This window comes from Rhodanobacter umsongensis, from assembly GCF_042654965.1.
GTDB classification, from domain to species: domain Bacteria; phylum Pseudomonadota; class Gammaproteobacteria; order Xanthomonadales; family Rhodanobacteraceae; genus Rhodanobacter; species Rhodanobacter umsongensis.
The window spans coordinates 394693-618656 of the sequence record NZ_JBHSMK010000002.1 but is presented as its reverse complement, the minus strand read 5'-3'; the positions used below and the strand labels follow the sequence as shown (position 1 = coordinate 618656).

The window sequence follows — 223964 nt, the reverse complement described above, 5'->3', positions numbered from 1 at the left end:
CTGCAACATGCTCGATGCGTTCACTCAATGCTTTTTTGCCTTCGGCGTGCAACCTGCGTGACTCCAGTTCAAGCACGAACAGTTCGCCCGCGCGGCCAAGCGAACGGTTGCGAGCCTCGCGTGCAAGATAGTCGCGACGTACAGGCAGAAAATTGGGCGCGTATTCCGCAGCGGCTTCGCGAACCTTCGTGGGTTTCGGTGCAGGTACCCATACGGCAAGCGAATCGCTTACTGGAATTTCGATAGCAGGACGCTCAACGGCAGCTTGAGCTGCAGCATCGATGACATGATTTTCCGCCAGTTGCGATTCCACGACGCCCAGAAGTTCGAGCTGGTAATTGAAGCGAGGCTTGTAACCATTGATGCTTGGATAACCCAGCGCGAGCAGGACGGCGCTGATATTGCAGTGCTTGAACTCCACAGATCCGCGACTGCGGCCATCGAGTTTCTGCATCAACGCTTCGGCGTACTCGGTCTTGTTGTAGCGCTGACCATTGAGCTCCAGCGCGAGCATCGTGAGATACGAGGCGACACAAGCCTCTACCTCTATCCGCGTCCAGCTATCGCCTCTAGCCATTTGATGGGATCCCCAATCGATGCTCTCAAGTATAGACAGGTAGCTCATTGTCACAGTCGGAGGGGCAACGCATCGACCACGTTGCTTGGGGTTGCATCGCTGCATCCGTGTGCATGGTCAGTATTGCTGGACTCCCCTGAGCGCTCCCTGGCGCAGCCACCGTACTGCAACATCCCTGCCGGAAAACCGGCCAGCCAAGCTCGAAGATCCGCTGGCAACGGTTTCGACCCTCGCGCGCAAGCCAGAAACTCCGAAGCGCAAGGCTCAAAGCCTTGCGCGCGAGGGTGAAAGCCTTGCGCTCGAAGGTTGTCGGCATGTGCGCAAGGTGGTGAGCCCTGCGGTCGGGGTTTCGAACCTTGACGTTTCAGGCCTTCGAACCTTGCGCACGATGTTCAAAGGCTTGAGCACGATGCCGAGAGTGTCGCGCGCGACGCAAACAGGCTTGCGCTCGACGCTTCGAGGCTTGGCTTATCGAGTTCGGCACCCTTGCGCCCGGAAGTTGGAGGCTTGCGGGGGCGCCTTTGGGCTTTGCGCGCAAGGCCGAAAGCCTTGCGCGCGGGGTTCGCAGGGTTGCGGCAGGAGACCTGGCGGTCGGCTGCAGATCGCGTGCCTTTGCGTGAGCTACATCCGGGAGAAAACAGGCTACGGCGGGAGCGTGCATTTTCCCGCAGGCAGCTGGCGCGGCGGTGCGCCCGGACGGGTCTACATGGGCGCCGCCGCCTCCAGCGCCGACGCGGCGAGTTGCCGGAAGCTGCGGTCCATGTCGTCCGGCGACAGGTTCGGCTGTTCGTCCAGCCACCAGGCGAGCAGGCCGAAGAGCGCGCCGGCGATTCAGCGCACCAGCGGCTCGCGCTGGGTGGCCTTGGCGCGGGCAGGAGGCAGGGCGGGTTTCACGTCGTCGCGCACGAGTTCGATCACCAGGTTCTGGAGGCGCTGCTGCACGGCCGCGCCGCTGCGCTTGCCGACCATGGCGTGGAACACGTCGCGGTGCTCGCCGACGTGCGCGAACAGCTCGCGGCTGAAGCCGAACAGCCGCGCACTGCGTTCGCGTCATCGTGGCGGGCGGGACGGCGCTGCAGGTGGTGACTACTGGCAGATATCCCGGCCGTATTTTCGCGCGATAGTCGAACGCGTCGCCGCCGGTGCCGAAGCGCGCATCGCGGCGTATCCCTCACAGAGAGTGGCAACGATGATCCGATCTCTTCTGCTGATGCTGCTCGCGGGCCTGTCGATGCCGGCCGCGGCGGCCGCCTCGCATCCATCGTTCGACCTGCAGGTGCCGCAGGCGCCGACGGCGGTGACGATCGGCGGGCAGCGGCAGCTGGTGTACGAACTGCACGCGACGAACTATGCCGGCGTCGGCATGGTGCCCACGAAGCTGGAAGTGCTTGACGCGGATGCCCCGGAAAAACCACTGGCGTCGTGGGCCGGCCCCACGCTGCTGGCGCGCATGGCGATCGCCGGCACCGACCGGTCGCCGGATGCGCACGGCCTGCCTGCCGGCGTGCAGGCGGTGATCTACGTGGAGGTGACGCTGCCGGTCGGCACCCGCGTGCCGCGCCGGCTGATCCACCGGCTGACGTATGAAACCACCACGGCGCATGGACCTGAATCGGACGATGTGGCCGGCGGCGTGGTGGCGGTCGACCAGCGTGGGCCGGTGGTGCTGGCGCCGCCGCTGCGCGGCGGACCGTGGCTCGCGATCTACGACGCATCGGTGCCGCGCGGCCATCGCCGGGTGATGTTCGCGCTGGACGGCCAGGCGCGGATCCCCGCGCGTTTCGCGATCGACTGGTTCCGGCTGGACGCGCGCGGGCGCCATGTGCGCGGTGACGGCCAGGCGGTGGCGAACTGGCTCGGTTATGGCGCGGACGTGCTGGCGGTGGCCGACGCCACGGTAGTCGCCACGCGCAACGATTACCCGGAGAGCCCCACGTTGAAGAACCCCCGGCATCCGCTGGGCGAGGGCAGTGGCAACTTCGTGTCGCTGGACCTCGGTCAGGGTCGCTACGCACATTACGAGCATCTGCGGCCCGGCAGCGTCCGGGTGCATGCCGGCGAGCATGTGCAGCGCGGTCAGGTGATCGGCGCGCTCGGCTTCAGCGGCGACTCCACCGGCCCGCACCTGCATTTCCACGTCAGCGACGGCGCCGCTCCGCTGGCCGGCGAAGGGTTGCCGTTTGTCATCGCCCGCTACGAGGTACTGGGCGACTATCCGGACCTGGACGATTTCGACGCGGGCAGGGCATGGCGGGCATTGCCTGCGCAATCCGCGCATGGCCGGCAAGCGGAGATGCCGGCACCCAGTGCTGTGGTGGCGTTCCCGGGTAACTAGGGTTCACCTCACGACCTGCCGGTGGCTCGCTCGCCATGCTTGGTCTTGCGCGCGGGCGGCTTCGTCCACCCTTGCGCTGCCAGCCACCCATCGAAGTCATCGATCCAATGGTCGCTGCTGGTGCCTTGCCTGCGCATGCCGAAGCCGTGGCCACCGCCACTGTAGATATGGACCTCGGGTTTCTGGCCCGCGGCCATCAAGCTGTCGTAGAACTTCACTACGGGTGCGCGGGCCACGTCATCGTCCTGTGCCCAGGCCATGAAGACGGGCGGCAGTTGGGAGGGGATGGTCGGCATCGCGCCGAACGGGGCGCCGTAGATCAGCGCGGCGAAGTTCGGACGCGCCGCCGCCTCCGGCTGGAGCAGGGCGCCGCTGGCGACCATGCCGCCGGCGGAAAAGCCCAGGATGCCGACCTTCGTCGGCGCGATGTTCCACTGGGCCGCGTGTTGTCGAACCAGCTTGATGGCCTGGATCGCATCGGCGATGCCGTCCTTGCAGGCGGCGTCCATGTCCAGATTCCGCGGGATGCCCTGCTGCTTCTTTTCCTTGAGGCGGTACTTGAGCACGAAGGCGGCGATGCCTCGTTGCTGCAGCCAGCGTGCGACATCGTTGCCTTCCGCATCGATGGCCAGCGCCACGCAGTAGCCGCCCGGCGCGATGATCACGCTGGTGCCCGTGGCCTGGGCTCGTTCCGGAAGATAGGCCGTCAAGGTCGGCGTGGTCACGCCGAGGACGACGGTGCCGACGGGGGTGCCATGCACCACTTGCTCGTGCTGGGCCGAATGTTCCGTGCGCGGGGTGGGGCCGGGCCAGATTTTCACCGTCGCCTGCGCGTGCGCGCAGCAGGCGATGAACATGCCCGCCGCACCCATCGTGATCTGTCGCATGGGTCGCTCCAGGTTGCATGGTGGCTCGGCGCTTGCCGCCGGGTCCCTTGAAAAAACCAGAAACCCGCCGGTCGCGGCGGGCTTCTGGTTTCGATCGGTCGGTGGTCGGGGCCGGGGTCGTTCCATCCACGTGCCGCGCCTCGTTCAGTGTCCGGATTTCTGCACGCCACCGGCTGCGCCGCGAGCGCTGTCTTGAATCGACGGCGAAGAGGTGCGCGAGTAGTCGGGGATGTCCCTCAACGGATACCTGCGTTCGTCGTCGAAACGGATCCGCTGCTGACGGCTGAAATCGTTCCTGTTCGCCAGCGCCAGCCGGTGACCGTCGATGTGCACCCAGTACCATGATCCGTTCGGCACCGGCGAGCTCGACACGTAGACGAACCGTGCCAGGTAATCACCCTCCTGCCGGGGCGAAGCCTGCAGCGCGAGGTTGATGACGACCTGGCTGCTGATGGGCCGGCCATGGTGGGTGGCGGGCTTGCTGATCATTTCATCCAGGCTCTGGCGCAACAGCCGGGTGACTTTCGGCGACAGCTCGGCGGACGGCGAGACGTCGGTGACCTTGCCCCGGGAATCCACGTGCACCAGCACCGGCATGAAGCCGGGCCTGAATTCGTTGAGCGAGCCCGTGGCTGCCATCGCGGCGCTTGCGCCGACAGCCAGTACACCTGCGAACATCGTTGTGGAAAACCGTTTCATGCATCCTCCGTGGATCACGAGTCAGTGCTGCCTAGGGAAGCCATCTGTCAGCGGACACACACCTGTGTGAGCACTCTTCTACTCAACGCGTGACCTGTCAATCAGGATGACGTGACGAAGGCCGGCGGCGCCTTGCAGTACGGGTCAGCGCTGTTCCGGCAGCGTGGCCAGCCACTGCAGCACCGCGCGCGACAGCTCGATGCGCTGGTCGGAGTACGCATGATCGGTGGGCAGGTGCACGGCCGTCACGCGGGTGTCCCCGGCATGGCGCAGGGCCGCCGCAAACGACACGTTGGCCTGCGCCAGTCCGTCATCCGAGGTGACGATGAGCGCGGTGCGGCTTTCCAACGCATGGACCTTCGATTGGAATGCCCATCTGGCCGCGTGATCGGCGAGCTCGCGAGCCAAACCGTCGGGCGTGCAGCCGCTCAGCGGGGCCATGCCTTCGTTGGCCAGGCCCGCGCTCATCCTGTGCAATGCATCCGGCTTCTGATCGCTGCCCAGCATCTGCTGCATCCTGCCAGCCATGTCGGCGGCCGAAATGGTGGCAAAGGCCTCGATCGCGGGGTCGGCCGCTGCTGCCTGCACGGCCATGAAGCCGCCCATGCTGTGGCCGATCAGCACGATGCGTGCCGGATCCAGCCGCAGCTTCCTGGCGACGTCCGGCTGGCGCAGATATGCCAGCGCCGCGGCGGTATCCTCGATGCCGTGCGAGAACGAGAACTCGCCCGGCGTGCCCCACGAGCCGCGGTAGTTGAAATAGAGCACGTCCCAGCCGGCGCGACGCATGTCCTGCGCCAGATCCAGATTGCGCTCATTGCCGGGAAAGCCATGCAGCAGGATCACCGCCGGATGCGGACCCGCGCCGGCGGCGACGTAGACCAGTGCGTTCATCAGCGCGCCGTGGCTGGGGACCTGCATGGTTTCCATCGCGGCGCGAGTGCCCGCCGGCGCCCGCGATTCCGCTGCCGTCGTGGCCTGTTTCGGCGCGGCCTGCGCGTGGGATGGGCTGCATGCCAGGCAGGCAGCGAGGCAAACGGCCAGCAACACATGGTTCGGGTTGTTCATGCTTTTCCCCCGGCGTCGATCGAGGTGGTTGCCGAAGGGTAATCCTTCCGCGAACGGCGCGGGTCGGTGCCGTGCATTCAGCGTGCCGCCCGCACTTGCGAGGCCAGCCGCGCGATGCGCGTGGCCTCGATGCCGATCTGGCGCATCTGGCCGGTCGGCGAGGCGATGAGGCCGCAGAAGAACAGGCCCGGTTCCGGCGTTGCCCGGCCGCTTGCCGACGGCATGCCGTGGTCGTCGAAGACACCGCGGACGTCGGGGAGCAGGGCGCGCAGGTCGGGGCGGAAGCCGGTGGCGAGGACGACGCTGTCGAACGGCTCCGCCGGCGAATCGACGAAGGCCACGCCGTCGCGGGTGAACCGCTCGATGCCGCCGCGCACGGCAATCGAACCGTCCCTGATCCGGGCCAGCGTGCCCACGTCGAGCAGCGGCACGCGGTGGTCTTCCTCGATCGAGCGGCGTGGTCCTTTCGCAGGGGCCTCGAGGCCGAGTTTCTTCAGCGAGCCGATGGCCAGGCGTATCGTCGGCGCGTTGATGAAGTCGGCAAGGCGTGCGGGCAATCGCGCCTGTGCGATCGCCCAGGTCAGGATCGGCAGGCCGAGCAGTTCGCGCGGCAGGATGTGCACCGGGCCACGTACCGCCAGCGCCACGCTGACGTCGGCCTCGGCCAGATCCAGCGCGATCTCGCCGCCGGAGTTGCCGAACCCCACGACGAGCACACGCTTGCCCGCATAGGCCGACGGGTTGCGATAGGCGGTGCTGTGGATGATCTGGCCCTGGTAATCCTCCATGCCCGGCCAGCGCGGCCGGTAGGGGAAGTCGGCCCAGCCGGTTGCGATCACGACCACCGGTGCCGTGAACTGTGCCCGCTTCGTGCCGACGTGCCAGGCCGATCCATCGTGACGGACGGTTTGTACGGCGCAGTCGAACAACGGGCGAAGGTCGAAGTGCGCCGCATAGCTTTCGAGGTACGCCACCACCTGCGCGCGCGACGGGTAGCGCGGGTAGCCCGGCGGCATCGCCAGGCCGGGCAGGCCGGAGTGGCCGCGGTCGGTGTGCAGGTGGAGCCGGTCGTAGTGGCGGCGCCAGACCGAGGCGACCGCATCGGCTTTTTCAAGGATCAGCACGCGCAGGCCGTGCCGGCGCATGGCGGCCGCGCAGGCAAGGCCGGCGGGACCGGCGCCGACGATGATCGCGTCTGCATCGGGCATGACGTTCATGGCCTGAGTTCCCGACGGCTATGGATGAGCCCATAGTGCCATCCGCTCGCCGAGATGGCGCCCATCGGGTGGTCGATGCATGGGCCGGCGGACCGATGAATGCGGTCGCGCGCCGGCCCGAAGCGTGTCGCGCAGGTCTCTGGAGGGTGCCCCCGTCGGCGTGGCGAAAGCCGACGCGCCATCAGCTCAGCATTTCACCCGGCCGCCGGCAAGTTGCTGGCAGGGGTGGAATACCGGCTCCTTCGATGGCCGATCACCATGATCGTGGTCATGGCCATGGTCATGGTCGCCGTCATGGTGGTCGTGACGACCGCCGCTGTAGGGCGGCGTCACGCCCCAGTAGGCCGGTGGCGGGTAATAGGCAGGCTCGGTGAGCTGATCGCGGTATTGCGCGTTCTGCTGGCGCAGTGCTTCATTCTCCTCGCGCAGCCGTTCGCGGTTGGCGGCATCGTCGGCTGCGGCCTGTTCCTGGGCCTGCTGACGCGCCTGCTCGTCGCGCAGATTCGCAGCGGCGTCCGCTTCCGCCTTGCGCTCGTCTTCCTGCGCCATTTTTTGCTGGTATGCGGCGACGCGCTGCTTGTAGAGCGCCTGCAGATGATGCGATTCGGCGTACTTCCGCGCGAGCGCGTCCTGGCCCAGGCGCAGGTACTGATCGATCACTTCGCTGTCGTCGGCCTGATGGATCAGCTCGCCCTTGGCACCGGGGCAGGGTCGATCGGTGTACTCGATGCGACCACCCTTGCTGCATTTGTAGATGTTCTGGGCAGCGGCAGCAGGCGCGAGGGCCAGCAACAGCACGGCGACCAGGAAAAGGCAGGATCGGAGGGGCAAGATGTTCATCTTGGCCACCATTCTGCACCGGTGACGCCCCAAAAACCGCTGGCTCGATCCACCCGGTTTGGAATGGTTCACGGCCACCCCAGGGCGCCGCGGGACATCCGGCGAGCGACCTCCCCGCTACGGGCTAAGGCAGGCTTTCACGCGGTACCGCATGCGGCTCCGCATGCCGCCAGGCCCGCAATCCGATGATCGCCAGCATCACGAAACCGGCATACAGCACCGAGGTGATCAGCAGGTGCTTGTAGACGTATTCGCCCACGTAGATCACGTCCACCACGATCCACAGCCACCACGCGGCGACATGCCGCTTGGCCTGCCACCACTGCGCGACCAGGCTGAAGGCGGTCAGCGCCGCGTCGAGCCAAGGCAGGGCGGCGTCGGTGCGGTAGTGCATGAACGCGCCCAGCGCCAGCGCGCCGAGGCTGCCCAGCGCCAGGTGCGCGATCGCCTGCTGTCGCGCCAGCGTGGCCACCTCGACGCGGCCATCCTCGCCGATGTGCTGCAGCCAGCGGTACCAGCCGTAGCCGATCAGCAGCGCGAACGCGAACTGCAGCAAGGCGTCGGAGTAGAGCTTCGCGTCGACGAACACCCACGCGTAGGCCAGCACCGAGATCAGCCCCACCGGCCAGCACCACGGGCGCCGGCGGGTAGTGAGCCAGACGCCCCAGGCGCTGACCAGCGCGGCGATGAGTTCGACCCAGGTCATCTCAGAACGCGATCGTCAGCGAAAGCCGGGCCAGCCGCGGCGCGCCCGGGAACAGGTAGCTGTCGCCGCCGGAGCTGCCGGTGTCGCGCCAGTAGAAGCGGTTGAACACGTTGTCGACGCTGAGCCGCCAGGTCAGCGCATGGCCGTTCCACTGGCTGGCGTAACGCAGGCCGGCATCGAACACGTTGTACGCCGGCACGCGGGTCAGGCCGTTCGGCGTGGCCACGTTGGGGCTGGCGTAGCGCCAGCCGCCGAGCAGGCCGAGCCGGGGCGCGAACGGCAGGCGGTAGTCGACATACAACGCACTGCGCAGGCGCGGCACGTTGACCACCTGGTGGCCTTCGTAGCTTGGGGCGCCGGTGCCCTCGGCGCGCGCCCGGATCAGGTTGAGGCTGGCGGTGAGGCGCAGGTTGTCGGTGACCTGGCCGGCGGCGTTGAATTCCAGGCCGCTGTGCACCTCGTTGCCCTGCTGCACAAAGGTGAAGCCTTCGGCGGTGCTGTCCGGCCGGGCGAACTGGTACGGCTGGCGGAGGCGGTACAGCGCGGCCGAAAGGCTCAATGCGTCGCTCCATGCGTACTTCACGCCGGCCTCGGCCTGGCGCGCCAGCAGCGGGGCCAGCGTGGTGCCGCCGTTGGAGGTCCAGTACGGCGCTTCGTTGCCCAGCGACAGGCTTTCGCTGTAGCTGACGTAGGTGGTCAAGTGCGTGGTGGGTTGCCACAGCACAGCCGCCTGCGGCAGCGCCTTGCTGAGGCGGGTGTCGCGTTCGGGGGCGCCGGTGTCGTCGTAGGCGCGCTCGTGCAAACGCACGAAGCGGCCGCCGAGCAGCACCTGCCACTGCGGACCGAGATGCACGCGGTCCAGCGCGAACACCGAATGCTGCCAGCTGGTCAGCCGGCGTGCCGACGCGCCCGGCTGGTTCGGCGACGGCGCGAACACGGGCGGATCCACCTGGTCGATGTTGCCGGTGCCGACGTAGTCGTAGACATAGGGGCGGCGGTCGATGCTGCGGCGGAACGCGCTGGTGCCGACGCTGACCTCGTGGCTGAGCGCGCCGGTGTCGAAGGTGCCCTTCAGCACCGCGCGCGCCTCGTCGTTGACGCGGGTGTCGTCGGGGCTGCGGTAGTCGTAGATGTCATAGTCGCCATTCGGCGCGAAGAACCAGCCCGGCGTCGCGCCGCTGGCGCAGTCGGGCGAGTAGAAGCAGCCGTAGGCGAACGCCACGTTGTCGTCGATCACCACGTGGCTGTGGCCGGCCGAGAGCTGCACGCTCCAGGCGTCGTTGACGCGGTAGTCGAAGCGCAGCGTGCTGTTGCTGGCGTCGATGCCGACCGGCCGCTGCCACGGCTGGAAGCCGAGCATGCGGCTGCGGCTGGGATGCGCCGGAATCATGCTGCCGCCGAGCAGCTGGTAGCCGGAGACCGAGCGCTGCCCGCTGGTCTGGTAATTGGTGTCCAGCCGCAGCGTGGCGTTCGAGCTGATCTTCCAGTCGGCGGCCAGCGAGAGGAACGTGCGGCGGCCATCGGCGTGCCGCACGTAGGAGTTCATGTCCTCGTGGGCGGCGTTCACGCGCACGCCGAAGGTGGGCGTCAGCCAGCCGCCCACATCGATCGCGAGGTAGCGCGAACCGTGCGAGTCGGTGCCGACGGTGGCGCTGTGCACGTCGGCGGGGCGCTTGCTGACGTAGTTGATCAGCCCGCCCGGTGCGACCACGCCCGCTTCGAGGCCGCCCAGGCCCTTGAGGATTTCCACACGCTCCTTGTCTTCCAGCGGCTGCAACTGCTCGCCGGCCATGCTCATTTCGTTGAACCGGAAGCCGGTGGCCGGATCCAGCGCATAACCGCGGATCGCGATGTCCTGGTAGTAGCCGACCGGCGCGTAGCTGTCGCCCAGCGCGGCATCGCTGCGCGCCAGTTCGCTCAGGGTACGCGGCTGGCGGTCGTCGATCTGGTCGCGGGTGATCACCGTGATCGCGGCGGGCGTGTCCTGCAGCGGTGCGTTGCCGAAGCTGCCGAAGGTGTCCAGCTGCGAGTTGTCCGCGTGGTAGCCCTTGGCACTGTCGGCCTGTACGTGCACCGGCGCCAGTCGCGTGGCCTGCGGTTCGCTGGTGGTGTCGCCGGCGTGGACGGGCGCCATGGCAGTGAGCAGGGCGAGGATCAGGGGAGTGCGGGGAAGAGGCATCATCATCGTCGTCGTCAAGGGGGTACGGACGAAGCGACGGCGACCCGACTGTCGCGAGGACATGCCGGATCTGCAAGCTCCCTACGCCGGTACTAACCGGGTCAGGTTCCAAGGGACTCTCTCAGCCCGGCAACGCCGGGCACCCCCGCTTCAAGAACGTCTATTGAACCACGGATCGGCGTGGCCTGCGGAGCTGCGATCACGCGCAGCCGCGAATGGCCTCCAGCAGCGCGCGCCCGGGTGCGGTGCCGAACCATGCGGCATGCCCGCGCAGAAAGGTGTCGTAGGCGACATCCGCGCTGGCGCGCGAGCGGGTGATGGCGTGGAAATACTCGACCTCGGACAGTGCGAAATCCACGTGCACCAGCGGCAGCAGGTCGGCCAGCAGGGCCAGGTCGTCCGCTTCCAGCGGACGCTCCCGGCGATAGCCCTCGATCAGCGCGCGGGCGATGTCCGGATGTGCGGCGTCGATGCCCGTGTCCAGGGCCAGCCAGGCGATCGCGTTGCGCTCGATCGCGGTGGCGAGGTCGAACAACGCGAAGTTGGCGGCGGCGAGGCCAAAGTCGAGCGCCGCGGTGATGTGGGCGTTTGCGCTGTCGTCGCTCCAGCACAGGTTGGAGACGTGCCAGTCACCGTGCGTCCACAGCCGCGGTTGCTGCGCCAGTCGCGGCTGTGCCGCGGCGTGCCATGGCGCAAGCACGTCGGCAAGGTCGGCCGGCCAGTCGCGCCCTTGCAGATAGTTCGCCAGGCCTGGGCGTGTGCGCAACTGGCTTTGCAGTGCGGCGATCGGGTCGGGCGAACGGATCAGTTCGCTGCGCGCGACCAGGATGTGGGTGTCGCGCTGGGCCGCGTCGTAGCCATCGGACGCGTCGTGCAGCATGCCCAGCAGCCGGCCGGCGCTGCGCGCATGTCCGGCGTTCGGCAGCGGGGACCATGAGATGGCTTCGCGATACAGGTCGATCCCGGCGGCACGCTCGTGCACTTCGTAAACCCAATCGCCGAGCGCCACCGCGGTTCGCCCTTGCGCGTCGCTCAACACGGCCGGTATCGGCATGCCGTTGCCGCGCAGGTGCGCCATGAAGCGATGCTCCTCGCCGAGCGTGGCAATCGAGCGCACGCTGCGATGGTGGCGCTTGACGAAGACTATCCCCGTGGTCGTCTCGACCAGGCAGGCTGCCGACAGGGGACGCGGGCTGTGCCACTCGATGCGGACCGGCGCGCCGAGCACGGGATAGTTGCGCAGCAGCGTAGTGGCCTCGCCGGCCGTCAGCGGCGGCCAGTCCGCGCGAATCTCGTCGCCGGCCAATCCGTGGGCAAGGTGGGGCGAATCGGTCATGGCGCGCGAAGTGTCCGCAACGGGGGCGAACCCGTGATTATCCCCGAAGGTCATCGTGACTGCTTTCGAACCCGTGGCGGCGTTCACACGCACCCGTCCGCTGGCTCCGAGCCCTTCGACGAGCCCGGGACAGGCGTGGTCGCTAAGCGATGGCGTCGAAGGTGTGGGGTACGGCCGAACATCGACCGCGCGCTTTCGGCGCCACGCGAGCTCCGGACGGGACAAGCTTGCAGTTTGCCCCGCCTATAATGGCCAGCTTTCCCGCGTGGTGCCCGCCGTCCGATGAGCGCGATGTTGCTGCTGTTCGTCTGCCTGATCCTCGGCATGCTGGTGGCGCGCTTTGCGAGGCCGCCGGCTGGCCTCGTGCAGGGCATCAACTGGTGGGTGCTCAATGTGGCGCTGCCGGCACTGGTGCTGGAACTGATCCCGAAAGTGAAGTTCGATCCGCAGCTGTGGTTTCCGGTGGCGGCGATGTGGCTCACGTTCGGTGGCGCCTGGCTGTTGTTCGGTCTGCTCGGGCCGCGGCTGGGGTGGTCGCGCCAGCGCACCGGCGCGCTGGTCCTGGTCTGCGGCCTGGGCAATACCGCGTACATGGGCTATCCGCTGATCGAGGCGCTGCACGGCAAGGCCGGCCTGGCGCTGGCGGTCGTGGCCGACCAGATCGGCGCGTTTCCGGTGCTGGCCTCGGCCGGCATCGTGGTGGCGTCGATCTACTCGGGGCGCACGCCGCAGCCGCGGCTGATTGTCCGGCGCATCCTTACCTTTCCGGCTTTCATCGCGCTGGTGGCGGGCATCATCGTGGGTTTGGCCGGCGGCTGGCCCGACCTGGCGAACGGGGTGTTCGCGCCGATCGGCGCCACGCTGACTCCGCTGGCTCTGTTCTCGGTGGGGCTGCAGTTCAAGTTCCATCCCGGGCAGCGGCAGCTGGGCGCGGCCGGTTGGGGACTGGGCTGGAAGCTGCTGCTGGCGCCGCTGCTGTGCTGGGTCCTGGGCGTGGCGACCGGCGTGGGCGGCCTGGTGCTCACCGTCGGTGTGTTGCAGGCGGCGATGGCGCCGATGGTATCGGCGGCGATCCTTGCCGACGAATACGGGCTGGAACCGACGCTGGCCAATACCGTGCTGGGCGCAGGCATCGTGCTGTCGCTGATCAGCATCCCGCTCGGCAATCTGTTGCTCGGGCCCTGATGCGGCAACTTGCGCCGCGCACCGGCTGCGCCGAGACTAGTGGCTGATTCTCGGGCCGGGGGGGGCTCGTGCCATGGCAGGTTTTGAACTTATCAGGCGGTTCTTCGGAAACGAACCTGGCGAGCGCCGGGCCGTGCCTCGCAGCGGCGTACCGAAGGGCGCCTGGGTGCTGGTGGTCGACGACTCGGCCACCATCCGTGCGGTGCTCGGCAAGATGCTGAGTCAGGATGGGCATGTAGTGTTCAAGGCACCTGACGGCGAAACGGCCATCGAGATGGCCCGCATGGAAAAGCCCGACCTGATCTTTCTCGATATCGTGATGCCCGGCATGAACGGTTTTGCGGTGCTGCGCGCGTTGCGCCGCGAGCCGCAGACGCATGACATTCCGATCGTGATGATCAGCGGCAACCTGCAGGCGACCGAGCAATTCTACGTGCAGCGCTTCGGCGCCGACGATTTCATGAAGAAGCCGTTTGGCCGCGGCGAGGTGTTTGCGCGCATCCAGCATCTGACCAAGAGCGGCCGGTTGGTGATACGTGAGCGCACGCGGGAGGATCTGCTGCCTACGGTGCCGGAGCATACCGAGGCCGAGCATGCCGCCATTCCGGACATTGCCATGCCTGACCCGCACGACATGCTCTTGCCGCCCACTGAAAATTCGTGACCCGCGCAGCAATGCCGGCCCGACGCGCGCGATCGGCGCCCTGATCGCACGATAATCGCGGCGATGAGCAAACCAGCGGACAACCCGGTTGCCGACCTGCGTGTCGATCAATGGCTGTGGGCGGCGCGCTTTTTCAAGACGCGCAGCCTGGCCAAGCAGGCGATCGACGGCGGCCGGATCGATGTCAACGATGCCGGCTGCAAGCCGGCGAAAGCAGTGCGCGTGGGTGACATGCTGCGGATCTCGCGCGGTGAAGAGCGGCTGGAAGTCGAGGTGCTGGCTGTGTCCGAGCGGCGCGGCCCGGCCAGCGTGGCGCAGACGCTTTATCGCGAGACGGACGCCAGTCGCGTGGCGCGGGAAACGGCGCAGCGGCAGCGCCAGCTGGTCGGTGCAAGCGGCCCGTTGAAGCGCCCGGACAAGCATGCCCGCCGCGACCTGCGGCGGTTGAAGGACCCGCGCTGAGCAGTGCATCGCAGATTGGCCGCCCGATCTGCGGGACCATCCACGCCAATGCTAAAGGGGATTGCGCGTGTGCATCCCCACGACCCGGGGTGTGGCATGGACGGATTAACGCGGATGGCCGGCATCGCCTTCATCAAGCGTCTGCTCGGTGGCGCCGATGGCGAACAGGCGGCAGTGCAATACGCGCAGGCCGCTCTGGGTTCGCGCGTGCTGGTGGTCGACGATTCGCCCACCATCTGCGCCGTGCTGGGCAAGATGCTGGGCATCGAGGGTTACCTCGTGTCCAGGGCGAACGACGGCGACAACGCCATCCAGCTGGCGCGCGACGAACAACCCGCGCTGATCTTTCTGGACATCGTGCTGCCCGGCATGAACGGTTTCGCGGTGCTGCGCGCGCTGCGCCACGATCCGCTGACCCGGCACATTCCGATCGTGATGATCAGCGGCAACCAGCAGGCTACCGAACAGTTTTACGTGCAGCGTTTCGGCGCGGATGACTTCATGAAGAAGCCGTTCGGGCGCGACGAGGTCTGCAAGCGCATCGGGCAGTTGGTGCAGTCGGGACGGCTGGCTGCACGCAAGCCGTCGGAGCCGGTGAGCGTGCCGGTTGCCGGACTGTCTGCCGAAGCGCTGGATGCGATTCCGGATATCGCCATGCCATACGCGGATGAAACACGCGAACCCAGCCCGCCGCCACGCCCGCGCCCCGGCCTGCAGATGGCCCACGGCATGTTCTGAGCGTGTGACGCAAAGGGGCGAGCCATCCCCCTGGCATGATTCGCGCGAATCCACCCGGTCATCCCCGCCGCGAAGCGAGTCGCTGCAGCTCGCACCCGGCGCGTGTCGCTCGCCAGATGGAGGTGAAGCTTGCGCTCAGGCCAGCGCTTTCAGCCGATACAAAGCCTCCAGCGCCTCGCGCGGCGTCAGCGCATCCGGGTCGATCGTTTCCAGCGTGCGTTCGATCGCCGAAGGCTGCGGCGAGGCAAACAGGCCCAGTTGGGGCGAGACGTCAGCCACGGGCGAGCGCGTCGATGCGTGGCCATGTGGGCCCCGCTCCAGCTCCGCCAGCGTGCGCCTTGCGTCGGCGATCACCGACTTCGGCAATCCGGCCAGCGCAGCCACCTGCAGGCCGAAGCTGCGGTTCGCCGGGCCTTCCTTCACCGCGTGCATGAACACCAGTTGATCGCCGCGCTTCTGGTCGTGAAACTCCACCGCGTCCAGATGCACGTTGGCGATCGCAGGAAACTCACCGGCCAGTTCGGTCAACTCGAAGTAATGGGTGGCGAACAGGGTGTACGCGCGGCTGCTGCGCGCCAGATGCACGGCGGCGGCGCGAGCCAGCGACAGGCCATCGTAGGTGCTGGTGCCCCGGCCGACCTCGTCCATCAACACCAGGCTGTCGGCGGTGGCGTTGTGCAGGATGTTGGCGGTCTCGCTCATTTCCACCATGAAGGTGGACTGGCCGCGCGAGAGATCGTCGCCGGCGCCGATGCGGGTGAAGATGCGGTCGATCGGGCCGATCACGGCGCGCGAGGCTGGCACGTAGCTGCCGATGTGCGCGAGCAAGACGATCAGTGCGTTCTGGCGCATGTAGGTGGATTTGCCGCCCATGTTCGGGCCGGTGATCACCAGCATGCGGCGCGCATCGTCAAGCACGAGATCATTCGGTTCGAACGGTTCGTCGCGGACTTTCTCGACCACGGGATGGCGGCCGCGCTCGATCGCTATGCCAGGCTGGTCGCTGAGTTCCGGGGCGCTCCAGTCCAGCGCCTGGGCGCGTTCGGCCAGATTGCTCAGCACGTCGAGCTCGGCCATTGCGGCGGCAGCGGCTTTCAGTGGCTCCAGTTCCTGGGTGAGCGTGTCCAGCAGGGCTTCGTATAGCGCGCGTTCGCGCATCAGCGAACGCTCCTTCGCCGACAGCACCTTGTCCTCGAAGGCCTTCAATTCTTCGGTGATGTAGCGCTCGGCATTCTTGGTGGTCTGCCGGCGCGTGTAGTGCGCAGGTGCCCTGTCGGACTGGCCCTTGCTGATCTCGATGTAGTAGCCGTGCACCCGGTTGTAGCCGACCTTCAGCGTGGTGATGCCGCTGGCGGCCTTCTCGCGTTCCTCCAGTTCGACCAGATACTGGTCGGCGTGGGTGGACAGGCGGCGCAACTCGTCGAGTTCGGCGTCATAGCCATCGGCGACCACGCCGCCGTCGCGCTGCAGTACCGGCGGTTGCGCCACGATGGCGCTGGCGAGCAGGGCAGCGGTTTGCGCGTGGTCGCCGATGCGCTCGACCAGCGCATGCAGCAGCGGGCTGTCGAGTGATGCGATCTGCTCGCGCAATGCCGGTGCGGCAGCCAGGCCATCGCGCAGGGTGGACAGGTCGCGCGGCCGCGCCGAGCGCAATGCCACGCGCGTGAGGATGCGTTCCAGGTCGCCCACCCCGCGCAGCAGCTCGCGCAGCGGTTCGTGGCGTCGACTGTCGAGCATCATCCCGATGGCCTGATGGCGATGGCGCAGCAGGTCGCGCGAACGCAGCGGGCGGGTCAGCCAGCGGCGCAGGAGGCGCGCGCCCATCGGGGTAACCGTGTCGTCGATCACGCCGAGCAGGGTGTGTTCGGTGCGGCCGCTGGGGTGGGTATCCAGCTCCAGATTGCGCCGGGTCGCCGCATCCAGCGCGATGGTTTCGCTGGCGCTTTCGACGGCCATCCCGGTGAGGTGTGGCAGCGCACTTTTCTGCGTTTCCTCGACGTAGCCGAGCAGGCAGCCTGCCGCGGCGATCGCCAGATGCATGCCGTCGACGCCGAAGCCGCCGAGATCGCGGGTACCGAAGAAGCGGTTGAGTTCGCGCTTCGCCGCGTCGCCATCGTAGTGCCACGGCGGACGCTTGCGCAGGCCGGGCAGGCTGCTGACGAGTCGGGGCCACGCCACGTTTTCATCGATCAGCGTTTCGGCGGGCTGCAGCCGGGCCAGCTCGGCGGCCAACCCCTCGGCATGGGGCACTTCGCTGAGCAGGAAGCGCCCGCTGGACAGGTCCACCCAGGCCAGTCCGTAGCCGCCATTCGCTCCGGCGGCAATCGCCAGCAGCAGATTGTCGCGTCGTTCCTCCAGCAGCGCGGCATCGGTTACCGTGCCGGGCGTGACGATGCGCACGACCTTGCGTTCGACGATGCCCTTGGCCAGCGCCGGGTCACCGATCTGCTCGCAGATCGCCACCGATTCACCGAGCCGCACCAGCCGCGCCAGATAGTTCTCCGCCGCGTGATACGGCACGCCGGCCATGGGGATCGGCGCCCCGGCCGATTGCCCACGTTGAGTCAGCGTGATGTCGAGCAGCCGCGCCGCCTTGCGCGCATCCTCGAAGAACAGCTCGTAGAAATCGCCCATGCGAAAGAACAGCAACACATCCGGGTGTTCGGCCTTCGCCGCGAGGTACTGGCGCATGAACGGGGTATGTTCGGCGGGTTTTTCGGTCTGCACGGGCCGTAGGGTCATCAAGGGTTGCCATGGATCGGTCGCGAGCCATGCACCTGGCCTGCAGCCGGGCTGGTCACGAACGCGGAAGCGCATGTGTAGCCCAGCCTGCGGCAGCTCACAAGTCATTGACTTTCGGGTTGCGCGCGAGGCGCGGTCGGTCGGGTGGCGGCGCCGATCGCCAACCATCCATCGCGGGCAGGCATCTTACCCTGCGGCGGGGTTCATGCCTTCCGCATCGCGGGCGATCTCAGCCACAGCGGCAGGGTGACCACAAACTCGCTGCCGAGATTCCTGCCGGCGCTGCGGCCGACGACATGGCCACCGTGTGCCTCGACCAGGTCGCGGACGACCGCCAGGCCGATGCCCAGGCCGCCAAACGCCGGCTCGATCGCATCGGTATCCTGCACGAACAGATCGAAGATGCCTGGCAGCAGCTCGGGGGCGATGCCGGCGCCGTCGTCGGCGACGGTAACGGTGGCGGTGGCGGAGTCCGGCGAAGCCTGCAGCGTCAACGCGATATGCCCGCCGGCCGGTGTGTACTTGGAGGCATTGTCGAGCAGGTTGCTGAACACCTGTGTCAGCCGTACGGGGTCGCCGTAGAAATGGAGCGGGCCATTCGGCATGTTCACCTCCAGGCGCTGCTTCCGGGTGTTCATCGACGGCTGGCAAGTCGCCACAGAGCCGGCAAGCACTTCCACCAGATCGACCATGCGGCATTCGAGGCGAAGCTTGTCGGTGCCGACGCGCGACCCTTCCAGCAGGTCGTCGATGAGCCGGGACAGGTGTGTGACCTGGCCCTCGATGATGAGCTTCAGCTGTTCGGGCGACATTTCCCCGTCGGCGCGCCCGCTGGCGAGCAGGTCGGCGGCGATCTGGATCGGCGCCAGCGGATTGCGCAACTCGTGCGCCACCATCGCGGTGAACTTGATCTGGCGATGATGCGCTTGGCGGGCTTCCGACTCGGACGCCTGGGCGTTCAGCGCAGCGAGCGTCAGCTGCTCGTTGGCTTCGCGCAGATGATGCTCGGCCGGGGTGGGATCGTCGCCATCCGGTTCGCGCCGCCGCGACAACTGCAACTCCGCTGCACCAGGCTGTTGCGGGAATTGTTCGGCAAGGTCGCCGCGATGGAACTCGAAGCTGCCTCCGCCCGCTCGCTTGGCTCGATACATGGCCGCGTCCGCCCGGTTGATCAGGGTCGTGGCGTTCTCGCCGTCCTCAGGATAGAGCGTGATGCCGACGCTGCCGGAGACATGGAAGAGGCGGTCGTCCACCGGGATGGGCGCGGTCAGGGCGGACAACATCTTTCCGGCGAGCAGGGCCGCATCGGAAGGTTGCGATACGTCGTTCAGCAGCACCAGGAATTCGTCCCCGCCGTAACGGCTGACCGTGTCGGAGTCGCGCACGATCGACTGCAGCCGTTGCGCCACGCATTGCAGCACCTCGTCGCCGCCGGCATGCCCCAGCGTGTCGTTGATCGGCTTGAAATGGTCGAGGTCGAGGAACACCACGGCGAAGCGCGTACCGTGCCTGCGGGCCGCGGCGATGGCGCTGTCCAGCCGGTCCAGGATGAGCGCGCGGTTGGGCATGCCCGTCAGTGCGTCGCGCTGGCTGACGCGCAGTAGCTGGTCCAGGTCGCTGATGGCGGATTCGGCATTCGTATCCGCGTGCAACGCGGCGAGGACCAGCTTCTCGTTGGCTTCCTTGAGCTGGGCGGCGTGGCTGTCGTTGAAATCGCGCTGGACCTGGGCAAGGTTCTGGCGCAGCTTCGCCAAACGCATGCGCAGGCGCTCCGCCTGCTGGTTGAGCCGCACCACGGGATCTTCCCGCCCGGTGGCGACCGGATCGCCGCTGAAAGTCACGTCGACGATCCCGCGGTGGTCGATGCGGCCAGCGGGTGCTCCGGCCTTGCCGTGCCAGCGATCAGGAGCTCACCCGCCGGCTGGGAGAGTGCCCGTTGCGAAGTCATGACCCCGCACCCTGCGCGGTCTGAGCGCCCGACGGGCGATTCCACACATTGCCGAGCAGCCGCTCGGCAAGCGGCCCGCCGATCAGGTTGGTCAGCAGGGTCTGGAAGGTGCCCAGAAGTGCGTCGTTGGCGGCGTCGGCGTCGGCGCTGCTTGCCTGCGCAAGCGCCTGGCGCAGCGGACCGAAATCACCGGGCTCGAATGCGCCCTGGTGCACGGGTGCGAGGCAGGGATGGTTGGCGCACGCAAGGTGGATGCTGCGTTCGAACAGTGCCGCCACGCCGGGCCGCCCGATGATCGGTGACAGCACGGCATCAATGTCGAGCCAGCGTGAAACCGCCATATCGATAATCCTCGAAGCATCTGCGCCTTCTGCCGCCAGTTGCGCAAACATGGTGTGAACAGGGGCTGCATCTGGGCACATCGATGATCCGGACGCTTGCCGCGAATGCGAGCCGCCCGATCGTGCACCGTGAATTGCGTTTGTTTGGTGAAGGTCGGGACGCGGCAGCCGGCCCGCGGAGGTGCCTCGCGGCACAAAGCAAGTCTTGGCGCGGCCGCGCGGAACGGGTAGAAGGGAATCCCCGCGCCTGGCGCAGAAGTCATTCAAGCCGGAGTTCCGCATGAATTTGTCATCCGTCCCCACCGATGCCGAATTGCTGGCGCTGGCTGGCGGGGTAGCCAGCGAAGTGCTGCGCTGCCGGTTGATGCTGGTGACAGCGGAGTCGTGCAGCGGAGGCTGGATCGCCAAGACGCTGACCGATCTGCCCGGTAGTTCGGCGTGGTTCGATGCCGGTGTGGTGACCTACAGCTACGAGGCGAAAGAGGCCCTGCTCGGGGTGAATCCGCGCACGCTGGAGCATACCGGCGCGGTGAGCGAGGAGACCGTACTGGAGATGGTATCGGGTGCACTCGCGCGCTTTGGCGCGGGTGTCGCGGTGGCGGTAACCGGCATCGCCGGGCCATCCGGGGGAACACCGGACAAACCGGTCGGCACGGTCTGGATCGGCTGGAAGCGCCGTGGTGGTTACGGCCATGCACAACTGTTCCACTTTCCAGGCGATCGCGAAGCGGTGCGGCGACAGACCGTGGCTGCCGCGCTCATCGGCTTGCGCAAAGCGCTGACGGAATGACGCGCTGCCGGCCGCCAGACCGGCTTGACCGGTGTGGGATACTTGGCTGTGCAACCACCGGGTTTCCGTGATCGCGCGCGTTGATCGCAGCCGGTGAGATTCGATCCGGGCATCATGCCCACATTCAACAGCCCAACCGGAATACAAGACGATGGATGACAACAAGCGCAAGGCGCTCACCTCCGCCCTCGGCCAGATCGAAAAGCAGTTCGGCAAGGGCGCCATCATGCGCATGGGCGACCGCGTCAACGAAGCCATCGAGACGGTTTCCACCGGCTCGCTGGGACTGGACATCGCGCTCGGAGTCGGCGGCCTGCCGCGCGGCCGCGTGGTCGAGATCTACGGGCCGGAATCGTCCGGCAAGACCACCATGACCCTGCAGGCGATCGCCAGCTGCCAGCGCGCCGGCGGCACCGCCGCGTTCATCGACGCCGAGCACGCGCTCGATCCGACCTACGCCGAGAAGCTGGGCGTGAAGGTCGACGACCTGCTGGTATCGCAGCCGGACACCGGCGAGCAGGCGCTGGAAATCGCCGACATGCTGGTGCGCTCGGGTGCGGTCGACATGGTCGTGGTCGACTCGGTGGCCGCACTGACCCCGAAGGCGGAAATCGAGGGCGAGATGGGCGACTCCCACGTTGGCCTGCATGCCCGTCTGATGAGCCAGGCGCTGCGCAAGCTCACCGCCAACATCAAGAAGTCCGGCACCCTGGTGATCTTCATCAACCAGATCCGCATGAAGATCGGCGTGATGTTCGGCAGTCCCGAGACCACCACCGGCGGCAACGCGCTGAAGTTCTACGCCTCGGTGCGGCTCGACATCCGCCGCATCGGTGCGGTCAAGCGGGGTGACGAGATCATCGGCTCCGAAACCCGTGTCAAGGTCGTCAAGAACAAGGTCGCGCCGCCCTTCCGCCAGTGCGAGTTCGAGATTCTCTACGGTGAGGGCACGTCCCGCGAAGGCGAGATCATCGAGCTGGGCGTGGCGCAGAACCTGATCGACAAATCCGGCGCCTGGTACAGCTACAACGGCGACCGCATCGGCCAGGGCAAGGAGAACGTGCGCCAGTTCCTGCGCGAGCATCCGGAGATGGCCAACGAGATCGACAAGCAACTGCGTGAGCGCCTGCTGGTACCGGTCGGCAAGCCTGCCGCTGCCGCACCGGAAGAGGCGCTTGAAGAAGCGTGACCGGGTGACTTGTAACGATTCGCTGCGGAAAGCATGGCCCGGCTCGCCCGGGCCATGTCCGTTCGCATGTTCATGAAACGTCCACCTGGCAAGGATCATCCGGGGGAGGGTCATCCGGCCAAGCCGAAGCGCAGCGCTTACGACAAGGCGCTGGGCCTGCTGGCCCGCCGTGAACACTCGCGCCGGGAACTGAAAACCAAGCTGCGCCAGGGCGGTTATGAAGGCGAGGAAACCGCCGCCGCGATCGACCGGCTCGGCGAGCAGCGTTATCAGGATGACGACCGCTTCGCCGAAGTGCTGCTGCGCAGCCGGATCGCGCAGGGCTATGGTCCGGTGCGGCTGCGGATGGAGCTGAAAACCCATGGGCTGTCGGACGCGCGCATCCGCGAACTGCTCGACGCGGCCGAGGTGGACTGGAACATTTCCGCCGCCGCGCAATTGCGTCGGCGCTACGGCGGCGGAGGCACCACCGACCCCGCCGAACGTGCCCGCCGTGCGCAATTCCTCTTGCGCCGCGGCTTTGCCGCCGCCACAGTACGGAATGTTGCCCACGCCGATGTGGACGAAGCCGACGACGACGCTTACTGAATCCCTTGCCGGGGAACGATGGACGCTGATCGAGTGGCCCGGCCGCGGTGTGGTCTTTTTTTTACGCCAGCCACTTCGATGCGCATGAAAACCTCCGAAATCCGTTCGACTTTCCTCGACTACTTCCGCTCCAAGGGCCACACCATCGTGCCGTCCAGCTCGCTGGTGCCGTCCAGCGACCCCACCTTGCTGTTCACCAACTCGGGCATGGTGCAGTTCAAGAATGTTTTTCTGGGCAGCGAGAAACCTGGATACGTCCGGGCGGCGGACGTTCAGCGCTGCCTGCGCGCCGGTGGCAAGCACAACGATCTCGACGCCGTGGGCTATACCGCACGTCATCACACCTTCTTCGAGATGCTGGGCAACTGGTCGTTCGGCGACTATTTCAAGCGCGACGCGATCATCTACGCATGGGAACTGCTGACCGTCGTGTTCAAGCTGCCGGCCGACAAGTTGTGGGTCACCGTCTATCACACCGATGACGAGGCATTCGACATCTGGAGCAGGGAAGTCGGCGTGCCGGTCGAGCGCATCGTGCGCATTGGCGACAACAAGGGTGCACCGTACGCGTCGGACAATTTCTGGCAGATGGCCGACACCGGTCCCTGCGGCCCGTGCACCGAGATCTTCTTCGACCACGGCGCCGATATCGCCGGCGGCCCGCCCGGCTCGCCGGACGAGGACGGCGATCGCTACATCGAGATATGGAACCTGGTGTTCATGCAGTTCGATCGCGCGCCGGATGGCACGCTGAGCCCGCTCCCGGCACCGTGCGTGGACACCGGCATGGGGCTGGAACGGCTGGCTGCCGTGTTGCAGCATGTCCATTCCAACTACGAGATCGACCTGTTCGCGCACTTGATCCAGGTTGCCGCCGGACTCACTGACACGAAGGATCTGGCGAACAAGTCGCTGCGCGTGATCGCCGACCACATCCGTGCGTGTTCATTCCTGATTGTCGACGGCGTGCTGCCGTCCAACGAAGGACGCGGTTACGTGTTGCGCCGGATCATTCGCCGCGCCCTGCGGCATGGCTGGATGCTCGGCGTGCGCGGCGATTTTTTCTGGAGGATGGTCGCGCCGCTGGTGGAGGAAATGGGCGCGGCCTATCCCGAACTGGCGTCGAAGCAGTCGTTCGTCGAGGACGCGTTGCGCACGGAGGAGCTGCGCTTCGGGGAGACACTGGAGCACGGCATGCGGCTGTTCGACGACATCGCCCATAAAAGCCGGGCCGGCCAGTCCGGCGGGATCATTCCTGGCACCGATGCGTTCCGCCTTTACGATACTTACGGTTTTCCGGTCGACCTCACCGCCGACATCGCTCGCGAGCGCGGGTTGGAGGTGGACATGGGCGGCTTCGAGCAGGCCATGAACGAGCAGCGCGAGCGCGCCCGCGCCGCCGGCCGGTTCGAAGCCAAGGGCCAGATGCCGGCCGATCTGGCCAGCCAGCTCGGGCCCACCGTGTTTCTCGGTTATGAGGCACTGCGCAGCGAGGGCTGCAAGGTGCTTGGCATCGTCCGTGGCGGCAAACGGATCGATCAGCTTGCCGACGGCGAGGAGGGTTTGCTGATCCTCGACCGCACGCCGTTCTACGCCGAATCGGGCGGGCAGGTGGGCGATACCGGCGAGCTGCTCGCGGCAGCCGGCCGATTCGATGTCGGCGATACCTTGAAGATGGGCGGCGTGTTCTTCGGCCACGCCGGCCGCTGGGTGGGCGGTGAGCCCTTGCGCACCGGTGACGTTGTCGATGCCCGCGTGGATGTCGCGCGGCGCCAGGCCATCGTGCTCAATCATTCGGCCACCCATTTGCTGCACGCGGCATTGCGCAAGGTATTGGGCGATCACGTCGCGCAGAAGGGGTCGCTGGTGGCGCCGCAGCGGCTTCGATTCGATTTCTCGCATTTCAAGCCGATGGACGCAAACGAGTTGACGCAAGTCGAGCTGATGGTGAATGCCGAAGTGCGCCGCAATGCGGCAGCCGAGGTGCGCACCATGGGCTACGACGACGCGATCGGCTTCGGCGCGATGGCACTGTTCGGCGAGAAGTACGGGGATGAAGTGCGCGTGCTCAAGATGGGGGACTTTTCCATCGAGCTGTGCGGCGGCACGCATGTCAACCGCACGGGTGACATCGGGCTGTTCAAGATCGTCAGCGAGGCAGGTGTCGCCTCCGGCGTGCGGCGCATCGAGGCAGTCACCGGTGATGGTGCGCTGGCGTACGTGGCGGATGAAGAGCACCGCCTGGCCGAGCTGTCCCAACTGCTCTCCAGCAGCGGCGAGGAGGCGGTGGAAAAGCTGCGCCAGCTGTTCGATCGCCAGAAGAAGCTCGAACGCGAACTGGCTTCGCTGCGCAGCAAGGCGGCAGGTTCGGCCACGGCTGATCTGGCCGGCTCTGCCACCGATGTCGATGGCATCAAAATTGTTGCTGCGCGACTGGAGGGGCTTGATGCCAAGTCGCTGCGCGACAGCGTGGATCAGCTCAAGCAGCAGCTCGGCGATTGCGTGATTCTGCTGGCTGGAGCTGCCGATGGCCGCGTTTCGCTGATCGCCGGCGTGCACGGCAAGGCGTTGAGTCGGGTCAAGGCCGGCAGCGTCGTCGCTCACGTCGCTGCCCAGATCGATGGCAAGGGGGGCGGACGGCCGGACTTGGCGCAGGGCGGCGGATCGGACCTGCCTCGGCTCCCCGCGATTCTGTCTGCGCTGCCAGCGTGGATTGCCACGCAGTGATGCGAAAAAATTCTAACCTGAATGTGCTATTTTGCTGCGGCTCGAACGCATTGCGCCCGGCAATGACGCTCAGTTAGTATCGAACCCGTGTCGGCACGGTTCGTCATGGCAGTGCCGCCAGTCAGGACGCTCAGGAGTGTTTTGGCTGTGAGCCGGGAAGGCGGTAGGGCCTTCGGCGGATCAATCGTCGAACTGCGGACGGACGAAAGCTCAGGGGTGAGGCTTCGTCGTGCTGCAGGCCTGTCACCAACAGCTTTATGGAGAGTAGCAATCATGTTGATTCTGACCCGCCGGGTCGGTGAAACCCTGATGATCGGCGACGAGGTGACCGTCACCGTTCTTGGTGTGAAAGGCAATCAGGTACGCATCGGCATCAATGCACCGAAGACCGTCGCCGTTCATCGCGAAGAAATCTATCAGCGGATCAAGGGCGAACACGAGACAGGCGGCACGACGCCTGACGAGTCTGCCGAACACTGACGTGAATTAAGCCTTTACCTCGAACTCGCCGGTCAGTATCCTTGCCGGCTCCGCTGCGATGCGGGAAAAAAACCCCGGAGAGATGCCCGAGTGGCCGAAGGGGCTCCCCTGCTAAGGGAGTATAGGGTCAAAAGCCTTATCGAGGGTTCGAATCCCTCTCTCTCCGCCAGATACGCAAAACGCCCCGAGAGGGGCGTTTTGCGTATCTGGCGGAGAGGTAGTGGGGGCAGCCCTCCAGGGGTCGACAAATTCGTCTGGAATGAACTGGACGGCCCAACGACGGGCCCGGACCATCTTCGATGGCTATGCGTCGCTCCTCATCCCATCGAAGCTGCGTCTTGCCATCTGGCGCAGAACCCGTCGTGAACGCTGCTGGATGGGTCGCGGCGGCCGCCATCGTGGACCGCACCAGCACCGCGCAAAAGCATCGCGGGCAGGATGCAGCTCGACACGGTCTTCTATTGGACCCCCAAGCCACGCAGTTCGACGCCATCGCCGTCCACCCGCAACACCGAACCGTGTTCATACCAGTCGCCCAGCACGATCCTCTCGGCTGGCTTTCCATCCAGCACGAACGCATGTACCGCTGGCCGATGCGTGTGCCCGTGGATCAAACGCGTCACCCCCAGCTTGCGCATGGTCTCGGCCACCGCATCGCCATTCACGTCCATGATGCTTTCCATCGTGCTGCCGGTATGCGCCTTGCTGTCCTCGCGTGCCTTCGCGGCAAATGCGCGACGCGCGTCCAGCGGCATCGACAGGATCTGCTTTGCCCATTCGGGCTTGCGTACCTGCTGGCGCACGGCTTGGTAGGCGGTGTCGTCCGTGCACAGCACGTCGCCGTGCATCAGCAGGGTCGGGCGCCCGTGGATGTCGTGGACGATGCCGTCCTCCAGCAAGATCATGCCGGCACGCCGGGCAAATGACTCGCCGAGCAGGAAGTCGCGATTGCCCACCATGAAGTACACCGCAACGCCGGCGTCGTGCACGGCACGGACGGCGGTAGCGATGCGCTGGGGCAGTTCGGCGTCGTCGTCGTCGCCTATCCATGCCTCGACCAGATCGCCCAGAATGTACAGCGCGTCGGCCTGGCGTACTTCGTCACTGGCCAGGTAGCTTTCGAAAAGTGCGGTGATCTGCGGTCGGCTTGGATCCAGATGCAGGTCGGAGATGAACAGCGTCGCCATGCTGCCGTCAACCTTTGCCGGCAGATTTTTTTGCAGCCTTCCTGGCCGCGGGCGCGGTCGCCGTTGACCCAGCTCTGGCCGGCGTCGGGGCGCTCGCCGCGGATGCGGGAGTCTCCTCGCCCACGACGTTGGCGTTCTCGATCAGCACCAGCGGGTTGGGCACGTCGCCGGCAAACGGGCCGAGCGCACGGGTGGGCAGTGCGGCGATCTTGTCGACTACCTCCATGCCCTTGGTCACTTTTCCGAACACGGCGTAACCCCAGGTCAGGCCGCTCTGGTTGCCGGCGTAATCCAGCCGGCGGTTGTCGACCAGGTTGAAGAAGAACTGTGCGGTACCGGAGTTCGGATCGGCGCCGCGGGCTACGGCCAGAGTGCCACGCAGGTTGGACAGGCCGTTGTCCGCCTCGCTCGCCACCGCCGGACGCGTGCGTTTGGGTTGCAGGTCGCGCGTATACAGGCCGCCCTGCACCAGGTAGCCGGGGATGGCCCGATGCAGCAGCGTGCCATCGTAGAAGCCGTCGCGCACGTATTGCAGGAAGTTGGCCACGCTCTTCGGCGCCTTGTCCGGGTACAGCTCCAGCGTGATGTCGCCTTGCGAGGTGTGCAGCAGCACCTGCGGCGGAGCTGCACTGGCCGGAGCCGGCTCGGCCGCTTGTGCCGACAACGACAGCGGCAGGATCAGGACCAGGGTGGCGAGCAGGGATTTCAACATGGGCATCATGACTGGCTGGGCGTGCGGCCATGATACGCGGCCGCGAGGGGACGGGCGTTGCCGGTTGACGCGATCAATGGTTCGAGATCTCCAGTTTCACGCCAAGCTCCGCCATCGGGGCCTGTTCCTGCTGCAGGTCGGCTTCGGTGAGCGGGTGCAGTTCGAACCACACCAGGGGCAGGGCGAGGCGCAGCGATTTGCTGCTGGCGGCGAGCCGCATCTGCGGTAGCGATTCGGCTCGACGCGGCCGCCTGAACAGCACGGCCAGCCGCAGCAGCGCGGTGGTGTAGCGCGCCAGTTGGCGATGACGCTGAGGCAGCGCCGCGAGCATCGACTTGTCCGGCTTGCGCCGGTGCATCTCGACCACCGCCGCCAGCAGCTGCTGCTCCTGCCGCGAGAAACCGGCGAGGTCGGCATGGCGCAGGATATAGGCACCATGATGGTGATGCTGGCTGTGCGCGATGGCGAGACCGATCTCGTGCACGCGCGACGCCCACGAGAGCCACTCGCGTGCATCGGCATCGAGCTTCCAGGCACGGGCGACCTGGTCAAACAGCATCAGCGCGGTCGATTCCACTCGGCGCGCCTGGGCGCGATCCACGCCGTAGCGGGTGGCCAGCGCGTCGATGCTGGCGGTGCGCGGATCGCTGCCGCCGGCGCGACCGAGCAGGTCCCATAGCAGCCCCTCGCGCATCGAGCTTTCGCAGACGCGCAAGCGCTCGATGCCGAGCGCGGTGAATGCCGCCTCCATGATCACCACGCCGCCAGCGAGCACCGGCGCGCGATCCTCCACCAGACCGGGCAGCTTCAGCGTACTGATCTGGCCATGTTCTATCAGTACCTCACGCAGCGAGGCGAGCGACGCAGGCGTAATGCCATCATCGGAAAACTTCATCGCCTGTACCACCGAGCCGATCGACTTGGCGGTGCCCGACGAACCGTAGGCGTCTTGCCAGCCCGATTCGCGGAAGTCCTCGGCAAACTGCTGCAGCAATACGCCGATCTCGCTATGTGCGCGCTGCCAGCGCTTGCGGGTAAGCTTGCCGCCGGGAAAGAAGCGCAAGGTCGAGGCGATGCAGCCGGCCTGCACGCTTTCGGTGTGCAGCGGAGCCAGGCCGCGACCAATGACGAACTCGGTACTGCCGCCGCCGACGTCGATCACCAGTCGCGGTTCGCGCGAGGCGGGCAGGTCATGCGCGGCGCCGAGGAAAATCAGGCGACCTTCCTCACGACCGGACACCACCTCGATCGGATGACCAAGCGCCGCCTCGGCGGCGGTCAGAAAGGCCTGCGGCGAGGCCAGCCGGCGTACCGTATTGGTGGCCACCGCGCGGACCCGGATGGATGGCAGGCCAGCGATACGCTGTCCGAACTGGGCCAGGCAATTCATCGCGCGGGCGCGCCGCCCTGCATCCAGCGTGCCGTCGGCGCGCAGGCCGGCGGCCAGGCGCACGGTGTCGCGCAGCCGGTCGATCACGCGCGGCTCGCCATGTTCCATGCGCGCCACCACCATGTGGAAACTGTTCGAGCCCATGTCCACGGCGGCGATCAGCTCGCCATCGCGAATCGGTGTCTGTTCGGCTGGACTCACGCCAGGATTCCCGCGATGGTGAAGCGCGGATTCTCGCACGTGCGCGTGAGGCTGAGGCGAAGCCGACTCACTGGCAGAACCTGTCGAGCAGGCCTTGCTGCGCGCTGTACGGTGGATTCTCGCCGGGTTCGGCATGCACGTAGCGGCCATCGGTGCCGAGCAGCCATGCCTGGGTATTGTCGGCGAGTCCGTTGGCCAGGGTTTCCTCGAATACCCGCGCAGCCAGTTCGGGGTCGAGGATCGGGAAGGCCACCTCGATCCGCCGCATCAGGTTGCGCTCCATCCAGTCGGCGCTGGCGCAATACAGCTCGGGTTCGCCGTCGTTGGCGAACCAGTACACGCGGCTGTGTTCAAGGAAACGCCCGATGATCGAGCGCACGCGAATGCGTTCGGAAATGCCCGGGAGGCCGGGACGCAGGGTGCAGGCGCCGCGGATGATCAGGTCGATCTCCACGCCGGCCTGCGAGGCGCGATAGAGCGCCTCGATCACGTGCGCTTCGTTCAGCGCGTTGAGTTTGGCGACGATGCGAGCGGGGCGGCCGGCGCGTGCGTGCGTGGTCTCGCGCTCGATCCTGGCCAGCACGCTGGGATACAGCGTGAACGGGGAATGCAGCAGTCGCTTCAACTCGATCATCGGACCGAGGCCGGACAACTGCTGGAAGACCTTGTGCAGATCCTCGCCGATCTCGGGGTTCGCCGTCATCAGGCCGATGTCGGTATACATGCGACTGTTGGCCTGGTGGTAGTTGCCGGTGGACAGGTGCACGTAGCGGCGCAGCGTGTCGCCTTCGCGGCGCACGATCAGCATCATCTTGGCGTGGGTCTTGTAGCCGACCACGCCGTAGACGACCTGCACGCCGGCCTCCTGCAGGCGCGTGGCCAGGCGGATGTTGGCCTCCTCGTCGAAGCGCGCGCGCAGCTCGATCACCACCGTGACGTCCTTGCCGTTGCGCGCCGCCTCCACCAGCAGGTCGACCAGCGGAGTGTCTTCGCCAGCGCGGTAAAGCGTCTGCTTGATCGCCAGCACCTGCGGGTCGGCAGTGGCCTGGCGCAACAGGTCGATCACCGCGGCAAAGCTCTGATACGGATGGTGCAGCAAAACATCGCGCTGGCCGATCAGGTCGAACTTGTTGCGCGCGCTTTCCAGCGCCGGCGGCAACTGCGAATTGAAGCGGGGAAATTTCAGCTCGGGCCGATCCAGCCAGTCATAGATCAGCCCTGCGCGAATGATGTTGACCGGGCCATCGCAGCGGTAGACATCGGCCTCCTCCAGCTCGAAGTTCTCGATCAGCATCGCGGTGATCGCCTTCGGGCAATCGTTGGCGATCTCCAAGCGGACGGGGCGCGCATAGCCGCGCCCGACCAGCTCCTCGCTGAGCGCCAGCGCGAGGTTTTCCACCTCGGCTTCCTCGACGATCAGCTCGCTGTTGCGGGTGACCCGGAACTGGTAGGAACCGACCACCTTGAGGCCGGGAAACATCAGGTCGACGAACGCCTGCAGCAATTCGGCCAGGAACACGAAATGTTCGCCCGGGCCACTGACCTCGGCCGGCACGCGGATGATCCGCGGCAGCGAGCGCGGCGCGCGCACCAGCGCCATGTGACCTTCGTGGCCGAACGCATCGCGGCCCTTCAGGACCACCGCGATGTTCAGCGTCTTGTTGAGAATGCGCGGGAACGGATGGGCCGGATCCAGCCCCAGCGGCGACAGTACCGGCAGCACCTCGTGCTCGAAGTAACCCTGCAGCCAGCGCCGCTGGCGCGGATTCCAGTGCTTGCGGGTCAGGATGTGGATCCGCTCGGCGTCCAGCTGCGGGCTGATCTGCTCCTGCCAGGCGGCGTACTGCTCGGCGACGAGATCCAGTACGCGGCTGCGGATTCGCGCCAGCAGCTCGCCGGAGGGGATGCCGTCCGGGCCCGGTGCGGCCGAGCCGTAGGCGTGATGATGCTTGAGCATGGCCACGCGGACCTCGAAGAACTCGTCGAGGTTGTTGGCGACGATGCTCAGGTAGCGCAATCGCTCCAGCAGCGGCACGGCGGCGTCACGGGCCATCGCCAGCACGCGGAAATTGAACTCCAGTGCGGCCAGTTCACGGCTGAGGTACAGGCCGGGGGCGGCCAGGTCGGGTTCGCTGGGCGAGACGGGGGCTGGATGATGCATGGTTCATTCTGGCCCAAGGCGCAGGCCAATGAAACGCCGTCAGCCGACTCATTCGTCGTCGTTGCCGCCGGGCGTCAGCAAACGTGCTCGACCGAAATGGCAGGAAAATACCGATCCGACGCCTGGCCTGCTATCGATCTGCAACTGCGCCTGATGCAGGTTCAGCACATGCTTGACGATCGACAAGCCGAGCCCGGTGCCGCCGCTATCGCGCGAGCGGCTGGAGGAAACCCGATAGAAACGCTCGGTGAGTCGAGCCAGGTGCGTGGCCGCAATGCCGAAGCCGGTGTCGCTGACCGAGTATACCGCGCCGTCAGGCACGCGCTCCCAGCGGATCGTGATGCTGCCGCCGGTCGGCGTGTAGCGCACCGCGTTGCTGACCAGGTTGGAAAGCGCACTGTGCAGATCCTTGGGCGAGCCGAGCAGATCCGCTGCGGCGGTGGATTCAAGCACGATCCGATGGCGGCCCTGGCTGAGGGCTTCGGCTTCCTTGCGCATGGTCGCCAGCAACGGTGCCATCGGCACCCGCTCATCGACGATCCGGTGCTGCGTTTCCAGTCGGGACAGGGTGAGCAGATCCTCGACGATCTGGCCCATCCGTTTCGATTGCGTGCGCATCTCGCCCAGCACCGCTGCCAATTCGGGCATGTCGTCCGGGTCGAGCAGTTCGAGGTAGCCGTGGATCACCGTCAAGGGCGTGCGCAACTCGTGCGACACGTTTGCCACGAAGTCGCGGCGCACTTGTTCGAGCCGGTTCAGATGGCTGATGTCGTGCGCCAGCAGCAGCTGCTCCTGATCGCCGAACGGCAGCAGGCTGACATTGAGCTGACTGTCCGCCCGTCCGGGGGCGGTGGCGTCGGCGAGTGGCTCGTGTGCCCCGTCATGCAACCAGGCGGCCAGTTCCGAGCCGGCCAGCCGCTGCTGCAGCGGCGCGCCGCGATCATCCGGGCGGCGCAACCCGAGCAAATTCTCGGCAGCGCGGTTGAACCAGCGGATCTGCTGCTGCCGATCGAGCAGCACCACCGCGTCCGGCAGTTGGCTCGCAGCATTGCGGAGGTCACGCAGGGAGGAGGCAAGGCGTCGGGAACGCTTCATGAAACGGTCATGCTGAAGAGGGTTGGCGGCACCGGGTCCGGCCATCATGAGCGGCATTCGATGACCGATCCGGGTCAGCAGCAAGACGACTTCCGCCACGGCGACCAGCGCCACGCCGACGGCGACATGGCCATCGGCCAGCCAGCCCAGCAGCGCGCCGGCAAGCAGGGCGGCGGCAAGAACGGCAGGCCATCTCCAGAAGGATATTGCGGGTCGGGTCATTCAGGGCGACGCGGGATGGGCCGGGGCAGACGCAGCATCGGCAAAAGTCGCGGCTATCGCAAGCGCGGCACTCAGACGCTGGTCGAGAAGCGGTAGCCGGTACCGCGCACGGTCTGCACCAGATCGTCCAGCTTCCACGGCTCCAGCGTCTTGCGCAGGCGGCGGATGTGCACGTCGACGGTGCGCTCTTCCACGTACACGCTGCCGCCCCACACATGATCGAGCAACTGGGTGCGCGAGTAGACCCGCTCGGGGTGGGTCATGAAGAAATACAGCAGTCGGTATTCGGTGGGCCCGATCGGCACCGGTTCGTCACCAGCAAATACCCGGTGCGCGGGACCGTCGATGCGCAGCTTGCCCACTTCCACCATGCCGGAGCCGTCGTCGCCCTGGCTGCGCCGGAGCACGGCCTTGATCCGTGCGATCAGCTCGCGGGTGGAGAACGGTTTCACCACGTAGTCGTCGACGCCGGCCTCCAGTCCGTTGACGCGATCCATCTCCTCGCCGCGCGCGGTGAGCATGATGATCGGTACCTCGCGGCTGAGCTCCTCCCTGCGCAGGCGCCGCGCCAGCTCCAGCCCGCTGGTGCCCGGCAGCATCCAGTCCAGCAGGATCAGGTCGGGCACCTGTTCGGCGATGGCCAGCTGGGCTGCGCGCGCGTCCGCTGCCTGCATCGCGTCCATGCCCGCCTTGCGCAGGGCAAAGGCGATCATCTCGCGAATCGAGGTCTCGTCTTCAACGATCAGGATGCGTTTGTGCACGCCGTGGGTCTGCCGGTACTTGTGACGGAGATATTGCAGCGTATGAATGTTACGCGTCGATGACATGCGCCCGGCGCGGGCTACCGACGTGGATCGATCGCCTCGGCTGGCCCGGCGCCGATGCCGAGGCACAGCCGCCCGCTGCAACGGTCAGCCGGATGCAGCTGCTGGCGACCGTCCGGATTATCCTCGGTCTGGATCTTGCGCTTGTGCAGCTCCAGAACCAATGGCGTCAGTTCGGCAATGCGCGCCTGGATGCGTACCCGGGCGTAGTAGTCGAGGTCGTCGCGCTTGAGCAAGCGCTTGAGCTGCTCCATCGCATCGAACGGGCGGCCGGCGTAGTAGCTGGCATCGGCGAAGGCCTCGCCGGCGCGCACGCTGTCGCCGGCCTTGTCGCTGGCGCGGGCGTAGGCGCTGTAGATCTCAGGTTCGCTGGCATTGTCCAGCAGCGGCCGCAACAGGTTGGACGCCTCGCGGGCCTTGTCCTTGTCGCCGTCCGCAGTGAGCGCCTTGGCATAGGCCAGCGCGACGGCACGATTGCGTGGCGACTGCCGGTTGAGCGCGCTGTAGATCGCCAGCGCGGCCGCGCGCTGCCCGGCCTGCAGGCGTGCATCGGCCAGTGCCAGTTTCAGGATGAGATTGTCCGGCGCGGATTGCAGCAACGGTTGCAACTGATCGATGGCCTGCGCGCCGCGGCCGCTGCGGGTCAGCGCCAGCGCATAGCCGTAGCGATTTGCCGGGGTGTCGAAGCCCTGCTGGTTCTGCAGGTTGGAGCTGTAGTAGATCGCCTGTTTGGGGGCGTCGCCGGCCAGCACCCGCACGCGTTCGCGCATCAGCGAGTAGGTGTCCGTACTGTCGGCACGGTGTGCCAGAAGCAGTGTGGTGGGATCCTTCACGAAGGCGATCGGCGCGGTGCTCTGCTGCCACTGCAGCTTGCCGATGCCAGTAGCGGACGGGCGCAACTTCTGCGCGGCAACCAACGCCGCAGCGCGGGCCTTGGCATCGCTGATCCGCATGGTGGTCACCGGATGGGTCTGCAGCAACGCCGGAACGTCGATCCCGCCCGCGCCAGCGCTCAGCACGTCTTCCATGTGCTGGAAGAATGCGGCCATCGCATTCGGATCGAAGTCGGCGCTGGCCAGGGTCTGGATGCCGACACGGTCTGCCTCGATCTCGTCCTTGCGGGTGAAATTGATCGACTTCTGCGCGATCAGGCCCTGGCCTGCAGCGGCTATCGCCACCGGGGCATCGCCGCTGTGGCTGCCGGCGCCGGCGGCGATGGCGCCGAGCAGAATCAGCGCCATCAGCGGCGCATCCTTTTTCGAATCTTCGAATGCCCGCTGCAGATGATTTTGCGTGATGTGGCCGATCTCGTGGGCAATCACGCCGGCCAGCTCGCTCTCGTCGCGGGTGATCGTGAGCAAGCCGGAATTCACCGCGATGTAGCCGCCGGGTGCGGCAAACGCATTGATCTCCGGATCCCTGACGATGAAGAACGCGAAATGGTTCTTCGGCTTGTCGCAGCTGGCCACCAGCCGATAACCGAGATCGTTGATGTAATCATCCAGCAGCGGATCGTCGACCACCATGTCCAGCGCGCGCATCTGGCGCAGCATCGAGGCGCCATAGTCCTGTGCTTCCTGCGGCGAGATCAGGGCATTCGCCGAACTGCCCAGATCCGGCAGGCGTACTTCGTTCTGCGCGCCGGCAGAACAGGTCAGGGCAGTGCTGATCAGCGCTGCCAGCAAACGTGGGAAAAGGCGTCGTGATGCCATGTTCATAGGTTGGGCGACAATAGCATTCAGACCGCGCCTTGCCGCATCGGTTCACGATGCGGGCGCTTGACTGGCGGCGGGGTGGCCCCATTTGGGGGTGATCATTCTTCAGTTGCGGAGTGTTGTGATGTCAAAGATCGAGGTCTATTCCACGGCGGTGTGCCCGTACTGCGTGGCGGCCAAGAATCTGCTCAAGTCCAAGGGGCTGGAGTGGAGCGAAGTACGCGTCGATACCGACCCGGTGCAGCGCGACGCGATGCTGGCACGCAGTGGGGGACGGCGCACGGTGCCGCAGATTTTCGTCAACGACCAGCATGTGGGGGGCTACGACGACCTGGTCGCGGCCGATCGCAGCGGCCAGCTGGCGAAACTGCTGGAGTACCCCGCATGAGTGACAAGCTTGCCGAATTCACCGCGTTCCGCCAGCGCATGAACGAGCGCATTCTGGCCGAGGACAATCAGGTCGTGCGGCGCTTCTTCGCGCTGGATACGCAAACCTACAAGGCCGGCGCGCTGGATGTGAAGACCAAGGAGATGCTCGGCCTGGTCGCCTCGATGGTGTTGCGCTGCGATGACTGCATCAGCTATCACGTGGCCCAGTGCAAGGAGGCGGGCGTGCAGCGCGACGAGTTCTTCGAGGTGTTCAGCGTGGGCCTGGTGGTGGGCGGCTCGATCGTGATCCCGCATCTGCGCCGTGCGGTGGACTTCCTGGACAAACTGGAAGCCGGGGAGTCGTCGACGCCGGAATGCGCTGGCCACGCCTGAGCGCTTCTGGGCGAAGGGATCCGCGGGGAGGGTGGTTGCCGTGCGAGTTTACGCGACGCTCCGTGCGAGGATTTGCAACGGTTCACGCAGCCTGTCGGCTGCCCGGCCTGGGCTGGATGGGGGATAATGGGCGGTCTTGACGCGCACCACGCCCTGCCCGTCGCATTCAGCCCCAAGGAGTACCCCATGAGCAAAACCATCGCCGTGATCCCGGGCGACGGCATCGGCCCGGAGATCATGACCGCCACGCTGCGTGTGCTCGATGCGCTGGACTGCGGCCTGCGCTATGACTTCGTCGATGCCGGCATGGTCGCGCTGGAGAAGCACGGCGATCTGCTGCCGAAGGCCACGCTGGACAAGATCGCCGAGCACAAGGTGGCGTTGAAAGGCCCGCTGACCACGCCGATCGGCGACGGCTTCACCTCGGTCAATGTGACCTTGCGCCGCCACTTCGATTTGTATGCGAACGTGCGCCCGGCGCTGAGCTTTCCGGGTACCAAGTCGCGCTACGAGAACATCGACATCATCACCGTGCGCGAGAACACCGAGGGCGCGTACCGCTCCGAGGGCCAGACCCTGTCTGCCGACGGCGAGATCGCGGAGTCGGTTGCGCGCAATACCCGCAAGGGCAGCACGCGCATCGTGCGCTACGCGTTCGAGCTGGCGGTGAAGAAGGGCCGCAAGAAGGTCACCGCGGTGCACAAGGCGAACATCCTGAAGACCAGCTCGGGCCTGTTCCTCAACGTGGCGCGCGAGATCGCGAAGGAATACCCGCAGATCGAGTTCAGCGAGATGATCGTGGACAACGCCTGCATGCAGCTGGTGATGAAGCCCGAGCAGTTCGACGTGATCGTCACCACCAACCTGTTCGGCGACATCCTGTCCGACCTGTGCGCCGGCCTGGTCGGTGGCCTCGGCCTGGCGCCGGGCGACAACATCGGCGAGCACGCGGCGATCTTCGAGGCGGTGCACGGCTCGGCGCCGGACATCGCCGGCAAGGGCATCGCCAACCCGTGCGCGCTGCTGCTGGCGGCGGCCGACATGCTCGACTACCTGGACATGGTGGCCAAGGGCGACCGGTTGCGCCAGGCGATCCGCGACACCATGACCAACGACCGCGACAGCGTGACGCCGGACCTGGGCGGCAAGGGCAGCACCAGCAGCTTCGCCGACGCGATCGTGAAACGCCTCGCGGCCTGATCCCGGCGCGCCCGGCCATCCACATCAAGGCCGCGGTCGCTCCGCGGCTTTTTTGTTGGATCAGCGTCGGTCAAGCGGCTAGGCTTTCGGGCTGGGTCATGCGACCGCCGGAATTCGTCGATGCCATCACAGGTGATCCCCAACCAGGCGTACGCGCTCTGGGTATTCGTCTACATCGCCGCTGCCGTGCAGGCGGCGTTGCTGGCGCTGGCGCTGTGGCGGCGGCCGGTGAACACCGAGGCGAACCGGGTGCTGGCGGTGTGGGTCGCGCTGACCGGCATGGACCTGCTGGTCAAGGCGGTGTACTGGAACTCGCTGTCGCCGGAATGGTTCAGGGCGTACCGCTTCGTCGCGCTGTTTCCGTTCCTTTACGGCAGCCTGTTCTACGTCTATGTGCGTGCGCTGATCGAGAGTCGCGGCTTTCGCCTGCGCGACGGCGTGCACCTGCTCGGTTTCGGCGTGATGCTGGCGTTGAATGCGCATGTGCTGCTGATGAGCGACCAGCAGATGCAGGCGTTGTCCGCGCGCTGGGTGGCAGGCGAAAAGAGCATCGGCTCGTGGTTCGACGTTCCCTTGTTCGTCTACAGCCTCTCGTACGTGGCGGCCGCACTGATGCGCGTGCACCGCTACCGCCGCCGGTTGCGCGAGCGACGCTCGGATGCCGAGCGCATGTCGCTGCGCTGGATCGATGTGATGGCGGCTTGCCAGATCGTCATCTGGATCATCGCCACCACGCAATGGCTGGCGACGCTGCCAGGTATTGACTACCGCCTGCTGTTCGGCGCAGTCGCCGCATGGGTGTGCGTGGTCGGCTGGCTCAGCCTCAACCAGCCTCCGGTGGCGGGCGAACCGGCCGCGGTTGCCGGGGAGGAGGCGTCGCCGGACACGACGGACCCCGACGACGCACGCTTCCCCGCGGTGGAGACGCGCCTGGCGCAGCTGATGGGTGGCGATGAGGCGCTCTATCGCGAACCGGCGCTCACCATCGGGCAGGTGGCCAAGCGCAGCGGCTATCCCGAATACCTGGTGTCGGCGGTGATCAACCGGCGTTTTGGCGGCACGTTCTGGGATTACATCAACCGCCTGCGGGTCGAGGCGGTACGCATGCGCCTGGCCGATCGCGACGACGCGCGCACCATTCTCGACATCGCCTACGACTGCGGCTTCACCGCCAAGTCCACCTTCAACGCCGCGTTCAAGCGGCAGGTGGGCGAGACGCCGAGCAACTATCGCAAACGCCACGGCCAGGGCCGGGCCGTCACGACGCCGGCCGGCGATGCAGCGCGGCGATGATCGCGGCGACCAAGTCTTCCGTGCCGGTGCCGTAGTCGATCGAGATGCCCATGCGCACCACCACCAGCCGTTCCGACGGCACGATCACCACGTATTGCCCCAGCGCGCCGCGCGCGTAGTACATGTCCTTCGGCAACCGCGGCATGCCCCACGGCGCATTCCATACCGGCACGCTGCCCTCGCTCACCAGGTTGGTCCAGAAGCCGGCGCCGTAACCGGTTTTCAGGGTTTGCGAATGGCTGTACGCCACCCAGCCTTCGGGCAGGAGGCGCCGTCCGTCGACCACGCCGTCGTCGAGATAGAGCTGGCCGAAGCGGGCAAAGTCGCGGGCCGAGGCGTAGACATTGCTCGACCCGACCGGCGTACCGGTGGCGTCGGTTTCGATCACCGCGCTGCGCATGCCCAGCGGCGCGAACAGTTCGCGCCGCACGAGGCGCCCGGCATCGACCGCGCTGCCGCCGGCGGCGTCGCGGATCAGCCGCGAGAGCAGCACGTAGCCGAGGTTGCTGTAGCCCCAGGCGGTGCCGGGCGGATGGGCCAGCGGCGTCCGCGCCGCATAGCCTGCCATGTCGCGTTCGAGGAACAGCATGCGGGTCATCGGGCTGAGCGCGCCGTCGGTTTCGTCGAACGGCAGGCCGCTGTCCATGCGCAGCAATTGGTCGACGGTGACGGCGTGGTGCGGGTCCGCCGGCGAGCGCCAGGCGGCGATCGGCGCCGGCTGGTCCAGCCGCAGCTTGCCTTGGCGCACGAGGATGCCGATCAGCGCGCTGACCACCGATTTCGTCAGCGAATGGGCATAGATCGGCGTGTCCGGGCCGTAGCCCGCGGCGTAGCGCTCGGCAATCAGCTTGCCGTCGTGCAGCACGACTACCGCCTTGGTCAGGCGCGGGTGGGCCGGGTCGGGTTCGGCGAAGGCCCGATCGAGTGCGCGGCGGATCGCCGGGTCGGCCGGTTCGAGCACGGCCGCCGGCCAGGGGCTGGCGATCGGCGCGGGCTCGAAGCCGGCCGGCTCGGGTACGGCGCCACCGCCGTGCACGAGCAGGCAGCCGAGTCCGTCGCGGTAGACCGCCCGCGCGGTGAAGTCGCCGAATACCGACGTGCGTACTTCGCGCCTGGCGCGATCGACCTCGTAGTGGATCGCCCAGCCGATGCTGCGCATCAGCGGCAGCTGTTCCTCCGCGAAGGTTCGCTGCGGATCGACTCGTGAAACGAACGCTGCGGCGCACAGCGAGCGGCTGACCGAGCCGGTGGCGGTGCGGAACAGATCCTTGCCGGCGGTGCCGATCCAGAGGGCGGCGGCAAGCAGGAAGACGAGCAGGGTGACGAGGGTGATTTTCAGGAGACGCAAAGCCATGGTGGTCCGCCGGGTCGGTTGTCGGGGCGGCCAGCATGGGGAACGCGGGGGTGGCGATCGTCCGATCCGGCCGGTCCGGACGTCAGTCCAGCGAACAACCGCCATCGGTGCAGCCGTTGAACTCGCGTTCGACGCGACGGCGCAATGCGGGAATTCGCAGCAACGGCAACAGTGGCCAGTAGGCCGGAATCTGCCGGCACAGCAGGGTGAACCCGGCCGCGCCGCGCAGTGTCGTGCGCTGGCGCAGATCCTGCACCACGACCTCGCCCAGGTGCAGCGGACCCACGGGCGAGACGCCCGTGGAATCCTCGAAACGACCCAGCCAGTCGAGCCGGCGATGCCACCGCGCGTAGCGTGCGCACTTCGCGCAGTCCGGATGGCGGAACAGCCTGATCGTGGCCATGGCGGCGGCTGTTCAGTGCTTGCCGGGCTTGTAGTGGCCGGGCTCCGCGCGCGAAGGGATGGCGATGCGGTTCCAGCCGTTGATCACGATCACCACCATGTTGAGGTCGATCAGCTCTTCCTCGCTGAACTGGGCGCGGGCCTCCTCGTAGACCTCGTCCGGCACGCCGTGGACCGGATCGAGCCGGGTCACCGCCTCGCACCAGGCCAGCGCGGCGCGTTCGCGCGCGTTGTAGAACGGCGCCTCGCGCCAGGCCTGCAGCACGTACAGGCGTTGTTCGGTCTCGCCGGCGGCGCGGGCGTCCTTGCTGTGCATGTCCAGGCAATAGGCACAGCCATTGAGCTGCGAGGCACGCATCTGCACCAGCTCGATCAGGCTCTGTTCGAGGCCGCAGCTCCTGATGTAGTCGCCAAGGGCGAGCAGCGGTTTCAGGGCGTCGGGCCGCTTGTAGACATTGAAGCGGGGCATGGGGGTCTCCGTGGGGTGGGCGGCCGGGATGGCCGTTCAATGCAAGGACGCAGGCGGCATCGATTTCGTGACAGCCGCCAGCCGGGCGAGCTTGCCGGGGTGGCGCAGGACGTGCATCGCGGTGATGCGCTCGCCGTCGTCGTCGATCCAGCTGGCCGAGATCAGCGTGTCGCCCTGCCAGCCGAACAGCGCCGGCATGCCGTTGAGCTGGGTGATCTCGTGGCGCACGCCGCCGTACCGCTGCTGCTGCAGCGCGATCTGCATGTACAACCGGGCCAGCCGCTCGGCGCCGTGCAACGGGTGCAGGGTGGCCCGCGCCAGGCCGCCGCCGTCGGAAACGCTCATGGCATCCTCGGCAAACAGGGCGCGCAGCGTGGGCATGTCAGGCTGCTGCAGCGCCTGCATGAAGCGTTCGAGCAGGCGCCGCTGGGTGTCGATATTCGGCATCGCCTGGCGCGGTCGATCCTCGCGCAGCCGCTGCTTCGCCCGATGCACGCGCTGGCGGCAGGCGTCCTCGCTGATCTCCAGCATCGCGGCCGTCTCGGCATGGCTGTAATCGAATATCTCGCGCAGCAGGAAGGCGGCGCGTTCCTCCGCGCTCAGCCGCTCCAGCAACAGCAGGAAGGTGAGGGTGAGGCTTTCGGCGCGTTCCAGTTGCGCCTCGGGCTGCTCGGATTCGGCGGCCAGCGGCTCGGGCAGCCACGGGCCGGGATAGTGCGCGCGTTCGGTCTTGGCCCGGCGCAGGCGATCGAGCGCGATGCGCGTGGTCACGGTGACCAGCCAGGCTTCCGGGTCGTCCAGCGCATCGGCATCCTGCGCGTGCCAGCGCAGCCAGGCGTCGTGCAAGATATCCTCGGCGTCGCTCGGCGTGCCGAGCATGCGATAGGCCAGCCCGAACAGACGCGGGCGGTGCTGCTGGAACAGGGTGGTTTGGGGATCCATGGCGCTCTCCGGCGAGGTGCGCATCAAGGAGGCACGCGGATCACGTCATGTGACCGCTCAGCGGAAGATCGGCCAGGGCGCAAGGAAGATCAGCCAGATCAGCAGCAGGATGCCGACGTACTTGAGCGCTTTGTACAATTTCTTGTAGCGGCGCTTGAACGCCGCCTTGAACTGATGACCGGCGCCCTTGCGGCGCTGGCTGAGCGCGAACAGCCGGTTCACGAAGCCGGTCGTCTCGGCTTCGCCATCGGTGTTGGGCGAGGCGGTGATCCTGCCCATGAACGCGCCCACGCGGTGGTTGATCGCGTTCATCCAGCGCGTGCGCAGGGGACGCTCCACGTCGGCAAACAGGATCACCCGGGTCTGCGCGCTGGTGTTCTCGGCCCAGTGCACGTAGGTCTCATCGAACACCACGTCCTTGCCGTCGCCCCAGGCATGTTCCTCGCCGTCGACGAAGATCCGGCAGTTGCGCGAGTTCGGCGTGATCAGGCCCAGGTGGTAGCGCAGTGAGCCGGCGAACGGGTCGCGGTGGGGATTGAGTTTGCTCCCCGGCGGCAGCAGCGCGAACATCGCTGCCTTCACGCTGGGAATCGCCTTCAGCAGGGCCACCGTCTGCGGGCACAACGCCTCGGCCGAGGCCAACGGTTCGCCGTACCATTTCAGATAGAAACGCTTCCAGCCCTGCTTGAAGAAGCTGTTGAAGCTGGCGTCGTTGTTCTTCGCGGCGGCGCGGATATAGCCCTCGTCGAACAAATGCGTCGCCTCGTCGCGGATCGCCTGCCAGTTCGCCTGCAGCAGATCCAGCTGCGGAAAGCCGCGTCGATCGAGGATGGGCTTGGCCGGCACCGCCGAGAACGCGTACATCAGCAGGTTGTACGGCGCGAAGATCGCCGAATGGTCGACGAGCTGGCGATCGAAGCGCAAGCGTACCCGGCCACGCAGGTGCACCAGCAGCACGCACAACACGAAGAACGCGAGCAAGGCGAGCAGGATCAGGCGTGGAGTGAGGATCATGGAGGTGATGGCGGCCGTGGCAAAGCAGTCAGGGCCTCCATTCTACTCGCTTGCCGGGAATGCCTTCGGCACGGACGCAGTCGCTGCGACGTCGTCGCGGAACCTGGTGGCCGCCAACCCGGGGCAGGGCAACGGGAAGACGTCACTACCGCGCAGGTGGAAGTCCGGGGGTCGGTCAGTTTCCGGAGGCCGGAAGCAAGGTGGACCCCTCCTGCGCGCAAGTGACGACGCGGTGCTTTCGCGTATGCGACTCCCCCTACAGCGCTTCCGCCGCGAAATCCGCCAGCCGCGAGCGCTCGCCCCGGCGCAGCGTGATATGCGCCGAATGTTCCCAGTTCTTGAAACGATCGACCGCGTAGGTGAGGCCGGACGTGGTTTCGGTGAGGTAGGGCGTGTCGATCTGCTCGACATTGCCGAGGCAGACTATCTTGGTGCCCGGGCCGGCGCGGGTGATCAGGGTCTTCATCTGTTTCGGGGTGAGGTTCTGTGCCTCGTCGATGATCAGGTAGCGCGACAGAAAGGTGCGTCCGCGCATGAAGTTGAGCGAGCGGATCTTGATGCGCGAGGCGAGCAGGTCGTTGGTGGCCTGGCGCCCCCAGCTGCCGCCATCCTCGGGGTTGGCGAGCACCTCGAGGTTGTCGGTCAGCGCGCCCATCCATGGCGTCATCTTCTCTTCCTCGGTGCCGGGCAGGAAGCCGATGTCTTCGCCGACCGAGACGGTGGCGCGGGTCATGATGATTTCCCGGTAGCGCTGCTGGTCCATCACCTGCGCCAGGCCGGCGGCCAATGCCAGCAGGGTCTTGCCGGTGCCGGCGTTGCCGAGCAGGGTGACGAAATCGATGTCCGGATCCATCAACGCGTTGAGCGCGAAGTTCTGCTCGCGGTTGCGCGCGCCGATGCCCCATACGTGGTGATTGGCGTGCGAGTGGTCGTCCAGCAGCACCAAGGTGGCGCTGGCGTCATCCAGATGCAGCACGCGCAGCTCGACCGCGTTTTCGCCGGGCAGGTACAAGCACTGGTTGGGATGCCAGTCGTCCTGCTCGCGCCGGTTCACTTCGTAGAACGTGCGGCCGCGCTCGGTCCACGAACGCACTTCGGGGTGCTGCTCCCAGAAGTCTTCCGGCAGCTCGGCGGAGCCGGTGTACAGCAGGGAGAAATCGTCGAGCGCGCGGTCGTTCTCGTAGTCCTCGGCGACAATGCCGTTGATGCTCGCCTTGATCCGCAGATTGATGTCCTTGGTGACAAGGATCACGGCGCGTTCGGGATTCTGGTCGCGCAGCTCGATCACCGCCGACAGGATCTGGTTGTCCGCCTTGGCGTGGCCGTTGCTGCTGGTGCGATGCTGGAAATACAAGCGCCCGACGGAGCCGCCACGCTTGAGCTTGATGCCTTGCGGGTTGCTCAGCTCCAGTCCATCGCCCAGGGCATGCTGCTTGCCCAGTTCGACCAGTTCGTTGAGAAAACGACTGACCTGGCGGGCGTTGCGCGAGACTTCCGAGGCGCCCTTCTTTTTTTCGTCCAGTTCCTCCAGCACGGTCATCGGGATGAAGACGTCGTGTTCCTCGAAGCGGAACAGCGAGGTCGGGTCATGCAGCAGGACGTTGGTGTCGAGAGCGTAGATGCGCTTGCTTCCGGTCATGCGGAAGTGTCCTCGCTGGTGGGTGGTTGGAAGAATCGCGGCGCAAGGTTGGCCCCGCACGGAAGTGCACCGTGCGCCGTGCGGATGAATGGCGAGAGCGGAGCGGCTGTCACCGGGCGGGGATGGCGTCGAGCACGGTCTGGGCGTGGCCCGGCACCTTCACGCCGCGCCATTCGCGGACGAGCTTGCCATCGGGGTCGATCAGGAAGGTGCTGCGCACGATACCCATGTGGCGCTTTCCGTAAAGCACTTTTTCGTGGATCACGTCGAATGCCCGGCACCAGTTTTCGTCGGCATCGGAAACCAGCGGGAACGGCAGACCCTGCGTCGCGGCGAAGCCGGCGTGCGATTTCTGCGAATCCCGCGATACGCCGATGACCTGTGCATGGCGATCTCGAAAGGACGGGTAGAGATCGCGGAAGTCCTTCGCCTCGGTGGTGCACCCGGGCGTGCTGTCCTTGGGATAGAAATACACCACGACCCATTGACCCTTGAGGCTGGCGAGGCTCAATTCGTGGCCATCGCCGGTGGCGCCTTTCAACGGGGGTGGTTTCTTGCCGATTTCAGGCATGACGGGTCCTGCGCGGCGAACGACCGCGGCGATCGAGGTTTGGAAAAGGGTGCCAGGAGGGAGACGTGAAAGAGACTCGCCGTACTGAAAGCAGGCACGGCACCAGATACGCCCGGGACGATCGGCATGAATCGACACGCTGGCTGCAATGCAATGTTCCTCCGGCAGGTCACGGGCACAGACTAGCGCGTGCGTGGCGGCGGATGACAGCCCTTGTCACGCGGTCGTTATCGCGCGATGCTCAAGGGCCAGTCGGGGCTCTCAGAATTTGACCGGATCCATGATCGCGTCGAGATTCAGCCCGTCACACAGCTCGAGAAAATCATCGCGCAACGCGGCAATGTGGATCTCTGCCGGGATGCCGATGGTGAACTGGGCCTGGAACATCTCCGCGCCTGTCTGCATCGCCTGGTAACGCGTCGAGTTCAGCTGCTCCACGCTGATGCCGTGCTGGCTGAAGAACTCCACGATCCGCACCACGATCCCCGGCCGATCCGCCGCCACCACTTCCACCAGATACGGCAGCAGGTGCGAGCTGTTCTCGCGCGGGCCGGTGCGGTAATGCACCAGCCGCAGGCTCTCGTCGCGGGCCAGTTTGGTCAGTGCGGTTTCGAGCTTGGCCAGCGCATCCCACGCGCCGCTAGCCAGCAGCATCAGCGAAATTTCCGTGCCGATCGTCGAAACGCGCGACTCGGAAAGATTGCAGCCGGCATCGGCGATGCGCTTGGCCAACGCCAGCAACGGCGACTTGATCGCCGGCGTGAGTGCCTGGATCAGCAACTGGTTGTCGTTGCCCGCACGCGCTGCCGTGGGAGAAGAGGCGGAAGAAGGTTTCAAAAGAGCCTGCCTGTGGCGTTGTCCCGCGCGTTGCGGAGATGTCGAGATTACTCCGTCCGAGCTTACTTGCCCGGCTCGCGAGCCGGCAAGTAACATGCAGGGGTTGATCTGGAGCGGAATCAAGACGTGGACATTCGCGGAAGCATCTGCGCGCTGGTGACACCGTTCGCGGCCGACGGGTCGCTCGACCTCGCGGCATTCGGTCGGCTGCTCGATCATCAGCTCGACGGTGGAACGCAGGCGCTGGTGGTGGCCGGTTCCACCGGCGAAGCGCACATGCTTGAATCCGAAGAGTTCGACCGGTTGCTTGCTTTCGCGGTCGAGCGCGTAGCCGGTCGCGTGCCGGTGATCGCCGGCACCGGCGAAGCGGGCACGTCAAAGACGGTCGCGACCACCCGCCGTGCGCACGCGCTGGGCGCTGACGCCGCGCTGGTGGTGGTGCCTTACTACGTGCGTCCGACCCAGGAAGGTCTGTACCGGCATTATCTCGAAGTAGCCGAACACGGCGGTCTGCCCTTGTTGCTCTACAACGTACCGAGCCGCACCGGTTGCGATCTGTTGCCGCAGACGGTGGCCCGTTTGCGTGGGCATCCGGGCATCCTGGGCATCAAGGAAGCGCGCAGCGACCGCGAGCGGATTTCCGCGCTGGCGGAACTTGTGCTTCCCGATTTCGTCTATCTGTCCGGCGACGACGCCAGTGCAGGCGAGGCGATGCTGGCCGGTGCTGCGGGCACCGTCTCGGTGGTGGCCAACCTGGTGCCGCGGGCGTTTCGTGCGTTGTGCGACGCGGCCATCGGTGGCGATCAGGAGGCTGCCGGGCGCTGTCATGCCGTGCTCGAGCCGTTGGTGCAGGCGCTCAATTGCGCGCCGAATCCGATCGCAGTCAAGGCCGGACTGCCTCCGTTGGGGCTGGGTCTGGCGTTGCCAAGGTTGCCGCTGGTGGAATTGAACGACGGTCCGGATCGCGCCCGATTGCACCAAGCGCTGTCCAGTCTGGCATCCTTGGCAACTGTTGCCGGTTGACGGTTGCCGACTTACTCACGGAATCTGATTACATGAAAAAATCCTCGCTCCTCGTGGCCTTGCCGGCTGTGGCTCTCAGTGGCCTGCTGCTAGCCGGCTGCGGCATGTTCCGCTCGCACAAGGCGTGGGACACTGCCCAGCAGGAATCGCCGCTGGAGATCCCTCCGGGTCTCGATCGCCCGTCGACCAGCGAGGCCTTGATGATTCCTCCGCCCGGTGCGAACCAGCCGACCGCCAACGGTGCGACAGCCAGCGTCGGCACCGCCGGCGGCCAGATCGCCGACGGTTTCGTCATCACCGACAGTGTCGGCAATGCCTACCAGCGAGTCGGCCAGGTGCTGGAAAGCGGCAGCCTGGGGCAGCTGGTCGGACATGACGATGCTACGCACAGTTACACGCTGAATGTTTCCGCCGCTGCCGTTCAGCAAAAGAAGAAAGGCTTCTTCGGCCGCATGTTCGGCCGTCACAAGGACGATGCCGCCACTGCGCCGGGCGCTGGCTCGCATCAGGTGCAGATAAGCATCAACAGCAGCGGCACGAGTGCCAGCGAAGTGCGTGCCGAAGGCAACGCCGCGGCGGTGGCCAAGGTGATCGATACGTTGAAGTCGCGTCTGGGCGGCTGATCCTGCTGCCATGTGGCCACAAAAAAGCCGCCCCTGAGGCGGCTTTTTTGTGATGACCATGGAGCTCAGCGCTGCAGCAGCCGGAGCTTGTCCGGCTTGCCTTCCCATTCCTTGGCGTCCGGGGGGCTGTCCTTGCGCTCGGTGATCACCGGCCAGCCCTTGGCCAGTTCGGCATTGAGCGCCACGAAGGCTTCCTGGCCGGCCGGCACGTCGTCTTCCGGATAGATGGCGTTGATCGGACACTCCGGCTCGCAAAGGGTGCAGTCGATGCACTCGTCCGGATCGATCGCGAGGAAATTGGGGCCTTCATGGAATGCGTCGACGGGGCAGACTTCGACGCAATCGGTGTATTTGCATTTGATGCAGTTGTCGATGACGACGAAAGTCATGGGCGGTCTTCGGTGGTTTTTTATGAAGAGTGCGGCCGTGGACGGCCGCTTCTGGTCTTCACTCGCTGGCGAGGACTGCAAGTCGCCACCTGTCGTGCCGACCGTCGCGATAGAGGACGGTCGCACAAACTAACCAAATGGTGCTCCCTACGAGACTCGAACTCGTGTTCCCGCCTTGAGAGGGCAGTGTCCTGGGCCACTAGACGAAGGGAGCGTTATGCTGCGAGGCGCGCTAGTATAACGGAATTGTTTCGCGCGGCAATGCTCGGCATGCATGAGTCTGCGCCGTTCGAAGCATGTCGCGCAGGTGCAGGCCTCACGCCCCGCGGGACGATCCGCGATGCCGCGCGCACCGCGATATCCAGCAACCATGGGGCGGCTTCGCCCCCGCAAGGATTCCGACCGCTTGAATCTCGAATCAGGGACCGACATCACGCCGACGCTGCGGATCATTCCGCGCGACCAGCACATCATCTCCCGCAAGAACATCAGCAAGTCGGCGCTGCGGGTGCTGTACCGCCTGAACGAGGCCGGCTATACCGCGTATCTGGTCGGCGGCGCCGTGCGCGACCTGTTGCTGGGCCTGCAGCCGAAAGACTTCGACGTGGCCACCAGCGCGACGCCGGACGAGGTGAAAAAACTGTTCCGCAACTGCCGCCTGATCGGGCGGCGCTTTCGCCTGGCGCATGTGGTGTTCGGCGCGGAGATCATCGAGGTGGCGACCTTTCGAGGTCTCGGCGAAGAGGGCGGCGAAGGGGATCGCCACATCGTCGACGGCCGCATCGTGCGGGACAACATCTGGGGCACCATCGAAGAGGATGCGATCCGCCGCGACTTTCGCGTCAACGCGATGTACTACGACATCAGCGACTTCTCGGTACGTGACTACGTAGGCGGCATACAGGACCTGCAGGACCGCGTATTGAGGCTGATCGGCGAGCCCGACATTCGTTATCAGGAAGATCCGGTGCGGATGCTGCGCGCGGCCCGATTGGCAGCGAAGCTCGACATGAGCATCGATACCGCCGCGATGGCGCCGTTCGAGGCGCTGGGGCCGCTGCTGGCCGACGCGGCGCCGGCGCGGCTTTTCGATGAATCGCTGAAGATGTTCCTCAGCGGCAACGGTCTGAAAAGCTTTCGCATGCTCGAGCAGAGCGGTCTCCTGAAGTTCCTGTTTCCAGCGACGGCGCGCGCGCTAAAGCGCGGCGACGAGGCGCTGCGTTCGCTGGTTGAACATGGCCTGGCGAATACCGATGCGCGGATCGCCGAAGGCAAATCGGTGACGCCGGCGTTCCTGTTCGCGGTGCTGTTGTGGGGCGAAGTGCGCGATGTGGCGCATCACTGGATCGCGCGCGGCCAGGAGAGCACCGAGGCATGGGCGCGTGCATCGGCCCAGGTCGTGGGTGAGCAGTGCCAAAGGGTGGCGATACCGCGGCGGTTCACCTTCACCATGGAGGAGATCTGGTCGTTGCAGCCGCGCTTCGAGCAGATCCAGCGCAAGCGCGTGTTCCGCCTGATGGCCCATCCGCGTTTTCGTGCGGCGTTCGATTTCCTGCTGCTGCGCGCAGATGAATCCCCCGCAATGCGCGAACTGGGCCAGTGGTGGGCACATGCGCAGCAACTGCCGCAGGAAGTGCTGGCGGCCGCGTTGCCGGCCGGCGGCGGCAGCGCGGCCAGCGACAATATCGTCGCGCCGGCGGCCAGCCGGCCGCCTCGGCCGCGGCGGCGCCGGCGCAAGCCTGGCGACAAATCGGGTTCCGTGTGACGCTGGCTTACGTCGCGCTGGGCAGCAACCTCGGCAATCCCAAGCAACAGGTGCTGGACGCGATGGATGCGCTGGCGAAGCTGCCTGCTACTTGTCTGCTGCGGCATTCGCCCTTGTATGGCACGCCGCCGTGGGGCCTGCTGAAGCAACCGCGCTTCGTCAACGCCGTGGCTGAGCTGGATACGCTGTTGTCGCCGCATCTCTTGCTGGATGCATTGCTGGCGATCGAGCAGCAGGCTGGCCGGGTGCGCGCCGAGCGCAACGGACCTCGCACGCTGGACCTCGACGTGTTGCATATCGAAGGCGTGCAGCTTGACGATGAACGACTGACCCTGCCGCATCCCCGCATGGCCGAGCGCGCTTTTGTGCTGCTGCCGTTGAACGATGTGGCGCCCGCGCTGTGGCTGCCGGGCCACGGCATGGTGGCGGAGCTGCTGGGCGGGCTCGATCTTGGCGGTTGCGAACGGCTGCTTGCGCCATAATCGGCGCCCCGCTCATCCGATCAGGAGTTGCCGTGTACGTGCAGAACGCGAATGTCCCCGACCGCAAGCCGGTGACTGTGCCGAGCCTGCAGGCCATGAAGGGGCAGGGGCAACGCATCGTCATGCTTACTGCCTACGACGCCAGCTTCGCCTGGCAACTCGAAGCCGCCGGGATCGATATCGCGCTGGTCGGCGATTCGTTGGGCATGGTGGTACAGGGACATCGCAGCACGCTCCCGGTCACCCTCGAGCACATGGTCTATCACACCGCCGCGGTGGCCCGTGGCCTGTCGGCGACCTTGCTGGTGGCTGATCTGCCGTTCATGGCCGATCGCGATGTCGGGCATGCGCTGGAAGCGGGCGCGAGGCTCGTCGGCGAAGCCGGCGCGGCGATGGTGAAGATCGAAGGTGCCGCACCGCATGTCCTCGAGGCGATCGCGGCACTGACCGCGCGCGCAATCCCGGTTTGCGCGCATCTCGGCTTGACGCCGCAATCGGTGCACAAGTTCGGCGGATTTCGCATCCAGGGCCGCGAAGAGGCTGCGGCGGACCGCGTGCTGGCCGAGGCACTGGCGGTACAGGCGGCCGGTGCCGACTTGCTGGTGATGGAAGGCGTGCCGGTCGAGCTGGGCCGCCGGACGACCGCGGCCCTCAGCATTCCGGTGATCGGCATCGGCGCCGGCCCGCATTGCGACGGGCAGGTGCTGGTGATCCACGACATGCTCGGCATCACCCCAGGCAAGCGACCGAAATTCAGCAAGGATTTTCTGTCCGGGCGCGACTCTGTCGGCGCAGCCATCGCGGCGTACGCGGCGGACGTGCGCAGTGGCGCGTTCCCGGCGCCCGAACATTGCTTCAATTGATCAGCGAGTCAACGCACCATGCAAACCGTACAAGATGCCGCTGCCTTGCGCGCTGCGGTCCGCGGCTGGCGGGCCAAGGGCCAGACGGTGGGTTTCGTGCCGACCATGGGCAATCTCCACGCCGGTCATCAGTCGCTGATCAAGCTGGCGCGGGCGCGCACCGAACGGGTGGTCGCCAGCGTGTTCGTCAATCCCACGCAGTTTGGGCCGAACGAGGATTTCGAACGCTATCCCCGCACGCTGTTGCAGGATCAAGCCGCGCTGGCCGATGAGGATTGCGATCTGCTGTTTGCGCCCGATGTGGCGACGATCTATCCGTTTGGTGCCGAACACAGCGTCAGCCTGCACGTACCGCAGGTCACCGACACGCTGGAGGGTGCCCACCGGCCCGGGCATTTCGATGGCGTGGCCACGGTCGTTTGCAAGCTGTTCAACCTGGTGCAGCCGGATCTGGCGGTGTTCGGCCAGAAGGATTTCCAGCAGCTGAAGGTGATCGAGCGAATGGTGCGTGACCTGTCATTGCCGGTGAAGGTGATGGCCGCGCCGACACTGCGTGCCGACGATGGACTGGCCTTGAGTTCGCGCAACCAGTACCTGACCGCCGCCGAACGCGCACGCGCGCCGTTGATCCACGATACCTTGCTGAAAATGCGCGAGCTGCTGGAACAGGGCCATCCATGGCAGGCCCTGGAACAGACAGCCGCAGCACGTCTCACCCGGGCAGGATTCGTGCCCGATTACGCCGTGATCCGCCGCGCCGAGGATCTGGCCGAGCCTGCCGAGGGCGAGCGTGACGGCCTGATCGCACTGATCGCGGCGCGCCTTGGCAGCACCCGCCTGATAGACAACTTGCCGTTCGACTGATCCGCCCGCATATCGTTGCCGAACCGGCGATGTTGCGGTGCAGCGCGATCGGTTCGATAATTGCCGACTTTGCAGGATCCTGCGGGAAAAGAACGTCATGCACCTGAACATGCTCAAGGCCAAGATCCACCGCGCCACCGTGACCCATGCGGAGCTGCACTACGAGGGCTCGATCGCGATCGACGGGCTGCTGCTGGATGCTTCGGGCATCCGTGAGTACGAGCAGATCCATGCATGGAACGTCAACAGCGGCCAGCGCTTCGTCACCTATGCGCTGCGTGCCGAGGAAGGCTCCGGCATCATCTCCGTCAATGGTAGTGCCGCGCGCAGCGCCCAGGCTGGCGACATCATCATCATCGCCGCCTTCGTGCAACTGAGCGAAGCGGAGCTGGAGCACTACCAGCCTACCTGCGTGTACATCGCCGCCGGTGCCGGCAATCGCATCAGCCATACCAACCGCTCGATCCCCAAGCAGATGGCTGCTGCCTGAGCCGCCCGATTCACGCCGCGCCTTGCTGCTTCGCCAGCGCCCACGCCACGTGCTCGCGCACGATCGCCGACGGGTGATCGGCGCGGGCATCGAGCGCTGCGCGTGCGCCGGCTGACGACGGTGCGTTGCCCAGTGCCACCGCGATATTGCGCAGCCAGCCTTCGTAGCCGGTGCGGCGGATCGCCATGCCTTCGGTGCGCTTGAGGAACTCGTCCTCGCTCCATGCGAACAGCTCGACCAGTTTCGCGCCGTCGAGGCTGTGCCGCGGCGCGAAATCCGGCTCGACGGTGGCCTGCGCGAACTTGTTCCACGGACACACCAGCTGGCAGTCGTCGCAACCGAAGATGCGGTTGCCCATCGGCGCGCGCAGGTCTTCCGGAATGCTGCCCTTGAGCTCGATCGTGAGATAGGAGATGCAGCGTTTCGCATCCAGCCGATAGGGGCCGAGTATCGCCTGCGTCGGACAGACGTCGATGCAGCGGCTGCAACTCCCGCAGTGCGCGCTGGCCGGTTCGTCCACGGGCAGCGGCAGGTCCGTGTACAGCTCGCCGAGAAAGAAATACGAGCCGGCGCGACGGTTGATCAGCACGGTATGCTTGCCAATCCAGCCCAGCCCCGCGTTGCGCGCCAGCGCCTTCTCCAGTACCGGCGCGGAATCCACGTAGGCCCGATAGCCGAAGTCGCCGACCACGGCACGGATGCGCTCGGCCAGCTTCTGCAGCCTGTTGCGCATCAGCTTGTGATAGTCGCGTCCCAGCGCGTAGCGCGATACGTAGCCGGCTTCGGCATCCTGCAGCACGCCCCATGCGTTGGCGATGCCGGGCGGGAGGTAATCCATGCGCACCGAGATGACGCGTTGCGTGCCCGGCTCCAGTTCGGCTGGCCGGGCACGGCGGGTGCCATGGCGGGCCATGTAGTCCATCTCGCCGTGGTGGCCGTGATCGAGCCATTGCTCGAGATGCCGTTCGTCCTCGCCCAGGTCGGTGCCACTGATGCCGGCATCGGCAAATCCCAGCTCGCTCGCCCAGCGCTTGATGTCGCGGGCGAGCACGGCGTAGTCGGGTGTGCTGCGAATGTCGGTGCTGGACATGCGTCTATTGTAAACGCGGCCCGTGCCTATAATTCGCGCATGCCAATGCACCCTGACAGCCACGATCTCCATACCGTCGAGCGGTTGCGCCAGCTGGAGCGCGCGGCCTTGGCGGTCCCGGGAATGACCGGGCAGGAGCTGATGCGCCGCGCCGCGAACGCTGCGCTGAACAGTTTGCGTCGTCACTGGCCGGAGGTGCGAAACATCGTTATCCATTGCGGTCCCGGCAACAATGGCGGCGATGGCTTTCTGCTCGGCGTGCTGGCGCGCGAGGCGGGGTTGCAGGTCGAGCTGACGGCGTTGACCGGCGCCTCCCAGGGTGATGCCGCAGTCGCCCGGCAGGCATGGGTGGCCGGAGGTGGTTGTGTGCAGGTGGTGGATGACGACGACACGTTGCCGACCGCCGAGCTGCACGTCGATGCGCTTTACGGCATCGGCCTGCACCGCGCTCCCGAAGGCAAGGCGGCAAGGCTGATCGAACAGATCAATGGCAGCGGCCAGCCGGTGGTGGCTCTGGATGTACCCAGCGGGCTGGATGCCGACACCGGCCACTGCGCCGGTGCGGCGATCCGCGCCGATGTCACGGTGACCTTCATCGCTGGCAAGCGCGGGTTGCATACGGGCCGGGCTGCCGATCATGTCGGCGTACTCGAGCTAGCCACGCTGGGCGTACCCGACAGCGTGTACGCGGATGTCGCGCCCGATGCCCGCCTGCTGCGGGCTGAGATCCTGCCGCGGCGCCCGCGCTACGCCAACAAGGGCGACAACGGTCACGTGCTGGTGATCGGTGGCGAGCACGGCATGGCCGGGGCGGCACGGCTGGCTGGCGAAGCGGCATTGCGCGGCGGCGCTGGCCTGGTGAGCGTGGCGACGCGCGCCGAGCATGTGTTCGCCCTGAATGCCACGCGGCCGGAACTGATGGTTCGTGGCGTCGATGGTCCGCAAGCGCTGGCGCCGATGCTCGAACGAGCCAGCGTGCTGGCCGTCGGTCCGGGCTTGGGGCAGGCGGAGTGGGGGCGTGCGCTGTGGCTTGCCGCGCTGGATGCGAACAAACCGCTGGTGCTCGATGCCGATGGCCTGAACCTGCTGGCGCGGCAGCCGCGCCGGTTCAGCGTGCCGGCGATTTTGACGCCCCACCCAGGCGAGGCGGCGAGATTGCTTGGCGTATCCACGTCCGAGGTGGAGCGCGATCGTTTTGCGGCGGTGCGCGAGCTGTCCCGCCGCTTTGGCGCCGTGGCGATACTGAAGGGTTCGGGCAGCCTGATTGCCGACCCGGATGGGCGTCTGGACGTCTGTCCCTGGGGCAACCCCGGGATGGCTTCTGGCGGCATGGGCGATCTGCTCACCGGTATCGTGGCGGCGCTGCTCGCGCAAGGTTGCAGCGCCTGGCAGGCTGGCTGCCTCGGCGTGGGTCTGCATGCACGGGCCGGTGATCGGGCCGCGCAACACGGAGAACGCGGGTTGCTGGCCAGCGATCTGCTGGCGCCGCTGCGTGCTCTGGGCAACGGCGTGCACGATGGCGAGCGCGACCATGACTGAGCGAACCGGACCAGGCCATGCGGAGTCAGGTCATATCGAACGCGGCCGGGAGTGGCCGTTGCCCGACGAGGCGGCCACCGCCGCCCTGGCCACACGGATGGCGCACATACTGGACGACGGGCTGGTGCTCTATCTGCATGGTTCGCTCGGCGCGGGCAAGACCAGCTTTGCGCGTGCCCTGCTGACCGCACTTGGTGTGGGAGAACGGGTCAAGAGCCCGACCTATAGCCTGGTCGAGAACTACATGGCGGGCGATCGGCCAGCCTGGCATCTGGACCTTTACCGGATCGCCGATCCCGGCGAACTGGAGTGGCTCGGCCTGGACGCGCTGGCCGAGCCCGCCGCACTGGTGCTGGTGGAGTGGCCCGAACGCGGTGCCGGCGCCCTCCCTGCCGCGGATCTCGAATTGCGCCTCGATTACGCGGAACCAGGGCGCCACGCCTTGCTGCGCGCGTTCAGCGCCCGCGGCGAAAGGTTGCTGGAGCGACTGCGCTGACTGCTAAGTGCTGATTTCGGCTGAGAATTTAAGGCGCGCCACGCGGTCAATGATCCTTTCGGAATGCGCCACTTGCGGCCGATAACTTGATGCGGCCTGATAAATGAGCCGCAGGCTGCGGATATCCAAGGGAAAATCTGCTTGCGTTCGGGGTGTGACTGCGTTTCAATGCGGCGCATGAGGGGTTACCTGAACAACCTGGGTGGACTGGTCACCGTCGCTTTGCTGGCGGTGGCACCGTTGGGCGTGATTCGGGCGACCGATCTGAAGGATGCCCGGATCTGGGCTGGCCCGGACTACACCCGCCTGGTACTCGATGCATCCGGCCCATTGCATTACACGGTCAGCCAGAAGGATGGCAAGGTCGTGGTCGATCTGCCGGACAGCCGGGTGACGCAGGACTTTTCCGACCCCGCCGCCCAGGGGTTGTATCGGGGCATGAGTCATGCCCGTATCGGCGATGGCCTGCAACTGACCGCCAGGATCGATCCGGCCAGCCGCCTGAAAAGCTTCGTGCTGAAGCCGGCCAGCGGCACGGACTATCGTCTGGTGCTGGATATCTACCCCGACAACGGCATCGAGACCGTCAGCACCGCCCAGCGCACGCCGGCGACCACAGTGGCAGCGCCGTCGGTGAGTCCGCAATACAGCAATCCCACTCACAGCGGTCGAGTCGCTACCGAGCAGGCTGCTGCCATGCTCAACGGCCAGCGCGCCGTGGTGGTGGCCATCGATGCCGGTCATGGCGGCAAGGACCCCGGTTCGCACGGCCCCGGCGGCACGCTGGAGAAGAATGTCACGCTGGCCGTGGCGCGCAATCTCGCGGCGGAAATCAATCGCCAGCCGGGCATGAAAGCGGTGCTCACGCGCGATGGCGATTTTTTCATTCCGCTCACGCAGCGCTATCGCATCGCCCGCGAAAACAATGCCGATCTTTTCGTGTCGATCCACGCCGATGCCTTCACCAGCGACGACGCCAAGGGCTCGTCGGTGTGGGTGCTGTCGCCGCGCGGCAAGACCAGCACGGCCGCGCGCTGGCTCGCCGATAGCGAGAACCGCGCCGACCTGATCGGCGGCATCACGCTGGACGACAAGGACGACGGCTTGGCCAAGGTGCTGCTGGACCTGCAGCAGGGTTGGGCGATGCAAGCCAGTGATATGGTCGCCGGCAACGTGCTCAGGGCGCTGGGCCAGCTCGGCCCGACCCACCGCGGCTATGTCGAACGGGCGAACTTCGTGGTGCTGCGCTCGCCGGACGTGCCGTCGATCCTGGTCGAGACAGCCTTCATCAGCAACCCGGCCGAAGAACGCAAGCTGCGTGATCCGGCGCATCAGAAACAGCTCGCCGAAGCCGTGATGGGCGGCGTGAAAAACTACTTCGAGTCGACGCCGCCGCCGGGCACCTGGTTCGCCGCGCAGGCGACACGGCGCAACGGCATCGAACTGGCATCGGCCATGACACCAGGCGTCAACAAGGACACGGCGCGGGCCAGCCGCAAGACGCAGGCCACCCTGGCCAGCCAGTCGGCGGATGCCGGTGTGCGCGACCTGCATCGCGTCGGTCGCGGCGAAAGCCTGCGCAGTATCGCGCGGCAGTACGGCGTCAGCGTGGGCGCCCTGAAAAGCGCCAACCAGATGAGTGGCGATACGGTGCGCGCCGGCGCCATGCTGGCCATTCCCACCGGCTGAGTTCCAGACGACGGCAGCGTCGCCGTCGTTCGCTGCTAAAGTTCGCGGATGACCGCGATCCGCCTGCTTCCCCCCGAACTCATCAACCAGATCGCCGCCGGCGAGGTCATTGAGCGACCGTCCTCGGTGGTCAAGGAGCTGGTCGAGAACAGTCTCGACGCCGGCGCCAGCCGGATCGAGGTGGACATCGAGGCTGGCGGCGCACGGTTGATCCGCGTGCGCGACGACGGTGGCGGCATCCACGTCGATGAGCTGCCGCTGGCGGTGGCGTCGCATGCGACCAGCAAGATCGGCAGCTTTGACGACCTGGAACGCGTCGCCAGCATGGGTTTTCGCGGCGAGGCGCTGGCTTCGGTGTCGTCGGTGTCGCGTTTCGCGCTGACTTCGCGCGCACGCGACCAGGACGCATTCCGCATCGAGGTCGATGGCGGCAAGCTGCAGGGAGCGCGCCCGGCCCAGCACCCGCCAGGCACCAGCGTGGAAGTGCGCGACCTGTTCTACAACGTACCAGCGCGCCGGAAATTCATGCGCGCCGAGCGTACGGAATTCGCACACATCGACGACCTGCTGAAGTCGCTGGCGCTGGCCCGCGGCACGGTCGAGTTCCGGCTCAGCCACAACGGCAAACCGGTGCGCATCTGGAAGGCCGCGCGCGACGAGCAGGCCGCGTTGCATAGGGTGGCCGAGGTGCTAGGCGAGGAATTTCCGGCACATAGCCTGCGCATCGATTACGCCATGGCCGGCCTGCACCTTTCCGGCTGGGTGGGTTTGCCGACCGCGTCGCGCGCTCAGGCCGACTCGCAGTATTTTTATGTCAACGGCCGGCTCGTGCGCGACCGCATCGTGGCCCATGCGGTGCGCCAGGCCTACGCCGACGTGCTGTTCCATGGTCGCCATGCGGCGTTCGTGCTGTACCTGGAACTCGATCCGGCCGGCGTTGACGTGAATGTGCATCCGGCCAAACAGGAAGTGCGCTTCCGCGAGCAACGGCTGGTGCACGATTTCCTGTTCCGCACCCTGCATGAGGCACTCGCGCAGACGCGAGCCGGGCTGAACACGCCGCCCGTGGCGGAGCCGATGGTCATGCACGCCGTGAACTCCACGGCCACCACGTGGCCCAGCCAGTTCAGCCAGAACCGGCTGAGCCTCGGCGTGCGCGACGCGCCGCTGGCGGATTACGCCGCATTGCTTGGCAGCGCGCCATCGCCGTCGATCGCCTACGCACCGGTACCCGCAAACGACGAGGGCGAAACACCGCCGCTCGGCTTTGCCATTGCACAACTGAAATCCATTTTCGTGCTGGCCGAAAACGCGCATGGCCTGGTGCTGGTGGACATGCACGCGGCGCACGAACGCATCACGTACGAAAAGCTGAAGAGCGGCCGCGTCACCAGCAACCTGCGTTCGCAGATGCTGCTGGTGCCGCTCAGCATCGCGGTCAGCGCGAAGGAGGCGGCGGCCGCGGAAGAACACGCCGAAGCGCTGGCCGAGTGGGGACTCGAGCTGTCGCGCAGCGGCCCGTCGACGATCGTCGTGCGGCGCATTCCCGCGCTGCTGGAAGGTGCCGATGTGGCCCAGCTCAGCCGCGACGTATTGTCCGAACTGGCCCAGCATGGCAGTTCGCGCCGGCTGCAGGAGCTTGAGAACGAGCTGCTGTCGACGATGGCCTGCCACGGCTCGGTACGCGCCGGACGGCGGCTCGGCGTCCCCGAGATGAACGCATTGCTGCGCGAGATGGAAGCCACCGAGCGCTCCGGACAGTGCAATCATGGTCGGCCGACCTGGGTCCAGCTGAGCCTGGCCGAGCTCGACAAGTTGTTCATGCGTGGTCGCTGACGTGCTGCCGCCCCACCGGAGATGCCTGTGATCCGTACCAGCCTGTTTGTTGCCGCCGCCATACTGGGAGTTGCTACCGTGCACGCCGCCGACACCGATACCTATACGCAAAGCATCAAGCAGTGGCATGCCGGCCGGGTCGAGCGGCTGACCGCACCCGACGGCTGGTTGAGCCTGATCGGTCTGGAATGGTTGAAGCAGGGCGATAACCGCATCGGGTGCGCCGCGGACAACGACATCGTGCTGAAAGCGGGTCCTGCACATCTGGGCGTGGCGAAGCTGACGGGCAGCGGTGAAGTCCAGCTGCTGCTGGCCAGCGACAGCGGCGCGTTGATCGACGGCAAGCCCGCGCACGAGGCCGTGCTGATCGACGACATGCAGGCGGGCGACGGCACGCCGACTACGGTGAGCTTCGGCACGGTGAGCTTTTACGTGATCGACCGCGATGGCCGCAAGGGGCTACGCGTGAAAGACACCGATGCGCCTGGTCGCAAGCACTTCGCCGGTATTGACTCGTTCGCGATCGATCCCTCGTGGCGGATCGAGGCGACCTGGGTGCCCACGCCGGGCCTGACGCTGGAGATGGGCACGGTGATCGGCACCATCGACAAATATCCGGTGCCAGGCAAACTCGAATTCACCCGTGACGGCAAACATTTCGAGATCCTGCCGGTGATCGAGGTGCCGGGCGATACGCAGTACTTCATCGTGTTCGCCGACCGCACCAGCGGCAGGGAGACGTATGGAGCTGCGCGCTTTCTGTATATCGATCCGCCGAAAGACGGCAAGGTCGTGGTGGATTTCAACAAGGCCTACAACCCGCCGTGCGCATTCACCGAATTCGCGACCTGTCCCCTGGCGCCGCCGGAAAACCGGCTGGACCTGCGCGTTACGGCGGGCGAAAAGAACTACGCCGCAAGCCATCACTAGGCCCGCCGTACGCCGTTCAGGGCTCGGCCCGGGCGATTCGCCCCGGGATGCTTCTTCGTGCCTGGCGACTTCAGCGTCCTTTGAAAACGGCTTTCCGCTTTTCGAGGAATGCGGCAGTGCCTTCGCGCATGTCCTCGGTGGAGAACGCCAGCGCGAAGCCCTGCGTCTCGAACTCCAGGCCCTGATCGATGCTGGTTTCACCGCCTTGCAGCACGGCATCGAGAATACCGGCGGCGGCCAGTGGCGCGGCGGCGGCGAGATGGTCGGCCAGCGCGTTCACCGTTTCGTCCAGCGCCTCGGTCGGGACCACGTGGGTGACGATGCCCAGCTCGTACGCGCGCTGCGCGTTGATCGGGGTGCCGGTGAGGCACAGTTCCAGCGCCGCGCCGCGGCCGGCGAGGCGCAGCAGGCGCTGGGTGCCGCCGAAGCCCGGGATCAGCCCGAGGTTGATCTCGGGCTGGCCGAACCTGGCCTTCTCGCTGGCCACGCGCAGATGGCAAGCCATGGCCAGCTCCATGCCTCCACCGAGCGCGAAACCCTGGACCCGTGCGACTACCGGCTTGCCGAGCCGCTCGATCGAACTCATCAGGCGCTGGCCGGTGCGCGAAAAACCTTGCGCCTGCGCCGCCGTATAGCCGTGCATCTCGGCGATGTCCGCGCCCGCCACGAACGCCTTCTCACCGGCACCGGTCAATATCACGGCGCGCACGGCGTCGTCATGGGCAGCCTGCGCGAACGCCAGGGTCAGTTCGTTGAGGGTGTCGCGGTTGAGTGCATTGAGCTTGTCGGGGCGGTTGACGATGATGGTGCGCACGGCGCCGCGGTTGGTGATTTCCAGGTTGCGATAGGCCATGAACGGCTCCCGGTGATTGCGTAGACGCGATGGTAGCAGCGGGAACCTTTGCGGCCCCGGGGTTTCTCAAGTCCCGAGCACTATCGCTATACCCGGCGGGCGCTTGGAATGTTCCATCAAGATCGATCGTCGTGTAAGGGAAGAACTCCGTGGAGAAGGGCATGACATATCTGCGTTGCGGCCTGCTCGGCACGATGCTGTTGCTGGCGGGCGTAGGGCATGCGCAGAATCGGTCACCCGCCTCGACCGACCCGGCGAAACCGGACAAGGCCAAGCTTTCCTACGCGATCGGTTACCAGATCGGCAGTCAGTTCGCGGACGGCAAACCGGCGGTGGAAATCCCCGTGCTGGTACGTGCCATCCAGGATGCCTACGCCAAGCGCCATCCGACTGTATCGATGCAGGACATGCACCAGCAGTTGCAGCGTCTGGATCAGCAGATGCAGGCCGATGCGCTGGCCCGGTTCAGGCACATCGCTGCGGTGAACGCGCGCAAGAGCGCGGCCTACATGGCACGCAACCGCCAGCAGCCGGGCGTGGTGCAGTTGCCGTCAGGGATCCAGTACGCGGTGTTGAGCAGTGGCAACGGCAGCAGTCCGACGGTGACCAGCGTGGTCACCGTGAACTACCGCGGCATGTTGATCGACGGCACCGAATTCGACAGCACCTGGGCACACGGCGCGCCGGTGAGCTTTACCGTCAACAAGGTATTGCCCGGCTGGCAGGATGTGATCCCGCGCATGCACGTGGGCGACCGCTGGAAAGTGGTGATTCCGCCACAATTGGCCTACGGCGAGAACGGCCAGCTGCCGCGTATCGGTCCGAATGAGGCGCTGGTTTTCGAGATCGAGTTGCTCGACAGCAAACCCGGTGCAGCCAGGCCGTGATCCATGCCGGTGGTAGCATGACCCGCCATGTCGAACGTCCCGAGCTCCGTCGAAACCGTGTCGCTGACTCCCTGCATCGGCCTCTGCCGGCTGGACGAGCGCGGCTATTGCACAGGCTGCCAGCGTACCGGTGAAGAGATCGGTCGCTGGCGCACCATGAGCGATGCCGAGCGACTGTACGTGATGCAGGTGATCCTGCCGGGACGTGAGTTGCCGTGATGGATGCGCTGACCGGCGCCTTGCTGCCGCTGTCGACGCCGCCAGCGGCGCCCGGCTGGAACCACGCGGACATGACCGAACTGCTGGGCAACAGCAAACGCCAGCCGGCGGCGGTGCTGGTCGGCTTTCGCGAGGGCATTCAACCGCGCCTGGTGTTGACCGTCCGTACCGACCAGCTGCAGATGCACGCCGGCCAGGTGGCGTTTCCCGGTGGTCGCAGCGATCCGGAAGATGGCGATGCGCTGACCACGGCCTTGCGCGAGAGCGAGGAGGAGATCGGCCTCGACCGCGCACTGGTGACGCCACTGGGCTACCTGGATTGCTTCGAGACGATCAGCGGCTTCTGCATCACGCCGGTGGTGGCGAAGATTGCCGCCACGGCCCGGTTGTATCCGGCACCTGGGGAGGTCGCCGAGGTGTTCGAGGTGCCGCTGGCCTTCCTGCTGGAGCCGGCCAACCTGCGCCGCTACACCATGGAGTTTCGTGGTCACCAACGGCCGATGGTGGAATTCGTCCATGGCGGCCATCGCATCTGGGGCGCCACCGCCGCGATGCTGTTCAACTTGTTGCAGAGGATGGAACGCAAATGACGCTCAAGACCACCTTGATCGACGTGGCGGAACTGGCCGCATGGCCGCCGCATGATGTACTCATCGTCGATTGCCGCGTCGACCTGGCCGACGCGGCCAAAGGCGGGCGCAGCTATCTGGACGGCCATATCCCCGGAGCCGTATTTGCCAGCCTCGACCACGACCTGTCCGATCTGTCGCGCCAGGCCGAAGGTCTCGGCCGGCATCCATTGCCATTGGAAGAATCGTTCAATGCACTGCTGTCACGCTGGGGTTGGCGGGCGGGCATGCAGGTAGTGAGTTACGACGCGGCTGGCGGTGCGCTGGCTGCGGCGCGCCTGTGGTGGCTGCTGCGGCTGGTCGGCGTGCGTGAAGCGGCGGTTCTGGATGGCGGGTACGCCGCGTGGCAGGCGGCTGGCCTGCCGATCGAGTGCGGCGAGCCCGCCCCGCGAGAGGGCAGCAAGGTATCGTTGCACTACGACGCCAGCCAGATGGTGATCGATCATGCGGCGGTACGCGATGGCGCGGCCGGCCAGTTGCTGGACGCACGGGCTGCTGTGCGTTACCGGGGTGACGTCGAGCCGCTGGATCGGGTCGGTGGGCATGTGCCCGGTGCGTTGAACCGTCCATTCGCCGACAACCTCGACGGCGATGGCCGTTTCAAGCCGTCGGCGCAATTGCGCGAAGAGTTCGGTGCGGTGCTGGCTTCGACCGCGCCGTCGGATGTGGTGCACATGTGCGGTTCCGGCGTCACCGCCTGCCACAACCTGCTGGCGATGGAGCATGCCGGGTTGCACGGTTCGCGGCTCTACGCGCCCTCGTGGAGCGGCTGGGTCAGCGATCCGTCGCGGCCGGTGGCGAAAGGTTGACCCGACTCTCGCAGGAGCCCGCTGGCGGGCGATGCTCTTTCTTCGGGTGTGGGTGTCCCAGAGCAGAAGCATCGCCCGCCAGCGGTCCCCTGCGTCATGCTCGTTTCATTTCTTGTCCTTGAGCCGCGCTACCAACTGCTGCAGCACCATCTGCGTCTGCGGGTGGAAGAACTCTTCGACGAAAGCATCCAGCGGCAGCGCGTCCAGATCGGCGTAGGCAGCGGCGAGGTCCGCGCGGGCCAGTGTGCGGGTCGCCAGCATCGCGTGCGACGGCAACGCGAGCAGTTCGCCCAGCCAGTGCCGTGCTCGCGTGGTGACTTGATCGACGCCGGTGAGTTCGTCGACAAAGCCGCAAGCCAGCGCGTCTGCCGCCTCGATCATGGCGCCTGAAACCAGCAGCCGTTCGGCCCGGTAGGTGCCCACCACGCGACGCAATGCCAGCTGGATCGCCTCGGGCACGATCAGCCCCACTTGTACCTCGTTGAGGCCGATCCGGTACGGGCCTTCGGCCATCACCCGGTAGTCGCAGAACAGTGCCAGTACCGCGCCTCCTGCCGGACTGTGGCCGGTAACGGCCGCCACCAGCGGAATGGGTGCGCGGGCCAGGGTGCCGCACAATGCGAAGAGTTCGCGCCAATATTCACGCACACCATCGCGGTCACGCGCCAGCAGGGCGGGGACATCGACGCCCGCCGAAAAAAGCCCTTGGGCGCCGGACAGCACGATGCCGCGTACCCCATCGCGCACGCTGTCGTCGATGGCAGAGCGCAGCGCGCCCACGAGCTCCAGGTTCAACGCATTGACCGGCGGGCGGGCCAGCTGGATCTCGCGGATACCGTGGTCATGATCGGTGATGTTGAGCATTCGGATTCCAGTGCGGCGGTTCACGGTTGGGGGCTGTCTTCGGCGGTCCAGCTGTAGCGCACCGCATAGTCGAGCAGGACCTTGCCGTTGGCCGGCACCTCGACGCGGAACTCCAGCGTGTCTGGCGTTTGCCGACTCGGTTTGCTGCTGGATGACACCAGCGTCCACTGCCGCCAGCGCGAGGGATGTTCGCGTACGGTCACCGTACGTGCGCTGTCGCCGGCATTGCTGAGGTTGATGCGGAACGCCTCGTCCATGGTGCGGCCAGCCTTGTCCGCGCTGAACGCCGTGCGGGTCCGCTCTGCGCGCAAATCGAACGCCGTGCCCAGGGTGATGGTGGCGTCGCTGCCCTTGGGGGTGTCGTTGATGCGGCCCTCGCCAATGAACTGCGGTGTGCCCTGGCGATCGGCGGTGAGCACGCGCAGGAAGCCGGCCGGCAGGCTGTCGAACGCCTTCAGCTTCAGCGTGCTGACGATGGCGTCGCTGCCGCCCTGGTTGAAGTCACGACTGAGAATCGGCTGCTGCGGCCCGAAGCTGTTGCCGTTCTCGTACAGCGCGGTGCGCTCGCAATCCAGCGTGCGGCTGGCGTACAGCGGCACCTGGCTGACGCTGCCATCGGGCAGGTCGACCGCCGTGGGCAGGGAGTAGCTGCGGTAGTCGCCGACGCTGTCCTGTTGCGGCACGTCGGCGCTCTCGGCCTTGGCACTGTAGCCACGCGCCATCGCCATCATCGGCCGCGGTGCCTGGGCCTTGGCCATGTTCGGTTCGCCGGCAATCAGGGTGAGTTGCGCATCGTGCCAGTCGCGGCCGCTGCGGTTGGCGATGCTTGCGCGCGATTCGAACTGCATGCGGCAAGCCACGCCCGATTGGAGTGTCGCCACATAGGCGGCGCGCCAGCCGAGGCCGGAGGTTGGATAGCTGAGCACGGCCCTGGTCTGGCCTGCGCGCGCCGCATCCACCCGCAAGTTCAGGCTGGAACCGGTCGGGAACTCCGTGCCGTTCGTGCGCACGGCGGCATAATGGCTGACCAGGGTAGTGCTGCCGCTGTTGTCGCGTACCAGCAGGCCGTCACCCGCTCGCAGGAGGGTGCCGCCGGCCAGCAGTTGGCCGCCACTGCCGAGTACCTCCACGGCATGGCCGGCCAATCCGGCAAGGGCTGCGCTCGCGCCCTGCGCCAGCAATAGCCGTTGCGAAACCACGCGGGCATCGCCACTGGGGAATCCCAGCGCCAATGCCTCGGAATCGAGGAACCCGGGCAAGTCGCCGATCACTACGTCGTGCGTGCCTGCCGCAAGCGTCAATGTTCGCTGTTCGCGCACCACGGCATAACCGTCGTCGACACTGCCGCCGCTGTTGCTGGCATACAGCGCCGCGTTGTCGCTGCGGTACAGGGTAATTCTGGTGTCGTTGGCGGCATGGGCCGGGGAGATGCCAGCCAAGGTGGCCGCACAGGCGACAGCAAGGGCAAGGGCGGTGCGATGTGGCGTCGTCATCGGGCATTCCGTCGTGGGGGAACGCCATCATAGCGATGGCGCGCGCATGCCGTACGTCGATTGCGTCATCGGTTCCAACCGCAGGCAGTTACCGCCGGGGCTCGCCGTGGCTGGCGCGGCCTGCGGCCGCCACCCGGATCGATTCCGGCAACGGCACGGGTTTGCCGGTGGCCGGGTTCATCCAGACCATCACGACGTGGCCATCGCTGTACAGCCGGCTTGCGTCGGCGGCATCGACGATGCGATGGGCGATCGTCATTGAACTGGTGCCCAGCCGCGCGCAGCGCAATTCGATGTTCAGCGAGGCGGGCCATTCGATCGGCCGCCGGTAGTGCAGTTCACTGGCGGCGAGAACCGGCATGGATTCCGCGCTGAACCAGTCGCGCACATGCTGCAACCACTGCAGCCGCGCCTCTTCCAGATAGGTGAGGAAGTTGGCGTTGTTGACGTGGTTGAAGGCATCCAGGTCGCGCCAGCGTACGCCGAGCGAGCCAACGAACAACGGTGACTCGGCGGGACCTGGCGATGCTGCGCCGGCATCGGGGGTCGCGCGTGCGTCGGCCGGGCTGATTTCGTTCATGACGATTTCTTCTTCTTTCCACGCATCGGCTTGTACTTGTCCGCCGAGGCGATGTGTTTGGTGGCGGCCTTGATGCGTTTCGCCGCAGCGGTCTTCTTGGGCAGGACCGGCTTCAGGTGCGGCGCCAGGAAGCGACCGGTATGTGAGTCGGCGCTGGCCGCCACGGTTTCGGGGGTGCCGGCGACCAGAATGCGGCCACCGCCGCCGCCGCCCTCGGGGCCGAGATCGACGACCCAGTCGGCGGTCTTGATCACGTCGAGGTTGTGCTCGATCACCACCACGGTGTTGCCCTGGTCGACCAGCTGGTGCAGCACGTCGAGCAATTGCTCGATGTCATGGAAGTGCAGGCCGGTGGTCGGTTCGTCGAGGATGTACAAGGTACGGCCGGTGTCGCGCTTGGACAGCTCTTTCGACAGCTTCACGCGCTGCGCCTCGCCGCCGGAGAGCGTGGTCGCGCTCTGGCCGAGCTTGATGTAGTCGAGGCCAACGGCGCGCAGCGTATCGAGCTTGCGGGCGATCGAGGGCAGGTTCTCGAACAGTTTCAGCGCATCCTCCACCGTCATGTCGAGCACGTCGGCGATGGTGTGGCCCTTGTACAGGATCTCCAGCGTCTCGCGGTTGTAGCGCTTGCCGTGGCAGACGTCGCAGGGCACGTAGACGTCGGGCAGGAAGTGCATCTCCACCTTGATCATGCCGTCGCCCTCGCACGCCTCGCAGCGGCCGCCGCGCACGTTGAAACTGAACCTGCCCGGCGTGTAGCCGCGCGCACGTGCTTCGGGCACCTGCGCGAACATCTCGCGCAGCGGCGTGAACAGGCCGGTGTAGGTGGCGGGGTTGGAGCGCGGCGTGCGGCCGATCGGCGACTGGTCGATGTCGACCACCTTGTCGAACAGCCCCATGCCATCGACGGACTTGTACGGCGCCGACTGCGTGCCGGCACCGTTGAGTTCGGCCGCGGCCAGGCGGAACAGGGTGTCGTTGACCAGGGTCGACTTGCCCGAGCCGGACACGCCGGTGACGCAGGTGAACAGGCCGGCCGGGATGGCCAGGTCGACGTGCTTCAGGTTGTTGCCGCTGGCGCCTTTCAGGTGCAGCCAGGAATCGTCGTCGATCGGCTGGCGGCGTTCCTTCGGCACTTCGATCGCGCGCTCGCCGGAGAGGAACTGGCCGGTGACCGAGCGCGGCGAATCGAGCATGTCCTGCACGCTGCCCTGCGCCACGATCTCGCCACCGTGCACGCCGGCGCCGGGGCCGATGTCGAGCACGTGGTCGGCCATGCGGATGGCGTCCTCGTCGTGCTCGACCACGATCACCGTGTTGCCGAGGTCGCGCAGGCGGGTTAGCGTGCCGAGCAGGCGCTCGTTGTCGCGCTGGTGCAGGCCGATCGAGGGTTCGTCCAGCACGTACATCACGCCGACCAGGCCGGCGCCGATCTGCGAGGCGAGGCGGATGCGCTGCGCCTCGCCGCCTGAGAGCGAGTCGGCCTGGCGGTCCAGGGTGAGGTAGTTCAGGCCCACGTCGTTGAGGAAGGTCAGCCGCTCGCGGATCTCCTTGACGATTTTCACGGCAATTTCGCCGCGCCAGCCAGTGAGCTTCAGTTCTTCGAAGAACTGAAGCGCATCGTCGATCGAACGATGCGTGAGCGACGGCAACGCATGGTCGGCGACGAACACGTTGCGCGCCGATCGGTTGAGCCGCTGGCCGGCGCACTCGGGGCACGGCTTGTCGCTGATGTACTTGGCCAGTTCCTCGCGCACGGCAGCGGATTCGGTTTCCCTGTAGCGTCGTTCCAGGTTCGGCAGGATCCCCTCGAACACGTGCTCGCGGGTGACCTTGCCGCCGCGTTCGGTGATGTAGCGGAAGGCGATCCTGTCCTTGCCGCTGCCATGCAGGATGGCCTTCTGGACGTCCATCGGAAGTTTCTGCCACGGCGTGTCGACGTCGAAACCATAATGCGCCGCCAGCGACAGGATCATCTGGAAATAGTACGCGTTGCGCCGATCCCAGCCTCGTACCGCGCCTGCCGACAGCGGCAATTCGGGATGACTCACCACGCGTGCCGCGTCGAACACCTGGGTCACGCCGAGCCCATCGCATGACGGGCAGGCACCGACCGGCGAGTTGAACGAGAACAGCCGCGGTTCGAGTTCCGGTAGCGAGTAATCGCAGACCGGGCAGGAGTAGCGTGACGAGAGCAACTGCTCGGTGGCGTCCGGCGAATCCATGTTCACCACGATCACCAGGCCGTCCCCCAGTCGAAGCGCGGTCTCGAACGACTCGGCCAGGCGCTGCTTGATGTCATCGCGCGGACGGAAACGATCGATCACCGCTTCGATGGTGTGCTTCTGCCGAAGCGTCAAAGGCGGTACGGCATCGAGGTCGTAGACGGCGCCGTCGACGCGGGCGCGCACGAAACCCTGGGCGCGCAACTGTTCGAACACCTGCATGTGTTCGCCCTTGCGCTCGCGGATCACCGGCGCCAGCAGCATGTAGCGCTGACCGGGATCCAGCGCCAGGGTGGCGTCCACCATCTGGCTCACCGTCTGCGCTTCCAGTGGGGTGCCGTGGTCAGGACAGCGCGGCGTGCCGACGCGGGCATACAGCAGGCGCAGGTAGTCGTACACCTCGGTGATCGTGCCGACGGTGGAGCGCGGGTTGTGCGACGTGGATTTCTGTTCGATCGAGATCGCCGGCGACAGGCCTTCGATGTGGTCGACGTCAGGCTTTTCCATGATCGACAGGAACTGCCGCGCGTACGCCGACAGCGACTCGACGTAGCGTCGCTGGCCTTCGGCATAGATCGTGTCGAACGCCAGCGACGACTTGCCGGAGCCGGACAGGCCGGTGATCACGATCAATTTGTCGCGGGGGAGGTCGAGGTCGATGTTCTTGAGATTGTGCGTGCGTGCGCCGCGGATGCGTATGGTGTCCATTGCGCCGGGATATGGGGGGGGACCTTTACTATACCAAGGCGTTTCGACAGTTCATCGGGCACATTGGCCATGCGGCCGGTTCCCGTTGCGGCGGAGGCCACCCGGACGAGGGACGGCCACAGGGGTTCTTGTCGGGTGCCGGCGGGGCGATGGAGCTCGTCGTTCGTGACGGCCATGATGCGTGGATGTGGTCAGTATTTGACCAGTGCCACGGAGGATCGTTATAATCCGCGGTTCGTCAGCCCCTGTTCGGGGCATGGCGATACCCAAGAGAATAACGACAGAAGGGCATTCCCATGAGTTACGCAGTCATCAAGACCGGTGGCAAGCAGTACCGTGTGCAGCAGGGTGACGTGCTGCGCGTGGAACTGTTGACCGCCGAAGAAGGCGCCACCATCAGCTTCGATCAGGTGTTGCTGGTCGGTACGGGCGAGTCGATCACCGTCGGCGCGCCGATCGTGGACGGCGCCACCGTCAGCGCCACCGTCCGCAAGCACGGCCGGGCCGACAAGATCCGCATCATCAAATTCCGCCGCCGCAAGCATTACAAGCGTCAGCAGGGTCACCGGCAGCATTTCACCGAAATCGAGATCACGGGCATCAACGCCTGAGCAACTGGAGCATTGAGTCATGGCACATAAAAAAGGCGTAGGTTCCAGCCGCAACGGTCGCGATTCGAACCCGAAATACCTCGGCGTCAAGATCTACGGTGGCCAGGCCATCGAAGCCGGCAACATCATCGTGCGCCAGCGCGGCACCCAGTTCCATCCGGGTACCGGCGTCGGCCTGGGTCGCGATCACACGCTGTTCGCGCTGATCGACGGCAAGGTCGAGTTCAAGATTCGCGGCGACAAGAACCGCCGTTTCGTCGACGTCGTCCCGGCGTAAGCTTTCAACGACGCGACAACGAAGGCCCCGCTTCGGCGGGGTTTTTGTTTTTGAAGCGGGGAACAGGGAACGCATGCTTCCCGGTACTCTGTGACCGCTGACTTTCCCCGTTCCCCGTTCCCGGACCATCCAATGAAATTCGTCGACGAAGCAAACATCAAAGTCCAAGCCGGTGACGGTGGCAATGGCTGCATCAGCTTCCGGCGCGAGAAGTTCATCCCGTTCGGCGGCCCTGACGGCGGCGACGGCGGCTACGGCGGTTCGGTCTGGCTGGTAGCGGACGAAGGTCTCAACACTCTGGTCGATTTCCGCCACCAGCGCAGCTTCAAGGCGCGCCGGGGCGAGAACGGCATGGGTAGCCAGATGTACGGCAAGGGTGGTGAGGACACCATTATCCGCGTGCCGGTCGGCACCATGATCACCAACGTCGACACCGACGAGGTGATTGGCGACCTCACTGGCCACGGCCAGCGCATGCTGGTGGCGCAGGGCGGCAAGGGCGGGTTGGGCAACATCCATTTCAAGACGTCGGTGAATCGCGCGCCGCGCAAGGCCACGCCGGGTACACCGGGCGAGGCACGCGAGCTGAAACTCGAACTGCGGCTGCTGGCCGACGTCGGCCTGCTGGGGTTTCCCAATGCGGGCAAGTCCACCTTCATCCGGGCGGTGTCCGCGGCGACGCCGCGGGTGGCGGATTACCCGTTCACCACGCTGGTTCCGAACCTGGGTGTGGTCAGCCTCGGTGTCGACCAGAGTTTCGTGATTGCCGATATTCCCGGCCTCATCGAGGGAGCTTCCGAGGGTGCCGGCCTGGGCATCCAGTTCCTGCGCCATGTGGCCCGCACGAGCCTGCTGCTGCATCTGGTCGACATTGCGCCGATCGACGGTACAGACGTGGCCGCGCAGGTTCGCGCGATTGAACTGGAACTTGAGAAGTTCAATCCGGAACTGCTCGATCGTCCGCGCTGGCTGGTGTTGAACAAGGCCGACATGCTGGCCGAGGACGAGCGCAAGGCCGTGGCGGAAAAGATCATCGCCGAATTGAACTGGACCCAGCCTTGGTTCCTGGTCTCGGCGATCGCCCGCGAAAACACCATGGCCGTATGTCAGCAGGTGCAGCGCTTCTTCGAGCTGCAGCGCGAGGCCAGCGTGGGGCGCACGGACATGCTGCCGAATGACGTGCGCTTGCGCGGGCTCGACCCCCAGGCCTGAGCGGTTCCGGAGCTCCGGTCGAGTTTCGGCGCTTGGCCGCGACATGCGGGAAGAGCCGCGGCTTCGTTGGAGGTTCGGCGTGGTCGGCGTGCGGAGGTGATCGAGGTTGCTGAATGGAGTCAACACGGGGCGAAGCGACTGGCGGCATCGTGGTTGTCAATGCAAATAAGAATGATTATCATGTATGGCGCCCATCGATAGAGACTGCCGCCATGCAACGGTTATTCATCATCCTCAGCTTGCTGTTGCTCAACGGCATCGCCCTGGCCGACGAGCTGCCGCAGTACACCCTGGTAATCCGTAACCACATCTACCAGCCAGCCGAGCTGAAGGTTCCCGCGGATGCCAAGTTCAAGTTGATCATCGAAAACCAGGACGCGAGTCCGGAAGAGTTCGAGAGCACCGAATTCAGCCGCGAGAAGATCGTGCTTCCCAAGAGTACCGTCAGCATTTTTGTAGGCCCGCTCAAGCCGGGTAGCTACCGGTTTTTCGGCGACTTCCACCAGGACACGGCCCAGGGCCGTCTGATCGCGGAGTAGCCCTATGCCTGGCGTAGCGCTGCTGGTCTTTCGAGAGGTGATGGAAGCGGCCCTGATCGTATCCATCGTGTGCGCAGCCACCCGTGGCGTGGCGCGACGCGGTTTGTACGTTGTCGGCGGCATCGGGTTGGGGCTGCTGGGCGCAATGTTGGTCGCGCTGGGCGCCGGGGTCATTGCAAATCTGGCCAGCGGGTCGGGGCAGGAACTCCTCAATGCGGGTGTGCTGCTGGCCGCCGTCCTGATGATCGGTTGGCATGTAGTGTGGATGTCGCGCCATGCGCGGGAGCTCGCACAGCACATGGGCGCGGTAGGTCAGGCGGTCAAGGCCGGTTCAAGCTCGCTTACCCTGCTGCTGGCGGTGGTGGCGCTGGCCGTGCTGCGCGAAGGTTCCGAGGTCGTGCTGTTCCTGTATTCAATGGCGATGGGCGGCATCGGCGTAGCCGGGCTGGCCGGCGGCATCGCGTTTGGCGTCGGAGGCGGCGCACTGTTGGGCTTTGCGCTGTACTTCGGGTTGCTGCGCATTCCGATGAAGCACTTTTTTGGCGTGACCAACCTGATGATGGTGCTGCTTGCGGCGGGCCTAGCCTCCAGTGCCGCGCGATTCCTGCTGCAAGCGAACCGGTTGCCGGCGTGGGGCGAGCAGCTGTGGGATACCTCGTGGCTGCTCTCCAACGGGTCTCTGGCCGGGAAGACGCTGGGTACCCTGGTTGGTTACGACGCCTCGCCGGCGGGCATTCAGCTGGTGTTCTATGCGGGAACCCTGCTGAGCCTGCTGATTGGCATGCGTTGGGCAGGAAGACACGCCTCGCCGCCAGCGCGGTCGCTCGCGCCGCTCGGCATGCAGCAACCCCAGCACTGATCGAGCAGCCTTTCGCCGATCCGCTTTCGCGCTGCCGCGACGCCGCGCCGCGCGCCGGATCCGACCCGAACACACGCGTCTCACATTCAGAGAAAGCTTTCGCATGACCTTCTACCTTCGCATCAACAAGGCCGGTGTGCCGAGCTGGTTTGTTCCCCGTGCCGGTTTCCGATTGATGGTCGGCATGGCCCTGCTGGCAGGTTCCGCACGCGCACGCGCCGACGACTTCATCGTCTATTCGCCGCACGTGATTGCTTCCCAGACCGAGATCGAACTGCGCGGCTACAGCTTCAACGACAGCCGATCGGATTTCGACGGGCAGCGGGCGGCCGAGCTGTCCGTGGCACATGCCTTCACCGACTGGTGGAAGCCCGAGCTGTATCTTGCCGAATACGAAAAGGAACCGGGCGCGCGCGGACATCTGGTGGGCTACGAGTTCGAAAACACCTTCCAGTTCACGCAGCCAGGTCAGTACTGGGCGGATGTCGGACTGCTCGCCTCCTACGGCCGCCCGAGGGATGGCGGTCCCGGCGAGCTCGAGCTCGGGCCGCTGATCGAGAAGACCGCGGGCCGCTTCGATCACCGCGTCAACCTGATATGGGAAAGGGAGATCGGCGCCGGCGCATCGTCCAGAACCGAGTTTCGCTACAGCTATGCCGGCACCTACGCAGTCTCTTCCGGCTTCCGTCCAGGCGTCGAAGCCTATGGTCGCCCGGACGACCATGCCTACCAGGCCGGACCGGTGGTGACCGGTGAGTGGCATCTGCCGGGAACCCAGGGCAATCTGGAGTACCGCGTGGGTCTGCTGCTGGGAATCAATGCCGCGGCGCCGCGGCATACCTGGCTGGCGCAGTTGGAGTACGAGTTCTTCTAAGCACCAGGTCAGCGAGGCTACATCCGAAACACGCCATAGCGCTGCGGTTCGATTGGCGCGTTCATCGAGGCGGAGATCGCCAGCCCCAGTACGCGGCGGGTGTCGACTGGATCGATGATGCCGTCGTCCCACAGCCGCGCGCTGGCGTAATACGGGTGGCCCTGGCTTTCGTACTGGTCGCGGATAGGCGCCTTGAACGCTTCTTCGTCGTCGGCCGACCACGCGCCGCCGCGCGCCTCGATGCCCTCGCGCTTGACCGTGGCGAGCACCGCGGCGGCCTGTTCACCGCCCATCACCGAGATCCTTGCGTTCGGCCACATCCACAGGAAACGCGCGCCGTACGCGCGACCACACATCGCATAGTTGCCGGCACCGAAGCTGCCGCCGATCACCACGGTGAACTTGGGCACATGCGAGCAGGCCACTGCGGTGACCATCTTGGCGCCGTCTTTGGCAATGCCGGCCTGCTCGTACTTCTTGCCGACCATGAAGCCGGTGATGTTCTGCAGGAACACCAGCGGCACGTTGCGCTGATTGCACAGTTCGATGAAGTGCGAGCCCTTGAGTGCGCTCTCGGCGAACAGGATGCCGTTGTTGGCGACGATGCCCACCGGGTAACCGTGGATGTGCGCGAAGCCGCACACCAGCGTCTTGCCGTAGCGCGCCTTGAACTCGTGGAACTCCGAGCCGTCGACGATGCGCGCGATCACTTCGCGGATGTCGAACGGACGGCGGGTGTCCTGCGGGATCACGCCGTACAGTTCCTCGGCCGGGTACTTCGGTTCCATCGGCGCGCGCAGCGCCAGCGGCATCTCCTTCTTTCGATTGAGATGCCCGACGATGTCGCGGGCGATCGCGAGCGCATGCGCGTCATTCTCGGCGTAATGATCGGCCACCCCTGAGATCGACGTGTGCACGTCCGCGCCACCCAGCGTCTCGGCGTCCACCACCTCGCCAGTGGCCGCCTTCACCAGCGGCGGCCCGCCGAGGAAGATGGTGCCCTGTCCACGCACGATGATGGTCTCGTCGCTCATCGCCGGCACGTAGGCGCCGCCGGCGGTGCAACTGCCCATCACCACCGCGATCTGCGGGATGTTGAGCGAGGACATGCGCGCCTGGTTGTAGAAGATCCGGCCGAAGTGCTCCTTGTCCGGAAACACCTCGTCCTGCAGAGGCAGGAAGGCGCCGCCGGAATCGACCAGGTAGACGCAGGGCAGATGGTTCTCCAGCGCGACCTCCTGTGCGCGAAGGTGCTTCTTCACAGTGATCGGAAAGTAGGTGCCGCCCTTGACCGTGGCGTCGTTGGCAACCACCACCACCTCGATGCCGTCGACGCGGCCGATGCCGGTGATCAGGCCTGCTGCCGGTGCAGCATCGTCATACATGCCATGTGCGGCCAGCGGCGACAGCTCGAGAAACGGCGAGCCAGGATCGAGCAGCGCGCGGATGCGTTCACGCGGCAGCAACTTGCCGCGCGCCACATGCTTGTCGCGTGCCTTGGCGCCGCCGCCTTCGGCGTTGCGCATCAGCTCGCGCTGCAGATCGCCGACCACCGCGCGCAACTGCGCGCTGCTGGCCTGGAACTCGGGAGAACGAGGATCGATCTGCGATGCAATGACGCTCATGAAGTCGCACTCACGGATATGGGGCCGTTATCGCGGCCAATTCCGGCGATGATAGCGGGCGTCGGTCAACGACGAAAATCTTCGGGTTGCGTAGACAAAAAAACGGCCGCACAGGGCGGCCGTTTTTTCTGGAAACCAGCGAGGGATCAATGATCCTTCGCGGCGTCCTTTGCCTTGTCGGCAGCGTCTTTCGCGTTGCCAGCGGCCTCTTTTGCAGCATCAGCAGCCTTGTCGGCAGCATTGGCAGCATTGGCGGCGGCGTCCTTGGACATGGACATCGCATCCTTGGAGGTGCTTGTTGCCGGAGCCATCGAGGAAGCCGCAGCGGCAGCCTGCTGGGCCTGGTCGGAGGCCTGACCAGCTGCGTCAGCAGCCGTCTTCGCCTGATCAGCAGCCTGCTCGGTTGCCGTGGTCGGAGCCTGGGCCGCAGCCTGCTGAGCCGTATCGGCAGCTTGCTGAGCGGTGTCGGCCGACTTCTGGGCGTCCTGCGCGGAATCCTGCGCGCCGTTGCTGCATGCCGCCAACAGCGCGACGAGCGCGGCGGCGAGTAGGGTACGCGTAAACTTCATGGTGGATCTCCTTTGCCGTGGAATGCCGTTTGGCCGTGTATTAATAACGCTTTCGCGGAAATTGCGCCAGATCTTTGTGCCCCTGCCGCATTACCGGACGAAAATGATTTAACCAGCCGTCATGTGAAAGCTACGAAAGGGCGATCACTCGCTGATGGTGGTCAGTCGATGCGCTCCACTGCAATGGCGGTGGCCTCGCCGCCTCCGATGCAGAGTGCGGCGATACCGCGCTTGAGCCCGCGGGTTTTCAGGGCATTCAGCAGGGTCACCACCAGCCGGGCACCGCTGGCACCGATCGGGTGACCCAGGGCGCAGGCGCCGCCATTGACGTTGAGTTTGTCGTGGGGAATGCCGAGTTCCTTCATCGGCGTCATCGCGACCACCGCGAAGGCCTCGTTGATTTCGAACAGGTCGACTTCATCGACTTTCCAGCCGGCCTTGTCGAGTACTTTCCGGATTGCGCCGACGGGTGCCGTGGTGAACCACTCCGGCTCCTGCGAATGGGTGGCGTGCGCCACGATGCGCGCCAGCGGCTTCAGGCCGCGCTTGTTCGCGTCATCGGCAGACAACAGCACCAAGGCGGCGGCACCGTCGGAAATGCTCGACGAACTGGCTGCGGTGATCGTGCCATTCTCCTTGCGGAACGCGGGCTTCAGGGCAGGGATCTTGGCGATGTCGGAACGACCGGGCTGCTCGTCGCTATCGACCTGCACGTCGCCCTTGCGGCCGCTCACGGTGACCGCAACGATCTCGCCTGCGAATGCGCCGTTCTGCTGCGCAGCCTGCGCGCGTTTGACCGATTCGATCGCGAAGGCATCCTGCGCCTCGCGCGTGAAATGGTATTTGTCCGCGCACAACTCGCCGAACACGCCCATCGACTTGCCGTCGTACGGATTGGTCAGCCCGTCCCATGCCATGTGGTCAACCAGCTGGCCGTCGCCGTAACGAATGCCGGTGCGCGCCTGCACCATGTGCGGCGCGTTGGTCATCGATTCCATGCCGCCGGCCACTACCACCGTGGCGGAACCGGCCTTGATCAGATCATGGCCCAGCATGATCGCCTTCATGCCTGAGCCGCACACCTTGTTGATGGTGGTGCAGCCGGTACTGGCCGGCAGGTCGGCACCCAGCGAGGCCTGCCGCGCCGGCGCCTGGCCCAGGTTGGCCGGCAACACGCAGCCCATGATCACCTCGCTGACGTCGGCTGGCGCAATGCCAGACTGGTCCAGCGCGGCGCGAATGGCGGTGGCGCCGAGTTTTGGCGTGGGCACACCGGTGAACTGGCCGAGGAAGGAACCGATGGCCGTGCGCTTGGCACCGACGATGACGACGCTGACATCCGACATGGATAACTCCGCTTGCGAGACTTGAGGGGCGCGAACGCCTGACAGATAGCCCGCCAATTATCGCAGCCCGCCGCAAAACTCGGCAAACGGGCGCAAGTCCTTGCGGCGCGAGGATTTGCGCCCGCTTCATTCGATTTCCGTTGTGCCAAGATGAGTGACTGGGGCGTGTCATGGCGTACCGCGTACGTCGTTGATGCCGAGGCAGATGTCATGACAGGGGTGGATGATGAAGACGCGTGAGTCGGAGTGGCGGCATCGTGATCTGGCATGGTTGATTGCGATGGCGCTGAGCCTCAGCGCCTGCGGGGGCGGTGGCGGCAATGTCAGGCCGACACCGGCAGCGCCGCCTCCGACAGCGCCGAGCAATCAGCCTCCGTTGGACGCCCAGCTTTCCCTCACCCGTGCGAACGGGGCGCTTGGCCTGGGCTATACCGGCGCCGGCGTGACCATCGGCGTGGTCGACAGCGGCATCATGCGCAGCAACCCGACGCTTGCCGGACGCGTCAAGCAGGAGTTGATCTACGTCGACACGACCACCAACAACACGTCGATCGACGATGTGGTTGGCCATGGCACCTGGGTTTCGGAGATTGCCGCAGGCCGGCCGTTCGACAAGTTTCCCGGTGGCATCGCGCCCGACGCCAATCTGGTATCCGCGCGCATCATCAACGACGTCGAACCGAAGGACGACGGCTCGGGTCAAGGCAATGCGGTAACCGCCGCCGACGCCGACTTCTTCGCGCAGACCCTCAATCCGGCGCTGATCAACGCCGGCGTGCAGGTAATGAACAATTCCTGGGGAGGCATTTACTGGGACACCACCAACGCCTCGATCAATCAGGCCTTCGCCCAGGCTTACGAGCCGTTCGTCGTGCAGCATGGCGGTCTGGTGGTGTTCGCCGCCGGCAACGATTCCAAGGGCAACCCCAGCGACATCGCGGCATTGCCCAGCCTGGCACCGCAACTGGGGGTCGGCTGGCTGGTGGCGGCAGCCGTCGACAGCAACCATCCGACCCAGCTCGCGAGCTACTCGAACGCCTGCGGCAAGGCGATGAATTACTGCCTCGCGGCGCCGGGTGACGTGGTCGTCCTCGACAAGAACGCCACCACGACCGGCAGCCAGACTTACTGGGTCGTCAGCGGCACCTCGTTCGCGGCACCCGAAGTCTCCGGCGCGGCCGCACTGGTGTGGCAGGCCTACCCGTACTTCAGCAACGACCTGGTGCGGCAGACCCTGCTCGGCACCGCGCGTGACCTTGGCGCGCCCGGCCCCGACACCACGTTCGGCTACGGCATGCTGGACGCGTTCAAGGCGGTCAATGGGCCAGCCAGGTTCGACTGGGGCGATGTCACGGTGAACTTCAGTGGCATCTCGAGCTGGAACAACGCGATCTCCGGTGTCGGCGGCCTGATCAAGCAGGGGCCGGGCAGGCTCAACCTCAACGTCAGCGACAACTATACCGGCCGCACCCAGGTGCAGGACGGCACGCTTGCCGTGTTCGCGTTGAGCAGCCCCGTCGATATTGGCGCACAGGGCACACTGATGTCCGCCGATACGCCGCAGAATCCCGTTGGCTTCACGGTTTACAACAACGTGACCAACGCCGGCGTGCTGACGGTTAGCCAAGGCAATGTCAATGTAACCGGCAACTACGTGCAGCAAGGCAACGGGCGCATGGCGGTGTCGCTGGGGTCGCAGCTATACGTGAACGGCACGGCCACGCTGTCCGGCGGTGACCTTTATGTGTTCGGCGCCAATTCCAATTACACCCTGAACTCGCACACGACTGTGCTGGCAGCCGCTGGCGGCCTCACGGGTACCTTTTCGGCCCTGGACACGGCGCCCAGCGTGGCGCTGACCGCATCGCTGAACTACGACGCCAACAACGCGTGGCTCGACGTGGCGCAGGTGAACCTCGGCCAGATCAAGGGTTTGCCATACACCGCCGCCAGCTACGGCGCCGCACAGCGCACGCAGAGCGCGTTCGAACAAGTCAACAGCCAGCTGCAGGCGCAGGGCGCCGCCAGCGGCACAGCAGCCAGCGCAGGCTTCATCGCCGGCGCCGCGAGCCTGCAGCGCGCCGTTTCCACCGAGGTCATGCAACGCTCGCTGGAAAGCCTCTCCGGGCAACTGCACGCCGCCAGCGCTGCGATGACGTTCGAGGCGATCGATGCGGGCACGCGCGCGTTGTCCGACCGCTTCGACCGCCTGCTCGACACGCCGAAAGCCGGTGGCTGGACGCAGAACCTGGGTTATCACGGTGGCATGTCGCGCGGCGGTTACGGCAACGTCGGGTACGACCTCAGCGGCTCGCTGGTCGGCGAGGACTATCGCGTTGGCGGCAACGGCATCGCCGGCTACGCACTGGGTCAGAGCCAGGGCCTGGGCCGATTGATCGAAAGTGCGGACCAGGGCCGCAGTCATGCGCTGGAGGGCATGTTGTACGGCGGCGTGATCCGTGGCTCGTGGTACACGATGGGCCGCTTCGGCGTCGGCAGTTATCGCGAGACCATGCGGCGCCAACTCGAACTCGGCAATCAGTTCACTGGCGTGGCCAGCGACGTCAACGGTCGTTACGGCGTGGCTTATGGCGAAAGCGGTTACCGGCTGGCGTTGGGCCACACACAGGTCACGCCCTACGTGAACCTGCAATACGCACAGATCCGGCGCGATGGTTTCAACGAGTCGGGTGCGTACGGCTTCGGGCTCAAATCGGCCGCGCAGGGCACGTCGCGCTGGCAGGCTGGCGCCGGCTTGCGCGCCAGCCACGATTGGTCGCTCGCGCGCGGTGGAAGCCTCAGCCTGCAGGCGCGCATGTTGTGGCAGCAGTCGTTCGGCCTGCGTGGCGAGGTACTTGACGCCAGCTTCAGCGGGATCAACCAGTTCGCCCCGGTGGGCGGCATTGGCGTGTCGCGTTACGGTGGCATGTTCGGCACCACGCTGGACTGGCGCATGACATCGCGCGCCAGCCTGCAGCTTGGTTACGACCGTTACCTGGGCCAGCGCCAGCAGGCGCAGCTGGCCACGGCGAATTTTCGCTGGGCGTGGTGACCGCTTTGCAGCCCGTTCCGTAGCGCGGGCATTGCCCGCCCTACGGGATTTCAGGCCTTGCCGTGGAACAGCTCGCGGCCGATCAGCATGCGGCGGATCTCGTTGGTACCGGCACCGATCTCGTAGAGCTTGGCGTCGCGCAGCAGGCGGCCGGCCGGGAACTCGTTGATGTAGCCGTTGCCGCCGAGCGACTGGATCGCCTCCAGCGCCACCTTTACCGCGTTCGTCGATGCATTGAGCAGGCAGGCGGCCGGGTCGATGCGCGACTTCACGCCGTTGTCGAACTGCTGCGCCACCATATAGGCAAACCCGCGTGAACTCTGCAGCGCGGTGTACATGTCGGCGACTTTCGCCTGCATGATTTCGAAGGTGCCGATCGGCGCGTTGAACTGCTTGCGCTCGCGCACGTACGGCATGGTGATGTCCATCGCCGCCTGCATCAGGCCGATCGGACCGCCGGACAGCACCAGCCGTTCGGTATCCAGCCCGTTCATCAGCACGCGCACGCCTTCGTTGACCTCGCCGACGATGTTCTCGGCCGGGATCTCGCAGTTGTCGAACACCAGCTCGCAGGTGTTCGAGCCGCGCATGCCGAGCTTGTCCAGCTTCTGCGCGGTGCTGAAACCCTTCATGCCCTTCTCGACGATGAAGGCGGTCATGCAGCGGCTGCCGGCGGTACGCGGCGCGGTGCGCATGTAGACCAGCAGCACGTCGGCGTCGGGGCCGTTGGTGATCCACATCTTGCTGCCGTTGGCGACCCACGCGTCGCCGCGCAACTCTGCCTTGCAGCTCATCGAGCCGACCACGTCGGAGCCGGCGCCCGGTTCGCTCATCGCCAGCGCGCCGACGTACTCGCCCGAGCACAGCTTCGGGATGTACTTGCGTCGCTGCGCCTCGTTGCCGTTGTGGTAGATGTTGTTGAGGCACAGGTTGGAGTGCGCGCCGTAGGACAGGCCGACCGAGCCGGACGCGCGCGAGATTTCCTCCATCGCCACCATGTGCGCCAGGAAACCCAGGCCGCTGCCGCCGTAGGCCTCCGGCACGGTCACGCCGAGCAGGCCCATCTCGCCGAACTTGCGCCACAGGTCGGCGGGAAACAGGTTGTCGCGGTCGATGCGGTCGGCGCGCGGGGCGATTTCCTTTTCCGCGAACGCATGCACGGACTCGCGCAGCAGGTCGATATCTTCACCGAGCGGAAACGGGCGCATCGCGAACTCCTGGGTGTTCAGAACCGCGATTTTAGCCTACGCGGTGCCGGCCTGCCGGCAAGCGCCGGGCAAAAGAAAAGCCGCCGATGTTCCGGCGGCTTCGTGCGGCAGGCGCGGGTCGCTTACTGACCGCGCATGCGGCCCTGGAAACGCGTGCCGTTGTTGCCCATGTGCGCCAGCTTGATCTTGCCGATCGCGCTGATGCGCTCTTCGGCCAGACGGTCGGCGGCCTTGTAGGTCGGGATGTTCTCGTTCTTGCTGATCTCGAAGATGCGGCCGAGGTTGTAATAGATCGTGCGCATCATGCGCATGGCGCGCTCGCGGTTGTAGCCGTCGATCTCCAGCGACACGTTCATCACGCCGCCGGCGTTGACTGCGTAGTCCGGCGCATACAGCACGCCGCGGCGCTGCAGCTCGTCGCCGATCTCGTCGGTGGCCAGCTGGTTGTTGGCCGGGCCGCAGATGACCTTCGCCTTGATGCGGTCGATGGTCTGCTCGTTGACGGTGCCGCCCAGCGCGCACGGCGAATACACATCGGCGTCGACGTCGTAGATCTCATCGAGGCCGACCGCCTCGCAGCCCAGCTCGTCGACGCAGCGCTGCACCGCTTCCTTGTTGATGTCGGTGACGAACACCTTGGCGCCCTGTTCGCGCAGCAGCTTGATGAACTCGCTGCCGACGTGGCCGCAGCCCTGCACGGCGTAGCTGTACTTGCCCACGTCCTCGTTGCCGAACTTGGCCTGCAGCGAGGCCATCAGGCCCTGCAGCGAACCGAATGCGGTGAACGGCGACGGATCGCCCGAACCGCCATGCACCTGGTGCACGCCGGTGACGTACTCGGTTTCGCGGAACACGTACTCCATGTCGTTGACGTCGATGCCGACGTCCTCGGCGGTGATGTAGCGACCGTTCAACGAGTTGACGAAGCGGCCGAACGCGCGGAACAGCGCCTCGGACTTGTCCTTGCTCGGATCGCCGATGATCACCGCCTTGCCGCCGCCCAGGTTCAGGCCGGCCACGGCGTTCTTGAAGGTCATGCCGCGCGACAGGCGCAACACGTCGTTCACCGCTTCCTGCTCGGTCTTGTACGGCCACATGCGCAGGCCGCCGAGCGCAGGGCCCAGCACCGTGTTGTGGATCGCGATGATGGCCTTCAGGCCGGCGTCCTTGTTGTGGCAGAAGACGACTTCTTCGTGACCGGTGTTGGCGATGGTTTCAAAGATCATTGGAACGGTGACTCCATGATTTATGGTGCCGGACGACATCTGCAGATGGGCGGCGTGGGGGTGTGGAAGCGTCTGAAAACTTGTCGCCCCGACCGGAGCCGGGGCGATGAATCAAAGCGTCAAGTTTAGTACGTCGCCCCCTTTGGCGATGACGCGCCGCAACAAGGCGCATGCGTACGGACGTGGGCGGGAGCCCGGTTTCAACGGTGCCAGTGCCCTTCATGGAAGCGCCAGCCATGACGGCCATGCACCCAGTACGCGGGGCGATAGCGATAGCCGGGACGCGCGCGAACCCAGTAACCGCTGGCCCACACGTGGCGATGTCCATTCCAGCGCCAACAGCCCGGTGCCCAGACGTAACCGGCGCGTGGCGGAGGCACGCGCTCGAAGCGTGGCGCCGGCGGGCCCAGGCGCACGCCGATGCCTACGGAGACCTGCGCGGCCGCGGGCGGCGCGTAGGTCGTGCCGGCAAAGGTGAGGCCGAATCCGGCGAGCAGGGCCAGCTTGAGAGGCAGTGCACGTTTCATGGTGGATCTCCGTCATCGCCGCGACCGCGGCAGGCAGGACGGAAAACGACGCCGGACGGAAGCCGTTGACGCCACCCATGGGCGTCCGTTCAGCTGGTTCCGGCGTGGAACGCTCGATGCGCCGGCGCCCACGCCGCTCCGGCCCGCGCGGGCTGCTTCACATCCGGCAGTTGGGCGCGTGGCCGCTGCTGCGTGCGTGCTCGTACATCGGCAGCAGCTGTTGCGCCTCCTGGCCCAGCGCCTGTTCGCGATTGCCGGTGGACGGGTGCGTGGACAGGAATGCCGGTGGCTTGCTGCCACCTTGCGCGCCCATCTTCTGCCACAGCGTCACCGCCGCGCGTGGATCGAAGCCGGCCTGGGCCATGTAGCGCTGGCCCAGCGTGTCGGCCTCGCTTTCCTGGGTGCGCGAGAACGGCAGCAGGATGCCCACCTGCGCACCCACGCCGAGCAGCGCGGCGGCGTTGCCGGCGTCGCCGCCGCGCGAGCCGGCGTAGATGGAGCCGGCGGTTACCGCGGCCTGGGCGGCCATGTTGTCGGACACGCGCTCGGCGCCGTGGCGCGACACCACGTGCGACAGCTCGTGGCCCAGCACCACGGCGAGCTGATCCTGGTTGCTGGCGAGCTTGAACATGCCCTTGTTCACGCCGATCCGGCCGCCGGGCAGGGCGAACGCGTTGGCCGTGTCGTCGCCGATGATCTGGACTTCCCATTGCTGGGTGTTCCACGGCGGCGGCAGCACCGCGATCAGGGCATTGGATACGCAGGTGGCGTAGGCGCGCTCGCGCGGCGCGTCGACGAACTTGCCCTGCTTGCGCATGTCGTTGAACGCGCTCAGGCCCATCTGGCTCATCTGGCTGTCCGACACCATCATCAGCTGCGAGCGGCCGGTTGGCGAGGTGACGCAGGCGGCCAGCAGGGCGGTGGCGAGCGGGATGCTCAGGTTGCGGATTTTCATGCGGGGTTACTCCTTGGGCTTGCGGCGGCCAGCATACCGGCAGGGGCTGCGGAGACCGCGTGAGTGTTTTTGCTTGATATGGAACGAACGATCGTGCTATTTGTACGAACATGACGATCGCAATCCACCCCGGCAAGCGCGCGGCCACCCGCGACACCATCCTCGACCACGCCTACGCGCTGGCCCGCCGCGACGGGCTGGAAGGCCTGTCGATCGGAACTCTGGCCAGTGACGTGGGCATGTCCAAGAGCGGCGTGTTCGCCCATTTCGGCTCGCGCGAAGACCTGCAGCTGGCCGTGCTCGACACCGGCCGGCAACGCTTCATGACCCAGGTGCTGCTGCCGGCGCTGAAGCAGCCGCGCGGCCTGCCGCGGCTGCGCGCGATCGTGGCGAACTGGTTCGAGTGGGGCTGCGAGCACCAGAGCGGCTGCGTGCTGCTGTCCGCCGTGAGCGAGTACGACGGCCGCGACGGTGCCTTGCACGAGGGCGTGGTGCGGCAGCAGGCCGGCTGGCGCGACGAGCTGCAGAAGGCGATCGCGCAGGCGGTCGAGCTGGGCCACCTGCGCAGCGACACCGACGTCGCCCAGCTCGCCTTCGAGATCTATGCCCTGATGCTCGGCCTGCACCACGACGCCGGGCTGTTCGGGTTCGACGAAGCCGGCCGCCGCACCCGGGCGGCCTTCGAGCGCCTGTGGCGCAGCTGGCAAACCTGAGGCGATACCCATGTCCACCGTCATCGACAGACTCAAGCTCACCACCGTGCGCACCGGCTTCGCGCTGGGCGGCCGCATCGCACCGAAGCGCACGGTGAACCGCGCCGCGCGCCTGTTCGCCACCCCGTTCGCCAGCAGCCGCAGCCGTGCGCAGGCCGTGCAGGGCGACGGGGACATGCAGCGCGGCGAGTTGCACGCCAACGGCGAAACCATCGCCACCTACGTCTGGGGCGACCCGTCGACCCAGCCTTACGCGCTGCTGGCGCACGGCTGGTCCAGCTTCGGCCTGCGCTTCCTGCCCTGGGTGGCGCAGCTGCGTGCGCTGGGATTTGCGGTGGTCACCTTCGACCAGCCCGGCCACGGCCACAGCAGCGGCAAGCTGTGCACGCTGCCGGAATTCATCGCCACGATCCGCGCGATTGGCGCGCGCTACGGCAATGCCGCGCTGGCGGTCGGCCATTCGCTCGGCGGTGCCGCCGTCACCCTCGCGCAGGATGAAAGCTGGCGTGCCGAGCAGCTGATCCTGATAGCGCCGGCCGCCGACATGAAGGCGGCGGCGCGGCGCTTCTTCCGCTTCGTGCACCTGGCCGGCTACCTGCGCCAGCCGTTCTACGCATGGCTGCATCAACGCACCGGTGTGCACATCGATGAGCTGCGGGTGGAACGCAAGCTGCCCACGCTGGGCCAGCCCGCGCTGATCGTGCACGACCTCGACGACGCGGACGTGCCGTGGGCCGAAGGCGAGCGCTACGCCCAGTACTGGCCCGGTGCGCGGCTGCACACCACGCAGGGCCTGGGCCACCGCCGCGTGCTCGATGCCCCCGAAGTGATCGGGGCGGCACTGGCCTTCGTGCGTGGCGAACAGGTAGGCACGCGTGTGGTCGGCAGTCCGGACCTCGCGCGCTGCATGTAGCCGCCGTACGCCGAAGTACGCCGCCAGCTCCGCGTGCTCCCTGTCGATCCACTAGAATCGACAAGTTCAAGCACCGATGTCGGAGTTGCCATGAGTTCCCCCGCCAAGCACGTCCCCGCCAGCGCCACGCAGGCCGACACCACCCCGCTGCGTTTCGTCACCGCGGCCAGCCTGTTCGATGGCCACGACGCGGCGATCAACATCATGCGGCGGATCATCCAGAGCCAGGGCGCGGAGGTGATCCACCTCGGCCACAACCGCTCGGTCGAGGACGTGGTGCGCGCCGCGCTGCAGGAAGACGCCGACGCGATCGCGCTGTCGTCCTACCAGGGCGGCCACGTCGAGTACTTCAAGTACATGGTCGACATGCTGCGCGAGCGCGGCGCCGGCCACGTGCGCGTGTTCGGCGGCGGCGGCGGCACCATCACGCCGGAAGAAATCCGCGAGCTGCAGGCCTACGGCGTCGAGCGCATCTACCACCCCAACGACGGCATGAAGCTCGGCCTGGTCGAGATGATCGAGGACGTGATGCAGCGCGCCGGCAGCGCCGCCGCGAAGCGCGCCGAGTCCGAATCGCACGCGCTGCCCAAGGTCGACATCGACGACGAGATCTCGATCGGCCACATGCTCTCGGCCATCGAGGAGGGCAAGCTCGCCGGGGCCGAACTCGAGCACCAGCGCAAGCAGTGGAAACTCGCCGGCAAGCACACGCCCGTGCTCGGCCTCACCGGCACCGGCGGCGCCGGCAAGTCGTCGGTGGTGGACGAACTGCTGCTGCGCTTCCTGCACGCGTTCCCCGACATGCGCATCGCCGTGCTCGCGGTCGATCCCACCCGCCGCCGCTCCGGCGGTGCGCTGCTGGGCGACCGCATCCGCATGAACTCGTTGCGCTCCAAGCGCGTGTACATGCGCTCGATGGCCACCCGCCGCCAGCACGCCGCCACCAGCATCGTGCTGCACGACTGCATCGACTTCCTGAAGAGCCAGCCCTACGACCTGGTGATCGTCGAGACCGCCGGCATCGGCCAGAGCGATTCGGAGATCGTCGACCTGGTCGACTTCCCGGTCTACGTGATGACCAGCGACTACGGCGCCGCCAGCCAGCTGGAGAAGATCGACATGATCGACTTCGCCGACCTGGTGGTGCTGAACAAGTTCGACAAGCGCGGCGCCGAAGACGCGCTGCGCGACGTGCGCAAGCAGTGGAAGCGCAACCACACCGCGTTCGGCGTGAAGGACGAGGACGTGCCGGTCTACCCGACCATCGCCAGCCAGTTCAACGACCCGGGCGTGACCTGGATGTTCACCAACCTGTGCCGGCTGATGCGCGACAAGCTCGCGCTGCCGGTAGAGAAATGGTCGCCCCAGCTCGACACCACGCTGAAGGAACCGCGCGCCACCGTGCTGATCCCCGGCTCGCGTGTCCGCTACCTCGCCGAGATCGCCGAGCAGGGCCGCGCCATCAACGGCGCCATCGCCCACCAGGCCGAATTCGCCAGCAAGGCGCAGCACTACTACGAGGCGCTGAAGGAACTGGGCGACGACAAGCTGCCGCGTCCGCTGGATCTGTACGGCAGCGCCGACCTGCACGCCGAAGGCGACCGTTCGCTGGTCACCCTGCGCCAGCGCTACAACGCCGCGCTGAAGGAACTCAGCCACGAAGCCATCCACCAGCTGCGCGAATGGCCCGCGCTGTATGCATCGGTCACCGCCGACGTCAACGAATACAAGGTGCGCGACAAGGTCATCCGCGTCGACAACTACCGCGAGTCGCTGAGCCACCAGAAGGTGCCCAAGGTGGCGCCGCCGAAGTCGAAGGACTGGGGCGAACTGGTCAGCTTCCTCGGCCGCGAGAACCTGCCGGGCCACTACCCGTACACCGGCGGCGTCTACCCGTACCGCCGCAGCGGCGAGGACCCCACCCGCATGTTCGCCGGCGAAGGCACGCCCGAGCGCACCAACCGCCGCTTCCACTACCTCAGCCAGGGCGGCGCCGCCACGCGCCTGTCCACCGCGTTCGACTCGGTCACCCTGTACGGCGAAGACCCGGCCCCGCGCCCGGACATCTACGGCAAGATCGGCAACTCCGGCGTCAACATCGCCACGCTGGACGACATGAAGAAGCTGTACTCCGGCTTCGACTTGAGCGCGCCCAGCACGTCGGTCTCGATGACCATCAACGGCCCCGCGCCGATGATCCTGGCGATGTTCATGAACACCGCCATCGACCAGAACGTCGAGAAGTACCTGCGCGAAGACGACGCCCGCTGGGCCGCCGCCGAAAAGAAGATCTCCGCGATCTACCGGAACGTGCCGCGCCCGCAGTACCACGGCGACCTGCCCAAGGGTAACGACGGCTTAGGACTAGGCCTGCTCGGCGTCTGCGGCGACGAACTGGTCGATGCGCAAACCTACGCCCGCATCAAGGCTGACACGCTGACCAAGGTGCGCGGCACCGTGCAGGCCGACATCCTGAAGGAAGACCAGGCGCAGAACACCTGCATCTTCTCGACCGAATTCGCGCTGCGCATGATGGGCGACATCCAGCAGTACTTCGTCGACCACAAGGTGCGCAACTTCTACTCGGTGTCGATCAGCGGTTACCACATCGCCGAAGCCGGGGCGAACCCGATCAGCCAGCTCGCCTTCACCCTCAGCAACGGCTTCACCATCGTCGAGTACTACCTCGCCCGCGGCATGAAGGTGGACGACTTCGCGCCCAACCTCAGCTTCTTCTTCTCCAACGGCATGGACCCGGAATACACCGTGATCGGCCGCGTCGCCCGCCGCATCTGGGCCCGCGCCATGCGCGAGCGTTACGGCGCCAGCGCGCGCAGCCAGATGATGAAGTACCACATCCAGACCTCGGGCCGCTCGCTGCACGCGCAGGAAATCCAGTTCAACGACATCCGCACCACGCTGCAGGCGATGTACGCGCTGTTCGACAACTGCAATTCCCTGCATACCAACGCCTACGACGAAGCGATCACCACGCCCACCGAAGAAAGCGTGCGCCGCGCGGTGGCGATCCAGATGATCATCAACAAGGAGCTCGGCCTCAACTTCAACGAGAACCCGTGGCAGGGCAGCTACGTCGTCGACAGCCTCACCGACCTGGTGGAAGAAGCCGTGTACAAGGAGTTCGAAGCGATCAGCGAGCGCGGCGGCGTGCTCGGCGCGATGGACACCATGTACCAGCGCGGCAAGATCCAGGACGAGTCGATGTATTACGAGCACAAGAAGCACGACGGGTCGTTGCCGTTGATAGGGGTCAACACCTTTTTGCCTAAGGATCATGCGGGGGAGATTGCGACGGAGATCGAGTTGATTCGGTCGACGGAGGAGGAGAAGGGGGCGCAGATTGCTAATGTTCGGAGCTATGGGGAGGCGAGGAACTCGTTGGCTGCTGACAGTCTCAAGGTGTTGCAGGGGACGGCGCGGGAGCGTAGGAATGTGTTTGAGCAGTTGATTGAGGCGGTGAAGTACAACTCGTTGGGGCAGATCAGTCATGCGTTGTATGACGTGGGGGGGGAGTATCGGAGGAATATGTGAGATACGGATTGTCCGATAGTCCAACATCACGGTACTGCCTTAGCGCGTCTATGTCCGAGGAAAGAAAGCACCTGATGATGTGTTGAAAGCTAAGCGCAAGCGACTATCAACTCGCTCTGAAAGCAGAAAGGCCTGTCAATTGACGGGCCTTTCTTGTTATATGGTACGAAGCGGGTATACCTTTGGAGCCGTGGATTGTCGTTTAGTCCAATCCAAGGCTTACTCTCCACGATTGAGAGTGGGCATGAATTTTAGTTGACGATTAGGGATACGTATGGCTTCCAGCATGACGCGATTGACCTTATACGCTTTGATAAGCTCAATAGAAGAGGACCTTCGGCGCCTTGCCGATAAATATCTTCCCAATCAACAGAAACCCCGCCAGATATTGGGGGAACACCTCTTTTTAAAACTAATAGAGAGGGTCGATGGCGACGCATCAGAAAGTGAGCTGACTCCTACCCTAGAAGATCTATTGGCATTTTCAGATTTGGGTGATGTGTATCAATTAATGCGGAGCTACCTGTCAGATTTTCCTAGTGACCTGGTTGATCAGCTGGATAATTTTTCAGACGATTTTGTTGATCTTATTAAAATAAGAAATAGGGTGATGCACGCTAGGCCACTGGAATTTGATGATCTTTCACGTACAAACGACTTGTGTGAAAAACTAAAATCAAAATCCAGCTACTGGGTTTCTCTGAATGAAATTATCGGCCGTCTAAGTAATGAGCCAGAACTCGTTCTCCGGCTTTCAATACCGTTTGAAAATGACGCAATTGGGCCATCAAACAATTTACCGATGCCAGACTTCGATGAGACTGGATTCATAGGCCGACGTGTAATTGTTGATAACGTAATTCGAGCGGTACTTGGGGTCTACCCAGTTGTAACGCTCGTGGGTGAAGGTGGTCTCGGTAAAACATCGCTGGCACTAAAAGTTGCGTATGAAATTTTGGAAAAAAAACCTGATGAATATGACGCGCTGATATTTGTCTCCGCAAAAACCTCCCAGTTGACTGACTCAGAGATCATTAGGATACGTGGGTCGGTCAATTCATCAATCGGCTTGTTTGAAGTAGCTGCCGGTGCGCTTGGAGGTAATGCGGGTAATCCTCTTGAGGATCTGATTTCCGTTTTAAGCCAATTCAGGGTATTGCTAATTATTGATAATTTAGAAACTGTTATCGATAAAAATATGAATGAGCTGCTATCCAGAATTCCGCAAGGAAGTAAGATATTAATAACCACTAGAATAAGGCTTGGAGCATACGAATTTCCTGTACAACTTGACCCAATGTCAGACGCAGAAGCGATTCAGTTGCTGCGTGTGACGGCAAAAATACGGTCCTGTTCGAGATTGGTTCAGGCATCGAACAAAGTCATCGGCGGCTTCTGTACAAGAATGAGGAACAATCCCCTCCACATAAAGTGGTTTGTTTCGGCAGTTCAGGCGGGGAAAAGGCCTGAGGAGGTTCTCGCGGATGAGAAGCTATTTTTGCAATTTTGCCTATCCAACGTATTTAGTCAGGTTGGTGAAAACTCGAGGCGGCTCGTGAGAACCCTACTAGCGCTTGGGGGGAGTTATACAGTTGCAGAACTTGCCTTTCTCACGGAATTAGATCAGTCGACGCTTCTTAGCGCGATTCAGGAGTTAACTAGAACCAATATGTTTTTCGCGACAAGCGCACCCACCGGCGCCAGCTATGAAACAAAATACGAATTAAGCCAGCTTGCCAGGGCCTATTTGGCGCGATTCTATCCTGTAAGCAAGGAGGAACAAAAGCAGATGCTTACGGTGAAGAGGCGATTGGTAAGCGCGGGTGAGCAAATTGCTTCTGAAGCTCAAACAAATCCGCTATCTGCATCAAGTATTCATTGTAGAACACGCAGTGATTGGGTAATTGCAAAATATTTGCGTGAGTCCCTTTCAAAAATAAGAATAGATAAGTGTGACGAGGCACTTGAAATTATCGAAACGGCAAAAGGCCTTGCGCCGGACTTTTCGGAAGTCTATCGGGTCGAGGCTTGGGCGTATGCGCGATCAGGGAATTTAAGTCAGGCTTACGATTGCTACGAAAAGGCGTTGGAGTGGGCGCCCGATTCAGCCATAGTCTATTATCTTTTTGGCGGCTTTTTGCTAAGAGATATGCATGACACTGAAAAGGCTAATGAGATGTTCGAGAGAGCGATGCAGCTGTGTCCAGAGCGTCCCGAGCCTATGATCGACTATGCGCGATGCTGTCTATTTCGCCGGAATTTCGTTGATGCAATGAGCGCTATTGAGAAATTGGAGGTTGGGGCGATCCGCAACGAGCATATCGATATGAAGATAGCCGACATTCATCTTCAATATTTTACAAGGTATGCGGAGAGCTGCTTTGTTAATCATGAGTATTATAAATGCCTTGAAGCCCTTGAGGGTTCTCGCGAATTTTACGACTCAATAAGCCATCCTGATCGGCGGATGAGAGATCGACTGGCCAAGCTCTTGTATATAGTAGCGCAACTGAAATTGGCGCTAGGTAATGACGTAGATGGCTGTCAGAGGGTAGATAGTTTTTCTAGCTGGATACAGGGCCTCCTGTTCAAAGATAGTGGGCAACCTCCTTTGGCTAGTAGTTCAGACTCTCAGTATGATCTGGCGCTTGTAAATCATGGTGCAATATGCCGACTGCACGGTAGCGGCCAGTTTGGATTTATAAGGCAGGATGATGGGGACGAAATTTATTTCAGATTAAGTCAGGTAAGTGACGAGAGGCTTCTTACTTCGTTTGCGGTCGGGGTGAGGGTCAAATTCGATACGAAATTTGACTGGAAGGGTAGGCTTGTCGCGGTAAACGTAAAGTCAGAAGGATAGACAGGAAAAACAGGGGTCAGAGTGCACTTTCTCCTGAATCTCTGCGCGTGCCTGTCAGCGCCTTCTTCAACAGCATGTCGTACGTCTGCAAACGAAAACGCACGTTGATTTGCAACAGGCTGGTCCAGTAACCAAGCACCAGAGCAAAGATTAGAAAGATTTCCAACCAGCTTGGATGCGGCGGCCAGTGGGCACCTTTGAACTGGATGTAGAGCGCGATAAGTATCGGTAGCGCACCGAGTTTTTCAATGCCACCGGTGAGCATAGGCAGGCGTTCGCGCATGCGCTCCTGACGGTAACCGATGTAGGTGCTGAAAGTTTCGAGCTGATCGCGTGGATGGCTCTGCAACCAGTGAATCAGCTCTTGGTGATAGGGCAGGTGGAAGTCCAGCTCTTCCGCTGCTTCGCGCCGCTCGCTTGTGAAGGTCGGCCAGGTTCGCGGCAGCATAGACGCCGCGCCGAGGCCGAGGCCGATCACTTCGGCGATCAGGCAGGCGAGGGTGACGATCACGGTGCTGAGGTGATCTGACGGCATGATCTTGGCGGCAATGAGCCCGACTGCAGCTGCGATGAATCCTATCGTGAAGCATCGGCGGGCCTTCTTCGGCATGACTGTCGACGCGGAGGGATGCTCCGGCATGGCCTCAATCTTCGCGTCCAGCGCAGTAAACGTGAGCTTCGGTGATTCCATGCCTTGCTGCTCCTGTGGATTCGCTTTGTCTTTCGGATGCTCTAAGTGGTGAGGACTTTGTCGAAAGGGAAAATAGAAGTGTCGCAGAACGGGTTCTGACGCGCTTTGATTAAAGGCTCTAGCTCGCCGCAAGGCGCTTTAACATGTCGGTATACAGCAGGTCACCCAAGGCGATTCCGAGGGCGTCAGCGAGCAGCCCCATGTTGTCGATGGAGATGTTCCGCATTCCACGCTCGACTTCGGAAACGTAAGTGCGACTGAGGCCCGCCTGCAGCGCAAGCGCTTCCTGCGATAAATCCTTAAGTCGTCTGGCCTGACGAAGGTTGCGCGCGAACACAAGGCGCGGCGAGGCACGGACGGATGCTTTGCTCATGGGGCAAGCATCCATGCAGAAGGAGTTGACCGCTACAAATTATGTGGGTATAAATGACAACTATATGAGCCATTATGGCTTCAATACGAGGCTTACTGCCTTGTATATGAGTCATGTCATACACTGAGAGAGCCGGCTGCTTTCTCGATGCTGCCTGAGTCGCGCGATGAAGGCTGCGCGATTTACCGTACCAACTGCTTGCGAAACATTGCTGGATGGGCGGGGAGAACGAAGGAATGTCCTTGATACCTTTTCGACGTAACCAGGAGGCGACCATGTCGACGTTCAATTCGGATGATCTGGGAACGACCGGCTATTTCCTGCCGGAGGACAGCCAGTTCCGGCTGAAGAAGCTGCGCGAGTATGTGGAGTTCCTCTCGCATCTGGCGCAACCGCGAAGGCCGGACGAGGATCAGGAGTTCACTGCCGAGATTCGCGTGGGCGAAGTGGCGATCTGCCTGGAGTTGCTGGCGGAGCAGATGGGGCTCGTGCTGGACGATATCTCGTCGCCGGCCTGCCGATCCGAAAGGGAGGTGGTGCCTGGGGCCGACGCGGCGCCCGAAGCCGCGGAAGAGGTGCCTGGCAACGCGGATGGACGCTATCTTTTCGGCGTGACCCTGGATCAGATCGATACGCTCCACCGGCTGATCTCCATGATCTCGGCCCATGGCGATGTGGTGATCGCCAGCGGCGAGGCGGAGTTCGCCAGGCACACGCTGTCCTTGCTGGGCGATGCCATCTTCAACGACGCGATGACGGTGCGCGACATCATCCGCCAGGTGGAATCGCAGAGGCTCCGGAAGGCGCGCGTTTCGCAAACCGGCGTGGAGGAAGAGCAGGCCGTATACCTTGCCGGGCGAAAGTATTTGCCCGCGGTCAGCGCGTCACATGCCGCAGGTTCACTGGTTGGATCGTTGCCTGGCTATGGTGAGCGGGTCGGATGCTGGCAAGCGCAGGGTCCTGGCTTCGGCCAAACCAGGGAAGCCATTCCTCACTACCACTGATACCGACGAGGTGATCATGAAGAACGTGCCCACCATCCATCCCGGCGAGGTGTTGCGCAAGCAGTTCCTGACGCCCCGGGGCATCAGTCAGAGCGCCCTGGCGCGCGCCGCCGGCATGCCGACAGTCCTTGTCAAAGACATCGCGCTCGGCAGGCGCGACGTCACGGTAGATACCGATGCGCGCCTGGCGGCGGCGCTGGGTACCGACCCATGTTTCTGGTTGGAGCTTCAGGCCGAATTCGATCTGGAAAGCGAAAAAGGTGTCAGGGACAATTTCTGACAAATTGTCCCTGACACCTATTTTCACTGTGTAAAAAAGATTGAGGGCGGGACCCGTCGTGGCGTCCTCACTTCTTTGCCGGCCGCTTCCCCACGCCCGGCTTCGCGGTGATCTGCCGCATCCAGGCCACGACCTGGTCTTCGTCGATGTCGTCCAGCGAGGCCAGCTCCACGCCCCGCGTCGCCTTGCCCATGGCAACGGGCGTCACCGGCGGTACCGGGTCGAGCATCGTGCCGTTGACGAACATCAGCTTGACGTGGCTGGCGAAAGCGCCGCAGCTGAAGCACCAGCCATCGCCCACGCCGTAGTACGCCATGCCCCATTTCACGCTACGTAGCAGGCCGGACAGGGATGCGGCGGCCAGGCGGTCGATGTGTTCAGCGATGTCGCGCTGCGGTTGCGGCAGGCTGGCGATGTAGGCGAACACCGGCTTGTCGCCGACGGCGGCTTTGGCCTGGCTGGCCTTGCCATTCATGGTTTCAGGCAGGGCATTGCCCGCGGGGGCGCGTTTCGCGGTGGGCTTGCGCACGCTCGCCGTGGCAGCTCGCTGGGGTTCTCCTGTCTTGCGGGTCACCATGATGGGCTCCGTATTGCTTCGGGTACCCCTGGACGACGATCGAGGGCCCGCTGGATCGACACGGAAAACTGGGGTCGGAGCGAAGCAGGGTCACAGTGAGATGGCCCGACCCCTTTGGCCCCGTCCCGCTTAAGCGTTCAGGCCGGACAGCGTCGGCGGCGACGGCCCGAGAGCAGCAGGATTGTCGCCAACAGCACCAGCATGCGAAGGGCATCATGCGAGTCCTGGATCGCGTCCCCGTTCCGAAGATGTGTACCCACAGCGCCCAGCATGATCACGAGTAGCGTTGCCGCCGAGGGCGCACGCGTGCGGGCCATGAGCAGTCCAATGGCTGCGGCCGACTCCACCGCCATTACGGTGTACATGAACCAGATCGGCAGCCCCGATGAGGCAAAGAACTGGCGCATCTCTGCGTCATGCGCCGCCTTGCCTACCTCGAAACCGAGGAATGACGTGGCCACATAGAGCGATGCCGCAATTGCGACGACTCGCGCTGTCTTGGAGTCGATCAAGTCCAGGATCCACGCCATGCATGGCACCAGCATGACCCCCAGAACGAGTCCGGTGATGACATCAGCAGCCTCCAGTGCGAACCGCGCCGTTTGCTGCAGTGGTTCCGGCCCGTGAGCTCGTACCACGACCAGCAACAAGTTCAACAAGCCAACGACACAGACGACGCGGAGCGTTGCCGATGCGAGCAGGTCCTCGCGCTTGCGTAGCACCGCCAGTGACCAGAGCAGCGCGCTGATGGCCACGCCGATGAGGATGGGAAGAAGAAACCGCCAGTCCATCGCCGCTCCGATGCGTCAAAACCGACGCACATTGGTGCCCGCCACGCGCAAGCGGCAACAGTGCCAAAGGTCAGCAGCGCGGCGCAGATGGCTGACGCTGAAACTTGGACAGTCAGACCCGGGCCATTTCAACCTGAAGACTCATGTCGCCGCCTCCTGCGCCTGGCGGTACGTTGGAACTACCACAGAGAAAAAGGCGTCAGGGACAATTTCCGACGGCGGAGCGATTTCGAGGATGAAGGTGAGGTGCGGTTCGCGCTGATCGTGGCGGAGCAGGCGTTGCGTGATCCTGTCGGACATGGCCCGACTTCCACGCTTCGATCTTGCCGGTGTTCTGCAGCGCGTGGTGCAGCGGGGCAACAATCGTCTGCTTTGTTTCCTGGCCGACGATCCCGAACTTCGATTCTGCGTTGCATTCGGGAATCCGGTGCGATCGTCGCCGATGACTTCTCCGGGCATTTGGCCGCTTAAACGGCTCATTAACGCGACGCTTGAAACCCTTCCTGACGACCCTACTTGGGATACGCCAGCCCGTATGGCTGGCACGCCGGGCCACCTGGCCGGCGGAACGTCCCATGTTGCTTGAAAGAGGATATGGCCATGCGTAACAGCCTTTTTGATCTTGCCCCGCTGCATCGGTCCAGCGTCGGTTTCGACCGGATCTTCGATTTGCTGGAGAACGCCACCCGCGCGCAGACGGTCGACAGTTGGCCGCCGTACGACACGGTGAAGCTCAGCGATGACCGTTACCGCATCACCATGGCGGTCGCCGGCTTCAATCGTGAGGAACTGGATATCGCCGTGCAGCCGAACCTGCTGGTGGTGTCCGGCGAGCGCAAGAGCGCCGACCAGGAAGGCGAGTTCCTGTATCGCGGCATAGCGAGCCGCGCCTTCACGCGTCGCTTCGAGCTTGCCGACCACGTCAAGGTGACGGGCGCCAATCTTGTCGATGGCCTGCTGACCATCGAGTTGGAGCGGGAGGTGCCCGAATCGCTGCGGCCGCGCCGGATCGCGATCACCTCGACTCCGCCCGGCGCCACGCTGGAGCAGAGCCCGCAGCGCCAGATCGAGAGCCAGGCTGCGTAAAGCCGGGTTCCGGCCTGATGCCGGAGCTTGACGACTACAGTTGTGTCTTGCGGCCCGCCTTTTGGCGGGCCGTCTTTTTCAGCCGGGCGAAGAGGTGTCAGGGCCAATTTCCGACGACGGTTGAGCCGAAACGGGATCAGGTTCATTTCTTGGATTATGGAAAAAGCGTGCCGGGCCACCCCCGCACGCTTTCGGTCCAGCCAACTGGATCAGCCCGCGCCGATCAGAACCCCACCGGCCGCTCCCCGGCCACCGCCACCTTCGCCTCCAACGCGCGCCCAACACGGCCCAGCGTGCCTTCCTCGAACAGCCGGCCCACCAGGGTGACGCCGTAGGGCACGCGGTGCGGCCCGGCCAGCTTCGGCAGCGGGTGTTTCGGGTCGGGTGCCCAGTCGCTGCGTACCTGGCTCACTTCCACGAAGCCGGTGCGCAGGGTGAGCGAGGGCTGGCCGGACATGTTGGAGATCACCATCATCTCGTCGCGCAGCGAGGGCACCAGCAGCAGGTCCACCTCGGCCATCACGCGCTCCATCTCCCTGGCCACCTTGCGGCGCAGGCGGTCGGCCTGCACGAAGTCCACGGCGGAGAGGAAGCGCGCTTCGCGGAACAGGTTGGGCCAGGCATCCGGGGTCTGCACGTGCATCTGGTCGGCGGCCCCGGAGAGCGTGAGTTCCTCGAAGGCCGCGGCGGCCTCGGCGAACAGCAGCAGGTTGAGATCGTCGTACGGCCAGTCGGGCAACGACACTTCGGTGGGCACCAGGCCGAGCGCGCGCAGCTGGCCGAGCGCGGTGCGGTCGAGATCCGTGGCTGGCGCTTCCTTCATCCAGCCGGGGAAGTAGCCGACCTTGAGGCCCTTGATCGGGGCGGCCGCATCGTAGTCCAGGTGCGCCGCCACGCTGGCGCCGTCGCCCGGGTCGGTGCCGCGGATGGCGTCGAGCACCAGCAGGGTGTCTTCCACCGAGCGGGCGATGGGGCCGAGCTTGTCCATGCTCCAGCACAGCGTCATCGCGCCGGTGCGCGGTACGCGGCCATAGGTGGGGCGCAGGCCGGTGGTGCCGCAGCGCATGCACGGGCTGATGATGCTGCCCTGGGTTTCGCTGCCGATGGCGAACGCCACCAGCCCGGCCGCCGTGGCCGAGGCCGGGCCGGCGCTGGAGCCGGAAGCGCCTTCCTTGAGCAGCCACGGGTTCATGGTCTGACCGCCGAACCAGATGTCGTTGAGCGCCAGCGCGCCCAGGCTCAGCTTGGCCACCAGCACGGCGCCGGCCTCGTTGAGCTTGCGGGTGACCGCGCCGTCGTCCTTCGGCACGCGGTGGCGGAACGGCTCGGCACCGTAGGTGGTGGCGATGCCGGCGGTGTCGAGCAGGTCCTTCGCACCCCACGGGATGCCGTGCAGCGGGCCGCGGTAACGGCCGGCGGCGATCTCCTTGTCGGCCTGCGCGGCCTGCGCCAGCGCGTGCTCTTCGCACAGCGTGATGACGCAGCGCAGCTGCGGATCGAAGCGCTTCAGGCGTTCAAGGTAGATCTTCGTCAGGCGGGAGGAGGTGAGCTTGCCTGCGCGGATCCACGCGCCGAGCTGTGCGACGGAGGCGAAGGCGATGTCCTCGTCTTTCGCCGGCAGCGGCGTGGCCGCCACCCTGGACGGCACGAAGCGATCGTGCGCGGGCCCGACGTGCACGCGGCCCATCGCCGGGAACCAGGTGGTGGCCGGCGCCAGCCCGTCTTCCAGCGCCACCTTGCGCGGGCCGGTGCGGCGCTCCAGCAGCGCGGCCATCGAGGTGGGCCAGTTGGCCACGGCCATTTCGCGCTGCGCCTCGGTCATGCTCACCTGCGTCAGCTTCTCCGCCTCCACGAAGGTGGCCGTGGAGAGCTTCGGCCCCACCGGCGGCGCGGTATTGAACGCGCCGGGCGAACCGGGCGGCGGCGTGCCGGGGGTGGGGTTTTCCCCCGTCTGCGCCAACGCGCTGCCAGCCACCATGGCACCCAGCAGGCCCAGCGGCGCCTGGGTCAGGAAATCGCGACGAGTCTTCATGGTTCTCCCCGATGCGCCCCGCAGCGGGAGCGCGTTGCTGTCGAATCCTCATTCCGAACGCGCCGGAATGGCCGTCTGCCAGAACAGAGGGCAGGGTAGCTTTTTCAGAAATAGATGTCAGGGACAACGGAAAGTAAGTGCGTCAGAACCACATTTAAGGAGCCTCGGAACGGGTTCTGATCTGCTTTGATGCATCACAGTCGGCTCCGGAAAAAGGTGTCAGGGACAATTACTGACAGCCGACAGGTCGCAGGGATGGGGGTGGGCGCGGCGTGTCCTGATCGTCGCGGGGAGGGCTGTGGGTGATCCTGTCGGACATGGCCCGAAGTCGTGGGTTGAAGAAAGGACAGGTCGATTCGCTACCGTGCGGCCGGTCGGAAGGCCGCCGGGACGTTCAAATTGTCCCCGTTCGTCCCTGACACCTTTTCCGTTCGGCCAAGAGGAGCATCACCCGCGTTCGCCAACCTTACCCCGCGACGTGCCGTGCCATCTGCAGGGCCTGCATCACCGCCTTGGCCACCGCTTCCGGCTGATCGGTCTGAATGTCGTGCGAGGTATCCGGTACGTGCACCAGCGTGCCGCGGGACGAGGTAGCGACGATCTGTGCCTGCGTGTGCGACCGGGCTTCTTCCAGCCCCTTGCGGTCACGGGGCAGAGCGTCGGCATAGGTGTTGGCGGCGGACAGCACGATGAGCGGCGTCGAGCCGTGGGTTTCGCGTGCCGACACCGGCTGCTTGAACACCCGGATGTTGTCCTGAAGTACCGACAGCACGGTATGCCAGAACGCCGGCTTAGACATGAGGGCCAGGTTCGATGCGTTGAGCTTGGCGCTGGCGAGTGGGTCGGCCTCGCCGAGACAGTGGCTCAGCTCCGGATCGCTGGACGGCAGTTCGTGCTTTTCGGCGGCCTCCTCGCAGCGGCGGAGGAACGCGAACCGCTGCACCGCCAGGGTGTCCTCGTCCTTCTGCCAGTCGGGAGCGAAACGGCCGATATCCTGCGCGGGCGGGTCGATCAGGACCATCGCGTCCACGTCCGCCGGGTACCGGCTCGCATACTTTCGGACGATATTGCTGCCCAGCGAATGCCCAACCATCACCAATGGGGTCGTCAGACCGGCGCGATGGATCAGCGCATGCAGGTCCGCCACGTCGGCATCGATGTCTCGGGGGAGCGGTCCTTCGCCGCTGAAGCCGTAGCCGGCCCGGTCATACGCACAGACGCGTGCGCGGGACGCGAGCAGCGGCTGCACCTTGAACCAGGTGGAGGAATCGGCAGTGGCCCCGGCCTCGAGGATCACGGTCTGCGGTCCGTTGCCCGAGCAGCGCAGGTTGAGATGACGGCCGTGGCCGAGGTCGACCAGCTTCGCCGCCCGCGCATAGGTGTCGGGCATGCGCTGTGGCGTGGCAGGGTGTTCGGTGTTCGCGGCACGTGCCTGGCCGAGCACTACGGTGAGCAGAAGGGCGCTCCCCGCTTTCAGGTACATCCTGTTCAAGGCGTGTCTCCCGTCGATTGCCCGAGCCGGGGTGCCGGGCAGGCCCTTCCATCGACTGGAGGAAGCGCAACGAAGTTCCATGAGTCCTTGCCGTTCGAACAAGGCCCAGGGCCCGGCGTGGCCGAGCCTTCTCCCCTTGCGGCTGCATAGCCGGCTGCGTCACCTGCACATCTGCCGTCTGCACCATCGGCGAGGACGCCTGCATCGTCTGCGCAGGCAAAAAAAGTGTCAGGGGCGATTTCTGACAGCCAATAGAGGGGGGTAGCCAATTACATCTCGTCGCTCGCGCCAGCGGCTCGAATTCGGTGGTGCGCTCTACCACGTGACGGCGCGTGGGGATCGCCGTGAGGCGTTCTATGAGGATGACGCGGATCGCGAGCTTTTCTGGAAGTGCTCGCCCAGGTGGTCGGGAAGTTCAACTGGTATTGCCATGCGTACTGCCTGATGGGCAATCACTACCATTTGGTGATCGCGACGCCGGATGGCAATTTGTCGAAAGGGATGCGTCAACGTCCGCCGCGCCGTCTAGACGGCCGAATGCAACGATGCTGGACCTGATCCCTGGCCCGGTGCAGCCTTCCACTTATAGAGCTGGTTCCGGCGAATGCCCAGGTCGATCGCCAGTTGGGACGCCGGGCGCTCGCACGCATCGAGCAGGCGCACCGCCTCGCGCTTGAACTCCGTCGTGAATCGTTGCCGCTTGACCATCTGACACCTCCCAAGGGGTTGTCCCCGTTCAAAGGTGTCCGTCAAACCCGGGCCAGCTCAACCTGGGCCCATTTCTGCCTACAGTGCCGCCGCCCCCAGGTGGCCCCTGAAGCGCTGCTCCGCACGCGACTTCACGACCACGCCATCCCTCAGCGTCACGCGATCCATCACCGCCTCGTCGCCGTCGATCCGCATCCGCAACGAATCCCCCTTCTTGTCGGTCCAGACCACGGTGCCGTCCGGTCCGACGCGACCGGTCCAGACTTCATCGGGCTTGCCCGAGATCATGCGCAGGCCGTTGCCGCCTTCCAGGTCGATCTGCATCTTTCCGTACAGCACGCCGCGATCCTGCAGCATCACGTTGTCGCTGGCCCAGCCCCAGGAGATGCTGGTCCACATCTTGCCGGCCAGGCGGGTGCCGAGCAGGCGCGAGTAGACACCCCAGACTTTCGGATCAGCCGGCGTGGCGACAGGGCGCAGGATCAGCCCCTTTGCGTCGGCATGGTCGTACTGGGTGGTGAAGTTCTCGGTGATCTGGTCGCCCTTGATGCGCACGAAGACCATCGCCATGCGGCCCTCGTCGTCGACACGCACGCGGTAGGGCGCCTTCAGCATGCCCACGCCGATGTACAGCACCGAGCCGTCGGGCTGGACGGTGCCGAGCCATTGCTTGTGGCCGAACTTCGGACTGTCCAGCACCAGTTGTCCAGGCTGCGCGCCCGGCACGATGGTGGTGGTGTAGGACAGTTCGCCGCTATAGGCCTCGTACCAGTCCTCGAGCAGCTTCCGGTTCGGTTCGGCCCAGTGCCAATGTACGCGGTAGCCGGTGTCCGATTGTTGTGTGTGGTCGACCAGGCGCGCGTACGGACCCCACGTGGCGGCATCCACCGGCTCGGCGGCCAGCAGCGGCGAGGCACCCAGGAACAGGGCAAGGCAGAGCAAGAAGCAGGCGCGCACGTGGCGAAGCGGCATGGGAGTTCCTGGAGAAGTGGACGAACGTGTCCCCGGATCGTACGCGAAAACCACAGCCGGCCCCCGATCCACGACGGGTCCATGGGTGATTCGATCAGGGACGGCGGCAACTGAATCGGGCCACCCCCTCACAAGCGCTTCAGGCTCACCACCACCGGCAGATGGTCGGTGAGGCTGTAGAGGTCGTCGGCCAGGTCGGTGTCTTCCTTGCCGATGGAGATGTCGCCGATCAGGCATTTGCCGAGGCCGACGTTGCCGCCGTAGGCCACCAGTTTGTCGACGTTGTAGTAGACCAGGTCGGGGCCGGCGCTGTGATTGGTCGTCCGGCCGTCTTCGCGCAAGGTGGTCGAGCCGCCGACCTTGTACCACTTGAGGGTGTCCTTGAGGATCTTGGGCGGCGCGAAGCTTCCCTTCGGGTTGTAGTTGAAGTCGCCGACAAACAGGTCGATGTGGTCGGCCAGCACCTCGCCGTAGGCCTGGAACAGGGCCGGCCCGGTGCCCTTGGCCGGCCCCGGCGCGTGCCACGCGGCGATCTTGAATCTGCGTTGCGTGAAGTCCGGCTTGGTCACCACCACATCCACCACCGCCGGAATGCGGTAGCCGAACTTGTGCCGCACCCGCTGCGCCTGGATTTCCGAGCGCACCGTGTCGTTGTAGGAGGCGCGCAGGGCGTCCCAGCCCTTGTCCCACAGCCGGTCGTCGTACACCGGGTTGCGCGAGACATCGATCTGCACCTCGTCCCCCTTGGTGAAGTTCACCGATTCGTCGCCGACCTTGCGCATCTCGGTATAGACGACCACCACGTATTCGTTGGTGCCGACCGGGATGTTGAGCGCGCTGACCCGCACGTCGTCGCCGTGCGCCTTGCCCACGATGGAGACCAGCTTTTCGTACATCTCGATGTTGTCGTCGTGGCCCATCTTGTTTTCGTACAGGAACGCCACGTGCCCGCCAGCCAGGCCCACCCTGATCTTCTTGCTGTGCTCCTTCACCTTGTCGTAGCGAAGGTGGCGGATATTCCAGGAAATCACGGTCAGTTTCATGTGATACCTCCTTGTTCAAGTGGACTGATGAGTGGGCCGGCAAGAGGTCGCGCGCAGCCGCTGGGGAGAAGCCAGTCAGGCGGGAATCTGCAACGCTTTGCGGAGCAATATTTCATAGAGCTGCAGCCGCAGCCTGACGCTGACCTGCGTCACACTCAGCCAGTAAGCCAGAACCAGCACGACGATCAGGAAGATCTCCATCCAGCTGGGATGTGGCGGCCAGTGCATGTTCTTGAACTGCAGGTAGAGCGCGATGACGATGGGCAGGGCGCCGAGCCTTTCGATGCTGCCGGTGAGCATCGGCAGCTTCTCCTTCATCCGCTCGTGGCGATGGCTGACGAACTCGCTCAGCGTTTCGCGTTGTTCGCGCGGAAAGGTTCGCAGCCACTCGACCAGTGCCAGGTGATGGGGCAGGTCGAAGTCCAGTTGCTCCGCAAAATCGCGGCGCTCGTTGGCGAACGTCGGCCACTTTTTCGGGATCAGGGAGATGCCGACAATGACGACGCCAGCGGCCTCCACGGTGACGCCGATACAGGCAAGCACGACGGTGCAGATCGCGTCGGCCGGAAGCAGCTTGACGCATAGCAGGGCAAACAGCGCGCCGGCAGCCGCGAGGGCGTATCCGCATTTGGCTTGGCTGGGGAAAATGGCCTGGTCCGCCGGAAACTCCGGCAGCGCTTCGATCCTTGCGTTCAGCGCCGCAAACGTGAGCGTCGGTGATTCCATGCCTGATCGTTCCTGGGGTTGCGTGTCGCCTTCCGGATGCCCGCAGTGCGGGGGCTTCACCACGCCGGTCAATGACTACAGGAGGCCAGCGTAACCGCCGACTGCCCAGCGGTACCAGCTCTGGCATCGTTCTCCACGCCTCGGCCGATGCCTGTCCATCTACCGGGGCGTCCCGGTCCGGTCGCGCGGTTGCCCCCTGACAACCAGCGCGGCCGGGCCACTTTCTTTCGTGCAAACGGAGATTGCCGCATGTCGCAGAACCCTGTTTCGCCGGTGTTGAACAGGGATGCGTTCGAAACGGACTCCGCCACCATTCGGTGGGGCGGCTTTCCCAGGACGGGCGACTCTGACCTTTGGCGCGCTGACATATCGACTCGTCATACTTGCCTCAACCCAGGAGCAAGTATGGAAACGATCCATGTAGTGCAACCCTTCGACCGGGTGAACAATATTTTGAAGCCAAGCCAGGTCCTGCAGTTCAAGACGGCTGACGAGGCGGCGCGCCGGGCAGGGCTGCTGGCCGAAAAGCATGCCGGCGTTGTCGCCTACAGCATGGATGTCGACGAAGAGAGCGGAGACTACGGCACGCCGCGAGTGTTGTTCGAGTCGGGGGACGTACCCGAGCTTTGATCGGCCGAAGCACCGGATCGGGGTCGCGTGGTTTCCGTGCCGACACAACGCGGTCGGAGGGCTCGGGGGCGGCTATCATGGCGGCATGTCCAAGCTGCTCATGAACCTGCGTGACGTCCCCGCCGATGAAGCCGACGATGTGCGCGCGATGCTCGACGCGCAGCAGATCGCGTTCTACGAAACCCGGCCCAGTATCTGGGGTATCTCGGCAGGGGGAATCTGGGTCACCGAAGACGCGGCCTTCGCGGACGCCAGGCGTGCGATGGACGACTACCAGCGGCAGCGCGCGGCCCGTGCCCGTGCCGAATACGCCGCTGCCAAGCTCGCAGGTACCGCAGAGACGTTCACCTCCTTGCTTCGTGCAGAGCCGGCACGCGTCGTGATGACCGTGTTGGGCATCCTCTTCGCGTTGGGACTGGTGACGCTACCGTTCTTCCTGTTGCGCGGGTAGGGCCGCAGGCAGGACCGGGTTCTGCCCATTCTCGCGGACAGACGTGCCGGCGCGCGTCCTTCCGTGTTTGGACATGATCTGGAAGCGGCTTCTTGCATGGGTTCCAGGCCAGTTGCCGCGCGTTGATGGCACCATCCAGAGAGACCGTCATTTCCCCTGGGACGGGGCCGCTTCATCGAACCGGGCTACCAGGGCAGCGCCGGGACCTTCGGAGGATCCCGCGGCGACGCGATCCGGCCGGTTTCGATCAGGCAACGGCGGCCTGCCTGCTAGAATGAGCGTTTCCCGCCCTCACCACGGGCGCCCGCGGGCGCGCAAGTTCAGGAGACATCCATGTCCCATCCCATCCTCACCGCACTCGGCCTCGACGGCGAGCAGTCCGGCACGTACCTCGGCCAGGGCGAGTGGTCCAAGACCGCCGACGCCGGCGCCCTGCAGCCGGTGAATCCGGCCACCGGCGAGGTGCTTGGCACCGTCCACGCGTCCAGCGCGGCCGATTACGAAGTGATCGTCAAGCGGGCGCAGGCGGCGTTCAAGGTGTGGCGCACGACGCCCGCGCCGCAGCGTGGCGAAGCCGTGCGCCTGTGCGGCGAAGCGCTGCGCAAGCACAAGGACGCACTGGGTTCGCTGGTCGCGCTGGAGATGGGCAAGATCAAGCCCGAAGGCGACGGCGAAGTGCAGGAGATGATCGACATCGCCGACTTCGCGGTGGGCCAGAGCCGCATGATGTACGGGTCCACCATGCATTCGGAACGCCCCGGCCATCGCATGTACGACCAGTATCATCCGCTGGGTCTGGTCGGCATCATCAGCGCGTTCAACTTCCCGGTCGCGGTGTGGGCGTGGAACGCGATGCTGGCCACCATCGCCGGCGACATCTGCATCTGGAAGCCGTCGCCGAAGACCCCGCTGTCGGCAGTCGCCACCCTGCGCATCTGCAACGAAGCGCTCAAGGATGGCGGTTTCCCGGATCTGTTCTTCCTGTTCAACGACGCCGGCACCGATCTGTCGCAGAGCTTCGTCGACGACAAGCGCATCCCGCTGATCAGCTTCACCGGTTCGACCAAGGTCGGCCGCATGGTCGGCGAGCGCGTTGCGCAGCGCATGGGCCGCTCGCTGCTGGAGCTGGGCGGCAACAACGCGATCATTCTCGACGAGAGCGCCGACCTGAAGCTGGCGATCCCGGGCATCGTCTTCGGTGCGGTGGGCACCGCCGGCCAGCGCTGCACGACCACGCGCCGGCTGTTCGTGCACGAGTCGATCTACGGCAATGTGCTGGACACGCTGGTCAAGGCGTACAAGCAGGTCGAAGGCAAGATCGGCGATCCGAACCTGTCCACCACGCTGATGGGTCCGCTCAACAGTTCCGAAGCGGTGCAGGGCTATCTCTCGGCCATCGAAAAGGCCAAGGCAGCCGGCGGCACCATCGCCACTGGCGGCGCCGCGCTGACCGACCGCAAGGGCAACTTCGTGCTGCCCACGATCGTCACCGGCATCGCCAATTCGCATGAGGTCGTGCAGACCGAAACCTTCGCGCCTATCCTCTACGTGATGCCGTTCAAGACGCTGGACGAAGCCATCGACATGCAGAACGACGTGCCGCAGGGCCTGTCCTCATCGATCTTCACCAACAACCTGCGCGGCGCCGAGCAGTTCCTGTCGGCAGCCGGTTCCGATTGCGGCATCGCCAACGTCAACATCGGCACCTCCGGTGCGGAGATCGGCGGTGCCTTCGGCGGTGAGAAGGAAACCGGCGGCGGGCGCGAGTCCGGCTCCGATGCATGGAAGGTGTACATGCGCCGCCAGACCAACACGATCAACTACTCCGATGCGCTGCCGCTGGCCCAGGGCATCAAGTTCACGGTGTAATCGCTGAAGCCGGTCGGGGCGGTTCGCCGCCTCGACCGGTGGCGATGCAAGGCGGCGCGGTTCTTAATCTCCATTCGAGTGAGCGACCCGATGAGCTACCAACCCTCCCATCGAGCAGGCACCGGCACCAGTTCGCTGGCGGTGGTGAGCCTGGTTTTCGGCATTCTGACCTGGTGCGTCTTGCCATTCGTTGGCGCGATCGTGGCGATCATCTGCGGCCACCTGGCACGCAGCGAGATCCGCCGCAGTCCGCTCGACGCCCGCATCGAAGGCGACGGCATGGCCGTGGCCGGGCTGGCTCTCGGCTACGTGCATTTGCTGCTCTGCGTGCTGGCAGTGTTCGTGGTCATCGCGGCGCTGATCTTCGGGTTCGCCTTTTCGAACTGGCACTGATGCCGAGCGCGCCATTCGATTTCCACGGGTATCGCGTCGTCGTCGCGGGTGGCAGCCGTGGTATCGGTCGCAGCATCGCGTTGGGCTTCGCCGAGGCTGGGGCCGCCGTATCGATATGCGCGCGCGGCGCCGCGGCCCTGGAAGAAACCCGCCAGGCACTCGCCGCTCATGGCGCAGTGGCGCATGCGCAGAGCTGCGATCTGGCCGACCCGGAGGCCATTGCGTCCTACGTCGCGAATGCGGCCGACGCACTCGGCGGCATCGACATACTGATCAACAATGCCAGCGGGTACGGTTTCGCCGACGACGACGAAGGCTGGATCGCCGGCTTCAACGTCGATCTCATGGCCGCCGTGCGCGCCTCGCGGGCGGCCCTGCCGCATCTCAAGGCATCCACTCGCCCGTGCATCCTGCATACCAGTTCGATCGCCGCTTTCCGCCCCCGTGCCAGCGGTGCGCCGTACGCGGCGATGAAGGCGGCGCTGAGCCAGTACGCCACGTCGCAGGCGCTGGCGCTGGCCGAGCACCGCATTCGGGTCAATGCGATCGCGCCCGGTTCGATTGCGTTTGCCGACGGCCTGTGGGAACGCCGCAAGCTCGAACAGCCGCAGCTATACGAGGCGACGCTGGCAAAGATTCCGTTCGGCCGTTTCGGCAAGCCGGAGGAAATCGCGCACGCTGCGTTGTTCCTCGCCTCGCCATTCGCGGGCTGGATCACCGGACAAACCCTGGTGGTCGATGGCGGCCAGATGCTGCATGGCTGATCAGTTCCATGAGGCCGATGACATGAACGAGCTGGATTCCACCGCGCGCTTCAGCGACCGGGTGGACGACTACATGCGCTATCGGCCGGACTATCCGCCGGCCCTGCTCGACTGGCTGCAGCGCGAGCAAGGTGTGGCAGCCGATTGGCGGGTCGCCGACGTGGGTGCCGGTAGCGGCATCTCGTCGAAGATGTTTCTCGACGCGGGCTATCGCGTGACCGCGGTGGAACCGAATGCGCCGATGCGCGCCGCCGCCGAACGCTGGTTGCAGGCGTACGAGAATTTCGATGCGGTCGATGGCAGGGCCGATGCCACCGGGTTGCCCGATACCAGCGTGGACCTGGTCACGGTGGCGCAGGCCTTCCACTGGTTCGACGAAGAAGCCGCGCGGCGCGAGTTCGCGCGCATCCTGCGGCCGCGCAGGCTGGTGGCGATCTGGTGGAACTCGCGACGGCTCGCCGGCACGCGCTTCCTGGAAGGCTATGAAGCGTTGCTGCAGACGTTCGGCACCGACTACACCAGCGTGGCCGAGCGCTACGCCGACGATGCGCGGATGCGCGACTGGTTCGGCACCGGATTCGGCGGCAGCGCCCGTTTCGAGCACGCCCAACGACTGGATTTCAATGCCTTGCGCGGTCGCCTGATGTCATCATCGTATGCCCCGCAGGCGGGGCAACTGCAGCACGAGCCGATGCTGCGCGCACTGCGCGAGCTGTTCGACGCCTGCGCCGTGGACGGCACGGTAAGCTTCGATTACGACACCCGCATTTTTGCGGGCCAACTGGCCTGAACCATGTACGACCTCCTGCGCCCGCTGCTGTTCAAGCTTGATCCCGAGACTGCGCATCGACTGACCCTGTACGGGCTTGGCGTGGCCCAGCGCAGCAATTTCGCGCAGTGGATTGCCAGGCCGCCGGCGGATCTGCCGACCACGGTGTTCGGCATCACGTTCCCGAATCCGGTGGGCCTTGCCGCCGGGCTGGACAAGAATGCCGAACACCTCGATGCGCTGAACGCACTCGGCTTCGGCTTCATCGAGGTCGGCACGGTGACGCCGCTGCCGCAGCCGGGCAATGACAAGCCCCGCATGTTCCGGTTGCCGCGACACGAGGCGATCATCAATCGTCTCGGCTTCAACAACGACGGCGTCGATGCGCTGGTGCGCAACGTGCAGCGATCCAGCTACCACGGCGTGCTGGGCATCAACATCGGCAAGAACAAGGACACGCCAAACGAGAAGGCGGTCAACGACTACCTGGCCTGCCTGCACAAGGTCTACGAGCTTGCCAGCTACATCACGGTGAATATCTCCTCGCCGAACACGCAGGGGCTGCGCGACCTGCAGCAGGAAGCCACGTTGTACAAGTTCATCTCGCTGCTGCGCGCGGCGCAGGAAAGGCTGGGCTCGCAACAGGGCCGGCGCAAGCCGATGCTGCTGAAGATCGCCCCCGATCTGAGCGAGACGGAGCTTGACGCGATCGCCGAAGTGCTGCTTCGCACGGGCATCGACGGCGTGATCTGCGGCAACACCACGATCGACCACACGTCGGTGGCCGACGATCCGCATGGCGGCGAAACCGGCGGGCTGTCGGGCAAGCCGCTGTTCGAGCGCTCCACCGCCGTGCTGGCTGGCATGCACCGGCGGCTTCAGGGGCGCATCCCCCTGATTGGCGTGGGCGGCATCCTCGATGGCAGCGACGCGGCCGAAAAGATCGCCGCCGGTGCGTCGCTGGTGCAGCTCTATTCGGGGCTGATCTACCGTGGCCCGCATCTGATCGCCGAGTGCGTCAACGAAATTCGCCGCCAGCGCGAGGATGCCCATGTGCCCTGAACGCGCGGACGTAGCCGCGGAGCGAATTGACATGGGCGGTTACACCCTCATCGAGAATGCCTCGTTGGCGAACCGCAACACGTTGCGCGTGGAAGCGCGGGCGGCGTTGCTGGCGGAAATCCGCGACGCCACCAAACTGCCGGAGCTGCTCGATTTCCCCGCCATCCGCCATGGTCGTCTGCTGGTGCTGGGCGAGGGCAGCAATGTGCTCTTCACCGGCGATTTCGGCGGCACCGTGCTGGCGATGGAAACCCGGGGCGTGCAGGTGGAAAACGACGGCGACCGCACGCGTATCGCGGTGGCCGCGGGCGAGCGCTGGGACGACTTCGTGCGCTGGACCCTGGGTCACGGTTACGCCGGCCTGGAAAACCTGATCCTGATACCCGGCACCGTCGGCGCCGCACCGATCCAGAACATCGGCGCCTACGGTTGCGAGGTGGCCGAGTTCGTCGAGAGTGTGGAGGTGTGGGACACCCGCGAGCGGCGGGTGGCGACGCTCGACCACGCCACCTGCGGCTTTGCCTATCGCGACTCGCTGTTCAAGCACGAGCCCGGCCGCTACATCGTCACCGCCGTGCGCTTCGTGCTGCCGCGCAGTCGGCCGCTGCGCACCGACTACGCAGGCATCCGCGAAGAGCTGGCGCGGATGGGCGTGGACAAGCCCGCACCGTTCCATGTCGCCGAAGCGGTGGTGCATCTGCGCACGCGCAAGCTGCCTGACCCGTCGGTGATCGGCAACGCCGGCAGCTTCTTCAAGAATCCGATTGTCGATGCCGCGCTGGCCGATGCGCTGAAGCACGAGCATTCCGAACTGACCGTGTGGCCGCAGCCCGATGGCCGCTGCAAGCTGTCCGCCGCATGGCTGATCGAAGCCGCCGGTTTCAAGGGGCTGCGCGATGGAGACGCCGGCATATCCAACCGCCATGCGCTGGTGTTGGTCAATCACGGCCACGCAACGGGGCCGCAGCTGTGGGCGCTGGCGCAGCGGGTGATGCTTGGCGTACGTGAAAAATTTGGCGTTGCGCTGGAGCCGGAGCCGGTGGTGATCGGCGCGCGCTGAGTTAAGCGCCCTCGATCTCGCAGGGCGGGCTTTATGCGCGATGCTCCCGCATCGTCAGAGCCAGGGTCCACAGGGTGAAGGGTTTTCGTCATCCCGCGGAGGGTGGAAGCTCGTTCGCTCCCGACCACTCGTTCGGGCATCAAGCGCCAGCCCGCTTCTCGATGTTCGGCAAAAACACTGTAATCAACCCCATCAGCGGCAGGTACGCGCAAAGCCGGTAGACGTATTCGATGCCGTGCAGGTCGGCCAGGCCGCCGAGCACGGCGGCGCCGATGCCGCCCATGCCGAAGGCAAGGCCGAAGAACAGGCCCGAAACCATGCCGACGCGGCCGGGCACCAGTTCCTGTGCATAGACCAGGATCGCCGAGAACGCCGAGGACAGCACCAGACCGATGATCACTGTCAGCGCGCCGGTCCACATCAGGTTGGCATGCGGCAGCAAAAGGGTGAACGGTGCCACGCCGAGGATCGATACCCAGATAACCCACTTGCGCCCGATGCGGTCGCCGACCGGGCCGCCGATCAGCGAGCCGGCGGCTACCGCGAACAGGAACACGAACAGGTGCACCTGCGCGCTTTGCACCGAGACGCCGAACTTGTGGATCAGATAGAACGTGTAATAGCTGCTGAGGCTGGCCAGGTAGAAATACTTGGAGAAGATCAGCAGGCCGAGGATCGCCAGCGCACCGATGACCTGGTTGCGCGACAGGGACACCAGCGCCAGATGGCGTGAGGACGACTTGCCGCGGATGAGGTGATGCTGGCTATACCAGCGACCGACCTGCAGCAGCACCACCATCGCCAGCAGTGCAGCCAGCGAGAACCACGCCACGCTGCCGCGTCCGTGCGGCACGATGATCCACGCGGCCAGCAGCGGCCCCAGCGACGAGCCGGTGTTGCCGCCGACCTGGAACAACGATTGCGCCAGCCCGTGTCGGCCGCCGGACGCCATTCGTGCCACCCGCGAGGATTCGGGATGGAAGATCGACGAACCCGTACCCACCAGCGTGGCCGCCAGCAGCAGCACGGGGAAGCTGGGTGCGACAGCCAGCAACAGCAGCCCGCACAGGGTAAAACCCATGCCGACCGGCAGCGAATAGGGCATCGGCCGGCGGTCGGTGACCATGCCTACCAGTGGCTGCAGCATCGAGGCGGTGAGCTGGTAGGTCAGTGTGATCAGGCCGACCTGGGCGAAGCTCAGGTGGAAATCGCTTTTCAGGATCGGATAGATCGCCAGGATCAGCGACTGGATCATGTCGTTGAGCATGTGGGCGAAGCTGATGCCGCCGAGCACGCCGTAGGCCGTGCCTTGAGCGGGTGATTGCGGGGTGGCTGTCGCTTCGGCCGGCAGGCTTGGCGCGTCGACGCGAACACTCATGCGGAACTCTCGGGGATGGGGAAGGGGGCGGCCGCATTGCACTGCCGGGGGCACCACTCTAGAGTGGCCGGCGGCGGCCCGCATGCATCGACGGGTCAAGTTCTGTCGAAATCGGGCCATTCCCCGTGCGCAATGCCCGCGTCACCCATTACGAAGACACTCCGCGCGACATCGTCATCACCGGCAACGACTATGCGCCGCGCTACGTGCTGCCGCGCCATGCGCACAAACGCGGCCAGCTGCTGTACGCCGCCACCGGCGTGGTCACGGTGATCACCGACGAAGGCAGCTGGGTGGTGCCGCCGCGTCGTGCATTGTGGATACCGGCCGGTGTCGCACACGAGGTGCGCATGAGCGGCGTCGTGTCGACCCGCAGTGCTTACGTGCGCAACGCGGCCGCCACCGGGCTGCCGGCGCATTGCCGGGTGATCGGCGTATCGCTGCTGCTGCATGCCTTGCTGCTGGAGGCCGTGGATCTGCCGGCCGAGTACGCGCTGGAGGGCCGCGACGGCCGGGTGATGGCGTTGCTGCTGGACGAGATCGCCGCGATGCCGGCGCTGCCATTGAACACGCCGCTGCCGCGCGATCCGCGGCTGGCCCGCCTGTGCCGCGCGCTGATCGCGGCTCCGGCGCTGGAGATCGACATCGACGCGATGGCTCACAAGGCGGGTGTAAGCCGGCGCAGTTTCACTCGCCTGTTTCGCCAGCAGACCGGCATGAGCTTCAGTGCATGGCGTCAGCAGGCCTGCCTGCTCGCTGCATTGACCCGGCTGGCTGGTGGCGACTCGATCACCCAGGTGGCGGTCGATCTCGGCTACAGCAGCGCCAGCGCTTTCACTGCGGCGTTCCGGCGCGTGCTCGGTGCGGCACCCACCCGCTACCTGGCAGCGGATGAACGGCTGCTCCGCGGCGCAGGCGATACATGAAACTCCTGCCCGCCGCGGGAATGCCGTGTCATCCGGTGGTCAGAAAACTGTCGCACACTGGCGGGGCAGCCGCGGTGCGCTGATCCAGCCATCACCGATGGTGCACTATCTTGGATGACTACTCTTGCCGGAACTGATGCACCGATGAACAGTCGCCTGATCCGCGAGACCTCGCCGGCCGGTGCTTCCGCGCCGGCCGCGAATGATGCCGAGACGGCGGCGGTGGATCTCAGCGACAACCGGCTGTACATCCATCGCGAGCTGTCGCAGCTGCAGTTCAACATCCGCGTGCTCGACCAGGCGCTGGACGAGCGTACCCCGCTGCTGGAGCGACTGAAATTCCTGTTGATCTTCTCGCGCAACATGGATGAGTTCTTCGAGATCCGGGTGGCCGGGCTGAAGGGCCAGATCGCGCTGGACCACGAGATGATCGGCCCGGACGGCATCGCGCCGAAGCGGGCGCTGGCGGAGATCAGCGAGATCGCGCATCGGCAGATCGAGCGGCAGTACGCGATCCTCAACGAACGCATCCTGCCGGAACTGGTCGCGCACGGCATCCGCATTGTTCGGCGCACGCAGTGGACGCACAAGCAGAAGCTCTGGGTGCGCCGGTACTTTCGCGAGGAAGTGGCGCCGCTGATCACCCCGATCGGGCTGGATCCGACCCATCCGTTTCCGCTGCTGGTCAACAAGAGCCTCAACTTCATCATGCGGCTGGAGGGGGTGGACGCGTTCGGCCGCGACTCCGGCCTGGCGATCGTGCCGGCGCCGCGCGTGCTGCCTCGGCTGATCCGCATGCCGCTGGAGATCTGCGAGGGCGGCGACAATTACGTACTGCTGTCCTCGATCATCCATGCCCATGCCGAGGAGCTGTTTCCCGGCATGCAGGTACTCGGCTGCTACCAGTTCCGGTTGACCCGCAACGCCGATCTCACGCTCGATCCCGAGGACGTCGAGGATCTGGCGCTGGTCTTGCGTGGCGAGCTGTACTCGCGGCGCTTCGGCGATGCGGTGCGGCTGGAAGTGGCCGACAACTGCCCGAAGGATCTGATCGACTACCTGCTCAAGCAGTTCGGCTTGAACGAATCGGAGCTGTACGAGGTCAACGGGCCGGTGAACCTGGCGCGGCTGTTCCGCATCGCCAGCGATGTGAGCTATCCGCAGCTGCAGTACCCACCGTTCACGCCGACCCTGCCCAAGGCGTTGAAGCATGCCGAAGACCTGTTCCAGGTCATCGGCAAGCAGGACGTGCTGCTGCTGCATCCTTACGAGTCGTTCTCGCCGGTGATCGACCTGCTGCGTCAGGCAGCGAAGGACCCCCAGGTGCTGGCGATCAAGCAGACGCTGTACCGCACCAATGCGAACTCGGAGATCGTCGACGCGCTGGTCGATGCCGCCCGCGCCGGCAAGGAAGTGACCGCGGTGGTCGAGCTGCGCGCGCGCTTCGACGAGGAGTCCAACCTCACGCTTGCCTCGCGCCTGCAGCAGGCCGGCGCGATGGTGATCTACGGGGTGGTGGGCATCAAGACGCATGCCAAGCTGATGCTGATCCAGCGGCGCGAAGGCAGCGAACTGGCGCGTTACGCGCATCTGGGCACCGGCAACTACCACACCGGCAACGCGCGGCTATACACCGACTACAGCCTGCTCACGTCCGACGTGGCGCTGTGCGAGGACGTGCACAAACTGTTCAGCCAGCTCACCGGCATGGGCAAGGTGCTGCACATGAAGAAGCTGCTGCATGCACCCTTCACGTTGAAGAAGACCCTGCTCGAACTGATCGCGCAGGAAACCGCCCACGCCCAAGCCGGCAAGCCGGCGCAGATCATCTTCAAGGTCAACGCGCTGACCGAACCGAAAGTGATCCGCGCGCTGTACAAGGCCAGCATCGCCGGCGTGCAGATCGAGCTGATCGTGCGCGGCATCTGCAGCCTGCGGCCGGGTGTCGAGGGCGTCTCGGAGAATATCCGCGTTCGTTCGATCATCGGCCGCTTCCTCGAACACAGCCGCGCCTACTGGTTCGCCAACGGCGGCGATCCGCAGCTGTACCTGTCCAGTGCCGACCTGATGGAACGCAACCTGGACCGCCGCGTCGAAACCGCGTTTCCGATCGAGGGCAGGAAGCTGCAGCAACGCGTCCGCAACGCGCTGGAGCTTTACCTCACCGACAACACCAGCGCTTCCCTGCTGCAACCCGACGGGCAGTACCTGCGTCTGGCCGCGGCTGATGGCGATGCAAGCCGCAACGTGCAGGCCGAGCTGTTGGAGAAACTGTGCGGAGCCGGGGCCGGCAGCGCGCACTGAGAGGATGGGCGGGAGCGGTCCCGCCAAGCTCGCCAATGGGTTGCGACCAGGGAAGAAGGGCGTCCCGACGACCGGTCACGCGCCATGCCATTGCCGTCCACGCGGCGCTCCGTCGCGTATCGGGCGTTGCAGAAACCCTTTCCACTGCCATTCCTCGTCGGCAGGGTTGCGCAGCGATGCATGCAGTGAATCCGGACAAAGTCCGATGGCGCCACGCGGTCGGTGTTGAAGGCGACTTCACTTGCTCGCCCGCGATGGTTCACTTCCCGCTGGATGGTGGCCATCCAAAAAAAGAACCGCGCCGAAGCGCGGTTCTTTCTGGATGCATCACCGAATGAGTGGTGGAGCGGATGGGGATCGAACCCACGACCTTCGCATTGCGAACGCGACGCTCTCCCAGCTGAGCTACCGCCCCACGTAAGCGCCGCATGTTAACAGCGAGCGAGGGGGTTCGCCAAGACCTGTGGGCTTGCGCCTCAGTCGGGAAGCAGGGTGGCCAGGCGGTCGTGCAGCACGTCGCGGCGCCAGCCTTCAAGAAATTCCGGCCATTCGGCGGTGACCACGTATTCCTCCAGCACCTTGCGCGGACACAGCAGGCCGGGCGGCAGGCCGAGCTCGCCGGCCTGGCTGTCGATCAGCAGCTTCATCGCAGCGAGCGATTTCTTGGCGTCGCCCTGCGGATGGCCGGGGATGGGCGCGGTGGCGGCGATTTCTTCGGCGCTGGCTGCCGGCGCAAGCAGCTCAAGCAGTTCGTTGCGCTGCGCCGACCGCAAGGCACGCTGCCCGCGGCTGCGCAGTTCGAGATCGCTCAGGCCGGCTGGCGGCTGTAGCGCCAGGTTCAGCGCCAGCGTGTCGTCGAGCAGCCAAGGACGCGGCACGTCGAGACGGCGCGCACTGCGATCGCGCCATAGCAGAAGGCGGCGCAGCAGCGCCTGCTGGGGGAGCGGCCATTCGGCAGCGGCGCGCATCGCGCGCTGGGGTTGCGCGTCGCCATCGCGATGGCTGGCGCGGCGCTTCAGGCGTTCGCAATCCTCGGCGTGCCAGATGCTGCGGTCGCGTTGCAGCAGGCGTTCGCCCAATTGCTCGTGGATGGTCTTCAGATACACCACGTCCAGCGCGGCGTAACTGCATTGCGAGTCGGTGAGCGGGCGCTGCAGCCAGTCCGAGCGGGTCTCGCCCTTGTCCAGCTCCACCCCGGTCAACTCGGCAACCAGCGCGCGATAGCTGATGCCCAGGCCCATGCCGACGAATGCCGCGGCGATCTGCGTGTCGAACAGGACATGCGGTCCATCCGGCAGCAGCGGCGCCAGCGTTTCCAGATCCTCGCTGGCGCTGTGCATGATGGTTGCCGCGGGGCCTGCGCCCAGCAGCGGCTGCAGCGTATCGGCGATCTCGAAGGCGAGCGGATCGACCAGCGCATGGCGTCCGTTCCAGCCGAGCTGAAGCAGCGCCAGTTGCGGATAGAACGTATTGCGACGCATGAACTCCGTATCCAGGCCGACCGCCGCACCCGCGGGTATCTCGGCCAGCCAGGCCTGCAGCGCATCGCGATGATCGATCCAGTCGGCGGCAGCGGTTTCGGGCAGTGACATCGGTACTCCTTGAAAGGCGCCAGCGCGGATTGCCCTGTCGCCGGTTTGTGCCTATGGTGGACAGCGCACGATAACAGGCCGCACCTAGGACGCCCATCTATGCCGAGCAATGCAACCCTGCGCCGTCAGCGCACCCTTGGTGGAGCGATGGGCGTGATCGTGCTGGGGTTTGCGCTGATGTATCACTTTTTTCCGCGATTGTTCCACGTCGACCCCACGCAGACGCCGCGCAGGTCGATGTCGATGGGCGCGGCACCACCTGCGGGCGCGCTGCAGCCGGAACGCCCATCGGCGATCAACGAACTCAATGCGGGTCCGCCGCTGACCTTGGCACCTGCTGCCGTGATTGCCGCGCACGGCAACCGGAACGTCGACCTGCCCAAGCAATTGAGTGCCGATCCGCCCGCCGTGCAGGCCTTGCTGGCACGAGCATCGAAGGCGCTGCGTGCCGGTCAGCTCGCCGGCGACGCCAACAGCGCGGCGGCGTTGTTTGCGCAGGCATTGAAGGACAAACCGGACAGCCGGCGCGCTGCGCAGGGCCTGTTCGACGTGCGTGCGCGGCTGGTGGCGGAGATCGATCAGGACATTGCGCTGGGCGACGCCGATGCGGCGTCCGACCTGATCGATGCGTTGCGCACGCTGCCCGACGCGGCCAGCGACGTGGCGCAACTCGAGGCCAGCCTGCAGACCCTGGTCAAGGTGCGTCCGATGCTCGCCCGCGCTGCCAGCTTGCTGCAGCAGGGCAAGGTGGATCGCCCGCGTGGCGGAAGCGCGCTGGACGTGTATCGCGAAGTGCAACAGCTCGACCCGCAGAATGCGGTGGCGGAGCAGGGCGTCTTCCAGGTCCAGCGCGCCGTGCTCGACCGGGCGCTGGCGGCGGTGGCGCAGAACGATTTTGTTGGCGCCGATCGGGAGCTGGCCGAAGCACAGGCGATCCGTCCCGGCTCGCAGCAGATGCTGGACGTGCACAAGCGCGTCGACGACATGCGCGAGCAGCGTGCGAACGGCGTACTGGCGCAGGCCCGTTCGGCGCTGGACGCCGGCAACATCGGGCTGGCCCGAAAACTGGCGGCGCAGGCCCGCACGATCGATCCTGCCGTGTCTGGGCTGAAGGATTTCGACGAACAGCTGACGAACGCGCGGCTGTACGCCAGCTACAAGCCGGGCCAGGTCTTCAGCGACCGCTACGTCGACCTGCCGGGCAAGACGCCGGCAATGGTCGTGATTCCCACCGGCAGTTTCCGGATGGGCGCGCCGGATGGCGACGATGGCCACATCGATGCCGAGCTGCCCCAGCACGCGGTCGCGATCGACAAGGGCTTTGCCATGGCGCGCACCGCGGTGACGGTTGGCGAGTTCCGCGAGTTCGTGCGGGCCAGCGGTTACCAGCCCGACTCGGTGAAGCTCGGCGGCTCCAGCGTGTACGACGAGCGCGGCGGCGCGCTGCGCGACGATTCGGGCGCGACATGGCAGGACGACTACGCCGGCCACAAGGCGGATGACAGGCTGCCGGTGGTCAACATCTCCTGGAACGACGCCAAGGCGTACGCCGACTGGCTCAGCCAGCGAACCGGCAAGATCTACCGGTTGCCCAGCGAGGCCGAGTTCGAGTACGCGTTGCGTGGCGGCACCACCAGCCGCTACTGGTGGGGCGATGGCGTGCCCACGCGCCAGGTGGAGAACCTCACCGGTTCCGGCGATCGCTCGCACAGCGGTCGGCGCTGGAGCCATGCCTTCCGCGGCTATCGCGACGGCTACTGGGGGCCGGCGCCGGTGATGAGCTTCGCTGCCAATCCGTTCGGCTTGTACGACATCAACGGCAACGTCTCCGAATGGGTGCAGGATTGCTGGCACGACAATTACATCCGCGCTCCGAACGATGGCAGTGCCTGGCTCAACCCCGGTTGCCGCGCGCATGTGGTGCGTGGTGGTTCCTGGGGCAGCTCGCCGGATCAGGTGAACTCGGCCTATCGCCAGGGCGCCAACGGCGACGTCCGCAGCGGCCGGGTGGGTTTCCGCGTGGTACGGGAATTGTAGGCGCCGCGCCCAGGATCGACGGCCGGTGAAAAACAAAGGGCCAGGCTTGCGCCTGACCCTTTGTTCTTTATGTTGGTACCGGTGATAGGACTCGAACCTACACGACATCGCTGCCAGCGGATTTTGAGTCCGCCGCGTCTACCATTCCGCCACACCGGCATGTGAGCCGCCGCATTATGCCGGGTTCAGTGCACGCGGTCGAGTCCCAGCTGGCGCACGTCGCGACCGTACCAGCGGTCCTCCGGCAGCGGCTGGAACACGGCGCAGCGCAGCATCGGGCCGGAGTAGATGTGCAAGCTGACGGTGACCGCGCTGTCGCTGGGATTGCGGATGCTGTGGTATTCGTGCGGCGGGATCAGGCTGCCGGCGGAGCCTGCGCCGGCCTGGATCGATCCCACCGGCTGGAAGCAATAGCGCTGCGCGTCGTGTTCCAGCAGTTCGTACTGCACGATCTCCAGCGCGCCGTTCCACACGCCCTCGACGCACCACATGCCGTCGTGGTCGTGGATCGGCGTACCTTGGCCAGGCCCCCAGGTCATCGCCACCACGCAATAGCCGTGTTCTTCGCTGCGGTACAGCTCCCGGCGGGCGTAGTGTTCGGCGTTCGCCTCGAACACGCAGTCGGGCAGGGTCACCGCCTTGTCGCGGATCAGCTTGCACAGGCTGTTGCGCAGGCTGTCGGTGAGTTCGTGGGTGGTTGGCTTGGCCACGGCGGCGTCGATCGCGTCGATCAGGGTGCGGCTGCCGGGGAAATCCAGGGTAAGCATGATGATCTCGGAGTGATGCGTGATGCGGCTTATCTTAGCAGCGCGCCGGTTACGCGGCCGCCAGCCGGTTCAGGAAGCCGCCGATGGCGCGGCTGTAGTTGTCGATGTCGACCAGGAACGCGTCGTGGCCCTGCGGCGAATCCAGCGCCACGAATTCCACCCGCGCGCCGGCCGCCTGCAGGCCTTCGGCGATCTGTTCCTGCTGCTGCAGCGGGAACAGGATGTCGGTGCTGACGCCGATCACCATCGCCCGTTCGACGTGGATGCGCTTGAGCCCTTCCAGCACGCTGCCGTGGCCGTACTCGGCGATGTCGAACCAGTCGCTGGCGCGTGACAGGTAGAGATAGCAGTTGGGATCGAAATTGCGCACGAAGCGCTGCGCATGGCCTTCGAGATAGGACTCGACCTGGAATTCGCGACCGAACGGTTCGTCTTCGCGCTGTTCCGGATCGAGCCGGATACGGGCGAAGCGGCCGTTCCACTCCATCGCCGAGCGATAAGTGATCACGCCCAGCTTGCGTGCGATGCTCATGCCCAGGTCGGGATAACAGCCGCCTTCCGTTGCATGGATGTCGTAGCGGCCTTCGTTGAATTGCGGGTCGAGCCGGATCGCCTCGCGCTGCAGCGAGCGGATCGCGATCGCGAACGGCTGCGCCTGCGGCGCGGTGTCCACGCTGATGTGCGCGCGCACGCTGTGCGGGTGCAGCAGCATGTAGGCCAGCGCGCTCATGCCGCCCATCGAGCAACCGATCAGGCAGGCCAGCTGGCTGATGCCGAGGCTGGTGGCGACGCCGTGCGCGGCGTTGGCGACGTCCTCCAGCGCCAGTTCGGGAAACGTCAGCCGGTACGGTTCGCCGGTGGCCGGGTCGATCGAGGCGGGACAGGTCGAGCCCTTGTCGCTGCCCAGCGAGTTCACGCAGATCACGAACCAGCGCGTGGTGTCGATCGCCTTGCCGGGGCCGGCCATGCCTTCCCACCAGCCCGGCGTGGGATCTTCCGCGCACGAAGCCATGTGCGCGCTGGGCGACAGGCCGGTGAGTACCAGCACGGCATTGTCGCGCGCCGCGTTCAAGGTACCCCAGGTTTCGTACGCGACGTGTGCGCCGCGCAGTTCGCCGCCGCGCTTCATCGCGAACGGCGAGGGCAAGGCGAAATAGCGGCGTGCGTCGCCCATCGTCAATGCACCTTGTCGATGCGGATCTTGACCGGCGTCTTGCGCTCCACCGCGACCACGCCGGCGTCGCCTTCCAGGTCGCCGGGCTGGGCGACCGGCTGGCCGCTGTGGCTGATCCGCGCGCCGACGAAGACGCGCTCGACCGAGGACAGCCTGAACGCCGGCGTCATCGCCATCGCATCGGTCAGCGTGACGGTGGTGGGCAGCTGGGCGGGATCGAGCTTGGCTACCGCCAGCGGCATCGGCGGCCCGTTCTCCGCACGGGCGTAGACGAACAGGGCGTCGCCGGGGGCGAGCTTGTCCTTGAGCGCCGGCGCCAGCGCCACCTGCACCTGCAACGCGGCGCCCTGCGGGGCGGCAGCGGCGGCGCTGCTGGATGCGCCGGCGGGTGCACCACCGGCACGGGCGTCGGCCACGGCGATCTGTTCGGCGACGGACTTGGCCACGTTCGAGCCCGGCTCCAGCTGCGGTTGCAGCAGGCGCCAGGTGGCGGCGGCCTCGCGGTACTCGCCGCGCTGGAAGTTGCCGATGCCGAGCAGCCACAGGCCACGCTGGCTGTCCGGATGCAATTGCACGGCGCGCTTGAGCAGCTCCAGCGCGCGGCCTTCGATGCGATGGTCGTTGCGCGTCATCGAGTCGTTCTCGGCCCAGCCGATCATCGCTTCGGCATTGTTCGGGGCGAGCTTCAGCGCGTGGTCGAACGCGTCGCGCGCATCGGCCGGCTGGCGCAGCATGCTGCTGGTCTGGGCCAGCAGCATCCAGCCCTGCAGGTCGTCCGGTTGCTGTTGCAGATGCGTGCGCAATTCGGCGAGTGCCTGCTGCATGCTGATCGGCGCGGTGGCCTCGGCGGTCACCCCGTTCAACGCGGCCGGCGTGCCCACCAGCAGGTACAGTGCGCCGGTGCCCAGCGGCAGCACGAGCGCGATCAGCAGGGCCACGGCGAACACGCCACGCGAGCGACCGGACTTGCGGCCCTGGCGCACCAGCGGCAGCAACAGCACGGCCAGCGCCACCGCGACCATCGCGGCGGCGGCAATCAGAAAAACGGTCTTCACCAGTCGTCCCCGTTGTCGGTCGGTGCTTCAGTGGCGATGCTGCCGGCGCGGCTGCGTTTGCGGATCGCCGCCAGCACCACGCCGGCGCCGCCGAGCAGGATCAGCAGCGGGCCGAACCACAGCAGCCAGGTACCCGGCGTCAGCGGCGGGTCGTACAACACGAACCGGGAATAGCGCGCGACCAGGTACTGCTTGATCTCCTCGTCGCTCTTGCCTTGCTGCATCATCTGGAAAATCTGGTTGCGCAGGTCGCGCGCGATCGGCGCGTTGGAATCGGCCAGCGTCTCGTTCTGGCACATCGGGCAGCGCAGCTGGTGGGTGAGCTGCTGGAAGCGCAGCTCCTGGGCGTGGTCCCTGAACGGCATCGGCTCGATCGCCTGCGCGTGCGCGACGCCGGCAACCGCGAGCAGCGCCACGAACAGCATGCGCAGGAACGGGCGCATCACGGCGCCTCCTTCAGCATCGCCGCGATCGCCGGCTTCAGTTCCTTCGCCACCACCTCGGGCGTCAGCGGGCCGATGTGCTTGTAGCGGATCACGCCCTTCGCATCGATCAGGAAACTTTCCGGCGCGCCGTATACGCCGAAGTCGATCGCGGTGCGTCCGGGCTCGTCGGCGATCAGCAGGTCGTACGGGTTGCCGTGTTTGGCCAGCCAGCCCTTGGCGTCGTTCGGCGCATCCTTGTAGTTGTAGCCGACCAGCTGCACGCCCAGGGTCGGGCCTTCGGCGGCCAGTACCGGGTGTTCCACGCCGCACTCGATGCACCAGCTGGCAAACACGTTGAGCAGGTAGGGCTTGCCCAGCAGGTCGGTCTTGCTGACCGTCTGCGCCGGCTCATACAGCTTCGGCAGGTTGAACGCGGGTGCGGGCTTGTCCAGCAGCGGCGACGGAATCGCGTTCGGGTCGTGCTGGGTGTTCCACCAGATGCCGAAGCCGAACAGTCCCACCAGCAGCATGAAGCCGATGAACGGAAGCAGGCGGCTCATGCGCGCGTTTCCTGCATCTGCAGGCCGTCGGCAGCGTCGGCGCCGGCTTCGGCCCTGGCGCTGCGCTTGATGCGGAAGCGCTTGTCGGTGGCGCAGACCAGGCCGCCCAGCATCATCAGCAGGCCGCCGGCCCAGATCCAGCGGATGAAGGGCTTGTAGTACAGGCGCAGCGCCCAGGCGCCTTCGATGTCGTTCGCGTCCATCGGCTCGCCCAGCGCCACGTAGAGGTCGCGGGTGATGCCGGCATCCACCGCGGATTCGGTCTGCACCTGGCCGCGCGGGTAGGTGCGCTTCTGCGGGTGCATCACGGTGGTCTCGCTACCGTTGCGGGTGACCGTGACCACGCCCTGGTCGGCGGTCCAGTTCGGCCCCGTCGTATGGCGCACGCCATCGAAGCGGAAGTCGTAGCTGCCGATGTGCTGGGTCTCGCCCGGCGCCATGCGCACATCGCGGGTCACGCTGAGCGACTCGGACAGCAGCACGCCGGCCACGAACACGCCTACGCCCAGGTGCGCCAGCAGCATGCCGGCCATCTCGGCCGGGTAACGGCGGCCGCGCGGCATCTCGCGCCAGCGCTTGAGCGCGTACAGCAGCACGCCGACGATGAGCCAGACCAGCGCCGCCACGCCGGCGATCGCCTTGGGCTGGCCGTCGACGAAGAACGCCGCCACGATCGCGCAGGCCGCCGCGGCGATGCCGGCGCGCAGCAGCAATTGCTTCAGCACGGGCGCCTCGCCCTTGCCCCAGCGCAGGAACGGGCCGAACGGCAGCAACAGCACCACCGGCAGCATCAGCAGCGGGAACAGGAAGCCGAAGTAGGGTGGGCCGACCGAGATCCGGCCCAGGTTCAGCGCGTCGCCGATCAGCGGGAACAGCGTGCCCAGCAGCACCATCGCCGCCGCCACCGCGAACATCAGGTTGCTGATCAGCAGCGCGGTTTCGCGCGACACCACCCTGAACGGCTTGCCGCCGAGCACCTTGGGTGCCCGGAGCGCATACAGCAGCAGCGAGCCGCCGACCACGATGGTCAGGAAGGCCAGGATGAACACGCCGCGGCGCGGATCGGAGGCGAACGCATGCACCGAGGTGAGCACGCCCGAGCGCACCAGGAAGGTGCCGAGCAGGGACAGCGAGAACGCGAAGATCGACAGCAGGATCGTCCACGCGCGCAGCGAACCGCGCTTCTCGGTGACCGCCTGCGCGTGGATCAGCGCCACGCCGACCAGCCATGGCATGAAGCTGGCGTTCTCGACCGGATCCCAGAACCACCAGCCGCCCCAGCCCAGTTCGGCATAGGCCCACCAGCTGCCGGCGACGATGCCGCAGGTGAGGAAGGCCCAGGCGATGTTCGTCCACGGCCGCGCCCAGCGCACCCATGCCTGCTCCAGCTCGCCGCCGAGCAGGGCGGCGATCGAGAACGCGAAAGCCACCGAGAAACCGACGTAACCCATGTACAGCATCGGCGGGTGGAAGGTCATGCCCGGGTCCTGCAGCACCGGGTTGAGATCCGCGCCGTCGCCCGGCATCGGCAGCAGCCGTCCGAACGGGTTGGAGGTGAAGATGATGAAGGCGAGGAAACCCACCGCGATCAGGCCCATCACCGCGATCACGCGCGAGGCGAACACCTCGGGCAGCTTCTGGCTGAACGCGGCCAGCGCCACCGTCCACACGTTGAGGATAAGGATCCACAGCAGCAGCGAACCCTCGTGCGCGCCCCACACCGCGGCGATGCGGTAGTACCACGGCAGCGCCAGGTTCGAGTTGTCGGCCACGTACTGCACCGAGAAGTCGAAGCGCAGGAACGCCCACGCCAGGATGCCGAAGGCCATGGCGACGAACACCGCCTGACCGGCCGCGGCCGGGCGCGCCACCGCCATCAGCGCGCGATTGCCGCGCCATGCGCCGACCAGCGGCAGGACGCTCTGCGCCAGCGCCAGCAGCAGGGCGAGGATCAGCGCGAGTTGGCCTAGTTCCGGAGTCATGGTCGGGAGCCGGAAACGGGGAATCCCGCAAGGGGACTTCCTGAAGGTCGCAGGGAACGGGGAATGTTGTAGTGCGATGCAATTGACATGATTTTGCTCCGGTCAGGCGATGGGCAAAGGGACGCAACGGGTTTACTCACTACCCGTTCCCTGTTCCCCGTTCACCGCTTCCTTGACCTGCTTGCCCTCGTGCGCCTTGGCCATCGCGTCCTTCAGCTCTTTCGGCATGTAGGTCTCGTCATGCTTGGCCAGCACCTCGGTGGCGACGAAGCGGGCCCCGTCCATGTGGCCGGTGGCGATCACCGACTGGTTGTCGCGGAACAGGTCGGGCAGGATGCCGGTGTACTCCACCGGCATCGCGCCGCCGGCATCGACCACCGTGAAGGTAACCTTGAGCGAGTCGTTGCTGCGCTGGATCGAGCCGGCCTTGACCATGCCGCCGAGGCGGAACGTCTTGTAGCCGCCTGCCTCACCCGATTGCACCTGGCTCGGAGTGAGCAGGTAATTCATGTTGTTTTGCAGCGCCAGCACGACCAGCACCGCCGCGATGGCCGCTGCGGCGAGAATCGACAACACGATGGTGAGCCGGCGTTTGCGGGTAGGGTTCATGGGCATGGTGTCGATCCGCTCCGCTCAGGGCGAAGGTGAAATGGGGAGGTCGCCGCCGCCGGGGCGTTGCTGACGGGCACTTTGACGCGCCAGGCGTGCGCGAAGTTCAGCGAGCACGCGGCGCCGCCGCAGTCGGGGGGCGACGGTGTCGGCGACCAGCACGATGAAGAAGACGGCATACGCCGGCCAGACGTAGGCCGCATATCCGCCCATCGAGAGAAAGGTCTGCACGGCGGTCATGGCGCTGCGTCGCGTTCGGCAATCCGGCGCACCCAGTCCTTGCCGCCCTCAAGTGCCAGCAGGTCGGTGCGCACGCGGCGGAACAGGCTGGCGGCGTAATAGAACTTGGTCGCCAGCACCATCGTCAACAGAGGCCACAGCATGTCCCAGGACATCTTCGACTGGCCGAACACATTGACCGTGCTGCCCTGGTGCAAGGTGTTCCACCAGTTCACCGAGAAGTGCACGATCGGCACGTTGATGATGCCGATGATTGCCAGGAAGGCCGCGGCGCGCGCGCCCTGGCGGCGATCCTCGAACGCGTGGTACAGCCCGATCACGCCCAGGAACAGGAACAGCAGCACCAGCTCTGAAGTGAGTCGCGCGTCCCAGGTCCACCAGGTGCCCCACATCGGCTTGCCCCACAGCGAGCCGGTGACCAAGGTGATGAAGGTGAACGCCGCGCCGATCGGCGCCGATTCCATCGCCACCACCTCGGCCAGCTTGATCCGCCACACCAGGGCGATGAACGAGGCCGCGCCCATCACCGCGTAGATGAACATGCTCATCCACGCGCTGGGCACGTGGATGAAGATGATCCGGTAGGCGTCGCCCTGCTGGTAGTCCGCCGGCGCCAGCACCAGGCCGCCGTACAGCGCGATCGCGCCCAGCGCCAGCGCCAGCGTCATGGCCCACGGCTGCAGCGTACCGGCGAAGCGGTAGAACGTCGGCGGCGAGCCGAGTTTGTGCAACCAGAGCGGAATCCAGTTAGCCATAAGCAAGTCGTCAGGCGTCCAGGGCAATACGAAGGGCGGCGGCGCAGGCCAGTGGCGCCAACACCACAGCCAGCACCAGTGCGGCAGCGAGCCAGGCGATCGGCGCGAGCCACGGCAATCCCTGCTGGGCGGCTGCCACGGCACCCGCGGCGAAGATCACTGCGGGTACGCACAAAGGCAGCAACATCAAGGCGAGCAGCATACCAGAGCGCCGGGTACCGGCCGTCAGCGCCACCAGCACCGCACCGAGCAGGCTGAGCAGCGGCGTGGCCAGCAGCAACCCCAGCAACAGCACCGGAATCAGCGCGCCGGGCAGGTGCAGCATGGCGGCCATCAGCGGCGCGATCAGGATCAACGGCAGCGCGGTGGTGATCCAGTGGGCGAGGATCTTCATGCCCAGCATCAGCGCCAGCGGCTGCGGCGCGAGCACCAGCTGTTCCAGCGAACCGTCCTCGATGTCGCTGGAGAACATCGCATCCAGCGCCAGCAGCATCGCCAGCAGCACCGTGACCAGCACCACGCCGCCGGCGATCCGCTGCAGCAAGGTGTCTTCCGGCCCCAGCGCGAACGGGAAAAGCATCGTCACGATCAGCGCGTACAGCACCGGCATCGCGATATCGCCGCGCCGACGCCACGCCAGCGTGAGGTCGCGCCGCAGCATCGCCGTGCAGGCGGTAAGAAGGCCTGGAGGATTCATGCGTGCATCCGGATATGCCGCGGTTCGCCGCCATGGAAACTCACGGCGCCATGGCTGGTCACCAGCGCGGCACCGCCGGCGGCGGTGTGCGTTTCCAGCATGAGATTGACCAGCGCGATGCCGATGCGGTCGAGGTTCGCGTACGGTTCGTCGAGCAGCCAGAGCGTGGCCGGCAGCAACAGCAGTCGGGCCAGTGCGGCGCGCTTCTTCTGACCGGCAGACAAGCGGCGCGCCGGTTCGTCCTCGTAGCCGCGCAGGCCGATCTCGGCCAGCACCGCCGTCACACTGGCGCCGTCGCGGCAGCCATGCAGCCCGGCGGCAATCTGCAGGTTTTCGCGCGGACTCAGGTCGGCCTTGAGGCCGAGCTGGTGGCCCAGGAACAGGATCTCGCCGGCGCAGCGGTCGCGCTGCAGCGGTTCCCCGCGCCAGCGCAGTTCGCCTTCGCCGACGTGCAGCAGGCCGGCCAGCATGCGCAGCAAGGTGGTCTTGCCGCTGCCGTTGTCGCCCTCGACCAGGGCCAGTTCGCCCGCGTGCAGCTGGAAACCCAGCGGCGCGAACACCGGTTCGTCCTGGCGAAGGAAAGTCAGGGCCCGTGCTTCAAGCAGGGGTACAGCGGGATCTGCAGCAGTCATTGCCTTGATTGTCCGCAATGCCGATGGCGCTTGTCCATGCGGCGTGCTGCCGCTGAGCCGGTCATTCAAGCAGGCGCAAGCGGGCGGTGCTGTTGGCGTGACCGTGGACATACGCCAGTTGTTCGTGCTGCCGGGCCAGAGTGTCCAGTGTTGCGATGTCGGGGCCGACCACGAACAGGCTGGGTTCGCTCCAGCCGGTGCGGCCGATGCCGATTGCCGGATGGATCACGGCTCCGGGCCATGCGCGCAGCGCGGTCAGCAATTCGCGTTGTGCGGCAAGATTGCCCGCCGGGGTTCGGGTCGCCTGTGCACGGGCATTCCATGCGGTGATGAAACCCCAGGAGCGCACGCCGACCAGCGCCTGCAGCGATGCCGGCAGCGGCTGGTCGATGCGGATGCCGGCCCATTCCACGTCGTCGATGCAGACCAGGTAGTCGGTGGCGCGAAACGCGTCGAGCAGGGCCTTATCCATGCCGCAGCGGAGGCAACGGCGGCAGGCTGGACCGGAGCAGGCTCGCGGCTGCTTCGAGATCGACATCCGCGACCCGGGGCGTATCGCGCAGCAGCTGCTCCAGCAGCGCATCCTGCGCACGTCCGCGTTCCAGCGCATAGGCGTAGGGCACGTGCGAGAACGTGACCAGCCGATAGCGCGCCATGTAGTGCTGCGGCGCGCGTGCCGCCAGCAGCGCCCCCAGTTCACGCTTGGCAAGGTAATGCGGGTCGGCCACCGAATCGCGCATCTCGACGTAGTTTTCCAGCGCCATCGCGGCGATCGCGTTGGCATTGGGCTGGCGCACGCGCTGGAACTCGGCGAACACCTCGGCACCGTCGTCTGGCGCCGCGGCCAGCAGGTTCGCCAGCACCACGGTGTCTTCGAAGCCGCAGTTCATGCCCTGGCCGTGGAATGGCACGATCGCATGGGCCGCATCGCCGACCAGCAGCGCACGGCCGTCCAGATGCCAGCGGTCGAGGTACAGCGTGGCCAGGGTACCGACCGGATGAGTGTCGAAGTCTTCGCTGAAGCGCGGAATCAGCGACAGCAATCCCGGGAACTGCCTGCTGAAGAACGCAGCAGCTGCAGCGGCGTCGGGCAGGGTAGCGAAACTCGGTGCCTCGCCCTGTGCCGGCAGGAACAGCGTGACGGTGAAGCTGCCTTCGACATTCGGCAGTGCGATGCACATGTAGCCACCGCGCGGCCAGATGTGCAGCGCGTGTGGCTCCAGCGCGAACTGGTCATGACCACCGCTGAGCCGCAGCACGGCGGCCGGCAGTTCAGCCGCCGGCGGAATCTCCAGTTCCTTGTAACCGTGGCCGAGCGACTCGATGCGTTCGCCAAGCGGGCTGTGCGCGTTCATCGCAGCGCGCACCGCAGAGCCGGCGCCATCGGCTCCGATCAGCATGCCGAACGGAACATCGCGTTCGACGCCGGCCACGTCGGCCACTCGAATGCGTTGCGCATCGAAATCGGCGCTGACCAGCGATTGTCCGAAATGGAACTGCACGCCGGCCGCCTCGGCGGCATCCAGCAGCTGCATGTTCAATGCGCCACGCGATACCGACCAGATCACTTCGCTGTCGTCGACGCCGTAGCGCTGCAGTGCACTGTTGCCTTCCAGGTCGTGGACCATGCGACCGCGCATCATCACCGCGCGCTGCAGCACGTCGTCGGCCAGGGCCGCCACGCGCAATGCCTGCAGGCCGCGTTCGGCCAGCGCCAGGTTGATCGAGCGACCCCCGAGGAAACCGGCCCGTCGCGGGTCGGCGCGCTTCTCGAACACCTCGACAGCAAAGCCGCGCTGAGCCAGTTGCTGTGCCAGCAGCGCGCCGACCAGGCCGCCGCCGATGAGGGTGATGGTTTGCTGCGCCATGCTGCGATCCTGGGGAAGAATCCGTCCACTGTTCCGCAAGCGGCGCATGACTGCAATCCCGGATGGATCGAACCGCTCAGAAGCTCATGAAATAGCCGCCGTTGACCGGCAGATTGGCGCCGGTGATGTAGCCGGCGTCGTCGGCGCTCAGAAAGACCACGGCACGGGCGATGTCGGACGGTGAGCCGAGCCGGCCGACGGGGATGCCGGCGATGATGCCGGCGCGGATCTCGGCAGAAACGGCGGCGACCATCGGCGTGTCGCAGTACCCGGGCGAAACGGTATTGACGGTGACGCCCTTGCGCGCGGTTTCGCGCGCCAGCGCCATGCTGAAGCCATGCACGGCGGCCTTGGCAGCGGAGTAGTTGGTCTGTCCGAATTGTCCGGTCTGGCCGTTGACCGAGCTGATGTTGACGATGCGGCCGAAGCCGCGCGCCGTCATGCCCTCCACTACGTTGCGGCACATGTTGAAGACGCCGTCGAGATTCACCCGCATCAACTCGTGCCACTGCTGCGGCGTCATCTTGCGCAGGCTGGCGTCGCGGGTGATGCCGGCGGCGTTGACCAGGATATCGACCTGGCCATGCTGTTGTTCGATGCGGGCTATCAGATGCTGGCAGCCGTCGAAGTCGCTGACGTCCGCGGGTTCGAACGCGATGGCGGCACCGAAGTCGGCGGTCTCTTCGCGAAACGCGGCGACGCGCTCGCTGCGTGCGGCCAGATCCACCGCGATCACGGTTCGACCGGCTTGGGCCAGCTGGCGGCAGATTTCCGTGCCCAGGCCGCCGATGCCGCCGGTAACCAGCGCAACACGTCGTTCCATCGCAGGCTTTTCCATGGCGGGTTTCGCAGCAGCGGTCTGGTTCATGGATCTCGGTCGTTCGACACGATCATGCCGCAAGGCAACACGTGCTGTGCTGCAACGGTTGGATCAGGGAAACAAAACGAACGACGCGTCGATGCGCGTCGTCGGCCAAGCCGGGATCAGCCGGATTTCTTGCCGCTGCGGGTGCCCGCGCCCGGGGTCGGGATCACTTGGGCGGCAGTATCGATCAAGCCGCGCTGCATCGCCTGGAAGGCTGCCAGGTTGCGCTCGGTCAAATCGTTCAGCGTGTTCCAGGGCGTCTGCCCCATCAGGTTGTTGAGCTGGCTGCGGAACTGCGTTTGCTGATCCAGGAACACTTCAAGGCTGCGCTCCAGGTAAGGCCCCATGAAGCCCTGCAGCGAATTGCCATAGAAACGGATGATCTGGCTGAGCAACTGCGGCGACAGCATCGGCTGCCCCCTGTCCTCGTGCTCGGAGATGATCTGCAGCAGGACCGAGCGGGTCAGGTCTTCGCCGCTCTTGGCGTCGCGAACCTCGAAATCCTCGTTGTCCAGGACCAGCTGGCGGACTTCCTCCAGCGTGATGTAGCTGGAGATTTCCGTGTCGTAGAGACGCCGGTTCGGATACTTCTTGATGGTGCGCTTTGTTTGTGCCATGCGGCGAACGCTAACAGAAGATATTGCGCCGCACCAGTCGTGGCGGGCGGAAAATGCTGCAGCCCCGGACCGCAGCATTTTCCAGGCGCCCTCAGTGGCCGACTGCGCCGCCAGCGCTGCCGAACGGCGGTTTGGCGAACCACAATATCGGGATGAGCAGTACGAACAGGATGGCGCAGGCCCAGAACACATCGTTCACCGCCAGCGTCAGCGCTTCGCGGGTCAGCAACTGGTCGATCAGCCCCAGGCTCTGCGTGGACGAAAGGCCGCTGTGGGACAGCTGTCCGACGAACCGGGTGGCGGCGGGATGGCCGGGGCTGACGTATTCGGTGAGCGCCGCATGGTGGGTTTCGCCGCGGTGTTGCCACATCGTCACCATGATCGCGGTGGACACGCTCGAACCGATGGTGCGGCAGAAGTTGGACAGCCCCGACGCGCTGGCGATCTGGTCGACCGGCAGGCCGGACAGGTAGACCTGGTTCAGTGGAATGAAGAAGCAGGGAATCGCCAGGCCCATCACGAAGCGTGGCAGGATCAGGGTGGAAAACGATGCGGAGCTGTCGAAGGTGGAGAACCAGTACGCGGTGCCGGCGAACACCAGGAACGCGAATGTCACCACCGCGCGCAGATCCAGCTTGTGCATGTTCTTGCCCAGGATCGGCGCGATCAGGAACGCCAGCACGCCGACTGGCGCGGTGGCCAGTCCGGCCCAGGTGGCGGTATAGCCCAGGGTGATCTGCAGCCACAGCGGAAACACCACGTTGATGCCGAAGAACGCGAACATGCCCAGCGACAGGCTGACCACGCCCACGGTGAAGTTGCGTTGCCTGAACAGCGACAGGTCCACCACCGGATGCTTCGCATGCAGTTCCCATACGATCAGGAAGGTGAGACAGATCAGCGCGGTGAGACCCAGGGTCAGGATCATCGGCGAGGAGAACCAGTCATGGTCGTTGCCGTTGTCCAGCATGAACTGCAGCGCGCCCACGCCGACCACCAGCAGCAGCAGCCCGATCATGTCGATCGGTGCCTTGTAGGTCCTGGTCTCGCGCTTGCGCAGCAGGCCCCAGGTGACCACGGCTGCCAGGATGCCCACCGGCAGGTTGATGTAGAAGATCCACGGCCACGAGAAGTTGTCGGTCAGCCAGCCACCCAGGATCGGACCGAAGATCGGTGCCACCACCACGGTCATCGCCCACAGCGCCAGTGCGATGCCCTGTTTCTCCTTGGGGTAGTTGGACAGCAGCAGGGTCAGCGACAGCGCCACCATCGGGCCGGAGCCGGCGCCCTGCAGCAGCCGGCCGATCACCAGCATCGGCATGCTGGTGGCCAGTCCGCACAGCATCGAGAAGACCACGAACATCAGCACCGAACCGACAAAGGTCTTCACCTCGCCGAAGCGGCGCGCGAGCCAGCCGGTGAGCGGCTGCATGATCGCGCTGGCCAGCGCGTAGGAACTGATCGTCCAGGTGCCTTCGCTGGGGCTCACGCCGAGGCTGCCGGCGATATGCGGCACGGCGACGTTGACGATCGTCATGTCCAGCACTTCCATGAACGTGCTGAACGCGACGGCGATGGTGAGCAGTGCCAGCGGACCGCCGTGCAGGGGCTTCAGTGGGGCGTCGGAGATTGCGTCGTTCGGCGTGACGGCCATGGCTGGATTCAGTTCGCGACGGTGGCGTGGGGCAGATTGGCGCGGATGACCTGGTCGGCTTCCGCATCGGCCTTGCTGGCCATCTGGTCGTAGACGTCGGTCTGTGCCACCGGCTGTGGCGGCGACCTGCCAGGCAGCACGCTGCCCTGGTCATGGCGGATGTCGACGGTGACGTCGGTGGACAGGCCGATGCGCAGCGGATGCTTGTCCAGCTCTTTGTTGTCCAGCGCGATGCGCACCGGCACCCGTTGCACCACCTTGATCCAGTTGCCGGTGGCGTTCTGCGCCGGCAGCAGCGAGAACACGCTGCCCGTGCCGGCACCCAGGCCGATCACCTTGCCGTGGTACTCCGCGTCGCCGCCGTACAGGTCGGAGACCACGGTCGCCGGCTGGCCGATGCGGATGTGGCGCAGCTGGCTTTCCTTGAAATTCGCGTCGATCCACAGGTCGTGCAGCGGCACCACCGTCATCAGCTGCTGGCCCGGCTGCACGCTGTTGCCCAACTGCACGCTGCGTTCGGCCACGTAGCCGGACACCGGCGCGTAGATCGCGTTGCGCTGCGCGGCGACCCAGGCGGCGCGGAAGTTGGCGCGCGCCTGCAGCACCGCCGGGTTCCGTGCCACATCGGTGCCTTCGATGGCGGCATGCGCGGCAGACGCCTGCGCCTCGGCCGCGACCACGGCCGAACGCGCCTGCTCCACGCCATCGCGCAGGTGCTGCACGATTTCGGGTGATTCAGCCTGTGCGGCGATGAGCGGCAACCGGCGCTTCAGATCGGCCTCGGCCTTCTTCAGGTCGAGCTTCGCAGCCACCACCTGGGCATCGGCACCGGTGGCGGAACTGGTCTGCTGGCGCACTCCGCGCACGGCCTGGGCCAGCGCGCTGCGTGCCTGCTGCAGGCGTGTCTGCGCATCGGTGCTGTCCAGCTTCACCAGCACCTGGCCGGCGTCGACGTGCTGGGTGTCGTCGGCGAGGATCGCCACCACCGTGCCCGGCACCTGCGCCGAGATCGCCACCTGGTTGCCGCCGACATAGGCGTTGTCGGTCTTCTCGCGGGCGGAAAACACGAACAGCCACAGCAGGAACCAGGCCAGGCCGGCAAGGACGAACGCGCCAGCCACGATCAGCAGCACGCGGCGGCGCTTGGCCGGATCTTTCGCGGCCATGCCGCTGTCGTCGGCATCGCCGGCGGTTTGCGACTTGTCGGATTCAATGGGGCTCATGGTCGACGGCTCCGGCGCTGACAGAAGGGGAAGGGGTTCGTGCGGTTTCGGTGGCGGGCACGCCGGTGCGATAACCGCCGCCGAGGGCCTTGATAAGGGCGAGTTCGGTGCTCAACGCCTGCGCCTGCAACTGTGCCGCGGCGTCGCGCTGCTGCAGCCATTCGGCTTTGGCGCCGAGGCTCTCGCGGGCGTCGCGTACACCCTGGCGCGCACGCGCCTGCGCATTCGCCAGCAATTGGCGGTCGGCTTCGAGCTGGGCGCGCTGTTCGTGCTGCCGGGCGGCAACCTGTTCGGCGCCCAGCGCCTGGGTCGCCACCTCGCGCGCAGCGGTCAGCACGGTGCTGTTGTATTGCGCCACCGCCGCATCGAGCTGGGCCTTGCTTATGCCGTAGCCGGCCTGCAGGGCGCCGCCGTTGAAAATCGGCAGATGCAGAGCCGGAGTCAGGGCAAACGTGCGGCTGCCGGGAGTGAGCAGCTTGCCCATGTCGATGCTGGACAAACCCGCCAGTGCGCTGATGCTGACGTCGGGGAAGAACTCCGCACGCGCCGCATCGGTCTGCTTCAGCGCGGCTTCGACCTGCCAACGACTGGCTGCGATGTCGGGTCGCCGCGCGACCAGGTCCAGGCCGGCATGTGGGGGTACTCCGCGCTCGACCGCCGGCAGCGGTTGTGCCTTGAGCTCCGGCAACTGCGCCGGCGTCACGCCGAGCAACGATGCGAGCGCGACACGACGGATCTTTGCCGACCCATCCAGTGCTGCACGCATCTCGCGTACGCCGGCCAGTTGCGCGCGGGCCTTCTGGGCCTCGTCCGGCAAATCGATGCCCTGCTGCACGCGCAACTCGGCGATATGCGCCAGTTGCTGCTGCGTGGCAAGCAGCTGGTCAGTCAATTGCAGACGCGCCTGATCGGCCTGCCAGCCGAAGTAGGTGTCAGCCACGGCGTACTGGATCGCCAGCGCGGCGGCACTGCGCTGGGCTTCGGCGGCGTGGGCCTGATCCAGTGCTGCTTCCACCGTCGCGCGCTTCTTGCCCCACCAGTCGAAGTCGTACTGCAACTGCACGCCCAGGTCGGCCTGGTTGTACCAGGTGAAGCCCAGGAATTTGCTGGGAATCAGGCCGTGCTCGCTCATCCGTGTGCGTGAGACTTGCGCGCTGCCATTGATCGACAGGCCGAGCTGCGCGGCGGCGAGTCGTGCGGACTGATCGGCGTTCTGCACGCGGCTGCGTGCCAGCGCAAGATCCGGCGACTGCTGCATGGCGCGGTCCATCAGATCGTCCAGCTGACGGTCGCCGTACTGGCGCCACCACTGCACCGCCGGCCAGCCCGCGCGTGTCGGGGCCTGCAGACCGGCCAGCGGAACATCGTCGCGCAGCGTCGGCGAACCGAGCTTCGCCGGGGCGGACGCGCAGGCGGCCAGCATCAGCGTGATCGCCACGGTCAGCGCCGTGCGGCCACGAAGCGGAGCATGCTTCATCGGGGCTTCCTTCATGGAGGGTTGGCGTCGCTCAGTTCGTCGAGGTTACGAGCCAGCTTGCGCAGCAAACGGCTGAGGCTGCGTTTGTCGCCGTCGCTGAAGCCCGCGAACATGGTTGCGACGCGGGGAAACATCGGTGGCAGCATTTTCTGCACGAAACGCCGGCCGGCCGGCGTGATCCGGATCAGCACGCGCCGACGATCCTCCTCACTGCCACCACGGGTGATCAGTCCACGCTTGACCAGCGCATTGCCGATGCGGGTCATGTTGGTGGCGCCCTGGCTGGCGTACTCGCACAATTCCCCGGGCGTCGAGCTGCCGTCCGGGCGGCTATACAGGATCATCAGCGTGAGAAACTCGCTGTGGTTGAGCTTGTGCGGCTTCAGCTTGAACTCGAGCTCCTCCTCGAGGGCGCCGCCGACCATCAGCATCAGCCGAGTCAGCCGCGCTTCGGTGGCGGGCATCTGCGGGATGATATGGCTCACCCGGCCGATGCCCTGGTCCATGAGCTCGATGCAATCGGTCAGGCGCACCATTTCACCAGGTCATATTTCATCAATGAAATAAAACGATAGCAAGCGCGAGCCCAAGCACGCAAGTGGTGACAACGATGAAGCCGCTCAGCTGTTGCGGCGGTCCAGCGCAAACAGGCGTCGCGCGTTGGCGCTTGTGGCAGCGGCCACATGCGCTACCGATTCGCTGCGCAGCGCCGCGACGCATTGCAATACATCGACTATCCTTCCCGGCTCGTTGCGCTCACCCCGGTGGGCGGCGTCGGGCTGATCGGGGGCGTCGCTCTCCAGCAACAGGAAATCGATCGGCATCTGGGCCACGATGCGACGCAGGCGTTGCGCCCGGGGGTAGGTCACCGGCCCACCAATGCCCAGATGGAAGCCGATGTCCCACAGGTGCTGCGCCTGCTGCCAGCTTCCCGAAAAACTGTGCACCACGCCGCGCAATCCGCCGGTGCGGCGCAAGGTCAGGCTTACTTCCTCCAGTGCGCCGCGCGCGTGCACGATCACCGGCAGATCACGCTGGCGCGCCAGCTGCAGCTGGCGCAGGAAGAACTGGCGCTGTGAATCGCGGTCGAGACCCTCCACCTGGAAATCCAGGCCGATCTCGCCGACGGCAACGACGTTCTCTTCGTCCAGCCACGAAGACAGCGCATCCACATCCGCAGGCACATGCTTGTGAAGGAACATCGGGTGCAATCCAAAGGCCGGATGCAGCCGGCTGTGCCTCGCGCACAGCGCCTTGATGCCGGGCCAGCTCCGGGCGTCCACGCCGGGCACGATCATGTCGCCGACGCCTGCGCGCCAGGCGCGGTCGATCACTTCCTCGCGATCGGCAGCGAATGCCTGATCGTCAAGATGGGCGTGGCTATCGATCAGATCGGGCGTGCTGCGATTTTCGTGCACTGGCAGAGAGTCCGCGACGGGGAGGTGAAGATAATGTAGTGATCGGGAGCTAACTCCGATTCATGTGCATACCGGTTCAATGACGACGCAAAATCCTTGCGCGCGTCTTTCTAAGCGTCAAGCGGCAACAGCAGCATACAAACAGAGGAGAGGGTCGTGATGAACAGATTGATGGGCAATGTACTCAATATCGCTATCGCTGCGACATTGGCGACGGGGCTGGCTGCTTGCAACCGCAATGCGGACGCGGGCACTTCCGGCGGCAGCGCGGCGCTCGATGCAGGCAGCGGCGGGGACGCCGGGGTCAAGTACGCCAAGGTCGTCAGCGTGGATCCGGTGCGCTCGACCTCGAACAATCCGCGCCAGGTGTGCCACGACGAAACGGTGACCCAGACCGCGCCGCCGCGAGATCAGCACCGCATCGCCGGCACCGCCATTGGCGCTGTAGTCGGCGGCCTGCTCGGCAATCAGGTCGGCGGCGGCAAGGGCAAGACCCTGGCTACGGTGGCCGGCGCAGTTGGCGGCGGTTATGCGGGCAATCGCATCGAGGCCAGTCGTCAGCACGGTCAGGTGACTTCGTCGGTAGAGCGCAAGTGCAGCACGGTGAACAACCCCTCCACCAAGGTCGTGGGCTACGACGTGCGCTATACCTACAACGGAGTGACCCGCACGGTGCGTATGGATCACGATCCGGGTGACCGCGTGCAGGTGCAGGAAGGTGTGACGGCTGTATCGGACGCTCGCTGAACTCGCTCAATCGAACTTGCCCCATTGAAAGGAGTTACCTCATGAACGCACTGACCGGAAAGTTTGCGCTCGCTGCAGCGATGACGGCCGGACTGGCTCTGGCCGGTTGCGCCACCGCGCCTTATGGCAACAACAGCGGCTACAACAACGGCAATTACAATCGGGGCTATCAGGGCCAGAACGGCTACGGAAACCAGACCGCACGTTGCCAGACTTGCGGCGTGGTGCAGGAAGTGCAACAGGTTTACACGGACGGTGGCAACGGCAACGGCGGCACGCTGGGCGCGATCATTGGTGCGGTGGCGGGCGGCGTACTTGGCAACCAGGTCGGCAAGGGCGACGGCCGCAAGGCCGCTACCGTGGTCGGCGCGGTTGCCGGCGGCGTCGTGGGCAACCAGGTCGGAAAGCGCAGCGGTGGCAACGGTACGGCGTGGCGCATCGTCGTGCGGCTGGATGATGGCCAGTACGCCACCGTCACGCAACGCGAGAACCCCAACCTTCGCAATGGCGATTACGTCGAGGTTCGCGGCGACCATGTGTACGCGCGCTGATTTAAGATAGACGTATGGACGTCCATTCGATTGGACGTCCAGTTATAAAAAAGGCCCTCGTTTGAGGGCCTTTTTTTTAGTTGCGAATCACGTACGGATCAATTCACCGCGTAGAACGCATGCTCACCGATGGTTACGCTGGGGCGATTGCGCGACCACGCCGGCGAGATCGCTGTCGTGGCAAAGTGATCGGCGCGCGGCACCAGCATGTGTCGTTGCGCCACTGGCAGCTGCCAGTTGTGGATTGAGCGACCGGCCACCTGCCAGGCCTTGTTGAAAGCTTCGAGGTTGTTGACGTCGAACGAACCCGGGGTGGTGGTGGTCGCGAACTGGTGCGGAGCGGTAACGACCTTGCATACGGTGCTGCCCCAGCGTCCGCGATCGCGCCGGCGCAGTGCCACCTCCGCCACGGCGAGTTGGCCGTTGGTAGGTTCGCTGCGTGCCTCCAGGTAGACGGTGGTCGCCAGGCACGCCTGGTCTGCGACGGGTTGTGGCATCAACGATGTCAGCCACAACAGCATGGAAAGTTTCATGGTTCTGCCTCCAACGTGCTGTACGCGCAAAGCGATGCAAGCTTTGTGCGCCGTTGCGGTGGACGGGCGGGCAGGCCGTTCCACCTGGATCTATCGCCGTGACCGAAACTTGTGGTCGGGCGCCTTGCCACGGGATTGTGGCGGTACGAGCGGCGATCTGATGCCGATCGGAATGGGTGTTGCCTGGCGTTGCGCGTGCCGGTGTCGGCCGTGTTGCCTGCAACTGCTGCTGCGCACTCGTGGATGCGAGGCGATGTGCCATCCGGCTTTCGCCGGGTCGCGCCGATTCGGATTCTTCCGGTTCGTCGCGTACTTCGGCACCCCGTGTTCCGGATGCCGCGATGTTCGATCGGCGGAGCCTAGTGGCGGAATCTGCCGCTGGCAAGTGCCGGGAGGATGGAGTTTAGCCTGTGCTCACAATAAGCAGATGTCGTCGTCGCGTGATGATCCCTGCGCGGCATTGCTCACGCCGGCCAAGACGAATCCAGATGCATCACGAGATTGTCGTTGAGCGACAGCGATCGTTCGTCATCCGCTCGCGCGGCGACATCGTCGCTCAATACCACCAGAGCCTCGATGCGATCATTTGCGTTGAAGGCATTCAGTATGCAACCCACATCGCGGTCATCATCGCGCAGCACCTCGCCGGCATGTGCCGGTTGCGACAATGTGACGCTGTGCAGATGCCGTTTGTGTCCGTTGCGAAAGTGCAGCCGGGCAACAATCTCCTGGCCCGGATAGCAGCCCTTGTCGATGGCGACCGCCTGCAACCGCTGCAACGACAGTGCAGCCGGCAGCACCTCGTTCAATGACTGTGTCGGCAGCCATGGCCAGCCCGCGCGTAGCTGCAGCGGCTGCCAGTCGGTGTCACCCGCTGCCGAGTCGACGATTCGCAGACTGTGCGTGCCGCAACCCAGCGAAAGTGCTGCATCGTCGTTGACGAGATGCATCGGCAGTGCCGGGCCGGTCGCCAGCGCCCGTGGCGGCAGCGCGGTCAGTGCAAGCTTCGAGCGGAACACGAAGCGTCGCAAGGCATCCACCATCGTCGCCGCATCGCCACCGCGCAGCAGCAGCAGGAAGCGATCGTCGGCGAGCCTCAGCAGATGAAACAATGCGCGCACCCGACCTTTTGGATCGAGCCATGCACTGAATTGCCACCGGCCGATGGCGAGCGAGCTGACCTTGCTGCTGAATTGCGCGTGTGCGAATGCCATCGCATCGGCGCCTTCGATCAACAGGGTTTCAGCGGAGCAGGATGTCGGCATATCGGAGTAGAGTTGGGGCGCCAGCGCCGCGGCGCAAGTGGCGGGCGGTTCATCCCGCATATCGCCAGGCATCGTCAAGGTTGTGCTGTTTTGCCGCAAGTATTAACCTTCGCGAGCCAACAAAACCATGTCCGATACCTACTCCTCCGTCGAATCCGCGCCTGCGTCCGTTCCTCCGGAGCACGTTGTCGTGCCGGCGAGTCGGGTCCGGGACAAGATGCCGGCGGAACGATCGGCGCCTGACCCCACCCGCTATGGCGACTGGGAGAAGAACGGACGCTGCATCGACTTCTGAACACCTGCAACGGCGCTCGTCGCCGATGGCGTACAGGGCAGATGCGGCAATGAGATCAGCGATTTCACTCAGGACAGCCGCCATGGCAGACATGCACCGACCGCTCTCTCCGCATCTCCAGATCTATAGATGGCAAGTGCAGATGGTGAGTTCCATCCTGCATCGCGCTACCGGCATCGCCCTTGCCGTCGGCAGCGTGCTGGTGGTGTGCGGGCTGCTGCAGCTGGCGGCGGGCGAGGAGAGCTTCAACCACTACAAGAGCCTCATCGGCAGCCCGGTCGGCATGGTGTTGCTGGTGGGCTGGAGCTGGGCCTTGTTCTACCACCTGTGCAATGGCATTCGCCATCTGGTACAGGATGCGGGTCTCGGTTACGGCATTGCGCAGTTCGTGCGTTCCAGCTGGCTGTCGCTGGCGGTCAGCATCGTGCTCACCGTGCTGGTGTGGGCCTGGGTGCTGATGGCGGGAGGTGTGGCATGAACGCAAAAGGCAGCGTCGTCAAAGATCGGCGCAACCCGCTCAAGGTTGCCCGTGGCCTTGGTTCATCGCAGTCCGGCGTGGGTCACTGGTGGAGCCAGCGTGTGACCGCCGTCGCGCTGGTGCTGTTGGGCGTATGGTTTGTCGCCACCGTGTTGTGCTTGCTGCATGCCGACTACCCGACCGCGCGCGCCGCGGTAGCCAGGCCGTTGAACGCATTGCTGCTGGTCGCCTTCGTGCTCACCCTGTTCTGGCATGCGGTACTGGGCATGCAGGTGGTGATCGAGGATTACGTGCATGTCCGCTGGAAGGAGGTCGCGCTGATGGTGACGATCAAGTTCCTCGCGGTACTGGGCGCGCTGGCAAGCGTGCTGGCCGTGCTGCGCATTGCGCTGAACCCATAAGACGCGAGGAAGAGATTTCATGGAAAGCTCCAAGCTGGAATCCCACAAGGTTCGGCAGCACCTGTATGACGTGATCGTGGTCGGCGCCGGCGGTGCCGGGCTTCGCGCCACCTTCGGCCTGGCCGAGAAAGGTCTCAAGGCCGCCTGCATCACCAAGGTCTTTCCCACCCGCTCGCACACGGTGGCCGCGCAAGGCGGTATTTCTGCCGCGCTCGGCAACATGGGCGAGGACGACTGGCGTTTCCACTTCTATGACACCGTCAAGGGGTCCGACTGGCTCGGCGACCAGGATGCCATCGAGTACATGTGCCGCGAGGCGATCCCTTCGATCATCGAGCTGGAGCACTACGGCGTGCCGTTCTCGCGCACCGACGAAGGCAAGATCTACCAGCGCCCGTTCGGCGGCATGACCACGCATTACGGCAAGGGCACCGCGCAGCGTACCTGCGCCGCGGCCGACCGTACGGGTCACGCGATCCTGCACACGCTGTACCAGCAGGCGCTGGCACATGACGCCACGTTCTTCATCGAATATTTCGCGATCGACCTGATCTTCGACGCGGACGGCGTCTGCCGCGGCGTGCTCGCGCTCGACATGAACGAGGGCACCCTGCATTTCTTCCGCGGCCATGCGGTGGTGATGGCGACTGGCGGCTACGGCCGCGCGTACTTCAGCGCTACCTCGGCACATACCTGCACCGGCGACGGTGGCGGCATGGTGCTGCGCGCAGGTCTGGCGCTGCAGGACATGGAATTCGTGCAGTTCCATCCCACCGGCATCTACGGTGCCGGCTGCCTGATCACCGAAGGCGTGCGCGGCGAAGGCGGCTACCTCACCAACTCCGAGGGCGAGCGCTTCATGGAGCGCTACGCGCCCAGCGCGAAGGATCTGGCCTCGCGCGATGTGGTCAGCCGCGCGATGACGCTGGAGATCCGCGAGGGTCGCGGCGTCGGCGAGCACAAGGATCACATCTACATCAACCTGATGCACCTCGGCCCCGACGTGATCAACGAGCGCCTGCCGGGCATTGCCGAATCGGCGCGCATCTTTGCGGGCGTGGACGTGACCAAGGAGCCGATCCCGGTCATTCCGACCGTGCACTACAACATGGGCGGCATACCCACCAACTATCACGGCGAAGTGGTGCAGAAGCGTGGCGATGATGTCGATGCGGTGGTGCCGGGCCTGTTCGCGATCGGCGAGGCGGCTTGCGTCTCCGTGCACGGTGCGAATCGCCTGGGCTCCAATTCGCTGCTCGATCTGGTGGTGTTCGGCCGGGCCGTGGCGCATCGCTGCGCCGAGCTGATCAAGCCGGAAACCGCGCACAAGGACCTGCCGGCCAACGTGCTGGACAAGGCCCTGGCGCGCTTCGATAGCCTGCGCAATGCCAATGGCAGCAAGCCGACCGCGCAGATCCGCCTGGAAATGCAGCGCACCATGCAGAGCGATGCCGCCGTGTTCCGTACCGGCAAGACGCTGAAGGAAGGCTGCGAAAAAATCTCGGCCGTGCGCGAATCGTTCAAGGATGTGCGTGTCAGCGATCGTTCGCTGGTGTGGAACTCCGACCTGATCGAAACGCTGGAGCTGGCCAATCTGCTGGATCAAGCCGTCGCCACCATGTATGCGGCCGAGCAGCGACCGGAAAGCCGCGGCGGCCACGCGCGCGAGGACTACCCCGATCGCGACGACGTCAACTGGATGAAGCACACGCTGGTATGGGTCGACGAGGCCGGCAAGGCTCGCTTCGATTCCCGTCCCGTGCACATGAATCCGATGACCGATGAGGTCAAGGCCGTGCCGCCGGCGAAACGCGTGTACTGATTCAGCGCAGCGGCCGCGTCCGCCGCAGGCATTTGCATCATTGGTTGTAAGGTCGGGGCGCAAGCCCTCCTGCAGAAAGTTGAAGGGTTCAGCACATGGCAGAGTTTTCGCTACCGAAGAATTCCAAGATCCAGCCGGGCAGGCACTACGCCGCCAAGGATGCGAAGAAGCCGCGCACCTTCCGCATCTATCGCTGGTCGCCGGACGACGGCCAGAACCCGCGCATCGACACGTACGAGGTGGATCTGGCTGCGTGCGGCCCGATGGTTCTCGATGCTTTGCTGAAGATCAAGAACGAAATCGATCCCACGCTCACCTTGCGCCGCTCCTGCCGGGAAGGCATCTGCGGTTCGTGCGCGATGAACATCGATGGCACCAACACGCTGGCCTGCACCAAGGCCATCGGCGAATGCGGCTCGGGCGACGTGAAGATCTATCCGCTGCCGCACATGCCGGTGGTGAAGGATCTTGTGCCCGACCTTACCCATTTCTACGCGCAGTTCGCGTCGATCAAGCCGTGGATCCGCACGCAGAGCCCGGCACCGGCCCGCGAGCGGCTGCAGTCGCCGGAAGAGCGCAAGAAGCTCGATGGCCTGTATGAGTGCATCCTGTGCGCCTGTTGCTCCACCAGCTGCCCGAGTTATTGGTGGAACGGCGACAAGTACCTCGGCCCGGCGATCCTGCTGCAGGCCTACCGCTGGATCGTCGACTCCCGCGACGAAGTGACCGGCGAGCGTCTGGACGACCTGGAAGATCCCTTCAAGCTGTACCGCTGCCATACCATCATGAACTGCACGCGCACCTGCCCGAAGGGTTTGAATCCGGCGAAGGCGATTGCCGAGATCAAGAAGCTGATGGTGGAGCGGCGTTCGGCGTAGGCTGCGGCAATTCCCTCGTTGGTAAGGATGCTCGCGATGTTCAACCTGCTTTCCCTGCCGTGCGCATCCTGGAAGATCCGGCTGGTTTTCCTGCTCCTGTCGGCCATGGTGATCGGCGGGATGGCGCAGCAGTGGCCGCACCGGCACGACGACCTCGCTATCGCGCGATGGATGGCCTGGTTCCTGGTCCTCAGCGGTGTCTGCTATTTGCCGCGCATGTTGGCGGTCGTGATGTTCGGCCGGCTACCGAAGATATATGCCGGCCTGTTGCGCGGTTGGAACAAGACGCTGCCGCAGATCCACGCCGATATGGCGCGTGAACAGCAGGCACTGCGCGAACGGTCGCGCGAGCTTTGAACGAGGCTCGTCTCAAGCGCCTGCGCTGGCGCGCACGCCGCGGCACCCGCGAGTTGGACGCCCTGTTCGGCGGCTGGCTGGACGAATGTTTTGCCGACGCGGACGAAGCGCAGCAGCAGGCGTTCGACGAGCTGCTCGACGCGCAGGATCCGGATCTGTGGGACTGGGTGATGGGCCATGCCCGTCCCGGGCGAGCGGACTGGCAGGCGATCATCGATGACATCCGCACCCGCCATCGGCTTTGAGTATCGACCGTCGCGGCTGTTGCCGCGGTTGTTGATCGTCGTCGCCGCGCTGGCCGCGTTGGCCGCCATGCTGAGCGGGCTGGAACTCTGGCTGAAGCCGCCGCTGCTGCTGGTCGTGCTGATGACGACATGGCGCGCGATTCGACAGTTGGCCGCCAACCCCATTGGCGCTGCCGGATGGAGCGTGGACAACGCCTGGACCTTGCATCTGGCCGATCATGAGGACGTGCCCGCCACGCTCGTTTCGTTCCGTGTACTCGGCGCCTTTGTCTGGCTGCGCTTGCAGACAACGGAGCGCGGCACCCGGGCTCTACTGCTGGCGCCGGACAACAGCGATGCCGACATCCGCCGCCGCCTGCGCATGCGGCTGGCCGCGATGCATCCTGGAGAGGCCCCGCCACGCGCGTGACCCGCCGCAACTTCACCGGCACAGCGCGGTCTTATCGAATACCTGATAATGGATGACCGGGCGGCCCGCCCTGCGATCCCCACAAGCGACCCGCCCATGTTCCGACCGCTCGAACTCTTCATCGGCCTGCGCTACACCCGCGCCAAGCGGCGCAACCAGTTCATCTCCTTCATCTCCACCGTGTCGATCGTGTGCATCGCGATCAGCGTGATCGCCCTGATCACCGTGATGTCGGTAATGAACGGCTTCGACTACCAGATGCGCTCGCGCATTCTCGGCGCGATCTCGCATGCCACCGTTTCCGGCGTCGACCAGAGCGTGCAGGACTGGCCGCGTGCGCTGCAGATCGCCGCGGCGAATCCGCACGTGCTGGGCGCCGCGCCGTACGTGGAATCCGAGGCCATGCTGCTGGCGCGCCGTTCCAGCGGTGCGCTGGTACGCGGCATCGAGCCGGCGCAGGAGCCGAAGGTCGTCGACATCGACAAGCACATGATCGAAGGCAAGCTCGCAGAACTGACGCCTGGCAGCTGGAACATCGTGCTGGGACGCGAGCTGGCGATGAGCCTGGGCGTCGGCGTCGGCGACCGTGTGACGATGGCGGTGCAACAGCTGCGCGCCACGCCGATGGGCAGCTTTCCGAAGATGCGCAGCTTTCATGTGGTGGGCATGTTCGAACTGGGCATGGAGCAGTTCGACTCGGGCCTGGCCCTGGTCAACATGAGCGACGCCGAGAAGCTCAATGACCTCAGCGGCCCCAGCGGCATCCGCCTGAAGCTCGACGACCTGTTCAACGCCCGCCCGGTCGCGCGCGAGCTGGCCGACCAGCTCGGCCAGGTCTACCGGGTGCAGACCTGGATGGACACCAACGCGAACCTGTTCGCCGCGCTGTCGATGGAAAAGATGGTGATGTTCATCATCCTGTCGCTGATCATCCTGGTCGCGGTGATCAACCTGATCTCGATGCTGATGATGCTGGTCACCGACAAGCAGGCCGACATCGCGATCCTGCGCACGCTCGGCGCCACGCCGCGCAGCATCATGGGCATGTTCATGGTGCAGGGCGTGCTGGTGGGCTTCGTGGGTATCGGCTTCGGCGTGGGCTTCGGCTCGCTGTTGTCGTGGAAGCTGCCGGGCATCATCAAGTGGATCGAGCACACCTTCCACGTCACCTTCCTGTCGCCGGACGTCTATTACATCAGCGAGGTGCCGAGCCGACTGGACTGGCACGACGTGGGCTGGACCGCGCTGCTGACCTTCGCGTTCTCGCTGCTGGCCACCCTCTATCCCGCGTGGCGCGCCTCGCGCACGCAGCCGGCGCAGGCACTGCGCTATGAATAAGGCCGCCATGAATTCCACGACTGAAAACGTGCTGCGCGCCAGCCACGTCGCCAAGACCTACGACGAAGGCGGCCTGCGCACCGACGTGCTGAGCGACGTCAGCTTCACCCTGAAGCGCGGCGAGACGATGGCGATCGTCGGCGCCTCAGGCTCGGGCAAGAGCACCTTGCTGCACATCATCGGCGGGCTCGACACGCTCACTGCCGGCGAGGTGGAAGTGGATGGCCGCGTGCTGTCGAAGCTGTCCGATGCCGAACGCGGCCGCGTGCGCAACCGCTCGCTCGGTTTCATCTACCAGTTCCACCACCTGCTGCCCGAGTTCACCGCGCTGGAGAACGTGTGCATGCCGCTGCTGATCCGCGGCACCGCGATCGCCGAGGCGGAACGCCAGGCGGCGGCCCTGCTGGAACGGGTCGGCCTGGGCGGCCGCACGCACCACAAGCCGTCCGAGCTGTCCGGTGGCGAGCGCCAGCGCTGTGCGGTGGCACGCGCGCTGGTGACCAAGCCGGCTTGCGTGCTCGGCGACGAGCCCACCGGCAACCTCGACGAGGGCAATGCCGCGCAGGTCTACGCATTGATGCTCGAACTCAACCGCGAGATCGGCACCAGCTTCGTGCTGGTCACCCATGATCCGCACCTGGCGGCGAAGATGGACCGCACCCTGGTGCTGCACAACGGCGTCCTGCAGGAAAGCCCGAAGCCCTGAGGGAGACCCTGCCGAGGATCCCAGCGCTCCTCGGCGTGTCGTGCGGGCGCAAGCCTACGCATCTTTCATCCACGCCGTCGCCCTCGCCGCGCTAGGCTCGATCCGTCCAGGACGGAACGAGGCGCGAGGGATGGCACGAACCACAATGCCTGCGGCAGTCACGGCGGCGTTGGCGTTGTTGGCCGGCGTGCTGTCGGTGCAATGGCTGGCCACCTTGCCGCCGCCGTGGTGCGCGTGCCTGGTGCTGCCGATCGCCGCGTTGCTTGCCTGGCGCTGTCCGCGCTGGCGCTGGCTCGCCTGTTTTCTGTTCGGCATGGTCTGGGCGGCATGGCATGGCGGGGTGGCGATGGGCGCGCGGCTGCCGCGAGCGCTGGAGGGGCGCGACCTCGCCGTCGTCGGCACGCTGATCGATCTGCCGCTGGCGCGCACGGACGCCAGCCGCTTCACCCTGCGGGTGGAGCGGGCCACGCTGGATGGCGAATCGGTTGCCCTGCGCGGTGACATCGCAGTGTCCTGGTACGAAGGCGCGCCCGTTCTGCAGCCCTGCACGCGCTGGCATCTGCTGCTGCGATTGAAGCGGCCGCGCGGCTTGCTCGACCCCGGCAGTGCCGACAGCGAGCGTTCGGCGCTGGAGCGGGGGATTGTCGCCACGGGCTATGTGCGCGACGACGCCGGCAACGAACGCCTGGCGGGTCCTCATGGGTGCGTCGACGGCGTGCGTGATGCGGTGGCGCGGGGTATCGCGGCGCGGGTGCATGACCCGCACGATGCGGCCTTGTTGCAGGCGTTCTCGGTTGGCGACACGCGCGGGTTGGTATCGCGCGACTGGGAAATCGCCCGCGCGAACGGCGTATCGCACCTGATCGCGATTTCCGGCTTCCATGTCGGCGTGGCGGCGGTGTTCGGGGTGTGGCTGGCGTGGCTGGCTTACGCCTGCTGCCCGCGGCTGGGACTATGGCTGCCACGGCCGCAGGCGCAGGCCGCCGCCGCGCTGCTCGTGGCCGGCATCTACAGTGCGCTGGCCGGTTTCGGCCTGCCCACGGTGCGCACGCTGCTGATGATCGCGGTGGTGGCGCTCGCTCGCTGCAGTCGGCGCGGCAGCAGCGGGGCGCAATCGTTGGCCCTGGCCATGATCGCGATCCTGCTGGTCGACCCTTTGGCAGTGCTCGCAGCGGGCTTCTGGTTGTCGTTCGTCGGCGTGGCGTTCCTGATGCTCTGCCTGCAGGCGCGCGGACGTGGGGTGCGCGCCTTTGTGCACGAACTGACCGCCGGACAGCTGGTGATGACCGTGGCGCTGTTGCCGCTGAGCCTGTGGTTCTTCGGGCAGGCCTCGCTGGTGGGGGCGCTGTCCAATCTTGCCGCGGTGCCGCTGGTCAGTTTCGTGATCGTGCCGTGCGCGTTGTGCGGGATGCTGTTGCTGGGCCTGTGCCCGCCACTGGCGACGCCGGTGCTGTGGCTGGCTGCGCGGATCGCCCATGCGCAATGGTGGCTGCTGGCGCAGATGGCGACATGGCCCGGTGCGCATTGGTATCTGCCGACGCTGCGGCCGGTCGCGCTGCTGCTGGCCCTGTGCGGTGCCGTGTGGCTGTTTCTGCCGCGCGGGATGCCGTTGCGCTGGCTGGGCGTATTGTTGTCTCTGCCGCTGCTGTGGCCGCCGCGTCAGCTGCCGGCGGACGGCGCTTTCCAGGTGTGGGTGCTGGATGTGGGGCAGGGCCTGTCGGTGCTGTTGCGCACGCGCGATCACGCACTGGTGTACGACGCCGGTGCCCGATATCCGTCGGGTTTCGATCTGGGCGATGCGGTGGTATTGCCGGCGATCCATGCGCTGGGCATCGCGCGGCTGGACATGTTGATGATCAGTCACGGCGACAACGATCACGCTGGCGGCGCGGCGGCGGTGGCGAACGCGTTTCCGCGGGCGTCGCGCTATGCGGGCGAGCCCGCGCGCATGCGCATCCCGATGCACCAATGCGTGGCCGGCCAATCATGGACCTGGGACGGCGTGCGCTTTCGGGTGCTCAACCCCGGCCCCGACGACGGCGATCGGGACAACGACAGTTCCTGCGTGCTGCTGGTGGAAGGCCGTGGCGGACGCCTGCTGTTGACCGGCGACATCAGTTCGGCGGCGGAGCCGCAGGTGGCGGCGGCGCTCGGGCCGGGACCGCGGCCAGTTCTGCTGGTGCCGCACCACGGCAGCAGGACGTCGTCCAGCGCGGCGTTCATCGCTGCTGTCCGGCCATCGCTGGCGCTGGTGTCGGCAGGTTGGCACAACCGTTTTGGCCACCCGAAGCGGGAGGTGCTGGCCCGTTATGGGGAGGCGCACATACCGGTATTCAACACCGCGGAGCTGGGCGCGATCCCGCTGGAATTTCCGGCCGATGGGCCGCCGCGGCGCGGGCTGGGCTGGCGCCTGCAGCAACCTCGCTACTGGCGCGAATGAGCGGGAGATTGCCACCCGTGCCGCAGTACATCCGGACGGGACTGCTATCATGCGGGCTTCTTGTCCGGTAGTGCGGTGGGCTCAAACGTGCTGGAAATCCTGATGGCTGGTGGTTGGGCGATGGTGCCCATCCTGATCTGTTCGGCAATCGCCCTGGCGATCGTGCTGGAGCGTTGCTGGACACTGCGCCGCAAGTCGGTGCTGCCGCCTGGCCTGACCGACGAGGTACGTCAGTGGGCGCGCGCCGGACAGCTCGATCCGAGCCACCTCGAGAACCTGGCCAGCGGCTCGCCGCTGGGTGAATTGCTGGCCGCCGCGCTCACCGTGCGCAGGCAGCCGCGTGAATTGATCAAGGAGCGCATCGAGGATACCGGCCGGCATGTCATCCACCGGATGGAGCGCTACCTCAACACGCTGGGCACGATCGCCCTGATTGGCCCGCTGCTTGGCCTGTTTGGCACCGTGATCGGGCTGATCCGCATGTTCATGGAAGTGATGGCCGGCGGCATCGGCGATCCGGCCAAGATGGCCGGTGGCATCGGCGAGGCGCTGATCTGCACGGCATCGGGCCTGACCGTGGCGATTCCCGCGTATGTGCTGCATCGCTATTTCCGCTCGCGCGTGGCCGGCTATTGCGTGGAGATGGAAAAGCAGGCCACCGCCCTGCTCGACGACCTGACCCTGACGCCCGCTGGGGCGGCACCCGTACGCCCACGGCGCACGCCGGTGCCGACGGCGCCGGGCGCAGGCTGAGCGCGCACCGATGCGTATCAGCAACAACCGCCGCGGGGACGATTTCGAGATCAACGTGATTCCGTTGATCGACGTGCTGCTGACCCTGCTGATGTTCTTCGTTCTGACCAGCACGTTCGTGCAGCATTCGCGCCTGCAGGTGACCCTGCCGCAGGCAAGCGCGCAGGACCGCGACATGAACGCGCCCGCGTTGACCATCATGATCGACCGCGACGGTCGCTACTACGTGGGCAGCGATGAGGTGCTGGGCGAGGGCATCGAGCCGCTCAAGCAGACCATCGCGCGCAACGCCGGCGCCGACCGCGAGCGTCAGGTGACGATCCGCGCCGATGCGATGACGCCGCACCAGGACGTGGTCACCGCGATGGATGCACTGGGCCAGCTCGGTTTCACCCGTCTGTCGATCGCCACTACGCCGGTCCAGCCAGGCAGCCGTCAGTGAGCAGCCAGAAAACCGCTGTATGGGATGCGGAGAGCTGGCGCATCTATCGCCGCCTGCTCGGCTACACCCGACGCTACTGGGCGATCGGACTCGTCACGCTGGTCGGCATGGCGGTCGATGGTGGTGGGCTGGTGGTGTTCACCAAGCTGCTGCAGCCGCTGATCGATCAGTTGTTCGCGAAGAAGGATCCCTACCTGATCTTCTGGATGCCGATCTGGATCATCCTGATCTTCGCCGTGCGCGGCGTGGGTACTTTCGTCAGCAGCTACGGCATCGCCTACATCGGGCGCAACGTGGTGCAGGTGATGCAGCGCGACGTGTTCGCTGCCTATCTGCGGTTGCCGGCCGCGTTCTTCGGGGCCGAAGCCTCGGGTCACCAGGTCTCACGCATTACCTACACCAGTGAACAGGTGGCCTCGGCCTCGACCGATGCGGTGAAGATCGTGGTGACCGAAGGCGTCACCGTGGTCGGCAGCCTCTACGTGATGCTGTACTACAGCCCCTACCTGACCATGGCGTTGCTGATCATGGTGCCGGCGATCGCCTTGATCGCCACCGTGGTCAGCCGGCGTTACCGGCAGATCAGCCGGCGCATCCAGGGCATGATGGGTTCGGTCACGGGCACCGTGGAGGAGTCGGTCGGGGCGCACCGCGAGGTACGCATCTACGGCGGCCAGTCGCACGAGTCCACACGCTTCAACGAGATCACCCAGCGTGCGAAGCGGCTGAATCTGAAGATCGCTGCCACCAATGCCTCATCGAGTACCGCGATCCAGACCGTCGCCGCCTGCGCGCTGGCGGCGCTGGTCTACCTGGGCACGCGGCCATCGGTTATCGACAGCATCTCGCCCGGCGTATTCGTCGCCGTGCTGACCGCCATGGGCACGATGATGCCCTCGCTGAAACGCCTCACCACCGTGCAGGCGAACATCCAGCGTGGCCTTTCCGCGGCTACCGATCTGTTCGAGATCATCGACACCCCGGCAGAGAAGGACACGGGCCGGCAGGAGATCGCGCGGGCCGGCGGCGACATCCATTTCGAGGATGTCCGCATGGTGTATCCGCGCGGGGAGTTCGAGGCTTTGCGCGGCGTAGATCTGCATTGCGCGCCGGGTACGGTGACCGCGCTGGTCGGCCGTTCGGGCAGTGGCAAGAGCAGCCTGGTCAGCCTGCTGCCGCGTTTCTACGCGCCGAGTTCCGGTCGCATCGTGCTGGATGGCGAGGACTACCAGGATTACACGCTGCGATCGCTGCGCCGGCAGATCGCCTGGGTCGGGCAGAGCGTGGTGCTGTTCGACGATACCGTGGCCAACAACATCGCCTACGGCGAACTGGCCGGATCCGCCGAGGTGGACATCATTGCTGCCGCCGAGGCGGCCAACGCGATGGAGTTCATCGCGCGCATGCCGCAAGGCATCCACACCCAGATCGGCCAGAGCGGCAACATGCTTTCCGGTGGCCAGCGGCAGCGCATCGCGATCGCCCGCGCGATCCTCAAGAACGCGCCGATCCTGGTGCTGGACGAGGCCACCAGCGCACTGGATACCGAGTCCGAACGGTTGATCCAGCAGGCCTTGCAGCGGCTGATGAAGGATCGCACCACGCTGGTCATCGCACATCGCCTGTCCACCATCGAAGGTGCCAACCAGATCGCCGTGATGGATCAGGGCCGCATCGTCGAGCGCGGCACCCATGCCGAACTGATCGCACTGGGCGGTCACTATGCCGCGCTGCACCGCATGCAGTTCCACGACCTCGCCGCCGGCGACTGAGGAGCCTCCATGGCGCTGGTCGACACGCTCGAATCAGCCTGGTACGGCTCCGGCCGCTCCCCTTGGTGGACGTGGCCGCTGGCCACGATGTACGGCTGCGTGGTCCGCCTGCGCGCCGGGCTCTACCGCATCGGCTGGCTGCGCAGCACGCGGCTGCCGGCGCCGGTGGTGGTGATCGGCAACCTCAGTGTGGGCGGCACCGGCAAGACGCCACTGACGATCGCGGTGGTCGATGCGCTGCGCGCGCGCGGCTACCGGCCCGGCGTGGTCAGCCGGGGTTACGGCGGCAGCCAGCGCGAACCCCTGTTGCTGGGTGCTGCCCCGGACCCGGCGCGCGTCGGTGACGAACCCTGCCTGATCCATGCCTGCGGCGCGCCGGTGGCGGTGGGCCGCGATCGGCCCGCGGCGGCGCGCCTCCTGCTCAACGCGGGTTGCGACGTGGTGATCGCCGATGACGGCTTGCAGCACTACGCGCTGGCGCGCGACGTGGAAATCTGCGTGGTCGACGGCGTGCGTCGCTTCGGCAACCGGCGGCTGCTGCCGGCCGGGCCGCTGCGCGAGCCGCTGGACCGGCTGCGGCGGGTGGACTTTCGCGTCTGCAACGGTGGAACGCCTGCCGAAGGCGAATACCCCATGCAATTGCACGGCGGCGAGGTCATGAGCCTGTGCGATGACCATCGCCAGCCGCTCGTGGATTTTTCCGGCCAGCGCGTCCACGCCGTCGCGGCGATCGGCCATCCGTCGCGCTTCTTCGGCAGCCTGCGTGCAGCAGGCATCGAGGTGATCGAGCATGCCTTCGCCGACCATCACGCCTACACCGCGGACGAGCTCGACTTCGGCGATCGGCTGCCCCTGCTGATGACCGACAAGGACGCCGTCAAATGCCGCCGCTTCGCCCAACCGCACTGGTGGCGGGTACCGGTGCGGGCCGACCTGCCGCCGACATTCTACGAAGCGCTGGACGAACGCCTGGAAGGTTTGCGTCGCGAGGCCAGTTCGCCCGCCACATAGACCTTGCGGGCCAGGCCGCCGCCGATCCAGTAGCACAATTCGGCTGGCCGGCGCGCGTTCCAGACCACCAGGTCGGCCCGCTGGCCGACTTCCAGCGTGCCGCGATCGCTCAGCCCCAGCGCGCGGGCCGCGTTGACGGTGACGCCGCGCAGCGCTTCCTCCGGCGTCAGCCGGAACAGCGTGCAGGCCATGCCGGCGGCCAGCCGCAGCGACAGCAGCGGCGAGGTGCCGGGATTGCAGTCGGTGGCGATCGCCATCGGTACGCGGTGGTGGCGCAGTGCCTCGATGGGCGGCAGCTTCGTTTCGCGCAACGCATAGAACGCACCGGGCAGCAGCACTGCAACGGTGCCGGCGACGGCCATCGCCTGAATGCCGGATTCGCTGAGGTGTTCCAGATGATCGGCGGACAGGCCACCGTATTCGGCCACCAGGGCGGCACCACCCAGATCGGACAACTGCTCGGCATGCAGCTTCACCGGCAGACCGAGCTCCTTCGCGCGCCCGAACAGCCGGCGGGTTTCCTCACGGCTGAAGCCGATGCCTTCGCAGAACGCATCGACTGCATCGACCAGGCCTTCGGCGGCAAGCGCGGGCAGCATCTCGTCGCACACCAGCGTGACATAGTCGGCACGGCGATCGCCGTACTCCGGCGGCAGCGCATGCAGGCCCAGGAAGCTGGTGCGTACGCTCATGCCCAGTTCGCGGCCGAGCCGTCGTGCCACCCGCAACATGCGCCGCTCGCTGTCCATATCCAGCCCGTAGCCGGACTTGATCTCCAGCGTGGTCACGCCGTCGGCCAGCAACGCGCGCGCGCGCGGCAACGATTGCTCGAACAGCTGCTCGTCGCTGGCGGCGCGGGTGGCGCTGACGCTCGATGCGATGCCGCCGCCAGCGCGGGCTATCTCCTCGTAGCTGGCGCCGTTGAGGCGCAGCTCGAACTCGTTCGCACGGTCGCCGCCGAACACCAGATGGGTATGGCAGTCGATCAGGCCCGGCGTGACCAGCGCGCCGTCGAGCGATTCGACGGCACTGGCCAGCGCATCGGGTGCGCCTGGAAGAGCGTCCATGCGCCCGATCCAGGCGATGCGTCCATGATGCAGGGCCATCGCACCGCGTTCGATCAACCCGTAAGGCGCATCGCCGGCAAAGGTCGCAAGCGTTCCGTTCAGCAGCAGCCGATCCCAGCGTGGTTCGCTCATGTTCGCACTGACTCCATGGTGAGGATCATGACTGTTGGGTGGGGCGAGTATCGGCTGCCGCGGCTGGTTCGTCGAATGCGCTGGTGCGTCCGGGCGGGGGCTCATCGGGAGCGCCATCCTGATCGCCGCCGGCAGACGGTGCGGCGGCTTGCAGCCGCTCGAAATCCTGCACCATGCGCTCGGCGAAATCGCGGTACACCGGGACGGGGCAGAACAGCGATGCCGCGGCGCGGGCGAGCAGGCAGGCGGCCATGATCGGGATCACCATGTCCTGATTGTTGGTCAGTTCCATCGCGATCACGGCCGAGGTCAGCGGGGCGCCGGTGACGCCCGCCAGGTACGCGCTCATGCCCAGCAACACCACCGCCGCGGCGGGTGCGCCGGGCAGGAAGTGCGCGATGTTCTGGCCCAGTCCGGCGCCCACGGCGAGCGCCGGGGAAAAGATGCCGCCCGGGATCCCGGCCCAGTACGACGCCACGTTGGCCAGCAATTTTTCGATGCCGAAACCTTGATCGGGCATGCTGGCGGCGCCCTGCACGATCGCGCGCGCCTGGTCGTAACCGGTCCCGTAGACGGTGCCGTGCGAGGCCATGCCCAGCAGCGCCAGGACCAGCCCGCAACCCGCCGCGAACCACACGGGTCGGCGCGCGCGCAGTGCGCCGATCAGGGCGAGCGGGCCTTGCCGGCTGAGCAGGATCAAACGCGCGAAAAGGCCGCCCAGCAGGCCGCCGATCACCCCGGTAAGCAACACCGCCAGCCACGCGTGCCCCAGCGGCAGGCTGGCCTGCACTTCGCCGAAGTAGGAATAGTTGCCCATGATGCCCAGGGAAACCACGCCACCGATGATCACCGCGGTCAGCAGCAGGCCGCTGAAGCGGTGCTCGAACGTGCCGGCCAGTTCCTCGATGGCGAACACCACGCCGGCCAGCGGCGTATTGAACGCCGCCGCGATGCCGGCTGCACCGCCGGCAAGAATAAAGCGCGAGGCGGCCTTGGGGTCGTCGAAACCGAAACGCCTGGCCATCGAATAGAACAACGCGGCGCCGACATGCACGGTCGGTCCCTCGCGGCCGATCGATGCGCCAACGGTCAGGGAGATCAGGGTCAGCGCCATCTTGCCGGCTGCGATCGGCAGCGAAAGCATGCGTGCGCGAAAGCTCTCGCTCTCGATGTGCAGCGTGCCGATCACCTGGGGAATGCCGCTGCCCCGCGTAGCGCGCAGACGCCCTTCGGTTACCCAGGCCAGCAGGCCGAACACCACCGGAGTCATGATCAGCGGTATCCAGCTGCCGTGGCTGAGGATGCGCAAAAACAGCCCGTAGGACCAGACGCTCGCCTTGGCGAACAGGATGGCCGCCAGCGCCACCAGCACGGCACCGACCCACAACACGAGGCGCCGCTTCCAGTGATGCGGCGCGAAAAAATCGTGACCGAGCAAAGCCTGCAGGCGGGTATTCGACGAGGTCGGTGGAAGCTCGGACATCTGTCGATTATCGCAGAGCCCGAGGTGCAGCCGGAATCGACGGCCGGCCGGCCGTCGACTTGGAGCCGGCAGGTATCGTCAGGGGCGAACGACGAAAGAGCGCGCCCGTTGTTGTCCGGGCCCATCCGCAAGAATCACCGTGGCCGCCAGCGCGCTTCGTACAGATCGAAGCGGCGATCCTTCAGGTTCGTCACGGCGCCGGCGTTGCGCGCACGTGCCAGGCTTTCCAGGCGCAGGTCGGCGAACAGCACGGTCTCGATGTTCGGGGTCGAATCGGCCGCGACGCCGTCGCGGGCGAAGCCGAAGTCGCTCGGGGTGAGGATGCAGCTCTGGCCGTACTGGATGTCGAAATTGTTGACGCCGGGCAGGTTGCCGACGTTGCCGGAGAGCACCACGTAGCACTGGTTTTCGATCGCCCGCGCCTGCGAACAGTAGCGCACGCGCAGATAACCCTCGCGCACGTCGGTGCAGAACGGCACGAACAGAATGAGCGCACCCTGGTCGACCAGATGCCGCGCCACTTCGGGAAACTCCGCGTCGTAGCAGATCATCACGCCGATCGGGCCGCAGTCGGTGAGCACGGTGGCCGCGCTGTCGCCACCGATGATGTTCCACACGTTGCGCTCGCTCGGCGTGGGATGCAGCTTCTCGCGCTCGTGGATCGAGCCGTCGCGCAGGCACACGTAGCAGACGTTGTGGATGTCGCCGTTGGCCTGCTCGGTGGGGTGCGTGCCGCCGATGATGTTGATGTTGTAGTGCACCGCCAGCCGGCTGAAGAGCTCCTTCACCTGCGGCGTGTACTGGCTGAGCTTGCGGATCGACTCGACCGGCGACAGCTCGGTGTTCTCGATCGACAGCAGTTGCAGCGTGATCAGTTCGGGGAAGGTGACGAAGTCGGCGCTGTAGTCGGCGGCGATGTCGGTGAAGTATTCGACCTGGGTGGCGAACTCGTCGAACGAGGTGATCCGGCGCTGCTGGTATTGCACCGAGGCCACGCGCACCGAATCGGGCAGCAGCCGCGCCGAGGTGATCGGCGGGATGTCCGGCTGGTCGAGCAGTTGCGGGTTGCGCCAGACCAGGTGCACGGCGTAACCCAGCGACTCGTGATCGGACGGCACGTAGCCGCGCAGGATGCCGATCACCTCGAAATCGTTCGACAGCTGGAAGCTCAGCGTGAGGTCACGTCGCTTGCCTTCCACCACCGCCTGCACGTAGGCCTCGGCGCTGCCGTAGCGCGCCATGTTCTTCGCCAGCCCGGGGATGCGCCCGCCGAACACGATGCCGCGCAGCTTCAGGTCCATGCACAACCGCTTGCGCGCCTGGTACAGCCGCTGGCCGATGCGCATGCCGCGGTAGTCCGGATGCACCACCACCTCCATGCCGTACAGCCAGTTGCCGTCCGGCTTGTGCCGCGAGCCCATGCCGCCGCCGGTGATCTGCATCCAGGTATGCGGCGCCAGCGCAGTGGCTTCATCGATGCGGAACGTGGCGCAGTAGCCCACGATCACGCCTTCGTACTCGACCACGAACTGGCCTTCCGGGAAATGCGTCTGCTGCGAACGCAGCATCTCCACCGAATGGCCCCATTCCTCCGAGTAGATCCGGGCAGTAAGGTCGGCGAGCTGGGGTACGTCGTCGAGGACTGCCTGTCGCAGCAGCAGCTTCGGGGTATTTTCGTGGGTCTTCTTGGCCATCGCGCCATTATGCCTTGGGTGGAAGGCGCCTAAAGTGAAGGTGGATCATTCGCCCGGTTACACTGCGCGGCATCGTCCACGGGAGTCGTCTGCATGAGCATCCACGCCGCCGTTCGGCCATTTCGGGCAGGCCAGCTATGGCGCGCCGATGGCTGGCACACCGATGCGATGCTTGCCGTGGGAGCCAATGGCCGCTTGGGCGAGACCGCCGATGATGATGCCGGCGAGTCGATCGGTCGCTGGGTGTTGCCCGGCATGCCGAACCTGCACTCGCATGCGTTCCAGCGTGCGATGGCAGGGCTGGCCGAACGCAAGGGCCGCAGCGACGAAAGCTTCTGGAGCTGGCGCGAGACGATGTATGCCTTCGCCGCCACGGTCGGACCGGACGAGCTGCAGGCGATCGCCGCCCAGCTCTATGTCGAGATGCTCAAGGCCGGCTACACCCAGGTTTGCGAGTTCCACTACCTGCACCACCAGCCGGATGGCAAGCCGTACGCGCAACCCGAGGCGATGTCGCTGGCACTGATCGAGGCCGCGCGCGAAGCCGGCATCGCGCTGACCCTGCTGCCGGCGCTGTACATCAGCGGCGGCTTCGACGGCCGCGTGCTCACCGCGCGGCAACGCCGTTTCGGGCATGACGTGGACGGTTATCTGCGCCTGCTTGAAACGCTGCGTCAGCGCGAAAACGACGATCTGCGCGTCGGCATCGCGCTGCATTCGCTGCGCGCGGTTCCGGAAATGGCGATGCGCGATGTGCTTGCCAGTGCCATGGCGAAAACCGGCCCGATCCACATCCACATCGCCGAGCAGATCGGCGAGGTGCAGGACTGCCTGGCCACCCGCGGCGCGCGGCCGGTGGAGTGGCTGTTCCACCATGCCGACGTCGATGCCCGCTGGTGCCTGGTGCATGCGACCCATCTGACCGGGGCGGAAACCCTGCAGCTCGCGCGCAGCGGCGCCGTGGCCGGCCTGTGCCCCACCACCGAGGCGAATCTCGGCGACGGCCTGTTCCCGCTGGCCGAATACCTGGACGCCGGCGGCGCGCTCGGCATCGGCTCGGACTCGCACATCTCGATCTCGCCGGTGGAGGAACTGCGCTGGCTGGAATACGGCCAGCGCCTCACCAGCGGCCACCGCAACATCGCCGCGCGCGGGCAGGGCACGAGCGTGGGCGAGACGCTGTGGTCTGCCGCGTTGCGCGGAGGCGCACAGGCGGCCAGGCTGCCGTTGGGCGACTTGCGTGCGGGGGCGCGTGCCGACCTGATCGTGCTGGATGAAAACTCGCCGCTGCTCGCCGCGCGCGATGCCCGGTCGGTGCTGGACAGTTTCCTGTTCGCCGGCAACACGCCCTTGGTGCGCGATGTGATGTGCGGCGGTGAATGGGTGGTGCGCGACTTCCGGCATCGTGACGAGGAGCGCATTGCGACGCGCTACCGCAATGCCGTCAAGGCGATTGGAGTTGCCCAAGATCATCAAACGATGCCCCCGAAGCCGTTAGCCTGAATTCCGTCGCCGCCCCAGGGGCGGCTCTCGAGCGGAGCGCACGCATGGCCCTGGCCACACCGCTGCCTGCCGCGGAGGCGGTATTCCGCGCCCGCGGCCTCACCAAGACCTACCGCATGGGCGAGGTCGAGGTGCCGGCGCTGCGCGGGGTCGACCTGGACCTGTATCGCGGCGAGTTCGTGGTGCTGCTCGGTCCCTCGGGCAGCGGCAAGTCGACCCTGCTGAACATCCTGGGCGGACTCGACGTGCCCACCACCGGCGAGGTCTGGTACGAGGGGCATCACCTCACCGGCGCCAGCGAGCGCGAGCTCACGCTGTTCCGCCGCGAGCACGTCGGCTTCGTGTTCCAGTTCTACAACCTCATTCCCAGCCTCACCGCGCGCGAGAACGTGGCGATCGTGACCGAGCTGGCCGGGCAGCCGATGACGCCGGAGGAGGCGCTGGCGCGGGTGGATCTGGCCGACCGCATGGATCACTTTCCCGCGCAGCTGTCCGGCGGCCAGCAGCAGCGGGTGGCGATCGCCCGCGCGATCGCCAAGCGGCCGGCGGTGCTGCTGTGCGACGAGCCCACCGGCGCGCTCGACTCGGCCACCGGCGTGCGTGTGCTGGAGGCGCTGGAACGGGTCAACGCCGAGCTCGGCACCACCACCGTGGTGATCACCCACAACGCCGACATCGCGCGCATGGCCCATCGCGTGCTGTACCTGGGCGACGGCCGCATCGTGCGGGAGGAGCGCAATGCGCAGCGCATGCCGGCAGCGGAGCTGCACTGGTGAGCGCGCTGAGCCGCAAGGCGGTGCGCGACCTGTGGCACCTGCGCGGGCAGGCGCTGGCGATCGCGCTGGTGATCGCCGGCGGCGTCGCCACGCTGGTGATGTCGCAGTCCACCTACGAGTCGCTCACCGCCACGCGCGAGCAGTTCTACCGGCAGGGTGCGCTGGCCGACCTGTGGGCGCCGCTCAAGCGCGCACCCGACACGCTGCTGCCGCAGCTGGCCGCGATTCCCGGCGTGCAGACCGCGCAGGCGCGGTTGCTGGCGCTGGGCACGCTGGGCGTGCCGGGCTTCAACGAGCCGGTGCGCGCCGAGGTGGTATCGCTGCCGCTGGACGGCGGCCAGCCGCTGCTCAACCGGGTGCAGCTGCGCAGCGGGCGGCTGCCCGATCCGGAGCGCGACAACGAAGTGGTGGTGGGCGAGGCCTTCGCGGCGGCGCAGGCATTGCGCGTCGGCGACAGGCTGCGGCTGACCCTGCGCGGGCGCCAGCGCTGGCTGCAGGTGGTGGGCGTGGGCACCTCGCCGGAGTACGTCTACCAGAGCCCACCGGGCGCGGTGTTTCCCGACTTCAAGCGCTATGCGGTGCTGTGGATGAACCGCCACGCGATGGAAAAGGCGCTGAACATGGACGGCGCGTTCGACAACGTGACGCTGCGCCTGCTGCCCGGTGCGCGTACCGCCGCGGTGATCGCCGAACTCGACCGCCTGCTGGCGCGCTACGGCGGCGTCGGCGCCTACGGCCGCCACGAGCAGACCTCGGCGCGCTACCTGGAGGAGGAGATGCGCCAGCTGCAGACGATGGCGCGGCTGTTCCCGGCGATCTTCCTGGGCGTGGCCGCGTTCCTGCTGCACGTGGTGCTGATGCGCCTGGTCGGCACCCAGCGCGACCAGATCGGCGTGCTCAAGGCGTTCGGCTACAGCCATCGCGCGCTGGCGGTGCATTACCTGGGCATGGCCGCGGCGATCGCGCTGCTCGGCGCGGCGCTCGGCATCGCGCTGGGCGGAGGGCTGGGGCGCTGGCTGGCGCACGTCTACCAGGGCATCTACCGCTTTCCGTTCCTGGCCTATCAGCTGAGCATCCAGGCGGTTGCCACCGGCGTGGCGGTGAGCCTGGCGGCCGCGGCCGCCGGCGCGCTGATGGCGCTGCGCGCGGCGGCCAGCCTGCCGCCGGCCGAGGCGATGCGCGCGCCGGCGCCGGCGCACTTCGGGCCTACCGTGATCGAGCGGCTGGGCCTGCAGCGCTGGCTGTCGCAACCGGCGCGGATGGCGCTGCGCGACCTGGAGCGTCGTCCCGGTCGCGCGGCGTTCACCGTGCTGGGGCTGGCGCTGGCCTGCGCGGTGACCATGGTGGGTCGCTTCCAGGGCGATGCGATCGACTACATGGTCGACACCCAGCTCAGCATCGCGCAGCACCACGATCTGGCGGTGAGCTTCATCGAGCCGGCGCCGCGGCGGGTGCTGTTCGAGCTGGCCGCGCTGCCGGGCGTGCGCTGGGCCGAGCCGGTGCGGATGGCGCCGGTTCGGCTGGTGCATGGCCACCGCAGCTATCGCACGACGATCGAGGGACTGCCGCCGGATGCGCGCCTGCGCCGGCCGCTGGATGCGCAACTGCGACCGATCACGCCGTCCGCCGATGGCGTACTGCTGACCGATTACCTGCAGGGCATGCTGGCGCTCGCGCCCGGCGACGAAATCGAGGTGCAGGCGCTGGAAGGCCATCGCCACGTGCGCCGCGTGCGCGTGGCCGGCTTCGTGCACGAGTCGATCGGCGCGCAGGGCTACATGGATCTGGATGCATTGAACCGGCTGCTCGGCGACGGCGACGTGGTCTCCGGCGTGCTGCTGGGCGTGCTGCCGGGCGCCGAGCCGGATCTGTATGCGCGGCTGGATCGGCGCCCGTGGGTAGCCGGCATCAGTTCGCGGCTGGCCTCGGTGCGCAGCTTCTACGCCACCATGGGCGAGAGCCTGCTGGTGTTCTCCCTGGTGGCGGCGCTGCTGGGCGGGGTGATCAACTTCGGACTGGTCTACAACGCGGCGCGGATCAGCCTGTCCGAGCGCGGCCGCGAGCTGGCCAGCCTGCGCGTGCTGGGCATGACCGAGGGCGAGGTGAGCGCGCTGCTGCTGGGCCAGCTGGGCCTGCTGGTGGTGGTGTCGCTGCCGTTCGGCTTCGCCGCGGGCTGGGGGCTGTGCTGGCTGATGGTGCAGGGCTTCCAGTCCGAGCTGTTCCGCATACCGATCCGGCTGACCACCGCCACCTACGCGTTCGCCGGCCTGATGGTGCTGGGCGCCAGCGTGGTCTCCGCGCTGCTGGTGCGCCGGCGCATCGCGCGGCTGGACCTGATCGCCGTATTGAAGACCCGTGAATGAGGACCGCCCGATGAGCATGAAACGCCGCCACTGGATCATTGCTGCCGCCGCGACGGTCGCCGTCGCGGCCGTCGCGTGGTGGGCGCTGCAGGCCGCGCCGCGCACGCTCGAGGTAGCGCAGGTCACGCGCGGCCCGCTGGTGCAGCGCTTCGAGGAAGAGGGCCGCACCGAGTTGCCGCGACGCTGGGTGCTGTCGGCGCCGATTGCCGGCACGCTGCGGCGGATCGACCTGCTGCAGGGCGATCCGGTCAAGGCCGGGCAGGTGGTGGGGGCGATCGAGCCACCGCAGGGTAGCCTGCTGGATCCGGCCAACCGCGATCGTCTGCTGGCCGAGGAACAGGCTGCGCAGGCGGCCATGCAGGCGGCGCAGCAACGCCTCGCCGCGGCGCAGGCGGATGCACGGCTGGCCTCGCGTGACGTGGGCCGCATGCGCACGCTGGGTGCGTCGGGCGTGGTCAGCGTGGCCGCGCTCGACGAGGCCGAAGCGCGCGTGGCCCGGGCGCAGGCGGCGGCTGCCGCGGCGCTGGCCGAACAGCGCGCCGCCGGGCAGCAGCGCGCGGCGCTGGCGGCGCTGCTGCAGGGACAGGGCCATAGTGGCGGGCAACAAATCGAATTGCGCGCGCCGATCGACGGCGTGGTGCTGCATCGTTACCAGCAGAGCGCCATGCCGGTGCAGGCGGGCCAGCCCTTGCTGGAGTTCGGCGACCTGGGCCAGTTGCAGGTGATGGTGCAGGCGCTGTCGCAACAGGCGATCGCGCTGCGGCCGGGTTCCCTGGCGCGGATCCTGCGCTGGGGCGGCGAAGGTGCGTTGCCGGCGCGGGTGACGCGGATCGAGCCGGGCGGCTTCACCAAGGTATCGGCACTGGGCGTGGAGGAGCAGCGCACGCAGGTCTGGCTGGACATCACTGCGCCGCGCGCGCAGTGGGCGCAACTGGGCGATGGCTACCGGGTCGAGGTGGAGTTCGAGCTGGCGCGCCGACCCGACGTGCTGCAGGTGCCGTCCAGCGCGCTGTTCCGCGACGGCCGGCGCTGGGCGGTATATCGCGTGGACGGCGGTCGCGCGCGTCTGACCGAGGTTACCCCGGGCATGCAGGGCGATGGCTCGACGGAGATCCTGTCGGGGTTGCGTCAGGGCGAGCGGGTGATCGCCTATCCGGACGACCGCCTGGCCGATGGCCTGCGCGTGCGCCCGCTGGTCGCGTCGCCGTGACTGCGGGCATTCGCCGCGCCGGCGACGCGGCAGCAGCGGCGGGGGCAGCCGTCAAGGCATCGACCGGTGCGGCGGCCGGACAATCGGTTTAGCCTGTGCCCGCGTTGCGCGCCGTCCATGACGGGTTTCCGAAACGACCAAGGGGAGAGTCCCATGCAAGGTTCCACCGATCTGGGCAAGCTGGTGCTTCGTGTCGTGCTGGGTGTGTTGATCCTGTTCCATGGCGTGTCCAAGCTGATCCACGGGCCGGGCTACATCATCGGCGTGGTGACTGCGGCGGGCCTGCCGTCGTTCATTGCCTACGGGGTGTACGTGGGCGAGGTGCTGGCGCCGCTCCTGTTGCTGCTCGGTTACTGGACGCGGGTGGGCGCGCTGATCATCGCGATCAACATGCTGGTGGCGATCGGGCTGGTGCACCTGGGCCAGTTCGCCACGCTGGCCGATACCGGCGGCTGGGCACTGGAGCTGCAGGGCATGTTCTTCGGCACCGCGCTGGCGATCATGCTGCTCGGCGCCGGCCGTTTCAGCCTGGGCGGCAGCCACGGGCGCTGGAACTGAGCGGTACCCGGTTCAGGCCTCGGTGATCGAGCTGAACGCCAGCCGTCATCGGCTGGCGTTCGCGTCATCGCCACCCGCGGGAATGCGTTTGCTGAGACACATCCACGGCAAGGAGTGTCCCATGCATCGCATCGCGTCCCGTCTCGCCATCGCCCCACTGTTGCTGGTCGGCAGCATTTTACTTTCCGGTTGCATCGTGGCGGCGCCGCGCCCGGTCCGTCACGTGCGCGTGGTGACGCCGGTGCAGGTCGAACCTGTGCGCGTATGGGTGCCGGGCTACTGGGGCCCGCGGCATGTCTGGGTCGGGGGTCATTGGCGCTATCGCTGATCGCCCTCAGGCCGACGGTTCCAGCCGCTCGCGCAGGAAGTCGATGAACGCGCGCAGCTTCGGCGGCACCTGCAGCCGGCTCGGGTAGTACAGGTAGAAGCCGTCGAACGGCGGCAGCCATGCATCCAGCACGGTCTGCAGCCGTCCGGCGGCAATGTATTCGCGCACCATCGGCTCCAGCATGTGCACCAGCAGCAGGCCGTCCAGCGCCGCCCGGATCGGCAGCGAGGGTTCGTTGGTGATGAGCGGGCCGTTCACGTCGATCTCGAACCAGCGATGGGCCGTCGCGCCGCTTTTGCCGGTGCTGACTTCATGGGCGCGGCTTTTATCGGCGCGGCTTCTATCGGCGAACTCCCAGCGGTAGATCGCGCCGCTGCTGCGATAGCGAAAGCGTGCGCAAACGTGCTGCTGCAACTCGCGCGGATGCTGCGGCCGGCCATGCCGCGCGAAGTACGCCGGCGCGCCGGCCACCACCGCGCGCAGCGGTCCGCCCAGCGGCAGCGCGACCACGTCGCGTGCCAGCCGCTCGCCGAGGCGGATGCCGGCATCGACGCCATCGGCGACCAGGTCGGTGAGCGCGTTGTCGGCGATCAGGTCGAGCGTGACGTCGGGATAGGCGCGCAGGAAGTCCGCCAGCATCGGCGCGAGCAACTGGTCGAGCAGGCTGTGCGGCGCGGTGATGCGCAAGGTGCCGGCAGGGTGGTCGCCGTGCTGGCGCAGCGCCTCCACCGCGCCGTCGATCTCGGCCAGCGCGGGGCCGATGCGTTCGAGGAACTGCCGGCCCGCCTCGGTCAGGCCCACCTTGCGCGTGCTCCGCTGCAGCAGGCGCGCACCCACGCGTTGTTCCAGCTGGCGCATCGCCTGGCTCAGCGCCGACGGCGTCACCTCCAGCTCGGCTGCGGCGCGGGTGAAGCTGCCGTGCCGGGCGATCGTGTGGAAGGCGCGCAGCGCCGGGCTGTGGTCGTCGATCATTGATTAGTCCAGCTTCATGAAGCATCAAGAGAATCGGCATTTTTCCACGGAATGACAAGGTGCAGACTTTGCGCCGTCCCCACTGACGGAGTCCCGCCATGTCACTCGACCAGTACTACACCCTCGGCCGCTCCGGCCTGCGCATCAGCCGCCTCGCGCTCGGCACCATGACGTTCGGCGACGACTGGGGCTGGGGCGCGGCGGAGGACACCGCCCGCGCGATGTTCGACCGCTACCTCGCCGCCGGCGGCAATTTCATCGACACCGCCGACCTCTACACCGGCGGCAGCAGCGAGCGCCTGCTCGGCAAGTTCATCGCCGACAGCGGCAGCCGCGACCGCGTGGTGCTCGCCACCAAGTTCAGCTACAACGCCGAACCGGGCAACCCGAACGCCGGCGGCAACGGCCGCAAGAACATCCTGCGTGCGGTGGAAGGCTCACTGCGCCGCTTGCGCACCGACTACATCGACCTCTACCTGCTGCACACCTGGGACCGGATCACGCCGGCCGAAGAGGTGCTGCAGACGCTGGACGACCTGGTGCGCGCCGGCAAGATCCGCCATGCCGGCCTGTCCGACGTGCCGGCCTGGTACGCCGCGCAGATCCAGACGCTGGCGCGCGCGCACCACCTGCATCCGTTGGTCAACCTGCAACTGCAGTATTCGCTGGCCGAGCGCAACATCGAACGCGAATACGTGCCGCTGGCGCAGGAGCTGGGCATGGGCATCACCGCATGGAGCCCGCTGGCGATGGGCTTGCTGTCCGGCAAGTACCGGCCCAGCGAGGCCGGCCACGACGGCGAGGGCGAAGGCCGGCTGCAGGTGGTCAAGTCGATGGGCCTGCCGTCGCTGGCGGACAAGTTCACGCCGCGCAACTGGGCCATCGTCGGCGCGGTCGAGCAGGTCGCGCGCGAAAGCGGCCTGAGCATGGCGCAGGTGGCGATCCAGTGGGCCGCGCGCCAGCCCGCCCTGGGTGCGGTGATCCTCGGCTCGCGCAACCTGGATCAGTTCGAGGACAACCTCGGCGCGCTCGATCGTCCGCTGCCCGACGAGGCCATGCGCCGGCTGGGCGAGGTCTCCGCCTTGCCTTCGCAGTTTCCCTACAGCTTCTTCGAGCCGGCGCAGCAGGCCGGCCTGCATGGCGGCGTGGGGGTGGGCGACAAGCCGCCGGGCTATGCCTCCACGGTGTGGACGGGCGCCGCGCAGCGCGTGGACTTCGCGGCCGCTTCGACGACGGAGGCGGCGCGATGAAGCCACTGCCTTACGGCGCGCCGATCACGCTCGACCAGGCCCGCGCCGTGATGGCCGCCGCCGAGGCGGAAGCCGCCGCGCATGATTGGCCGATGGTGATCGCCATCGTCGGCAGCGGCGGCCAGCTGGTGATGCTGCACGCACTCGACCAGGCCCAGCACGGCAGCGTGCCGGTGGCGCAGGGCAAGGCGGAGACGGCAGTGAATTTCCGCCGCCCCAGCAAGCTCTTCGAGGATGCGGTGGCCTCCGGCAGCCTCGGCCTGCGCCTGCTCGGCATGCACAACCTGCTGCCGCTGGACGGCGGGTTGCCGCTGATCGCCGACGGCTGCGTGATCGGCGCCATCGGCGTCTCCGGCATGCAGTCGACCGAGGACGCGCAGGTCGCCGCCGCCGGTGCTGCCGCGCTGGCCGGCGAGCCGGCGCCGGCAACTACCCGGCGTGGGTCTCGCGCGCCAGGTGCAGGTCGTTGAACTTGCGACGCTCGACCAGTTCGCTGACGTGGCCAGCCGCATCGCGGCGGAAGATCAGCAGGTTCCGCTCGTCGTCGGTGCCCATGAACACATCGCGCGCGATCGGCTCCAGCGCGGTGAACGGCCGGCCGGCCCTGGTGACATAGCCCAGCACGCCATCGCGCACGCTGACCGTCCAGGCGCGATCCGGCGCGTAGCGGTAGGTGCCGGCATAGTCGTCGAGGGTCAGGCCGCGCACCTCGAGTGCCGGCGGCGGCGTCGGGATCGTCACATCCTCCATGCCGGCCATCTTCCAGGCGCCGTGCTGTTTCACGAACGTCGCCAGCGCCTGGTAGCGCACCACCAGCTGCTGTCCGAAGACGGTCTCGCGCTCGTACTCCTCCACCTGGAGCAGCGCGGTATCGCCGTATCGCCATGCCTTCGGCTGGCGCAGTTCGATGCTGCCGGCGAAGCCGGCGGGGAACACTTGCAGCGAGGCGATCGCATCCTTCTTGTGCTGGATGCGGCCGAACTCGTCGATCAGCACGGCATCGTCGGTCAGCGTCCGCTGCCAGATCGCCTTGTCGCCCCGCGGAATCGCGTCGACCCAGGCCTGGGTGATCGCCACCAGTTCGTCGCGCAGCGCGTTGGATGGCTCCGCGGCATGCAGGGCACCCAGCTGGCATGCGAGCACGCACGCAACGGCCCATCGGGATATCGGCATGGTCCTGGCTCCGCGGAAGGTGCCGCGAGTCTGGATCCATGCAGGCCCGGGCAGCATGTGCACGAAGTCACGCGGGCATCGCCGGGTCGGCGGTCAGGGCCACGGTGGGGCGCCGCAGGCGCCTGCCGGCATGCCGTGCGCGAACCAGGACAGGCTGCGGCCTTCCTCGTCGGGCGCTGCGGATCAGGGTGCGGTTTCCGAATCATGATGAACTTCGTCGGTGGAGGCGATGACAGCGCGACCGTGCTACGCAAGCATCGTCCGATTTGCCACACTCGCGTTTTTATCCGGTAGCCGGCATGCGTTCGAAGGCTCTTGCCGCCGTGGGACTGGCACTGTGTTCGGCGCTGTTCTTCACGCTTACCTACGTGCTCAATCGGAGCCTCGTCGCCGGCGGCGGACATTGGGCATGGGCGGTGATCCTCCGCTACCTGCTCACCCTGCCGCTGCTGGCCGTGGTGGTGCCCCTGCAGGGCGGGCTCGGTGATCTGCCGCGCGAGCTACGCAGGCATGCGCGGCCGTGGTTGTTGTGGAGCAGTGTCGGCTTCGTGCTGTTCGGCGTGCCGCTGACCTGGGCGGCGAACAGCGGGCCGTCGTGGCTGATAGCAGGCAGCTTCCAGACCACCGTGCTGGCCGGCCCGCTGCTGGCGCCGCTGATCTATCGCGATGAGCGGCGTCGGTTGGCGTGGCCCACGCTGGCGATCGGTGCACTGATTGTCGCCGGCGTGTTCGCCTTGCAATGGGGCCATGCGCAAGGCCGGCTGCATGCGGGCGACTGGCTGGCGATCGGTGCGGTGGTGTTGTCCGCGTTCGCCTATCCGCTGGGCAACCGCAAGCTGCTGTTGCACCTCGAACACTGCGGCAGCCGGCTCAACGCGGTGCAGCGGGTGTTCGGCATGACGCTGTGCAGCTGGCCGCTGTGGTTGCTGTTCGCGGCGGTCGCGTGGTTCACGATCGGCCCGCCGACGTGGCGCGAGGCGCTGCTGGCCGGCGGCGTGGCGCTGTCCTCGGGCACCATCGCCACCATCCTGTTCTTCCGTGCCACCGACATGGTGCGCAGCGAGCCGACTGCGCTGGCTGCGGTGGAGGCGATGCAGGCGGCGGAACTGCTGTTCGCCACGCTGCTCGGCGTGCTGTTTCTCGATGAAGCATGGCCGCACGGTTACGCGCTGTTCGGCGCGCTGGCGATCATCGCCGGCATCGCGTTGTTTGGCTGGATCAGCGGACGCGGCGCCGCTGGCGATGACGGGGCGGTGCGCGCCTTGCGCAGCGATCGCAGCGCCTGACCCGTGGCTGCCCGATGACCTTCCTTCGGCCCAGGACCCGCGAGGGGAACTGCGCCAGCCGCGGCGGGCACGTCACGGCGCTGCACGCGGCCGGCCGTCATGGATGCTCAATCGTGCCGGCTGGCGTTTATGCTTGCGCGCAGATGACAGCCACCGGTCGAGCATGATGGACATGGCTTCCAGTAACGCGACACAGGTCGATGGAGCGTCGGTCGTGCCGACGATCCACCACGGCACCCCGGCATTCCGTCGCACCAACCTCGCGCTGTTCGCCGCCGGCTTCGCCACCTTCGGCTTGCTGTATTGCGTGCAGCCGCTGATGCCGGAGTTCAGCCACGACTACGGCGTGAGCGCGGCAGGCGCGGCGATGTCGCTGTCGCTGACCACGGGCGTGCTCGCGTTCGCGATGTTGTTTGCCGGTGCCCTGTCGGATGCGTGGGGGCGCAAGTCGGTGATGGTGGTGTCGCTGCTGTCGTCGGCAGTGCTGGTGCTGTTGACGGCGCTGATGCCGAACTGGCCGGCGCTGCTGGTGGTGCGCACATTGCTGGGGTTGACGCTGAGCGGTCTGCCGGCCGTGGCGATGACGTACCTGGGCGAGGAAATGGACATCGAATCGATCGGCCTGGCCATGGGTCTGTACATCAGTGGCAGCGCGGTCGGCGGCATGGGCGGGCGGCTGATCACCGGTGTGCTGACCGATTTCTTCGGCTGGCGCTTCGGTGTGGGTGTGGTCGGTGTGATCGGCGTGCTGGCCAGCCTGATCTTCTGGCGCGCGCTGCCGCCATCGCGACACTTCGTGACGCAGCCCCTGCACTGGCGCGTGGTGCGGGGACGCTTCGCCGGCATGTTCCGCGACCGCGGCCTGCCGTGGTTGTTCGTCGAAGGCTTTCTGCTGCTCGGCGCATTCGTCACCGTCTACAACTATCTCGGCTACCGCCTGCTGGCGCCGCCGTACAACCTGAGCCAGGCGGAGGTCGGGCTGGTCTTCGGCATCTATCTGGTCGGTACCTTCAGCTCGGCGTGGATGGGCCATCTGGCCGGCCGGCTAGGGCGGCGCAAGGTGCTGTGGACGGCGTTCGCGCTGATGCTGGCCGGCGTGGCGCTGACGATGGCGCGGCCGCTGCCGTTGATCATGCTCGGCATCGTCGCGGTGACGTTCGGCTTCTTCGGCGGACATTCCATCGTCAGCAGCTGGGTCGGGCGCCGCGCGGGCTTGGCGAAGGCGCAGGCGTCGTCGGTGTATCTGTTCTGCTACTACACCGGATCGAGCGTCGCCGGCGCCAGCGGCGGGCTGTTCTATGCGTCGCATGGCTGGAATGGCGTGGCGCTGTTCGTCGGCGTGCTGGTGCTGGCCGGCCTGCTGATCGCTTGGCGGCTGTTCCGGCTGCCGCCGCTGGTGAACGTGGCGACCCCGCCCACGCCGATGAGCAAGGGTGCGATGCCCTAGCGAGCGGATCGCCATCGGTGGCGGCGGCGGGCAGGTCGGGCAGGCGGGTCGTCAGCGGATGGGCGTGTGTGCGGCGCAGCCCCGGCTGAATGCCGCCATTGAGCACGGCGGCAGGCGCAACGGTAATTTCATATGTGCGGCCCTACGATTGAAACGTCACCCCGCATGACCCCGTGCCGCCATGATCCTTTCGCGCAATGTCTCGCATGCCCCGCTGGTACGGGTCCTGTTGGCCGGCGTACTCGCGCTGGCGCCGCTCGGTGCGGCCTGCGCGTGGCAAAACAGGGCGCAGGCGTCAGGCCAGCAGTACCGGCAGACGGCGCAACAGCAGCAGACGCGTGACCAACTGCAGAAGAGCCAGCTCCAGCAGCAGTTGCGTCAGGGTGTGTCGGACAACGCCCGCCGCCCGAATGCCACCGATGCGCGCACCCAGCGGCAGCAGGATGAAGCCGACCGCGCACAGCGCGCCCGCGATCGCGCGAACCAGCAGGATCTGCTGGACCGCGAGCGCGGTGCGCCGGTGTTGCCACGGGTGGTGCCGAAGGACCTGCCGACACCCGCGCACAGCGGCTGATCATTCATTGCCGCGCCGCCGCGTATGCACGGCCAGGCCCAGCAGCGCGATCAGGCCAGCCAGATCCAGCCACGCGAACCAGTCGCCCCATTGCGCGTACAGCGTACGCGTCTCGCGTAGCGGCAGTTCCCCCACCAGTTCGGCGTCGTGCTGCTCGCTGGAAGCCTCGGCCAGCACGCGGCCGCGGTCGTCGCTCAGCGTGAGGCGGCCGGAATGGGCGGCACGCGCCATGGCGAAACCGCTTTCCACGCCGCGCATGATCGCCATGCGGCTGTGCAGCCAGCCATCGACGGTGAAATCGGATGCGGGCACGAGCAGCAGTTGCGCGCGACGTGCCGCATAGGCGTGGCCGATGTCGTGGAAATCCAGGTCCTTGCAGATCGCCAGTCCGATCCGTGGCGTACCTTCAAGCATGGTGTAGCTGTCGCCTGGAATGTACTGCTCCAAGCCGACAAGCAGATGATGCTTGCTATAGGTGGCCGGAGACATGCCCGGCTGGAACACCATCAGCATGTTGTGCTCCGCGCGCGGGTTGCTCCGCGATTCGACGCCGATGCCCACGGTCAGCTCGCGCCGGTTGGCCATCTGCGCCAGTACGGGAAGGTTGGCGTCATCGTCGCTGAAAGATGTTTCCGGGGTCAGCACGATCCGGGCGCCGGCATCCGCGAGGCGTCCGACCGCTTCCACGTAATGCGCTCGCCGCGCCTGCACGTCTGCGCGGGATCGTGCCGGCTGCTGCAATGACACCAGGCCGATCCGGAGGTTCGCCGTGGCCGGCGCCTGCAATCGCCAGTAGCCATACGCGAGGGTTGCCGCGAGCAGCGAGGCGGCGCCCGCGGCAATCGTCAGGCGGCGGCGTCCCGGCGCCTTGTCCGCAAGCTGCGCGGCGATCGCCGCAGGCAACAGCAACAGCAGGAAACCGACGCCCCAGAGGCCGGTGACGGCGGCGACCTGGATGATCGGAAGGGCATCCATCTGCGTGTAGCCGATGTTGAAGAACGTGCCGTGCGGCGAGAGCAGGTTGTTGATGTACTCCAGCGCGACCCACATCGCCGGCGGGGCCAGGGCCGCCGCGAGCGCGTGGCCGCGCAGCAGCAGTCGCCGGAACAGCAATACGCACAGCGCGAGCATGAGGGCAGGTGCGCCGATGGCCTGGATGATCGCCACCACCGGCAGGCCGATGTACCCGTGCAGGTAGCCCCATAGATTGAGCCCGCCGGTCGTGTACGCGGCGAACGCCGCCAGCGCCGCCCAGCGCGCGCGAACCCGCGGTGCGAGCCACAGCACCGGCAACGGCGCCAGCCAGGTCAGCCACCAACACGGCTGCACGCCGCTGCCGAACCACCAGCCCAGCGCGGCCAGCGCCGTCGCCGCCAGCCCGGCGGGCAGCATGTGACGATCAGATCTTGATGCCATCAATCAGTCTCCCTATCGATTCGAAGTAGAACTGGCGGAATTGGGTCTCGTCGTAACTGAAGCGGCCGGCGCGATACAGCGCGACCAGGCCGTGCGCGTGCGCCCACAGGGACATCGCCACGTCCCACGGATCGTCCTGTTTCAGCACGCCCTGGCGCACGCCTTCGGCGACCGCATCGGCGATGACGTTGAGCGTCGGCGACCGCCGCGCGCGGAAGTCTTCGGGAAAGCGCCGCGCATCGTCGCGGCGCGCCGAGAACGCGTGGTCGAACAGGTGCGGATGCTCCAGCGCGTAATCCAGATACGGTTCCAGCAGCGCGAGCAGCCGCTTGAGGATGTCCGGATGCGTCGCGCGCGTTCCCCATTCATGCGCGACGGCGTCGAAGCTGTCGTCGGACAGCCTCTTCAGCAATGCCTCGCGATTCGGAAAATGCCGGTAGATCGCCATCGGCGTGATGCCCACGGCCTCGGCGACGCGGCGCATGCTGACGGCGTCGGCGCCCTCGCGATCGAACACCTCGTGGGCTGCGCGCAGGATCTTTTCGGCGGTGCTCGGACGTGCCATGTATACAGTGTATACATGCGCGGCCGCCGCATCAAATGCCCGGGGTGGAGGGCTTGCGGACCCGCCCGCGCAAATATAGGTTAGCGCTAACGTAAATTTCGACGGAAATACCCATGGAGTTCGTGAACGAGTTGGGGCTGCTCGCCCTGGGCAGCCGGATGCGGGCGCTGAGCGATCGCCTGTATGCGATCGCGGACGAGGTCTATCAACGCGGCGGCATCCCGGTGCAGGCGCGCTGGTTTCCGTACCTGCGGCTGCTGCACGATCGCGGGCCGCGCACCGTCGGCGAGATCGCCGAAGCGATCGGGCAGACGCATTCCGCGGTCAGCCAGCTCGCCGACAAGCTGGTCCGCGACGGCTGGCTGGTGGTGAATTCCGATGCCGCCGACAAACGCCTGCGGCGGCTCGGCCTCACCGCGAAATCCATGGCGGCCCTGCGCGACGCCAAGCCGGCCTGGCGCGCGATCCAGGAGGTGCTCGAGTCGCGCTGCGGCGATGCCGGCATCGATGTACTGGGCACCTTGTCCGGGTTTGCCAAGGTGCTGGAATCGCCGATCCAGGACGAGATCGCCGAGCGCACCCTCGCGATCCAGCGCGAGGCGGTGCGCGTGGTCGGCTTCCGGCCGGAGCTGCGCGAACACTTCTATCGGCTCAATGCCGCCTGGCTGCGCAAGTATTTCTACCTGGAAGAAATCGACCACCGCGTGCTGTCGGATCCGGAACAGGAAATCCTCGCCGCGGGCGGGCAGGTCTTCTTCGCGCTGCTGGGCGATGCGGTCGTGGGAACGTGCGCGCTGACGAAGGAGGCCGACGGTTCCTGCGAGTTGACCAAGATGGCGGTGGACGAAAGCCACCACGGTCTGGGCATCGGCCGTCGCCTGATCGAGGCCGCCATCGAAGAGTTCACCCGTCGTCGCGGCAAGACCCTGTTCCTGGAAACCAACAGCAAGTTGACGCCGGCGATCCGGCTGTATGAAAGCGTGGGTTTCGAGCATCAGTCCACGCTCCGGCCCGATTCGCACTACCAGCGCGCCGACGTCTACATGGTGTGGCGCGCGCCGCGTGCCGCGAAACCGAAAGGCGGCGCCCGTCCGCGCCGAAAGGGCGCCGGCGTGGCGTGACGTTCGCGCCGGATCGGTCGGTGTCGCCAGCCGCTCACGCCCCGGCGATGAACAGGTCGCCGTATGCGACGCGATCTTCCAGCGCCAGCAGGAAACGCTTGGTCGGCAGGCCGCCGCCGAAGCCGGTGAGGCTGCCGTCGGCGCCGATCACCCGGTGGCACGGCAGCACGATCGGAAGCGGGTTGCGTCCGTTCGCGGCACCGACCGCGCGCACCGCCAGCGGTTGCTCGATGCGGCGGGCCAGCTCGCCGTAGCTGATCGTGACGCCGTAGGGAATGCGTCCAAGCTCGTTCCACACGGCGAGCTGGAACGGCGTGCCCACCGGATGCAGCGGCAGCTCGAAATGCTGGCGCTCGCCGGCGAAGTATTCCTCCAGCTGCACGCGGGCGAACGCGAGGGGTTCAGCCGCGCGAATCCAGCCCGGGTGTGCCTTTTTCGGATGGCGTTCGCGCTCAAACCAGATCTCGCGCAGGCCGCGGCTGTCCGCGACCAGCCGCAGCGTGCCGACCGGGCTGTCCATCTCGTCATAGTGAATGATGTCCGCCATGGTGGTCATGCGAGCGCCTCCGTCTTCTTTCTGCGCGGCGGCAGCACCTGCGAGGCGCCCCGCCACAAGTGGATCACGGCGTATGCGCGCCAGGGCCGCCATGCGCCGGCGCTTTCGGTCAATGCCTTCGTGCTCAGCGGCACGCCGTCGGTGGCGGCTTCGCGGCGCAGGATCAGGTCCGCCGCGGGGAAGGCATCCGGATCGCTCAGCGCGCGCATCGCCACGTAGTGCGCCGTCCATTCGCCGATGCCGGGCAGTGCGACCCAGCGCGTCACGAACTCGTCCAGCGACTGTTCCGCGCGAAAATCCACGCGGCCGTCCAGCAGCGCCTGGGCCATGCCGCTGATCGTCGCGGCGCGGGTCGTGGTCAGGCCGATCTCGCGCAGGTCCGCGTGCGCCAGCGCGGCCGGCGTCGGAAACAGTCGTTCCAGTCCCGGCATCGGCGCATCGTGCAACGGTTCGCCCCAGCGTTGCACGATGCGCGTGGCCAGCGTGCGCGCGGCCGCCACACTGATCTGCTGTCCGAGGATCGCGCGCACCGCGATCTCGAAACCGTCCCAGCCGCCGGGCAGGCGCAGGCCGGGGTTGCGCGCCAGCAGCGGGCCGAGGATGGCGTCATGACGAAACGTGTCCGCGATCGCCTGCGGGTTTGCGTCCAGGTCGAACATCCGCCGCAACGTCGTCACCACGCCGAGCAGTTGCGTCGGCTGCGGACAATGCAGCTGCAGCTGCAGCGCGTGCTCGCCGCCTGGCCATGCGCTCAGGCGAAACCAGCCGGGTGCGTCGGCCGGCCCGAACACCCGCGCATAAGCGTGCTCGTCGACCCGCTCCACGCCCGGCAGCGCGCGCGTGCGCATGAACGTGAGCAAGCCCTCGAAGTCATACGGTGGCCGATAGCCCAGCCGCAACACCAGCGCCGCATCGGCTCCCGCGCGCGGGTGCCGGCGCAGCTCGCGCGGTGCGATGCGGTTCGCCTGCGCGAACGCGGCATTGAACCGGCGCAGGCTGCGAAAGCCCGATGCCAGCGCCACCTCCGTCACCGGCAGCGCCGTCTCCGTCAGCAACTGCTTCGCGAACAGCAGCCGGCGCGTCGTGTGCACGCTGATCGGCGGCGCGCCGACGCGTTCCACGAACAGCCGGCGCAACTGGCGCGCGCCGATGCCGACACGCGCGGCCAGTTCGTCCAGCGATTGCTCCGCCAGCATGCCGGCCTCGATCAGCTTCAACGCGCGCGCCACGACATGGTCACCGCGCTGCCACGGGCCATGGCCCGGCGCCAGCTCCGGCCGGCAGCGCAGGCAGGGCCGGAACCCGGCCGCTTCCGCCGCCGCGGCGTTCGCGTAGTACCGCACGTTCTCGCGTTTCGGCCGGGGTGCCGGACACACCGGCCGGCAGTAGATGCCGGTGCTGCTCACCGCCGTGAAAAACAGCCCGTCGAAGCGCGCGTCGCGGCTCAGTCGGGCCTGTTCGCAGATGCGCGGGTCGGGCAGGGCGGAGAACTCGTTCATGCCCGCAGGCTAGCACCGCCCCGCCCGACAAACTCGCCGTTTTCGGACATCCATGCCGCGGCCCGCGGCTGCGCCGAACCGGTAAACCGGCGGATCGCTCGGGCGCTGCTTTCGATCGGCCCGGAATGTCAGCTCGCGCAATCGCACCGTGCAGGCCACGTGCGCGGCGCGCACCGGCAGATCACTTGACCGGCACCATCAAGTGCTCGTACGGCGTGCCGGCCCACATCACGTACGGCACGCCCGTGTCCGGGTCCGCCGCGTTCGGATAGCCCGCGTAGAACGCGGCGTCCGCGCCCACGATCATCAGGTGCGGCCCGGTCTTGATCCAGTGGTTGCCGCTCGCCGGCTTCTGCGCATACGGATCGGTGTTGCTCGCATCCGTGCCGCCGGCCAGCATGTACATCACGCCGAGCTTGCCGGCTGGCGGATGCTCGTGCGCCATCAACGCATTCGCCCAGGCCAGCCCATTCTGGTCCATGCACATCGGGTCCGGCCCGGGTGTGGTCGGGTTGTCCGGCATGCAGGTGAACGCGTTCTTGCCCTGGCGCAGCGTGCGCATCTTTCCGTCCGCGCCCGCCGCGACAATCGTCGCGTCCTTCGCGACGCGTGCCGGCGCCGCATGCATCGCGCTCGCGATCATCTGTGCATCGCTCGGCGTCTTGGCGCCCGCCGCCTGCGCGCAGCCGATGGCAACGAGTAGCGCGGCGGCGATCGTGAACCGGGTCTTCAGGTCTGGTGTTTGCATGGCAACCTCCACAATGACTTGCGATGGTCGCTCCGGGACTCCCCTGGACAGTCTCTGCCGCCGCCCGGGCCGGGTCAATCGCTGGAGGCGCGACGGTTCGGCCTCGCCGGTTTACGTCATCGATGCAGGATCGTGGGCAAGCCGGCACCCACCGCGCCGGGACAGCGCTCCCGCCGTCTCGCGCGGAACGCCGCGGCGTCCGCATTGCCCACCGGCCTGCCGCTGTCGCCGCCGTCGAACGCGACACGCCACACGCGGTCGCTGCCGCGCTGCCACACGGTGGCGAACTGGCCGATCGTGTAGCGCGGCTTCGCGGCCGGTGCCGGATCCTCCAGCAGGTAAGTGCCGCTGGAATAGGCGAGCGTGCCGTCCGCGCTCGCCACGACCTGTTGCGGATACCAGCTCAGGTGCACGGTCTTGCCGTCGATGATCGCGGCCCAGTGCCGGGCGATCGCGTCCGCGCCGCGCGTCGGCCTGGCCGTGTTCGCGTCGAAGATCGCGTCACGCCGTACATGGCCGGCGAACGCCGCCGCATCGTGCTGCTGCACGCTGCGCGCAAACGTCAGCTCGCGCTGCCATACCTCGCAGGCCGCCTGCTCCGGGGACTGCGCCGGCGTCGCCGCCAGCGCGCACAACGGCATCATCGGCAGCAGCGCGAACCACAGGATGCGTGACATCGGACAACTCCGTTTGCAGGGTTGCCGGATAGCTTCCGCCCAGTCGATGCGGGCCTGCCAGTGCCGGATTGCACGCGCTCGCCCGGAACCGCGCGGCCCGGGCGGAACCCTACGCGGCCGGCTTCGTGTCCTGCGCCGCGCCCGCGTCTTCCGGTTCACCGGGCGCGCCGCCCACGGCATCCGCGATGGGTCGATGGATCGGACCGGTGCCGGCCGGCCCGGTGTCCCGCCCATCACGCAGCATGCCCGACAGCACGCCATCGCGGCGGATCAGACCGTGGTACAGCGCGGCGGCCAGGTGCGCGAGGAACGTCAGCAACAAGAGCAGCGCAAGCCAGCCGTGCAGGTGGCGCAGCACGGCGAACGCGGCGGCGCTGGCCGGAAAGATCGGCGGCAATCGCAGCGACGCGCCCAGCATCACCGGATAGCCGCCGGCCGACAGCATCGCCCAGCCGATCAGCGGCATCGCCAGCATCAGCGCATACAGCAGCCAGTGCGACGCCAGCGCGGCCAGCTTCTGCAATGCGGGCAGGTCGGCCGGCAGCGGCGGTGGCGGATGCCGCAGGCGCACCGCCAGCCGCACGATCGCCAGCAGCAGGATCGCGATGCCCAGCGGCTTGTGGATGGCCAGCAGCCAGGCGTGCCGCTCGGATACCGACGCCACCATGCCGACGCCGATGAACAGCATCGCCACGATCATGAGGGCCATCAGCCAGTGCAGCACGCGGGCGGGCAGGGTGAAGGTGCCGGTGGCGGACGTCATGGCTGCTTCTCCGGTTGCGCCGCGGCGGTGCCGGTCAGGTGGGCTTCCTCGCTGGTGCGGCGCAGGTAGGAGTCGGCATAGGCGGCCGATCGCGCCGGCAGCAGCGGGTCGTCGGAAGCGGCGATGCCGGCGGGCAGCACCAGCGGGTCGTAGTTGATGTCGCGGCATTCGCCGCCTTGCTGCGGCGTGGTCGCGTCGATCACCAGCGTGCCGGCGTCGATCGTGCGGCGGTCGCCTGGCCATGTCTTCGTCGCGTCGTCGGTCGGGTCGCCCGGATTCGCCAGCGTGATCTGCAACTGCCAGCGCAGCGGTCCGCGGGCCAGGCGTTCGGCCAGGTCCGCCGCCAGGTAATCCGCGTCGCCGGCCTTGCCTGCGGCATCGCCCGCAGCGGCGGCCTCGGCCACCATGCGCCAGCGCACCGGCTGGCGTTTGCCGTGCGCGTCGACGAAGACGAACGCGTTGAGGCTCTCGTAGTTTTCCGTCGCAAAGCTGGCCGAGGGTTTGGCCGTCTTCGCCCACGCGCGGAACGCCGCGGTCTCCGGATGCGCCGCAAAGAACGCCGCCACCTTCGCCGGGTCCGGCTTGCCGGTGGCGGGGTCCGGCTGCTGCGCCTGCAGCTGCGCGAAAAACGCCTGCGGCGTGGCCACCGGAAACACCGGCATGCTGTTCATGCCGGTGCGCCACTGCTGGCCGTTCGCCTGCGTGAAGCGCAGCGCCATGCTGCGGATCGGCACGCTGCCGTCCGGCGCGTACGGGTTGCTGCCGGGGATCGCAAAGCGTCCCACCACCGGGGTGCGGCCCGGGGCGAACACCTGCGCGGCGGAGTACGCCATCGCCTGGCCGCTGCTGTCGAAATGGCCCGCCACGCACACGCCCTTCGCATGGTTGCGCCGGTAGCCCGCAAACGTGCCGGCGTTGCGCTGGAACTGGTCGATCAGCCTGGCCGGCGTCAGCCGCTGCGGCGCCAGCCAGCCGCCGACATAGCCGAACGCGACGGCGGTGATCGCGATGACCGCGGCGATCAGCGTCCATGATCCGAATCGGCGCAGCGGCGAATCGGGCGGGGCGGCATCGTGCATGTCTGGCTCCTGGCCGCGCGGGCCTCGTGGGGTGGTGGAAGAGTGCCGGCGTGCCGGCCGTGCCTGTCATGTCTTCGCCCTGCGCAAGCGCTGGGTTACCTGCGCCGGCGGCTTCCTTCGCTGCTGGCGCACAGCGCGCCCGCCGGCCTGCCGCGCGCGGTGCTATCGTCACGCCGGGGTCGCCTTGGGGGAGGCATGCATGAACGCGTTGCAACGCGGTTTGCTGGTCGGGGCCATCGTGCTGCTGGGTGTCGGCGAAGGCGCCTGGTTCATCCATTCGGCCCGTGCGCAGATCCGCCAGCAGGGGGAATTCCTGGCGGCGCACCAGCCAGCGCCCCATACGCTGCCGCCCAGCCACACGTTCACCCGCGACCAGGTCTATGCCTTCATGGCGGCGGCGAAGAAAGCCGAGGCGATCGCCGATCCGCTGCAGCGTTGCCTGGCCTACCCCGATCCGCCGGACAGTCACTGGTCGCGCGATGCGGTGGTCGCCTACTGCCATTACCGCCTGCTGCCGCTGCTCACGTTTGCCCAGGCGCAGTCGCTGATCCAGCAGGGTCGATCCGGCGAACTCGACCGTCGCCTCGCCGCTGCCTTGCACGAGCAGCAGACCCAGCCGGATTCGCGCGGCCTGCTCGATCGGATCTACCAGGAAGCGTTCCAGAACGGCTCGTTCGACATTCGCCCGACCCTGGACGCCTGGAAACACGATTCGCCGCACAGCGCCTTCGCGTTCGCCGCCAGCGGCATGGCCTACGTCGCCATGGCCGCCGATGCGCGGGGAGCCGGATACATGAAGGACACGCCGCAGGACAACGTCGACGCCATGCACAAGCTGCTGGCCCAGGCCGACAGCGACCTGCGCCGGGCGATTGCGCTGGATCCCAGGCTCACACCGGCCTACATCGCATTGATCAACGCCGGCGGCCTCGGCTTCGGTCGCGCGTACACCGACACGGCGATCCGCAGCGCGCTGGCCGTGGCACCGGACGATTACGCGATCCGCGGCGTGGCGATGTGGACGCTGGAGCCGAAGTGGGGCGGCTCGCTGGACGCGATGGACCGGTTCGCCGCGCAAGCGCAGGCGTACACGCGCACGAATCCGCTGATGAGGCTGATGTTGTCGGAGCGGCCGTACTACCAGGTGGACAACTGCGATTGCACGCAGGACATCGAGCTGGCGGCCTATCCGGCCGCACTGGACCAGCTCGCCAGCATCACCTACCTCGAAAATGCCGGGCTCGCAGCGGACAACAACCGGAACATGGCCGTGCCGGGCATCTACCTTTCCGAGGCACGGCGTTTCGCGTCGGAAAGCGACGACGTGCGCATCCACCGCGTCTCGGCGCTGGTGGATTTCGACGAGGCCGCCTGGGCCGTCGCCGACATGAGCCGCCTGCTGGCCGCGTCGCCGCGCCAGGCGGACGCGCTCAGGGCCCGTGCCTACGCCTACGAAATGCAGCCCGACTATGCGCATGCGGAGCAGGATTTCCGCGCCTTGCTGGCGATCGACCCGCGCGACGCGCGGGCGCTGTCCCAGCTGGGCGACCTGTTCGTGAACTGGGTGCACGACTGGGACAAAGGCTGGGCCGTGGCCGATCAACTGACCCGCGAGCAGCCGGACAATCCGTACGGCTGGCTGCTGCGCGCCGACATCCAGCAGCGTCAGCCGCGCGCCGGGCTGGACGTCACGGCCGACTACCTGGCATCGCACTTCGGCAACGACCCGCAGCTGGCGAAGATCGTCGTGCGCCTGCGCGCGGCGGTGGCCTTGCGCAAGCACACCGGCATCGACGCGCGGGCAACAAGCCCGGCGCGATAGCCTGACCTTGATCCAAAGTCTGTCCCATCGGAGCCTTTGGTCAAGTAGTGCGGGCGCGCACTCCTCTGATAGTGTCGCGGTACTTGGGGGGTCAGGGGAGCAGGGGATGACTTCGTGGAAAGGATGGCTGCGGCTGGCCGGCGTATCGGTGCTGGTGACTCTGGCCGGTTGCACACAACCAGTTGCACGGACTTCGCGGCAGCAAGTGGTGCAGAGCACGGCACCCGCCTCCGAGGTGACGCAACCGATTACAGCCAAGGACAATCCGTTCCCTGCGCTGCAGCAGGTTCCTGTTGCGAAGACCGTCTACTCGACCGATGAAATTCGACAGTTCGTGACCGCAGCCAGGGCAGCGGAGTCGATCGAGGATCCGCTGCAGCGTTGCCTGGCTTATCCCGATCCGCCGCACAGTCACTGGTCGCATGAGGCTGTCGTTGCCTATTGCCGCTATCGCCTGCGGCCGATGATTTCGACAGCCGAAATCAACGCGCTCATTCGCAGCGGGCAAACGGCCGAACTGGACAATCGCCTCGCCGCCGCTTTGCATGCGCAATTGACGCAACCAGAAGCGCAAGGCCTGCTCGATGAAATCTATCTGCAGGACTTCCGCTATGACTCGGCCAAAGAGCGGCCTCTGCTTGATGCATGGAAGCGTGCGTCACCCAAGAGCGCCTTCGCCTATGCAGCCAGCGGCTATGCCTATGAAGAAATGGCGCAGGATGCGCGTGGGGAAGACTATTCAGAAAACACCGCGCCGGCCAAATTGCAGTCGATGTCCAGCTTGCTGGCGCTGGCAGAGGACGATCTGCAACAGGCCCTTACGCTGGAGCCCCGACTCACGCCGGCTTACGTGGCGTGGATCGACGGTGCCAACATCGGCCGTACCCGGGATTTCGTCGAGAATATCGGCGAACGGGCGCGTGCCGCCGCACCCGCCGACTATGCGATCTACAGCGACCTGATGTTCGCGCGTCAACCGATGTGGGGCGGCTCGCCGCAAGCCATGGAACAGCTGGCCAGCCAGGCACAAGCGCATGCCGTGAAGAACCCGCTGCTCAAATTGCTGCTGACCGAAGCGCCGTTCTATGAAGTGAGCGACTGTCACTGCGACCCCAGGATCCAGCTGGCCAACTATCACGAAATCTTCGGCCAGCTGCCCACCACCGCCATCATGTGGAGCGCTGGAGATCTGGCGTCTGACAACGGCCATCCCGAAATGGTGGTGGTCTACCTGTCGGAGACCTTGCGGTTTCTTCCCTACAATCCTCTGGCCATACGTGCGCGGGCAAACCGTTCCTACAGCCTGACGTATCTGGGTTACCCGCAGTGGGCGCTTGCCGAAGCCGACAAGGTCGTGGCTGCCGATCCACAATTCGATGCAGGCTTCAGGGCGCGCGGCCTCGCGTATGAAGCGCTGCAGGATTATCCGCACGCCATCGAGGCGTTGCGTCGCGCCATCGCACTCGACCCCGGCAGTTCCTGGCAGCTGATCGAACTTGGCAATCTCTATGGCTACAAGACCCGGGAATGGGACAAGGCCTGGGAGATATCCAGCCAGGTCACCCGGAAGTTTCCGGATGAAGCCAACGGATGGGTTCTGCGCGCGATGATCCAGATGGACGAGCCACGGGCCGGGCTGAAAGACACCTATGATCAATTCAACGCGCGATTCGGTAACGATCCCAACCACCAGACAGCCCTGTCGGAAATGCGCGAGTCGCTCAAGCAGCAGGCTGGCCCTGGTGGCTTGAACAGCACCAAGCTCAACTTGCGGCCACACTGATCGTCGACTTGCGGGACGCGCTGGCCCGGACTTCTGGTCGTTCCCGGGCACGGGTGCCGCCGTGGCTATAATCCGGCGATTGCCTCACCGGAGTCCCTCGTCATGACCGCACCCACCCGCATCGACACCACCCGCACCATCCGCGCGCCGCGCGGCACCGCGCTTTCCTGCAAGAGCTGGCTCAGCGAGGCGCCGTTCCGCATGCTGCAGAACAACCTCGATCCGGAGGTGGCGGAGAACCCGGCCGAGCTGGTGGTGTACGGCGGCATCGGGCGGGCGGCGCGCAACTGGGAGTGCTTCGACGCGATTTTGAAATCGCTGCGCGAACTGGAGGACGACGAGACCCTGCTGGTGCAGTCCGGCAAGCCGGTCGGCGTGTTCCGCACACATGCCGACGCGCCGCGCGTGCTGATCGCCAACTCCAACCTGGTACCGCACTGGGCCACCTGGGAGCACTTCAACGAGCTCGATAAGAATGGCCTGATGATGTACGGCCAGATGACCGCAGGCAGCTGGATCTACATCGGCTCGCAGGGCATCATCCAGGGCACCTACGAAACCTTCGTCGAGATGGGCCGCCAGCACTACGGCGGCAATCTCAAGGGCAAGTGGCTGCTCACCGCCGGCCTCGGCGGCATGGGCGCGGCGCAGCCGCTGGCCGCCTCGCTGGCCGGCATGTGCAGCCTCAACATCGAATGCCAGCAGAGCCGCATCGACTTCCGCCTGAAGACCCGCTACGTCGATGAGCAGGCCAGCAACCTCGACGACGCGCTGGCGCGCATCGAGAAGTACACCAAGGCCGGCGAAGCGAAATCCATCGCACTGCTCGGCAACGCCGCCGACATCCTGCCCGAACTGGTCAAGCGCGGCGTGCGCCCCGATGCCGTCACCGACCAGACCAGCGCGCACGATCCGGTCAACGGCTACCTGCCGCGGGGCTGGACGGTGGAGGAATGGTTCGAGCGCCGCAAGAGCGATCCGGAAGGCACCCGCGACGCCGCCAAGCACTCCATGCGCATCCACGTCGAGGCGATGCTCGCGTTCCACGCGCAGGGCATCCCCACCTTCGACTACGGCAACAACATCCGCCAGATGGCCAAGGACGAAGGCTGCATCCACGCCTTCGACTTCCCCGGCTTCGTGCCCGCCTACGTGCGCCCGCTGTTCTGCCGCGGCATCGGCCCGTTCCGCTGGGTCGCGCTCTCGGGCGACCCGGAAGACATCTACAAGACCGACCAGAAAGTGAAGGAGCTGATCCCCGACGACGCCCACCTGCACAACTGGCTGGACATGGCCAGGGAGCGCATCAGCTTCCAGGGCTTGCCGGCGCGGATCTGCTGGGTGGGGTTGGGGTTGCGCGACAAGCTGGGGCTGGCGTTCAACGAGATGGTGCGCAATGGGGAGTTGAAGGCGCCGGTGGTGATTGGGCGCGATCACCTGGATTCGGGGTCGGTGGCGTCACCGAATCGGGAGACCGAGGCGATGAAGGACGGCAGCGACGCCGTCAGCGACTGGCCGCTGCTCAACGCGATGTTGAACGTGGCCGGTGGCGCGACCTGGGTGTCGCTGCATCACGGCGGCGGGGTGGGGATGGGGTACTCGCAGCATTCCGGCGTGGTGATCGTTTGCGATGGCACGAAGGAAGCGGATGAGCGGATTGCTCGGGTGTTGTGGAACGATCCTGCCTCAGGCGTGATGCGGCATGCGGATGCGGGGTATGACATCGCGAAGCAGTGTGCCAAAGAGCACGGCATGAAGCTGCCTATGGCCTGATGCCCTGATATGAATCCAATGCCGTCCGCAATTTAGGTAGCCGCAGACGCGCATTCTAGGTTATTGCGCTGAGGCAATCGAAAAAGCCAGTTGCTCTGCCCGATACGTCTAAGCCTTCCATCACTGGTTGGGCAGAAGGGAAAAAATACATTGATCAACCAGAAAGTCACCTTGTCGCAACTCGAGTCGTTCCTCATGGGCGCCGCCGATATCCTGCGCGGCAAGATGGACGCCTCCGAGTTCAAGGAATTCATCTTCGGTTTGCTGTTCGTGAAGCGTCTGTCCGACGAATTCGATGCCAAGCGGCATCGCCTGCGCACGCGCGATTTTGCCCATCTGGCAAACCAGCCCGAGCTGCTGGCCGAACTGCTGGAAAGCAAGACCAGCTATGGCGAAACCTTCTACGTGCCGGTGCGCGCGCGTTGGAATGCCTCGTGGCTAGACGAGAACGGCGATACCGTGCCGGCGCTCAAGGATCTGAAGCACGATATCGGCGCTATGCTCAACAAGGCCATCGCCGCGCTGGAGGACGAGAATGACTCGCTGGCCGGCGTGCTCAAGAGCAACATCAACTTCAACGAAGTCAAGGGCAAGACCAAGATCGCCGACCAGAAGTGGAAAGACCTGCTCGACCACTTCGACACCTTCGGTCCGCTGGTCAACGACCGCTTCGAGTTCCCGGACCTGCTGGGCGCCGCCTACGAATACCTCATCAAGTACTTCGCCGACAGCGCCGGCAAGAAGGGTGGCGAGTTCTACACCCCCGCCGAAGTGGTGCGCCTGCTGGTGCAGCTCACTAAGCCCGCCGCCGGGCAGAGCATCTACGACCCCGCGGTGGGCTCCGGCGGCTTTCTGATCCAGGCGCACCAGTATGTGGAGGAGCAGGGTCAGGACGCCAACGACCTGGCGCTATACGGGCAGGACTCCAACGGCACCGTGTGGTCGATCTGCAACATGAACATGATCCTCCACAACATCACCCGCTTTACCATTGAAAACGGCGACACCCTGGAAGATCCGCAGATTCTCGAAGGCGGCCGCATCCGCCAGTTCGACCGCGTGCTGGCCAATCCGCCGTTCTCGCAGAACTACAGCCGCGCCAACGTCAAGTTCGCCAGCCGCTTTCGCGAGTGGTGTCCGGAAACCGGCAAGAAGGCCGACCTGATGTTCGTACAGCACATGCTGGCCAGCCTCAAGCCCGCCGGGCGCATGGCTACCGTCATGCCGCATGGCGTGCTGTTTCGCGGCGGCAAGGAAAAGCTCATCCGCGAGCTGCTGCTGAACGACGACTGCATCGAGGCCATCATCAGCTTGCCACCGGGTCTTTTCTACGGCACCGGCATCCCCGCCTGCGTGCTGGTGTGCAACAAGCAGAAGCCGGACGAGCAGCGCGACAAGATCCTGTTCATCAACGCCGACCGCGAATACGGCGAAGGTAAGGCGCAGAACAAGCTGCGCCCGGAAGACATCGAGAAGATCGACTTCGTGTTCACGAATACGCGCGAGTTGCCCAAGTACTCGCGCCTGGTGGACAAGCGCGAGATCGTGGACGAGCACGACGTCAACCTCAACCTCCGCCGCTACGTGGACAACACGCCTGACCCCGAACCCGAGGACGTGCAGGCGCACCTGATCGGCGGCATTCCGCAGGTCGAAATCGACGCCCTCGGCCCCCGGCTCAACCAGTTCGGCGTTCAGCCCGGCAGCCTGTTCCGCTTCGAGCGCCCCGGCTACCGAGCCTTTGCCGAAGCCATCGCCGACAAGCCCGCGATCAAGCGCGCGCTGGAAGCCGACCTCGCACTCACGCAGACCCTCGCCTGCCACCAGCAGGCGCTGGCTGACTGGTGGCGCGAGGCCAGCCAAGACTTCGCCGAGCTGGAGCATGTTCAGGCCGGCAACGGTGGCCGCAAGATGCCCGACATCCGCCGCGAGCTGATCCGCTCGCTGAAAGACAAGCTGATGCCGCTGGGCGTGCTGGACGAGTTCAAGAGCGCCGGTGTGTTCGTCAACTGGTGGCAGCAGATCCGCTACGACATCAAGACCATCATCGCCAGCGGCTGGCACCACAGCCTGATTCCCGATGCCTACCTGATCGCGGCGTTCTTCCAGAAAGAAGCCGACGCCATCGAGGCATTGGAAGCGACCATCGCCGAGGCGCAGGCGGAGCTGGACGAAGCCGTGGAGGCTGCCGTGGAGGTGGCGGGCTGGGAACCGGAGGTCGACGAGAAAGCCAGCTCCGCCGTGCTCAAGAAAGCGCTGAAGTCCCTGATCGATGATCTGGCGAATGCCACCGGCGCCAGCGCGGCGAAGGAACGCAAGGCCCTGAAGGTGCAGGACGCCGCCATCAAGGCCGTCGAAAAGCGCATCAAGGACGCCAAGGCCAAACACAAGCACAAGCGTACCGAACTTGAAGAAAAGCTGGAGCTTAAGCGCGTCGGCGCCGATGCCGCCAAGGCGGAAAGCCAGACGCTGATCGCACAGATCGACCAGCGCCTGGCCAGGCTGGACGGCGACAAGCTCGCCGACCTCAAGCAGGCCAAGGCACTCGTCGGCGACAAGGAGACCCTGCAGGCGCGCATCGCCCGCACCGATGCCCTGCTCAAGGCTATCGGTGGCCAGCTGAGCGATGCCGATGCGCGCACGCTGATCCTGAAGAAGCTCGACGACCTCGCCCGCGCCGAGCTGGCGCGCTACCTCAATGCCGAGAAGCGCGCGCTGGTCGCGGCCGTGGAGAACCTATGGGACAAATATGCAGTGTCAAGCCGGCAGCTTGAGGCGAGCCGTACCGAGGCGCTGACGTCGCTGGATGCGATGCTGGCAGGATTGGGGTACTTGCTGTGAATGCGCCAGAGGGATGGGCGTTAGCCACTCTCGGATCAAAGTGCAGCATCGAGATCGGTGGCACGCCATCGCGGGGCGCAAATGCGTATTGGGATACGGACGGGTCGACCGATAACGCATGGGTATCCATCAAGGACATGCATTCCCGTCTGATTAACGACACGGCGGAACGCATTTCTGATCTGGGCGTGCGGCATTCCAACGTGAAGCTCCAGCCGAAAGGAACCTTGCTATTGAGCTTCAAGCTCACCATTGGTCGCGTAGCATTTGCAGGGGTGCCGCTGTACACGAACGAGGCGATCGCTGGATTGCAGTCGAAAACACTCGATTCCGAATATCTTTACCATGGGCTGCAGCAGTGGGATCTCTTACAAGGCGTAGACCAAGCGATTAAAGGCGCTACGCTTAACAAGGCAAAGCTCAGAAAGATCAGCTTCAACCATCCCGAGTCCCGCGCCGAACAATCCAAAATCGCGGAGGTGCTGTCGACTGTGGATCGGGCGATGGCGCAGACCGAGGCGCTGATCGCCAAGCAGCAGCGCATCAAGACCGGCCTGATGCAGGACTTGCTCACCCGCGGCATCGACGGACACGGCCAACTCCGCTCCGAAGCCACCCACGCCTTCAAGGACTCCCCCCTCGGCCGCATCCCGGTGGAGTGGGACGTATGCTCTCTGGAGCGCGCAGTGCGGTCTGATTCGCCGATTACATACGGCGTCGTCCAGCCTGGCAAGGAAGATGAGTATGGTGTGCTGTTTGTACGCGGTGGGGACATTTATCAAGGGGAAATCAGTATCTCGAAACTTCGCACGATCAGCAAAGCCGTGTCGGCGCCGTATCGGCGTACCCTTCTAGAAGGCGGCGAACTGTTGATGTCACTGGTCGGATATCCCGGTGAAGTTGCGGTCGTACCAGAAACGCTTGCGGGCGCCAATATAGCCAGGCAGGCGGCACTCATCCGTCTATCTGATCACTTCGCGCCCGCGTTTGTGATGTGCTACCTGTTGTCGTCCGACGGGAAGCGCCAAGTGCTTGGTTCCAGTCTGGGGTCGGCGCAACAGGTTGTGAATTTGAAGGATCTTCGGACAGTTGTTGTTCCTATGCCGGATGAGGTGGAGCAGTCCGCAATTGCCGAGCGAGTCGCGGAACTCTTTTCGCAACAGAAAAAAACAATGAAAGCGCTGAACAAGTTACGCTCCCTCAAAACCGCCCTGATGCAAGACCTGCTCACCGGCAAGGTCCGCGTCACACCACTGCTGCCACTGGCTGGGAAGCCCACCGCATGAAAGCCCAGGATCTGCAGTTCACCCAGCTGTTGCAGGGAGCCAAGCAGTTCATCATTCCGATCTTCCAGCGCCCGTACAGCTGGGAGATTGTGCACTGCGAGCAGCTGTGGCAGGACATCCTGCGCGTGGGCAGCCATGCGGAGCTGGACAGCCATTTCATCGGTTCGGCGGTGTACATCCCCGAGCAGGAAACCAGCGCCGCGATCTCGCGCTGGCTGGTGATCGATGGTCAGCAGCGCATCACCACCTTGTCGCTGCTGTTGCTGGCGCTGAAGCGGCGGCTGGAAGCCGAAGGGGTGGACACGCCGGTGTCGGCCGCGGAGGTCGAGGACTATTTCCTGCTCAACCGCTACGGCAAGGGCGAGCTGCGCTACAAGATGCTGCTCACCAAGTCCGACAAAGACACGCTGATTGCGCTGCTCGATGGCAAGGCGCTGCCAGAGACCGCTTCCCATCGCATCAAGGAGAACTTCGACTTTTTCAGCGGCAAGGTGGCGAGTGCCGACCTTGGCGTGGTCTATACGGGCATCCAGAAGCTAATGATCGTGGACGTGCGTCTGCAGCAGGGCATCGACAACCCGCAAATGATCTTCGAGAGCATGAACTCCACCGGCAAGGCGCTGACCCAGGCCGACCTGATCCGCAACTACGTGCTGATGGGGCTGCCGCACGAGCAGCAGACGCGGCTCTACGAAGACTACTGGCGGCCGATGGAAATGCTGTTCGGTGCGGAGAACTACACCAGCTACTTCGACGAGTTCATGCGCTTTTATCTGGTCATCCACACCGGCAACCACCGGATCCGCAAGGACGAGGTCTACAGCCAGTTCAAGACCTACGCGCTTGACCACCACGTCGAGCCGCTGCTGGCGACGCTGCTGGAGTTTGCGCGCTACTACTGCGCCATGGCGCTCGGCAACGAGCAGGATGCGGAATTGGCGCGTGCCTTCCAGGACATCCGCGAGCTGCGGGCGGACGTGTGCTACCCGATGCTGATGGAGGTGTACCACGACTACGCGCGGCAGCAGCTGGGCAAGGAGGAGTTCAGCCAGATCCTGCTGCTGGTGGAAAGCTACGTGTTCCGGCGCGCCATCTGCGACATCCCCACCAACTCCCAGCGCCAGACCTTTGCCACGTTCTGTCGCCAGCTCAAGAAGGATCGCTACCTGGAGAGTGTCAAGGCGGTTTTCATGCTGCTGCCGTCGTACCGGCGCTTTCCGGGCGACGAGGAGTTCCGCCGCCAGCTGCAGATCCGCAACCTGTACAAGTTCAACCGACGCAGCTACTGGCTGCGTCGGTTCGAGAACTTCGGCCGCAAGGAGCGGGTGATGGTTCAGGATTACACCATCGAACACATCATGCCGCAGAACGAGCACCTAAGCGCGGCCTGGCAACAGTCACTGGGCGACGACTGGGCGCGGGTGCACGAGCAGTACCTGCATACGCTGGGCAACCTCACGCTGACCGGCTACAACTCCGAATACAGTGACCGGCCCTTTGCCGAGAAGCGCGACATGGACGGCGGTTTCGCCCACAGTCCGCTGAAGCTCAACGAAGGGCTGGGCAGCTGCGCCGACTGGAACGAGCAGGCCATCGTGGCGCGTGCCGAGCGCCTGGCCTCGCGCGCGCTGGCGATCTGGCAGGCACCCGCCCTGGCCGATGACCTGCTCGCCGCTTATCGGGACAAGAAGTCGGAAAGCGAGACGCCCTACACGCTGGAGGATCACCCCAACCTGGCCTCAGGGCCGACGCGCGCACTGTTCGAACGCTTCCGCAAGGCGGTGCTGGATCTGGACGAATGCGTGCACGAAGAGATTCTCAAGCTGTATGTCGCCTACAAGGCCGAGACGAACTTCGTGGACGTGGTGCCCCAGGCCAAACGCTTGCGGATGACGCTGAACATGCCGTTCCCGGAGATCGACGACCCGCGCCACAAGTGCCGCGACGTCACGAATACCGGTCGCTGGGGCAACGGGTGCGTGGAAGTGGCGCTGGAGCAGGAAGACGATCTGCCCTACGTCATGGGTCTGGTGCGTCAGGCACTGGAGCGGCAATTGGGCGAAGACGAGGAAGCTGCCAGCGCATGAGTGCCAAGCCCGCCCCCGCGAACATCAAGCTGGACGAGCGCCAGCATGTCGAGTTGCCGTTCCTGCGACAGCTGGAGGGCCTGGGCTGGAATGTTCTTGATCTCACGGAGAAAAAGCAGACGCCGGCGGACACAGGGCGTACGAGCTTCACCGAGGTGGTGCTGGAGAAGCGTCTGCGCGCGCAGCTCACGGTGATCAATCCGTGGCTCGAAGAGACCCAAGTGGACGACGTGGTGAAGCTGTTGATGGCGAGCTTCCCCAGCAACGACTTGATGAAGAACAACCAACACCTTTTGCACCTGTTGCTGGAAGGCACCAGCGTGGCTGAGAACCGGCAGACCGGGGAGGCCAGCCCCACGGTGCGCTTCGTGGATTTCAGCAACCTGGGCAACAACGATTTCACCGCCGTGTGCCAGTTCAAGGTGCGCATCCTCGGCACCGAGCACCACATCCTTCCCGACATCGTGCTGTTCCTGAATGGCCTGCCGGTGGTGCTGGTGGAGTGCAAGTCGCCCAAGGTCAACGATGCCCTGGCCTGCGCCATCGACCAAATGCTGCGCTACAGCGAGCAGCGGGGCGCGAAGGGCGAAGGCAGCGCGCCGCTGTTCTGGTACAACCAGTTCATCATCGCCACCTGCCGCCAACAGGCCAAGTTCGGCACCATCTCCACGCATACGGAAAAATATTTCTACCGCTGGGCCGATCCGTACCCGCGTACGCTGGAAGACCTGGACCACGGCGCCGGCAGCCCCAATGATCAGCAGCGGCTTGTGGCCGGCATGTTGGACAAGCAGAACCTGCTGGATCTGATCCGCACCTTCACGCTGTTTTCCACCAATGATGACGGCCAGACGATCAAGGTAGTGGGCCGTTACCAGCAGTTCCGCGCGGTAAAGCTGGCGGTGAAGCGGCTGCTGGAGGGCAAGACGCCTCGTCAGCGCAGCGGCATCATCTGGCACACTCAGGGGTCGGGCAAGTCGCTAACCATGATGTTCATGGTGCGCGAAATGTACAGGCACGCAAAGCTGGCGCACTGGAAGGTGGTGTTTGTCACCGACCGCACCCAGCTGGAGGACCAGCTCAACGAGACCAGCCAGGCCATCGGCTTCACCGTGAAGGTGGCCGACAGCATCAAGCGACTGAAGGAGCTGCTGGCCTCGACATCGTCGGATCTGGTGATGGCGATGATCCACAAGTTCCGCGAGACCGAGCTGGAAGCGAGCTTCCCGGAGCTTAACGCCAGTCCGCACATCCTGGTGATGACCGATGAGGCGCATCGCTCGCAATACCAACTACTGGCGACCAATCTGGACCGCGCGATCCCCAACGCGGTGCGCATCGGCTACACCGGCACCCCGATCGACAAGACCGAACGCGTGTTCGGCGACTACATCGACAAGTACACCATGCGCCAATCCATCGCCGATGGCGTGACGCTGGAAATCGTCTACGAAGGCCGCACCCACAACGCCGAGGTGGATGACGCCGAGGCGATGGATAAAGATTTCCAGGATGTTTTCAGCGATTACAAGCTCGAAGAGCGGCTGGAAATTCTCGGCTATGGCTCGCGCCAGGCGTATCTGGAGGCCGATCCGACCATCGCCGCCAAGGCGGCCGACATGGTGGAACACTACCTCACGCACGTGTTCCCGAACGGCTACAAGGCGCAGGTGGTGGCCGCCTCGCGCGAGGCCGCCGTGCGCTACAAGCAGCACATCGACGCTGCGCTGGCGGCGGCGGTGGAAAGGCTCGAGCAGGCCAACTCGGGCGGGCCGGATCTCGCCACGCTTAAGGCCTTCGAGACCGACGTGATCATCTCCGGCAGCCACAATGACCTGCCCCACCTGAAGGCGTACAGCGACGGTCGCCGCCACGAGACCAGCATCAAACGGTTCAAGCTGGCCTTCGGCGCCACGGATGATGGGGTGGACGGCAAGCTGGGCATCCTCGTCGTCAACAACATGCTGCTGACAGGCTTCGATGCGCCGGTGGAGCAGGTGATGTATCTGGACAAGGTGGTGGTGGCGCACAACCTGTTGCAGACCATCGCGCGCGTCAATCGCGTGGGTGGCGAGACTAAAGAAAAGGGCTTTATCGTCGACTACGTGGGCATTGGCCATCACCTGAAAAAGGCGCTGGACAACTACGACGAGCGCGAGCAGAAAGAAATCACGGATGGCTTGAGCTTCCCCGAGCAGGAACTGCGCGAGCTTGCAGCCGCCCATGCCGAGATCATGGTGCTGCTGAAGAAGCACGGGTTGACCGACCTGAACGACCACGATGCATTCTTCGACGTGTTCTACGACGAGGACATCCGCTTTGCTTTCATGCTGGCGTTCAAGAAGCTCACGCGGGCGTTGAACACGGTGTACCCGGCCAAGGAGGCGCTGGCCTACATAGCCGACTATCAGGCGCTGGCCGAGATAAACATGCTTGCCGGCAAGCACTTTCGCGATGAGCGCCTGAGCATGAAGGGCATCCCGCCCAAGCTGCGTGCCATTGCCGATGCGCGCCTGCAATCGAAGGGTATCGACACCAAGGTCAAGCCGATTTCGATCCTCGACGAAGACTTCGAAAAGGATGTTGGCGAGCGAAAGCGCACCAAGACCAAGGCCGCCGAAGTGGAGCACGCGATCCGTCACCATCTGGACATGGAGCTGAATGATGACCCGGATCTGCAGGCCTCGTTCGCCGAAGCATTGGCAGCTATCCTGAAAGAATTCAAGGACAACTGGGACAAGATCTACGAGGACCTGGAGAAGCTGCGCCAACGCATCCGGGATGCTCGCAACGAGCCGACCTACGGTCTGAACCGCAAGAAGCAGATACCGTTCTTTAGGCTGTTTCAGCGTGAACTGGGGGCTGCAATGGAGCAGCACCCCGACTACGGCGGCAAGCCTGACGAGCGCATTGCCGTGCTGGTGAACCTGACCCAGCAAATCTACAACGCCGTGGAGCGCGAGCTGAAGTTGACAGGCTTCTGGGAAAGCATCTCAGCACGCAACAAGCTGAAGGCAGAGTTGCAGCAGATCCTCGTTTCACCGCAGTTTGCCAAGGTGCCCGACCTGGTGCGCAAACGCGAGGCGATCATCAGCCGCGTGATGGAGCTGGCCGAAGCCAGGAACGACACCATCCTCTACGCCGCATGACGCCATGGAACTGAGGTACGAAATTCGCCGCTCGACCAAACGCAAGAAGCTCACCATCACGGTGGAACGCGACCGGTCCGTGGTGGTCCATGCGCCGTCAAACGTGCCGGAGGGAGCGATTCGGCAACTGGTGGACAAGAAGCGCTCGTGGCTCTTCGAGAAACTGCATCACGAGCAGAAATATCAGCCGCTGCCACACCCGCCCGGCAAGGAGCTGGTCAACGGCGAAGCGGCGCTTTATCTGGGGCGCTCTTACCGCATCGAACTGGTCGATGGCGAGAACGCCACGATTCACTTTGCGGGAAAGTTCCTCATTCCGAGGGCACATGCGCGCCAACGCTGGCAGGTGCTGCGTCAATGGTACGTTGAGCGCGCAAGGGAAAAGATCTTGCCGCGCGTGCGCTCGCATGCCAATAGCCTCGGCGTGGAATTCGAGCAGGCGAATATCAACGACAGCCGTTATCGCTGGGGATCCTGCACGCCCAGAAACAACCTCAATTTCAACTGGCGACTGATCAAGGCACCGATGTTCGTCATCGACTATGTGATCGTGCACGAACTGGCGCACCTCATCGAAGCCAACCACGCGCCACGATTCTGGAACATCGTTCGTGCGCAACTGCCGGCCATGGAGCGCGCTCGTGACTGGTTGCGCGATAACGGGCAACGTCTCGAGGAAGAGGTGTAGGGACCGGCAACAATCAAGGTCGACGCCGCCTTAGACTTCGCCGCCACCGGCAAACGCAGCTTGCTGGCCTCGCTCCGGAAACAGGGAGACAGGGTCCAAGGAAAACAGGGTCACCATTTCGCCGCCGGGATCAATAGACGCGCACGTGCTCTCCCCGGCGCTGCCGCAGAATATGTGCCCGTCTTGTCGCTGACCACCCGCCGTTGTGTTTCATGCGGCGCCAGGATCGCGCCAGTCACCGTTCTGGTTAAAGTCGCATCTGCGCCCCTTGCTGCTTGCCAAAAACGGCGTCAGGTTGAGCTGGCCCGGATTTGACGACACCTTTGCACGGGACAATTAGGCGTCGCCAGCGCCACCCACCTCCGCCGCGTCGCGAGCGCTAAATTGGCCCCACACCTGTTCTTGTGCGGATGCCCAGGGAAGCGCCCGCAAGCTGTTGACACCCCTCCGTTGCAGTAGCAGACTCGATCTCAAGGAGCCTAGAAACTCCGCAGAGAGCGGTACCCACCTCCGACAAACCGGTGGGTTTTTTGTACCTGTTCGCAGGTGCAAGCCGACGCGAAGCCTGCGTCGGGAGGGCGGCTAATACAACACCCGCAAGGGGAATACGCCCGCCGGCTCTCTGCGGTTTCTAGCCTCCCGACTTCCCGTCCGTCGTCATGCCGTGGACGGGCACTTCATGGAATAAGGAGGCGACCATGTCGACGTTCGAATCGGATGATCTGGGAACGACGGGCTATTTCCTGCCGGAGGACAGCCAGTTTCGGCTGAAGAAGCTGCGCGAGTACGTGGAGTTCCTCTCGCACCTGGCGCAACCGCGAAGGCCGGACGAGGAGCGGGAAGGGGTTCCCGAGATTCGCCCGGGCGAAGTGGCGATCTGCCTGGAACTGCTGGAGGAGCAGATCGCCCAGGTGCTGGGCGAACTTTCCTGGCCGGCTGAGCGTCGCGATGGGACGGCAGCATCCGAGGCCAAGGCTGAATTTGAAGCTGAGCCGAAAGTGGCAGCCGCAGCGGAGGCGGCGGACAAAGATGACGCCGAATCGGAACTTGCCGGGTCGACAACGAACGAGGCGGGCGAACGCTACGTGTCGGGCATCACCCTGGATCAGATCGACGAGCTGGCCCGGCTGGGCGACATCCTCCGCGCCCATGGCGATGTAGTGGTCGCCACCGATCAGGCGGATTTCGCCGACGTCACGCTGTCCATCATGGGCGACGCCATCCTCCGCGACGCGGAGAGACTGCGCGACATCATCCACGACATCGACAGCGTGCAGCGGCTCGATGGGCGGCGTCGTTCGCATGCCGACGTGAGGGAGGAGGCCGCCACCTATCTCGCCGTACCGGCATGCGCATCCCTGCGCGGCATGGCGCGCCCTTCGGCTCGGCTCACTGTCGTCGGACCGCTCGGCGGTGGTGAAAGGGCCGCTGCGCTGGCATACGCCCAGCCTGCCCTCTGAGGCCATTTCGGCTCGACGGGACGCGCCGGGCAGGCGGCGCGCCCGGTCGGCCGGGTCCAGGCAGGCATAACGGGAGCAGGTGCTTGCGACGGCGTTCACACCTCACGCCAGGCATGACGGACAGAGGTATCCCGGGACCGCCACTTGCGCGAGGATGCGTGCTGCGTGATTCCTTTGGACCCCAAGGACATCTTCATGCCCCGACTGCTCCGCTGGCCCGCTTCACTGGCCCTGGCTACTGCCGCCTGTCTGCTCGCACCGGTCACTCTGTTTGCTTTCGCCGCCCAAACTGGCGCTCCGCCGCCGGCGCGCACGGCCGATGTGGTCGAGCACCTGTTCGGCCACACCGTGCACGATCCCTACCGCTGGATGGAAGGCGACAGCAACGCTGAATTCCAGCACTGGCTGGTCGCGCAGGGTGAGTACACGCGGGGCAAGCTGGACGCATTGCCCACCCTGAAGAGCTGGCAGCAGGCGCTGGCCAGCACCGATGGCACCACCGTCATCCACCGCAACCAGCGCCGTGCCGGCGGCAGGCTGTTCTTCATCCGCCAGGGCGCGAAGGGCAGCGGCACGCTGATGGTGCGTGACGCGGATGGCACCGAGCGCGTGCTGCTGGATCCGGCGACCCTCCAGGGCGACGGCGGCCACGCCTCGATCACGCTGTACACACCATCGCCCGATGGCAGCAAGGTGGCGGTGAACGTCGACCACGGCGGCAGCGAAGTCACCCGCCTCGACGTGCTGGACGTGAAGACCGGCAAGCCCACCGGCGATGTGGTGGAGCCGGTGTGGGGCGAGTTCGGTGCCCAGTGGCTGCCCGACGGCAGCGGCTTCGGGTACACCCAGATGGCGCCGTCCGCGCAGCGTACCGGCGGCGACCCCGTGCAGGACATGCGCGCACGCCTGCACCGGCTGGGCACACCCTCGTCGCGGGACCCGATCCTGCTGCGCGCTGGCCAGGGCGAAGGCGTCAATCCATCGTTCGCGATGCCTTCGCGCAGCTTCCCGGTGATCGAATTTCCTGTCGGCTCGCGCTGGGCGCTGGGCGAGTCGCTGGGTGCACAGGCCGACCAGCGCTACTGCGTGGCGCCGCAAGTCGAGGCGGCGAAGCCCGGCGCGGCCTGGCACTGCATCGCCGACCTGGACGACCACGTGCAGTCCGCGGCCATCCACGGCGATACGCTGTACCTGGTTTCCACCCATGCACGCTCCCACGGAGAGGTGCTGGCGCTGGATTTGTCGCGCCCGGACGCGTCGATCGGGCAGGCGCGTTCCGTCCTGCCGCTGAAGGGCGACGACATGGTGGCCGGCATCAGCCTGTACGACGCCCAGCAGGTCGCGCCGGCCCGTGATGCGCTGTACGTGAAGGTCTCCAGGAACGGCATCGACGACATCCGCCGCGTCGACTACCGCACCGGCAAGGTGGACGCCGTGCCGATGCCGTTGCCCGGCGTGGCCTCGCTGTTCCACGCCGACCCTGGCCAGGACGGTTTCCTGCTGGAACTGCGCGGCTGGACGACGCCGCCGAAGTCCTGGCGCTACGAACCCGCGGCCGGCACCTTGCACGGCCTGGGCCAGGATGAAGGCAGCCCCGTCGATTACAGCATGGTCGAGGCCACCGAGACCGAGCTGGTCAGTCAGGACGGCACCCACGTGCCGCTCACCATCCTGCATCGCAAGGACGCAGCGCTGGACGGCTCGCATCGCGCCATCGTGTTCGCTTACGGCAGTTACGGCATCTCCGTGCTGCCTTCGTTCAAGCCCACTCGGCTGGCATGGGTCAAGCGGGGCAACGTCTTTGCCTACGCGCACATACGCGGCGGCGGCGAAAAGGGTGAGGCCTGGCACCAGGCCGGCAAGGGGCCGAACAAGCACAAGGGCGTGGAAGACTTCGTCGCCGCCGTGCAACGCCTGAGCGAGCTGGGCTATAGCCGCCCGCAACGCACCGCGCTGCTCTCCGGCAGCGCCGGCGGCCTGGTCGTCGGCGGTGCGATCGTGCATGACCCGGACAAGTTCGGCGCGGCCGTGTGCCTGGTGGGCGAGCTCAACCCGATTCGCCTGCTGCATGCGCGCAATGGCGCCAACCAGATCGGCGAGATGGGTGACCCGCGCAAGGCCTCGGATTTCCCCTGGATGCTGGCGATGGACCCTTACCAGCAGATCACGCCGCACACGGCCTACCCGGCGGTGCTGCTGGCTGTGGGCCTCAACGACAACCGTGTGTCCACCTGGCAGACCGGCAAGTTCGCGGCGCGCCTGCGCACCGCCGACACCAGCGGCCGGCCGGTGTGGATGCGCACCGACGCCAATGGCGGCCACGGCATGCAGACCTCGCTGGGCGCCGAGGCCGCGCAGTTCGCCGACATCTACGCCTTCCTGGATGCGCAGTTGCCGGCGCAGTGAGGAGAAAAGGGCTCTTGTCCAGAAAAGCTGGTAGCTCCAAACGAAGACATGAAGAAAATGGTCATCGGCGTCGCCTCCCAGCAGGCCATTCGCGCCCGCGCGCTGGCCATCGCACGCGGCGATCACCAGCCACGCCCCAACGAGCCGAAGCTCTGGTTCACCTCCATGCGCTCACTGGCCGAAGTATTGTCTGACGACAACCGCGCTGCGCGTGTCGGGTTCACTTAGCAAAGGCACGGAAGTGAACCCGACCCCGTTCCTGTCTGCAGAGTTCCTGGAACTCCGTGAGGATGAGCGGCTTGTTCATATCCGACGTCACGCTGTCGATCATGGGCGATGCCATCGTCCGCGACGCGCAGACGCTGCGACATCCGCGGTGGTGTCGGCCGCTCCCGCCGGCGTCCTGACCGTCGCAGCCTCGCTCGCCCGGACGCCTATACTTCGCGCACCTCTCCGCGAACTTCCTCCATGCCACAGCGCATCGCCATCGCACTGGGCACCCTGCTGGCGCTGGCGGCGATCCGCGCACACGCCGACGGCACCGGCTGGGCCACCACCACGCTCACCTACGACGGCGCCGCCATCGGCAACCTCGATGGCGGCGCGGCGCGCTCGTCCACCTATGTCGGCAACGCGCACCTGCGCAGCCTGCTCGACCTGGACCGCGCGCTCGGCTGGACCGGCACCCACGCCTACGTCGACGCACTGTGGATCCACGGCGGCCAGCCCGGCGCCTTCGTCGGCGATGCGATGGGCGTCAGCAACCTCAGCGCACCGCCGAACCTTCAGCTGGAAGAAGCCTGGATCGAGCACAACCTTGCCCAGGCGAGCGTCTCGGTGCTGGCCGGGCTGTACGACGTCAACAGCGAGTTCGACCGCACGCAGTCCGGCGGATTGTTTCTCAACAGCGCGTTCGGCATCGGCCCGGAGTTCGCGCAGACCGGCGTCGACGGGCCGTCGATCTTTCCGCGCACGGCGCTGGGCGCACGCGTCGCCTTCAAGCCGGCCGAAGGCGTGGTGCTGCGCGCGGCGGTGCTCGACGGCGTGCCGCTGATCCGCGATGGGAACCGACTGCGCGCCTTTCAGTCCCACGATGGCCGTCTCTACGTGGCCGAGCTGGCCCTGCTCGACCGCCCGGGCGCGCGCCCGCCCGGCGATGCGCGCCTGCGCATCGGCCGCAACGCGATGCTGCCGATGTATGCCGGCAAGCTCGCCATCGGCGCGTGGCACTACACGACCACGTTCGACCGGCTCGCACCCGGCTCCGGCGCAGCGCGCCAGCACGGCGCTACCGGCTATTACGCGGTGGCCGACCGCACCGTGGCGCGCGACGCGCACGACAGCCGCCACAGCCTCTCGCTGTTCGCGCAGTTCGGCGCGGGCGATCCGGCAGTGGCCCGCTTCGGCCGTTACCTCGGCGCCGGTGCCGTGCTGGCCGGCCCGTTCGAGCAGCGCCGCCAGGACGAGCTGGGCCTGGCCATCGCGGTGGCGCGCAACGGACGCCCCTACCGGCAGCAACAGGCCCCACGGCCGACCACCGCCACCGAGCGCTCGATCGAGCTGAGCTACCTGGCCCAGGCGACCGACTGGTTCGCCGTGCAGCCGGACCTGCAGTACGTGATCCACCCGGACACCGACCCCATCGTGCGCAACGCCCTGGTGTTCACCCTGCGCTTCGAACTGTCCACCGACCTCTAGACCGTCCGGCAGGAGCCTGCGCGTGGTGTGCGAGCCGACCGGGATCAGGTTGAGCGGGCCGCTACTTGACCCGGCGAACCTCTTGCGGCCAGCCGCAGGCTTCGGCCAGTTTGCCGGCCCACTGCCTTGCCGCTTGCTCGTCGGCCACGTCGATCACGGCGAATCCGCCCAGGAACTGGGGGTTGCGCACGTACGGCCCCTCGGTGAAGGTCAGCGTGCCGCTGGTGGCATCCGCGCTGAAGGCGTTTTCCGGGTCTTCGTCCAACCCTCCGGCGAACACGTAGACGCCAGCCGCCTTCATGTCGTCCACGACCGCGCGTGCAAGCGGACCGCGCGCGGCGAACCACGTCGCGGTGTGCTCGCCGACCCACGCCTGGTTGAAATAGATGATGTACTTGCTCATGCCATGCTCCGCGGCCGCGCAGCCCCAGTGGCTGCCATTCTCCTCACGACGAACGGGCGAATCGCGGTTCGACACAGGTGGGCAAAGCCGAACCGCGCCAGAGCCCTTTCACCTCGCCGCCTCATCGCCGAGTCTTTCCGGGTCATGGATGAGGCGCAACAGCCTCATCCATGACGCCAACCGCGTGTTGCTTCGCATGAGCCGGGCGACCGGTCGTCACGGGTCCTGCGCGGCCAGGCGCAAATCCCAGATGGCTTTGTTCTGGTCCCAGAAGATCGCGTAGCGCTGCTCGCGATGCATCGCGTAGTAGACGGGGGTTCGGTCACCCGTCTGCATCCAGAACAGGCAGTCTCCTATCAGGCCGCAGCCGAATTCACGCGTGTCGCGCGGGTCGAGGTAGTTATTGGTCCAGTCGCTGTCGGACGTCTTGAGTGCGAAATTGACGCGGGCGACGTCGTCGAAGTTGGAAATGCCGACGCCGCCCATTTTCAGACTCATGGTTTGCATGGTCGGCGGCGGCGCGACCAGGGTGTCATAGCGCGCGAGCGCGGCGGGACGATGGAAGCGGGTCATGAGCGAAGCGAATCTCTGTTGCTTCAGTGCCGTGGCGGATTGCGCGTTGAGTACCGTGGACGCATGCGTAATCTGCGACGTCGCAAGTGGCGGATGGACCGACGACGCCTGCGTGATGGCGTGGCTGGCCACGGCGGCGTGCGACAGCTGCGGTGTGGCGTGGGGGTTTGCGAGCGTGGCCATGGCGTTCTGCTTGTCCGCACCCGCCGCTGCGGTTGCCGCCGGTTCCAATGCCGGCTCCGCCTGCCGGGCGAGGCTGGCCTGGTCCGGCTGGTTGGCCTGCGCTGCGGGTGGCGCTGCGGATTCCGCAGGCGATGGCGAGGCCGTGCCGGTCGGCGCGGGTTGCGCCGCGGACGCCGTAGCCTGAGGCGCAGGTTCATCGTGCGTCTCTGGTGCCGCACGAAGGCTGGCATCCGGCTCGGCGACGGTGCCAGCCGGCGCGGGCGGCGTGCTTGCAGTCTGCGCCGCCATCACGGCGGCGGTGCCCTCGGGCGCTTGCCCGCTCTCCTGGCCAGAACAGCCTGTCAGCAGGATGGCGAGCAGCAGTGGTCCGTAGACATGGCAGGGCGAGATATTCATGGCGCACCTCGATGGTTGTCGTCCGCGCTATCGGGTTTGGGGGCGTCGCCGGCCCGGCGTCCGAGCACGTAACCGGCGATGGTGCCGAAGAGGCCGAGTCCGGGCGAGATCTGTTGCGCGCTGAAGCCGGCGCTGATCAGGAAAAGCGTGCCCGTGACGATCAGGTTGATCGCCAGAAGCTGCAGGATTTCATACGAGTTTCGCTTTGGCGTGCGCAACAGAAGGTATTGCACGAACAGGACGGCGGTGCCGAACAGCAGGATGGCGTATGACAGCAGTTGCTCGCGGTCCGTCAGCATGGAGTGCTGCGCCTGCTGTTCGCTCGACAGCCGCTGGGGTTCGCGCGGCGCATTGCTGAACGCGCCGGGATTGGGCGGGGCGGTTGCGGTGGCCGGGGCATTCGCGGGCGCCTGCGAGGGTGGGCCCTGCATGGCTCCGGTGCGTGCCGTGACGGCGAGGCACGCGAGCAGGATCATGGCGGGAATCGCGAAGCGTCGACGATCGCGGTGGCGGTTTCGAGAAGCGAGAGGCGGGTAGTGCATGTCAATCCTCCGTTCCGTGGCGGTCGAAGGAGAAGGCGCTCCACCGACCGGGTCGAGGCATTGGGACTGCGGCAGCCGACGTCCGGGTTGCGGCATCGGGTGACTGGCTTCGTTTCTTGGACGCGTTGGATGTTTTTGCGCAAAGAGCAAAAAAAGCGCTTGGAGTCTGCGTGGGGCGCAGCGAACCGGCAGTGACGGTTCCGGGCTTACCAGCTGAGTCGCGCCATGCCGGACCGGTGGGATCTGAAAGCGGGCGTGGACCGCACTCCCCATTCCCTCCGTAAAAATCTATGACGGTCCTGCCGGAATTGGCCGGAGTGTACTCAACGGAATTTGCGGCGAGAAGTGCCGAGAAAGTCGGAAGGCGCTTTCTTCAGGCTCGACACCGCCATGGCTGCTGCGCACTGTCCATGGACGCGCGCAGCCACCCCTTGTTGCGGGACGGCTGAAACGGTGTCAGGGACAATGTGTGGACGGCAGGTGTAGCGCTTGAGTTGTTTTTGACACGGCTCTTGCCAAATACTCAGGTTCGTTTTCTGGCCGGACGAAATAAGGGAAGGAGCGCTCCGGAACCATTTCGGGTCGGCGTGAAGGGAGCGGTCTCGTCTTCCCCGCCACGGTTTCTTGGGATCATCAGCTCGGCAAACATAAGGAATCCAGTCATGCCTTCAGTACTCGACCGGCTCTCGGAACAGGAGCGCCAGAAAATCAGTCGGCTCTTCAGCGCCAAGGCGCGTGCGCTGCCGCATCATCAGCAGCAGGTGGCTGCCGAGCGTGGAAACCCTACGCACACGCTTACCCGGCACGGTTACCAGACAGGTTGGGAAAGCCAGTTGATGCGCCTGGTGACCGGCAGAACACCCGACCAGCCCGAGGATGAGGATGGCGTCCGCGATGCGGTTCAGAAGTTCCGCACGAAAGAGGCGCTGCCAAGGAGAGAGCAGGGCAAGACCAACTACGCCCCCGCTGACTCCGTGGGGGCGTTCCTCTCCCCCGAAGTCGAGGCCTTCGCCATCAATCGTGCGCGCGGCAAGGCGCGCCCCCTGATGGCGCACTCCTGGGCGCAAACCTCGTCACGTGCGGGCACCGTATGGACACCGTATGACTACATCGACATGGTCGTAAGCGGTCCGCATGCGTTGTCTGGCGTCAGCTTCAGTCGGATGAAAAACGCCCCCAAGTTGACCCAGGAGGAGTCCGTGCAAGCCATTGAGGACTTCATCAACCAGAAGCGCCTTTCCAAATCGGGAGACCCGCAATCCTGGGACGACAAACGCGTCATTTTGAATGCGATGGAGAACGCGGACGTGTCCGGGCAGTACTCGCGAAGCGCTTACCGCAAGGACTATGCGCTTCGGTTCCCGAACCTGGCCGACTTGCTTGCTTTTCTTGGCGTGCGTGCGCTGTGGATGCGCAACGTCAACGTAGTGTTCCGTAAATTTGCAGCCAACGACTGGCGCGTGCATACGGCCTACTGTGTCGATTGCACCGAAGTACCGTCGCCGACGCGTGGCACCCCGGCGGTGAAAACCGGCAAATGGACCGGGCGGCTGCGGTCGGTGAAGGATGGCCCCGAGACCATGCTGCCTCCGGAGTGGCTTTCGTGAGCCTCGTCGCCCCATGAAGGCGCGACGCCAGCAGAACGGGGTCACCTCGGGACAATCTTGAGCACGGACCATCGCCAAGGCCTGTCGCTGCGACCAGGAACTGCGCGTCTCCGGATTCGATCCGCGGTCCTGAGGGCCGCACTGAAGTGGCGCTGCAAGTGCGGCCTGGCAGCGAGAGTGAGCAATGGGCCGGGTTCATTTTTGTAGCGATAAATGAACCTGGCTCTTTTCCTACTTCAGCGGCAGAAACAACTCCACGATCGCTTCAGGTGTCGACCCGTCCGGCATGAGCGAGAGCCGGCGCTGGCAATAGATCCGAGAAAACGGGGTCAGGTTCACTTTCGATGAGGACGTAAGTGAACCTGACCCCGTTCTTGCGTGACCCGTTATTGCGATTGCATCCTTGTCTTGACATGGTGTATTGATCGCCGTGCTTGCTGGTAGCCATTTCAATCGACTGGAGATGATTGTGGGCAAAGACAGCGATTCCGCAGGTCAAGGTGGTGAGGCGAACGGGTGGGGATCCATTGTCATTGTCATTTCGCTCATTGTGTTCGTCACAGCCCTGTTGGCATTGTTTGCGCGCAGTGTGGCGCGACCCCGAAGGGATATAAGGACGACCCGATCCAAGGTGTGGAATTCCCGTCCCCCGAACTCGCAATCGAATGAGCCCGTCAAGCGCCGATTCGCAACTGCTCAGCTCCATGCCGCAGGCGAGCCCATAAGTGCGGGCGCAATCGACAGAGCCGTCGAATTAATGGGGGTGGGTGAAGCCCACATCCAAGGTCGTGGCGCAGGCACCATGCAAGATCGTCACTTTGTCGCGACGAGCTGGCTTAGAGGGGCTGTGCGCGAACTTGTCACCAATCCAAGCGAGACTGCCAATGCTGAATTCGTGCGACTGCTGGGGCTGATCAATCCAGCTCTGAGAGCGATGTGGAACACAATTTACGGGGCGGTGACCGCCCATGCCAGAAGCTGGAATCGAAGTGTCAGACCCGCTGAATTGCAGCAATTTTTGGATGATCTGCAGAACTCGGAACTCAATCGGGCAATTTGGGATACCGATGCGAATCAGCGGACAAGCAACCGGCCCGATATTTCCGAACAGCTCGCCTTGCAGCACGAACCCGACCATGCGCGGCAGGTCGGACTGCAATGGTTCAAGACGTCCTCGGCCTTGGGCTTCCGACCCACGGTTGGCGGCAGCACGATGGGGGACGACATCACTGCCGAGGAGAACACCAACTGGCGGGTCGCGGCAGAGGACATGCCGATCTCACCGAGGGAGCTCCTGGGTTTCAGAACGTGGCTGATCGCCTATCTGCGCGAACTGAACGATCGTTTCTGGCAAAAGTAATTCGCAGAGATTGCAGCGGGAATTCGTTCGGCCGATAGGGGGCGAAGGAAAAACCGAGACGGGGTCCGGCTCTCTTGTCCTCCGTTCGGAAGTGAACCTGACGTCGTTCCCGCACGGAAGTGGTGTTCGTCCAACAACGATGACGGGAGAGTCATAATGTGCCAGACAAATCACGTGCAAGGCCATTTGTTGGGAGTGGGCGGCAGAGTTGGTTCTGTGCCGTTCGTTCACTTTAACGGCTGGACTTTGTACCTATCATCCGCGAATGGTGCTCATACGATTCCCAACGCAACAGTCTTCGACGTGACATTGGATGGCTACTACGGTGCGGAGCACGAATTGGACGAACAGGTAGCCGCCAGACTCGAACTGCTTAGCGATGAGCTTGTCAAGTGCGCCAACAGAAACGCGCCTGTGGTCGTTCACTGCAATCATGGTCGAACACGGTCTGTCATTGCTGTGGGCGTGTATTTAATGCGTGTTTTTGGCATCACCAATGTGGAAGCGTTCGAAATAATCAAATCGTCGTTCACAGCCAGCGAAGGCGCGCATTATCATGCGCCAGGTGAGCGGGTCGAGAGGGCGCTGATGATGTATGCACAGCTGCGGGGCAACGCGAGAGGCCAGTCCAATTTTGAATCTGGAGAGGTGCGCCGTTCGGGACGCGTTACCGCCAAAAATGTGTGCACTGGCAACTGCGGCTGAGGAAAAGGTGTCAGAGGGTAAGTCGGAGTTAATTGAATTCGGTTGACTACCGTCTCGTTTTTGATCCTCTGACGCCTTTCTCTCCTGCTTCTTCTTGTTTGATAACCGGGGTCAGGGTGCACTTTTCGTCGACCAGGAACCGGGGTCACCAAGAACTCGGGTCAGATGCGGTGCGCATTTAAAGTCGACTCCGACCCCGGTTTTGGTCAGGCCTGCAACTGACCAAACCGCGCCATCAGGAAATCGATCGCACTGCGCAGTTTGGCCGTCGGCCGGATGTTCTGTGCATAGATCAAGTGCATCGGTGACGGCGCAAGCGACCAGTCGGGCAGCACCGGTACCAGGCGGCCGGCGGCGAGATCGTCGGCCAGCACCGCTTCGGGTTGCAGCACGATGCCGATGCCGTTCACGGCGGCGATGCGCAAGGCGTCGCCCTGGTTCGCGGTGAAGCGCCCCTGCACGCTGACGTTGCAGGTTTGCCCGTTGGGCCCGACCAGTCGCCAGCGATCATGCCGTCGCCAATACGACAGGCCCAGGCATTCGCGCGAGCCCAGTTGCTCGGGATGGTCGAGCTGGCCGTGGCGCGCCAGGTAGGCCGGCGCGGCGGCCAGCCGTCGACGGTAGGGTTGCAGGGGGCGCGCGACCAGGCCGGGCTCGTCGATGTCGCCGATATGGATGCCCAGCTCGAAACCCTCGTCGATGAGGCTGGGTCGGCGGTTGTCCAGTGTCAGTTCGATGCTGACATCGGGATGGCGGGCCATGTATTCGCCCAGTGCGGGCACCAGGCTGTGGCTGCCGAAACTGACGGGGGCGATCAGCCGTAGCCGGCCGCGTGGGCTGGACTGCAGTTCCGATGCGCTCGCGTCGGCGAGTTCCACGTCGGCAAGCACGTGTTTGCAGCGCTCGTAATAGAGCCGGCCCACGTCCGAGAGCTGTTGTCGGCGGGTGGTGCGGTGAAGCAGGCGGGCACCCAGCCGATCTTCAATCGCCCGAATGTGCTTGGCGACCATCGTCGGCGAGACCCGGCTGATCTCGGCGGCGGCACTGAAACTGCCGCTTTCCACGACGCGGACGAACATCTCCATGCCGGCAAGCTTGTTCATGATTGAAAACCCATGGGTTCTGTATGAGTCAAATGATTACATGTTTATCAACGTCCGGGCAGGGCGCACCATGGCCGCCCTGCCTCCATCCGGGGGCGTTCATCGGAGAGCTGTCATGCCTACCTTGCACTTGGAAATGCACCCCGGCCGCACCCTGGAACAGAAGCGCGCCTTCGTCAGCGAAGTGACCAGAGTGACCGCGCAGACGCTGGCATGCCCACCGGAAAGCGTGGATATTCTGATCAGCGAAGTGCCACGCGACGCCTGGGCCAAAGCCGGCAAGTTGCTGGCGGACGCATGAAGACAGCCACCGGAGGATCGTCATGACCGAGCAAGGCTCGCCGTATCACGCGCATGCCTATTACCTCCCCGACACACGTGCGGCGGCCGAAGCCTTGCGGACTCGCCTGATCGACAACATGAAATCCGGCGAGATTCCCCAGCTGCTTTTTGTCGGCCAGCTCAAGGACCGCAAGGCCGGGCCGCATCCCATTCCCCAATTCGAGATGCATTTCACGAGGGAAGCCGTGCCCGTGATCGTCCGCCTGATCGAGGACTCCGGGCTGACCGCCTTGGTCCATCCACTCACGGACGATGACCTGGCGGACCACACCACCCTGGCCCGATGGATCGGGACACCGATCGAACTCGATCTGAGCACCCTCGATCCGCCGGGCAGGAACCAGGGCGTCGCGCGTTTCGCCAAGTCGGACTTTTGATCGAACTCGGGCGACGGCGAACGCGGCCACGCTCGTTCCGAAAGCTCAGAACTGGTAACCAACGCCAAGGCCGATGCCGTTCGAGCTGAGATGGATGACGTTGCCGTCTTCCCGGCTGCGTTCGTCCTGCCCGAGATAGCGATGGACGACGTAGGCGACTGCCCGCCAGTGCGGTGCGAAGTTGTATTCCAGGCCCACTTCCTCTTCCTCGTGGGTCTGTGCGAGCCGCACCTCGCCCCCTTCGGTGCGCAGGCTGTTGACCCAGGGCAGCCGTCCCAGCGTGACGTCTGCCGTGAGCTTCAGCGCGTCGGTCAATGGATAGCGCAAGTGCAGGCCCAGCGTGGGCACGGGAAGCTCCTGCACGTAGAAGTCCTCCTTCAACTCGTGACCGGTGCTGTCGGCGGCGATGCTGCCGTCGAGCCGGAAGTTGAGCATTACGTAGGTTGCGCCCACGCTGCCCCACAAGCGGCCGCCCTTGCCGAAGTCGGCCAGCCGGTGCCAGTACGACGCGTCGAACGCGACGAAATCCTGAAAACGGGTGATGGTGTCCAGGCGCCCGGGAGCGATGGTGGTGCCGTTGTAGTACGCCGGCCTGTCGATCAGCGTGTGGCCGTCCAGCCGGCTGGTGGAAAGCCCGAAGTGCAGCTCGCTGGCGTCGGAAAGCGGCTTCCAGGCGTCCAGCCTGATGGTCTGCATATGGTTGACGCCAAGCCCGTCGTGGATGGGCAGCTGCGTGCCCTCGATGGCGTTTTCCCGCACGCGGACCCAGCCACCGGGCGTCGCCTGTTCGGCGCGGACCGCCACGTGCCAGCTGTCGTCGTTTGCGTATGCAGGAAGGCTGATCAGTCCAGTTGTGCCGACCAGCAAGGCAGCGCTGCCCAGGATGGACCGCGGATAGGATTTCGTTCTGAACATGGCAGTGTGGCACGGGGTTGCAAGCCGCCTCGACCCGACATGGATGCCCTGAACCTGTGCCGCCAGTTTACTCTCGGGCCGAACCAGGGGGCAGCGAATTGCACACAACGCAAAAGCCGTTGCGCACGGGTGTTCTGCGTTCGCGCGCGGCGAGAAAAGCAGGGATCAGAGTGCACTTCCCCTCGACCGCCCAGGAAGGTCGACGCTGGCCCCGCTTTCGTCCCCCCGCTTTGAAAGCGTGGCGGGAACCCGTGAGTCGGGAAGCGGTGCGGCGCTGATTCCACAGCGTGGAATCCGCTTGACATGCAAGTATTCGCTTGCCTATATTTCATGCAACAAATCACTTGCATGTAGCCGTCCATGACCGAAAGCCGCGACACCGACTTGCTGTTCAGGGCCCTGTCCGATCCGAGCCGGCGCAAGTTGCTGGATCTGCTGCATGCGCATGACGGCCGCACGCTCAACGATCTGTGCGAGCACCTCGACATGTCGCGGCAGGGCGTGACGCAGCACCTGAATGTGCTGGAGGCGGCGAACCTTGTTGCCACTACATGGCGCGGGCGCGAAAAGCTGCACTTCCTCAATCCCGTGCCGCTGCAGGAAATCTACGAGCGCTGGATAGCCAAGTTTGAAAAGCCGCGCCTCAAGGCGCTGGGCGACCTGAAACGACGACTGGAGAAACCCCATGGCTAGATCGACCTTTGTGTACGTGACCTACATCCGCACCACCCCGGAGAAACTTTGGTCGGCCCTGACCGACGACGTGGAATTCATGAAGCAATACTGGTTCGGCGTTCATTGCGAAAGCCCATGGACCGCCGGGTCCGAATGGAAGATGGTTCAGGGTGATGGTCAGGTCTCCGACGCTGGCGAGATCGTCGAGGCGGATCCGCCGCGGCGCCTGGTGATCCGGTGGTGGCACAAGAGCAAACCCGAACTGGTGGCCGAAGGCGAGTCGCTCTGCACGATGGAGCTGGAGCCCAGTGGTGCGGCGGTCAAGCTTTCGATCATGCATACGATCGAGCGCGAACCCTCGAAACTCATCACCGCGGTGTCGGGCGGCTGGCCGAAGATCATCTCCAATCTGAAGTCTCTGCTGGAGACCGGCTCCGTCGCCCTGTCGGAGGCCTATCCGCCGAGATAAGGGGAGGCAGGAAATGGGTCGGGGTGAGGTTCACGTATCCTTCGGTTGGAAGTGAATCTGGCCCCGTTCGTTGCAGCTTCGAAGCGGGCCGCATGGGCCTGTCGATCTGGCGCGGCAAGTTCGATCACGGCACGGGCACCGCCACACTCGATGCGGTGGGGGCGGCAAGGCTATGAAAGTCACACTGCGCATCCAGGTCGAAGCAGTCCAGGACCAATGACCCATTCGAAACCGGCAAGGGCAGGGGTCGTTTTCGTCCCGCAGGAGGGGAGTGACAGGCATGAAAGATCGAGTTGCGGCTTTGGTCCTTTCGGCGATGGCTGCGGTGTTTCCGGCGCCGGGTTTTCCGGCCCCAGCGGCCTCATCGGCGCGTGGCGGCATGCCGCCGATCGCCCCGTCGTTCGCGACGTTCTGGGCGGCGGCGCATGACAAGCCGTTTCCCGAGCAGCAAGCACTCTGGAACAGGTACATCGAGGGCGCGCGAGGCGCTTTATCGTGTGGTCGTCTGGGAGAGCCGCGACACGCCCGACTGGCGGCGGCTGAAGGAACGACGGCGTGATGCCAGGTACGCATCTGACCTTGCCGCTGTTCGCGGAAGGGCTGGCAACCTACGTCAGCACGGTGGTGTCCCCAGGCTACACGGACGGCCAGTATCTGTTGCAGGATGATCTCGGCGCTTTGCCTGATTCGGGCATGCGGGCGACAGCGAAGCGCTTTCTCGCCGACTCGGACGGCATGACGATCGACCCGGTGCGGCATCGGACGTCAATGGCGTTCAGGCGCTGGTTCCAGGCTGGCCGGACACCGTTCCAGGCTGGTCTTCCGAACCGCGCCGGTTACTGGCTTGGGCTGCATGTCATACGGGTTCTGCGACGCAGCCGCTCCTTGCACGAGATTGCCGCATGGTCCCCCCTGGCAGGCGCAGGCGGAAACACGCGCCGCGTTGCGCCAGATTGCCAGCGGCCGCGAGGCCGGGTCGTAGAAAGCTGGATCGCGCTGGCGTCCTCGGAAAGTGGGGGCAGGGCGCACTTCATCACGGGCAATGCCCGTTGAGGCACGCCTGCCGGGAAACATCGACCCTGGGCTGAGCTCGATGAAGCGGTGACAACACAGACGCGCTGGGGCTGGTTCCGGACCCCGGTTTTGCACCTGCATGAAGCTAAGGTTCGCCAGGGAGCTCGACCAGCCGCGACTCGCATGGTGTGCCAGGCACGGCGCACAAATTCGACGAGCTGTCCGCTAGCCAGATCCTCGCTGACGAGGTGCCGTGGTAAATACCCCCAGCCGAGACCGGCCTTGAGCAAAACAGGAGTCAGAGTGCGCTTCCGCGGGCCTGCTGCTTTTGAAAGTCGACTCCGATTCCTGCTTTTTTTCCGCGCACCCCACTCCATCGCCGCGTCACGCCGCGGGGTAGTGCGAGTGCAGGCTCAGTGTTGCGCGGGTGCACGCGTGCCTTGCGACTCGGCCTGCGGTGCGCGAAAGCCGGCGGCAATCGGTCCGGCGCGGTTGAAGGCTTCGACCATGGCCGACGCGGGTATGGCGAGCTGGGTCTTCAGGTCCGTGACCTCGCCGGAGGCGGCTGCGGCAATGGTCGATGTGGCCACACCCTCGCTTGGCCCTTCGGAAATGAGCAGGAAGTCGAAGTCGCCGAAGGTCAGGTAGTAGCCGAGCAGCTTGCCGCCCGAAGCGGCGAACAACTTCCTCGACCTGTTTGGAGCGATCCTCCGGATGGCTCAGCAGTCCGCGCATCGCATCGGTGGTGAAGCGGCCCTGGGTGATGAAGGTAGGCATCGTCGTTCTCCGGTAGCGTGGGGGGGCTCCATGCTCCTCTGCGCCATCCGGCCGGTTTTGATGCAGACCAAAGAAACAAAAACCCGGGTCAGAGTGCGGCTATCGAAAGTAGCGTTCGATTCGAGCGCGGCTAGTTCGGGCTCTCGGGTCAAATGCCCGTGATCCCTGCCCATTTCGCGAGGCCATGGATGCCGTCCCCACGGTTGAGTAAGAGAGCACCAGCCCCTGATCATGGCGTCATACGTATCTGCTGGAAAACTCGGATCCGACTCTGCGTGAATTGACTGCTTCTGGCCGGCTCGGCCTGACGCCGATCGGGAATGCCGGTACGCCGATCATGATCGATTGGTTCGAGCGGTCAATTTCATCGGTGTGGACAGCCCGCCGCAAGGAATGCGAGAACAATCAGTGAAGCCAGCTTGATCGGCGACAGGAGTTGACCCTCCGCAGCTGGTTGGCAATCGAAATCATCGATGTCTATGGCGTATCAAGGAGGCCCTGGAGACGCGGGAACGCGTCGTGGACCAGGCGACCCCGGTGGATGTCGCCGGGGTCGTCGGGATGCCTGTCGCCGTGGTTCAGCCGCAGCGGTCGGTTGCGTCTGTGGTGCGAGGCCGCGCGGGCCGGTGCAACCACCGGCGCCGAGCGCGGTGCGAGACATATGGCGGTCAGCGATCGCCGTCATCTTTCTGCTGCTGGATCTTCTGCTCGGTACTCTGCTTCTGCTGGACCTGCTTTTCCGTGCCTTGGCTTTGCTGTTGCTGCATGGTCTGCTGTTGCGTGCCTTGCCGCATGCGGCCACCCGGACCCATGCCTGGACCCATGCCGCCACCGGGACCCATGCCCGCACCTCGCCGGGGTGGCATGTCGGGCAGTCTCATGCCACGTTCGGCAGCACGCTTCTGCATCTGTTCATGGTGCTGCTTTCGCAGCGCCTCACGCTCCTCGACAGTCTTCATGCTGCGCATCTGGTCGCGATACGCTCTGCGTTCGGCGGGAGTCATCAGCTGGGAGCCATAGATCTGGCTGCGATCCTTCAGCGTGGTCCGGTCCTGTGTGCGTAGCTGATCTCGCAGCATCATGCCGCCTCCTGGCCTGCCGACAGGTGTGGACTGGCCGCCGCGCTGGCCGCCGCCGCTCTGGTAGGCAAATGTCGACAGGGTGGCAAGCGGGCATAGAACAGAGATGCCGAACATGACAACGTATCTGATTCGCATGGGATTGGCCTCGCCTTTAGCTGCAGGGATGTCACCGGGGTGTGGCGACACCCGGAATGCTCGTTTCATCGGCGCCGACGCTTGTTGACCGAGATCAATAAGGGGACGGACGAAATTAATTGCGGATGAGCACGACTGACTCGCTCCTCAGTGCCGTCGCGCATTTTCTGCATGGCGTCGCTGTAACGCGCCCCTTGCTGGCTCATTCCATCCGCGTTTCGTCGATCACGACGACCGGTGCTACCGTTCCGCCATGGCCAAACCTGCCGCGGTGATCAAGTTCAAGACAAAGTTGTTGCGTCCCGCGACGCCCAGGGGCGCGGCGTGGACTTTCCTGGTGCTGCCCGCGGTCGCGAGCGCGAAGCTGCCGACGCGGAGCATGGTCACTGTCGAGGGCAGCTTTGAAGGCCAGCCCTTCCAGGTCACGCTCGAACCGGATGGCCGGGGCAGCCATTGGTTCAAGGTCGACAACGTCTTGCGCGAGTCCGCCGGCGTCTGCGCGGGCGACAGCGTCACGCTGGAGATCGCGCCGGTGGAGAAGGAGCCCGAACCCAGGGTGCCCGCCGACCTGCGCAAGGCGCTGGCGTCCAACGCGGACGCCAGGGCGACATGGGCCGACATCACGCCGGTGGCGCGACGCGACTGGATCCATTGGATCACCTCCGGCAAGAAGGCCGAGACGCGCGGCAAGCGCATCGTCACCGCTTGCGACAAGCTCGCGTGCGGCAAGCGCAATGCCTGCTGTTTCGATCGCTCCGGGATGTACAGCAAGGGCAGCATGGGCGCACCCGAAGCGGCGGAGTAGGGCAATCCGAACGGGATGAGTAAACCTGACCGCGGTTTTCGGAAGTGGTCGGGAGTCGACTCTGACTTCTGTTTTGCGTCCCGTTCGGGCGCTGCCACCGGCGCAGGCTAGACCACGGTCGCGGACGCCGCCTCGGCGGCCTGGCGACGGAACGCCGCGGGGCTGGTGCCATGCACGCGCTTGAACGCCTGTCCGAATGCCGCGCGCGAGGTGTAGCCGCAAGCCTCGCCGATCAACTCGATCGAACGCGGCGTCTCGCGCAGCAGCCGTGCGGCCAGGTCCATGCGCAGGGCGGTGACCACGTCCATCGGCGTGACCGGCGACAGCTCGGCGAAGTGCCGCGCAAAGCTGGCGCGCGACATGCGGCTGACCCCGGCCAGCCGTTCCAGGGTCCACGGCTCGGCCGGTGCGGCGATCACCGCAGCCAGCGCGGGCGCCACGCGGGCATCCATCAGCAGGGCGAGCAGGCCCTGTTGCAGATCGCCCTCGTCCATCAGCGTGCGCACCACCAGGGTGAACAGCGCGGCGGACAGGTGCGCGATCACCGCGTCGCCGCCGGGCGAGGCCTGCAGGCTCTCGTGGCGCATGGTGTGCATCAGCGCGTGCAGGCCGGCGTAATCGTCGCGGCCCTGCGTGTGCAGGTGCACCACCTCGGGCAGCGCCTCAAGCAAGAGGGCGTGGTGCTGGCCCAGCTCGAACGTGCCGCAGAGCACGTCGAAATCGCTGCGCGGCGCCGCACTCGTCACCTCGACGAGGCGGCCCAGCGGGCGACGCACCTCGGCAAACGTCAGCGTGGCGCCGTCGGCGTGACGCATGGTGTGCGCGGCGCCGCGCGGAAACAGCACCAGATCGCCAGCCACGAACGGGCGCCGCCCGCGGCCCACTTCGAGCACGCCCTCACCGGCCAGCACCACGTGGTACGGCACCTGGCCCCGCGGCGCTTCCGGGTGCGGCACCGACCACGCGCCAGCGAAGCGGCACAGCAGGTCCAAGCGTCCGCGCAGACCCATCGAGGCCACCAGCGCACTCAAGCTATCCATCGGTCACCTCTAGACGAACGAAACAACAATCGAGACGCGCGGAACACGACAACGGCGACGCGAGGCCCAGCATTGTCACCACCGGCCGATGCCCAAGGCAACGCCGGCTCTTTCTTCCACAGGAGTAACCGCCATGACCCGTTTGCACACCCTCGCCCATGACCAGGCCGACCAGGAAACCGCCGAGCTGTTCGACACCATCAAGCGCAGCATCGGCAAGCTGCCGAACGTCTATGCCACCATCGGCAGCAATGCGCCGGCCGTGCTCGCGCACGTGCTCGGCACCGGCGCCGCGCTGGCGAAGAGTTCCTTGTCAAAACGCGAGCAGGAAGCGATCAACCTCGCCGTGAGCGAAGCCACCGGCTGTGACTACTGCGTAGCCGCCCACACCATGACCGGCAAGCTGGCCGGCTACACGGCGGAGCAGGCGCGCGAACTGCGCACCGGCTCGTTCGTGCAGGATGCGCGCATCGACGCGCTGGTGAAGTTCGCCCTGCACCTGGTGCAGCAGCGCGGCACGCTGGACGCCGCCGCGGTCGACGCGCTGAAGGCCACCGGCTTCAACGATCGCCAGCTGGTGGAGATCCCGCTGGTGGTGAGCGCGATCCTGTTCACCAACATGGTCAACCGCATCAACGACACCACGCTGGATTTCCCGAAAGTGGCGTGAGCCAGTCCGCGACAGCAGGCGCCCGATGGGGCGGGAAGGGGGTTCACCGATCCCGTCCTGGTTTCGTTCCCCCATTCGGGTGGCGGCATGGCCAAAGGAACTTGCCGCCCGAGGATGTCCGGTGTCACATTGCGCAGGGCCGGACTGGCACTGACTGACAGGGGGTGTTGCGTGAAGCGTTTCCGTACCTTGCTTGTGATCGTCGCGATGATGGCAGTTGCCGCGCTGGTGCCGGCGGCCTTTGCCTCGCAGGACACGCCAAAGGCCCTCGACCGACCCGACATGAGCGGGCTGCACGATTTCGATTTCCTGGTTGGCGACTGGCGAGTGCACAGCCGCAAGTTGAAAGAACCCTTGTCTGGCCGCCAGGAATGGATCGAGTTCGAGGGCACGATCAGTTCGCGCCCGCTGATGGAAGGCCGGGCAAACGTGGACGACACGGTTTTCCACATGCCAGGCGGCATCTACCGGGGCGTGGCGCCGCGTGCCTACGATCCAAAGACCGGCCAATGGGCCATCTGGTGGATCGACGGCCGCAATCCGTTCGGCAACCTGGATCCCCCGGTGAAGGGACGCTTCGTGCACGGCGTCGGCACTTTCCATGCGGATGACACGCTCAGGGGAAAACCGATCAAGGTCCGCTTCATCTGGTCGGGAATAAGCCGCAACGCCGCCCACTGGGAGCAGGCATATTCGAATGATGGCGGAAAGACCTGGGAGACGAACTGGGTGCAGACGCTGGAGCGGGTGCGGTAAGCGAGGCAAGTAAGCACAAGGGATCAGGTTCATTTGATTTCGCTGCGTCGATGAACCTGCCCCTTTCTCGCCGACTTCGTGCTGGCCTGACCCGCCTGGGCGAGCGCGCCTGGAACACCTGGACTGGCGCGGCGTCTCTGACGCGTCGGCAAGCCCGTGCCCTTATTTGACCAAGGAAGAAGCCAAACAGGGAAACCATCCACGCCGGCGCGAGTGTCAGCATCACTGAACTCAAGCGCAATCCCAGCATCTCGATCGAGGCCGCCAACGGCGAAGTCGACATCTCGGCAATGTCGACTCTTCCCCCGCTTCACAACTATCGGCCAAGCATGGAGAGAACGTACTCATGCCGGCTTGCGCGCATCCATCGTCATCGTCGGCACTCCCATTCCTTGCCGCGCTGCCACCGTCCCTATCCAACTTGGAGAAAGCATGTTTGATCTTCGTGGAACACGTGTTCTGATCGCTGGCGGCTCGTCGGGTATTGGCCTGTCCACGGCCGAGCTGCTGGTCACGTGCGGCGCGGACGTCGTGATCAATGGACGCGACCCCGCCAAGCTGGATCAGGTCAAGGAGCGGCTCGGTCCGCAAGCATCCACCTGCGCGTTCGACGCCGGCAATGCCGAAGAACGACGTCGTGCGCTGGCCGGGATCGGCGCGTTCGATCACCTCGTGGTGGCCCTCAGCGGCGGCAAAGGCGCGGGGCCCATCGCAGGGCTCGCGCCGGCGGATTTGCGCTCCGGATTCGACGGGAAATTCTGGGTGCATTTCTCGCTGGCGCAGGAATCGCTTGGCTGCCTCGACCGGACAGGGTCGATTACCTTCGTCACGGCCATCTCGGCGCGGGCGGCCAATCCGGGTACGGCCGGCCTGGCTGCCATCAACGCGGCGATCGAGGGAATGGTCAGGCCGCTCGCGGTCGAGCTCCGGCCGCGGCGGGTCAACGCCGTGTCGCCAGGCGTGATCGATACGCCTTGGTGGAACCGGATGCAGCCGGACCAGAAGCAGGCGGCGTTCGCCAAATTTGCGGCGGCCACCCCGGCGGGACGCGTCGGTAGACCCGAGGACATCGCGCAATCCATCGTGTTCCTGATCGGCAATTCCTTCATGACGGGTTGCGTCCTGGAGTGCGACGGTGGCCTTCGCCTGGTTGGCCAGTCGCTCTAGCCAGAACGAACGGAGTCGAGGACGATTTTTCTAGGGCGTCGATCGGAGCGTTGGAAATTTTCCGGACACCTCACTCGGTCCGTTGATTTCCGGCGGCGGAATGATGTCCCTTTTCGACCGCCAGACAGGCCTCGGCGATCCGCGCCCCGGCTCGCTTCAGGCTCGCCTCGGACACCCCGGCATAGCTGAGTACCAGCGTGACATGATCGGGCGGCGTCCGGTGGAAGCGCTCGGCAGAACGGATGCGCACACCGCGCGCCAGTGCCTCGGCCATCAATGCCCCGATGGCACTGCGTGGCAACCGGGGCAAGTGCACGAGGAGCGATCCTCCTGCCACCGAGCCGGTCACCGCCATGGCGCTGCCGAGACGCACCTGCAGCGCGTCGTGCAAGGCTCGATGGCGGGGAGCCAGACGGTGTGCGATACGCCGCAGATCGCGCAGGTACTGGCCGCTGGCGATGCACGCGGCCAGCACGTGCTGCTGCATCGACATGCTGCCGCGATCGGCCAGCCACTTGACGGCCAGGAACCGCTCGCGCAGCGGGCGGGGCACCAGCATGTAGCCCAATTGCAGTGCAGGGAACATGGAGCGTGCAAAGCTGCTCACGTGGATCACCCGGCCGTGGCGGTCCAGCGACCACAGCGACGGGGAGGTACGCACGCCGAAGCGGTGTTCGCAATCGAAATCGTCCTCCACCAGGCATGCATCGTGCGCATAGGCCCATTGCAGGAGGGCCCTGCGCCGCTCCTCAGGCATGACCACGCCGGTCGGAAACTGGAAGGACGGGGCCACGTTGACCAGCCGCGCACCGTCCAGTGCCGCAGCATGGCGGTCGATGTCCATGCCGTGCGGGCCCACCTGGCATGGCACGATCCGCGCCCCCATCGCCTCGTAGGTATGGCGCACGCTCCAGTGGCAGGGTTCCTCCACGCCGACGCCATCGCCTTCGTCGAGCAGGATGCGGGCGATGAGGTCGCGTGCCTGCTGGGCGCCGCTGACGATCAGGATGTCGTCCGGATCGACCTCGATCGCCCGCTCGACGCTCAGGTAGCCGGCCACGGCCTCGCGTAGCTTGAGGGCACCTTGCAGTTCGGGGAAGTCGGGTGCATCGCGACGGCGCAGCAGCGCGATCAGGTTGTGCACCCAGGCCTTGAGGCTGCGCGGGTCGGACTTCACGCGAGGCTGCGCGAGATCGATCACCTCCCCGTCGGGCGCAGGCAGGTCCGCCTCGGCCAGGGCAGGCAGCGCGACCCGCCGCGCCAGGCGGGACAGCCGTGGATCTCCCGGCGCCTCGACCTGTTCCTCCACGAGCGTCTCGCGCGCGGACACGCCGGCGGGGCGCGCACTCACGAAGGTGCCGCTGCCCGAGCGCGAGTGCAGGTAGCCCTCGCTTTCCAGCTGGTCATAAGCCATCAATACGACCGTACGGGACACCCCCAGGGCGACGGACATCGAGCGGCTTCCGGGCAGGCGCGCACCCACCTGGAAGCGCTCCGAATCGATATCCCGCCGGATCGACCCGGCGATCTGGACATACATCGGTTCGTCGTTTGGCCGTCTGTTCGCCATCCATGCTCTCCGGAGCGGCTCGAAGTGGTTACATCGAAAAAGCCCGCGACCGGTCATTTACGGTCCCGCTCGCCCTGACGATGATCATGCCACGGCGTGCAGGCGCCGATGCGGCCAGACGATGCCGGAATGGCCGTTGCAGCGAACGTCATGGCGGGACTCGTGTGTTTCGGCAAGCCACTACCGACCAAGGAAACCTGAGGATGAAGCTCTTTACGTTGTCTGCGCGCAAGCTGGCGGTGTTGATGGGTTGCGTGGTGTGCTCGGGACTGGCCAGCGCCCACGGTGTCGACGATCACAGCGGCGATCCGGCCTACGCCAGGTACTACCACCAAGCGGTGAACTGGGGTGGCTGTCCGCCATCGCTGTTCACCGACGGCAGCACCATTCGATGCGCCCTGGTCACGGTGCCCGTGGACTGGGCCGATCCGGGTCGGGGCGACATCACCATCGGCATTTCCAAGCCACTCGACCCGTCGCCTCACTCCCGCCTGCTGCTGGTCAACGCTGGCGGCCCGGACAATTCGAGCGCTTCCATGGCGGAGATGCTCGAGCAGCTGCAGCCCCAAGTTCAAGTCGACCATATGGTGGTCGGCGTCGATCTGCGCGGCATCAGCGACGGAACCGGCACCCAGGTCAGCTGCGACTATGCACCACGCAGCGGCGCCGAGAATTTCATGGACGGCGACAGCCGCAATCCCACGGCCGAAAGCGTGCGATCAGCGCAGGATTGGTGGAATCGTTCGATCGGCGCCTGCCTGCGGCAGCATGCGACCTTCCTCAAAGGCATCACCACGCCCAACCACGCCCGTGATCTGAACCTGGTGCGTGCTGTCCTGGGCTTTCCTCGCGCCGATCTGTTCGGCGTCTCGAGCGGCAGCAGCCTCATGGCGTATGCCACCCGCATGTTTCCCGACCGGTTCGAGCGCGTGGTGCTGGACAGCAACATGAACTGGCTGCATCTGGACTGGCAGCGACAGGCGTTGAGCCGGATGTCGATGGATCAGCTGAATGTGCAGCAGGCGTTCATCCCGTTCATCGCGCGGCACGACGACCAGTTCCACATGGGCACGACGCCGCCGCAGGTGATGACGACGTTCCAGCGGATCTATCAGGCCACCTCGCAGCACCGCATGGGCAGCGTGACACCGGACCAGGCGCTGGGCTCGCTGGACGGCACCGGCATGTGGGTGTTCTGGGATCTCCTGGTGTCGCCGTCGCTGAGCGCCATGTCCCAGGCGCTGGATGGGGATCCGGCCCATATTGCCAATGCCGAGCAGATGGCCGCGATGACCTTTGCCGACCTGCGCAGCCAGTCCAGCTTCAACCCCATGGCCGATGTCCTGCAGTGCAACGACTCCGGCTCCACCGATCCGCGCAGCGTGGCGCGGAAGATCGCGGACGTCCGCACGTACTGGGCCATCGGCGCCTCCACCTTGGTGGACAAGTGCCAGCACTGGCCGTGGCAGCCGGCGCTCGACCGCAGGCTGGAATCGCGCACCAGGGTGCAGGCCCTGATGGTGCAGAACGAGTTCGATCCGTCCACGCCCTATTCGGAGGCGCTCGAGGATCGGCTGGAGAACGGCCCCGCCGCGCGGATGGTGCTGGTCAACAACGCCACCACCCACGGTGCCATGTTCGACGACAACGCCTGCACCACCAACGCCGAATTCGCCTATCTGAACCTGGGCGCCATGCCTGCCAGGGACGTGGTCTGCCAGGCCCAGCCGATGCACTCCTTCGCCATGCAGGACGCCGTGACCTATGAATACGGCTACCCGGCGGCGGGCTGGTGGTTGCCGCCGCCGCCGAACATCCATCAGGTGAGCTGGCTACTGGTCCCCTGAGCCTCTGTGCCTCGCGCGCAGGCGGGGCGGCCGGGGCCAGATTCTCTGGCCCCTTCCCGTCTCTGACAAAAAGCCGGCCGGCCCTGCGCAACATCGGCAGGAAGCGCGAGAAAAGGTGTCAGCGACGATTTATGTCGTCACCCCAGGTGTTCAAGTGTCACGGACACCATTCTTCATTCGACGGCAGCGCCGTCAACATGACGATCCGTTCGATGCGTGCGGTGAAGTGACGCCATCGCCCGCCTCGAGTCGTGTTGGATTCGGCCAGGAGCGCGCCTGCGTGCGCAGCCAATCTTCGGTCGTCCCGTCCGTCGCACACCTGCCGGGCGGCATCCTCTGTTTCGCGCTGTCCACGTACCTGCCGCTGCTATGGACCGAGTACCTGTTGCCGTGGCAGTTGTTCGACCTCAGCCATCTCGGCACCGCGACCGGCGCGCTCGTCGGCGTCCTCGTCTACGAATGCCTCGGCTACTTCTATCGCCGCGGCATGCACGCCTCGGACCTGCTGTGGCGTGGCCTGCACCAGATGCACCACAGCGCCGAGCGCATCGATGCCTGGAGCGCGTTCTGGTTCCACCCGTTCGACATGATCGGCTGGACAGTCATGTCGAGCCTTGCGCTGACGCTGGTGGTCGGCCTGTCCACGTCGGCGACGACGGCCGCCCTGCTTGTTTTCACGCTGCTGTCGATCTTCCAGTACACCAATGTAGGCACACCGCGCTGGCTGGGCTACATCGTCCAGCGTCCCGAGAGCCATTCCTGGCACCACGCGCGCGGGCGGCACCGCAACAACTATGCCGATGTGCCGCTGTTCGACATCCTGTTCGGTACCTTCGACAACCCGCATGACTTCGCCCCGGCGACGGGGTTCCACGACGGTGCCTCGTCGCGCATCGGCGACATGCTGCTGTTCCGCGAGGTCTCGGTGAATCCGCTCACGCACGAAAGTTCGCAGGACGCTCGGGCGTGAGTCATGAGCTGCCCGGCAGGGCGAGCAGTGACCATGGCGAAGAAACGATCCGGCGTGCTACCGATGACGTTGCCGCACTCGTTGTTGCCGATCGTGGCGGGTGGCGTTGCCGGAAGCGTCGCCACCGGCAACATGACGATCCGTTCCATGCATACGGTGACGCCGCCGACCGACTCGAGTTTTTGATGGATTCGACCGGAGCGCGCCGGCGCGCGCAGCCCATCTTCTGGACGGCCAAAAACAAGAAGGGGAAGCGCCTTGCGCTTCCCACCATCAATTTATAAAGCACAGGGGGGCTTGCGGCAAGGCCCTGCGCGGGATGCAGCATCGCCGGCCTGCCGCCATGGCAGGACACCGGAATGACGCAATGACAGATGCGCAGACGTACTACCACGGCACCAAGGCCGACCTGAACGTGGGTGACCTGATCGTGCCGGGCCATGCCTCCAACTTCGGCAAGCGCAGGCAGGCGTTGTTCATTTACCTGACCGCGACCCTGGACGCCGCCACCTGGGGCGCCGAGCTGGCCGTGGGGACAGGGCGGGGCCGGATCTACATCGTGGAGCCCACCGGGCCGATCGAGGACGATCCCAACCTGACGGACAAGAAATTCCCCGGCAACATCACCCGGTCGTATCGCTCCAGAAGTCCGTTCCGCGTCGTCGGCGAGGTGGCGGACTGGCAGGGTCATTCGCCGGAGCGGCTCAAGCAGATGCAAGATCGCATCGAAGAGCTCAGACAGCAGGGGGTCGAAGCCATCGAGGACTGAGCACGACCGTCGCCGGGTCAGGGGCGCATGGCCCGGGCTTCTTTCGATACCCCGGGCTTTTGTCCATCCGCCGTATGCCCTCCGGCAAAGGCTCGGGGTCGAAACAATATCGCGCACCGTTGTCGAAATCGGTTCTGCCTGTTCGTCGCCGTAATGGAGGCCGGCGACGCGCCAGCCTGCACATCATTAGAGGAAAGGACATGCCGCAGTATCTGGTGGCGATCCACCACCCCGACAATTACGACGCGTCTCTTGAAGACGAAGCCATGGTCCGCGACATCCAGGCGCTCAATGACGAGATGGCGGCTGCCGGTGCCTGGTTCTTCGCCGGCGGCCTGCAATCGGCGCCCCTCGCGAAATCACTGCGCAAGCAGCCCGGCGGACAGGTGCTCATCACCGATGGGCCGTACATCGAGGCCAAGGAACACATTGGCGGCTTCTGGATACTCGACGCAGCCAACATGGATGAGGCCCTGGCGTGGGGACGCAAAGCCGTCGCCGCCTGCCGTGCATCGGTCGAGGTGCGCGAGTTCCTGGCCATGCCAGCGGACTAGCAACGCCAAGCCCCGGAATACGGAGGTTTCGCCGCCACGCTTGGCGTATCGGTGCTCGCGTTGCAGGATGGGAAGGCAGGGCAGACGCAAGCCAAAGCGAACGGGGCAGCGCCGTTTGTTCCCGGCGCAACCGGGGTTTGAGCCCTTTGCTTCCGTGCCGCAGACCGGACATCTGTAGCACAATCGGTTGGCGACGGTGTGCAGCCGGCAGCGCACCGCGCGGTATCGGTGCCGGTCACTGGCCACAAGGGGGAAACAACATGACGCTCGATCGGAGGTTCTTGCTCTGCGGTTTTGCCTATGCCATCGCGGGCATGGGACTCGGCATCTACATGGCGGCCTCGCACAACCACACGTTGTTTGTTGCGCACGCGCATATCCTGCTGGTGGGCTTCGTGGTGTCCTTCATCTACGCGCTGGTCCACAAGCTGTGGCTGGTCGGCGCACCCGCCCGGCTCGCCGTCCTTCAGTTCTACCTGCATCAGTTGGCGACGCTGGGGCT

213 protein-coding genes, 4 tRNA genes, 1 pseudogene and 1 riboswitch (2 of these 219 only partly in view) are annotated in these 223964 nt (G+C 65.7%); of the genes and pseudogenes, 116 read left to right on the top strand and 102 right to left on the bottom strand.

Going from position 1 to position 223964, the window contains the following annotated elements:
- Positions 1-625: the 5' portion of a protein NO VEIN domain-containing protein gene (locus ACFPME_RS02985; RefSeq protein WP_377301865.1), read on the bottom strand. It extends 275 nt beyond the left edge of the window; only the first 625 of its 900 coding nucleotides appear in the window; it begins with the start codon at positions 623-625; its stop codon lies beyond the left edge, outside the window.
- Positions 626-1408: 783 nt separating this feature from the next.
- Entirely contained in the window at positions 1409-1558 is a 150-nt protein-coding gene (locus ACFPME_RS02980; protein WP_377301863.1) for a hypothetical protein, read from the bottom strand.
- Positions 1559-1766: 208 nt separating this feature from the next.
- On the opposite strand from ACFPME_RS02980, the gene ACFPME_RS02975 reads away from it, so the two are divergent.
- Positions 1767-2912 (top strand): M23 family metallopeptidase, encoded by a 1146-nt coding sequence (locus ACFPME_RS02975; protein ID WP_377301861.1) that lies wholly within the window; start codon positions 1767-1769, stop codon positions 2910-2912.
- 8 nt (positions 2913-2920) lie between these two features.
- Here the strand turns inward: ACFPME_RS02975 and ACFPME_RS02970 are convergent, their stop codons facing one another.
- From ACFPME_RS02970 to ACFPME_RS02935, 8 genes are all read right to left on the bottom strand, one after another.
- Positions 2921-3799, bottom strand: a complete 879-nt coding sequence (locus tag ACFPME_RS02970; RefSeq protein WP_377301859.1) for an alpha/beta hydrolase — start codon at positions 3797-3799, stop codon at positions 2921-2923.
- Between the two features lie 144 nt (positions 3800-3943).
- Entirely contained in the window at positions 3944-4498 is a 555-nt protein-coding gene (locus ACFPME_RS02965) for a hypothetical protein (RefSeq protein WP_377301857.1), read from the bottom strand.
- Positions 4499-4642: 144 nt separating this feature from the next.
- Positions 4643-5566, bottom strand: coding sequence for an alpha/beta hydrolase family protein (locus ACFPME_RS02960; RefSeq protein ID WP_377301855.1), 924 nt, complete (start codon positions 5564-5566; stop codon positions 4643-4645).
- 77 nt (positions 5567-5643) lie between these two features.
- Entirely contained in the window at positions 5644-6783 is a 1140-nt protein-coding gene (locus tag ACFPME_RS02955) for a flavin-containing monooxygenase (protein ID WP_377301853.1), read from the bottom strand.
- Positions 6784-6969: 186 nt separating this feature from the next.
- Positions 6970-7623 carry a DUF4124 domain-containing protein gene (locus tag ACFPME_RS02950; RefSeq protein ID WP_377301851.1) on the bottom strand — a complete coding sequence of 218 codons (654 nt, stop codon included), beginning with the start codon at positions 7621-7623 and terminating at the stop codon, positions 6970-6972.
- A 124-nt stretch (positions 7624-7747) separates the two neighbouring features.
- Positions 7748-8329: a nicotinamide riboside transporter PnuC gene (gene pnuC / locus ACFPME_RS02945; protein WP_377301849.1), complete on the bottom strand. Its 582-nt coding sequence runs from the start codon at positions 8327-8329 to the stop codon at positions 7748-7750.
- Between the two features lies 1 nt (position 8330).
- Positions 8331-10514: a TonB-dependent siderophore receptor gene (locus ACFPME_RS02940; protein WP_377301847.1), complete on the bottom strand. Its 2184-nt coding sequence runs from the start codon at positions 10512-10514 to the stop codon at positions 8331-8333.
- A 55-nt stretch (positions 10515-10569) separates the two neighbouring features.
- Positions 10570-10665: riboswitch (TPP riboswitch) on the bottom strand.
- Between the two features lie 42 nt (positions 10666-10707).
- Positions 10708-11844 carry a phosphotransferase enzyme family protein gene (locus tag ACFPME_RS02935; protein ID WP_377301845.1) on the bottom strand — a complete coding sequence of 379 codons (1137 nt, stop codon included), beginning with the start codon at positions 11842-11844 and terminating at the stop codon, positions 10708-10710.
- Positions 11845-12135: 291 nt separating this feature from the next.
- Here ACFPME_RS02935 and ACFPME_RS02930 point away from each other — a divergent pair, with 291 nt between their 5' ends.
- The 4 genes from ACFPME_RS02930 to ACFPME_RS02915 all read left to right on the top strand — a co-directional run bounded on the left by ACFPME_RS02930 (position 12136) and on the right by ACFPME_RS02915 (position 14893).
- Positions 12136-13029 (top strand): AEC family transporter, encoded by an 894-nt coding sequence (locus tag ACFPME_RS02930; protein ID WP_377302831.1) that lies wholly within the window; start codon positions 12136-12138, stop codon positions 13027-13029.
- 73 nt (positions 13030-13102) lie between these two features.
- Positions 13103-13693, top strand: a complete 591-nt coding sequence (locus ACFPME_RS02925) for a response regulator (RefSeq protein ID WP_377301843.1) — start codon at positions 13103-13105, stop codon at positions 13691-13693.
- Between the two features lie 63 nt (positions 13694-13756).
- Positions 13757-14155, top strand: a complete 399-nt coding sequence (locus ACFPME_RS02920) for an RNA-binding S4 domain-containing protein (RefSeq protein WP_377301841.1) — start codon at positions 13757-13759, stop codon at positions 14153-14155.
- A gap of 114 nt (positions 14156-14269) precedes the next feature.
- Entirely contained in the window at positions 14270-14893 is a 624-nt protein-coding gene (locus tag ACFPME_RS02915; protein ID WP_377301839.1) for a response regulator, read from the top strand.
- Between the two features lie 135 nt (positions 14894-15028).
- On the opposite strand, the gene mutS is transcribed toward ACFPME_RS02915, so the two are convergent.
- The 3 genes from mutS to ACFPME_RS02900 all read right to left on the bottom strand — a co-directional run bounded on the left by mutS (position 15029) and on the right by ACFPME_RS02900 (position 19975).
- Positions 15029-17635 (bottom strand): DNA mismatch repair protein MutS, encoded by a 2607-nt coding sequence (mutS, locus tag ACFPME_RS02910; protein ID WP_377301837.1) that lies wholly within the window; start codon positions 17633-17635, stop codon positions 15029-15031.
- A gap of 203 nt (positions 17636-17838) precedes the next feature.
- Complete coding sequence (locus ACFPME_RS02905) at positions 17839-19476, bottom strand: diguanylate cyclase domain-containing protein (RefSeq protein WP_377301834.1); 1638 nt, start codon at positions 19474-19476, stop codon at positions 17839-17841.
- Between the two features lie 103 nt (positions 19477-19579).
- Entirely contained in the window at positions 19580-19975 is a 396-nt protein-coding gene (locus tag ACFPME_RS02900) for a hypothetical protein (protein WP_377301832.1), read from the bottom strand.
- A 229-nt stretch (positions 19976-20204) separates the two neighbouring features.
- Between ACFPME_RS02900 and ACFPME_RS02895 the strand changes: the two genes are divergently transcribed.
- The 6 genes from ACFPME_RS02895 to ACFPME_RS02870 all read left to right on the top strand — a co-directional run bounded on the left by ACFPME_RS02895 (position 20205) and on the right by ACFPME_RS02870 (position 25867).
- Positions 20205-20714 (top strand): CinA family protein, encoded by a 510-nt coding sequence (locus tag ACFPME_RS02895; protein ID WP_377301830.1) that lies wholly within the window; start codon positions 20205-20207, stop codon positions 20712-20714.
- Positions 20715-20865: 151 nt separating this feature from the next.
- Complete coding sequence (gene recA / locus ACFPME_RS02890) at positions 20866-21903, top strand: recombinase RecA (protein ID WP_377301828.1); 1038 nt, start codon at positions 20866-20868, stop codon at positions 21901-21903.
- Positions 21904-21936: 33 nt separating this feature from the next.
- Positions 21937-22491: a regulatory protein RecX gene (locus ACFPME_RS02885; RefSeq protein ID WP_377301826.1), complete on the top strand. Its 555-nt coding sequence runs from the start codon at positions 21937-21939 to the stop codon at positions 22489-22491.
- A gap of 84 nt (positions 22492-22575) precedes the next feature.
- Positions 22576-25218 carry an alanine--tRNA ligase gene (gene alaS, locus ACFPME_RS02880; protein ID WP_377301825.1) on the top strand — a complete coding sequence of 881 codons (2643 nt, stop codon included), beginning with the start codon at positions 22576-22578 and terminating at the stop codon, positions 25216-25218.
- A gap of 273 nt (positions 25219-25491) precedes the next feature.
- A complete protein-coding gene (gene csrA / locus ACFPME_RS02875; protein ID WP_377301822.1) occupies positions 25492-25698 on the top strand; it encodes a carbon storage regulator CsrA in 207 nt (68 codons plus the stop codon).
- 76 nt (positions 25699-25774) lie between these two features.
- Positions 25775-25867: transfer RNA gene (locus ACFPME_RS02870), tRNA-Ser, on the top strand.
- A 289-nt stretch (positions 25868-26156) separates the two neighbouring features.
- Here ACFPME_RS02870 and lpxH read toward each other — a convergent pair.
- From lpxH to phoR, 5 genes are all read right to left on the bottom strand, one after another.
- The gene (gene lpxH, locus ACFPME_RS02865; protein ID WP_377301820.1) at positions 26157-26885 is read right to left on the bottom strand and encodes a UDP-2,3-diacylglucosamine diphosphatase; all 729 of its coding nucleotides are present in this window, start codon (positions 26883-26885) and stop codon (positions 26157-26159) included.
- A 7-nt stretch (positions 26886-26892) separates the two neighbouring features.
- Positions 26893-27597 (bottom strand): peptidylprolyl isomerase, encoded by a 705-nt coding sequence (locus tag ACFPME_RS02860; protein WP_377301818.1) that lies wholly within the window; start codon positions 27595-27597, stop codon positions 26893-26895.
- Positions 27598-27670: 73 nt separating this feature from the next.
- Positions 27671-29188, bottom strand: coding sequence for a Ppx/GppA phosphatase family protein (locus tag ACFPME_RS02855; RefSeq protein ID WP_377301816.1), 1518 nt, complete (start codon positions 29186-29188; stop codon positions 27671-27673).
- 67 nt (positions 29189-29255) lie between these two features.
- Positions 29256-31349 carry a polyphosphate kinase 1 gene (ppk1, locus tag ACFPME_RS02850; protein ID WP_377301814.1) on the bottom strand — a complete coding sequence of 698 codons (2094 nt, stop codon included), beginning with the start codon at positions 31347-31349 and terminating at the stop codon, positions 29256-29258.
- A gap of 48 nt (positions 31350-31397) precedes the next feature.
- On the bottom strand, positions 31398-32444 hold the full coding sequence (gene phoR, locus ACFPME_RS02845; protein WP_377301812.1) for a phosphate regulon sensor histidine kinase PhoR: 1047 nt from the start codon (positions 32442-32444) through the stop codon (positions 31398-31400).
- 60 nt (positions 32445-32504) lie between these two features.
- On the opposite strand from phoR, the gene ACFPME_RS02840 reads away from it, so the two are divergent.
- The gene (locus ACFPME_RS02840) at positions 32505-32762 is read left to right on the top strand and encodes a hypothetical protein (protein ID WP_377301810.1); all 258 of its coding nucleotides are present in this window, start codon (positions 32505-32507) and stop codon (positions 32760-32762) included.
- On the opposite strand, the gene phoB is transcribed toward ACFPME_RS02840, so the two are convergent.
- Together phoB and ACFPME_RS02830 are read right to left on the bottom strand one after the other, a co-directional pair.
- Positions 32738-33427, bottom strand: a complete 690-nt coding sequence (phoB, locus tag ACFPME_RS02835) for a phosphate regulon transcriptional regulator PhoB (RefSeq protein ID WP_377302829.1) — start codon at positions 33425-33427, stop codon at positions 32738-32740. The two genes, ACFPME_RS02840 and phoB, sit on opposite strands and share 25 nt — an antisense overlap.
- 80 nt (positions 33428-33507) lie before the next feature.
- Complete coding sequence (locus ACFPME_RS02830) at positions 33508-35208, bottom strand: M48 family metalloprotease (RefSeq protein WP_377301808.1); 1701 nt, start codon at positions 35206-35208, stop codon at positions 33508-33510.
- A 121-nt stretch (positions 35209-35329) separates the two neighbouring features.
- Here ACFPME_RS02830 and grxC point away from each other — a divergent pair, with 121 nt between their 5' ends.
- The 4 genes from grxC to ACFPME_RS02810 all read left to right on the top strand — a co-directional run bounded on the left by grxC (position 35330) and on the right by ACFPME_RS02810 (position 38460).
- Positions 35330-35593, top strand: a complete 264-nt coding sequence (gene grxC / locus ACFPME_RS02825) for a glutaredoxin 3 (protein ID WP_377301806.1) — start codon at positions 35330-35332, stop codon at positions 35591-35593.
- A complete protein-coding gene (locus ACFPME_RS02820; protein ID WP_377301804.1) occupies positions 35590-35967 on the top strand; it encodes a carboxymuconolactone decarboxylase family protein in 378 nt (125 codons plus the stop codon). The genes grxC and ACFPME_RS02820 overlap by 4 nt, the downstream gene beginning before the upstream one ends.
- A gap of 186 nt (positions 35968-36153) precedes the next feature.
- The gene (locus ACFPME_RS02815; RefSeq protein WP_377301802.1) at positions 36154-37167 is read left to right on the top strand and encodes an isocitrate dehydrogenase; all 1014 of its coding nucleotides are present in this window, start codon (positions 36154-36156) and stop codon (positions 37165-37167) included.
- Positions 37168-37287: 120 nt separating this feature from the next.
- Positions 37288-38460 carry a helix-turn-helix domain-containing protein gene (locus ACFPME_RS02810; RefSeq protein WP_377301800.1) on the top strand — a complete coding sequence of 391 codons (1173 nt, stop codon included), beginning with the start codon at positions 37288-37290 and terminating at the stop codon, positions 38458-38460.
- On the opposite strand, the gene ACFPME_RS02805 is transcribed toward ACFPME_RS02810, so the two are convergent.
- The 8 genes from ACFPME_RS02805 to ACFPME_RS02770 form a co-directional block, all read right to left on the bottom strand.
- Complete coding sequence (locus ACFPME_RS02805) at positions 38426-39814, bottom strand: serine hydrolase domain-containing protein (protein WP_377301798.1); 1389 nt, start codon at positions 39812-39814, stop codon at positions 38426-38428. The two genes, ACFPME_RS02810 and ACFPME_RS02805, sit on opposite strands and share 35 nt — an antisense overlap.
- An 82-nt stretch (positions 39815-39896) precedes the next feature.
- The gene (locus ACFPME_RS02800) at positions 39897-40217 is read right to left on the bottom strand and encodes a thiol-disulfide oxidoreductase DCC family protein (protein WP_377301796.1); all 321 of its coding nucleotides are present in this window, start codon (positions 40215-40217) and stop codon (positions 39897-39899) included.
- Between the two features lie 12 nt (positions 40218-40229).
- Entirely contained in the window at positions 40230-40685 is a 456-nt protein-coding gene (locus ACFPME_RS02795; protein WP_377301794.1) for a carboxymuconolactone decarboxylase family protein, read from the bottom strand.
- Positions 40686-40721: 36 nt separating this feature from the next.
- Entirely contained in the window at positions 40722-41627 is a 906-nt protein-coding gene (sigJ, locus tag ACFPME_RS02790; protein WP_377301792.1) for an RNA polymerase sigma factor SigJ, read from the bottom strand.
- Positions 41628-41684: 57 nt separating this feature from the next.
- Positions 41685-42623, bottom strand: a complete 939-nt coding sequence (locus ACFPME_RS02785) for an aspartyl/asparaginyl beta-hydroxylase domain-containing protein (RefSeq protein WP_377302827.1) — start codon at positions 42621-42623, stop codon at positions 41685-41687.
- Positions 42624-42897: 274 nt separating this feature from the next.
- Positions 42898-44280: a PhoH family protein gene (locus tag ACFPME_RS02780; RefSeq protein WP_377301789.1), complete on the bottom strand. Its 1383-nt coding sequence runs from the start codon at positions 44278-44280 to the stop codon at positions 42898-42900.
- Between the two features lie 109 nt (positions 44281-44389).
- Positions 44390-44851, bottom strand: coding sequence for a peroxiredoxin (locus ACFPME_RS02775; protein WP_377302825.1), 462 nt, complete (start codon positions 44849-44851; stop codon positions 44390-44392).
- Positions 44852-45112: 261 nt separating this feature from the next.
- Complete coding sequence (locus ACFPME_RS02770) at positions 45113-45784, bottom strand: glycine cleavage system transcriptional repressor (protein ID WP_377302823.1); 672 nt, start codon at positions 45782-45784, stop codon at positions 45113-45115.
- A gap of 30 nt (positions 45785-45814) precedes the next feature.
- On the opposite strand from ACFPME_RS02770, the gene dapA reads away from it, so the two are divergent.
- Both dapA and ACFPME_RS02760 read left to right on the top strand, forming a co-directional pair.
- Positions 45815-46711, top strand: coding sequence for a 4-hydroxy-tetrahydrodipicolinate synthase (dapA, locus tag ACFPME_RS02765; protein ID WP_377301787.1), 897 nt, complete (start codon positions 45815-45817; stop codon positions 46709-46711).
- 32 nt (positions 46712-46743) lie between these two features.
- Positions 46744-47334 carry a hypothetical protein gene (locus ACFPME_RS02760; RefSeq protein ID WP_377301785.1) on the top strand — a complete coding sequence of 197 codons (591 nt, stop codon included), beginning with the start codon at positions 46744-46746 and terminating at the stop codon, positions 47332-47334.
- A 65-nt stretch (positions 47335-47399) separates the two neighbouring features.
- Here the strand turns inward: ACFPME_RS02760 and fdxA are convergent, their stop codons facing one another.
- Together fdxA and ACFPME_RS02750 are read right to left on the bottom strand one after the other, a co-directional pair.
- Positions 47400-47723, bottom strand: a complete 324-nt coding sequence (fdxA, locus tag ACFPME_RS02755) for a ferredoxin FdxA (RefSeq protein ID WP_377301783.1) — start codon at positions 47721-47723, stop codon at positions 47400-47402.
- 138 nt (positions 47724-47861) lie between these two features.
- A tRNA-Glu gene (locus ACFPME_RS02750) sits at positions 47862-47937 on the bottom strand.
- Positions 47938-48129: 192 nt separating this feature from the next.
- Between ACFPME_RS02750 and pcnB the strand changes: the two genes are divergently transcribed.
- From pcnB to panD, 5 genes are all read left to right on the top strand, one after another.
- Complete coding sequence (gene pcnB, locus ACFPME_RS02745) at positions 48130-49488, top strand: polynucleotide adenylyltransferase PcnB (protein ID WP_377301781.1); 1359 nt, start codon at positions 48130-48132, stop codon at positions 49486-49488.
- A complete protein-coding gene (gene folK, locus ACFPME_RS02740) occupies positions 49485-49970 on the top strand; it encodes a 2-amino-4-hydroxy-6-hydroxymethyldihydropteridine diphosphokinase (protein WP_377301779.1) in 486 nt (161 codons plus the stop codon). Before pcnB ends, folK begins: the two co-directional genes overlap by 4 nt.
- Positions 49971-50002: 32 nt before the next feature.
- Positions 50003-50833 carry a 3-methyl-2-oxobutanoate hydroxymethyltransferase gene (gene panB / locus ACFPME_RS02735; RefSeq protein ID WP_377301777.1) on the top strand — a complete coding sequence of 277 codons (831 nt, stop codon included), beginning with the start codon at positions 50003-50005 and terminating at the stop codon, positions 50831-50833.
- Between the two features lie 18 nt (positions 50834-50851).
- A complete protein-coding gene (gene panC, locus ACFPME_RS02730) occupies positions 50852-51697 on the top strand; it encodes a pantoate--beta-alanine ligase (RefSeq protein WP_377301775.1) in 846 nt (281 codons plus the stop codon).
- Between the two features lie 97 nt (positions 51698-51794).
- Positions 51795-52187: an aspartate 1-decarboxylase gene (panD, locus tag ACFPME_RS02725; RefSeq protein WP_377301773.1), complete on the top strand. Its 393-nt coding sequence runs from the start codon at positions 51795-51797 to the stop codon at positions 52185-52187.
- A gap of 10 nt (positions 52188-52197) precedes the next feature.
- Here the strand turns inward: panD and queG are convergent, their stop codons facing one another.
- Positions 52198-53277, bottom strand: coding sequence for a tRNA epoxyqueuosine(34) reductase QueG (queG, locus tag ACFPME_RS02720; protein WP_377301771.1), 1080 nt, complete (start codon positions 53275-53277; stop codon positions 52198-52200).
- A 39-nt stretch (positions 53278-53316) separates the two neighbouring features.
- Between queG and ACFPME_RS02715 the strand changes: the two genes are divergently transcribed.
- The 5 genes from ACFPME_RS02715 to ACFPME_RS02695 all read left to right on the top strand — a co-directional run bounded on the left by ACFPME_RS02715 (position 53317) and on the right by ACFPME_RS02695 (position 59767).
- Complete coding sequence (locus ACFPME_RS02715) at positions 53317-54816, top strand: NAD(P)H-hydrate dehydratase (RefSeq protein ID WP_377301769.1); 1500 nt, start codon at positions 53317-53319, stop codon at positions 54814-54816.
- A complete protein-coding gene (gene tsaE / locus ACFPME_RS02710; protein ID WP_377301767.1) occupies positions 54809-55312 on the top strand; it encodes a tRNA (adenosine(37)-N6)-threonylcarbamoyltransferase complex ATPase subunit type 1 TsaE in 504 nt (167 codons plus the stop codon). Before ACFPME_RS02715 ends, tsaE begins: the two co-directional genes overlap by 8 nt.
- A gap of 177 nt (positions 55313-55489) precedes the next feature.
- The gene (locus tag ACFPME_RS02705; RefSeq protein ID WP_377301765.1) at positions 55490-57001 is read left to right on the top strand and encodes an N-acetylmuramoyl-L-alanine amidase; all 1512 of its coding nucleotides are present in this window, start codon (positions 55490-55492) and stop codon (positions 56999-57001) included.
- Between the two features lie 48 nt (positions 57002-57049).
- On the top strand, positions 57050-58837 hold the full coding sequence (mutL, locus tag ACFPME_RS02700) for a DNA mismatch repair endonuclease MutL (RefSeq protein ID WP_377301763.1): 1788 nt from the start codon (positions 57050-57052) through the stop codon (positions 58835-58837).
- Positions 58838-58864: 27 nt separating this feature from the next.
- Positions 58865-59767: a DUF1684 domain-containing protein gene (locus ACFPME_RS02695; RefSeq protein ID WP_377301761.1), complete on the top strand. Its 903-nt coding sequence runs from the start codon at positions 58865-58867 to the stop codon at positions 59765-59767.
- A gap of 70 nt (positions 59768-59837) precedes the next feature.
- Here the strand turns inward: ACFPME_RS02695 and ACFPME_RS02690 are convergent, their stop codons facing one another.
- Positions 59838-60620, bottom strand: coding sequence for an enoyl-CoA hydratase/isomerase family protein (locus ACFPME_RS02690; RefSeq protein ID WP_377301759.1), 783 nt, complete (start codon positions 60618-60620; stop codon positions 59838-59840).
- Between the two features lie 161 nt (positions 60621-60781).
- Here ACFPME_RS02690 and ACFPME_RS02685 point away from each other — a divergent pair, with 161 nt between their 5' ends.
- The 3 genes and pseudogenes from ACFPME_RS02685 (at position 60782) to ACFPME_RS02675 (ending at position 63164) form a co-directional block, all read left to right on the top strand.
- Positions 60782-61507, top strand: a complete 726-nt coding sequence (locus ACFPME_RS02685; protein WP_377301757.1) for an FKBP-type peptidyl-prolyl cis-trans isomerase — start codon at positions 60782-60784, stop codon at positions 61505-61507.
- Between the two features lie 27 nt (positions 61508-61534).
- A pseudogene (locus tag ACFPME_RS02680) lies at positions 61535-62316 on the top strand (NUDIX hydrolase).
- Complete coding sequence (locus tag ACFPME_RS02675) at positions 62313-63164, top strand: sulfurtransferase (protein WP_377301755.1); 852 nt, start codon at positions 62313-62315, stop codon at positions 63162-63164. Before ACFPME_RS02680 ends, ACFPME_RS02675 begins: the two are co-directional and overlap by 4 nt.
- Positions 63165-63269: 105 nt before the next feature.
- Here the strand turns inward: ACFPME_RS02675 and ACFPME_RS02670 are convergent, their stop codons facing one another.
- From ACFPME_RS02670 to uvrA, 4 genes are all read right to left on the bottom strand, one after another.
- Positions 63270-64028, bottom strand: a complete 759-nt coding sequence (locus tag ACFPME_RS02670) for an enoyl-CoA hydratase/isomerase family protein (RefSeq protein ID WP_377301753.1) — start codon at positions 64026-64028, stop codon at positions 63270-63272.
- A gap of 20 nt (positions 64029-64048) precedes the next feature.
- The gene (locus ACFPME_RS02665; RefSeq protein WP_377301751.1) at positions 64049-65521 is read right to left on the bottom strand and encodes a DUF4139 domain-containing protein; all 1473 of its coding nucleotides are present in this window, start codon (positions 65519-65521) and stop codon (positions 64049-64051) included.
- An 88-nt stretch (positions 65522-65609) separates the two neighbouring features.
- Positions 65610-66101 carry an acyl-CoA thioesterase gene (locus ACFPME_RS02660; RefSeq protein ID WP_377301749.1) on the bottom strand — a complete coding sequence of 164 codons (492 nt, stop codon included), beginning with the start codon at positions 66099-66101 and terminating at the stop codon, positions 65610-65612.
- A complete protein-coding gene (uvrA, locus tag ACFPME_RS02655; RefSeq protein WP_377301747.1) occupies positions 66098-69034 on the bottom strand; it encodes an excinuclease ABC subunit UvrA in 2937 nt (978 codons plus the stop codon). Before uvrA ends, ACFPME_RS02660 begins: the two co-directional genes overlap by 4 nt.
- A gap of 296 nt (positions 69035-69330) precedes the next feature.
- Here uvrA and rplU point away from each other — a divergent pair, with 296 nt between their 5' ends.
- The 6 genes from rplU to ACFPME_RS02625 all read left to right on the top strand — a co-directional run bounded on the left by rplU (position 69331) and on the right by ACFPME_RS02625 (position 73406).
- The gene (rplU, locus tag ACFPME_RS02650) at positions 69331-69645 is read left to right on the top strand and encodes a 50S ribosomal protein L21 (protein WP_113725463.1); all 315 of its coding nucleotides are present in this window, start codon (positions 69331-69333) and stop codon (positions 69643-69645) included.
- A gap of 19 nt (positions 69646-69664) precedes the next feature.
- Positions 69665-69922: a 50S ribosomal protein L27 gene (gene rpmA, locus ACFPME_RS02645; RefSeq protein WP_377301745.1), complete on the top strand. Its 258-nt coding sequence runs from the start codon at positions 69665-69667 to the stop codon at positions 69920-69922.
- 132 nt (positions 69923-70054) lie between these two features.
- Positions 70055-71134, top strand: a complete 1080-nt coding sequence (cgtA, locus tag ACFPME_RS02640) for an Obg family GTPase CgtA (protein WP_377301742.1) — start codon at positions 70055-70057, stop codon at positions 71132-71134.
- Positions 71135-71346: 212 nt separating this feature from the next.
- Complete coding sequence (locus ACFPME_RS02635; RefSeq protein ID WP_377301740.1) at positions 71347-71673, top strand: cupredoxin domain-containing protein; 327 nt, start codon at positions 71347-71349, stop codon at positions 71671-71673.
- 4 nt (positions 71674-71677) lie between these two features.
- Positions 71678-72532 (top strand): FTR1 family iron permease, encoded by an 855-nt coding sequence (locus ACFPME_RS02630; protein ID WP_377301738.1) that lies wholly within the window; start codon positions 71678-71680, stop codon positions 72530-72532.
- 103 nt (positions 72533-72635) lie between these two features.
- Positions 72636-73406, top strand: a complete 771-nt coding sequence (locus tag ACFPME_RS02625) for a hypothetical protein (protein WP_377301736.1) — start codon at positions 72636-72638, stop codon at positions 73404-73406.
- A gap of 17 nt (positions 73407-73423) precedes the next feature.
- On the opposite strand, the gene ACFPME_RS02620 is transcribed toward ACFPME_RS02625, so the two are convergent.
- The 3 genes from ACFPME_RS02620 to ACFPME_RS02610 all read right to left on the bottom strand — a co-directional run bounded on the left by ACFPME_RS02620 (position 73424) and on the right by ACFPME_RS02610 (position 76946).
- Positions 73424-75031, bottom strand: a complete 1608-nt coding sequence (locus tag ACFPME_RS02620) for a carboxyl transferase domain-containing protein (protein ID WP_377301734.1) — start codon at positions 75029-75031, stop codon at positions 73424-73426.
- 146 nt (positions 75032-75177) lie between these two features.
- Positions 75178-75600, bottom strand: coding sequence for a hypothetical protein (locus tag ACFPME_RS02615; protein WP_377301732.1), 423 nt, complete (start codon positions 75598-75600; stop codon positions 75178-75180).
- Between the two features lie 161 nt (positions 75601-75761).
- Positions 75762-76946 (bottom strand): acetyl-CoA C-acyltransferase, encoded by a 1185-nt coding sequence (locus ACFPME_RS02610; RefSeq protein ID WP_377301730.1) that lies wholly within the window; start codon positions 76944-76946, stop codon positions 75762-75764.
- A gap of 226 nt (positions 76947-77172) precedes the next feature.
- Between ACFPME_RS02610 and ACFPME_RS02605 the strand changes: the two genes are divergently transcribed.
- The gene (locus ACFPME_RS02605; protein WP_377302821.1) at positions 77173-79998 is read left to right on the top strand and encodes a S8 family serine peptidase; all 2826 of its coding nucleotides are present in this window, start codon (positions 77173-77175) and stop codon (positions 79996-79998) included.
- A gap of 50 nt (positions 79999-80048) precedes the next feature.
- On the opposite strand, the gene ACFPME_RS02600 is transcribed toward ACFPME_RS02605, so the two are convergent.
- The 4 genes from ACFPME_RS02600 to ACFPME_RS02585 form a co-directional block, all read right to left on the bottom strand.
- Positions 80049-81206, bottom strand: coding sequence for an isovaleryl-CoA dehydrogenase (locus ACFPME_RS02600; RefSeq protein ID WP_377301728.1), 1158 nt, complete (start codon positions 81204-81206; stop codon positions 80049-80051).
- Positions 81207-81328: 122 nt separating this feature from the next.
- Positions 81329-82432, bottom strand: a complete 1104-nt coding sequence (locus tag ACFPME_RS02595) for a Glu/Leu/Phe/Val dehydrogenase dimerization domain-containing protein (RefSeq protein WP_377301726.1) — start codon at positions 82430-82432, stop codon at positions 81329-81331.
- Positions 82433-82632: 200 nt separating this feature from the next.
- The gene (locus ACFPME_RS02590; protein WP_377301724.1) at positions 82633-82959 is read right to left on the bottom strand and encodes a hypothetical protein; all 327 of its coding nucleotides are present in this window, start codon (positions 82957-82959) and stop codon (positions 82633-82635) included.
- 157 nt (positions 82960-83116) lie between these two features.
- Positions 83117-83914: a M48 family metallopeptidase gene (locus tag ACFPME_RS02585; protein ID WP_377301722.1), complete on the bottom strand. Its 798-nt coding sequence runs from the start codon at positions 83912-83914 to the stop codon at positions 83117-83119.
- 110 nt (positions 83915-84024) lie between these two features.
- On the opposite strand from ACFPME_RS02585, the gene ACFPME_RS02580 reads away from it, so the two are divergent.
- From ACFPME_RS02580 to ACFPME_RS02565, 4 genes are all read left to right on the top strand, one after another.
- The gene (locus ACFPME_RS02580) at positions 84025-84627 is read left to right on the top strand and encodes a TetR/AcrR family transcriptional regulator (RefSeq protein ID WP_377301720.1); all 603 of its coding nucleotides are present in this window, start codon (positions 84025-84027) and stop codon (positions 84625-84627) included.
- A gap of 10 nt (positions 84628-84637) precedes the next feature.
- Entirely contained in the window at positions 84638-85540 is a 903-nt protein-coding gene (locus ACFPME_RS02575; protein WP_377301718.1) for an alpha/beta fold hydrolase, read from the top strand.
- 90 nt (positions 85541-85630) lie between these two features.
- Positions 85631-89092 (top strand): methylmalonyl-CoA mutase family protein, encoded by a 3462-nt coding sequence (locus tag ACFPME_RS02570; RefSeq protein ID WP_377301716.1) that lies wholly within the window; start codon positions 85631-85633, stop codon positions 89090-89092.
- A gap of 286 nt (positions 89093-89378) precedes the next feature.
- A complete protein-coding gene (locus ACFPME_RS02565) occupies positions 89379-91952 on the top strand; it encodes a tetratricopeptide repeat protein (protein WP_377301714.1) in 2574 nt (857 codons plus the stop codon).
- A 16-nt stretch (positions 91953-91968) separates the two neighbouring features.
- On the opposite strand, the gene ACFPME_RS02560 is transcribed toward ACFPME_RS02565, so the two are convergent.
- Both ACFPME_RS02560 and ACFPME_RS02555 read right to left on the bottom strand, forming a co-directional pair.
- Positions 91969-92643 (bottom strand): hypothetical protein, encoded by a 675-nt coding sequence (locus ACFPME_RS02560; RefSeq protein WP_377301712.1) that lies wholly within the window; start codon positions 92641-92643, stop codon positions 91969-91971.
- Positions 92644-92761: 118 nt separating this feature from the next.
- On the bottom strand, positions 92762-93016 hold the full coding sequence (locus ACFPME_RS02555) for a helix-turn-helix domain-containing protein (RefSeq protein ID WP_377301710.1): 255 nt from the start codon (positions 93014-93016) through the stop codon (positions 92762-92764).
- A 215-nt stretch (positions 93017-93231) separates the two neighbouring features.
- Between ACFPME_RS02555 and ACFPME_RS02550 the strand changes: the two genes are divergently transcribed.
- Both ACFPME_RS02550 and ACFPME_RS02545 read left to right on the top strand, forming a co-directional pair.
- Positions 93232-94020 carry an XAC0095 family protein gene (locus tag ACFPME_RS02550; RefSeq protein WP_377301708.1) on the top strand — a complete coding sequence of 263 codons (789 nt, stop codon included), beginning with the start codon at positions 93232-93234 and terminating at the stop codon, positions 94018-94020.
- 16 nt (positions 94021-94036) lie between these two features.
- On the top strand, positions 94037-94300 hold the full coding sequence (locus tag ACFPME_RS02545; RefSeq protein WP_377301706.1) for a HigA family addiction module antitoxin: 264 nt from the start codon (positions 94037-94039) through the stop codon (positions 94298-94300).
- Positions 94301-94367: 67 nt separating this feature from the next.
- On the opposite strand, the gene ACFPME_RS02540 is transcribed toward ACFPME_RS02545, so the two are convergent.
- The 3 genes from ACFPME_RS02540 to ACFPME_RS02530 all read right to left on the bottom strand — a co-directional run bounded on the left by ACFPME_RS02540 (position 94368) and on the right by ACFPME_RS02530 (position 95968).
- Positions 94368-94877, bottom strand: coding sequence for a DUF1801 domain-containing protein (locus ACFPME_RS02540; RefSeq protein ID WP_377301704.1), 510 nt, complete (start codon positions 94875-94877; stop codon positions 94368-94370).
- Positions 94878-95014: 137 nt separating this feature from the next.
- Positions 95015-95668, bottom strand: coding sequence for a DoxX family protein (locus tag ACFPME_RS02535; protein ID WP_377301702.1), 654 nt, complete (start codon positions 95666-95668; stop codon positions 95015-95017).
- 141 nt (positions 95669-95809) lie between these two features.
- A complete protein-coding gene (locus ACFPME_RS02530; RefSeq protein WP_377301700.1) occupies positions 95810-95968 on the bottom strand; it encodes a hypothetical protein in 159 nt (52 codons plus the stop codon).
- Here ACFPME_RS02530 and ACFPME_RS02525 point away from each other — a divergent pair.
- Together ACFPME_RS02525 and ACFPME_RS02520 are read left to right on the top strand one after the other, a co-directional pair.
- On the top strand, positions 95952-96254 hold the full coding sequence (locus tag ACFPME_RS02525; protein WP_377301698.1) for a hypothetical protein: 303 nt from the start codon (positions 95952-95954) through the stop codon (positions 96252-96254). The genes ACFPME_RS02530 and ACFPME_RS02525 overlap by 17 nt on opposite strands.
- A 14-nt stretch (positions 96255-96268) precedes the next feature.
- Complete coding sequence (locus ACFPME_RS02520; protein ID WP_377301696.1) at positions 96269-96754, top strand: Hsp20 family protein; 486 nt, start codon at positions 96269-96271, stop codon at positions 96752-96754.
- Between the two features lie 223 nt (positions 96755-96977).
- On the opposite strand, the gene ACFPME_RS02515 is transcribed toward ACFPME_RS02520, so the two are convergent.
- The 6 genes from ACFPME_RS02515 to ACFPME_RS02490 form a co-directional block, all read right to left on the bottom strand.
- Positions 96978-98786 (bottom strand): amidase, encoded by a 1809-nt coding sequence (locus ACFPME_RS02515; protein WP_377301694.1) that lies wholly within the window; start codon positions 98784-98786, stop codon positions 96978-96980.
- Between the two features lie 466 nt (positions 98787-99252).
- The gene (locus ACFPME_RS02510) at positions 99253-100269 is read right to left on the bottom strand and encodes an alpha/beta hydrolase (RefSeq protein WP_377301692.1); all 1017 of its coding nucleotides are present in this window, start codon (positions 100267-100269) and stop codon (positions 99253-99255) included.
- Between the two features lie 534 nt (positions 100270-100803).
- Positions 100804-100986, bottom strand: a complete 183-nt coding sequence (locus tag ACFPME_RS02505; protein WP_377301690.1) for a transposase — start codon at positions 100984-100986, stop codon at positions 100804-100806.
- 78 nt (positions 100987-101064) lie between these two features.
- Positions 101065-101958, bottom strand: coding sequence for a hypothetical protein (locus ACFPME_RS02500; protein WP_377301688.1), 894 nt, complete (start codon positions 101956-101958; stop codon positions 101065-101067).
- Between the two features lie 128 nt (positions 101959-102086).
- Positions 102087-103001, bottom strand: a complete 915-nt coding sequence (locus tag ACFPME_RS02495) for a hypothetical protein (RefSeq protein ID WP_377301686.1) — start codon at positions 102999-103001, stop codon at positions 102087-102089.
- 75 nt (positions 103002-103076) lie between these two features.
- A complete protein-coding gene (locus ACFPME_RS02490) occupies positions 103077-103799 on the bottom strand; it encodes a hypothetical protein (RefSeq protein WP_377301684.1) in 723 nt (240 codons plus the stop codon).
- Between the two features lie 333 nt (positions 103800-104132).
- Here ACFPME_RS02490 and ACFPME_RS02485 point away from each other — a divergent pair, with 333 nt between their 5' ends.
- From ACFPME_RS02485 to murB, 8 genes are all read left to right on the top strand, one after another.
- Entirely contained in the window at positions 104133-104357 is a 225-nt protein-coding gene (locus ACFPME_RS02485) for a hypothetical protein (RefSeq protein ID WP_377301682.1), read from the top strand.
- 85 nt (positions 104358-104442) lie between these two features.
- On the top strand, positions 104443-104808 hold the full coding sequence (locus tag ACFPME_RS02480; RefSeq protein WP_377301680.1) for a DUF6164 family protein: 366 nt from the start codon (positions 104443-104445) through the stop codon (positions 104806-104808).
- Positions 104809-105141: 333 nt separating this feature from the next.
- Positions 105142-106677 carry an L-piperidine-6-carboxylate dehydrogenase gene (amaB, locus tag ACFPME_RS02475; RefSeq protein ID WP_377301678.1) on the top strand — a complete coding sequence of 512 codons (1536 nt, stop codon included), beginning with the start codon at positions 105142-105144 and terminating at the stop codon, positions 106675-106677.
- A gap of 90 nt (positions 106678-106767) precedes the next feature.
- A complete protein-coding gene (locus tag ACFPME_RS02470; RefSeq protein WP_377301676.1) occupies positions 106768-107070 on the top strand; it encodes a DUF4190 domain-containing protein in 303 nt (100 codons plus the stop codon).
- Complete coding sequence (locus ACFPME_RS02465) at positions 107070-107834, top strand: SDR family NAD(P)-dependent oxidoreductase (protein ID WP_377301674.1); 765 nt, start codon at positions 107070-107072, stop codon at positions 107832-107834. The genes ACFPME_RS02470 and ACFPME_RS02465 overlap by 1 nt, the downstream gene beginning before the upstream one ends.
- On the top strand, positions 107827-108624 hold the full coding sequence (locus tag ACFPME_RS02460) for a class I SAM-dependent methyltransferase (protein WP_377301671.1): 798 nt from the start codon (positions 107827-107829) through the stop codon (positions 108622-108624). The genes ACFPME_RS02465 and ACFPME_RS02460 overlap by 8 nt, the downstream gene beginning before the upstream one ends.
- Positions 108625-108627: 3 nt before the next feature.
- Complete coding sequence (locus tag ACFPME_RS02455) at positions 108628-109665, top strand: quinone-dependent dihydroorotate dehydrogenase (RefSeq protein ID WP_377301669.1); 1038 nt, start codon at positions 108628-108630, stop codon at positions 109663-109665.
- A gap of 31 nt (positions 109666-109696) precedes the next feature.
- Positions 109697-110725 (top strand): UDP-N-acetylmuramate dehydrogenase, encoded by a 1029-nt coding sequence (gene murB / locus ACFPME_RS02450; protein WP_377301667.1) that lies wholly within the window; start codon positions 109697-109699, stop codon positions 110723-110725.
- Positions 110726-110864: 139 nt separating this feature from the next.
- Here the strand turns inward: murB and ACFPME_RS02445 are convergent, their stop codons facing one another.
- The gene (locus ACFPME_RS02445) at positions 110865-112103 is read right to left on the bottom strand and encodes an MFS transporter (RefSeq protein ID WP_377301665.1); all 1239 of its coding nucleotides are present in this window, start codon (positions 112101-112103) and stop codon (positions 110865-110867) included.
- Positions 112104-112228: 125 nt separating this feature from the next.
- Between ACFPME_RS02445 and ACFPME_RS02440 the strand changes: the two genes are divergently transcribed.
- Together ACFPME_RS02440 and ppk1 (ACFPME_RS02435) are read left to right on the top strand one after the other, a co-directional pair.
- Complete coding sequence (locus ACFPME_RS02440; protein ID WP_377301663.1) at positions 112229-113029, top strand: AraC family transcriptional regulator; 801 nt, start codon at positions 112229-112231, stop codon at positions 113027-113029.
- Positions 113030-113173: 144 nt separating this feature from the next.
- Positions 113174-115333, top strand: a complete 2160-nt coding sequence (gene ppk1 / locus ACFPME_RS02435; RefSeq protein WP_377301661.1) for a polyphosphate kinase 1 — start codon at positions 113174-113176, stop codon at positions 115331-115333.
- Positions 115334-115672: 339 nt separating this feature from the next.
- Here the strand turns inward: ppk1 (ACFPME_RS02435) and ACFPME_RS02430 are convergent.
- Positions 115673-115748, bottom strand: a tRNA-Ala gene (locus tag ACFPME_RS02430).
- Between the two features lie 61 nt (positions 115749-115809).
- Complete coding sequence (gene rnd / locus ACFPME_RS02425) at positions 115810-116925, bottom strand: ribonuclease D (RefSeq protein ID WP_377301659.1); 1116 nt, start codon at positions 116923-116925, stop codon at positions 115810-115812.
- A 99-nt stretch (positions 116926-117024) separates the two neighbouring features.
- Between rnd and ACFPME_RS02420 the strand changes: the two genes are divergently transcribed.
- Entirely contained in the window at positions 117025-118962 is a 1938-nt protein-coding gene (locus ACFPME_RS02420; RefSeq protein ID WP_377301657.1) for an SUMF1/EgtB/PvdO family nonheme iron enzyme, read from the top strand.
- Between the two features lie 73 nt (positions 118963-119035).
- Here the strand turns inward: ACFPME_RS02420 and ACFPME_RS02415 are convergent.
- From ACFPME_RS02415 to ACFPME_RS02315, 21 genes are all read right to left on the bottom strand, one after another.
- Positions 119036-119121 (bottom strand) — tRNA-Leu (locus tag ACFPME_RS02415).
- A gap of 26 nt (positions 119122-119147) precedes the next feature.
- On the bottom strand, positions 119148-119729 hold the full coding sequence (locus ACFPME_RS02410; protein WP_377301655.1) for a cysteine dioxygenase family protein: 582 nt from the start codon (positions 119727-119729) through the stop codon (positions 119148-119150).
- 49 nt (positions 119730-119778) lie between these two features.
- Positions 119779-120903: a homoserine O-acetyltransferase MetX gene (gene metX / locus ACFPME_RS02405; protein WP_377301653.1), complete on the bottom strand. Its 1125-nt coding sequence runs from the start codon at positions 120901-120903 to the stop codon at positions 119779-119781.
- Between the two features lie 2 nt (positions 120904-120905).
- On the bottom strand, positions 120906-121958 hold the full coding sequence (locus ACFPME_RS02400; protein ID WP_377301651.1) for a tetratricopeptide repeat protein: 1053 nt from the start codon (positions 121956-121958) through the stop codon (positions 120906-120908).
- Positions 121955-122401 carry a cytochrome c-type biogenesis protein gene (locus tag ACFPME_RS02395; RefSeq protein ID WP_377301649.1) on the bottom strand — a complete coding sequence of 149 codons (447 nt, stop codon included), beginning with the start codon at positions 122399-122401 and terminating at the stop codon, positions 121955-121957. The genes ACFPME_RS02400 and ACFPME_RS02395 overlap by 4 nt, the downstream gene beginning before the upstream one ends.
- The gene (locus ACFPME_RS02390) at positions 122401-122943 is read right to left on the bottom strand and encodes a DsbE family thiol:disulfide interchange protein (protein WP_377301647.1); all 543 of its coding nucleotides are present in this window, start codon (positions 122941-122943) and stop codon (positions 122401-122403) included. Before ACFPME_RS02390 ends, ACFPME_RS02395 begins: the two co-directional genes overlap by 1 nt.
- The gene (locus tag ACFPME_RS02385; protein WP_377301645.1) at positions 122940-124925 is read right to left on the bottom strand and encodes a heme lyase CcmF/NrfE family subunit; all 1986 of its coding nucleotides are present in this window, start codon (positions 124923-124925) and stop codon (positions 122940-122942) included. The genes ACFPME_RS02390 and ACFPME_RS02385 overlap by 4 nt, the downstream gene beginning before the upstream one ends.
- Positions 124926-125057: 132 nt before the next feature.
- Entirely contained in the window at positions 125058-125534 is a 477-nt protein-coding gene (ccmE, locus tag ACFPME_RS02380; RefSeq protein ID WP_377302819.1) for a cytochrome c maturation protein CcmE, read from the bottom strand.
- A gap of 24 nt (positions 125535-125558) precedes the next feature.
- Positions 125559-125774 (bottom strand): heme exporter protein CcmD, encoded by a 216-nt coding sequence (gene ccmD / locus ACFPME_RS02375; protein WP_377301643.1) that lies wholly within the window; start codon positions 125772-125774, stop codon positions 125559-125561.
- Positions 125771-126529: a heme ABC transporter permease gene (locus ACFPME_RS02370; RefSeq protein ID WP_377301641.1), complete on the bottom strand. Its 759-nt coding sequence runs from the start codon at positions 126527-126529 to the stop codon at positions 125771-125773. The genes ccmD and ACFPME_RS02370 overlap by 4 nt, the downstream gene beginning before the upstream one ends.
- A 10-nt stretch (positions 126530-126539) precedes the next feature.
- The gene (gene ccmB, locus ACFPME_RS02365; RefSeq protein WP_377301639.1) at positions 126540-127226 is read right to left on the bottom strand and encodes a heme exporter protein CcmB; all 687 of its coding nucleotides are present in this window, start codon (positions 127224-127226) and stop codon (positions 126540-126542) included.
- On the bottom strand, positions 127223-127858 hold the full coding sequence (gene ccmA / locus ACFPME_RS02360) for a cytochrome c biogenesis heme-transporting ATPase CcmA (RefSeq protein WP_377301637.1): 636 nt from the start codon (positions 127856-127858) through the stop codon (positions 127223-127225). Before ccmA ends, ccmB begins: the two co-directional genes overlap by 4 nt.
- 61 nt (positions 127859-127919) lie before the next feature.
- A complete protein-coding gene (locus ACFPME_RS02355) occupies positions 127920-128330 on the bottom strand; it encodes a DUF3293 domain-containing protein (RefSeq protein ID WP_377301635.1) in 411 nt (136 codons plus the stop codon).
- The gene (locus tag ACFPME_RS02350; protein WP_377301633.1) at positions 128323-129726 is read right to left on the bottom strand and encodes an FAD-dependent oxidoreductase; all 1404 of its coding nucleotides are present in this window, start codon (positions 129724-129726) and stop codon (positions 128323-128325) included. Before ACFPME_RS02350 ends, ACFPME_RS02355 begins: the two co-directional genes overlap by 8 nt.
- 76 nt (positions 129727-129802) lie before the next feature.
- The gene (phbB, locus tag ACFPME_RS02345) at positions 129803-130549 is read right to left on the bottom strand and encodes an acetoacetyl-CoA reductase (protein ID WP_377301631.1); all 747 of its coding nucleotides are present in this window, start codon (positions 130547-130549) and stop codon (positions 129803-129805) included.
- Positions 130550-130710: 161 nt separating this feature from the next.
- Positions 130711-131208 (bottom strand): polyhydroxyalkanoate synthesis repressor PhaR, encoded by a 498-nt coding sequence (gene phaR, locus ACFPME_RS02340; protein WP_377301629.1) that lies wholly within the window; start codon positions 131206-131208, stop codon positions 130711-130713.
- 91 nt (positions 131209-131299) lie between these two features.
- A complete protein-coding gene (locus ACFPME_RS02335; protein WP_377301627.1) occupies positions 131300-132862 on the bottom strand; it encodes a DHA2 family efflux MFS transporter permease subunit in 1563 nt (520 codons plus the stop codon).
- A gap of 8 nt (positions 132863-132870) precedes the next feature.
- Positions 132871-134085: an HlyD family secretion protein gene (locus ACFPME_RS02330; protein ID WP_377301625.1), complete on the bottom strand. Its 1215-nt coding sequence runs from the start codon at positions 134083-134085 to the stop codon at positions 132871-132873.
- Positions 134072-135562 carry an efflux transporter outer membrane subunit gene (locus tag ACFPME_RS02325; RefSeq protein ID WP_377301622.1) on the bottom strand — a complete coding sequence of 497 codons (1491 nt, stop codon included), beginning with the start codon at positions 135560-135562 and terminating at the stop codon, positions 134072-134074. The genes ACFPME_RS02330 and ACFPME_RS02325 overlap by 14 nt, the downstream gene beginning before the upstream one ends.
- A gap of 11 nt (positions 135563-135573) precedes the next feature.
- Entirely contained in the window at positions 135574-136098 is a 525-nt protein-coding gene (locus ACFPME_RS02320) for a MarR family winged helix-turn-helix transcriptional regulator (RefSeq protein ID WP_377301620.1), read from the bottom strand.
- An 84-nt stretch (positions 136099-136182) separates the two neighbouring features.
- On the bottom strand, positions 136183-136980 hold the full coding sequence (locus ACFPME_RS02315) for a TatD family hydrolase (protein WP_377301618.1): 798 nt from the start codon (positions 136978-136980) through the stop codon (positions 136183-136185).
- A gap of 159 nt (positions 136981-137139) precedes the next feature.
- Between ACFPME_RS02315 and ACFPME_RS02310 the strand changes: the two genes are divergently transcribed.
- Both ACFPME_RS02310 and ACFPME_RS02305 read left to right on the top strand, forming a co-directional pair.
- On the top strand, positions 137140-137727 hold the full coding sequence (locus tag ACFPME_RS02310) for a glycine zipper 2TM domain-containing protein (RefSeq protein WP_377301616.1): 588 nt from the start codon (positions 137140-137142) through the stop codon (positions 137725-137727).
- 41 nt (positions 137728-137768) lie between these two features.
- Positions 137769-138278 (top strand): outer membrane lipoprotein, encoded by a 510-nt coding sequence (locus ACFPME_RS02305; RefSeq protein ID WP_377301614.1) that lies wholly within the window; start codon positions 137769-137771, stop codon positions 138276-138278.
- A gap of 98 nt (positions 138279-138376) precedes the next feature.
- Here the strand turns inward: ACFPME_RS02305 and ACFPME_RS02300 are convergent, their stop codons facing one another.
- Both ACFPME_RS02300 and ygfZ read right to left on the bottom strand, forming a co-directional pair.
- Positions 138377-138811, bottom strand: a complete 435-nt coding sequence (locus tag ACFPME_RS02300) for a cell wall hydrolase (RefSeq protein WP_377301612.1) — start codon at positions 138809-138811, stop codon at positions 138377-138379.
- Between the two features lie 464 nt (positions 138812-139275).
- Positions 139276-140025 carry a CAF17-like 4Fe-4S cluster assembly/insertion protein YgfZ gene (gene ygfZ / locus ACFPME_RS02295; RefSeq protein ID WP_465269164.1) on the bottom strand — a complete coding sequence of 250 codons (750 nt, stop codon included), beginning with the start codon at positions 140023-140025 and terminating at the stop codon, positions 139276-139278.
- Between the two features lie 178 nt (positions 140026-140203).
- On the opposite strand from ygfZ, the gene ACFPME_RS02290 reads away from it, so the two are divergent.
- The 15 genes from ACFPME_RS02290 (at position 140204) to lpxK (ending at position 153423) form a co-directional block, all read left to right on the top strand.
- Positions 140204-140371 (top strand): DUF1674 domain-containing protein, encoded by a 168-nt coding sequence (locus ACFPME_RS02290; protein ID WP_377301608.1) that lies wholly within the window; start codon positions 140204-140206, stop codon positions 140369-140371.
- Positions 140372-140453: 82 nt separating this feature from the next.
- Positions 140454-140849, top strand: a complete 396-nt coding sequence (sdhC, locus tag ACFPME_RS02285) for a succinate dehydrogenase, cytochrome b556 subunit (protein ID WP_377301606.1) — start codon at positions 140454-140456, stop codon at positions 140847-140849.
- Entirely contained in the window at positions 140846-141250 is a 405-nt protein-coding gene (sdhD, locus tag ACFPME_RS02280; RefSeq protein WP_377301604.1) for a succinate dehydrogenase, hydrophobic membrane anchor protein, read from the top strand. The genes sdhC and sdhD overlap by 4 nt, the downstream gene beginning before the upstream one ends.
- Positions 141251-141284: 34 nt before the next feature.
- On the top strand, positions 141285-143072 hold the full coding sequence (gene sdhA / locus ACFPME_RS02275) for a succinate dehydrogenase flavoprotein subunit (RefSeq protein WP_377302817.1): 1788 nt from the start codon (positions 141285-141287) through the stop codon (positions 143070-143072).
- Between the two features lie 95 nt (positions 143073-143167).
- A complete protein-coding gene (locus tag ACFPME_RS02270; protein WP_377301602.1) occupies positions 143168-143950 on the top strand; it encodes a succinate dehydrogenase iron-sulfur subunit in 783 nt (260 codons plus the stop codon).
- A 36-nt stretch (positions 143951-143986) separates the two neighbouring features.
- Complete coding sequence (locus tag ACFPME_RS02265; protein WP_377301600.1) at positions 143987-144307, top strand: hypothetical protein; 321 nt, start codon at positions 143987-143989, stop codon at positions 144305-144307.
- Positions 144304-144552, top strand: a complete 249-nt coding sequence (locus tag ACFPME_RS02260) for an FAD assembly factor SdhE (RefSeq protein ID WP_377301598.1) — start codon at positions 144304-144306, stop codon at positions 144550-144552. Before ACFPME_RS02265 ends, ACFPME_RS02260 begins: the two co-directional genes overlap by 4 nt.
- Positions 144553-144580: 28 nt before the next feature.
- Positions 144581-144961 carry a hypothetical protein gene (locus tag ACFPME_RS02255; protein ID WP_377301596.1) on the top strand — a complete coding sequence of 127 codons (381 nt, stop codon included), beginning with the start codon at positions 144581-144583 and terminating at the stop codon, positions 144959-144961.
- Positions 144962-145057: 96 nt separating this feature from the next.
- Complete coding sequence (locus ACFPME_RS02250) at positions 145058-146299, top strand: lipoprotein-releasing ABC transporter permease subunit (RefSeq protein ID WP_377301594.1); 1242 nt, start codon at positions 145058-145060, stop codon at positions 146297-146299.
- A gap of 7 nt (positions 146300-146306) precedes the next feature.
- Positions 146307-147005: a lipoprotein-releasing ABC transporter ATP-binding protein LolD gene (lolD, locus tag ACFPME_RS02245; protein WP_377301592.1), complete on the top strand. Its 699-nt coding sequence runs from the start codon at positions 146307-146309 to the stop codon at positions 147003-147005.
- A 130-nt stretch (positions 147006-147135) separates the two neighbouring features.
- A complete protein-coding gene (locus ACFPME_RS02240; RefSeq protein WP_377301590.1) occupies positions 147136-149445 on the top strand; it encodes a DNA internalization-related competence protein ComEC/Rec2 in 2310 nt (769 codons plus the stop codon).
- 102 nt (positions 149446-149547) lie between these two features.
- Positions 149548-150198: a MotA/TolQ/ExbB proton channel family protein gene (locus ACFPME_RS02235; RefSeq protein WP_377301588.1), complete on the top strand. Its 651-nt coding sequence runs from the start codon at positions 149548-149550 to the stop codon at positions 150196-150198.
- Between the two features lie 10 nt (positions 150199-150208).
- Positions 150209-150640 carry an ExbD/TolR family protein gene (locus tag ACFPME_RS02230; RefSeq protein ID WP_377301586.1) on the top strand — a complete coding sequence of 144 codons (432 nt, stop codon included), beginning with the start codon at positions 150209-150211 and terminating at the stop codon, positions 150638-150640.
- Positions 150637-152412, top strand: a complete 1776-nt coding sequence (gene msbA, locus ACFPME_RS02225; RefSeq protein WP_377301584.1) for a lipid A export permease/ATP-binding protein MsbA — start codon at positions 150637-150639, stop codon at positions 152410-152412. The genes ACFPME_RS02230 and msbA overlap by 4 nt, the downstream gene beginning before the upstream one ends.
- Before the next feature lie 9 nt (positions 152413-152421).
- Entirely contained in the window at positions 152422-153423 is a 1002-nt protein-coding gene (gene lpxK, locus ACFPME_RS02220) for a tetraacyldisaccharide 4'-kinase (protein ID WP_377301582.1), read from the top strand.
- Here the strand turns inward: lpxK and hutI are convergent.
- The 3 genes from hutI to ACFPME_RS02205 all read right to left on the bottom strand — a co-directional run bounded on the left by hutI (position 153360) and on the right by ACFPME_RS02205 (position 157799).
- Positions 153360-154622 (bottom strand): imidazolonepropionase, encoded by a 1263-nt coding sequence (gene hutI, locus ACFPME_RS02215; protein ID WP_377301580.1) that lies wholly within the window; start codon positions 154620-154622, stop codon positions 153360-153362. The genes lpxK and hutI overlap by 64 nt on opposite strands.
- A gap of 25 nt (positions 154623-154647) precedes the next feature.
- Entirely contained in the window at positions 154648-156105 is a 1458-nt protein-coding gene (locus ACFPME_RS02210; protein WP_377301578.1) for a chloride channel protein, read from the bottom strand.
- Between the two features lie 134 nt (positions 156106-156239).
- Positions 156240-157799 carry a GNAT family N-acetyltransferase gene (locus ACFPME_RS02205; RefSeq protein ID WP_377301576.1) on the bottom strand — a complete coding sequence of 520 codons (1560 nt, stop codon included), beginning with the start codon at positions 157797-157799 and terminating at the stop codon, positions 156240-156242.
- Between the two features lie 93 nt (positions 157800-157892).
- On the opposite strand from ACFPME_RS02205, the gene ACFPME_RS02200 reads away from it, so the two are divergent.
- From ACFPME_RS02200 to ACFPME_RS02175, 6 genes are all read left to right on the top strand, one after another.
- Positions 157893-159302 (top strand): formimidoylglutamate deiminase, encoded by a 1410-nt coding sequence (locus tag ACFPME_RS02200; RefSeq protein ID WP_377301574.1) that lies wholly within the window; start codon positions 157893-157895, stop codon positions 159300-159302.
- Positions 159303-159346: 44 nt separating this feature from the next.
- Positions 159347-160078 (top strand): ABC transporter ATP-binding protein, encoded by a 732-nt coding sequence (locus ACFPME_RS02195; protein ID WP_377301572.1) that lies wholly within the window; start codon positions 159347-159349, stop codon positions 160076-160078.
- Entirely contained in the window at positions 160075-162441 is a 2367-nt protein-coding gene (locus tag ACFPME_RS02190) for an ABC transporter permease (RefSeq protein WP_377301570.1), read from the top strand. Before ACFPME_RS02195 ends, ACFPME_RS02190 begins: the two co-directional genes overlap by 4 nt.
- A 10-nt stretch (positions 162442-162451) precedes the next feature.
- Positions 162452-163651 carry an efflux RND transporter periplasmic adaptor subunit gene (locus ACFPME_RS02185; RefSeq protein ID WP_377301568.1) on the top strand — a complete coding sequence of 400 codons (1200 nt, stop codon included), beginning with the start codon at positions 162452-162454 and terminating at the stop codon, positions 163649-163651.
- A 153-nt stretch (positions 163652-163804) separates the two neighbouring features.
- Positions 163805-164209, top strand: coding sequence for a DoxX family protein (locus tag ACFPME_RS02180; protein ID WP_377301566.1), 405 nt, complete (start codon positions 163805-163807; stop codon positions 164207-164209).
- 121 nt (positions 164210-164330) lie between these two features.
- Positions 164331-164537: a hypothetical protein gene (locus tag ACFPME_RS02175; RefSeq protein ID WP_377301564.1), complete on the top strand. Its 207-nt coding sequence runs from the start codon at positions 164331-164333 to the stop codon at positions 164535-164537.
- 6 nt (positions 164538-164543) lie between these two features.
- Here the strand turns inward: ACFPME_RS02175 and ACFPME_RS02170 are convergent, their stop codons facing one another.
- Entirely contained in the window at positions 164544-165509 is a 966-nt protein-coding gene (locus ACFPME_RS02170; protein WP_377301562.1) for a LysR family transcriptional regulator, read from the bottom strand.
- A 98-nt stretch (positions 165510-165607) separates the two neighbouring features.
- On the opposite strand from ACFPME_RS02170, the gene ACFPME_RS02165 reads away from it, so the two are divergent.
- Positions 165608-166759 (top strand): aldo/keto reductase, encoded by a 1152-nt coding sequence (locus ACFPME_RS02165; RefSeq protein ID WP_377301560.1) that lies wholly within the window; start codon positions 165608-165610, stop codon positions 166757-166759.
- Positions 166756-167229, top strand: coding sequence for a GlcG/HbpS family heme-binding protein (locus ACFPME_RS02160; protein WP_377301558.1), 474 nt, complete (start codon positions 166756-166758; stop codon positions 167227-167229). The genes ACFPME_RS02165 and ACFPME_RS02160 overlap by 4 nt, the downstream gene beginning before the upstream one ends.
- On the opposite strand, the gene ACFPME_RS02155 is transcribed toward ACFPME_RS02160, so the two are convergent.
- A complete protein-coding gene (locus ACFPME_RS02155) occupies positions 167189-167932 on the bottom strand; it encodes a nuclear transport factor 2 family protein (protein WP_377301556.1) in 744 nt (247 codons plus the stop codon). The two genes, ACFPME_RS02160 and ACFPME_RS02155, sit on opposite strands and share 41 nt — an antisense overlap.
- A gap of 299 nt (positions 167933-168231) precedes the next feature.
- On the opposite strand from ACFPME_RS02155, the gene ACFPME_RS02150 reads away from it, so the two are divergent.
- The 3 genes from ACFPME_RS02150 (at position 168232) to ACFPME_RS02140 (ending at position 171239) form a co-directional block, all read left to right on the top strand.
- Positions 168232-169218, top strand: a complete 987-nt coding sequence (locus ACFPME_RS02150) for a multidrug resistance efflux transporter family protein (RefSeq protein ID WP_377301554.1) — start codon at positions 168232-168234, stop codon at positions 169216-169218.
- A gap of 172 nt (positions 169219-169390) precedes the next feature.
- On the top strand, positions 169391-170665 hold the full coding sequence (locus ACFPME_RS02145) for an MFS transporter (protein ID WP_377301552.1): 1275 nt from the start codon (positions 169391-169393) through the stop codon (positions 170663-170665).
- Positions 170666-170846: 181 nt separating this feature from the next.
- Entirely contained in the window at positions 170847-171239 is a 393-nt protein-coding gene (locus ACFPME_RS02140; protein WP_377301550.1) for a hypothetical protein, read from the top strand.
- Here the strand turns inward: ACFPME_RS02140 and ACFPME_RS02135 are convergent, their stop codons facing one another.
- A complete protein-coding gene (locus ACFPME_RS02135) occupies positions 171240-172655 on the bottom strand; it encodes a nitrilase-related carbon-nitrogen hydrolase (protein ID WP_377301547.1) in 1416 nt (471 codons plus the stop codon).
- Positions 172639-173220 carry a TetR/AcrR family transcriptional regulator gene (locus tag ACFPME_RS02130; protein ID WP_377301545.1) on the bottom strand — a complete coding sequence of 194 codons (582 nt, stop codon included), beginning with the start codon at positions 173218-173220 and terminating at the stop codon, positions 172639-172641. Before ACFPME_RS02130 ends, ACFPME_RS02135 begins: the two co-directional genes overlap by 17 nt.
- Before the next feature lie 113 nt (positions 173221-173333).
- On the opposite strand from ACFPME_RS02130, the gene ACFPME_RS02125 reads away from it, so the two are divergent.
- Positions 173334-174341, top strand: coding sequence for a bifunctional helix-turn-helix transcriptional regulator/GNAT family N-acetyltransferase (locus ACFPME_RS02125; protein ID WP_377301543.1), 1008 nt, complete (start codon positions 173334-173336; stop codon positions 174339-174341).
- Between the two features lie 34 nt (positions 174342-174375).
- Here ACFPME_RS02125 and ACFPME_RS02120 read toward each other — a convergent pair whose 3' ends face one another.
- The 6 genes from ACFPME_RS02120 to ACFPME_RS02095 form a co-directional block, all read right to left on the bottom strand.
- Complete coding sequence (locus tag ACFPME_RS02120) at positions 174376-174897, bottom strand: methylated-DNA--[protein]-cysteine S-methyltransferase (protein WP_377301541.1); 522 nt, start codon at positions 174895-174897, stop codon at positions 174376-174378.
- Entirely contained in the window at positions 174894-176396 is a 1503-nt protein-coding gene (locus tag ACFPME_RS02115; protein ID WP_377301539.1) for an AlkA N-terminal domain-containing protein, read from the bottom strand. Before ACFPME_RS02115 ends, ACFPME_RS02120 begins: the two co-directional genes overlap by 4 nt.
- A 181-nt stretch (positions 176397-176577) precedes the next feature.
- A complete protein-coding gene (locus tag ACFPME_RS02110) occupies positions 176578-177144 on the bottom strand; it encodes a hypothetical protein (protein WP_377301537.1) in 567 nt (188 codons plus the stop codon).
- A 116-nt stretch (positions 177145-177260) separates the two neighbouring features.
- Positions 177261-177821, bottom strand: a complete 561-nt coding sequence (locus tag ACFPME_RS02105) for a YybH family protein (protein WP_377301535.1) — start codon at positions 177819-177821, stop codon at positions 177261-177263.
- Between the two features lie 109 nt (positions 177822-177930).
- Positions 177931-178584, bottom strand: coding sequence for a cytochrome b (locus ACFPME_RS02100; protein ID WP_377301533.1), 654 nt, complete (start codon positions 178582-178584; stop codon positions 177931-177933).
- Complete coding sequence (locus ACFPME_RS02095) at positions 178581-179663, bottom strand: catalase family peroxidase (RefSeq protein ID WP_377301531.1); 1083 nt, start codon at positions 179661-179663, stop codon at positions 178581-178583. Before ACFPME_RS02095 ends, ACFPME_RS02100 begins: the two co-directional genes overlap by 4 nt.
- A 199-nt stretch (positions 179664-179862) precedes the next feature.
- Between ACFPME_RS02095 and ACFPME_RS02090 the strand changes: the two genes are divergently transcribed.
- The 12 genes from ACFPME_RS02090 (at position 179863) to ACFPME_RS02035 (ending at position 200656) form a co-directional block, all read left to right on the top strand.
- Complete coding sequence (locus ACFPME_RS02090; RefSeq protein ID WP_377301529.1) at positions 179863-181485, top strand: DUF4034 domain-containing protein; 1623 nt, start codon at positions 179863-179865, stop codon at positions 181483-181485.
- Between the two features lie 106 nt (positions 181486-181591).
- Entirely contained in the window at positions 181592-183268 is a 1677-nt protein-coding gene (locus ACFPME_RS02085) for a hypothetical protein (protein WP_377301527.1), read from the top strand.
- A 102-nt stretch (positions 183269-183370) separates the two neighbouring features.
- The gene (gene hutU, locus ACFPME_RS02080; protein WP_377301525.1) at positions 183371-185041 is read left to right on the top strand and encodes a urocanate hydratase; all 1671 of its coding nucleotides are present in this window, start codon (positions 183371-183373) and stop codon (positions 185039-185041) included.
- Between the two features lie 150 nt (positions 185042-185191).
- Entirely contained in the window at positions 185192-187882 is a 2691-nt protein-coding gene (locus tag ACFPME_RS02075) for a type I restriction-modification system subunit M (protein WP_377301523.1), read from the top strand.
- Positions 187879-189168: a restriction endonuclease subunit S gene (locus tag ACFPME_RS02070; protein WP_377301521.1), complete on the top strand. Its 1290-nt coding sequence runs from the start codon at positions 187879-187881 to the stop codon at positions 189166-189168. The genes ACFPME_RS02075 and ACFPME_RS02070 overlap by 4 nt, the downstream gene beginning before the upstream one ends.
- Complete coding sequence (locus tag ACFPME_RS02065; RefSeq protein WP_377301519.1) at positions 189165-191255, top strand: GmrSD restriction endonuclease domain-containing protein; 2091 nt, start codon at positions 189165-189167, stop codon at positions 191253-191255. The genes ACFPME_RS02070 and ACFPME_RS02065 overlap by 4 nt, the downstream gene beginning before the upstream one ends.
- Positions 191252-194404, top strand: a complete 3153-nt coding sequence (locus tag ACFPME_RS02060) for a type I restriction endonuclease subunit R (RefSeq protein ID WP_377301517.1) — start codon at positions 191252-191254, stop codon at positions 194402-194404. Before ACFPME_RS02065 ends, ACFPME_RS02060 begins: the two co-directional genes overlap by 4 nt.
- Positions 194405-194408: 4 nt before the next feature.
- Positions 194409-195092: a M48 family metallopeptidase gene (locus tag ACFPME_RS02055; protein ID WP_377301515.1), complete on the top strand. Its 684-nt coding sequence runs from the start codon at positions 194409-194411 to the stop codon at positions 195090-195092.
- A gap of 698 nt (positions 195093-195790) precedes the next feature.
- Complete coding sequence (locus tag ACFPME_RS02050; RefSeq protein ID WP_377301513.1) at positions 195791-196552, top strand: XAC0095 family protein; 762 nt, start codon at positions 195791-195793, stop codon at positions 196550-196552.
- A 195-nt stretch (positions 196553-196747) separates the two neighbouring features.
- Complete coding sequence (locus tag ACFPME_RS02045) at positions 196748-198958, top strand: prolyl oligopeptidase family serine peptidase (RefSeq protein ID WP_377301511.1); 2211 nt, start codon at positions 196748-196750, stop codon at positions 198956-198958.
- 48 nt (positions 198959-199006) lie between these two features.
- Positions 199007-199186 (top strand): hypothetical protein, encoded by a 180-nt coding sequence (locus ACFPME_RS02040; RefSeq protein ID WP_377301509.1) that lies wholly within the window; start codon positions 199007-199009, stop codon positions 199184-199186.
- A 240-nt stretch (positions 199187-199426) separates the two neighbouring features.
- Positions 199427-200656: a carbohydrate porin gene (locus tag ACFPME_RS02035; protein ID WP_377301507.1), complete on the top strand. Its 1230-nt coding sequence runs from the start codon at positions 199427-199429 to the stop codon at positions 200654-200656.
- 61 nt (positions 200657-200717) lie between these two features.
- Here the strand turns inward: ACFPME_RS02035 and ACFPME_RS02030 are convergent, their stop codons facing one another.
- The 3 genes from ACFPME_RS02030 to ACFPME_RS02020 form a co-directional block, all read right to left on the bottom strand.
- Positions 200718-201059 carry a YciI family protein gene (locus tag ACFPME_RS02030; protein WP_377301505.1) on the bottom strand — a complete coding sequence of 114 codons (342 nt, stop codon included), beginning with the start codon at positions 201057-201059 and terminating at the stop codon, positions 200718-200720.
- A 216-nt stretch (positions 201060-201275) separates the two neighbouring features.
- On the bottom strand, positions 201276-202211 hold the full coding sequence (locus tag ACFPME_RS02025; protein WP_377301503.1) for a hypothetical protein: 936 nt from the start codon (positions 202209-202211) through the stop codon (positions 201276-201278).
- Positions 202208-202753 (bottom strand): hypothetical protein, encoded by a 546-nt coding sequence (locus tag ACFPME_RS02020; RefSeq protein ID WP_377301501.1) that lies wholly within the window; start codon positions 202751-202753, stop codon positions 202208-202210. The genes ACFPME_RS02025 and ACFPME_RS02020 overlap by 4 nt, the downstream gene beginning before the upstream one ends.
- Positions 202754-203415: 662 nt before the next feature.
- Between ACFPME_RS02020 and ACFPME_RS02015 the strand changes: the two genes are divergently transcribed.
- The 3 genes from ACFPME_RS02015 to ACFPME_RS02005 all read left to right on the top strand — a co-directional run bounded on the left by ACFPME_RS02015 (position 203416) and on the right by ACFPME_RS02005 (position 206425).
- A complete protein-coding gene (locus tag ACFPME_RS02015; RefSeq protein ID WP_377301499.1) occupies positions 203416-204360 on the top strand; it encodes a hypothetical protein in 945 nt (314 codons plus the stop codon).
- 421 nt (positions 204361-204781) lie between these two features.
- Complete coding sequence (locus ACFPME_RS02010) at positions 204782-205720, top strand: hypothetical protein (RefSeq protein ID WP_377301497.1); 939 nt, start codon at positions 204782-204784, stop codon at positions 205718-205720.
- 174 nt (positions 205721-205894) lie between these two features.
- Complete coding sequence (locus ACFPME_RS02005) at positions 205895-206425, top strand: dual specificity protein phosphatase family protein (RefSeq protein ID WP_377301495.1); 531 nt, start codon at positions 205895-205897, stop codon at positions 206423-206425.
- Between the two features lie 206 nt (positions 206426-206631).
- Here the strand turns inward: ACFPME_RS02005 and ACFPME_RS02000 are convergent, their stop codons facing one another.
- On the bottom strand, positions 206632-207528 hold the full coding sequence (locus tag ACFPME_RS02000; protein WP_377301493.1) for a LysR substrate-binding domain-containing protein: 897 nt from the start codon (positions 207526-207528) through the stop codon (positions 206632-206634).
- Positions 207529-207643: 115 nt separating this feature from the next.
- Between ACFPME_RS02000 and ACFPME_RS01995 the strand changes: the two genes are divergently transcribed.
- Both ACFPME_RS01995 and ACFPME_RS01990 read left to right on the top strand, forming a co-directional pair.
- A complete protein-coding gene (locus ACFPME_RS01995; RefSeq protein ID WP_240046319.1) occupies positions 207644-207829 on the top strand; it encodes a 4-oxalocrotonate tautomerase in 186 nt (61 codons plus the stop codon).
- Between the two features lie 22 nt (positions 207830-207851).
- Entirely contained in the window at positions 207852-208247 is a 396-nt protein-coding gene (locus ACFPME_RS01990; protein WP_377301491.1) for a DOPA 4,5-dioxygenase family protein, read from the top strand.
- 45 nt (positions 208248-208292) lie between these two features.
- Here the strand turns inward: ACFPME_RS01990 and ACFPME_RS01985 are convergent, their stop codons facing one another.
- Entirely contained in the window at positions 208293-209162 is an 870-nt protein-coding gene (locus tag ACFPME_RS01985) for a hypothetical protein (RefSeq protein ID WP_377301489.1), read from the bottom strand.
- A gap of 360 nt (positions 209163-209522) precedes the next feature.
- Here ACFPME_RS01985 and ACFPME_RS01980 point away from each other — a divergent pair, with 360 nt between their 5' ends.
- The 3 genes from ACFPME_RS01980 to ACFPME_RS01970 all read left to right on the top strand — a co-directional run bounded on the left by ACFPME_RS01980 (position 209523) and on the right by ACFPME_RS01970 (position 211359).
- A complete protein-coding gene (locus tag ACFPME_RS01980) occupies positions 209523-209855 on the top strand; it encodes an ArsR/SmtB family transcription factor (protein WP_377301487.1) in 333 nt (110 codons plus the stop codon).
- Positions 209848-210306, top strand: coding sequence for an SRPBCC family protein (locus ACFPME_RS01975; RefSeq protein ID WP_377301485.1), 459 nt, complete (start codon positions 209848-209850; stop codon positions 210304-210306). The genes ACFPME_RS01980 and ACFPME_RS01975 overlap by 8 nt, the downstream gene beginning before the upstream one ends.
- A gap of 558 nt (positions 210307-210864) precedes the next feature.
- Positions 210865-211359 (top strand): hypothetical protein, encoded by a 495-nt coding sequence (locus tag ACFPME_RS01970; RefSeq protein ID WP_377301483.1) that lies wholly within the window; start codon positions 210865-210867, stop codon positions 211357-211359.
- Between the two features lie 374 nt (positions 211360-211733).
- Here the strand turns inward: ACFPME_RS01970 and ACFPME_RS01965 are convergent, their stop codons facing one another.
- Both ACFPME_RS01965 and ACFPME_RS01960 read right to left on the bottom strand, forming a co-directional pair.
- The gene (locus tag ACFPME_RS01965; RefSeq protein WP_377301481.1) at positions 211734-212003 is read right to left on the bottom strand and encodes a GYD domain-containing protein; all 270 of its coding nucleotides are present in this window, start codon (positions 212001-212003) and stop codon (positions 211734-211736) included.
- Between the two features lie 762 nt (positions 212004-212765).
- Positions 212766-213293, bottom strand: coding sequence for a hypothetical protein (locus ACFPME_RS01960; protein WP_377301479.1), 528 nt, complete (start codon positions 213291-213293; stop codon positions 212766-212768).
- 274 nt (positions 213294-213567) lie between these two features.
- Here ACFPME_RS01960 and ACFPME_RS01955 point away from each other — a divergent pair, with 274 nt between their 5' ends.
- Complete coding sequence (locus ACFPME_RS01955) at positions 213568-214119, top strand: YdeI/OmpD-associated family protein (protein WP_377301477.1); 552 nt, start codon at positions 213568-213570, stop codon at positions 214117-214119.
- Between the two features lie 107 nt (positions 214120-214226).
- Here ACFPME_RS01955 and ACFPME_RS01950 read toward each other — a convergent pair whose 3' ends face one another.
- Positions 214227-215159: an AraC family transcriptional regulator gene (locus ACFPME_RS01950; RefSeq protein ID WP_377301475.1), complete on the bottom strand. Its 933-nt coding sequence runs from the start codon at positions 215157-215159 to the stop codon at positions 214227-214229.
- A gap of 133 nt (positions 215160-215292) precedes the next feature.
- On the opposite strand from ACFPME_RS01950, the gene ACFPME_RS01945 reads away from it, so the two are divergent.
- From ACFPME_RS01945 to ACFPME_RS01935, 3 genes are all read left to right on the top strand, one after another.
- On the top strand, positions 215293-215829 hold the full coding sequence (locus ACFPME_RS01945; protein WP_377301473.1) for a carboxymuconolactone decarboxylase family protein: 537 nt from the start codon (positions 215293-215295) through the stop codon (positions 215827-215829).
- A gap of 171 nt (positions 215830-216000) precedes the next feature.
- Positions 216001-216585 carry a DUF1579 family protein gene (locus tag ACFPME_RS01940; RefSeq protein WP_377301471.1) on the top strand — a complete coding sequence of 195 codons (585 nt, stop codon included), beginning with the start codon at positions 216001-216003 and terminating at the stop codon, positions 216583-216585.
- A 432-nt stretch (positions 216586-217017) separates the two neighbouring features.
- Positions 217018-217752: an SDR family oxidoreductase gene (locus ACFPME_RS01935; protein WP_377301469.1), complete on the top strand. Its 735-nt coding sequence runs from the start codon at positions 217018-217020 to the stop codon at positions 217750-217752.
- Between the two features lie 70 nt (positions 217753-217822).
- Here ACFPME_RS01935 and pdxR read toward each other — a convergent pair whose 3' ends face one another.
- Positions 217823-219379, bottom strand: a complete 1557-nt coding sequence (pdxR, locus tag ACFPME_RS01930) for a MocR-like pyridoxine biosynthesis transcription factor PdxR (RefSeq protein ID WP_377301467.1) — start codon at positions 219377-219379, stop codon at positions 217823-217825.
- 146 nt (positions 219380-219525) lie between these two features.
- Between pdxR and ACFPME_RS01925 the strand changes: the two genes are divergently transcribed.
- The 6 genes from ACFPME_RS01925 to ACFPME_RS01900 form a co-directional block, all read left to right on the top strand.
- Entirely contained in the window at positions 219526-221169 is a 1644-nt protein-coding gene (locus tag ACFPME_RS01925) for an alpha/beta fold hydrolase (RefSeq protein ID WP_377301465.1), read from the top strand.
- Between the two features lie 280 nt (positions 221170-221449).
- Entirely contained in the window at positions 221450-222139 is a 690-nt protein-coding gene (locus tag ACFPME_RS01920) for a sterol desaturase family protein (RefSeq protein ID WP_377301463.1), read from the top strand.
- Between the two features lie 33 nt (positions 222140-222172).
- Positions 222173-222325: a hypothetical protein gene (locus tag ACFPME_RS01915; RefSeq protein ID WP_377301461.1), complete on the top strand. Its 153-nt coding sequence runs from the start codon at positions 222173-222175 to the stop codon at positions 222323-222325.
- Between the two features lie 181 nt (positions 222326-222506).
- Positions 222507-222908, top strand: a complete 402-nt coding sequence (arr, locus tag ACFPME_RS01910) for an NAD(+)--rifampin ADP-ribosyltransferase (RefSeq protein WP_377301459.1) — start codon at positions 222507-222509, stop codon at positions 222906-222908.
- Positions 222909-223108: 200 nt separating this feature from the next.
- Positions 223109-223462 (top strand): YciI family protein, encoded by a 354-nt coding sequence (locus ACFPME_RS01905; RefSeq protein ID WP_377301457.1) that lies wholly within the window; start codon positions 223109-223111, stop codon positions 223460-223462.
- 260 nt (positions 223463-223722) lie between these two features.
- Positions 223723-223964 carry the 5' portion of a TonB-dependent receptor gene (locus ACFPME_RS01900; RefSeq protein WP_377301455.1) on the top strand. It continues 127 nt past the right edge of the window, so only the first 242 of its 369 coding nucleotides appear in the window; its start codon is at positions 223723-223725; its stop codon lies beyond the right edge, outside the window.

Bases quoted from the DNA above. Each gene is read 5' to 3' on its own strand.
- ACFPME_RS02975 (WP_377301861.1), top strand. From the start codon at position 1,767: ATGATCCGATCTCTTCTGCTGATGCTGCTCGCGGGCCTGTCGATGCCG.
- ACFPME_RS02970 (WP_377301859.1), bottom strand. From the start codon at position 3,799: ATGCGACAGATCACGATGGGTGCGGCGGGCATGTTCATCGCCTGCTGC.
- ACFPME_RS02965 (WP_377301857.1), bottom strand. From the start codon at position 4,498: ATGAAACGGTTTTCCACAACGATGTTCGCAGGTGTACTGGCTGTCGGC.
- ACFPME_RS02960 (WP_377301855.1), bottom strand. From the start codon at position 5,566: ATGAACAACCCGAACCATGTGTTGCTGGCCGTTTGCCTCGCTGCCTGC.
- ACFPME_RS02955 (WP_377301853.1), bottom strand. From the start codon at position 6,783: ATGAACGTCATGCCCGATGCAGACGCGATCATCGTCGGCGCCGGTCCC.
- ACFPME_RS02950 (WP_377301851.1), bottom strand. From the start codon at position 7,623: ATGAACATCTTGCCCCTCCGATCCTGCCTTTTCCTGGTCGCCGTGCTG.
- pnuC (WP_377301849.1), bottom strand. From the start codon at position 8,329: ATGACCTGGGTCGAACTCATCGCCGCGCTGGTCAGCGCCTGGGGCGTC.
- ACFPME_RS02940 (WP_377301847.1), bottom strand. From the start codon at position 10,514: ATGATGATGCCTCTTCCCCGCACTCCCCTGATCCTCGCCCTGCTCACT.
- ACFPME_RS02935 (WP_377301845.1), bottom strand. From the start codon at position 11,844: ATGACCGATTCGCCCCACCTTGCCCACGGATTGGCCGGCGACGAGATT.
- ACFPME_RS02930 (WP_377302831.1), top strand. From the start codon at position 12,136: ATGTTGCTGCTGTTCGTCTGCCTGATCCTCGGCATGCTGGTGGCGCGC.
- ACFPME_RS02925 (WP_377301843.1), top strand. From the start codon at position 13,103: ATGGCAGGTTTTGAACTTATCAGGCGGTTCTTCGGAAACGAACCTGGC.
- ACFPME_RS02920 (WP_377301841.1), top strand. From the start codon at position 13,757: ATGAGCAAACCAGCGGACAACCCGGTTGCCGACCTGCGTGTCGATCAA.
- ACFPME_RS02915 (WP_377301839.1), top strand. From the start codon at position 14,270: ATGGCCGGCATCGCCTTCATCAAGCGTCTGCTCGGTGGCGCCGATGGC.
- mutS (WP_377301837.1), bottom strand. From the start codon at position 17,635: ATGACCCTACGGCCCGTGCAGACCGAAAAACCCGCCGAACATACCCCG.
- ACFPME_RS02900 (WP_377301832.1), bottom strand. From the start codon at position 19,975: ATGTTTGCGCAACTGGCGGCAGAAGGCGCAGATGCTTCGAGGATTATC.
- ACFPME_RS02895 (WP_377301830.1), top strand. From the start codon at position 20,205: ATGAATTTGTCATCCGTCCCCACCGATGCCGAATTGCTGGCGCTGGCT.
- recA (WP_377301828.1), top strand. From the start codon at position 20,866: ATGGATGACAACAAGCGCAAGGCGCTCACCTCCGCCCTCGGCCAGATC.
- ACFPME_RS02885 (WP_377301826.1), top strand. From the start codon at position 21,937: ATGGCCCGGCTCGCCCGGGCCATGTCCGTTCGCATGTTCATGAAACGT.
- alaS (WP_377301825.1), top strand. From the start codon at position 22,576: ATGAAAACCTCCGAAATCCGTTCGACTTTCCTCGACTACTTCCGCTCC.
- csrA (WP_377301822.1), top strand. From the start codon at position 25,492: ATGTTGATTCTGACCCGCCGGGTCGGTGAAACCCTGATGATCGGCGAC.
- lpxH (WP_377301820.1), bottom strand. From the start codon at position 26,885: ATGGCGACGCTGTTCATCTCCGACCTGCATCTGGATCCAAGCCGACCG.
- ACFPME_RS02860 (WP_377301818.1), bottom strand. From the start codon at position 27,597: ATGTTGAAATCCCTGCTCGCCACCCTGGTCCTGATCCTGCCGCTGTCG.
- ppk1 (WP_377301814.1), bottom strand. From the start codon at position 31,349: ATGCATCATCCAGCCCCCGTCTCGCCCAGCGAACCCGACCTGGCCGCC.
- phoR (WP_377301812.1), bottom strand. From the start codon at position 32,444: ATGAAGCGTTCCCGACGCCTTGCCTCCTCCCTGCGTGACCTCCGCAAT.
- ACFPME_RS02840 (WP_377301810.1), top strand. From the start codon at position 32,505: ATGACCGATCCGGGTCAGCAGCAAGACGACTTCCGCCACGGCGACCAG.
- ACFPME_RS02830 (WP_377301808.1), bottom strand. From the start codon at position 35,208: ATGAACATGGCATCACGACGCCTTTTCCCACGTTTGCTGGCAGCGCTG.
- grxC (WP_377301806.1), top strand. From the start codon at position 35,330: ATGTCAAAGATCGAGGTCTATTCCACGGCGGTGTGCCCGTACTGCGTG.
- ACFPME_RS02820 (WP_377301804.1), top strand. From the start codon at position 35,590: ATGAGTGACAAGCTTGCCGAATTCACCGCGTTCCGCCAGCGCATGAAC.
- ACFPME_RS02815 (WP_377301802.1), top strand. From the start codon at position 36,154: ATGAGCAAAACCATCGCCGTGATCCCGGGCGACGGCATCGGCCCGGAG.
- ACFPME_RS02810 (WP_377301800.1), top strand. From the start codon at position 37,288: ATGCCATCACAGGTGATCCCCAACCAGGCGTACGCGCTCTGGGTATTC.
- ACFPME_RS02805 (WP_377301798.1), bottom strand. From the start codon at position 39,814: ATGGCTTTGCGTCTCCTGAAAATCACCCTCGTCACCCTGCTCGTCTTC.
- ACFPME_RS02800 (WP_377301796.1), bottom strand. From the start codon at position 40,217: ATGGCCACGATCAGGCTGTTCCGCCATCCGGACTGCGCGAAGTGCGCA.
- ACFPME_RS02795 (WP_377301794.1), bottom strand. From the start codon at position 40,685: ATGCCCCGCTTCAATGTCTACAAGCGGCCCGACGCCCTGAAACCGCTG.
- sigJ (WP_377301792.1), bottom strand. From the start codon at position 41,627: ATGGATCCCCAAACCACCCTGTTCCAGCAGCACCGCCCGCGTCTGTTC.
- ACFPME_RS02780 (WP_377301789.1), bottom strand. From the start codon at position 44,280: ATGACCGGAAGCAAGCGCATCTACGCTCTCGACACCAACGTCCTGCTG.
- ACFPME_RS02775 (WP_377302825.1), bottom strand. From the start codon at position 44,851: ATGCCTGAAATCGGCAAGAAACCACCCCCGTTGAAAGGCGCCACCGGC.
- ACFPME_RS02770 (WP_377302823.1), bottom strand. From the start codon at position 45,784: ATGTTACTTGCCGGCTCGCGAGCCGGGCAAGTAAGCTCGGACGGAGTA.
- ACFPME_RS02760 (WP_377301785.1), top strand. From the start codon at position 46,744: ATGAAAAAATCCTCGCTCCTCGTGGCCTTGCCGGCTGTGGCTCTCAGT.
- fdxA (WP_377301783.1), bottom strand. From the start codon at position 47,723: ATGACTTTCGTCGTCATCGACAACTGCATCAAATGCAAATACACCGAT.
- panC (WP_377301775.1), top strand. From the start codon at position 50,852: ATGCAAACCGTACAAGATGCCGCTGCCTTGCGCGCTGCGGTCCGCGGC.
- panD (WP_377301773.1), top strand. From the start codon at position 51,795: ATGCACCTGAACATGCTCAAGGCCAAGATCCACCGCGCCACCGTGACC.
- queG (WP_377301771.1), bottom strand. From the start codon at position 53,277: ATGTCCAGCACCGACATTCGCAGCACACCCGACTACGCCGTGCTCGCC.
- ACFPME_RS02715 (WP_377301769.1), top strand. From the start codon at position 53,317: ATGCCAATGCACCCTGACAGCCACGATCTCCATACCGTCGAGCGGTTG.
- tsaE (WP_377301767.1), top strand. From the start codon at position 54,809: ATGACTGAGCGAACCGGACCAGGCCATGCGGAGTCAGGTCATATCGAA.
- ACFPME_RS02705 (WP_377301765.1), top strand. From the start codon at position 55,490: ATGAGGGGTTACCTGAACAACCTGGGTGGACTGGTCACCGTCGCTTTG.
- mutL (WP_377301763.1), top strand. From the start codon at position 57,050: ATGACCGCGATCCGCCTGCTTCCCCCCGAACTCATCAACCAGATCGCC.
- ACFPME_RS02690 (WP_377301759.1), bottom strand. From the start codon at position 60,620: ATGGCCTATCGCAACCTGGAAATCACCAACCGCGGCGCCGTGCGCACC.
- ACFPME_RS02685 (WP_377301757.1), top strand. From the start codon at position 60,782: ATGACATATCTGCGTTGCGGCCTGCTCGGCACGATGCTGTTGCTGGCG.
- ACFPME_RS02675 (WP_377301755.1), top strand. From the start codon at position 62,313: ATGACGCTCAAGACCACCTTGATCGACGTGGCGGAACTGGCCGCATGG.
- ACFPME_RS02670 (WP_377301753.1), bottom strand. From the start codon at position 64,028: ATGCTCAACATCACCGATCATGACCACGGTATCCGCGAGATCCAGCTG.
- ACFPME_RS02665 (WP_377301751.1), bottom strand. From the start codon at position 65,521: ATGACGACGCCACATCGCACCGCCCTTGCCCTTGCTGTCGCCTGTGCG.
- ACFPME_RS02660 (WP_377301749.1), bottom strand. From the start codon at position 66,101: ATGAACGAAATCAGCCCGGCCGACGCACGCGCGACCCCCGATGCCGGC.
- uvrA (WP_377301747.1), bottom strand. From the start codon at position 69,034: ATGGACACCATACGCATCCGCGGCGCACGCACGCACAATCTCAAGAAC.
- rplU (WP_113725463.1), top strand. From the start codon at position 69,331: ATGAGTTACGCAGTCATCAAGACCGGTGGCAAGCAGTACCGTGTGCAG.
- rpmA (WP_377301745.1), top strand. From the start codon at position 69,665: ATGGCACATAAAAAAGGCGTAGGTTCCAGCCGCAACGGTCGCGATTCG.
- cgtA (WP_377301742.1), top strand. From the start codon at position 70,055: ATGAAATTCGTCGACGAAGCAAACATCAAAGTCCAAGCCGGTGACGGT.
- ACFPME_RS02635 (WP_377301740.1), top strand. From the start codon at position 71,347: ATGCAACGGTTATTCATCATCCTCAGCTTGCTGTTGCTCAACGGCATC.
- ACFPME_RS02630 (WP_377301738.1), top strand. From the start codon at position 71,678: ATGCCTGGCGTAGCGCTGCTGGTCTTTCGAGAGGTGATGGAAGCGGCC.
- ACFPME_RS02625 (WP_377301736.1), top strand. From the start codon at position 72,636: ATGACCTTCTACCTTCGCATCAACAAGGCCGGTGTGCCGAGCTGGTTT.
- ACFPME_RS02620 (WP_377301734.1), bottom strand. From the start codon at position 75,031: ATGAGCGTCATTGCATCGCAGATCGATCCTCGTTCTCCCGAGTTCCAG.
- ACFPME_RS02615 (WP_377301732.1), bottom strand. From the start codon at position 75,600: ATGAAGTTTACGCGTACCCTACTCGCCGCCGCGCTCGTCGCGCTGTTG.
- ACFPME_RS02610 (WP_377301730.1), bottom strand. From the start codon at position 76,946: ATGTCGGATGTCAGCGTCGTCATCGTCGGTGCCAAGCGCACGGCCATC.
- ACFPME_RS02605 (WP_377302821.1), top strand. From the start codon at position 77,173: ATGAAGACGCGTGAGTCGGAGTGGCGGCATCGTGATCTGGCATGGTTG.
- ACFPME_RS02600 (WP_377301728.1), bottom strand. From the start codon at position 81,206: ATGCGCCCGTTTCCGCTCGGTGAAGATATCGACCTGCTGCGCGAGTCC.
- ACFPME_RS02595 (WP_377301726.1), bottom strand. From the start codon at position 82,432: ATGATCTTTGAAACCATCGCCAACACCGGTCACGAAGAAGTCGTCTTC.
- ACFPME_RS02590 (WP_377301724.1), bottom strand. From the start codon at position 82,959: ATGAAACGTGCACTGCCTCTCAAGCTGGCCCTGCTCGCCGGATTCGGC.
- ACFPME_RS02585 (WP_377301722.1), bottom strand. From the start codon at position 83,914: ATGAAAATCCGCAACCTGAGCATCCCGCTCGCCACCGCCCTGCTGGCC.
- ACFPME_RS02580 (WP_377301720.1), top strand. From the start codon at position 84,025: ATGACGATCGCAATCCACCCCGGCAAGCGCGCGGCCACCCGCGACACC.
- ACFPME_RS02575 (WP_377301718.1), top strand. From the start codon at position 84,638: ATGTCCACCGTCATCGACAGACTCAAGCTCACCACCGTGCGCACCGGC.
- ACFPME_RS02570 (WP_377301716.1), top strand. From the start codon at position 85,631: ATGAGTTCCCCCGCCAAGCACGTCCCCGCCAGCGCCACGCAGGCCGAC.
- ACFPME_RS02565 (WP_377301714.1), top strand. From the start codon at position 89,379: ATGACGCGATTGACCTTATACGCTTTGATAAGCTCAATAGAAGAGGAC.
- ACFPME_RS02560 (WP_377301712.1), bottom strand. From the start codon at position 92,643: ATGGAATCACCGAAGCTCACGTTTACTGCGCTGGACGCGAAGATTGAG.
- ACFPME_RS02555 (WP_377301710.1), bottom strand. From the start codon at position 93,016: ATGAGCAAAGCATCCGTCCGTGCCTCGCCGCGCCTTGTGTTCGCGCGC.
- ACFPME_RS02550 (WP_377301708.1), top strand. From the start codon at position 93,232: ATGGGCGGGGAGAACGAAGGAATGTCCTTGATACCTTTTCGACGTAAC.
- ACFPME_RS02545 (WP_377301706.1), top strand. From the start codon at position 94,037: ATGAAGAACGTGCCCACCATCCATCCCGGCGAGGTGTTGCGCAAGCAG.
- ACFPME_RS02540 (WP_377301704.1), bottom strand. From the start codon at position 94,877: ATGGTGACCCGCAAGACAGGAGAACCCCAGCGAGCTGCCACGGCGAGC.
- ACFPME_RS02535 (WP_377301702.1), bottom strand. From the start codon at position 95,668: ATGGACTGGCGGTTTCTTCTTCCCATCCTCATCGGCGTGGCCATCAGC.
- ACFPME_RS02530 (WP_377301700.1), bottom strand. From the start codon at position 95,968: ATGTCCGACAGGATCACGCAACGCCTGCTCCGCCACGATCAGCGCGAA.
- ACFPME_RS02520 (WP_377301696.1), top strand. From the start codon at position 96,269: ATGCGTAACAGCCTTTTTGATCTTGCCCCGCTGCATCGGTCCAGCGTC.
- ACFPME_RS02515 (WP_377301694.1), bottom strand. From the start codon at position 98,786: ATGAAGACTCGTCGCGATTTCCTGACCCAGGCGCCGCTGGGCCTGCTG.
- ACFPME_RS02510 (WP_377301692.1), bottom strand. From the start codon at position 100,269: ATGTACCTGAAAGCGGGGAGCGCCCTTCTGCTCACCGTAGTGCTCGGC.
- ACFPME_RS02505 (WP_377301690.1), bottom strand. From the start codon at position 100,986: ATGGTCAAGCGGCAACGATTCACGACGGAGTTCAAGCGCGAGGCGGTG.
- ACFPME_RS02500 (WP_377301688.1), bottom strand. From the start codon at position 101,958: ATGCCGCTTCGCCACGTGCGCGCCTGCTTCTTGCTCTGCCTTGCCCTG.
- ACFPME_RS02495 (WP_377301686.1), bottom strand. From the start codon at position 103,001: ATGAAACTGACCGTGATTTCCTGGAATATCCGCCACCTTCGCTACGAC.
- ACFPME_RS02485 (WP_377301682.1), top strand. From the start codon at position 104,133: ATGGAAACGATCCATGTAGTGCAACCCTTCGACCGGGTGAACAATATT.
- ACFPME_RS02480 (WP_377301680.1), top strand. From the start codon at position 104,443: ATGTCCAAGCTGCTCATGAACCTGCGTGACGTCCCCGCCGATGAAGCC.
- amaB (WP_377301678.1), top strand. From the start codon at position 105,142: ATGTCCCATCCCATCCTCACCGCACTCGGCCTCGACGGCGAGCAGTCC.
- ACFPME_RS02470 (WP_377301676.1), top strand. From the start codon at position 106,768: ATGAGCTACCAACCCTCCCATCGAGCAGGCACCGGCACCAGTTCGCTG.
- ACFPME_RS02465 (WP_377301674.1), top strand. From the start codon at position 107,070: ATGCCGAGCGCGCCATTCGATTTCCACGGGTATCGCGTCGTCGTCGCG.
- ACFPME_RS02460 (WP_377301671.1), top strand. From the start codon at position 107,827: ATGGCTGATCAGTTCCATGAGGCCGATGACATGAACGAGCTGGATTCC.
- ACFPME_RS02455 (WP_377301669.1), top strand. From the start codon at position 108,628: ATGTACGACCTCCTGCGCCCGCTGCTGTTCAAGCTTGATCCCGAGACT.
- murB (WP_377301667.1), top strand. From the start codon at position 109,697: ATGGGCGGTTACACCCTCATCGAGAATGCCTCGTTGGCGAACCGCAAC.
- ACFPME_RS02445 (WP_377301665.1), bottom strand. From the start codon at position 112,103: ATGAGTGTTCGCGTCGACGCGCCAAGCCTGCCGGCCGAAGCGACAGCC.
- ppk1 (WP_377301661.1), top strand. From the start codon at position 113,174: ATGAACAGTCGCCTGATCCGCGAGACCTCGCCGGCCGGTGCTTCCGCG.
- rnd (WP_377301659.1), bottom strand. From the start codon at position 116,925: ATGTCACTGCCCGAAACCGCTGCCGCCGACTGGATCGATCATCGCGAT.
- ACFPME_RS02420 (WP_377301657.1), top strand. From the start codon at position 117,025: ATGCCGAGCAATGCAACCCTGCGCCGTCAGCGCACCCTTGGTGGAGCG.
- ACFPME_RS02410 (WP_377301655.1), bottom strand. From the start codon at position 119,729: ATGCTTACCCTGGATTTCCCCGGCAGCCGCACCCTGATCGACGCGATC.
- metX (WP_377301653.1), bottom strand. From the start codon at position 120,903: ATGGGCGACGCACGCCGCTATTTCGCCTTGCCCTCGCCGTTCGCGATG.
- ACFPME_RS02395 (WP_377301649.1), bottom strand. From the start codon at position 122,401: ATGCGCCCGTTCCTGCGCATGCTGTTCGTGGCGCTGCTCGCGGTTGCC.
- ACFPME_RS02390 (WP_377301647.1), bottom strand. From the start codon at position 122,943: ATGAGCCGCCTGCTTCCGTTCATCGGCTTCATGCTGCTGGTGGGACTG.
- ACFPME_RS02385 (WP_377301645.1), bottom strand. From the start codon at position 124,925: ATGACTCCGGAACTAGGCCAACTCGCGCTGATCCTCGCCCTGCTGCTG.
- ccmE (WP_377302819.1), bottom strand. From the start codon at position 125,534: ATGAACCCTACCCGCAAACGCCGGCTCACCATCGTGTTGTCGATTCTC.
- ccmD (WP_377301643.1), bottom strand. From the start codon at position 125,774: ATGACCGCCGTGCAGACCTTTCTCTCGATGGGCGGATATGCGGCCTAC.
- ACFPME_RS02370 (WP_377301641.1), bottom strand. From the start codon at position 126,529: ATGGCTAACTGGATTCCGCTCTGGTTGCACAAACTCGGCTCGCCGCCG.
- ccmB (WP_377301639.1), bottom strand. From the start codon at position 127,226: ATGAATCCTCCAGGCCTTCTTACCGCCTGCACGGCGATGCTGCGGCGC.
- ccmA (WP_377301637.1), bottom strand. From the start codon at position 127,858: ATGACTGCTGCAGATCCCGCTGTACCCCTGCTTGAAGCACGGGCCCTG.
- ACFPME_RS02355 (WP_377301635.1), bottom strand. From the start codon at position 128,330: ATGGATAAGGCCCTGCTCGACGCGTTTCGCGCCACCGACTACCTGGTC.
- ACFPME_RS02350 (WP_377301633.1), bottom strand. From the start codon at position 129,726: ATGGCGCAGCAAACCATCACCCTCATCGGCGGCGGCCTGGTCGGCGCG.
- phbB (WP_377301631.1), bottom strand. From the start codon at position 130,549: ATGGAACGACGTGTTGCGCTGGTTACCGGCGGCATCGGCGGCCTGGGC.
- phaR (WP_377301629.1), bottom strand. From the start codon at position 131,208: ATGGCACAAACAAAGCGCACCATCAAGAAGTATCCGAACCGGCGTCTC.
- ACFPME_RS02335 (WP_377301627.1), bottom strand. From the start codon at position 132,862: ATGGCCGTCACGCCGAACGACGCAATCTCCGACGCCCCACTGAAGCCC.
- ACFPME_RS02330 (WP_377301625.1), bottom strand. From the start codon at position 134,085: ATGAGCCCCATTGAATCCGACAAGTCGCAAACCGCCGGCGATGCCGAC.
- ACFPME_RS02325 (WP_377301622.1), bottom strand. From the start codon at position 135,562: ATGAAGCATGCTCCGCTTCGTGGCCGCACGGCGCTGACCGTGGCGATC.
- ACFPME_RS02320 (WP_377301620.1), bottom strand. From the start codon at position 136,098: ATGGTGCGCCTGACCGATTGCATCGAGCTCATGGACCAGGGCATCGGC.
- ACFPME_RS02310 (WP_377301616.1), top strand. From the start codon at position 137,140: ATGAACAGATTGATGGGCAATGTACTCAATATCGCTATCGCTGCGACA.
- ACFPME_RS02305 (WP_377301614.1), top strand. From the start codon at position 137,769: ATGAACGCACTGACCGGAAAGTTTGCGCTCGCTGCAGCGATGACGGCC.
- ACFPME_RS02300 (WP_377301612.1), bottom strand. From the start codon at position 138,811: ATGAAACTTTCCATGCTGTTGTGGCTGACATCGTTGATGCCACAACCC.
- ygfZ (WP_465269164.1), bottom strand. From the start codon at position 140,025: ATGGCATTCGCACACGCGCAATTCAGCAGCAAGGTCAGCTCGCTCGCC.
- ACFPME_RS02290 (WP_377301608.1), top strand. From the start codon at position 140,204: ATGTCCGATACCTACTCCTCCGTCGAATCCGCGCCTGCGTCCGTTCCT.
- sdhC (WP_377301606.1), top strand. From the start codon at position 140,454: ATGGCAGACATGCACCGACCGCTCTCTCCGCATCTCCAGATCTATAGA.
- sdhD (WP_377301604.1), top strand. From the start codon at position 140,846: ATGAACGCAAAAGGCAGCGTCGTCAAAGATCGGCGCAACCCGCTCAAG.
- ACFPME_RS02270 (WP_377301602.1), top strand. From the start codon at position 143,168: ATGGCAGAGTTTTCGCTACCGAAGAATTCCAAGATCCAGCCGGGCAGG.
- ACFPME_RS02265 (WP_377301600.1), top strand. From the start codon at position 143,987: ATGTTCAACCTGCTTTCCCTGCCGTGCGCATCCTGGAAGATCCGGCTG.
- ACFPME_RS02250 (WP_377301594.1), top strand. From the start codon at position 145,058: ATGTTCCGACCGCTCGAACTCTTCATCGGCCTGCGCTACACCCGCGCC.
- lolD (WP_377301592.1), top strand. From the start codon at position 146,307: ATGAATTCCACGACTGAAAACGTGCTGCGCGCCAGCCACGTCGCCAAG.
- ACFPME_RS02240 (WP_377301590.1), top strand. From the start codon at position 147,136: ATGGCACGAACCACAATGCCTGCGGCAGTCACGGCGGCGTTGGCGTTG.
- ACFPME_RS02235 (WP_377301588.1), top strand. From the start codon at position 149,548: ATGGCTGGTGGTTGGGCGATGGTGCCCATCCTGATCTGTTCGGCAATC.
- ACFPME_RS02230 (WP_377301586.1), top strand. From the start codon at position 150,209: ATGCGTATCAGCAACAACCGCCGCGGGGACGATTTCGAGATCAACGTG.
- lpxK (WP_377301582.1), top strand. From the start codon at position 152,422: ATGGCGCTGGTCGACACGCTCGAATCAGCCTGGTACGGCTCCGGCCGC.
- hutI (WP_377301580.1), bottom strand. From the start codon at position 154,622: ATGAGCGAACCACGCTGGGATCGGCTGCTGCTGAACGGAACGCTTGCG.
- ACFPME_RS02210 (WP_377301578.1), bottom strand. From the start codon at position 156,105: ATGTCCGAGCTTCCACCGACCTCGTCGAATACCCGCCTGCAGGCTTTG.
- ACFPME_RS02205 (WP_377301576.1), bottom strand. From the start codon at position 157,799: ATGGCCAAGAAGACCCACGAAAATACCCCGAAGCTGCTGCTGCGACAG.
- ACFPME_RS02200 (WP_377301574.1), top strand. From the start codon at position 157,893: ATGAGCATCCACGCCGCCGTTCGGCCATTTCGGGCAGGCCAGCTATGG.
- ACFPME_RS02195 (WP_377301572.1), top strand. From the start codon at position 159,347: ATGGCCCTGGCCACACCGCTGCCTGCCGCGGAGGCGGTATTCCGCGCC.
- ACFPME_RS02185 (WP_377301568.1), top strand. From the start codon at position 162,452: ATGAGCATGAAACGCCGCCACTGGATCATTGCTGCCGCCGCGACGGTC.
- ACFPME_RS02180 (WP_377301566.1), top strand. From the start codon at position 163,805: ATGCAAGGTTCCACCGATCTGGGCAAGCTGGTGCTTCGTGTCGTGCTG.
- ACFPME_RS02175 (WP_377301564.1), top strand. From the start codon at position 164,331: ATGCATCGCATCGCGTCCCGTCTCGCCATCGCCCCACTGTTGCTGGTC.
- ACFPME_RS02170 (WP_377301562.1), bottom strand. From the start codon at position 165,509: ATGATCGACGACCACAGCCCGGCGCTGCGCGCCTTCCACACGATCGCC.
- ACFPME_RS02165 (WP_377301560.1), top strand. From the start codon at position 165,608: ATGTCACTCGACCAGTACTACACCCTCGGCCGCTCCGGCCTGCGCATC.
- ACFPME_RS02160 (WP_377301558.1), top strand. From the start codon at position 166,756: ATGAAGCCACTGCCTTACGGCGCGCCGATCACGCTCGACCAGGCCCGC.
- ACFPME_RS02155 (WP_377301556.1), bottom strand. From the start codon at position 167,932: ATGCCGATATCCCGATGGGCCGTTGCGTGCGTGCTCGCATGCCAGCTG.
- ACFPME_RS02150 (WP_377301554.1), top strand. From the start codon at position 168,232: ATGCGTTCGAAGGCTCTTGCCGCCGTGGGACTGGCACTGTGTTCGGCG.
- ACFPME_RS02145 (WP_377301552.1), top strand. From the start codon at position 169,391: ATGGCTTCCAGTAACGCGACACAGGTCGATGGAGCGTCGGTCGTGCCG.
- ACFPME_RS02140 (WP_377301550.1), top strand. From the start codon at position 170,847: ATGATCCTTTCGCGCAATGTCTCGCATGCCCCGCTGGTACGGGTCCTG.
- ACFPME_RS02135 (WP_377301547.1), bottom strand. From the start codon at position 172,655: ATGGCATCAAGATCTGATCGTCACATGCTGCCCGCCGGGCTGGCGGCG.
- ACFPME_RS02130 (WP_377301545.1), bottom strand. From the start codon at position 173,220: ATGGCACGTCCGAGCACCGCCGAAAAGATCCTGCGCGCAGCCCACGAG.
- ACFPME_RS02125 (WP_377301543.1), top strand. From the start codon at position 173,334: ATGGAGTTCGTGAACGAGTTGGGGCTGCTCGCCCTGGGCAGCCGGATG.
- ACFPME_RS02120 (WP_377301541.1), bottom strand. From the start codon at position 174,897: ATGACCACCATGGCGGACATCATTCACTATGACGAGATGGACAGCCCG.
- ACFPME_RS02115 (WP_377301539.1), bottom strand. From the start codon at position 176,396: ATGAACGAGTTCTCCGCCCTGCCCGACCCGCGCATCTGCGAACAGGCC.
- ACFPME_RS02110 (WP_377301537.1), bottom strand. From the start codon at position 177,144: ATGCAAACACCAGACCTGAAGACCCGGTTCACGATCGCCGCCGCGCTA.
- ACFPME_RS02105 (WP_377301535.1), bottom strand. From the start codon at position 177,821: ATGTCACGCATCCTGTGGTTCGCGCTGCTGCCGATGATGCCGTTGTGC.
- ACFPME_RS02100 (WP_377301533.1), bottom strand. From the start codon at position 178,584: ATGACGTCCGCCACCGGCACCTTCACCCTGCCCGCCCGCGTGCTGCAC.
- ACFPME_RS02095 (WP_377301531.1), bottom strand. From the start codon at position 179,663: ATGCACGATGCCGCCCCGCCCGATTCGCCGCTGCGCCGATTCGGATCA.
- ACFPME_RS02090 (WP_377301529.1), top strand. From the start codon at position 179,863: ATGAACGCGTTGCAACGCGGTTTGCTGGTCGGGGCCATCGTGCTGCTG.
- ACFPME_RS02085 (WP_377301527.1), top strand. From the start codon at position 181,592: ATGACTTCGTGGAAAGGATGGCTGCGGCTGGCCGGCGTATCGGTGCTG.
- hutU (WP_377301525.1), top strand. From the start codon at position 183,371: ATGACCGCACCCACCCGCATCGACACCACCCGCACCATCCGCGCGCCG.
- ACFPME_RS02065 (WP_377301519.1), top strand. From the start codon at position 189,165: ATGAAAGCCCAGGATCTGCAGTTCACCCAGCTGTTGCAGGGAGCCAAG.
- ACFPME_RS02060 (WP_377301517.1), top strand. From the start codon at position 191,252: ATGAGTGCCAAGCCCGCCCCCGCGAACATCAAGCTGGACGAGCGCCAG.
- ACFPME_RS02055 (WP_377301515.1), top strand. From the start codon at position 194,409: ATGGAACTGAGGTACGAAATTCGCCGCTCGACCAAACGCAAGAAGCTC.
- ACFPME_RS02050 (WP_377301513.1), top strand. From the start codon at position 195,791: ATGTCGACGTTCGAATCGGATGATCTGGGAACGACGGGCTATTTCCTG.
- ACFPME_RS02045 (WP_377301511.1), top strand. From the start codon at position 196,748: ATGCCCCGACTGCTCCGCTGGCCCGCTTCACTGGCCCTGGCTACTGCC.
- ACFPME_RS02040 (WP_377301509.1), top strand. From the start codon at position 199,007: ATGAAGAAAATGGTCATCGGCGTCGCCTCCCAGCAGGCCATTCGCGCC.
- ACFPME_RS02035 (WP_377301507.1), top strand. From the start codon at position 199,427: ATGCCACAGCGCATCGCCATCGCACTGGGCACCCTGCTGGCGCTGGCG.
- ACFPME_RS02030 (WP_377301505.1), bottom strand. From the start codon at position 201,059: ATGAGCAAGTACATCATCTATTTCAACCAGGCGTGGGTCGGCGAGCAC.
- ACFPME_RS02025 (WP_377301503.1), bottom strand. From the start codon at position 202,211: ATGAATATCTCGCCCTGCCATGTCTACGGACCACTGCTGCTCGCCATC.
- ACFPME_RS02020 (WP_377301501.1), bottom strand. From the start codon at position 202,753: ATGCACTACCCGCCTCTCGCTTCTCGAAACCGCCACCGCGATCGTCGA.
- ACFPME_RS02015 (WP_377301499.1), top strand. From the start codon at position 203,416: ATGCCTTCAGTACTCGACCGGCTCTCGGAACAGGAGCGCCAGAAAATC.
- ACFPME_RS02000 (WP_377301493.1), bottom strand. From the start codon at position 207,528: ATGAACAAGCTTGCCGGCATGGAGATGTTCGTCCGCGTCGTGGAAAGC.
- ACFPME_RS01995 (WP_240046319.1), top strand. From the start codon at position 207,644: ATGCCTACCTTGCACTTGGAAATGCACCCCGGCCGCACCCTGGAACAG.
- ACFPME_RS01990 (WP_377301491.1), top strand. From the start codon at position 207,852: ATGACCGAGCAAGGCTCGCCGTATCACGCGCATGCCTATTACCTCCCC.
- ACFPME_RS01985 (WP_377301489.1), bottom strand. From the start codon at position 209,162: ATGTTCAGAACGAAATCCTATCCGCGGTCCATCCTGGGCAGCGCTGCC.
- ACFPME_RS01980 (WP_377301487.1), top strand. From the start codon at position 209,523: ATGACCGAAAGCCGCGACACCGACTTGCTGTTCAGGGCCCTGTCCGAT.
- ACFPME_RS01975 (WP_377301485.1), top strand. From the start codon at position 209,848: ATGGCTAGATCGACCTTTGTGTACGTGACCTACATCCGCACCACCCCG.
- ACFPME_RS01970 (WP_377301483.1), top strand. From the start codon at position 210,865: ATGCCAGGTACGCATCTGACCTTGCCGCTGTTCGCGGAAGGGCTGGCA.
- ACFPME_RS01960 (WP_377301479.1), bottom strand. From the start codon at position 213,293: ATGTTCGGCATCTCTGTTCTATGCCCGCTTGCCACCCTGTCGACATTT.
- ACFPME_RS01955 (WP_377301477.1), top strand. From the start codon at position 213,568: ATGGCCAAACCTGCCGCGGTGATCAAGTTCAAGACAAAGTTGTTGCGT.
- ACFPME_RS01950 (WP_377301475.1), bottom strand. From the start codon at position 215,159: ATGGATAGCTTGAGTGCGCTGGTGGCCTCGATGGGTCTGCGCGGACGC.
- ACFPME_RS01945 (WP_377301473.1), top strand. From the start codon at position 215,293: ATGACCCGTTTGCACACCCTCGCCCATGACCAGGCCGACCAGGAAACC.
- ACFPME_RS01935 (WP_377301469.1), top strand. From the start codon at position 217,018: ATGTTTGATCTTCGTGGAACACGTGTTCTGATCGCTGGCGGCTCGTCG.
- pdxR (WP_377301467.1), bottom strand. From the start codon at position 219,379: ATGACCGGTCGCGGGCTTTTTCGATGTAACCACTTCGAGCCGCTCCGG.
- ACFPME_RS01925 (WP_377301465.1), top strand. From the start codon at position 219,526: ATGAAGCTCTTTACGTTGTCTGCGCGCAAGCTGGCGGTGTTGATGGGT.
- ACFPME_RS01915 (WP_377301461.1), top strand. From the start codon at position 222,173: ATGGCGAAGAAACGATCCGGCGTGCTACCGATGACGTTGCCGCACTCG.
- arr (WP_377301459.1), top strand. From the start codon at position 222,507: ATGACAGATGCGCAGACGTACTACCACGGCACCAAGGCCGACCTGAAC.
- ACFPME_RS01905 (WP_377301457.1), top strand. From the start codon at position 223,109: ATGCCGCAGTATCTGGTGGCGATCCACCACCCCGACAATTACGACGCG.